Origin of the sequence: Nocardia sp. NPDC019219, from assembly GCF_040632645.1 — a bacterium.
Classification (GTDB): Bacteria; Actinomycetota; Actinomycetes; order Mycobacteriales; family Mycobacteriaceae; genus Nocardia; species Nocardia sputorum.
In genome coordinates this window covers 280755-511440 of sequence record NZ_JBEYCG010000001.1, presented here as the reverse complement: position 1 = coordinate 511440, position 230686 = coordinate 280755, and the positions used below count along the sequence as shown (strand labels likewise).

Sequence of the window (230686 nt, the reverse complement as noted above, 5' to 3'; positions counted from 1 at the left end):
CCAGCGAGATCTTCAGCGTCGACCACGGATCGATGCGACGGATCTGCACGGTGGCCCGCAGCGGCTCTCCGGAGGCCACCGCCGCTACCGCGACCGGGACCGCGGGCGACACCGGCCCGGACTGCGGGGCGGCGGCTTCGGTGGCCGGCAGCGGATGCCGGATCTCGGACAGGTCGGGCATGTCCTTGATCAGCTCCGGCCGCGCGATACTGCGGGTGGGCCCGTCGATGCCGACCGACTTCACCATGGCGGCTTCCTTACGCGCCGCCTTGGCCGCCAGGTCGGCGGTGGTACGGGCGTTGGACGTGCCGCCGCCGAGACCGCCGCCACCGCCCGAGGACGGGCGTCCGGTGACCGGCGCCTGCCCGGGGCGGTACAGGTTGGACTGCGGCTCCCGCTGCGGCAGCTGCGCCCACCCGTCCTGGTACGGCGACTGCGGACCGCCGTTGGCGGCGGCCCCGACCGGTTGCTTGTCCTCGCTCTCGGGCGCGGACTGCGGGGCCTGGTTGTTGATCCGCGTCGTCTTCTGATCGAAACGGTCCTGGCCGTCGCCGCCGGGCGCTTGATCCGGCGCGCCCTGCTGCGGAGCGAAATCGCCCTGCTGGTCGCGGATCTCGTGCGGCTGAGCATTCGGCTGGTTGCCGCCGGGCGGGTTGGCCTGCGGCCCACCCGGATGTCCGCCGGATTGCGGCCCGTTCGGATGTCCGCCGGACTGCGGCCCGTTCGGATGTCCGCCGGACTGCGGCCCGTTCGGCTGGCCCTGGTGACCACCCGGCTGCGCGCCACCAGGGTGACCGCCGCCAGGGTGACCGCCCGGCTGACCGCCGCTTTGCTGGCCGCCGCCGGGCTGACCGTTCTCGGCCGAGGCGACCGGCCGTGGGATCGGCCGCGGCGGGATCGGTGACGGTGCGATCCGCTCGGTCACGCCGTTCGTCTGGTGCCGCTCGTCATTCGGCTGATTCGGAGTGGTCAATGGGAATCCTTGGGTCCGTTCGTTGCCGCCGCTGTTGGATTACTGCTAGGAGCCGGTGTCGCCGCCACCGGAGACCTGATCGGGATCGGGCTCGTCGGCGTTGCGCGCGATCGCAAGCAAAGTATCGCCCTCCGCGAGGTTCATCAATCGCACACCCTTGGTCTGTCGGCCGGCCTTGCGAACCTGCTTCGCCGCCGTCCGGATGACGCCGCCACCGGAGGTGATCGCGTACAACTCGTCGTCGTCGTCGACGATGAGCGCCCCGACCAGGGTGCCACGTTTCGCGTCGAACTGGATGGTCAATACGCCTTTACCCCCGCGGCCCTGCGGGGTGTACTCCTCGATCGCGGTGCGCTTGGCGTAGCCGCCGGACGTGGCGACCAGCAGATATGTGCCGGCGCGAACCACATTGAGGGACAGCAGTTCATCGCTGTCGTTGAACCGCATGCCCTGCACGCCGGAGGTGGCGCGCCCCATCGGACGCAGCGCCTCGTCGGTGGCCGAGAAGCGAATCGACTGGCCGAGCGCGGAGACCAACAGCAGGTCGTCGTCGGCCGAGCAGAGCACGGCGCCGACCAATTCGTCCTCGTCGCGCAGATTCACCGCGACGATGCCGCCGCTGCGGTTGGAGTCGAAATCGGTCAGTTTCGACTTCTTCACCAGGCCGTTCTTGGTGGCGAGCACCAGGTACGGCGCGTCGTCGTAGGATTTGATCTGGATGATCTGGGCGATCTTCTCGTCCGGCTGGAAGGCCAGCAGGTTCGCCACGTGCTGGCCGCGCGCGGTGCGGTTGGCCTCGGGCAGCTCGTAGGCCTTGGCCCGGTAGACCCGGCCCTTGTTCGTGAAGAACAGAAGCCAGTCGTGCGTCGAGGTGATGAAGAAGTGCTTGACGATGTCGTCCTGCTTGAGACCCGCGCCCTGCACGCCCTTGCCGCCGCGCTTCTGGCTGCGGTAGAGGTCGGTCTTGGTGCGCTTGGCGTAGCCGGTCTCGGTGATCGTGACGACCACGTCCTCGCGGGCGATCAGATCCTCGTCGGCCACGTCGCCGTCGGCGGAGATGATCTGGGTGCGCCGGTCGTCGCCGTACTTGTCCACGATCTCGGCCAGCTCGTCGCGCACGATCGCGCGCTGACGCTCCGGCTTGTCGAGAATGTCCTTGTAGTCGGCGATCTCGGCTTCGATCTTGGCCAGATCGTCGATGATCTTCTGTCGCTCCAGCGCCGAGAGCCGGCGCAGCTGCATGTCCAGGATCGCGGTCGCCTGGATCTCGTCGATGTCGAGCAACTGCATCAGGCCGGTGCGCGCGGTGTCGGTGTTGGCCGAGCGGCGGATCAGCGCGATGACCTCGTCGAGCGCGTCGAGCGCCTTGACCAGGCCGCGCAGGATGTGGGCCCGCTCCTCGGCCTTGCGCAGCAGGTACCTGGTGCGCCGGATGATCACGTCCAACTGGTGGTTGACGTAGAACCGGATCATCTGGTCCAGCCGCAGCGTGCGCGGCACGCCGTCGACGATGGACAGCATGTTGGCGCCGAAGCTGGTCTGCAGCTGGGTGTGCTTGTACAGGTTGTTCAGCACGACCTTGGCCACGGCGTCCCGCTTGACCGTCACGACGATGCGCAGGCCGACGCGGTCGGAGGACTCGTCGTGGATGTCGGCGATGCCCGCGATCTTGCCGTCCTTGACCTGCTCGGCGATCGCGTTGATGAAGTTGTCGGTGTTGACCTGGTAGGGCAGCTCGGTGATGACGATCGTGGTGCGGCCGCGATTGTCCTCTTCGATCTCGACGACGCCGCGCATCTTGATGGACCCGCGGCCGGTGGTGTACGCGTCGTGGATGCCCTGGGTGCCGACGATCAGACCCGCGGTCGGGAAGTCCGGGCCCTTGATCCGCTCCATGCACGCGGCGAGGGTGGTCTCCTCGTCGGCGTCGTGGTTGTCCAGCGCCCAGTAGATCGCGTTCGCCAGCTCGGTCAGGTTGTGCGGCGGGATGTTGGTCGCCATCCCGACCGCGATGCCGTTGCTGCCGTTCATCAGCATGTTCGGCACGCGGCTCGGCAGGACCACCGGTTCCTGCGTCTTGCCGTCGTAGTTGGGGATGAAATCGACCGTCTCGTGGTCGATCTCGCGCAGCATCTCCATCGCCAGCGGCGTGAGGCGGCACTCGGTGTAGCGCATGGCCGCGGCGCCGTCGTTACCGCGGCTGCCGAAGTTGCCCTGGCCGTCTACCAGCGGGTAGCGCATCGCCCACGGCTGGGCCATGCGCACCAACGTGTCGTAGATCGCCGAGTCGCCGTGCGGGTGGTAGTTGCCCATCGTGTCCGACACCGGGCGCGCGGACTTCACATAGCCGCGATCGGGCCGGTACCCGTTGTCGTACATGGCGTAGAGGATGCGGCGATGCACCGGCTTGAGGCCGTCGCGCACTTCGGGCAGCGCGCGGCCGACGATCACGCTCATGGCGTAATCGATGTAGCTGTTCTGCATCTCCAGCTGGATGTCGACCGGTTCGACGCGGTCGCCCGCACCGTCCGGCGGCAGGGTGATGTCGGTCATGAAGAAGTCTCCTTAACGGGCTGACGTGCGCAGACTGCCGGGCGCCACCGCGAACCGGCGGCGCTGCGGGCGGATCACACGTCGAGGAAGCGGACGTCCTTGGCGTTGCGGGTGATGAAGCTGCGGCGGGCCTCCACGTCCTCGCCCATCAGCACGCTGAACAACTCGTCGGCCGCGGCCGCGTCGTCCAGCGTCACTTGACGAAGCACCCGGACGCTGGGATCCATCGTGGTCTCCCACAGTTCCTTGGGATTCATCTCGCCCAGACCCTTGTAGCGCTGGATGCCGTCGTCCTTGTTGATCTTCTTGCCCGCGGCCAGGCCACGCTCGAGCAGGCCGTCGCGTTCCCGATCGGAGTAGGCGAACTCCGGCTCGCTGCGCTGCCACTTCAGCTTGTACAGCGGCGGCTGCGCCAGGTAGACGTGCCCGTGCTCGACCAGCGGGCGCATGAACCGGAACAGCAAGGTCAGCAGCAGCGTGGAGATGTGCTGGCCGTCGACGTCGGCGTCGGCCATCAGCACGATCTTGTGGTAGCGCAGCTTGCTGATGTCGAACTCGTCGTGGATGCCGGTGCCGAACGCGGTGATGATCGACTGGACCTCGTTGTTCTTGAGGACCTTGTCGATGCGCGCTTTCTCGACGTTGATGATCTTGCCGCGCAGCGGAAGGATCGCCTGGTACATCGAGTCCCGCCCGGACTTGGCGGAGCCGCCGGCGGAGTCGCCCTCGACGATGTAGATCTCGGACTTGCTCGGATCCTTGGATCGGCAGTCGGCGAGCTTGCCCGGCAGGCCGCCCAGGTCGGTGGCGGACTTGCGCCGTACCAGCTCGCGGGCCTTGCGCGCGGCGACACGGGCCTGCGCCGAGGAGACCGCCTTGTTGACGATGGTCTTCGCGTCGGCCGGGTTGGCCTCGAACCAGTGGGTGAGGTGCTCGTTGCAGGTGCGCTGCACGAACGACTTCACCTCGGTGTTGCCGAGCTTGGTCTTGGTCTGGCCCTCGAACTGCGGCTCGCCGACCTTGACGCTCACGATGGCGGCCAAGCCCTCCCGGATGTCGTCACCGGTGAGGTTGCCGTCCTTCTCCTTGATGAGCTTCTTATCCTTCGCGTACTTGTTGACCACCGTGGTCAGCGCCGCGCGGAAGCCCTCTTCGTGGGTGCCGCCCTCATGGGTGTTGATGGTGTTGGCGAAGGTGTGCACCGACTCCGAGTAGCCGGAGTTCCACTGCATCGCGACCTCTAGTTCGTGGCCGGTGCCCTTGCCCGTGAACGCGACGACCGAGTTGTGGATCGGCTGCTTGGTCCGGTTGATGTGGCGGACGAAATCTTCCAGGCCACCGGGGTAGTGGTAGGTCCGCGACTTCACCTTGTGCTCGGCCTGCGCGGCGCCCTCTTCGGCGTGCTTGGGCGCCTCGGCAGTCTCGCTGACCACCTCGTCGGTGATCTCGGTGTCGCTGACGCGCTCGTCGTTGAGGACGATGGTGAGGCCCTTGTTCAGGAACGCCATCTCCTGCAACCGGCGCGCGACGGTCTCGAAGTTGAAGGTTGTGGTCTCGAAGATATCCGGATCCGGCCAGAACCGGATGGTGGTACCCGTCCGCTTCGTCGGGTCGCCCTGGATGAGCTTGCCGGGCTTCGCGTCCTTGTACTCCTGGGTCCAGTGATGGCCGCCGGTGTCGATCTCGGCCTCCAGCCGCGTCGACAGCGCGTTGACCACGGAGATGCCGACGCCGTGCAGACCACCGGACACCGCATAGGACTCGGAGTCGAACTTGCCGCCCGCGTGCAACTGGGTCATGACGACCTCGATGGTCGGGATGCCCTGCGCGTGCATCTCCACCGGGATGCCCCGACCGTCGTCGATTACTTCGACGCCGCCGTCGCCCAGCAGGGTGACCTCGACCTTCGTCGCGTATCCGGCCATCGCCTCATCGACGGAGTTGTCGACGACCTCCCAGATCAGGTGGTGCAGACCGCGCTCACCGGTGGAGCCGATGTACATGCCCGGACGCTTGCGAACCGCCTCGAGTCCCTCGAGAACCGTGATGGAGGAGGCACCGTAGTCCTGCTTCCCGGTCGCCTTGGTCGAACCCGATGCGTTGGAGTCTTTGGCAGCCACTGGTCGGTAGCTCTCCTTACTTGCTGATCCCGGCATAGAGCGATCGGACAGCACACGTGAGGCCCTGGTTCATGTCTGGCTCGAGAATCCGGGTCCGGGCGTGGACTGTGTGGAACGCGCCGAAGGTATCGCCGCTAGTTACGTAACCATCCTACTGGTACACCCAACTTACAACCCACCTCCGACACCCCTCACAGCGCCGTGGATGCGAGAAATCGAATACCGCCGACTCCGTTGCGCCTTGCGGCGGTTTTGATCCAGCAGAAGTGGGCTCAGAGATGCGTCGCCGGATCGCGCTCGCACGCTTCGGCAGCGGCATCGATCCGGGCGACGAAGGCGGCGGTATGACGCGCCAGCTCCGCCGGGTGTGAGATCGGCGACCAGTGCCGCGCCGGGATCTCCACCCGGGTCAAGCGCGGCACCCACCGATCTGCCTCGGCGTTCACCACAGGCCGCACGGCGCGGTCCCGCGTGGCGACGATCAGCTGAACGGGCACCTCGATCGGACGGGGCCGCGGATGACGCAGGTGGGTGCGAATGTTCGCGCGGTAGAGCTTCAGGTTGTTCAGCATATCGGTGCGCAGTGTCGGCGCCGTCTCCACCAATGCGGGGTCGAGTCCGTCGAAGAAGGCGAGGAATCGCGGCCACCGGCCGGAGAGAATCCGCAACACCGGATTCGGCAACTTGGGGATCTGGAAGGCGACGGTATAGGCCGAGGCGACGCCCTGGGCCAGCGCACCCCGCAGCCTCGCCGGGGTGAGCGGCCCACGCAGATAGGCGCCGAGGAAGTCCAAGTTCGGGCCGGACACCGACGTGAAGGACGCGATCACCGATGCGGCGTCCTCGGCCGCGACGGCCTCCCATCCGATTACCGACCCCCAGTCGTGCCCGAGGACGTGCACCCGTTCGCCGGGCGAGACCGCGGCGATGACCGCGCGGACGTCGGCCGCGAGCTCCTCGATCCGATAGGCCTCGACTGCGGCCGGCGCGGAACTGCTGCCCGCCCCCCGGTTGTCGAAGGCGATCACACGATGGCGGCCGCCGAGCAGGGCCGCCACCCGGCTCCACAGCAGATGGGTATCGGGCCACCCGTGGATGAGCAGCACCGGCACGCCCTCGGGGTTGCCGCATTCGTAGACCGCGAGTTCGACGCCGTCCCGGCGAACCGTCCGGGTCGCGGTCGCCGGAAACGGACCCACGGCCGTGGTGATCGTCATCGAGGTTCCTTCTGCCCAGACGGTTCCGATCCGACGTCGCAGGGCTTCCGGTGCGGACGTCGAACCGGGGCGTTCCACGTGAAACGCCGCTTCAGGGTAAACGTAACACCAAGTATCACATACTGCCCGGCGCGGTCATCCGTACGTGTCGCGCGGTCCGCGACCTTTGATATGCCGCTCGCCCTTGCGCCAGCTCGGTGCGGCAGGTCCGGAAATCTTCAGCGAGGTCACCACCCCCTGGCCGACCGCGGCATTGATCTTCGCGAGGATCTGGCCTTGCAGCATCCGCAACTGGGTAGCCCAGGCGGTCGACTCCGCGGAGATGCTCAGCACGCCGTCCTTCAAGGTGACCGGCGTGGCGTGCGCGGCGATGTCCTCGCCGACCACTCCCGCCCAACGGCCGAAGACCATGCCCTCGGCCACCTTGCCCGACCACCCGCGGCTCTTGGCGAGGGAGCCGGCCAACTTCGACAACAGCTGTGGATCGCGATCGTCCGGGCCCGCGCCCGACCATCCGGTGCGCCTGCGCCCTCCGGTCCGCAGCCTGCGCTGGGGCGAGGAACGCCCCTGACCGACGGACTTGCCGCTCGCACGTGCCGCGGCGCGCGCTTCCTCCAAGGCTCGCCGGGCCAGATCTATCCCTCGCAATTCGGGTTCCGCTCCTGCGGATTCGGGCTCGGTGGGCCGATCGCTCATCGCCCTTCTCCCTCCGCGTCCCGTGGTCTGTCCCCAGTTTCGATCAAGTTGTCCCCAGCCTCCGCCCACGGTTGCCAGCGCCAGGAATCGCGCATGCCGCACACCCAGGCGGCCGATAGAACACGCTGTTCCCCGCCCAAAACGCCGGATTGTCAGGCAGGGTGGCCGCTTGCTCGACTGTTGCTGTTGCGCGTTTCGCGGAAGCGGTCACCGATGTCCGAGCGAGTTTTCCACAGGTGTTAGGGAATCGGTTCCGGCTGTTGAGGACTCGATCGGCGTTCCCGACGACTGGTCACTGTAGTGGACCGGGGCGGCTGATGGCGAGGCCGGATCTCCGGTCCACTCCACCTGTGGATGGCTAGGGCGTCCGCGACTCCGTCGAACCGGCGACCGGGTCACGTTCACCCTCGGGCGCCGAGTGGGTGGCGTCGTCGTTCAGCCGTTCACCGCCGAACTGCCACTGTCGGACCGATCCTCGGCGGCGATCCGGGAAACGCGGCCGTCGGGGCCGCCCGCGGTTTCCACTCGCAGCGGCACGGCGGCGAGTTCGGCGGGCACGTCCTCCGGCACGGCCGCGGTGATCAGCACTTGCTCCGCGTCCGCGGCGACGGCCGCCAGCGCGGCGCGGCGGCGACGGTCGAGTTCGGCGAACACGTCGTCGAGCAGCAGCACCGGTTCGGCGCCGGTGGTGCGCAGCAGTTCGAACGCACCCAACCGCAAAGCCAATGCGAACGACCACGACTCGCCGTGGCTGGCGAAGCCCTTGGCGGGCGAATCTCCCAGCACGAGGTCCAGTTCGTCGCGGTGCGGACCGACCAGGCACACGCCGCGCTCGAGTTCCTTCGGCCGGGCGGCAGCGAGTTCGGTCAGCAAGATCGCCTCCAGTTCCGCCGCGTCCTCCGGGCGCGGCGGTCTGGCCGGATCCAGGAACTCCAGGGGCAGCGCGGAGCTGCGATAGACGATCGACGCGGGCCGCGATTCCGGGGCGATCGACGCGTAGGACCGCGCCAGATACGGCGCGAGATCGTGCACCAAACGCAGCCGCTGGGCGAGCAGGACGGACGCGTGCGCGGCGAGGTGTCCGTCCCACACGTCGAGGGTGCTCAGGTCGGCCTTCGACCTGGCTTGCCGCCCGGCGGTTTTCAGCAGCGCCGAGCGCTGGCGCAGCACCCGGTCATAGTCGCTGCGGACGGCGGCCAGTCTGGGGAGGCGAGTTGTGCACAACTCGTCCATGAAGCGGCGGCGCTCCCCGGGATCGCCGCGCACCAGCGCGAGATCCTCCGGGGCGAACAACACCGTCTGCAGGATCCCGAGGATCTCCCGGGGTCGTCGGACCGGTGAGCGGTTGATCTGGGCGCGATTCGCGCTGCCCTGATTCAGCTCGACATCGATGCGCAACTCGCGCCCGGTGTTGACCACGGTGGCGCCGATCCGGGCGCGCTCGGTACCGGTCCGGATCAACGGAGCGTCCGTGGCGACCCGATGCGACCCGAGCGTGGCCAAGTAGCCGATCGCTTCCAGCAGGTTTGTCTTGCCGTTGCCGTTCGATCCCAAGAAAACGGTGCGACCTGGGGATAATTCGACTTCCGCATGCTCCCACGAGCGGAAGTCGCGCAGCGACAGAGCACGGACGAACATCCGCTATCGTGCCCCTGCCTGGGCCGAAGCCGACATTCCCGCCGATCGGCAACTCATGGCCGCGGCGAACGGACCTCGTGCAGTGCGCCGCACTCCTGTGGAAGACCTGTGGATAAACCGGTGCTCTGGCTGCGGGAGCACCGGTTTCTCCGACGTCGCTGGGGAGTTTCCAGCAGCGGCACCGCTCGGCCGCGCTGGATCCCGCGGCGCGGATCCGTTCGACATCAGGTCATGCACAGGCGATCAGCCCGGGAGCCGGACCGGCATCAGCAGATAGATGTACGGGCTCGACAGTGCGGCGAACGTCCCGGAGTCCAGCACTTCGGGCTCCTCCGCGGACGCAGGCAGCAGCACGGCGGGCCTGCTCGGTGTGGTGAAGCCGAAAGTGACCCGGTCGGCGTGCAGGGCGGACAAGCCGTCGATGAGATATCCGGGGTTGAACGCGATGGTGAGCGATTCGCCGCGGAAATCGGCCTCCAGCCACTCCTCGGCGCGGCCCGCGTCGTCGCCGCCCGCGGACAGCAGCAGGCCGTCCGCGGAGAACTCCAGCCGCACCTGCGCGCCACGTTCGGCGACCAGCGCGACGCGCTTGATGGCGTCGGTCAGCGCGGCGACGGCGAGGGTGGCGATCGAGGTGTGCTCCTTGGGGAGCAATTGACGGAACTTGGGGAATTCCGCGTCGAGCAGGCGAGTGGTGGTCCGGCGACCAGCGTTCACGATGCCGAGCAGGCCGTCCGATCCGGCACCGGAGCCCAGGGACAGCTGCACGGGCGCGTCGGAGGGGCCGAGCGTCTTGGCGGCCTCCGACAGCGTCCTGGCCGGGATGAGCACCGAAGTCTCGATATCGGCGCGCGCGGGCTGCCATTCGATGTGCCGCACGGCAAGGCGGAACCGGTCGGTCGCCGCGAGCACGACCTGGGATCCCTCGATCTCCACCCGGATACCGGTGAGCATGGGCAGCGTGTCGTCGCGGCCCGCCGCGACGGCGACCTGGCCGACGGCCTCCGCGAAGACATCCACACTCAGTTCACCGGTCTGCTGCGGCACCTCGGGCAGCTGGGGATAGTCCTCGACCGGCATGGTCGGCAGGGAGAACTTCGCGCTGCCGCAGGTGATCAACACGCGCGTGCCGTCCACCGAGACGTCGACCGGCTTGTTGGACAGCGCCTTGGTGATATCGGCCAGCAGACGACCGGAGACGAGCACCTGGCCGGGCCCCGCGACCTCGGCCGCGACCCGCACCTGCGCGGAGACCTCGTAGTCGAAGCCGGAGACGGTCAGCCCGTCCTCGTCGGCGACCAGCAGCACGCCGCCGAGCACCGGTACCGGCGGCCGGGAGGGAAGACTGCGCGCCACCCAGGCGACGGACTCGGCGAAATCCTCGCGGGCGACCCGAAACTTCATGCTTGCAAGCTCCATCGCCCGATCTGTCCTCTCCCGGTTCCGTGATCTGTTGTCGGCTCGTCAGTGTCGGTGCTCGAAAGGGTCCTGCCGAATCGGCCGCCTTCGCAGTCTGGCACAGGCGACCGACATAGAACCGTACCCGCGGAGGGGACATGCACCTAGCCCGACCCTCCGGCACCGCAGACGACCGCCCCTCGGAAGGGAGCACGGATGGGGCCGGCGGTGCGGGATGAGCCGGGGCGTACCGCGGGCGCGGACTGCTTACGCCGATTCGAGAGGGGGACCGGGATCCCTCTGTCGTCCTTGCTGTGAACCGGGAGGGGCTGCGCAGGAGACGCTGCCGTGCCGACTTTCCACACACCCTGTTTTGAAGAGAGATCTCTAATGAGAAGAACTGAAGTAGTAGTAGGCGCTGTGGATTCTGTGGACTGCGGCCGAATCCGCTGTTCAGGGGGCGTGGTGCCGTGGGGATGGCCAGGGGGTGTCTCGAGGATGAACATCCGGCGGCTGTGGAGGTTCTCAGGTTGTCCCCGATTCATCCTCGAGCGCTCCTCGAGTTGTTCCACCGGATTCACCCGGTTGTTCACACATGTGCACGAAATCGTGGACAGCTCGAGGAATCCTCGAGGACTCCACACGGACTCCTCGAGGATTCCACAAGGCCTGATCCGGACACTGCCCTGGTCAACGGCTGTGCGCAAACCTGCCTGGGGAAACTGTGTAATTCGCCCTGTGAGGGAACTCGCGGAGGCTGCTACCCCGACCTGTGCACAGATCGGTGGACAAACCGGGGGATTCCTCGAGGACTCCACAAGGATTCCTCGAGGAATCCACAGCCCACAAAAAAGCACCGCCCCAGGTCAGGGGCGGTGCTCGGGTGTGGATGCCGCTCAGCGCGAGCGTTGCTTGATCCGGGCTGTGAGTTCCTGCACCTGGTCGTAGACGCGGCGTCGCTCGGTCATCTCTTTGCGTACCTTCTTCTCCGCGTACATCACCGTGGTGTGGTCGCGGCCGAACGCCTGCCCGATCTTCGGCAGGGACAGGTCGGTCAGCTCACGGCACAGATACATGGCGATCTGCCTGGCCTGAGCCAACGGTCGCGCTTTGCCGGGACCGGTGAGTTCTTCCAGCGTGGTGTTGAAGTACTCCGCCGTGACGGCCATGATCGTGGCCGCGTTGATCTCCAGCGCCGTGGTGTCCGGCATCAGATCTCGCAGCACCACCTCGGCCAGCGGAAGATCCAGCGGCTGGCCGTTCAGCGACGCGAAAGCGGTCACGCGGATCAGCGCGCCCTCCAGCTCCCGGATGTTGCGCTCCACCCGGCTGGCGATCAGCTCCAGCACATCGTGGGGCACGTCGAGCCGGTCCATCCGCGCCTTTTTGCGCAGGATGGCGATGCGCGTCTCCAGCTCCGGCGGCTGCACGTCGGTGATCAGACCCCATTCGAATCGGGTGCGCAGCCGCTCCTCCAGCGTGGCCAGTTGCTTGGGCGGGCGATCCGAGGAGACGACGATCTGTTTGTTCGCGTTGTGCAGGGTGTTGAAGGTGTGGAAGAACTCCTCCTGGATGCCTTCCTTGCCCTCGATGAACTGGATGTCGTCGACCAGCAAGATGTCGGTCTCGCGGTAGCGGCGCTTGAACGCGACCTTGCGGTCGTCGCGCAGGCTGTTGATGAAGTCGTTGGTGAACTCTTCGGTCGACACGTACTTGACCCGCATGCCCGGGAAGAGACGCTGTGCGTAATGACCCGCCGCGTGCAGCAGGTGGGTCTTGCCCAAGCCGGAAGCTCCCCAGACGAACAACGGGTTGTAGGCACGAGCCGGGGCTTCGGCGATGGCGACCGCCGCGGCGTGCGCGAAGCGGTTGGACGCGCCGATGACGAACGTTTCGAAGGTGTACTTCGCGTTCAGGCTGGCCGAGGACGTCGCCGGCGCGGGCGATTCCTGCGACTTGGCGAAGTAGGTGGGCCAGGAGTTGCGGACGTTCACCACGGGCTCGTCGTCGTGGTCGCCGCGCGGGTGCTCGCCGACCGGTTCCCGGACCGGATCGTGCGCCAGGCCGGTGTCGTCGTCGGCGGTCTCGCGCAGCGGAGCACGGAGCGGGCCGCGCACGCCGCCCGGCGACGGTTCCGGATTGAACAGGGACTCCTGCCCCGGCGGGATGGCCGGTTCCCTGCGGGGCGGAAGCCCGGGTTCGCGACGGGGTGCGACGTCCGCCCCGGGCACCATGGGCAGTTCGCCCGTCGCGGAATACTCGCCGCGCGGTGGATAGTCGGCGTGGGCGTACTCCGGTTGGCGGTACTCCTCCGGCGGGGCGAAGTCCTGCCCGTATTCCGCCCCCGGGTAGTCGGAGCCGTCGTTGTACGGAGACGCTGCCGGGAATTCGGCCGGCTGTGCATAACGCGGTCCGGGGTAGGCGTCGCGGCCGGGGAACTCCGAGCCGGGGTATGCCGCGGGAGCCCGGCCCTCTCGGGTCCGCTCTGGCCTGCTCGTCATACGCGCGTGCCGGGGGGTATTGCTCTGCCGGTCGACGGTCGGGGTGGTCGGGGCGGCGATGCGGACGCCGAGTCCTTCCACTTGGGGACCGAGCCTGCGGCCGAGGGACCGGAGGATGGGTTCGCGCAGGTCGCGTTCGATGGCCTCCTGTGCCAGCGACGAAGGTACGGAGAGCAGGGCGAACCCCTGTGCGACCGTCAGCGGCTTGACCAGCTTCAGCCAGGCCTGCTGTGCTCGGGTGACCGGAGGGATAGCGCCGTCCGGTGACCCGGTGGTGAGCTCGGTGACAACCTCGGGCCACACTGTGGCCAGCACGTTCTGCTCGTCGTCCATGCAGCTTCCTCCCCGGAGTAGGTCGATAGGAGCAGACGGCCGGGGCACGCGTGGAGTGTGCTGCTCGGGGGTGGGCCCGTGATCCGCTGCGTACGTCCGTAACCGGTTCGGACGCTGTCCGGGTCCCCCATCTGGACAGCGGCGTGGCACCGTCGGCCCTACGAATATGCCACTCCAGGGGTCTTTCCACACAATTATCCACAGATGTGGAGAACCCTGGGGAGCTGTGGAACGCGCGCACGCGCGGGAAGGGCGAGGCTGCGACCTGCGGTTCTGCAGCAATCGACTGGCTACGTACCCTAGCGGCCCGGGACGGGTGCTGGCTAGGGGTGTGGACGAACTCACGGTCATTGCCAGAACGACTGACTCGAGGAAGCCGATTCTGCCTGGTCGCCGCGCCCGGGGCGTACAGGGGGGCGAGTTTGACCCGTCCCTGGACGATCAGTACCCTCGTACAGTCACCCCTTGGTGCGGTGGCGGTCTTGTGCTGACCGCGTTTAGGTCGTGATCGACCGACTGTGCGCCAGGACCGACGCGCGCCGATGATGACCAGACCTGCGATTCATTCGCGCAATACACGTATCACCGACAAGCTTCGGGCACTACCTGGTGCCCGCCTACTCGAGGAGTGTTGACCGTGGCCAAGGGCAAGCGGACGTTCCAGCCGAACAACCGTCGTCGGGCGCGGGTTCACGGCTTCCGCCTCCGGATGCGCACCCGTGCGGGTCGCGCCATCGTCTCGGCGCGTCGCCGTAAGGGCCGCGCTTCCCTCACTGCCTGACCCTCGCTCTCGGACGCTCGGGTGTTGCCTGAGCCGTATCGGTTGCATCATCGTGCCGACTTCTCCCGGACGGTGCGCCGCGGCCAGCGAATCGGGAGGCGTGATCTGGTCGTGCATGCGCTCGCACACGGGTATGACGGAAGCGTGGGCGCGAATGGACGACACGATCAGATCCCCGACGATGCGCTGGTCCGGGTAGGCGGACCCCGCTTCGGGTTGATCGTCAGCAAGGCGGTGGGCAACGCGGTGATTCGACATCGCGTCGCCCGCCGCCTGCGTCATATGTGCGCCCAGGTGGTCGACGAATTGCCGCCCGGGACCGATGTCGTGATTCGTGCGCTCCCGGGCGCCGCCACGGCGTCGTCGGAGGATTTGCTGCGCCAGCTGCGCACCGCGCTGCGCAAGCTCGGCGTCGGCGCCGCAGCGGGCGTGTCGACGGGTGGCACGGCATGAGCCTCTGGGCGACGATCGCCAGACTGCCCGCGAATGTGCTGATCTTCTCGATCGAGCTGTATCGGACCTACGTCTCCCCCACCCGCATGCCGGTGTGCCGATTCACCCCGACCTGCAGCGAGTACGCGGTCACCGCGCTGCGCACCCGGGGCCTGTTCATCGGGCTCGTATTGACGGTCGTGCGCTTGGCCAAATGCGCGCCCTGGCACCCTGGTGGGTGGGACCCCGTCCCGGAGCGGAAGCGGACCGGACTTCGCACCGAGCCGACGGATGGGGCAGCGACCGAGGCGGCGACGCAGGAATCGAGCCTGCCCGCCGGACCGCGGTCGGAGCCGAACGCTTGTAAAGGATCGCCGCCCGCGGTGATCGGCGACACGAACGACGGGAGTGCATAGAGCCGTGCTCGACTTCATTTATTACCCGGTGTCCTGGATCCTCTGGTTCTGGCATCGGGTCTTCGGGTTCGCGTTCGGCGCGGACAACGGTCTCACCTGGGCGCTGGCCGTGGTGTTCCTGGTGTTCACGCTGCGCCTGGTGCTCTACAAGCCGTTCGTCAAGCAGGTGCGCACCACCAAGCAGATGCAGGAACTGCAGCCGCAGATCAAAGAGCTGCAGAAGAAGTACAAGAACGACCGCCAGAAGATGGCGCTCGAGATGCAGAAGCTGCAGAAGGAGAACGGCTTCAACCCGCTGATGGGTTGCCTGCCGATCCTCGCTCAGGTGCCGGTGTTCCTGGGGCTGTTCCATGTGCTGCGGTCGTTCAACCGGACCGGGCACGGCTTCGGCCAGCTCGGCATGACGCCCGAGCAGAACGCGAACACGGCGAACTACGTCTTCAACGCAGCTGACGTCCAGTCCTTCCTGAGTGCGCGCATCTTCGGGGCGCCGATCTCCGCGTTCATCACCACGCCGGTCAACGAGTTGCAGGCGTTCGCCGACTACGGCGGTGTGCCGAGCAAGTTGAGCATCGCGCTCGTCGCCATCCCCCTGATGGTCATCGCCGGTCTGGCGACCCACTTCAACGCGCGCGCGTCGGTCGCGCGGCAGACGCCGGAAGCCGCGGCCAATCCTCAGGCCGCGATGATGAACAAACTCGCGCTGTGGGTGTTCCCGCTCGGTGTGCTCGTCGGTGGCCCCTTCCTGCCGATCGCCATCCTGCTGTACTGGGTCTCCAACAACATCTGGACCTACGGGCAGCAGCACCTCGTGTTCGGTCGCATGGCGAAAGAAGAGGAAGCCAAGAAGCAGGCGAAGCTGGAGCAGCGCGCGCAGAACGCGCCCAAGCCCGGCGCCAAACCGGTCAACGTGAAGAAGAAGCCCGCCCCCACCGCGGCTGCTGACACCGCCACGGACGAGGACACTCCGGTCGCCTCGTCGAACGGTACCGCGAAGCCGTCTAAGCAGTCCGCGGGCCAACGCCGCCCGGCCGGCCAGAAACGGCCTGGCAACCGGGGCAGGGCGAATCAGAAGCGCAGGCGCTGATACCCGATCGGTGGGCCGAGCCGCCCACCTCTCTCTATCGCTGAGCAACCCCTTGATCGCGAATACCGCCCGGCGGCGATTGCCCGGCGCGCGCGATGAGCAGATGAAGGAAATCAAATGACTGTTGAGACCGACGGAGGGGACGCCACCGTGACGACGACGACGGCGAGCGCCGGAGCGGACACCGGCGATGTCGTGAGCGATGCCGAGGAAGCGCTGATCGAAGAAGGCGAGATCGCGGGTGACTACCTCGAGCAGTTGCTCGATGTGCTGGACTTCGACGGCGACATCGATCTCGATGTGGAAGGCGACCGCGCCGTGGTGAGCATCGACGGCGGCCGCGACCTGACCAAGCTCGTGGGACGCAACGGCGAGGTGCTCGACGCGTTGCAGGAACTGACTCGTCTCGCTGTGCAGCAGGCGACCGGAGTGCGCAGTCGGCTGATGCTGGATGTGGCGGGCTGGCGGGCGAAACGGCGGTCCGAGCTGAGCGAGCTCGGCGCGGCCGCGGCGCAGCGGGTGCTGGCCTCGGGTGAGCCGGAATCGCTGGCTCCCATGACCCCGTTCGAGCGCAAGATCGTGCACGACGCGGTGGCGGCCGTCGAGGGCGTCAGCAGCGAGAGCGAAGGCGTCGAGCCGAACCGGCACGTGGTGGTCGTTCCCGGCTGAGCCGTGGCATCCCCGAAGCGGGCGGCATGTTTCGCGGCCCGGACGGGTAGTGGTTGGATAGGGCCTCTGGTCTTCGGACCGGGGGCCTTGTTCGTGTTCGGAGCCCGATTGCTCGCTCGTAGATCGAACCGAGTTCGGAAGGATGTTTCACGTGGAACGAGATCTCGGTGGAACCACCGCCGTACCCGCGGAGCTGGAACCACCCGCGTCGGCGGCCACCGTCTTCGGCGACCGACTCGATCTCGCGCGTCGATATTGCACAGCGCTCGCGACCGCGGGCGTGGAACGCGGGTTGATCGGCCCACGCGAGGTGCCCCGCCTGTGGGATCGCCACCTGCTCAACTGCGCGGTGCTCGGTGAGTTGATCGCCGAGGGCGCTTCCGTGGTCGACATCGGCAGCGGCGCGGGCTTGCCCGGCATCCCGCTCGCGATCGCTCGACCGGACCTCCGGATCACCTTGGTCGAGCCCCTGCTGCGCCGAACCGTTTTCCTGAGCGAGTTCATCGAATCGGTCGGACTCGATGTGACCGTGGTACGTGGGCGCGCCGAACAGTCCGGCGTGATGAAGGAGGCCGGCGGCGCGGACGTTGTCACGTCCCGTGCGGTGGCCCCCCTCGGGAAACTCGCTCAGTGGTCTCTCCCCCTCCTTCGCGACCACGGACACATGCTCGCTCTCAAAGGCGCCAGCGCGGCAGAGGAACTCGAACGCGACGGCGAGGCGCTGGCGAAAGCCGGAGCCGGCAATGCCATCGTGTTGGAATGCGGCGTCGGTCTGGTGGACACGCCCACCGTGGTGATCAGCGCGGAGCGACTTCCTCGCGCCGAGCGCACCTCGCGGCGGCGCGCCGAACGAGCGGTCGAACGCGAAGGCAAGACGGTTCGCAAGACAGCAACGGACCGCGCGCGCAAGCGTGCCGCACGCAAGGCCGAGTAGCAGCTTCGATCGCGAAGGTTCCCGGTTCGAGCTGGGACCAGCGGTCATTTCGTCACCCTGACGGAATGGTTGATCTGACCTTGGTCACACGGTGCGTGTGGATGGTGCGGCGCACTCGAATGGGCGCGCATCACCATGACTCGAACCCGATCTGTGGAGTACTTCCGATCTGGGGCGCGGTACCGAGACTGTCCCCGCTCCGCGAGCGGACGCCTAGCCGCTGAGGCCTGAACTGTGCCGCATGTTTCACGTGAATCCAGTGGCAGCTAGGCATCGCCGAGACAGCCCCGAACGACCGATCATTCGACCCCGTATGACGATGCAAACCGAGCGCGTTCTCATGACGAAGGTGACCTGGTCCTCGACCAGCGCGGAGAAGATGCCGCGCAGCGCGGACAGCTCCAGCACGGCGACCTCCTGCGCGGCCAGCTCGCCGCGCACCTGGACCTCGACGCTGACCGGCAGCTCGTTGCCTGACGTGGTGGCAGCGAGATTCGGCGATGTTTCACGTGAATCATGCTGCGCGTTCGGCTCGACCTTGAACGCCCAGCGCCCGTAGAGAACTCACGCTCGGGCGTGAACCGAGCTGGTTGCGACACCGCCGCCAAGCAGAACTTCGCACCTCGTGAGCTTCTCGCTCACCGCATGGGGCAGGGCATGGCGCGCCGCTTCGTCCGCTCGTGCTTCTGGCGCGCAGTCAAACTGGTGCGCCGCCATGTCGACACGAAAAGGTCGGCGCGGGATAAGTCGATGGGCGGTGATGCGGCCGGTCTCGCGCCGGACGGCAGCACGTCCGACGTCCCGGCTTGACGATCACCACCCAACGGTCAAACCGTCGCTGTGAGTGGTTATCCGGCATCCGCAGAGGGCCGCGTCGCACCCGGCGCCGCCTACTCCCCACCGTCGGCCGCGCGGCACAAGCCAATGTTTCATGTGAAACAGCGCGCGCGGCGGGGTGAATTCGTGCGGATTCGCGTGTCGCTCTGCGCCTCGCCGCGATTCAGCTTTCTTAAACCGCTCAGTGCTGGCAAGCTAGTGGGCGTCGGGCGTGAGCGTAGGTGCCACGGAGGGATCTGGTTGTCACAACGGCGAGGAGCTCCGCTCGGTCGATCGGGCGCCGCGAACCCGGTTGTGCATCGTGTTCGATCCGACAAAGGCTGTTGCACACACGGCGCCGATCCGTCCCGTCGCGCGTACGTGTTCTGAAGTTCTCGGGTTAGGAGCTGTCTATGTCGAGCGGTCCGGCGAATGTTTCACGGGAAACAACGTCGCGCGTGCCGGGGATGCTGGACTCCAGCAATTTCGACGCGGATGCATTCGGAAGTACCCCGTTCGGGCACATCTCCCCTAGTGAGACCCCGATAGCTGCCGAAGCGCAACGTGCAAGTCAGGTCCTCCATCCAGGAAAGGTGACTGTGCCGAAACCGCACGAGCAACGGATCATCACGATCGCCAATCAGAAAGGCGGCGTCGGGAAGACGACCACCGCGGTGAATCTGGCGGCCGCCCTGGCGCATCAAGGGATGACGGTTCTCGTGATCGATCTCGACCCCCAGGGCAACGCCAGCACTGCCCTCGGCATCGAGCATCATTCGGGTGTCCCCTCCAGCTACGAGTTGCTCATCGGCGAGGTCTCGGTCAGAGAAGCTATCCAGACGAGTCCGCACAGTGAACGTCTCCTGTGCATCCCCGCGACCATCGACCTGGCGGGCGCCGAGATCGAACTCGTGTCGATGGTGGCCAGGGAGGGCCGGCTGAAAGCCGCAATCCAAGAGGCGAATATCGCCGGATACGACATCGATTACGTGATGATCGACTGCCCGCCGTCCCTGGGGCTGCTGACGGTCAACGCGCTCGTCGCGGCAAAGGAGGTGCTGATCCCGATCCAGTGCGAGTACTACGCGCTGGAGGGCGTCGGCCAGTTGCTGCGCAATATCGGTCTGGTGCAGGCGCACTTGAACCCCGAACTCCACGTCTCCACCGTGATCCTCACGATGTACGACGGACGCACCAAGTTGGCCGACCAGGTCGCCGAGGAGGTCCGCGGACACTTCGGCGATGTCGTGCTGCGGTCGGTGATTCCGCGCAGTGTGAAGGTGTCGGAGGCGCCGGGTTACGGCATGACGGTGCTCGATTATGATCCAGGCTCCCGGGGCGCGATGAGCTACCTGGATGCCGGACGCGAGATGGCGGCCCGCGCGGTGGCTCCGCGCGTCGCCGCGACGAAGTCGGCGGAGTGATTCGGCCAGTGGTGTCGATGCTCGGCACAGTCCGGTTTGGTGGCGGAACGAGGAAGGGGTCGGTAGACCGATGAGTCAGGCGAAGAAGGGTGGGCTCGGGCGCGGTCTCGCCGCGCTGATCCCGACGACACCGACGACAGCACCGGGCCTCAGCAGCGCCGCTGCGAGTGTCATCGGTCTGGATCCGGTGGGGCCGCAGCCGCCCGCAACCTACCTGCATCGGGTACCCGATCCCGCCGACAACGCCGAACTCGAGGCAGGCGGCGCTGTCTACCGTGAGATCCCGCCGGACCAGATCGAACCGAATCCGAAGCAGCCGCGCACAGTCTTCGAAGAGGACGCGCTGGCCGAGTTGGTGCATTCGATTCGTGAGTTCGGTCTGATGCAGCCGATCGTGGTGCGCCGGACCGAGCCGGGCGTGGATCGCTATCAGCTGGTCATGGGCGAGCGGCGCTGGCGGGCCTGCCAGGAGGCGGGGCTGGCCGCCATTCCCGCGATCGTGCGGGAGACCGCGGACGAGTCGATGCTGCGCGACGCCCTGCTGGAGAACATCCACCGGGTGCAGCTGAATCCACTCGAAGAGGCGGCGGCCTACCAGCAGCTGCTGGAGGAATTCGATGTCACCCACGAGGAATTGGCTGCCCGAATCGGCCGCTCTCGCCCGGTCGTGACGAATATGATCCGTCTACTGAAGTTGCCTATCCCGGTGCAGCGCCGGGTCGCGGCGGGCGTACTGTCCGCCGGACACGCGCGAGCACTGCTCGGTCTCGAAGCGGGTGCGGACGCTCAAGAGGTGCTCGCCGCCCGAATCGTCGCCGAGGGACTCTCGGTCCGGGCTACCGAGGAAGCCGTCATGCTGGCGAACCGAGAGCAGGACGCGGCCGCGCCCTCTCCCGTCGTCCGTCGCAAGCCGATCGAGATGCCCGGCCTACAAGCCGTGGCCGATCGGTTGTCCGGCTCCTTCGATACTCGGGTCCTGGTGAGTATGGGCAAGCGCAAAGGCAAGATCGTCGTCGAGTTCGGGTCGGTGGAAGACCTCGAGCGGATTGTCGCCCTGATGGAGCAGAACGCACCTACCGTGTGACAGAAGTGACGAAATTCAACTTGTGGTTTCCATAGGCGCGAGTTCCGGGCCGAAACGTCACTGTGACGGCAGGAATTCACGCGGCCGTGGAGCGCCCATCGCTCCCGGCGAAGCAACACAAGTTCTTCTGACCAACAGCACAGCGACATGGAATGAGGCGGGTTCCCCTTGATCGCTTATTCTTGCTGGCGAGCAAACGTTGATGCGACGTGAGCGTGGATGAATCGGACAGCTGGAGGCTGAGCAGAGCGGTGTCGACCAGCGTCACAGCACTAACCCTCGGCGGACTGGAGAAGCTTCCCGCGCATGCGCGGCGCTGTGTCTTCTGGGAGATGGACCCCGCGGTGGCCGAGGATTCGCGCAACTTCAGCGATCCGGTGTTCGAGAAGGAAGCCTGGTTGTCCACGGTCATGCTGGAGTGGGGTTCGTGCGGGCAGGTGGCGAACGTCGACGGTAACGTCGCCGGCTGCGCCTTCTACGCACCGCCCAGCGCGGTGCCCCGGGCCACCCTCTTCCCCACTTCCCCGGTGAGCCCGGACGCGGTCCTGCTGACCACGCTGCGGGCCGAATTTCCCTATCGGGATGCCGATGTCGCCCACCACCTCATCCAGGCTGTGGTGGCGGACCTGGTGCGCCGTGGCGTGCGAGCTTTGGAGGCATTCGGCATCCGGACCCACCCGGCGACGCAGGCACTGTCGGAGCGGTCCGGCTCGATGACATTGCTCGAGCGGATCGTCGCCCCGATCAAGAGCGCGAGCGCCACGGCCGAGTGCTCACCGGAGAGCTGCATGATCGATGCCGACTTCCTGGAAGATGTCGGCTTCGAGGTGGTGGCCCCGCATCACCGGTTCCCGCGGTTGCGGTTGGAACTCGACTCGGACCACGGCTGGAAGGAAGACGTCGAACGGGCGTTGGATCAGCTGCTCGCCGCGGCGTCGATGACGGTGCCGACTCGTATCGGAGCGCGCTGAGCCAGACAACGAAAAGCCCCCTGGCTGATTCGACAGATCAGGGGGCGCTTCGAAAGATGGAAGGCGAAGCTACATCCGGTCCGCGGCGGCCAGCTCCTCGGCCAGCAGCTCCGCGAAGGTGTACGTACCGGTCGGCTGGTCGTCCTGCCCCAGCAGATACAGCCGCTTCACCGAGATCAGAATGGCCTCGGCGATCACGTCGCGCATGCGCGGGTTGGTGAGCACCGAAGCGTCGTATTCGTTGGTCAGATAACCGATGTCCACCTGCACCGTCGGCATCTTGGTGAGGCGCAACAGGTCCCAGGTGCGCGCATGGGTACGGCAGTCCTGCAGCGACGTCCGGGCGACCACCTCGCGCTGGATGAAGCCGGCCAGCACCTGTCCGATCATGGACACCGAGCCGTGCGAGTTGCCGAAGTAGAACCCGGCCACGCCGTTGGCCAGCGGGCTCGGGTTGGTGGCACAGCGCAGCGAAATCATCAGATCCGCGTCGAAGGCGTTGGACGTGTCCGCGCGCTCAACGTCGGTGGGGTTGGCGCCCCACGGACGCGACAAGAAGGTCTCCATACCCGTGGCCGCCATCCGTCCCTCGAGCCGGCTCGCCAAGTCCCACAGGATTTCCGACTCGTAGACGTCGCCGTACTCGGTGGGTACGGCACATCCCTTGTCCGGCCCGCCGAGACCCGGATCGATGACGATTCGCTTGCCCGTCAGCTGCGGCCCCGCCCGGTGCACCACTTCTTCCTCGGCGATCCGGTGCGGATTGCCTCCGGTCACCCGGGCGCCGAGCAGGTCCAGCGAGCGCAGCGTGTCGGGTCCGCAGATGCCGTCGGCCGACAGCCCGATCTCCCGCTGGAAAGCGGTCAGCGCGTCATGGGTGTGCGGACCGAAGTAGCCGTCGACCCGGTGCACGTAGAAGCCGAGGTCCTGCAGCCTGCGCTGGAGCGTGGCCACGTCGTCGCCGTACAGCGGCGCGGACAGCTGATAGATCAGCGTGCGCGCGCCGAGCCGGTAGGACGCCTCCTTGAGTGCCCGGTAGGTCGCCGGACCGACCACCCCGTCGACGAGCAGACCGCGATGCTGCTGGAACGCGCGAACCGCGGAGTCGAGGTGGTGGTCGAAGGACACCTCCGTGTCCTTCCAATATTCGCGTGCGTCCGCCTGATCGGTACCGACGTGCGCGTGTAGGAACCCGAGGCTTGCCAGGGTGCTCCGAACCTCTGCTACGGCTGGACCGGAATCGCCGTGACGAAGTCGGTGCATGCGTGAGAGCCCTTTCCTTCCGTCAACCCGCGGGTACCCACTCATGCGATGGGATACACCTTCGCACGACCGGAACGTCGGTCGATTGTCTCAGACCCGGACCAGGTTTCGACAACCCCGGGTCCAGGGCATCCTACGGCGCGTCGTCGGATCGCGTCGTCAGATGACGTCTTCGAGTTCGCGCAGAAGAGCCGCCTTGCCCTTCGCCCCGACGATCTGCTTGACCGGCTTACCGCCGCGGAAAAGCATCATAGTGGGCAGCGAGAGGATCTGATAATCGCGGGCGGTGCTCGGGTTGGCGTCCACGTCCAGCTTCGCGATGGTCAGCTTGTCCGCGTGCGCACCGGCGATCTCCTCCAGGACGGGCGCGACCATCTTGCACGGCCCGCACCAGTCGGCCCAGAAATCGACGAGGACGGGCTTCTCACTCAGCAGCACGTCGTCGGCGAAGGTCGCGTCGGTGACGACAACCGTGTTGGCGGACTTGGACATGGGTGTTCTCCTAGCGATACAGCGAAACGAAAGGTGTGTAGCTGGTCCGGTGCGAACTCAGTTGGCGGGCACGGTCACCGACTCGCCCGCGTGGGCGAGAGTGTTCGAGGTGATGTCGCCCTGCTCGGCCAACCAGCGCTCGGCATCGATGGCCGCGCGGCAGCCCGTGCCCGCGGCGGTGATCGCCTGACGGTAAGTGTGGTCGACCAGATCGCCCGCGGCGAAGACGCCGGGGATGTCGGTCGCGGTCGTGGGGTCGTTCACCAGCACATATCCCTCGTCGTCCAGGGCGACCTGGCCTCTGACGAGCTCACTGCGCGGGTCGTGGCCGATCGCGACGAACAGGCCGGTGGCGGCCAGTTCGGAGGTCTCGCCGGTGCGGGTGTCCCGCAGGGTCAGGTGGGTGACGCTGTTCTCACCGTGCACCTCGACCACTTCGGCGTTGAGCACGAACTTGATCTTCTCGTTCGCCTTCGCACGCTCCAGCATGATGCGGGAAGCGCGGAATTCCTCGCGGCGGTGCACGATGGTCACGCTGGAGGCGAACTTGGTCAGGAAGGTCGCCTCTTCCATCGCGGAGTCGCCGCCGCCGACCACCACGATGTCCTGCCCCTTGAAGAAGAAGCCGTCACAGGTGGCGCAGGCGCTGACGCCGCGGCCGAGCAACCGCTGTTCGCCCGGGACGTTCAGGTAGCGCGCGGCCGAGCCCATGGCGAGGATGACGGCGTAGGCCTCGAAAGTTTCGCCGCCGACGACGACCTTCTTGACCGGGCCGGTCAGGTCGACGGCGTCCACGTCCTCGGTGCGGATGTCCGCGCCGAACCGTTTCGCCTGCTCGCGCATCTCCTCCATGAGATCCGGGCCCATGATGCCGCCGCGGAAGCCGGGAAAGTTCTCTACCTCGGTGGTGGTCATCAGCGCACCGCCGAACTGGGTCCCCTCGAACTGCAGCGGCTGGAGCTCGGCGCGGCCGGCGTAGACGGCGGCCGTGTAGCCGGCAGGTCCGGAGCCGATGATGATCAGATCGCGAACTGGCGCGCCGGTGTCGCTTACTTGCTCGCTACGCTCGCTCATGGGGCCCTTCCGGGAAGTTTCGATCGGACGTGTCGGTCAACAACAGGGTAATGGCTGTTGTTCCCGCGTCGGCCGGGTCACACCGCGCGGGTGGTCCAGATCGCACTGTCAGCCGATGTCCTGCAGTGCCTTGCGCTGGGGATCGCCCGTACCGCAACCGGTTCCGACCACCAGGGCGGTGATCTTGGGCGGCTGCGGGCCGTTGAGCAGGATGAGTACCGCGTTCCCGCCCTGGAATCGGATGTCTGTCGATCCGAGGACCGTGCGGTCGAGACCGTTCGCCCGGACACAGCGCTCGAGTGCCCCGGGGCCGGCCAGGGAGCCGGTGACGGTGTGACGGCCGAGCGCGCTGAGGGCCATGGTGGCGGTGAGATCGTCGCCCCATTCGTCGTTCCCCGTGGTCGGCTGCGCGGTGGGCGCGGGAGCGTCACCGCCGCGCAACGTCGAGACCCACACCCCCGCACCCGCCACGGTGACGATCGCCGCGGCCGCCGCGGCGAACCACCGCAATCGGCCACGGCGCCGCTCGTCCAGTGCCACCGGCGGGGATTCGGAAATCCTTGTTTCCCCGGCGGATTCGCCGGCCCACGCCCGCGGAAGCTCGTGAACGGTAGCGTCGGGCGCGTCCTCCGGCGGTTCCAGTTCGTCGACGAACAGAGCGAGCCGAGCCGCCACATCCTCCGGCATCGGGTGAATGATGCGCTCATCCCGGCCGAGAGCACGTAACTCGGCGGTGACGTCGTCCAAACCGCGCAGGAATCGCACGGCCTCTTGATCACGGGAGACCACGGGCCACAATTGCGCACGCTGCTCCGGCGTCACGTTGTCGGCGTGCAAGTCAGCCAGCAATTCGGACGTGAACGGGGGCTGCGGCACGGACCGGGTAGCCATCGCACCTCCGTTGTTCGCATCTGACATCGCGGGGATCCCCTCGCCGACGGGGCCTGCCTCTGAATCGTTCAGGGGTTCGTCACTATTAATGACGCATCCCAACTACCTCCGGTTCCCCGGATCACGCAGATAATCCAATCGCTCTTTCAACCGCTGCCGCGCGCGAGCGCACCGGCTCTTGATCGTTCCCTCGGGCACACCGAGCAATGCGGCCGCCTCGGCCACGCTATACCCCTCCACGTCGACCGCGACGAGCGCGGTCCGCTGATCCGGCGGCAAGGAGAACAGCGCGCGATCGATGTCCATGGACATCTCCACCTGGGCCATCTCGTCGCGATCGTCCTTGGGCTCGGGCAGCGACTCCGGCGCCAGCGACACCGCGCGTCTGGTCTTGTTGCGGCGGATCCGATCCAGGCAAGCGTTCACCACGATCGCATGCAGCCAGCTGCGCACCTCCGCCTCCGCACGGAACGAGGCAGCCGTGCGATGCGCCGACAAGAGCGCTTCCTGAAGCGAATCGGCCGCGTCCTCGCGCGTGTAGGACGTCCGCAACGCGGTCTGCCACAGGTGATCGTTGTGCCTGCGCAGCAACTCGGCGAACGCGTGACGCTGACCACGCACATGCGCCCGCAACAACTCCACATCGGTGGCTTCACCGAGTACGAGGGAACGCCCGTGACACATCACCTGCCGCGACGCCCCCCTGCCGAGCTCCTCGTTCACTTCGGACGACAATGCCAACCCCTTGGACGGCCCTCACGGCGGCAATGGGCTGATCGACCATTACCGAGACTTCGCAGCATCCAGGAACGAATACGCCAGAACCCGGGAAGCTCCCCTGCTGAGAGCGCCCGAAGATCATATCGTCCGTAACGTTTTGGCAGCAACCAAGTGTCGAGCCGGTACGGAGCAATGCGATGCTCGACGTGCGCTACGAATCCGCGCGAACGACAGCGCGGCGGGAAGGCCGGCTACGGCGCGACGTCGAAACGGATATCGGAAATTGCGGTCTGGAACTGTCCTCCGGAATTCCCCAGTCCGGTGATCCAGACCAGCACGTAGCGGGCGGCCTGGTCGGCACGCACCGGGATGTCGGTGACACCGTCGTCGAGCCGGGCGGAACCGATCAGCTGGGTCTGATCCAGCGTCGGCGAGCCGGTGGGCGAGGTGCGGATCTCCACCGACGTGCCCGCGCTGGGCGAGTTGATCGAGACGTTCGTGAGCTTGGCCGGGGCAGGCAGCGTGGCGAGCAGCCCGACGCCCTTCTTGAGCGCCGGGAACTGCTGGAAGTACTGATCGGTGCGCCACTGGGTGCCCGGATCGTTGTCCAGCACCGCCTGGACGTTGGCGACGCCGTCGGCGGTGCCCTCCGGCGAGAACACCGACACACCTGTCACCGGGACCGGCGCACCGGTCGAGGTCAGGTTCGGGCCAGCGGCGGCGGGTGTCGGCACCGGCTGGTTGTTCGTGGTCAGGCCGATATTGCGCTGCTCGTTGAGCGGAGCCTCGGAAGCGGTCGGCGCGAACACGCTGACCATCCACCAGATCACGATGCCGACCACCAGCGCGGCGAGAATGCCGAGGCCGACCATGATCCACATCATTCGCTGCGAGCGTTCGCGTTCGGCCGCGAGCAGTTCCGGATCGGCGAGCGAGTCGTCCATATTCGCGGGCGCCCGCTGGCCCAGGCGCAGCACCGGGATGAAATCGGTCTTCTGATCGACTACCGACGCCTGCTCCAGCACGTGCTGCACCGTCGCCGCCGTCCGCACGCCCTTGTTCGACTCCAGCGAGCGCACGGCGACCGCGGAGATCTCGAACGGCACCTCGGGACGGATCTGGCGCGGCTCCACCGGAGTTCCGTCCGGGCCGAAGTCCGCCAGCCGAAGTCCGCCGACCGTCGCGGCGGTGCCGGTGACGCCGCCCGAGCGGATCGGCCAGCGGGCGGTGATGAGCGCGTAGAGCATCGCACCGAGGCCACGCACGTCGGATTGCGCGTCCGAGTCCGACAGCGTGCCGGGGAAGGCGAGCACCGCATCGCCCGAGGCGCTGATGCGCACCCGGTCGGGATGATCGATGGACAGCGATCCACCGCCGCGGTGCGCCAGCTCGGCCGCCGAGGCGAGGGCGCGGATGGCGCGCGCCGCGCCGATCGGCGAGGGCACCGTCTCGGCCATCTCGCGCAGCGAACGGCCCGGCGTCCACTCCGCCACCACGATGCCGCCGGAGCTGCCGCGCACCACGTCCAAGACGCGGGCCAGGCCGGGCGAGTTGATCCGGCCGAGGCGCAGCGTCCGGGACAGGATCGCCTGGGGGCCGTCCTGCCCGGAGTTCTCCGTCGCCTTCTGGTCGGCGTCGACGAAGGTCAGCGCGACCTCGCGATCGAGTTTGATGTCCAGCGCCTGCCAGAACTTCAAGCCGCGGGCGCCGCCGTGGCTGGCCAGCAGGCGATAGCGGCCGCCTGCCACCGAAGCGCCCGGGATCAGCTTGGGGCCGCGCGGGATCCGCCGGGCGCCCAGGTTCTCCCCGCCCATCGGCGGCATCTCCGGCGAGCCGATGGGAATCATCCCGGTGTCGTACATCGGATCGCGCGGCGGCAGCTGATTCTCCTGCGATCTCGGCGCGTCCTGATCCGGTGCGGCCGTGCCCGGCTGCTTGCTCGCGTACGCGGGATCCGACTGCTCCCCCGCGGTCGGCGGTACATCGGTGGACAATCCGCCGGGCGTGGTCGCAGAAGAATCGGCGGCCGGGACGCCGCCCACCGCGTCGTCGCTCACCCTCGGTCCTCCTTCGCCCTGGTATGTCGAGGTTCCGGCGAATTCGCCACTTGTGCTTCTCTGCCGAACAGGGTACGGGAACTCCCCCATGCCGGTGCGGTCAACGGCATCGGGTCTGATTACCGGCAGCACCATGGTCTGGGCATCCATGTACGGATCGAACCGCGGGTATGCCAGGTAGGGATCGGGCCTGCGCAGTACCTGCGTGACGTACGGATCCTCGGCCGGGCTCTCCAGATCGAGATCCGGCGCGGGCGGCGTCCAGCCGAGGCGCCGCGAGATGGCCACGGTGATGGCGACGATCTCCGGGATACCGGCGAGTCGCATCAGGCCGAAGGCCACCGCGAACATGACGATCGCGGTGATCGCCACCCGGATCAGGGACCCGGGGCCGCCGAAGGACGCGGTCAGCCGATCCAGACCGAGTACCCGGTCCACGATCCACATCACCGCGCCGCCCGCGAGTGACGCAAGCACGACGCGAGTCACTGTGCGGCCGACATTGGCCATCCGGAGATCCCCGAGACTGCGGTGCAGCAGGAAACCGCCCACCACGGCGCCCACCGCGAAACCGAGGCCGTTCGCGACGCCGAGCGCGATCACCACGTGCTCGGCGTCGGTGATGACCGGAGCCAGCGCGGAGAAGACGATCTTGGCGGCGGTGATGCCGAGGATGATCCAAGTCGGAATCCACGCCTGCTCCCTGGCGTAGAACACCCGCAGGTGGATCAGCACCAACGAGTACGGGATCAGCGCGAACGCCGACCAGCTGACCGCGAGCCCGAGCCGCTCGGCGTCCGAACCGAAGTTGCCGTAGCCGTAGAGCGCCTGCCCGACCTGCGGACCGGCCAGCGTGAGGAAGGTGACCACGGGGACCAGCGCGATCATGGTCAACCGGGTAGCGGCGGAGAGGTCGTCGACCACAGCCGGCGTGTCGTCGGCGGCGGCGTTGCGGCTCAGCCGCGGCATGATCGCGGTGAGCACCGTGACCCCGAGCACGCCGTAGGGCAACTGCAGCAGCAGCCAGGCGTTGTTGTAGATGGCCGGGCCCGCCGCGTCCGCGTGCGAGGAGATCCGCGTGGCGAAGACGAAGCCCGCCTGGCTGATCAGGACGTACAGGATGATCGCCGCGCCCATGCCGCCGAACTGCTTGAGGCGATCGTCGACTCCCCACAGCGGGCGCAGGTCGATGCCCGACCTCCGGATCGCCGGAAGCAGGCTCACCGCCTGCACCACCACGCCCACCGTGACGCCGACGCCGAGCACCAACAGCTTCGGGTCGCTCATGCGGACCGGGTCCAGCGTGATCTCCCCGGGCATCAGCACGTACAAGCCGAGCACGGTGAGCACGACCAGGTTGTTCAGCACCGGCGCCCACGCGCCGGGCTTGAACATCTGCCGGGTGTTCAGGATCGCCGTGAGCAGCGCCGACATGCCATAGAAAAGGATCGCGGGCAACAGCAGGAAAGCCAGCGCCGTGGTGAGCGCCGTGTTGACCTGGCCGTCGTCGGAGAGGAAAACATGCGTGGTGAGCACCGGCGCCGCGGCGGTCGCCAGCAGCGCGGCCGTCGCCAGGACCACGAAAGCGGCGGTCACCAGGCGGCGGACGAACGCCGCTCCGCGATCCGGATCCTCCTGCTCCGCGCGCACCAGCGTGGGTACCACGATGGCGGTGAGCACCGCGCCGAGCACCAGTTCCGCGATCATGTTCGGAATCTGGCTGGCGACGGTGAACGCGCTGGCGATGGCCGGGCCGAGCACGGTCAGCAGCAGGAGTTGCTTGCCGAAACCGGTGATCCGGCTGATCAGCGTCGCGAATGCGATCGATCCCGAGTCGCTGAGCAACCGGGAGCTCGCGCTCTGCTTCGATTCATCCGTCTTCGGCGGCTCCGCGGTGTCGGTGGCGGCAGGCCACTCCCTCGTCCGCGGGCGATCCGGTTCCGCGGGCTCGTGCCGGACCGGGGCGGCGGGCCGTTGGCGGGGCGGCGGGAACTGCTGTGGCTGCGGCGGAGCGTAGCGCGGCGGCGGCACCCGCTCGGATTCCGGCGCGACGGCCGGCATCGGCCCGGACCGGGCCGGACGCGGCGCGGCCGGGATCGGGCCCGACTGCGGGGGACGCGGCACCGCAGGTATGGCGCCGGATCGGGGTGGACGCGGCGCGGCCGGAATCGCGCCGGACTGCGGACCGCGCGGTGCGATAGGCGGCGGCGCCTGCCGGGCGGAGCCTGGCGGCGGACCGGCAGGCACGGGGCCCGGACGAGCGGGCACAGGAGGAACCGGCCGCGGTTGTCCCGGACCGGCCGCAGGCGGCGGAGCGGGATACGGCCGCGGGTTCGGCACGGGCCCGGGGCGCGGTGGTGGTGGTACCGGCGGCATGGGCCGGGCGGGAGGAGGAGGCGGCGGAGCCATGCGCTGGTCCGGCCGCTGCGGCCCGGCCGGAGGACGACTGACCTGCGGCACCCGCGGCGGCCGGCCCTCGGGATAGGGGCCGCCGTTCACGCCGGGCTGCTCGGCTTCGGAGTGGGCAGGGCCGCGTTCCCAAGGAGCGACCGGCGCTCGACGAGCCGGTGGCCCGTCGAGTCGGTCGTTTGGTCGAGGGCGATGAGCCGATATGTCATCGTCGCTCATCATGCCTCCTGTACCAGCCGGGATGTCCGCACCCCCATCGGTGCGGTGAGCCGCGACTCGCCGCAACGGTCCGCCATGGTCGGCGAACATTCTGTCAATGGTCCCCCTCCGGATCGGACCGGCTCAGGAACACTGTGATTGTCCTCCACCGTGCCACACGACACCCCGGTACCCCACATCGACGCAGGTAGCAGCTGTTCTCGGGGCCCCGTCGAAGCGGGATCCGTCACCGCGTCTCCTGCAGCTGCTGCTGCTCGCGCTCTTGTTCCTGGGCGCGCAGCACGCGCAGGCGCGCACGCCGGTATCGGTTCACCCGCCGCCTGGTTCCCGGATCGAAGCCCTCGTCGGCCGGATCGGGCTGCCCGCGGAACCGGCGCCACAAACGGCGACCGGCAAGCAGGAGCAGCAGGAGTGCGGCGCATCCCGTAATTATCGCCAACGCCTTGCCGTAGGCATTCGAACGCACCGAGACCTGGGTGGGATTGCCGAGCGCGACGCCCTCCGGTGTGGTGAGGGAGATCGGGATGACCAGATTCCGGCTGTCGCTGACCTCCGTCGGGATCTGGAAGGACCGCGACCCGTTCGCCGGGAGCTGCTGCTCGCCGGGATCGGTGATCTGCGTCTCGGCCGGCGCCTCGATCCGGAATCTGACCCGGATCGCCACCGGCAGATCGTTGCGGGCGACCAGCAGCAGGGGGCTCTGCTCGGACGCGAGCGTGTACACACCGCCCGGCGGAAGCACGGTAACCGAGCGATAGAGCTTGTCCATCGTGCGCGTGTTCTGGTCCAGCCGCCGCTGGGCGAACGTATCCGGCGGCGCGGCGTCGCCTGCGCGCCGATCCGAGAGGCTGAGCACGCGCAGCAGGTCGTCGCGCAGCGGTGTCAGGAAATCGTGCGGCGTCGGTTCGGCCTCGGGCACGTCCACCAGGGCGCGCATCATCTCGGTGATCCGACGGCTCTGGTCGCGCACGGGCGGCAGGAACCGGTCCGGCACCGCGTCCTGCGCCGCCTGCGGCAGATAGTCCAGCTCGTAGGGCTGGGGGTCCGGCGGCAGCGCCACCAGATCATGAAACGGACGCGCGGTGGCGAGGTTGCCGCGCAACAGCTGGTCGACTTGGCGCAGCAGGGCGGTGGCCTCGTCCCGGTTCGCACCCCACTGCTGCGGAGGGGCGAGCAACAGCGACCGCGACCGGTTCGTCTCCGGGTGCAGCGCGCTCCAGGAGATGGCCCCGAGAGCGTCCTGCAACCGTGCCGCGCGCGAGTCGTTGGTGACGTCGTAGCGCACGCGGGACGGGGTGAACGGCGGGGTGGGCGGATTCGAGCCCACTGCGGCGAGCGCCGTCGCCGACCAGATGTCGAACGTCACCGCATGCAGGGCGGGGTCGGCGGCAGGGGTGGGCGCACTCGCGACGGGCGGCGCCGGATTCCCCGTGACCGGTGGTGCGGGTGCCGGTGCGGTCGGCTGACTCGCGGTGATCTCGGGCAGCCGCACCACTTCCGGGATCGCCGGGTCCGCGGTGGAGGCGACCTCGTTCGCGCCGGTCGTGGCCTGGCCGCTCGCACTACTGGACTGTGCCCAATCCGCGCTGCCCTGCGCAACGGCCGCCGTCGAGGCGAGCACGGCGGTGCCGAAACCGTGACTGCGCAACAGGACGCCCGCGCCGTGGTCGATACTGCCGGAATCCGGCAGGCTGACCCCGCGCACCGACCGGGTGGAGAGGATCGAGTCGATGATCTCGGCCGGTTCGTTGATCGCACGCGCCGACAGCGCCGGGTCGTTGACCGCGGCCAGCGCGGTGAGGTCGACCTGCGCGAACGGCAGCGCGACGGTGCACATCGAGCCGGCCAGCGCGCGCAACCGGTCCAGCCAGGTCTGCGCCTGCTCGGCGCCTGCGCCCGCCCTGGTCGCCCCGTCGGGATCGGACGGGCTGGCCAGCACCCGGTAACCCTTGGTCATCGCGCGCACGGTGAGCAGCAGGTCGGGGTCGACGGCCAGGCACACGGCCGAGGCCAGATCGGCGTTGCCGCGGCCCGCGCCCGGGTTCAACGTCCCCTCCAGCGCGGCCAGCAGTTGATCCAGACGGCCGCCCTTGCCGAGCGAAGCGGCCAATTCGTCGTCGGTGAGTTCCACCTTGCCGTCCACGCTGCCCGGATGACCACCGACCTGCCGCGGCCGGTCGGCCAGCGGCCACAGCAACGTCGTCGCCACCGGTGCGTCGGTGGGCGCGGGCACCGGCGGAGCCTCGTCGCCAGGGGCGGGCGGTACGCCGAGCACCGGGAGCAGGAACCTGGCGTCGTCGAGCCGGGCCTGCGTGCCGTAAGCCGGTTCGCCGTTCACGTTCAGCAGCAGCGGGTAGACGCCGGGTTCGGTGATGCGCAACGACGTGGCGCCGCTTTCCGAGCGCAACGGGATGCTCAGCGTGAACTGTTTGCGCTGGCCCGGATTGAGCCGCTGCGCGATGTCCTCGAACTCGCCGTTCACGTCGTAATTGACCTCGTCGAGGCGCAACGTGGCGCGCAATCCGGCCGGCGCGGTGATCGCCGCCGCCCGCTGGACGCGGATGCTGACGTCGTCCACCACACGATCGCCGATGTTGGTGACCGTCCCCGCCACCGTGAGCTGGGAGTCGCTGCTGGTGGTCACTGTGGTCGGCGTCACCGAATCGAGGGACAACTTCAAGAATTTGGGATTCGTCGAAGTGCCGGATCCAGCGGGTTGCGCAACGGCCGACGCGGAATCGAGCAGTGGCAGCGTCGTCACCGGGCCGAGGATGGTCAGGACCGCCACGAAGATCCGGAACAGTCCACGCGTCATCGCTTGCCGGTCTCCATCCGGTCGATCAGCTTGTTCGCCATCTCCGCCAGCCGCCGCTCATCTGCGTAGGCCAGCCGAGAATCCAGTTCACTCAACGGAACCCAGGCGACCTGGGTCACTTCCACGTCGGCGTCGGACAGTTCGCCACCGACCGAACGCAGCAGATAATGATGCACCGTTTTGTGTACCCGCCGACCATCGGTCACGAACCAGTAATCGATGCTGCCGAGTTCGGCGACCACGACACCGTTGATGCCGGTCTCCTCGGCGACCTCGCGGATCGCGGTCTGCTCGGCGGTCTCACCTTCTTCGATATGTCCTTTGGGCAGCGACCACAGTAACCGGCCGCGGCGATCGGTGCGCCCGATGAGCGCCGCGCTACGCGATTCCGCAGGGCCGTCCAAGCCGTCGACCACCAGCCCACCCGCCGAGGTCTCCCGCACCGTGCGCATCCGCGGCTTCGCGGCATTGGTGGCCGAACCGCGGCGCCGAGGCTGGCGGCGTCGACTGTTCGCACGATCGGCCGGAGACACCTGGCAATCCTACTGTGTTTGTTTTCCAGCGCCTGCGGCGCTGGGTGTTCGCGGCCCCCTCATGGCTCGCGTTCGAGCGACCGCCGCTGGCGACTGCGTCGCGGACGCGGCGGCCGCTCGGACGCGAGCCGGGCCGCGAACGGCGGATGCTCGGTCTCGCTTCTTGAGGTCGCGGTTGTGGCGGCTGCGTAGTCGGCAGGAGTGGGATGGTGCGCGCTGTGCGGACGTCGCTGGCTGGGCTCATGTCGGTGTCCTTATATATCCGGGCTACTGCGCGGGCTGGGCTGCGATAATCGTTGGCGTGGCTCGGTAAGCTGCTCATTCGTGGTTTCGCCGAAGTCTCAGGACGCTGCGCTGGATAGACGTACCCGACTGCTGGCCGCCGCGGCGGTGACGCTCGGGGGGCTGGCCGATGTGCTGACGCCGCTCGGCGAGATGTTCGCGGCGCGGGGGCACGAGCTGTACCTGGTCGGCGGGAGCGTGCGGGACGCGGTGCTCGGCCGGTTGGGGACCGATCTGGATTTCACCACCGACGCGCGGCCGGAGGCGGTGCAGGACATCCTGCGCGGGTGGGCCGACCATCTGTGGGACACCGGCGGTCTGGCGTTCGGCACGGTCAGCGCGGCCAAGGACGGGCAGCAGCTGGAGATCACCACCTTCCGCGCGGATAGCTACGACCGGGTGTCCCGCAACCCCCAGGTGACCTTCGGCGACTCGCTCGACGAAGACCTGGTGCGGCGCGACTTCACCGTGAACGCGATGGCCGTGAAGATCGGTGCGGACGGCGCGCTCGAGTTCATCGATCCGCTCGACGGCATGACCGCCCTGCTCGACGGCGTGCTGGACACGCCTGCCGCGCCGGAGGATTCGTTCAACGACGATCCGCTGCGCATGCTGCGCGCCGCGCGGTTCGTCTCCCAGCTGGGGTTCGAGCCGCATCCGCGGGTGCGGGCCGCGATCACCGCGATGGCCGACCAGATCGACCGCATCACCGCCGAGCGGGTGCGGGTGGAACTCGACAAGCTCATCGGGGGCGCGCACCCGATCGACGGCATCAACGTCATGTGCGAGACCGGGCTGGCGCAGCGGGTGCTGCCCGAGGTGCCCGCGATGAAACTGGAGATCGACGAGCACCACCAGCACAAGGACGTCTACTGGCATTCGCTCACCGTGCTCGAGCAGGCGATCGACCAGGAGGACGGCGACCCCGACCTGGTACTGCGCTGGGCCGCGCTGCTACACGACATCGGCAAGCCCGACACCAAGCGCAACGAGCCGGGCGGCGGCGTCAGCTTCCACCACCACGAGGTGGTCGGCGCGAAGATGGTGCGCAAACGGATGCGGGCGCTGAAGTACCCGAAGCAGTTCACCGAGGACGTCGCCCGGCTGGTGTTCCTGCACCTTCGCTTCCACGGTTACGGCAAAGGCCAGTGGACCGACTCCGCGGTCCGCCGTTACGTCACCGATGCCGCCGACCTGCTTCCCCGCCTGCACAAACTCGTCCGCGCCGACTGCACCACCCGCAACAAGCGCCGGGCCGCCGCGTTGCGCGCCACCTACGACGAGCTCGAGGCGCGGATCGAACGGTTGCGTGAGCAGGAAGACCTGGCCAAGGTCCGCCCGGATCTGGACGGCAACGCGATCATGGAACTGCTCGGTCTGTCTCCGGGACCCGACGTGGGGCGGGCGTGGCGCCACCTGAAGGAGCTGCGTCTCGACCACGGCCCGCTCAGCCGGGACGAGGCTGAGGCCGCGCTACTGGAATGGTGGAAGACGCAGAGCTGATCGGGTCAGAAGACGATCAGGGTGGTGCCGGCCAGGATCGCCGAGCGCATCTGGGCCAGGTCGAACGACCCGGCGATCTCCGGCAGTTCGACGCGGAAACGGATGAGGTCGCCCTCCCGCACGGCGCGCACGATCCGCGCGTCCTTGGGCAGGTGCTCGAGCGGTACGGCGGGAACGTCGATCATTCGTCGCGGAATGCGGACGCCGAACCAGGTCACCCGGCGGATCGCGATGTCCAGCCGGTTGTCCGTGACGGACGCCTCCACCAGGGCGGTGACCAGCCGGCGGCGGTGCCTGGCCCGGATCAGCCCGCTCGGGTGCACGTCGAGGTCCCAGTCCAGCGGCTGGGTGTTGAGCCACCCGACCAGCGCCGCCGTGGTGACGGTGCCGATGAGATCGAGCCGTGCGGTGCGCACCTTGGTCGGCACGCCCGGTATCAGGCGGACGCCGTGGGCGATCACCGTCACGGACTCGATCGGGTGATCGTCCCAGCGCAGCCGCGACAGCACCGTCTTGGTCTGGAAGTGCGCGCCGCGGCGGCGCACTTTCAGCACCTGCAAGGTGGCATGCAGGTCATGACCGAGCAGGGTCGCGCTGACCTCCTGCCCGCCGAACCGGCTCAGGATGCCCTCGCTGAGCATGGTCATCAGCACGTCCGGCAGCAGCGCCGTGACGGTGCCTGCGCCGAGGTCGGCGACCGGATCCATCCAAGCCGTGCTGAGCGCGACCCACTGCTCCAGCCAGGATTGATCGAACAGGCGCTTTCCGAGATCGACGGCGCGCAACGGCGACCAGGACTTCGGATCGAAATACGTGGCCATGATTGGATCGAGCGTACTTGGCGCGGGCGCCCGAGCCCGCGCGCTGTGACCCAGGTCGCGCGGAGCGGACGTCCTTGCCCAGGTGAAGGCTCGGGCAGGAGAATCGGAAGGCCGGCTGTCACACACCGCTGGGAGGACGCACATGGCGCTGGATCTGAACAGTGACCTCGGCGAGGGATTCGGGCCGTGGACGATGGGCGACGACGCCGCCATGCTCGACATCGTCACCAGTGCGAACATCGCCTGCGGCTTCCACGCGGGCGACCCGGCGATCATGCGCAGGACCTGCGCGCTCGCGGTGGCGAAGGGCGTGCGGATCGGCGCCCACGTCGGGTATCGCGATCTGGCCGGTTTCGGTAGGCGGGAGATCGCTGTGGCGCCCGGCGAACTGCGCGACGAGGTGCTGTATCAGATCGGCGGCCTGGACGCTTTCGCGAAAGCCGCCGGGGATCGGGTGCGCTACGTGAAACCACATGGCGCGCTGTACCACTCGGCCGCGCGCGATAGGAGCCTGGCCGACGCGGTATTGGCCGCGATCACCGAGTACGACCCGCGGCTGGCCCTGCTCGGCCCGGCCGGCACCGAGCTGGAGTCGGCGGCGCAGGCCACCGGAGTGCGCTTCGTCGGGGAAGGCTTCGCCGACCGTGCCTACACCCTGGACGGGTCGCTGGCTCCGCGCGGCACGCCAGGGGCGGTATTGGCGCCGGAGGAGGCGGTCGCCCAGGCGATTTCGATCGCCAAGTCCGGGGCCGCGCGGACGGCGGACGGCTCCGGTGAGGTCGCCGTGCGTGCGGCGAGCATCTGTGTGCATGGTGATTCACCGGCGGCGGTGCAGATGGCCCGGCACATCCGCACCGCGCTGGACGAAGTCGGCGTGCCGGTGGAGCCGTTCGGCTGAGGCAGGGACATGCGGACGAAAGACGCGGTGACGCACGCGCAGCGGCAAGCGGCCGAGGAGGCGATCCGCGCGGCGGGCGATCGGGCGCTGTTGATCACTCCGCAGCGACGGGACATGGTCGCGAAACTTGTGGCGGCGCTACGGGATCGTCCGGTACCCGGCGTGCAGGACCTGCTGCCCGCCGCGGAAACGGTACTCCTGACGCTCGATGCTCCCGGCGCGGCGGAAGCGGTCCGCCGGGCGCTGACGACGCTGCTGGTCGACCTGCACGCCGAACGGCCTGTTTCCCGTGGAACATTGCCGGACAGCGCCTTCCACGGCGAACCGGTGTCGATTCCGGTGCGCTACGACGGCGCCGACCTCGACGAGGTGGCTCGGATGCTGGAGGTCACGCCCGCGGAGGTGATCGCCGCGCACACCGGCACGGTGTGGCGGTGTGCTTTCGTCGGATTCGCGCCGGGCTTCGGCTACCTGGAATCGCCCGACGGCCGGTTGTCGGTGCCCCGGAGAGCCCAGGCCCGCACGTCGATTCCGGCGGGTGCGGTCGCGCTCGCCGGTGGATACAGCGCCGTGTACCCACGCAGCACACCCGGTGGATGGCAGCTGATCGGCAGCACCGACCTCGAGATGTGGGATGTCGAGCGCGACCCGCCCGCGCTGATCCGCGCGGGCGCCGCGGTGCGATTCATCGATGCGGGAGACGGCCGATGATCGTCGTGGAGAAGGTGGGACCACTCGCCACCATCCAGGATCTCGGACGGCCAGGATGGTTCGATTCCGGTGTCGGCGTCGCGGGAGCGGCCGACCGCGGGTCGCTGCGGCTGGCCAATCGCCTGGTCGGCAACCCGGAAGGGCATGCGGCCGTCGAAGTGCTGCTCGGAGGCTTCGCGCTGCACGCGGAGGAGCACGTCATGCTGGCGGTCACCGGCGCGCCGGCACCCGTGACCGTGGACGGCAGACCGGTGGGTCACGCCAGCGTGCTGGAACTCGAACCCGGGCAGGAACTCCGGCTCGGCTACGCCTCCGTCGGACTGCGCAGTTACGTCGCGGTGCGCGGCGGCATCTCCGTTCCGGAGACGCTCGGCTCCCGGAGCCGCGACACCATGTCGGGCCTGGGGCCGGAGCCTTTGGCGAAGGGCGATCGCCTCCCGGTCGGGCCTTCTCCGCACACGATCCCGGTCGTGGACGTCGCCCCGGTCGCGGAGCTGCCCGCCGATGTCGTCACCGTGCGAGCTGTGCCCGGTCCGCGCGACGACTGGTTCACCGACGCCGCGGTCCTGTTCGAGGGCGAGTGGGAGATCTCCGCCGACACCGACCGGGTGGGCGCCCGATTGGCCCGCCGCACCGGACCGCCATTGGTCCGCAAGGTCACTCGCGAACTGCCGACGGAAGGCATGGCGCTCGGCTCGATCCAGGTGCCGCCGAGCGGACAGCCGGTCGTGTTCCTCGCCGATCACCCGGTCACGGGCGGCTATCCGGTAGTCGCGGTGGTGGTCGACGCCGACGTCGACGCGATCGCGCAGATCCGGCCCGGTCAGCCGGTGCGGTTCGTGCGCGCGGGCTGACCCTGGGTCGTGCTCGGCATCAGCCGGGCGTGCATGAGGTACACGTTGTAGGTGTCCCATGCCGAGAGCATGAAGTACAGATCTTCGCCGGTCGACCACGGATGGATGAACCCGCCGTAGGACTTCGGGTAGTCGGCGGTGGACACCAGCGGGATCGCTTCCGTCCACGCGCCCTGCGGACTCGCCGCGGTACGCAGCACGATCGCGCCCCGCGCCGAATCAAGGTAGACCATCTGCCACTGTCCGGTCGACCGGTCGTAGCGCACCGAGAGCTCACTGGCCATGCCGAGCACCAACGGGGTGGCCTGGTTCTCGGCGGCGGGCGCCCAGGTGCCGCCCACCCAATATTGGTAGGCGGACTTGTTGAGGATCTGCGGCTGGGGCACGCGGGCCAGTGCGATCGTGCCGATGCGTCCGTTGGGTGTGCCGAACATGTAGACGTACCCGCCCTGCGGCACCATCGCCGCGACCTGGAACTTGCCCAGACCGAACAGGTTCTCCCACTTGGCGTGCTGGTCTTTGCGCCAGGTACGCCCGAGGTCGTCGGAGTAGGCGATGCCGCCGTAATTGGTCCACCACAGGCCCGGGATGCGGCTCCACCTGTTCACCGACATGTAGCTGAGGTACTGCCGGTCGCCGACGGCGAACCCGGAGGTCGGGATGGTGGTGGTCTCCCAGTTCTTGATCTTGCGGCTACCCAGGATCTCCGCGGCGTGGCAGCGACTGTCCTGGGCGAAGGTGTCCAGCGTCAGGCCGTCGGACAGGTCGTGGTCGGTGCTGAAACCGATGACGTTGCTGCGCCAGTCCTGGTCGTCGTTACCCGCGCCGCCGACGCCCCAGCCTTTGCCGAAAGTGTCGCCGAAGACGACGGCGACCTCACCGGGCGCCGTTTCCCACATCAACCCGAGATCGGTGCCGTCGACCTGCCAGCGCATGTCGGTCCGGTTCTCCGAGCCGTGCCCGGTCACCTGCCCGACCAGCCGAACCGACTCCACCGCGGGCGCGGCCACCGGAGCCGTGAGCGGTCCCGGTTCGGCCGGATGCACCACCGGCGGTGGGGCGGGTTGCGGCTCCTCGCTGGGACCGCCGGGCACGGGGACCGGAATCGGCTCGATCTCCGGTTTGAACTCGACGCGCGGAAGTTTGACGGGCGCACCGGAACCCGAGCCGCTGCCGGACCCGGACCCGGAAGCGCTGCCCGAACCGGAGCCCGAGGCCGAGCCGGAGGAACCGGTCCCCTCATCGGTGCCGGTCTCGGGCGTCGGGCTGGGAGCCGGATCGGTTCCGGGGTGCTCGGGATAGTCCCTGATATCCGGGCATGGGTTGTCGCACGGATTCTCCGGCAGCGGATCGGGAACGATCCGTGTGTTGTCCTGCGGCGGGTCGGGCACCGGAACGGGAGTGAGTTCCGGGATCGGGACGGGGATGTCGATCTGCGGGGGCAACGGAGGCGGTGGCGGCTGCGCCGGATCGGGTTCGCGGTTGAGCGGGTCGAATCCGACTTCGCCGCAGGTGTTCACCGGCGGCGGCGCCCACGGGAACGGCGCGGCTTGCGCGGTCGGCATCGGCACGGTGAGCGCGCCGATGAGCAGTGCGCCGAACAGAGCCGGTGCACGAGGGGAGGTGATCGCGGAGGTGCGCATCAGGTCGGCCCGGCCGCGGTCGTCAAGCGATCGGGTGCGCGGCGGCGGACCGAGTTTCCCACGCGCCCAGCAGTTCTCGTACCGCATCGGGGTTGTGCACCGGAAAACCCATGTCGTATCGACTCCTGTCGGTCGGCCGCTGACAGGTCAACTTACCGGAACAACCGCCGCGAACGGGGGACGGCGAATCGAAAAAAGCCTGCGTAATGGAACCGGGGCCGTGGCGCGTGCGTCCAAGGGAATATGGACGAGATCGAGTACGTGTTCGGTACCGGTGACGGCTGCGTGCACGTCTGGACCAGCGAGGCCGACCTGGAACTCGGCAGCACCGGCGCGGCCGACGCGGTGCGGCTGGACTTCGACGGGGACGGCATCGCCGACGACGCGCTGTGGGATCCGGCCGGTGCGGGCCGGGCCGAGGTCGCGGCGCTGGATCTCGACGACGACGGCGTGCCCGACCATTTCTTCACCGATCCCACCGGCCTCGGGACGTGGAACCACGAGATCACCGGTCTGCCCGCGGACGCGGCGAGTGAGCCGCTGGACTGGATCGTGCGCACAGACGCGGACGCACCGGATCGCCTGTTGGGCGACCAGCGACTATCGGAGTCGCAGCCGGGTCCCGAGGATGCCGGCGCCGGTGCGCTGCCCGAGCATCTCGCGCACTGGCTCAACCGCGCCCGCCGCGACCCAGGCGACGATTTGTTTCTCAGCTGACCGCGCGGCGGCGCTTGTTCACCGCGATGGCCGCGATGCCCGCCGCGTAGATGGCGGCCCCCGACAGCACCACCGCCGCGGATCTGCCGTCGTCCGGAATGATCACGGCCGCGGCCGCGATCGCCAGCACGAACGTGATGTTGAAAACGGTGTCCTGCAAGGCGAAGACCTGGCCCCGGCGAGCGTCATCGATGTCGATCTGCATGGTCGCGTCACCGGCCAGCTTGATCGTCTGCCCGGCCAGGCCCAGCAGAAAGGCGCCGGCCAAGAGCAGTTCGTGCGCACGCTGCACCGCGGCGCCCGCGTCGGCGAACGCGATCGGCGTGACCAGGGTCAGTTGCACCAGCATCGCGGTGATCAGCCCGGCGACCACGGTGCGTGCCCGCCCCAGCCGGAGAATGAGCAGCGGCGCGACTACGGCGGCCACCAGCATGCCCCCTGCGGTGGCGCCGATCGCGACGCCGAAACCGACCAGTCCGCCACTGAGCCCGGTGCCGTCCACCGGGGTCTGGCGCAGGACCAGCACCATGATCAGCGTATTCACGCCGAAGACGATCCGGTGCGTGCCGATGCCGAGCATCGCCGTCGTGACCGCCCGCGACTCCCACACCGCCGTGGCGCCGGTACGCAGACCGGTAGCGATCGCGTGCACTGTGTTCTCGCCCACCGCCGCGCCGGACGCCGGGCCGAGCACGCGCCGCCGGAACCCCGCCGCCAGCGCCGCGCCGAGCAACGACCCGGCGCCGCTGATCGCGACCGCGACCGCCGAGGCGAAGTCTCCCGCTCCGATCAGACCGATCACGCCCACCGCGATGGCCGCACCCGCACCCGCGCACCCGGAGGCGACCGTGGCCAGCACCGAGTTCATCGGCACCAGCCATGCCTGCGCCAGCACCCGCGGCAGGGCGGCCGAGACGCCTGCCAGGACGAATCTGCTGACACCCACCACCGCCAGAGCCAGCAACAGCAGCGGCGTCTCGCCGACTCCGGCCAGCAGCCCGACGCTGACCAGCGCGATCAGTGCGGCGCGCAGCACGTTGGCCACCAGCAGCACGGCGCGCCGGTCCCAGCGATCCAGCAGTGCGCCCGCGTACGGCCCGATCAGCGAATACGGCAGCAGCAGTACCGCGAAGCCCGCGGCGATGGCCAGCGGATCGGTCTGCCGCTCCGGGTTGAACAGGATCGCGCCCGACAACGCCGCCTGGAACATCCCGTCGCCGAACTGCCCGGCGAAACGCACCACGGCCAGCCGCGCCACGCCTGGGCTCTGCCGAAGTGTGGCGAGCAGTCCCTCCGGCCGCTGCTCCGCGGGAGTGAGGCCTTCGGCGTGACCAGTCGACACGTCCGCGAGACTACTGCGTACGCCGACGATGTCGCATGCTCGCGCGTCGGCCCAGCGCCGCGCGTCAGACCCGGTCGACCAGCGCGCTCACCGTCGCTCGCATATCCGGCGCCATCGGCAGTTCGTCGAGCGCACCGGCGTCGATCCAGGCGAACGCGTCGTGCTCGCCCGGGGCGAGGGTGACATCGCCCGATTCGGCCTCCGCGACGAAGGTGTATTTCCGCACTTTCGCCTTGGTCCGCGTGGCGTAATCGAATCCACCGAGGAAGTCGACGACGGCGCGCAGCCGCAGCCCTGTTTCCTCCAGCAATTCCCGCTCGACGCACTCGGCGAATGTCTCCCCCGATTCGACGCCCCCGCCGGGCAGTTCGTACATGCCGCCGTGATAGTCGTCGGCAACCCGTCGCACCACCAGAAGCCGGCCCTCGCGGAACACGGCGACGCCGATCACGAAATGCGCGATGCCGTCACGGCGCGCTTCGCTGCGGAGTTGCTGCTCCAGCCGGGCGAGGTCATCGGGGTCCAGCACGTCGTTACCTCCGGTTGGCGTTGTGGCGCTGGGCAATCGGGGCCGGGCCGCGATATCCGACGAGGTGGCCCGACGTTTCGACGTACCGGTTGGTTCTGCTCGCCTCCCGTTCACCTTCCGGTCGCTCGCGTAAAATGCCGAGTGCGGCACAATTTACTAGGAATGCGGAGTACCACGGCGGAAGTGCTCCTACCCTGAATGGCGATCGGTGCACGGTCCCGAGAGGAGGACCATGATGTCCACACTCACGACACCACACATCGATGTCCACCGTGGTGGCGACCGCATGAAGACGCGGGTCTCCTGGCTGGATTCGAAGCATTCGTTCTCCTTCGGGGAACATTACGATCCCGACAACACCCACCACGGCCTGCTGCTGGTCAACAACGAGGACATCGTCTCCCCCGGCCAGGGCTTCGACACCCATCCGCACCGCGACATGGAGATCGTCACCTGGGTCCTCGGCGGCAGTCTGGTCCATCAGGATTCGCTGGGCCACAGCGGTGTCATCTATCCCGGTCTGGCCCAGCGCATGAGCGCGGGCACCGGCATCCTGCATTCGGAGAAGAACGACTCGTGGCGCCTGGACGGCCACCTCGCCGAGCACGAGGATCCCGTGCATTTCGTGCAGATGTGGGTCGTGCCCGACGAACCGGGGCTGACCCCGGGCTACGAGCAGCTGGAGATCGACGACGAACTCGCGGGAGGAGGTCTGGTCACGGTCGCCTCGGGGCTGCCCCGCTACCGCGATCGGACCGCCATCGCCATCAACAGCAGCCATTCGGCGCTGCATGTGGCGCGCATGGCGAGCGCGGAGCCGGGCGCCGAGCAGGTGGTCGACCTGCCCGACGCGCCGTACCTGCACTTGTTCGTCGCGCGCGGTGAGGTGGACATGGAGGGAGTGGGCCCGCTCTACGAGGGCGACGCGGTGCGTTTGACCAGGTCGGGCGGCCAACGCGTGGTGGCGCGGCAACCTTCGGAAATCCTGGTGTGGGAGATGCACGCGCGGCTGGGCGCCCAGTAGCCGGTTCGCATTAACATCCGTCCGTTGGGCGGGCGATCAGTAGGCGACCGCCGCGCACCCTCGGACCGCCTCGTCCGGACCGAGCATCGCGAGGCACCGACGGAGAGGAAGTCCATGTCGCAATATCCGCCCCCGCCGCCCGGCCAGTACCCGCCGCCGGGTCAATACCCCCCGCCGCCCGGCGGCCAGTACCCGGGCCAGCCCACCTATTGGCAGGAATCGCCGAAGGGGCGGGGCCTGGCGATCACCGCGCTGGTGCTCGGCATCCTCGCGCTGCTGTTCTTCTGGACGATCATCGGCGGCTACGTCTGCGGTATCTTCGCCGTCATCCTCGGCATCGTCGCGGTGTTCAAGGCCCGCGCGGGCACCGCCGGGGGCATGGGCATGGCGATCACCGGTGTCGTCCTCGGCGTGCTGGGCATCGTGGGAGCCGTCCTGCTCACCATTGTGGGTTACAACTTCTTCGTCGACTCGGGCGGCAAGGACTTCGTGGACTGCGTGAACAAAGCGGGCAACGACCAGTCCAAGATCGAGCAGTGCGAGCGCGACTGGAACGAGAAGCTGCAGGACAAATACAGCATCACGCTCACTCCGGCGCCCGCTCCGACGCCCCGTTAGCGGCGGCGCACACCCGGGTCGCGGCGATCACCTCGGCGAATTCGCGGCGGAAGTCCCCCTCGGGCGCCACGACCCAGGTGCGGTAGCCGCCGTGCTCGTCGGTGGGTGACGGCAGCACGATGTGGCTGCCGGGCAGGGCGATCGAGGCGCAGACCCGGAACAGGTCGGCGAACAGTCCGGTGTCCAGGTACGAGTTGTCAGTGGGGCCGGTCAGGAAGGTCCAGCGATCCGCGCGCGGATGCGCGATGATCGGCCCCGGCCGAGGCTCGGAGCCTGCGGTCAGGCGCTCGCGTACGCGCCTGCCGACTTCCGCGGGCATCACGACCGCGCCGACCGCGCCGACCTCCAGCATGATGCGGCCCAGGATCGGGTCCACGAGACCGTATAGGCCGTTGCTCTCGCGATAGTGACGGCAGCGAGCGAACGCGTCCTGGATCGAGGGGAAGTCCGTGGACGCGAGATGCCTGGCCGATTCGATGCGCGATGTACTCATGACGAACAACCTCGCCTCGCTGTGGTGGACGCGTGCTCGGAAGAATCGATCGCTGTCTCGACCCTAGTCCTGGTCAAGTAGCTTGACAATAGTCACTCACAGCGTGCGGAAGGGTGGGCGTAGCATCCTGCACATGGCACCCGTGTCCCCCACCGTTGCCCGCTGGGAGCTGGTGCTTCGGCTGCGTGAACTGCGCGAACAGCGGGGGTTCGACTCCGCGGGCTTCGCCAGGCGAGTGGGCTTCACCCCGGCCAACTGGTCACACGTGGAGAAGGGCCGCCGGGTGCTCACCACCAAGACCATCGGCCCGGTGCTCGAACTGCTCGACGTGGAACCCGAGGAACGCGCGGAGCTGCTGGCCCTGCTGGAGGCCAGTAAGCAGCGCGGATGGTGGGCGAAGTCCTCGGCATTGATCGGCCCGGAACTGCAGCGCCTCTACGGCATGGAATACGGCGCGCAGAGCATCCGCAGCTACGACAGCCTCGTGATACCGGGCCTGCTACAGACCGAGGACTACGCCCGCGCGTTGATCAGCGCCGACGTGATGATCCGGCCGGTCCAGGTCGAGCAGCTGGTGGCGATCCGGATGCGGCGCCAGGAGCGGTTGCGCGGCGCGGACCCGGTGGAACTCACCGCGGTCTTCGGTGAGGGCACGCTGCTGCAGCAGACCGGCGGGCCGGACGTGCTGAGCGGGCAGTTGACCTATCTGGCCGAGTTGATCGAGGAACTGGACACCGTCGAGGTGCGCGTCATCCCGTTCGCGGCCACCGCGGGCGCGGTGCTGGGCGGCTCCAGTTTCCACCTCATCGACTTCGCCGGTGAACAGCTGCCCACTTTCGGCTGGGTGGAGAGCGCGGTCTTCGGCGGGGCCGTCGAGGACCCGGATCTGGTCCGCGATCTGCGCTTCGCGTACCTGCGCGCGGTCGAGCAATCGCTGTCGCGAGCGGAGTCATTGGCCCTGATCAGGCACTATTCCCGCGTGTAAAATCCTGCCCATGGCCATCACCGCACGGCCGGAACACACCGGCTGGTTCACATCGACCAGATCGAACAACGGCAACCAATGCGTCGAGGTCCGGTTCGCTGGTGACGCGGTGCTCATCCGTGACAGCAAATATCGCCGTGACCCGGCAAACCGCCTCGACGAAGAGCCCGTCATCACCGTCACCGTAGCCGAATGGACCGCCTTCCTCGACGCACTGCGCAGCGGGCGATCACATGGCGAACTGGGCGCACATCCCGCAGCCAACGGTCACATCGCACTGCGCCACGGCGGAACCACTCTCACCTACACCCCGGAGGAGTGGGACGCCTTCCTGCTCGGCGCGCACGACGGCGAATTCGATCGCATCGTCTCCCCTGCCTGATTTCCCTGTTCACCACCCCCGGGCCGACCGCGCCCGGGGGCCGATCCACCCGCTTGTCGGCATACTGGACTCCGTGACTTCCGAACTGACCCGTCCCTCCGGTATCGATCTGTCCTACCTCGACGAGGGCGTGCGGGTGCAGGACGACTTGTTCGCGCACGTCAACGGCAAATGGCTGGCAGAGCACCAGATCCCTGCCGACCGGGCCGTCGACGGCGCCTTCCGCGCGCTCTACGACCAGGCGGAGCTGGACGTGCAGGCAATCATCCAGAATGCCGCGGCCGCTGACGCCGAACCGGGCAGCGAGGCCCGCAAGATCGGTGACCTGTACTCCAGCTTCATGGACACCGACGCGGTGGCCGCCGCCGGGCTCGCCCCCATCGCGGCCGAACTCGCGGCGATCGCCGAGGTCGCCGACAAGAGGGCTTTCGCGGCGTTGCTCGGCCGGTTGCAGCGCACCGGCGTCGGGGGCGCCGTCGCCGTTTTCGTCGACACCGACGACAAGGACTCCAACCGCTATCTGGCGCACGTCACCCAGTCCGGCATCGGCCTGCCCGACGAGTCGTACTACCGGCAGGACGAGTTCGCCGAGATCCGCGCGAAGTACATCGCGCACATCGGCCGCATGTTCGCCCTCGCCGCCGCCGACCCGCAGGTTGCCGGGTTGCTGCCGGACGAACTCGACACCGTCGGCGAACGGGTCTTCGCGCTGGAGCGGAAACTGGCCGCCGGGCACTGGGACGTGGTGCGTCGCCGGGACGCCGAACTCAGATACAACCTCACCACCTTCGCCGCCCTGGCCGCGGACAACCCCGAATTCGACTGGGCCGCATGGACTTCCGCGCTGGCCGAGGGCGTCGAGGGGGCCGGGTCCGAGCTGTTCGCCGAGTCGGTGGTGCGCCAGCCGGACTATCTGCGCACGTTCGCGCGGCTCTGGGCCGATGAGCCGCTCGCGGACTGGCAGGCGTGGGCGGCTTGGCGGGTGCTCCGCTCGCGTGCGCCGTACCTGACCGAGGCGGTGGTCGAGGAGAACTTCGACTTCTACGGTCGCACGCTCACCGGCGCCGAGGAGAACCGCGAACGCTGGAAGCGCGGCGTCACGCTGGTGCAGGACCTGCTCGGCGAGGCGGTGGGCAAACTGTATGTAGCCGAGCACTTCCCGCCGGAGGCCAAGGCCCGCATGGTCGAGCTGGTGGCCAACCTGCAGGAGGCCTACCGCCGCAATATCGCCGAGCTGGAGTGGATGGGCCAGGACACCAGGGTCGCCGCGCTGGCGAAGCTGGAGAAGTTCACGCCGAAGATCGGCTACCCGGACAAGTGGCGGGACTACTCGGGCGTGACGATCGACCCGGCCGATCTGGTCGGCAACTATCGCAGGGGTTACGCGGCCGAACACGATCGAGATCTGCGCAAGCTCGGCGGTCCGGTCGACCGCGACGAGTGGTTCATGACCCCGCAGACGGTGAACGCCTACTACAACCCGGGCATGAACGAGATCGTCTTCCCGGCCGCCATCTTGCGGCCGCCGTTCTTCGACATGAACGCCGACGACGCGGCCAACTACGGCGGGATCGGCGCGGTGATCGGCCACGAGATCGGGCACGGCTTCGACGACCAGGGCGCGAAGTACGACGGCGACGGCAACATGGTGGACTGGTGGACCGACGAGGACCGCGCCGAATTCGGCAAGCGCACCAAGGCGCTGATCGACCAGTACGACGTGCTCTCCCCGAAGGACCTGCCGGACGAGCACACGGTGAACGGCCAGTTCACCATCGGCGAGAACATCGGTGACCTGGGCGGTCTGTCCATCGCGCTGGCGGCGTACCAGATTTCGCTCGGCGGCGCGGACGCGCCGGTGATCGACGGGCTCACCGGCCTGCAACGGGTGTTCTACGGCTGGGCGCAGGTGTGGCGCACCAAGGCCCGCGCGGAGGAGGCCATCCGCCGGCTCGCCACCGATCCGCACTCGCCGCCGGAGTTCCGCTGCAACGCGGTCGTGCGCAATATCGACAGTTTCCACGAGGCGTTCGGCGTCCAGCCCGGCGATGCGCTGTACCTGGAACCCGCTGAGCGCGTGAAGATCTGGTAGCTGCGCGAACTTCTCGCGCACGTACCGAGTAGAGCAAAAGCCGAACACTACGATCAGCTACTTCGAGTAGTTGATCGTAATGTTCGGCTTCGCGTCGAGCCGGGGGTTACCGGCTGTTAGTTCCAGTCTCCGAGGCCGTCACTCGCGCTGAGCGTCCCGCCCTGGGTGTTCTGCACGATCACCGGGTCGCCACGGCGGGCGTTCTCGAAGAACCACTTGGCGTCCTCGGTGCTGACGTTCAGGCAGCCGTGGCTGGCGTTGGAGACGCCCTGCTGGGCGACCGACCACGGAGCCGCGTGCACGAAGATGCCGCTGTTGGAGATGCGGGTGGCGTACTCGACCTCGAGCTTGTAGCCCTCGGGGTCGGTGATCGGGACGCCGTAGGTCGACGAGTCCATGGTCATCTTGCGCAGCTGCTCGCCGACGATGTAGGTGCCGTTCGGCGTCTCGTGCTTGGGCTTGCCCATCGAGGTGGGCATCTCCTTCACCACCTCGCCGTTGCGGGTGATGGTGATGGTGTGGGTGGTGTCGTCGGCGGTGGTCACGAAGGCGTCGCCGATGCGGAACGAGCTGGTGGTGCCGCCCGCCTGCACCTGCACGTCGGTGTTGTCCGGCCAGAACTCGTCCGGCCGCCAGCGCACCTGCTTGTCGCCACGCCAGTAGAAGTGGCCAGGCGCGGCCTTCGAGGAAGTGATCTTGATAGCCTTCTCGGCGGTGGCGTGGTCGGTCACCGGCTCCTTGAAGGTGATGATGATCGGCTGCGCGACGCCGACGACCTCGCCGTCGGCGATGTTGATCGAGGGCGGGGCGAAGTTCGCCTGCGGCTCGGGCTCGGTGGCCGCGGCGGCCGAGCCGGTGCCGATCCCTGGAATCGGTTCGGCATGTGCGGGCGCGACGAGCAGAACACCGGCTGCCGCGATCGCGGCCGACAGCAGGACGCCCTCGCGCATCCGGCGGGTCAGCCGCGCTCCCTTGCGGCGAGCAGGCAACGACCCGGTGTGCAAAGCGGCATGCATAGGTTTCTCGTCCATTCCATCTCTCGCGCGCACGCGTACGCGCGCGTAGCGAGATTTTTCATTTCAGCGCGGAGCCAGAAGAGCGCCCCGCGGGTATCGACGGCCCGACCCGTCGTCCATTCCTACCGTCCCGGCGCGGCCGGAAGCTACCGGCGTTTCAGAGTGATTCGCATACCGCATGACGAGTGATATGGGTCACAAACGCTACCGTTGGGTATAGATGCGGGCAAACCTCCCGGTCACGACGGATCGGACGACCTCCGGCCGACACGAGGGGGCGTGCGAAAGATGGTTCGCCCCAAACTAGTTAGTGACCAAGCTCACTGATCACGTCGAACGAAATCGGGCGACGCGGACCGGTCGCGATGTTGTGCGGCACCGAGCGCGGGATGCGCCCGCGCGGGTATCGCGGGGCCGGTCGCAGGCGCACCCGCCCGAGGATCGTGGCCAGCGCGATCCGCAGTTCGTAGTCCGCGAGTGCCGCGCCGACGCAGCGCCGGTGGCCGCCGCCGAATGGGGCGAACTCGAACGGCCGGTAGCGGCGCTCGGCGAAGCGGCCCGGATCGAAGCGCCGCGGGTCGGACCACACCTCCGGATCGGAGTGCAGCAACGGCACCGCGATCCCCATGGTGTCGCCCGGGGCGAGCGCCACGCCGCGCAGCGTGAAGGGCTCGGTGAGGCGGCGCAGCACGATCGGCACCGGCGGATGCAGTCGCAGCGTCTCCTGGCAGACCGCGTCCAGATACGGCAGTGCGGCCAGCTCGGCGGGGCTCGCGTCCCGGCCCGCGTCGTGCAGTTCCCGCCGCAGGCGGATCAGCGCCTCCGGCGCGCGGTGCAGCCGGAACAGCGCCCAGACCAGTGTGGTTGCGGTGGTCTCGTGCCCGGCGACCAGCAAGGTGCGGATCTGCTCGCACAGCTCGTCGTCGGCGTCGCCCTGGTACGCGCACAGCAACACGTCGAGCACGTCGGCGGGTTCCGCGGCGACGTGCTCGCGCCTGCGCGCGATGTCGGCTCGGATCAACCGATCCAGCCGGTCGCGCGCGGCGCGGAACCGATCCCACGGGCCGTGCCCGCGCATTCCGTGGCGCAGCGCGGGCACCAGGAGCAACGGCCCGGAGAACGCGGTGAGGAAGTCCGTCACCGCGGCGGTGTACTCCGCTTGCCGCCCCGGGTCGCGCACGCCGAACACCGCCGTCGCGATCACCCGCAGCGTGAGCGCCCGCGCCGCCGCCCGCGCATCGACGCGCGCGCCCGCCACCCATGCCGGGCCGCTTTCCCCGGCCAGCTCCCGCAGCGTGGCCTCCCGGATGAGCGCGCCGTACTCCCGTATCCGGGCGCTGTGGAAGGCGGGAGCGAGCAGCGCGCGATCGCGGCGATGGCGCTCCCCCGAGGCCAGGATCAGCGACGCGGCGCCGACCATCGGCTCGATCGGGTTCGGACGCGGCGGTTCGGAGAACTCCACCGGCGACCGGAACACCTCGCGGGCACCGACGGCCGTCCCCGTGAACAGCACGGCGCCGAAACCGGGAAAGCGCACGTAGAACGGGTCGCCTTCGCGCGCCCTGCGCCAACGGAAGTACCGGTCGAAATCGACGCCGGCGGCCACGGCATGTAGCGCCGTCGAGCGCGGCACCCGAGGTCCGGCGCCCGTCTCGGCTTCCGGCATCCGCACAGTCATACCGAGAAACACGTAGTCGCCCCCGGAGCGGTTCGACGCTAGCTCGGGGCCTGCTTGTGCTTGCGCACCGTGGCCTGCGCGGTCGCGGCCAGCCGTGCCAGCCTGGCGTCGCCGAGCGCGGTCACCATGCTGCCGAGCCCGTTGGTCACGAACGCGATCGACATGCCGAGATCCGGGTCGGCGTACGCGCCGGAGCCGCCGACGCCGTAATGGCCGAAGGCGTTGCGCGGCTGCTGCTTGGACATCAGGACCGGGCGGTGATAGCCGAGCGTGAAGTGGATCGGCAGACCGAGCACGTAGTCGCGGCTGTGGGTGGGCTGGACCTGGGCGATGGTCGCGATCGTCGCGGGCTGCAGGAGCCGCACGACCGGCTCGGATCCGGGCGCGTCGACACCGTGCACGCCCCGTCCCGAGCGGCCGTGCACAACTCCGCCGTTGGCCAGCGCGCCGTACATCCGCGCCAGAGCGCGCGCCGAGAACACGCCGTTCCAGCCCGGCATCACCGAGTCGTGTACCCGGGGGTCGCGAACCAGCTCGTCGAAACTCTCCGGCATGCCCGCCTCGGCGAGCCCGCGCACCGGCCGCACCCAGGACAGCACCGAGGAGGCGGTGTTCCAGCGGATGCCGGGCGGACCGAGGGGCCGGAAGATCTTGGCGATCCGATGTCGTTGGGATTCCGGAACGCGGAACCAGTACTCGTCCAGACCGAGCGGCTCGGCGATCTCCGCGCGTAGCACCTCGGTGAACGGCCTGCCGGTGACCCGCTGCACGAGTTCGGCGACGAGCCACCCGAAGGTGATCGCGTGATAGCCGGAGGTGCGGATGCGCCGGGGGTCCGGCGGGCTGTCGGCCAGCGCCTTGACCACGGCGTCATAGTCCAGGATGCCTTCACGGCCGGGAACCAGGCCGCGCACCCGGTGTAAACCGGCGCGGTGGCACAGCACGTCCCGGACCGTGATGTCGTCCTTGCCGTGCGCGGCGAACTCCGGCCAGTACTCGGCCATCGGCGTGTCGTAGGCGATCAGACCCCGTTCGGCCAAGCGGTGGACGACAGTCGAGGCCACGCCCTTGCCGGTGGAGAAGGTCAGCGCGACGGTGTCACCGTTCCAGCGCCGCTCCTTGTCCGCCCAGCCGGCCCAGATGTCGACCACGGGCTTGCCGTCGAGGTAGACCGCGAGCGCGCCGCCACCGCGCGCCGGTTGCGCGAACAGGCCGAAGAATTGATCGGCCAACCGGATGAAACGCGGGTCGACCAGCATCTCGTGCGGTGCCGCCAGTTTCTCGCGCGCCGAATCGGCGGGCTCGAAGTCGTCCGCCGCCATTGCCGAAACCATGGGGTCACCTCCTGACCGCCGTTATCCGGGCTGGTCAACCAGGGTAACCCGTTCAGTCGGTCTGCCAGAGCCCAAAAGGGGTGGCCAAGCACGCGTCGCCGCTGTCGGCGTTCCACGCGAAGGCCGCCACGCCCAGGCAGACCACCGCCTGTTCGCCGGTCTCCACCCCCGCCCGCGACCCTTCCAGCGCGATGGAGATGGCGAACGTCCGCGTTCCCGGCTCGTCGACGGTCGAGGTCAGGGCGACGGCGTCCGGGCCGAAGCCGACGGCCACCGGAACCCCGCCCGCGCCCTCGCTCGCGCCGACGCCTCCGGCCGCGCCGATGCCGATGGCCGTCGCGCCCGAGGTCGCGTTGGCGTAGCCGACTCCATCTATCCCGCTGGCCCTGGCCAGGCCGTTGCCGTCGGTCGCCGCGCGGCAGGCCGTCTCGCCATCGATGACCGTGACGTCGGAACCGTGTTCCGATCGGCAGTGCACGTCGGTGGCCGAAGCAGCCCCCGGAACGACGAGAGAGCCTCCGATCGCCGCGGTCGAACACACGATTGCGCTGATCAGCTTCATCGGGGGGCTCCTCTCGCACCTGGGCACCCACCATACCCAGACCCGTTGGCAGCGGTTGTTTTCCGTCTCCGGCTCGACGCGCGCTCGCTCGATGGTGTATTCATGGCGTGGTATTTCAAGCGCAGCCATGGCAACTTCGGATTACGGGGGCGTGAGTTCGCCGGCGTTACAGCTCGGGAGGACTGTACGTGTCTCGTCAACTGGCCTGGGGGCGTCTCGCCTTCGCCGGATTCGCCGTCGCGGCCGGATTGTCACTGGTCGGCTGCAGCTCCACGGTCAGCGGTACCGCCCAGCCCGCCGTGGACGGGACGATCGACGCGGTGTCGGTGACCAGCACGCCGAAGCCCTCCTCGGGCAAGCCCACGCCGAGCACCAGCAAGCCGACGACGAGCAAGCCCAGCGGCAGCACCGACTTCGACGCGAACGTCAACGATTGCGTGAAGCTGGGCGGCACCACCACCAACGCCACCATCGAGAAGGCGTCGTGCGGCAGCCGCGAGTCGAATTACAAGGTGATCGCGAAGGCGGCGAAGAGCTCGCAGTGCAGCAGCGACGCCGACAACTACTACGCCGAGACCATCAACGGCATCGAACAGGGCGCGCTGTGCCTGGACATCGACTGGGTGGTCGGTGGCTGTATGGACGTCGGCGGTGACGACCCCAAGCGCATCGATTGCACCGGTTCGTCGCCCTCGAAGGGCGTGAAGGTGGTCAAGATCCAGCAGGGCGCCGATGACGTCAGCGTCTGCGGCAGCGGCACCGGATACGTCTACGACAAGCGCCGCTTCGTGGTCTGCGTACAGGAACTCTGACCCGGACTTCCCAGCGCCTGCGGGCCGCTAGGTTGGGTTGGTGAGCACCACCGAGCTACCGCGGCTGCGATCCGGCACCGGACGCTGGATCCTGCTGGCCACCATCCTCGGTTCGTCGGTTGCCTCGCTCGACGCGACGGTCGTGAACATCGCGCTGCCGCGGATCGGGGAATCGCTGGACACGGACGTGGCCGGACTACAGTGGACGCTGAACGGCTACACGCTGACCCTCGCCTCGTTCATCCTGCTCGGCGGCTCGCTCGGCGACAAACTCGGTAGGCGCCGGGTCTTCGTCTGGGGGACCGTGGCCTTCGCGCTCGCCTCGGTGCTGTGTGGCGTCGCGACCTCCATCGAAATGCTGGTCGCCGCCCGGATCCTGCAGGGCGTGGCGGGTGCGATGCTCACGCCGGGCAGCCTGGCCCTGATCTCCTCGTCCATCGATCGGCGCGATCAAGGCGCGGCGATCGGCCTGTGGTCCGGTTTCGGTGGTGTGGCGGGCGCGCTCGGGCCGTTCCTGGGCGGTTGGCTGATCGAGATCGCGGGCTGGCGGTCCATCTTCTTCCTCAACGTCCCGCTGACCCTCGTCGTCGTGCTGGTCGCGTTACGGCATGTGCCGGAGAGCCGTGACCCCGACGCGGCCGCCCAACTCGACGTGCCCGGCGCACTGGTGGTGGCGCTGTCGCTCGGTGCGCTGACCCTCGGACTGATCGACAGCATGCCTTCGCTCGTCGTGGCCGGTGTCGTGCTGCTCGGGGCGTTCGTCGTGATCGAGTTGCGCAGCGACCACCCGCTGGTGCCGCCCGCGCTGTTCGCCTCGCGGGTGTTCACCGCCGCGAATCTCGTGACGCTCGCGGTCTATGCCGCCCTCGGTGGCGTCTTCTTCCTGCTCGTGCTCGAACTGCAATTGGTGGCGGGGTACTCGCCGCTGATGTCCGGCGTCGCCACCGTGCCGGTCACCCTCATCATGCTCGTGCTCTCGGCGCCCGCCGGACGCTGGGCGCAGAAGCACGGGCCGCGCATCCCGATGACCGCCGGACCGCTGCTGGCGGCGGCGGGTCTGGTGCTGTTGCTGCGCATCGGACCCGACACCGCGTACCTCACCGACGTCCTGCCGGGTGTCGTCGTCTTCGGCTTGGGGCTCGCGGCGCTGGTCGCGCCGCTCACCGGTGCGGTGCTGGGCGCGGTGCCCGCGAGCGAGGCGGGCATCGCCTCCGGAGTGAACAACGCCGTCGCGCGCACCGCGCAATTGCTCGCGGTGGCGACGCTGCCCGGGCTCGTGGGCATCTCGGGTGCGCTGGGCGACCCGGTGGCGTTCGACGACGGTTTCGCCACCGCGATGTGGTTGTGCGCCGGATTGCTGGTGACCGGCGCGGTACTCGCCGCCGTGCTGTTGCGCCCGGTGCGGCGGGCGCCCAAGTTGGACAGCGTCGACTGCATGCCGCAGTGCGGCGTCGCGGGACCGGCGGTCGCGCCGGCCCGGAGCGAAGCATGAGCGGCCCGAACGGATCGCTCCCCTCGGGCCGCTCGTAGCGGATGTCGTCCGATCAGATCGGCAGGTAACCCGCGCCGACGCCGCCGCGCGCGTTGATGTCGGCCACGATCGCGCTCATGTTGGTACCGACCTCAGGACCGAAGCAGGCGATGGCCAGGTAGGCGTTCACCATGCCGACCAGCGTCGTCCCGACGACCACCGGCGCACCGGAGTCGCCTTCCACCACGCACATCTGGCTCCAGGTCTCGACGTTCGTCCTGAAGATGTCACCCCAGGCGATACCGCAGGTGTTGCCGGTGGTGCGCCCTTCCTTGCAGACGATCTGCGGGAAGTTGGCCGGTCCGCCGAGACCGGTGATGGTGACGTTGCCGACCCGGTTCACCGGGGTGATCTTGCCCGGGTCGAACTGGATGACGGCGTAGTCGAGGTCGTGGTTGGAGTAGACGAAACGGCCGATCACGCCGGCGCCCCGATCGGCTTCGGCGTAGACCTGTGCGCCCGGGTCGCCGCAGTGGCCTGCGGTCAGGCCGACCAGACGTCCCGCGTTGTCGTGACCGACAGTCGTGACGGTGCACTCGAATTGGTTGTCGATGATGATGCCGGATCCACCGCCCAAGACCGGCGGGCCCGGGTCGGCATTAGCGGCCCCTGCGCCCGTGCCGAGCAGCGCCGCGCCCAGGGCGACGGCGAAGGCGGCGTTGGCCACCTTGGCGAGTTTGCTGAACATGTCCCTCCAGACGTCGGAAGCCCGCACGATATCAATCTGTCGCACCCATCGTGTCAGTAATCGACCTCGGGCGCGTCACCACTACGGGGTTGTCCCCACTGTTCCGCGCTTCAACCCCATTTCATACAACTGAGATGGAATGTATCTTACGGGCTCAATAGCATTCCGCTATCGCAATTGTGAAAATGTCGTGCCCCTTAGTGTCACGGTGATAGTAAGGAGTCGCGATGTTGGTCTCCGGAAACAAATCCGATTTTCGATGATAAATATCCGAAGTAATTCGCCGTTCCGTCGCCGCGGAGCGCGGATTCGCCCAGTTGGGCTGTAACTTGTGCCAGAGGTAAGGGCACGGCGTTTGGGCTCGTTCCCAATGTTCCGCGGCTTAAGCATTGCTTTCCGGCAACGGTGAGCGACATCTATGACTGCGATCACAAGTGGATGGTGTGTTCTGCACTACTCCGTAGTAAGGTGCGTCAAGCAAACGAGTCGCCGGGGCAGCCAACCGGCGTCGAGGAGGATTAGCCAGTGCAGTCGACCGAGAGTCCACCATCAGGGTCACGGGTCAGTGGTGCGGTCGATTGGACGAGGTCTTACTGGCAGGATCACCCCAAGCGTTCGCTGGAGACCTTCGGCAGGCAGATCACGATGGGCTTCGCGGCCGTCGCCGAACTGTTCGTCTCGATTTTCCGCAGGCGCTTCCCGTTCGGCGAGTTCGTCCGGCAGTGCGCGTTCATGGCCAGCGTCTCCGCCGCGCCGACGCTGCTGGTCGCCATCCCGATCGGCGTCATCGTGTCCATCCAGGTCGGGTCGGTCGCCGGCCAGGTCGGCGCCACCTCGTTCATCGGCGCGGCCAACGGCCTGGGCATCATCCAGCAGGGCGCCCCGCTGGTCACCTCGCTGATGATCGCGGGCGCCGTCGGCTCCGCGGTCTGCGCCGACCTCGGCTCGCGCACGATCCGCGAGGAGATCGACGCCATGAAGGTCATGGGCGTCGACCCGATGCGCAGGCTGGTCGCCCCGCGGCTCGGCGCCGCCATGCTGGTGAGCGTGCTGCTGTGCGGCTTCGTCGTCTTCGTGGGCTTCTTGACCGGCTACATCTTCAATATCTTCGCGCAGAACGGTACGCCGGGTTCCTACGTCGGCACCTTCTCGTCGTTCGCCGTGACCACCGATCTTCTTGTCGCGCTGGCGAAATCGCTGATATTCGGTCTGCTGGCGGCAATCATCGCCTGCGATACCGGATTGAACACCCGGGGTGGCCCGGGCGGCGTCGCGAACTCGGTGAATTCAGCGGTGGTGAGCTCCGCCATCATGCTGTTCGGGGTGAACCTCATCATCACCCAGGTTTACAACGCACTATTCCCGTCACAGGTGGTCTGAGCCGGTGTCCTCAACCTATGTACCGCCGCTGCTGCGGCCTCTCCAGACGCTCCGGAAATCCGCTCAGGCGCCGGTCGATCTGCTCGCCAGGCTCGGCCACCAGGTGTTCTTCCTGTTGCGCTCGATCGGCTCGATTCCGCTGGCGCTCAAGCACTACCCCAAGGAAGTGTGGCGCCTGCTCTCGGACGTCACCTGGGGCAACGGCAATCTCGTCGTCGGCGGTGGCACCATCGGCGTCGTCGTCATCCTGAGCGCCTTCGGCGGCATGACCGTCGGCATCCAGGGTTACAACTCGCTCAACCTGCTCGGCCTGAGCCCGATCACCGGTGCAATCTCGGCGTTCGCGACCACTCGCGAACTCGGCCCGCTGCTCGCTACGCTGGCCTTCGCCGCGCAGGCGGGCTGCCGCTTCACCGCGCAGCTCGGCGCCATGCGCATCTCCGAGGAGATCGACGCGCTGGAGTCCATCGCGATCCGGCCGCTGCCCTACCTGATCAGCACGAGGATGTTCGCGGCGATGATCGCCATCATCCCGCTCTACTGCCTCGGTCTGACGATGGCCTACATCTCCTGCTCGCTGACCGTGCAGCTGATCGGCGGCACCGCCACCGGCACCTACCAGCACTACTTCTATCAGTTCCTGATTCCGACCGACGTCATCTACTCGCTGATCAAGGCGATCCTGTTCGTCGCGATCACCACGTTCATCCAGTGCTACTACGGCTTCTTCGCCTCCGGTGGCCCCGAGGGCGTCGGCGTGGCCGCGGGCCGCGCGATCAAGATGTGCATCATCGCGGTCGTTTTCGCGAACCTGTTCATGACATTGGCGATCTGGGGTGTCAACCCCGGCATCCGGATCTCGGGGTAGACACCAGATGATCATCGATCCCAGTGGGCGCGGGCCCACGATGCGACAGCTGCTGATCGCGGGCGTGTGCGGCCTGGTCGTGTTCGCGCTGGTGCTCAGCTTCCTGATGCTGCGCTACAAGGGCTACTTCCAGGAGAAGGTCAACGTCACCGCCAACTTGACCACCACCGGTGACGGTCTGCCCGAGCAGGCCGACGTCAAGTTCCGCGGGGTGCTCGTCGGCGCGGTGAAGACGGTCGACGTCGCGGCCAAGGGCGAGCTGCAGAAGGTTCGCATCGAGATGAAGCCGGAGTTCGCCGGCGACATCCCGGCCAACGTGACCGCACGCGTGGTGCCGAGCAACCTGTTCGCCGTCACCTCCGTCGAGCTGGTCTTCAACGGCCCCGCCGACCAGTACCTGCACGAGGGTTCGGTCATCGAGGAAGACCGCAGCAAGGGCACCATCGCGCTGCAGGACACGCTCACCACGGTCCGCAACATCCTCGACAAGATCGATCCGGTGCAGTTCGGCCGGGTGCTGGGCACCTTGTCGCAGGCGCTGGACGGCAGCGGCCGCATGCCCGGCTCCACCGTCGAGCGGCTGGACCGCTGGCTGCTGGCCGTCGACGAGTCGATTCCCGATCTCGGGGTGCTGCTGGGCGACTTCTCCGCGTCGTTCAACGCGCTCAACCAGTCCGCGCCCGAGCTGGTCGACGTGCTCGGCAGCTCGGTGCAGACCGCGCGCACCATCGCCGACCGCCGCAGCCAGCTGGTCTCGCTGATCACCGGTACCTCGGGCACCATCGACACGGTCAACGACCTGTTCGCCCGCAACCCGAACGTGGGCATCGAGGTCACCGCGGGAACCAACGACATGTTCGGCGCTCTCGCCGCGGACCCGGACGCGATCACCAGGAGCCTGCTGAACCTCAGCGAGACCATGCGCCGGATGGACACCACGTTCAAGTGGGGTCCGCAGAAGCAGCAGGTCTGGGACGCGGGCATCACGCTCACCCCGTACCGGCCCTACACCGTGGCCGACTGCCCGCGCTACGGCGACATGGTCGGGCCGAGCTGCTACACCGCTCCCGCCGTCGCCGATGTCGGCGAGCTGCCGGAACAGCTGAAGCCGCGCGCCCTCGCCTCGGCCGCCGGGCTTCCGCCGGTGGTGCCGATGCCGGGCCTGCCGCTGATCCCCGGCGTCACCACCCCCGATCCGAACCGCGCCACCGCGGCCGCTCCCACCGGCGGTGCACCCGCTCCGTTCGCGGGCACCCCGCTCGAGGGCCTGTTCCCGATGCTGCCGCCGGGTCTGCTCCCGCCGGCCGCGCCCACGGCGCCCGTGGCTCCGGCCGCCGCGCCCGAGGGCGCTCCGTCGGCGGCGCCGATCTCCTACCGGGGTGAGTCCGCGATCACCCCGCTGCTCGGCCGCAAGCCGACCACAGCCGAATATCTGCTGCTGAGCTCGATTTTGAAGGGCGGAACCATGCAGGTGTCCGACAACGGTGCCCGCCGATGAGCATTCGCAAACCGCTGATCGGATTCAGCATCTTCGCGATCGTGTCGATCCTGGTCACGGTGGTGGTGTGGAACACACTGGCGCGCATCGTCAGCGGTGACACCTACACCTACTCCGCGACGTTCTCCGATGTGCTCGGCCTGCACGAGGGCGACGACGTCCGCATGGCGGGCGTGCGAGTGGGCAAGGTCGAGAAGATCGAGCTGGGCCGCGACGCGAACCTGAAGAAGTCGGTCGCCAAGGTGACCTTCGTCGTGCAGCGCGACCAGACGATCTACAACGACACCAAAGCGCTGGTCCGCTACCAGAACCTGATCGGTCAGCGGTACGTGGCGCTGGCTCCCGGCAAGTCGTCGAGCCCGGCGCCGCTGAAGAACAACGGTTCCATCCCGATCGACCGGACCGAGCCGTCGTTCGACGTGTCCGGTCTGCTCAACGGATTCCAGCCGCTGTTCCAGGTGTTGCAGCCCGAACAGGTCAACCGGCTCTCGGAGACCTTCATCCAGGCCTTGCAGGGTGACGGCGTCTCGTTGAGCGCGTTCATCGTGCAGGCCGCCCAGCTGGCCACCGACTTCCAGCGCAGGGACGCGATCCTGTCCGATGTGATCACCAACCTGTCGGGCGTGATGTCGGGGTTGGCGAAACGAGGTGATGAATTGGAGACCCTGGTGACCCAGACCCGGGCCTTGATCGGCGGGCTGTACGAACAAGGGCAGTCGCTGCTCGGTTCGACCGAACAGATCGCGAGCGCGACCACGTCGCTGGTCGGCATGATGGACCGGATCCAGCCGAGCCTGCGCAACGCGCAGAACTCCACCAGCGCCGCGCTGACGCTGCTGCTGGACAACGGCGCCAAGCTCGACCAAGCGGCGATCGACCTGCCGAACGTCCTGTCCGCGGCCGGCAGGCACACCTCGGAAGGCGGTTACGCCAACGCCTACCTGTGCGGGCTGGACGTCTCGCTCTACGGCGTCCTGTTCCCGCGCGGTCTGTTCTCCCAGATCGGCGGCACCTCGCACTCGGCGGTGTGCCGCCCATGATGACGAAACTCAGGTCCAGGTTCGAGAGCAACCGGTACTTCTGGTTGGGCATCATCGGCGGCGTACTCATCGTGGTGCTGCTGCTGGTGTCCAGCGTCTACAAGCTCATCGGCGTCGGCGAGCAGTCGATCAAGGCCGAGTTCGTGCAGGCCGCGGGCATCAGGGTCGGCGACAAGGTGAACGTCGCCGGGGTGTCCTCCGGGCGGGTGGTCGACGCCGAGCTCGAGGGCAGCCACGTGCTGCTCACGCTGAGCGTCAGCAACGACGTGAAGCTCGGCCCGGACGCGCGCGCCTCGATCAAGATGGCCACGCTGCTCGGCGCCAGGTACGTCGACCTCGAGCCGGGTGACGGCTCTGGCCTGAAGGGCAAGCGGATCCCGGTGTCCAACACCACGGTTCCGTACAACCTGGCCGACGTGGTGCAGGTCGGCACCCCGAAGTTCGAAGCGCTCGACACCAAGAAGCTGGCCGAGTCGCTGAACTTGATCAACGAGCAGATGAACGGCTCGCCCCAGCTCACCGCCCAGGCGCTGGACAGCGTCGGCGCGCTGGCCAAGGTGATCGACAGCCGCAAGGCCGAGGTCGACACGCTGCTGAAGGACTTGGACCGGGTCACCCGGATCCTCGGCGACAACCGCAACAGCATCCTGCTGGTGATCACCCAGGGTGAGGCCATCGCCAACCGGGTGATGGAGCGCCAGGCGCTGCTGCGCCAGCTGCTGGACAACGTCGCGACGCTGACCAAGCAGCTGGAGGCGATCGGCGCGGAGAACAACGATCAGCTCGGCCCGACCATCCAGCAGCTGAACACCATGGCCGAAGGCCTGCAGAAGAACAAGGACAACCTGGATCGGATGCTGTCGATCATGCCGCCGACCCTGCGCTACCTGGCGAACTCCTGGGGCGGCAGCGGTCCGTACGGCGATGTCGGCCTGCCGTGGCTGTTCCCGGACAACTGGTTGTGCTTCGCCCAAGTCATCGAGGGGTGCCAGGGATGAGATTCCGCACGGGCTTTCCGCTGAGGACCGTCGCGAAGGCGCTGATGATCAGCGCCGCCGCACTGACGGTCGGCAGTTGCTCGCTGCTGCCGAGTTCGGTGAACGACGCGCTGGGCAACACCCTGCGAATCACCGCCGACTTCGACAACATCGCGGGTATCTACGAGGGCAACCCGATCACGGTGCTCGGGCTCGATGTCGGCAAGGTCGACAAGATCGTGCCCAAGGGCACCCTGGTCGAGGTGCACATGTCCATCGACAAGGACGTGAAGATCCCGAAGGACGCGATCGCCGCGATCGTCTCGCCGTCCATCGTGACCGACCGGCATGTCGAGCTCACCCCGGTCTACACCGGCGGCGCGACCTTGTCCGACGGCGATCATCTGCCCAAGGCGCGGACCAAGACGCCGGTCGAACTGGACACGATGATCAAGACCATCGATCAGTTCGCCGCCGCGCTGAAGCCGGAGCCGGGCCAGGAGGGCATCGGCCCGCTGTCGGGCCGGGTGCTCTACCCGATGCTCAACGGCAACGGCGAGAAGATCCGCGACACGCTCAACGCGCTGTCCAGCGCGCTGAAGGTCGGTGTGGACAACAAGGACGCGATCTCCAGCATCATCATCAAGCTGAACGACCTCACCACCATGCTGGCCGAGAACGACCAGTCGGTGCGTGATTTCAGCAACCGGGTGACCCAGATGACCGGCCTGCTCGCCGACCAGGCCCCGGGTCTGCAGGCCACGCTGGATCAGCTGCTGGCCTTCCTGCGGAACACGAGCACCACGCTGACGCAGTACCAGGATCAGTTGCAGGGCACGATGAGCGGCCTGACCAACGTGACCCAGCAGCTGCGCGACAACGCCTACGGCCTCACCGAGGTCGCGGACCTGGCGCCGATGGTCATGCAGAACGTCGACAACATCATCAACCGCGAGCACGGGTACGTCCGGCTGCACGCGGTGATCGGCACCGCGCTGTCGGGTGAGATCGTCAGCCTGTTCTGCGAGCGCATCCAGATGAAGGCCGACGGCTGCCGCACCGGAAACATGCAGGACTTCGGACCCGACTACGGGCTCACCGCCGCACTGCTCGGACTGACGAAATGACGTACCGAATGACGATCAAGGCACGCAGGACGCTGGTCGCCTTCGCCGCGGTGGCCGGCGTGGCGGTTACCTCCGGCTGCGGGCTCACCGTGGAGAAGCTGCCGCTGCCGAAACCGGGCCAGGGCGGGGAGACCTACACGATCCACGCGGTCTTCGAGAACGCGCTGAATCTGCCCGATCAGGCGAAGGTGAAGATCGGCGGCTCGGATGTCGGCGTGGTCACCGACATCAAGACCAAGAACTTCCAGGCCATCGTGGACCTGACCATCCGCAAGGACATCGAGTTGCCGAAGGGCAGCACGGCGGAATTGCGCCAGGCCACTCCGCTGGGTGACGTCTTCGTCGCGGTGTCCAAGCCGAAGACCGACCCCGGCGCGCAGATGTTGCACGACGGCGACACGCTCACCATCGACAGCACCTCCGCGGGCGCGACCGTCGAGCAGCTACTCATCTCGGTCTCCATGCTGTTCAACGGCGGCGGCATCGCCAGCCTCTCCAAGCTGGGCGCCGAACTGGACTCCATCGTCGGCGGCCGCGGCGAGCAACTGGCCCACCTGATCACCGAGATGACCGGCGTAGTCGGCAGTCTGAACGCCAACTCCGCTCGCGTCGACAGTGTGCTCGGTGAATTCAGCACGCTGGCCAACACCATCGAGGGGCGGCGGTCGGAGCTCGGCGAGGTGGCCGACACGCTGCCGCAGATGATCGGCGCCATCGCCGAGAACAACCGGGCCCTCGGCGAACTGCTCAGCAAGTTGTCCATTTCCAGCGCCGCGCTGGGCGATTACGCGAACACCTCGACCGAGAGCCTGAACGGGCTGCTGGAGAACACCCGCCAGCTGATGGACGCGATCGCCAAGACCGGTGACGGTTTCGGCGTCCTGCTGGATCGGCTGCGGGTGATCCGGCCGAAGGTCGACGCGACCTTCCGCGGCAGCAGCTTCGCGGTGTACGCGACCGCGACCAACCTGGACATCAGCGCGCTCACCGATCCGCAACACGGCAAGCTCCAGGATCTCAACGACCTGCAGGACTTCGCGGGCAGCCTGATCCAGGTGCTGCAACTGGTCCAGAGTCGAGTGGGGGGCGGACAGCGATGACCTCCGCGCGCAAACTCTTCGGAAGCAAGATCTTCCTCTCGAACGTGGGTCTGGTGCTCGTGCTGCTGATCGGCGCGGCGTACCTGATGATCAACGTGATGCGGGTGAACCCGCTGCGGTCCGACTACACCGTCACGGTGAATCTGGACCGTTCCGGCGGTCTGCAGCCCGGCAACGACGTGACGCTGCGCGGCTGGCGCATCGGCAAGGTGACCTCGATCGAGCTGACCGATCGCGGGCAGGCCATCGCCGCCACCGCGCAGATCGAGTCGAAGTACAAGATCCCGGTGGACACCCAGATCGCGGTGCAGGCGCTGTCCGGCGCGGGTGAGCAGTACATCGACTTCCGGCCGAACGCCGAGCAGGGGCCGTATCTGGCCAACGGCGCGGTGATCAAGTTCGATCCGGACAAGATCCACACGCCCACGCCGGTGTGGTCGGTCCTGGACAACTCCAGCGCCCTGATCGCGCAGATCAATCCGGATCATTTCCAGGTCATCCTGAACGAGCTGGACATCGCGCTCAGCGGTGGCCCGGATCAGTTGCGCGGCCTGGTCAACGGCATCAGCTTGGCGACGGCGGGACTGGATTCGCTGCTGCCGCAGACCACGAATCTGATCACCAATCTGCGGACCATCGCCAGTACGACTTCCAACGCGCAGCCGGATCTGGCCACGCTGACCCGCAACTCCGGAGTGCTGTTCGAGCAGTTCAACAACGCGAACGCGGAACTGCAGCGCGTGCTCGAGCAGGCCCCCGGGCAGCTCACCAGTCTCGGCGCGGTGGTGGACCGCACGGCCGATCCGATCACCAGCCTGGCGACCAACTTCCAGGCGATCACGAAGGCGGCGCAGCTGCGGCTGCCCGCGCTGCGCGCCCTGTTCCCCTCGCTCGCGCTCGGCGGCGAGGCGCTCGGCGTCCCGGCGCACGACGGCGAGTTCCACGCGATGATCGACATCTGGCCGCGGCCGTTCTGCACCTACAACACTCCGAAGATGCGCAACGAGGTCGTGCAGGACGGCACGATCCCGAAGTGGAACTACTGTGAGAACCCGCCGCCGGGTCAGCAGATCCGCGGCGCCGCCAACGCGCCGCGGCCCGACGTGCCCAACAACGGCGCGCACATGCCGCCGGGCGTGGATCCGAACGAACGGACCCTGCCTCCGGTGCGGTGAGTCGTACCCGGCCCGGCGGTCATCCCGTCGGGCGGGCATACTCGCCGGTGGAACGCGTAAGGTTCGCTGCCGCGGGCCGCTGAAGCCAATCGGTGCGCACCGATGCGTGCCGGGAAAGTGCAGGTTTTATCGATGTCTACCGACGACGCCGAGACCGACAAGGACGCCGAGACCACGGCCGCCGCCTCCGACAAGGACACCGACGCGGTGACCGCGCAGTCGGGGGACGCCGCCGGCGCGGCGAAGCCCGAGCTGTCCAAGGCGGAGAAGGCAGACAAGGCCGAGACCGGCGCGAAGCCGGCCGAGAAGAAGGTCGCGCCCAAGGCGGCGGGCCCCGCACCGTCCGGGAAATCCACCTCGCTTCCGCTGGTGGCCGCGTTCGCGGCCGGTGTGCTCGCGGTCGCGGCGATCACCGCGGTGGTGGTGTTCTTCTTGCAAGGGTCCGATCGCGGCGACAAGCTCGACGCGATTCGCGACTCGACCGACGCCGCGTGCGCATTCGGCAAGGACGTCTCGGTCTACGACTACTCGAAGAACCTCGACGACTACTTCACCACGGTGAAGGCCGGCTCGACGGGCGAGTTCCTCAAGGAGTTCGATGACGCGACCAAGGCGCTGAAAGACGCCATGGTGCAGGCGCAGGTCAAGTCCTGGGTCGATGACGTGCAGTGCGGATACCAGGCCGGTGACAAGACCTCGGCCAAGGTGTTGGTGACCCTCACGCAGTATCGGACCAACTTCACCCAGACCAACCCCGAGCGACAGTTCGTGGTGGTGATCGCCCAGCTGCAGAAGTCCGGCGACAAGTGGCTGGTCGAGAAGCTCGATTCGCCGATGCTGAAGGGCGCGGGCACCGGCCTGCCTGGCGCTCCCGCGCCGGGCGGCACTCCGGCTCCGCAGCAGGCACCGTCTGGTCAGCCCGCACCGCAGCCGGGCAACTAGCCGAGCGCCTCCGGCGGTGGGCCGAGCCACCACCGCCGGAGGTCATTCGGGCGGCCCTGCGGCGATTCGCCCGGCGAATCAGAACAGCGTCAAAGTCTGTGGCGCCGACGGCGCGGCCGCCTTCCCCGCGGCCTTGCTCTTCGGCGCTTCCGGCGCCGTCGGCGTTTCCTCCACAGTCACCGCGAGCATCTCCACGGTGTTCGCCTCGGCGACAGCCGCGGTGACCGCGGCCTGCCGAGCCGCTTCTCCAGCCAGTGCGTCGGCCTGCTCGTTGAAGTAGTTGCCGACATGTCCGCGGACCCAACGGAAACGGACCGGGCCCGGCCTGCTCTGGATGGCGCGATCGATCTGCCGGACGAGTTCGACGTTCTTCACCGCGCCGCCGGTGGACGTGCGCCAGCCGTTGAGCCGCCACCCCGACACCCATTCCGAGGCGCATTTGATCGCGTAGAGCGAATCGCTCTCGATGAGCAGTGGTTCGGACCCGGGGTGGGCGACGATCGCCTCCAGCACCGCGCGCAACTCCGCGACCTGGTTGGTTCCGGATGCGGCTCCCCCACTGGCCGAGGAGCCCTGATGATTGACCCAAGCCCAGCCGATGGCGCCGCCGGGATTGCGGAGGCAGGATCCGTCGGTGCTCACGATGATCATGGCTGGCACCCTACGCAATCCGACCGACAAGATCGGTACCGTGGAATTCCTCTATCTCCCTCCGTAACCGCGACTCCGTCCGCCGCAGCGCCGATTTGACCGCGGCGTCCACCAGACCCGCGCTCACGCGCCCGACCGGTCCGCGGGGTGGACGGTATTCCGCCTCGGAGGTCAGCACCGAGCGTCCGTAACCGAGCGGATCGAAGCGCAGCCGCAGCGTGCCGGAGACGCGCCCGCGCAGCGTGTACCCGATCACCGCGTTGTGGCGGTATTCGGTGATCTCGCAGGTCGATGTCGGTTGCCAGAGCGCGAGGCGGGTGGTGGTGGCGAAGACCGCGCCGAGTCCGCGGTCCTGTTCGCCGGTCGGGACGAAGTCCGCGATGCCGAACATCCAGTCCGGTACGAACAGATGGTTGTCCGTGTAATGGAAAGCGACCTCGACGGGCGCTCCGACGTCACTCGCGTACTTGATGTGGCCCATAGGCCCTCCCTGTTCCACGACTGGCGTTAAAAGTACTACAGCTCTCCTCTTTATTCGAGGGCTCTGGACGATTTGGTCGACCCAATTCGCAAGAGTGCGACCGACTGGTTGCTTGGGAAGGAAAGGCGTTCAGAGCTGGTCGACGATGTGCTCCGCGATCGGCATGGCCGAGGTCGCCGCGGGTGACGGCGCGTTGAGCAGATGAACCGAGCGTTCCGTGCGCTCGATCATGAAGTCGTGCACCAACGTTCCGTCCCGCAAGACCGCCTGCGCGCGAATGCCCGCCTCCCGGGGCAGCAGATCGGCGAGCGTCAGCTCCGGACAGTAGCGGCGGCACTGCGCCAGGTATCCGCGCTTGAACAGCGAGTTGCGCAGCTCGCGCAGGCCGGTGCGCACGTTCGCCTTGGCGACACGGTGAAATCCGGGGAATCCGAGCACTTCTCGCGCGTCGGTCAGGTCGACGCTGCCTTTGCGATACCCCTCCCTGGCCAATCCGAGCACCGCGTTCGGCCCCACGGTCAGCGAACCGTCGATCATGGGACTCAAATGCACTCCGAGAAAAGGCAATTCCGGATCGGGGATCGGATAGATCAGCGTGCGCACCAGCCCGTTGCGCTCCTGCGGCAGTTGGTAGTACTCGCCGCGGAAGGGAACGATGCGAAAGTCGGTGCGCAGTCCGGCCGCCCGGGCCAGCCGGTCGGCTTGCAGCCCCGCGCAGACCACCATGCGGCGCGCCGTCCACGAGCCGGTCGGCCCCGCGGCGGTCACCGCGTCCGTGCTCTCGGTGAGCGCGGTCACCTCGGCGCCCAGCACGAATTCACCACCCGCGCCGCGGACTTCCTCGGCGAGCGCTTCGGCCACCCGGGTGAAGTCGATGATGCCGGTGTCCGGGACGAAAAGGGCGCCGACGCCGGTGACGCGCGGTTCGCGCCGCGTGAGTTCCGCCGTGTCGATCAGTTCGACGGCCACGCCGTTGGTGATCGAACGTTCGTGCAGCGCGAGCATTCGCTTGTACTCGGCGTCGTCGGTGGCGACCAGCAATTTTCCGCAGACCCGGTACGGAATGTCGTGTGCCGCGGCGAAATCCTTGGTCCAGCGGGCGCCACGGCGGCACAGCGTGGCCTTCAGGCTGTCCGGCGGATAGTAGATGCCGGAGTGGATGACTCCGCTGTTGTGCCCGGTCTGATGGGCGGCCAGACGCTGGGCTTTCTCCAGTAGCACGAGGCTCGCCCCGGGATTGCGCGCCAGGATCCGGTGCGCGGTGGCCACACCGACGATGCCGCCGCCGATGACGCAGAAGTCGTAGGCGCTCATGCCGAGCAGAGTAGGCGGTCGGTCACACCGTGGCGGAACTCGTCTTGTCCGGCGATGTCGCGGGTGGGTGTTCGGTGGTCGCCTGCCCGGTGGACGCGGGCCTGGCGTGGCGATCGAGGTGCAGGTCACGCTCGCCCGATCCCGGGTCCGAAAGCGCGAGCCGCACTTCACCGTTCCGGGTATTCAAGTCGGTGCGCATCGTGGTCACGGCGGACGTGCCCGGCTTCTCTCGCGCGGGATCCGCGCGGAGGAAACCGGTCAGCATCGTCAAGGCGTTCGTGTCCACGGTGACCGAGACGGTATCGGCCTCGGTACGCGTGACTCGCGCGCCGACATAGGCCTCGCCGACGCGGACGCTGCCGGCGAGTGGTGCGGGCGGGGGCGGCGCGGCGGGCGAATCGACGAGCGGTTCGGCGATCTCCGGCTCGGTAGCGGGGGCGGTGGAAATGTCAACGGGCAGAACGACACTGCTGCTTGTCAGTGCCGGATAGGCGACGTATGCGCGGCCATGGTCCGGTGCATGCGGGGCGGTCGGGACGACCGGCGCGGCGATCCGAGTATCCGGGCGCTGGATGTCGGCGATCTGCTGGACGATATAGGCGCCCGCTGCGGCGGTCAGGCTCACACTGGCCGCACCGGCGAGCACGATGGCGGCATGCCGCGCGACCTGGACAGGTCGGTGTGCTGTCACGATGCGTTCCTTTCCCTGCGACGCTGCTCCCACAGGCGATCGGCACCGCGGAAAGCTGTACGCCCGTCCAGATTACCTGTGGGGCGGCGCGGGATACGGCATCGATGCGAGCAGGATCACAGCCGTCTGTCCATCCCGGCAGGTCAGCGCGAGGAGAGATGCACGCTACGGCCTACATGGCGGCAATGTTTCCGTGGTCACACGGACGGGTAAATATTCGGGTAGCTGGCGAGCGCCATTCTCGACTGCCATCTCGAGACACCCGGCCAACGGCGTCCGGCCGTCGACATGAACACGGCGCACCCAAGTGTGGCGCTCGCCCGCTCCCGAATCGTCACCGATCGGGTCGGGTGTGGGGCGGGTCAGGTGAACTGGCCCGCTGTCCTTCCTTCACCTGTCGGGCCCGCGAAAGCCTGTGCGATAGTGAGCCATTCCGCGGCGTCGTCGCCGTCCGCGTGGATCGCCAGGTCGTCCGGATGGCGGCGCTGGGTCACCAGCAGGCAGAAATCGAGTGCCGATCCGGTCACCCGCTGCTCGGCGTCTTCGGGGCCCCACGCCCAGATCGTGCGATCCGGTGCGGTCAGTTCCACCCGGAATTCCGCCGCGGGCGGGGTCTTTCCGTGCACGGTGTAGGCGAAATTCCTGGTGCGCACGCCGATATGGGCCACGGTGCGCAGCCGCGCCGTGGCAGTGCGGTGCACGCCCAGGGCATCGGCCACGTCCTGCCCGTGTGCCCAGGTCTCCATGATGCGGGCGGTGATCATCGACGCTGCGCTCATCGGCGGACCGAACCACGGCAACTTCACGCCCGGAGGCGTCGCGCGCAGCGCGGCGACGAGTCCCGCGCGGCCACGCCGCCAGCGATCGAGCAGCTCGGCCGGCGGTTCGGTGGCGGCTTTCTCGGCGGCCTCGTCGACGAACGTGAGCGCCCGCGGCCCGGCTTCCGCCAGCAACTGCTGGAATCGGGCGGCGTCCGCGGTGGCGATCGTCGCGATTTCGTCGGTCCAAGCCAGATGGCCGATCTGATGGGCGATGGACCAGCCGGGCGCGGGGGTGGCGCGCGCCCACTCCGCGGGTGCCAACGGGGCGACGAGTCGTTCCAGGTCCGCGCATTCGTCGGCGAAGTCGCCGAGCAACGCCTCTAGGTCAGCCATCAGTTCCCCTGCCGGTCCGGGCACACCGCTTCGTGTGCCGCCGTGGTCCAGCATCGCAGCGAGGTCAAAAAAAGGCAAGCATGCTTGTTTTATCTTGCGCTACGGGCCTGCTACCAGCCGAAGACCATCAGGTGGGCGGCTCCCACGACTAGGCCGAGGACCGCGCCGTGCAGATACAGCAGCCAGGCGTCCTGTTCGACGGACGCGTAGAACATCTCCATGAACTCCCCCGGCGTGAGCCGCCGCAACTTGCGCGCCGCGAAGTCGTCGATGGTCTTGGCCTGCGCCAGGGTGAACTCCTCGTCCTCGACCAGGGTCGGGGCCAGCCCGACCGCGGCCCCCGCCGCGCCCACCGTGAGGTTGTCGAATTGGCGGCGCCCCAGCGCCGCTCGCACCAGTGAGGTCGTCGGCCCGAGCTGGCGATGGATCTCGTCGGCGATCAAGCGCTCCAGCAACTGCCTGGTCTTGTCCCCGTTCGGGCCCTCCAGCAGCTCCTTGGACAAGTTCGGCAGCGTGAGCACCTGGTAGGCCAGGATGTGCGCCAGATCGGTGGCCGCCTGTGGCTGCCGTTTCGCCAGCAGCGCCTGCTTCCACAGGTACTTGTACCTCGGTTGCGGATCGCCCGGCTCGAACACCATCTTCACCGCGATGACGTTCACGATCACGCCGATCGCGGCCGAGGCGAGCAGGACGTTCACCCAGCCCGGAATCCAGCCCAGCACCGGAATGTGCTGGTGCACGTGCAGATACAGGGCCAGTAGCACGCCGAAGGGCGCGCCGAGCAGGCCGATGCGCACCATGAAGCGCAGCTCGGGCGCCGCGATGGTGGTGGTCAGGTCCTTGAGGATGGCCGGGTTGTCCTGCAGGTAGCGGATCACGAAGCCCTTGATGCCGATCAGCTGGTCGACGTTGTCGCCGAGCGAGGCGAACGCGCGACGTGACAGAGCGGGCAGTTCGCGATCCACCCGCTGGTAGATCAGCTGCTTGGCGGCGCGCGGCACCGTGCGCCACAGGTCGGGGTTCTCCCGGTACATCAACTCGTCCACCAGGGGGCGCACTTGCTCGCGCGCGAGGACCGCGATGTAGTCGGCGATGCCGTCGAGATCGAGTTCGTGAATGAAGTCCTTGGGACTGCCGATCCGCATCAGGGCCTTGTCCACGCAGATGCTGGCCATCTTCTCCGCACGCGCCGGGATGAAGCCCTGGAAGCCGAGGCGGCGACCGTCGCCGGAGAAGGTCGGCAGCACTTGGACGCGGCGCGGGAAATAGGGATAGAGCACGTGCAGGCCGGGAATCCGGACGCCACGAAAGATGATCGGCCAGAACAACATCAGCACGCCGGTCCAGTTGGTCAGCCAGCCCGCCAGCGCGCTGAAGATCGGGAATGTGATCAGGTCGACCACGAACTTCGGCTGCCCGGTCAAACCTTCCCAGTCGATGAACACGCCAGCGGCGAGCGACGACATCGATGGGACTCCTCAAGCCGATCCGGCGGTACCGCCGGTATGAGATATCAATGTCCTCACGTTCTCATTGCCTTGGACGGGGTGTCAACGCTCGGCGGGTCTTCGCCGTGAGCGAACGGACCGGTCGGGGCGGAACAAAGCCGGACGCCCCGGGGTTGAGTAGGCATCGCTCAACTTTTGGAAGGGTCGAAGACGTGACTACACCACAGAACCTGCCGGTGCTGTTCCTGACCGATCCGATCGTGCTGCCGGGCATGGTCGTGCCCATCGAACTGGACGAATCCGCGCAGGCCGCGATCGATGCCGCGCGCGCCGCCAAGACCGACGCCGTGCTGCTCGCGCCGCGGCTGACCGAGGGCTACGCCACCTACGGTGTGGTCGCCACCATCGAACAGGTCGGCCGGATGCGCGGCGGAGCCCCCGCGGCCGTCCTCAAGGCCGAACGGCGCGCCAAGATCGGGCACGGGGTCACCGGGCCGGGCGCCGCGCTGTGGGTCGAGGCCGAACCGGTCGAGAGTCCCACTCCCGACGGCCGCACCAAGGAACTGGCCGCCGAATACAAGAAGCTGGTCGTCTCGGTGCTGCAACGCCGCGAAGCCTGGCAGATCATCGACGCGGTCAACCAGCTGACCGATCCCTCGGCCATCGCCGACACCGCGGGCTACGCCCCGTACCTGACTTCGGACCAGAAGCGGGAACTGCTCGAGACCCCCGAGGTGGCCGAGCGGCTGACCACGCTGATCGAGTGGACCAAAGCGCACATCGCCGAGGCCGAGATCAGCGAGAAGATCAGCGAAGACGTGCGCGAGGGCATGGAGAAGAGCCAGCGCGAATTCCTGCTCCGCCAGCAGCTCAACGCCATCCGCAAGGAGCTCGGCGAGGACGAGCCGGACGGCGCCGACGACTACCGCACCCGCGTCGAACAGGCGGACCTGCCCGACACGGTTCGCGAGGCCGCGTTGCGCGAAGTCGGCAGGCTGGAACGAGCCAGCGATCAAAGCCCGGAATCGGGATGGATCCGGACCTGGCTGGACACCGTGCTCGAGCTGCCGTGGACGGTGAAGACCACCGACAGCGCCGACGTCTCGGCCGCCCGCGCGGTGCTGGACGCCGACCACCACGGCTTGGAAGAGGTCAAGGACCGCATGGTCGAGTACCTGGCCGTCCGCGCTCGCCGGGCCGCTCGCGGCCTGGAGGTCGTCGGCGGACGCGGGTCCGGCGCGGTACTGGTGCTGGTCGGTCCGCCCGGCGTCGGCAAGACCTCGCTGGGTGAGTCCGTGGCGCGCGCGCTGGGCCGCAAGTTCGTCCGCGTCGCCCTGGGCGGCGTGCGCGACGAGGCCGAGATCCGCGGGCACCGCCGTACCTACGTCGGCGCGCTGCCCGGCCGTATCGTCCGGGCCATGAAGGAAGCCGGTTCGATGAACCCGGTCGTCCTGCTGGACGAGATCGACAAGGTCGGCTCGGACTTCCGCGGCGACCCGGCGGCCGCCCTGCTCGAGGTGCTGGACCCGGCGCAGAATCACACGTTCCGCGACCACTACCTGGATCTGGACCTAGATCTGTCCGACGTGCTGTTCATCGCGACGGCGAACGTCATGGAGACCATCCCCGGCCCGCTGCTGGACCGGATGGAGCTGATCACCGTCGACGGCTACACCGAGGACGACAAGGTGGCCATCGCGCGCGACTTCCTGGTGCCGCGGCAGTTGGAGCGCAACGCGCTGACCGCCGACGAGGTGACGATCAGCGAGGAAGCGCTGCGCGAGATCGCCGCGAACTACACCAGGGAGGCCGGCGTCCGGCAGATGGAGCGGCTGATCGCCAAGGCGCTCCGCAAGGCGGCCACCCGGCTGTCCGAGCGCGAAAGCGGGTCCGCGGCATCGGGTTACGACCCCGAGCTGGGCTACGAGGTCGACACCGGCACCCTGACGATCGGTCTGGACGATTTGAAGGACTACCTGGGTCGCCCGCGCTTCACCCCCGATTCGGTGGAACGTACGGCTGTCCCGGGTGTGGCCACCGGCCTCGCGGTGACCGGCGCGGGCGGCGACGTCCTCTACATCGAGGCGAACGCAGCCGAGGGCGAACGGTCGCTGACCCTGACCGGTCAGCTCGGCGACGTCATGAAGGAGTCCGCGCAGATCGCGCTGACCTACGTGCGCTCACACCTGGAGGAGATCGGCATCGAACCGTCGGTGCTGGACCGCAACATCCACATCCACTTCCCGGCCGGCGCGGTGCCGAAGGACGGGCCGTCCGCGGGTGTCACGATGGTCACCGCCTTGGTGTCGCTCGCGCTGGGACGCCAGGTGCGGTCGGATGTCGGCATGACCGGTGAGGTCACGCTGAACGGCCGGGTGCTGCCGATCGGCGGGGTGAAGCAGAAGCTGCTCGCCGCCCAGCGGGCCGGACTGAAGACGGTGTTCATCCCGGCGCGCAACGAGCCGGATCTGGACGACGTCCCGGCGGAGGTGCTGGCCGCGCTGGATGTCCGCCCCGTCGCCGACGTGGCCGACATCCTCGCCTACGCCATCGAGCCGGTCGCCGAACCCGCGTTGGGCCCGGCCTTCGCGGCGACCGCCTGACCTGGGCTGCCACGGCCGGGCACGGAGTTCCCGTGCCCGGCCGTCGCATGCCCGCGGGCGGACGCGCGCTGCCCGGCCGTGGTCTGCCGAGCAGGCGGTTCGCGCTCGCAACCCTGTGCATTCGGCATCGCGGCAGCGGACCATCGTGCGGCTCATCCCGCCGAACAGCCGCAGCACGTCGCGGCGAGTTTCGGCGGTCGCCGTCCTGCGCAGCCGCCGCGACAGGTGCAAGCCCGGCCGACGCCGTCGATCAGACCGGTACCCCGCTGCGGATCGTGCGGCGCTTCCCGTACGTCGTAGCACCGTTGGCCGGGTGGCGTCATGCGCCGGTATTCGCACCGGTCAGGTCCGCTTCCGCGAGCCGGGTGGTGCCCTGGGCCACCGCGCAGAGGACAGGTGCGCGGTCCGGGCTCTCCGCGTAGATCTCGCAGTGCGCGACCGCCTGGCGGCGCGTCGACCCGGTGACGGCTGCCTCGACGCGCAAGCGATCGCCCGCGGCGGGGCGGAGGTAGGTGATCGTCACACCGCCGGTGAGCACGTTCGCGCCGAGAACTGTTCCGGCGGCGAAGGTGAGGGCGTTGTCGGCGGCGTAGGCGAGCACACCGCCGTGCACGTAGCCGAACTGCTGGGTCAGTTCCGGGCGCAACGGGATGACCAGGGTGGCCGCGCCGTCGCCGAACGCGGTGATCTCGGTGCCCACCAGGGCGGCGAACGGCTGCGCGGCCAGGATTCTCTTGGCGCTGTCGAGGTCGAGGGTCATCGTGGTCGTCATCGGGAGACCTCCCCCACGGCCCGGGTGCGATCGGCGGAGAGGGCTAGCCAGGCGGCATCGGCCAGTTCGCCCGCGACTTCGGCCGGGCCGATGCGCATTTCCCCGCCCAGCCACTGCCGCGTGTATTCCTGCGCCGGACCCAACCACAGCGCGTAGACCAGATCGATCGGAAGATCGCGCACCGCCCCGTATCCCGCGTGTGTGCGCCACCACCGCGTCACGTCCGACAGGAAGCGGCGGTTGCTCTCGCTCTCGCGCACCCCCGGCGGCCGTGCGGACGTGAGCACCGTTGCGCGGTACTGGTTTTCGCTCACCCACCGCAGATGCTCACGCACGCCGGCGGTGACGCCTTCGCGCGCGTCGGTGCTGTCGCCGACCACCGCCCAGAAGTGCGCTTGGTAGTCCGCCAGCGCGTTGGCCCATACCTGCCGGTACAGGTCGGCCTTGTCCGGGAAGTGGTGGTAGAGCGCGCCGACGCTGGCGCCCGCCGCATCCCGGATCTGGGCCAGCGTCGCGTCGAGGGCCCCGTGCTCGGCGAACTGACGCTCGGCCGCCAACAGCAACCGATCTCGAATCTTCATATCCAGAATTTAGTTCTGTCCTGCGCGCGCCGCAACGCCGGGTGTCGCAGGTCTGCGGTAAGAACGAGAGGTGGCCAGATGGCTGTTGCACGTCGATCTCGACCAGTTCCAGGCGGCGGTGGAATTCCGCCGGCATCCGGAACTGCGGGGACTGCCGGTCATCGTGGGCGGCCACGGCGATCCCACCGAACCGCGCAAGGTGGTGACCTGCGCGTCCTATCCGGCGCGCGCGTTCGGCGTGCGGGCCGGGATGCCGCTGCGCAGCGCGCAGCGCAAGTGCCCCGAGGGCGTCTTCCTGCCCCTGGACATGGCCGCCTACGAGGATGCCTCCGACGAGGTCATGGCGTTGCTGCGGACGTTTCCCGGCCGGGTCGAGGTGTGGGGCTGGGACGAGGCGTTCCTCGCCGCCGACACCGACGACCCGGAGGCCCTCGCACAGCAGGTGCGCGACGCCATCGCCGGATTGGACCTGACCTGCTCGATCGGCATCGGCGACAACAAGCTCACCGCCAAACTCGCGACCGGGTTCGCCAAGTCGGCGGGCAAGTCGTCGGCCGAGCCCGTCGCAGGCCCGGGCGCCGCCGCGGGCGTCTTCCGGCTCACCGCCGCGAACTGGACCGAAGTGATGGCCCATCGACCGACGAACGCGCTGTGGGGTATCGGCAATCGGATCGCCGCACGGCTGGCCGAGCTCGGCATCCGAACCGTCGGCGACCTGATGGCGGCCGACCGGCAGCGTCTCGCGGCGGAGTTCGGGCCGAACACCGGGCCGTACTTCTGGGTGCTCGGCCACGGCAAAGGCGATACGGATGTCACCACGGAACCGCGAATCCCCGTAGGCCGCAGTAAGTCGGAGACATTCCCGCACGATCTGACCGATCCCGGTGAGATCCGCGCTCAGGTCGCGCGGCTGGCCACCGAGGTCGCGGAGGAGATGGCCGCGGCGGGCCGGATCGCCACCCGCGTCGCTGTCACCGTGCGGACCAACACCTTCTACACACGCAGCAAACAGGAGAAACTGCCCGAACCGACCATCGACGTGGCGCGGATCGCCGAGACGGCACTGCGCATCATCGATCGGTTCGACCTCGACCGCCCGGTCCGCCTGCTCGGCGTCCGGCTGGAACTCCTGCCGCAGTAGCTCCCGGAGCCGTCCGGACACTCGTATGCTCGTCCGCATGGAGTTCTGGGCGATGGTGGCACACGAATCGGATAGCGGGATCGTCCTGACCCGGCAGCAGGTCGGCGAGGATTTCCTCGGGCCGGGCGACGTGACGATCAAAGTGCACTACTCGAGCGCGAACTACAAGGACGGTCTGGCGATCACCGAGGGCGGCGGGGTGGTGCGCAACTACCCGATCGTGCCCGGAATCGATCTGGTGGGCGAGGTGGTCGAGTCCGCCGACGACGATTTCGCCTCCGGCGACCCGGTGATCGCGCACGGTTACGACATCGGCGTCTCGCACAACGGCGGCTTCGCCGAGTACGCGAGGGTCCCCGCCGAATGGGTGGTCAAGCTGGAGGACCTGAGCCTGCGCGACGCGGCCGCGGTCGGCACCGCGGGTTTCACCGCGGCGCTGAGCGTGCAGGCGCTGCTCGATCGCGGCCTCACCCCGGACGCGGGCCCGGTGCTGGTCACCGGCGCGACCGGCGGGGTCGGCAGCGTGAGCATCGACATCCTCTCCGGACTCGGTTTCGAAGTCATCGCATCCACCGGCAAGACCGACGCGGGCGGGCTGCTCAGCGAGATCGGCGCCAACGAGGTGATCGGCCGATTGCCGGAGCCGGATGCCAAACCGCGGCCGTTGACCAAGGCCAGGTGGGCCGCGGCCGTGGACAGCGTCGGCGGCGCCTCGCTCGCCTACATACTGAGCGCCATCGGCTACGGCGGCGTGGTCGCGGCGAGCGGGCTGACCGGCGGGTCCGAACTGCCCACCACGGTGATGCCGTTCATCCTGCGCGGTGTCGCGCTGGAGGGCATCGATTCGGTCAACCTCCCGATCGAGCGTCGCCGGGAAGTGTGGTCCCAGCTCGGCAAAGAGCTGCGGCCACAGCATCTTTCGGCCCTGGAGAACTACGCTCCGATCACCGATGTGGAGCGGGTGTTGCGCGCCATCCGCGACGGCAGCCACCGGGGCCGCACCGTGATCGGCGTCATGGGCGAATTCTGATCGCGACCGATCGGCGAAGCCCGGCTCGACTCGTTCGAGCCGGGCTTCGCCGGTTGAACGGCCTCGATCGGATCACGCCGCGCGCGGGAACACGCTGCCACCGCCGAGAGCCTCGATCCGATACGGTTCTTCCGCATCAATCCCATGCTCGCTCCGGTCGAGAGGCGAACCTCGTTGTCCGCGAATCTGTTCTGGCGTTCGATGTCGATAGTGGCGGCGTCCGCACTGCTCGCCGCGCCCACGTACGGCCGGGCCGATCCGGCGGTCGACGCGCAGCCCAACGGCGTGGACCGGTTCTATCACCAGACGCTCGAGTGGAAGCCGTGCGGTGCCGAGAATCTGGACAAGGCCGGGGGCGAGTGCGCGAACGTCCTGGTGCCACTCGACTACGGGCGGCCCGGCGATCGCACCATCACCGTGGCGATATCCCGGGTGAAGGCGACCGATCCGGCGCGGCGGCGGGGCGTCCTGCTGTCGAATCCGGGCGGTCCCGGCGGCCCGGGCCTGGACAGCGTGGATCTGCTCGGTGACGTGCTGTCGCCGGACGTGCTGGCGAGTTACGACCTGATCGGCATGGACCCGCGCGGGGTCGGCGAGTCCAGCAGCAGCCCGCGGTGTGGGTGGCCGGTCGGCGAGATGATCCGGTCGGCGGGCCTGGATCCGCTGGGGTTCGTGCACGACACCGTTCAGTCCGCGGGCATGGCCGCCACCTGCGTCGTTCGCGATCCGGAGCTGGTGCGGCAGTTCACCACCCGCAACACCGCGCGGGACATGGACATCGTCCGAGCCGCCCTGGGTGAGCAGAAGGTCAATTTCTACGGCCTGTCCTACGGCACGTACCTCGGGGCGGTGTTCACGCAGATGTTCCCGGAGCGCAGTGATCGAGTCGTGCTCGACAGCGCGATCGATCCGGACCGGTACTGGACGGGCTTGGTCCAGGATTGGGGACCAGCCGACGAGATCGCCTTGGACGATTGGGCGGTGTGGGCCGCCGCCCGGGACGACGAATTCCGGCTCGGTGCGACGCCGCAGCAGGTGCGAGCGAAGGTCGAGGAGTTGGTCCGCGTCGTCAACCGCAAGCCGATCGTCATCGACGGTTTCGCGATCGACGACCACTGGCTGCCGTTCATCCTGCACGCCTTGCTGTGGAACTTCCGGCTCAACGAACCGCTGGCCGCGACGGTGCGCGAGCTCGCCGACGACGCGGGCGGTCCGCCCACGACCTCCCGCACGCCGCGACTGCGCGCGATCGTGGCGGCGCTGCGGGACAACGAGAACTCCGTCTTGGCGCAGATCGCTTGCGGTGATGTCGGCGCGCCCGTCGATCCCACCTGGTACTGGCGCAACATCGAGGAGAGCCGGGCCACGCAACCGGTGTTCGGGGCGCTGGCGGGCAATATCCAGCCCTGCGCCTTCTGGCCTCGTCCGGTCGAACCGCCGACAGTGGTGCGGAACGCGGTGCCCGTGCTCATCGTGCAGGCGTCGGGCGATCCACGCACTCCCTACACCCATGCCGTCCGGCTGCACGAGTACCTGTCGGCGTCGCGGATGGTCACCTTGGAAGGCGTCCGTATCCACATGACATTCCGGCCCGAGCTGAGCAGTTGCGTGAACAACGCGATCAACGCCTACTTCGGCGCGGGAACCCTGCCGGACACGGACACCACCTGTACCACGGACCAGACAGCGAGCTAGCCGGACGACGGATCAAGCCGCCGCCGTGACGGGCTCCTCGGCGAACTGGGTGCGGTAGAGCTCCGCGTAGCGGCCGTCGGCGTTCAGCAGCTGGGCGTGCGTGCCGCGCTCCACGATCCGGCCCTCCTCCAGCACCAGGATCTGGTCGGCGGAGCGAATCGTGGACAACCGGTGTGCGATCACCAGCGCGGTCCGGCCCTCCAGCGCCTCGGACAGCGCTTCCTGCACGGCGGCTTCGGAGGTCGAGTCCAGCGACGCGGTCGCCTCGTCCAGGATCACCACGCGCGGCTGCTTGAGCAGCAGGCGCGCAATGGTCAGGCGCTGGCGCTCACCGCCGGAGAGCCGATAGCCGCGCTCGCCGACCACGGTCTCCAGTCCGTCCGGCAACGACGCGACCAGCTCGCGCAGCCGGGCGCGCTCCAGCGCGTCCCAGAGTTCGTCCTCGTCGGCCTCCGGCCTTGCGAGCAGCAGGTTGGCACGGATGGTGTCGTGGAACAGGTGCCCGTCCTGCGTGACGAGCCCCACCGATTCGCGGATCGACCGGGTGGTCAGCTCGCGCACGTCCACGCCGTTCAACCGCACCGCGCCGCTGTCGACGTCGTAGAGCCGCGAGACCAGCTGCGCGATGGTGGACTTGCCCGCGCCGGACGAGCCGACCAGCGCGATCAGCTGCCCGGGCTCGGCGCGCAGCGACACTTTGTGCAGCACCTCCACCCCGCCGCGGGTGTCCAGATTCGCCACGTCCTCCAGCGAGGCCAGCGACACCTTGTCGGCCGAGGGGTAGCCGAAACTCACCGCGTCCAGCTCCACCGCGACCGGGCCCGCCGGAACCGGCCGCGCCCCCGGCGCGTCTTCGATCAGCGGCTTCAGATCCAGCACTTCGAAGACACGCTCGAAACTCACCAGCGCGGCCATGATCTCCATCCGGGCGCTGGCCAGCGCTGTCAGCGGCGTGTAGAGCCTGGTCAACAGCAGCGACAGCGACACCACCGCGCCCGCGTCCAACTGCCCGCGCAGCGCATACCAGCCGCCGAGCCCGTACACCAGGGCGATCGCCAGCGCCGACACCAGCGTGAGCGAGGTGACGAAGACGGTCTGCAGCATCGCGGTGCGCACGCCGATGTCCCGCACCCGGCGCGCCCGCAAGGCGAACTCGTCGGACTCCTGCTCCGGACGGCCGAAGAGCTTGACGAGCGTCGCGCCCGGCGCGGAGAACCGCTCGGTCATCTGGGTGCTCATCGCCGCGTTCAGACGGGCCGCTTCCCGCTGCATGTCCGCAAGGCGGTTGCCCATCCGGCGCGCCGGAAGCACGAACACCGGCAGCAATACCAGCGCGAGCACCGTGATCTGCCACGAGATGCTGAGCATCACCCCGAGCGTCAACGCGAGCGTCACCAGGTTGGCCACCACGCCGGACAGGGTGTCGCTGAACGCGCGCTGCGCGCCGATGACGTCGTTGTTCAAGCGGCTGACCAGTGCGCCGGTCCTGGTCCGGGTGAAGAAGGCGACGGGCATCTTCTGCACGTGGTCGAACACGGCGGTGCGCAGATCGAGGATGAGCCCTTCACCGATCCGCGCCGACATCCATCGGATCGCCAGCCCGAGCCCCGCGTCGAACACCGCGAGCATCCCGATCACCAACGCCAGCACGACCACCACCCGGGGCGCCGCGCCGCCGACGATGTCGTCGACCACCCGGCCCGCCAGCACCGGCGTCGCCACGGCGAGCCCGGCGGACACGACGCTGAACAGCAGGAACGCGCTGATCCTGCGGCGGTGCGGCGTCGCGAACCGGATGATGCGCTTGGCGGTGGCGAAGCGGAACGGCCGCTGTTCCTGCGGTGCGTTCGCCCGCCGGTACATCTGGCTCCACGCCACGGATTCGATGCTCACGTTGCTCTTCCTCTCGCTCCCCACCCCATCCAAGACCTGGCCACCGACACTAAGACCTCAACAATGGTTTAGTTCAAGTCGATTCCGGCGCGGAACCCTTTCCTCCCACAGCGAAACCGGCCACAACCCGAACCCCGGACCACGACGTGCATGGCGCTTTACGCATAGGCGCTGGAAAAACGAACACAGCTCGCTGGAAAATAACACCGTGACCGAGAACCGGATGGCGGCACTGCACGGCAGGATCGCGGGTGAGGTCGACACCTCCGAGCGGCGGCGGGCGGAGTACTCCTCGGACGCGTCGAACTATCGGGTTCTCCCGGCCGCGGTCGTCTTCCCCAGGACCGACGAGGACGTCGCCGTCACCTTGGAATTCGCCCGCGGCGAGGGCCTTCCGGTGACCGCGCGCGGCGCGGGAACGTCGGTGGCGGGCAACGCGATCGGCCCCGGCCTGGTGCTCGATTTCAGCAGGCATATGAACCGGATCGTGGTGATCGATCCGGCCGCCCGCGTGGCCACCGTGCAGCCGGGCGTGGTGCTGTCGGAATTGCAGCGGGCGGCGCGTCCGCACGGCCTGCGCTTCGGACCGGACCCTTCGACGCAGAATCGCTGCACCCTCGGCGGCATGATCGGCAACAACGCCTGCGGACCGCGCGCCGTCGCCTGGGGCCGCACCTCCGACACCGTGCGGGCGTTGCGCATCCTGGACGGCACCGGCACCGAACGCGCGCTGGCCGCCGACCTGTCGGCGGTGCCTGGCCTCGCGGAATTCAGCAGGACGAATCTCGCGGTTCTGCGCACCGATCTGGGGCGCTTCGACCGGCAGGCGTCGGGATACGGCTTGGAGCATCTGCTCCCAGAGCGGGGCGCGTCGGCGGCGAAGGCGTTCGTCGGCAGCGAGGGCACCTGCGGCTTGCTGCTGGACGCGACCGTCGACCTGGTCGCGCTTCCGGCGGCCACCGTGCTCACCGTGCTCGGCTACCCGGATATGGCCACGGCGGCCGACGACGTCTCCGCCGTGCTGGCCTGCGCGCCGATCGCGGTCGAAGGCATCGACGCGCGGCTGGTCGACGTGGTCCGGGCGCACCGGGGCACGGTGCCCGACCTGCCGCGCGGCGGCGGTTGGCTGTTCGTGGAGACCGCGGGCGAGACCCGAGCCGACGCGCTGGCCGTAGCACAGGAGCTGTGCCGGACCACGGGCGCGATGGACACCCGGATCGTCACCGATCCGGGGACGGCGGCGGCGCTCTGGCGGATCCGGGCCGACGGCGCGGGGCTGGCGGGTCGCACGCCCGACGGTCGGCCGGCGTGGCCGGGGTGGGAGGACGCGGCCGTCCCACCCGCGCGGCTCGGCGCCTACCTGCGCGATTTCGCCGCACTCACCCGCGACCACGGCGTCGACGGGCTGTTGTACGGGCACATCGGCGACGGCTGCATCCACGTCCGCCTCGATCTCCCGATCGCCGACGCGCCGCGCCGTTTCCGCGCTTTCCTCTTCGACGCGGCGGAATTGGTCGTGCGCTACGGCGGTTCGCTCTCCGGCGAGCACGGCGACGGCCGGGCCCGCTCGGAGCTGCTCTCGGTGATGTACTCCCCTGCGGTGCTCGACGTCTTCGCCGGATACAAGGCGCTGTTCGATCCCGGCGACGTCCTGAATCCCGGTGTGCTCGTCGCACCCCGTGCGATCGACGCCGACCTGCGGCTGGCCGGATTGATGGACGCCCGGCCGTCGCTCGGTCACCCGCTCCCCGAAGACGGCGGCGATATGGCCGTCGCGGTTCATCGTTGCGTCGGCGTCGGCAAGTGCCGCGCCGACGGCGGTTTCATGTGCCCGTCCTACCAGGCCACCCGGGACGAGAAGGACAGCACGCGCGGGCGGGCGAGGGTGTTGCAGGAGGTGGTGCGCGGCGCGCTGCCCTGGTCGTCGGAGGCTGTGGCGGAGTCGCTGGACCTGTGCCTGTCGTGCCGGGCGTGCCGGTCGGACTGTCCGGCGGGCGTGGACATGGCCACCTACAAGTCGGAGACGCTGTATCGCCGCTACCGCCATCGGCTGCGCCCGATCGATCACTACTCGCTGGGCCGGCTGCCCCGGTGGCTGTCGGCCGCGAGCCGGCTGCCGAGGGTCGTCAACGCACTCGCCGGCCGGCCCGCGCTGCGTCGAATCGGTCTGCGCGCGGCGGGCATCGACCCGCGCCGTGACGTGCCGCGCCTGGCCGTGCGCGGCTTCCGCCGGATCTGGCGCGATCTGGACGACGGCGCCGCACTGGCCGAGTCGTCCTATGCGCCGGAGGAGCGCAGCGGTGGTCGCGGGGAGGTCATGCTGTGGATCGATACGTTCACCGACGCGTTCGATCCGGAGATCGCACTGGCGGCGGCTCGGTTGCTGACCACGTTGGGCTACCGGGTCCGGATCCCCGAGCGACGCGTCTGCTGCGGATTGACCTGGATCAGCACCGGGCAGCTCGACGGCGCCCGCGCGCGGCTGCGGGCCACCCTGGCCGCGCTGGAGGAGCACGTGAGCGCGGGCGGCGTGATCGTCGGGCTGGAACCGTCCTGCACCGCAGTCCTGCGCGCGGACCTGACCGAACTGTTGCCGGAGGATCCACGCTCCGCGCCCACCGCCGCCGCGGTACGCACCTTGGCCGAGTTCCTGGCCGAGCAGCCGACCTGGCGGCCGCCACGGCGAACCGGGCAGTCGGTGGTGGTCCAACCGCACTGTCACCAGCACGCGATCCTCGGTTTCGACGTCGAACGCCGGTTATTAGCCAGTATGGGCGTGCAGGTGACGGAAATCACCGGATGCTGCGGTCTGGCGGGAAATTTCGGAATGCAGCGAGGCCATTACGACATTTCGGTAGCGGTGGCCGAGAACGGCATGCTCCCCGCGCTGCGCGCCGCGGGCGAGGACGCGATCTTCCTCGCCGACGGCTTCTCCTGTCGCACCCAGGCCGCTGCCCTGGCCGGGCGACAGGCGCGGCATCTCGCGCAATTTCTCTTGGAGCGGTGAGCCTTTCGGGGCCCGCCTGCGATCCGGGCGAGGTCAGCTGCCGAACGGCAGGGTGCCCGGCGGGATCTGGTAGCCCGAACTGCCCGCGAAAATCCCGCCCCAGGCGTTGAGCAACCAGTTGAGCAGATTGGTGATCATCAGACAACCTCCGTCATCGCTACAGCCAGCTATTTGCCGAACGAAATCAATATCGCCGTGAATCTTGTTTCGTTACAACCGATTGCGAAACTATAATCATGCGTGATCGAGATGAGAAGAGTTATGGGTGTGATGATAATCCGTCGCGCCCGGGCGGAGGGTGATGCGGCGCCGCGCGCCGCACCGGGCAGAATGAGGCCGGTGCGCAGCGTGACGGTCGAACCGGGAGCGAGCCGGACCCTCATGACGGATCGGCCGATCGATCTGGCGTGCACCCTGGCCCCGCTCGGCCGCGGCACAGGTGATCCGTGCCACCGGGTGACCGCCGACGGCGCGCACTGGCATGCCTCCCGCCTCCCGACCGGGCCGGTCACCTACCGGTTGGCGCAGTCCGGCCCGTGTGCGGTGCAGGCCCGCGCTTGGGGGCCGGGCGCGGAGGAATTCCTCGCGGGTCTCGAGCGCATGCTCTGCCTGGACGAGAACGTCTCGGCGTTCCTCCCTGATCACCCGAAGCTCATCGATGCGCACCGCCGGTTCCCCGGCCTGCGCATGTTGCGCACGGATCTGGTGTTCGAAGCCCTCGTACCGGCCGTGCTGGAGCAGAAGGTGCACACCGTCTCCGCGCGGGCATCGTGGCGGAAGCTGGTGCGGCAGTACGGCGAACCGGCGCCGGGCCCGGCACCGGAAGGAATGCGGCTGCCGCCGGACGCCGACACCTGGCGGCGGATTCCCTCCTGGGTCTACCACCGGGCCAACGTCGGACCGCAGCGCGCGCAGACCATCGTGCGCGCGGCGCGGATCGCCGAGTCGCTGGAGCGCGCCGCGCGGGTGGATCCGGCCGAGGCGGCACGCATGCTGTGCAGCGTTCCCGGTATCGGGGTGTGGACAGCCGCGGAAATCGGGCAGCGAGCTTTCGGTGACGCGGACGCGCTGTCGGTCGGTGATTATCACCTCGCCGCTACGGTCGGCTGGACCCTGCTCGGCCGTCCGATCGACGACGACGAGATGGTCGAATATCTGGAACCGCTGCGTCCACACCGCTATCGAGCGATCCGCCTGCTGGAAATCAGCGGCCACTTCCACAAACCGAAGTTCGGCCCGCGCACCGCTCGCACCGACCACAGTTGGCATTGAGTCACAGCAGTTAACAGACGTCCCATAGTCGACTACTTTTCCGCAATTTTGGCCAGTCTTTATCCGCCGTTCCCGGTCTGGGGAAAGCGAAACTATAGGTAGTCGCGCCACACTCGGCCATCGCCGCATTCATATCGGTACGCGAGGCCACCGCGGTCGGAGAGCAGGCGCTTCGGTTTGGCGCGCACCTCATTGTCGATCGAACCACACAACTGCAGGGGGTTGTTCAGTGGAGCAGAGGCCACTTGGGGATACACCACGGTCCAGATGTCAGTTCTACCGGCGCGAATGTGATCTGCCCGCCATGGTCGACCCACCCGAACTGGGCCGCATCGTGATGCGAGCAGGCTCGGTGTGGGCATTGACCATGCCGAGCGGTCTGGGGCAGGCGGTCAAGGCGCACCTACAGAGCAAGAGCGTCCGGCTCGGGCCGATCCTGGCGCACCCGCGCTCGAACCGATGGACTTTCTTGATCGCGCCGGACCTGCCGGAAAACGATACGCGCTTGTTCGCGGAGTTGTTCCGGCTCAACGTGTCGGTCTCCCGCACCGGGTCGACGATCGCGTTGCCGTCCCCGACCGCCTCGGTCGGCGCGATCCGATCCTGGATAGTGCCGCCGCGAAACCGATTCCGCCCCTCCGGGCGGGTAGTGGTCGCGGCCATCCGGGCGTGGGCCGAGCCTGCGCCGCGCCGCCGCTGAGCACGGCGATACCCGTGACAACTGTCAGCCGGGATCATCGAGGTACCGGGCCGATTTCGGCCGGTTGTTCGCCCGACAGCGCCGGTCGGCGGCGGTACTATCGGGCGCGCGTGAATGCGTCCGGCGACAGCGCTGGGTTCTCGGTCCGTACACGTCTGCCACGGCAGACAGCGAAGGAGTCCAATTCGTGAGCATTCAAGGCAACGCGAACATCGACCTGACCGGCGCCACGTGGCGAAGGGCGGGGGAAGGAGCGGGCAACGACAGCGTCGAGGTGGCGCTGCTCGCCGACGGACACGTGGGAATGCGCAACGGGAAGGACCCGGACGGGCCGGTGCTGATCTTCACGCCCGCGGAGTGGGCCGCCTTCACCGCGGGCGTGCAGGACGGCGAGTTCGACCGGCCACGATAAGGCACGGTGGCCGCCGAAAATCACGGAATGACACATATTCGGCAACGAAAAGACGTTTGCCGAGGCCGGAGGCGGGTAGCCCATATCCGTGGACCGTGGGCTCAAGAGTTCCCATCCCCGGTACCGGAAATTACGGCCGGACGATTGGGTGGAATGGCTGATCGTCGCGCTGTTGTTCGCGGTGTCGGCGGTCGGAGTCTTCGTCCTCACCAGCTCACTGCTGTCGGCGCTGCTCGTGGGCCTGCTGGTGTGGATCGTGGCCCTCGGTGTCGTGGCCATGTTGTAAGGGTGCGCCGACCGGCCGGGGATCACCCCGGCCGGTGGTCCGGCGCTATCGGCGAAACAGCTTGTTACCCAGCCAAACCAGGGGGTCGTACTTGCGGTCGGCCACCCGCTCCTTCATCGGGATCAACGCGTTGTCGGTGATCTTGATGTGTTCCGGGCAGACCTCGGTGCAGCATTTGGTGATATTGCACAGACCGAGTCCCTGCTCGTCCTGGGCGAGTTCGGCGCGGTCGCCCACATCCAGCGGATGCATCTCCAATTCCGCGATGCGCATCAAATAGCGCGGCCCCGCGAACGCTTTCTTGTTCTCCTCGTGGTCACGCACCACGTGACAGGTGTTCTGGCACAGGAAGCATTCGATGCACTTGCGGAATTCCTGCGAACGCTCCACATCGACCTGCTTCATCCGGTACTCGCCCGGTTTCAGATCGGCGGGCGGCGTGAACGACGGGATCTCGCGCGCCTTCTCGTAATTGAACGACACGTCCGTCACGAGGTCTTTGATCACGGGGAAGGTGCGCATCGGCGTCACCGTGATCACTTCGTCCTCGGTGAAGGTCGACATCCGCGTCATGCACAGCAGCCGTGGCCGCCCGTTCACTTCGGCGGAACAGGAACCGCATTTCCCCGCCTTGCAGTTCCAGCGCACCGCCAGGTCGGGCGCCTGGGTGGCCTGTAGCCGGTGGATGATGTCGAGCACCACCTCACCCTCGTTCACCAGCACGGTGAAATCCTGCAGTTCTCCGCCGTCGAGATCGCCGCGCCAGACGCGGAATTTGGCGTCGTAACCCATCGTTACGCCTCTCGCTCCGTCGAATGCCCGGCCGCGGCCGGGTGCCCGGCGAGTTCATCCGGGGTGTAGTACTTCTCGAGCTCGCCGAGATCGAAAAGGGCGAGCAGATCCGATCGCATCGGTGTCTGATCCTTGCGCGTCACGGTGACGCCGGGGATCGGGTCGCCGGCCGTGTCCGGATCGACCGCGCAGACCAGCAGTTTGTTGCGCCAGTCCGGATCCATCGACGGGTAGTCGTCCCGGGTGTGCCCGCCGCGGCTCTCGGTACGCAACAGCGCCGCGTGCGCCACGCATTCGCTGACCAGCAGCATGTTCTGCAAGTCGAGCGCGAGATGCCAGCCGGGATTGAACTGGCGGTGGCCCTCCACGGTCACCTGCCGGAACCGGGCGCGCAACTGGGCGAGCTTGTCGATCGCCTCGCGCACCTCGTGTTCCTTGCGGATGATGCCGACCAGGTCGTTCATCGTCTGCTGCAGATCGGTGTGCAGGGTGTAGGGGTTCTCGCCGTTGCCGTCGGCGGGCGGATCGAACGGCGCCACGGCGGCCTTCGCGGCCTTCGTGACATCGTCGTCCGCGACCGACGGCCGCTCGCCGAGTTGTTCCACGTAAGCGGCGGCTCCGAGTCCGGCCCGGCGTCCGAATACCAGCAGGTCGGACAGTGAATTCCCGCCCAGTCGATTCGACCCGTGCATGCCGCCGGAGCACTCGCCCGCGGCGAACAGGCCGGGCACCGTGGCCGCACCGGTGTCCGGATCGACCTCGACGCCGCCCATCACGTAATGGCAGGTCGGCCCGACCTCCATCGGCTCCTTGGTGATGTCCACGTCCGCGAGTTCCTTGAACTGATGGTGCATCGAAGGAAGCCGGCGCACGATCTCCTCGGCGGGCATCCGGGAAGCGATGTCGAGGTAGACGCCCCCGTGCTCGGTGCCGCGTCCCGCCTTGACCTCTTCGTTGATGGCGCGGGCGACCTCGTCACGGGGCAGCAGGTCCGGCGTGCGGCGCGCGGAGTCGTTGTCGCGCAGCCATTGGTCGGCCTCCTCCTCGGTCTCGGCGTACTGACCCTTGAAGACCGGCGGAATGTAGTCGAACATGAACCGCTTGCCCTCGGTGTTCTTCAGCACCCCGCCGTCGCCGCGCACGCCCTCGGTGACCAGGATGCCCTTCACGCTCGGCGGCCAGACCATGCCGGTCGGATGGAACTGCAGGAATTCCATGTTGATCAGCGTCGCGCCCGCGCGCAGCGCCAGCGCGTGCCCGTCGCCGGTGTACTCCCAGGAGTTCGAGGTCACCTTGTACGACTTGCCGATGCCACCGGTGGCCAGCACCACCGCGGGGGTCTCGAACAGGATGAAGCGCCCGGATTCGCGCCAGTAGCCGAAGGCGCCGGAGATGCGGTCACCGTCCTTGAGCAATTCGGTGATCGTGCACTCGGCGAACACCTTGATGCGTTTCTCGTAGTCGCCGGTCGCGGCGAAATCCTCCTGTTGCAGCGAGACGATCTTCTGCTGCATGGTGCGGATGATCTCCAGGCCGGTCCGGTCGCCGACGTGGGCGAGCCGCGGGTAGGTGTGGCCGCCGAAATTGCGCTGGCTGATGCGGCCGTCCGGGGTGCGGTCGAACAGCGCCCCGTAGGTCTCCAGTTCCCACACCCGATCGGGCGCCTCCTGGGCATGCAGTTCGGCCATGCGCCAGTTGTTGAGGAACTTGCCGCCGCGCATCGTGTCCCGGAAATGGACCTGCCAATTGTCCTTCTCGTTGGCGTTGCCCATCGACGCCGCGCAGCCGCCCTCGGCCATCACCGTATGGGCCTTGCCGAACAGCGACTTGCACACCACCGCGACGGACAGCCCGTGCTCCCTGGCTTCGATGACCGCTCGCAATCCGGCGCCGCCCGCTCCGATCACGACGACGTCGTACTTGTGCCGTTCCACTTCTGCCATGCAGATAAACTCCTCGATGAGGCGGTCAGTCGATGAACCGCAAATCCGAAATCGTTTGGCTGGCAACCAACATGACGTAGAAGTCGGTCAGCACGAGGGTGCCGAGCGTGGTCCAGGCCAGCGCCATGTGCCGGGTGTTCAGCTTGGACACCTGAGTCCAGAACCAGTAGCGCACCGGATGCGCGGAGAAGTGCTTGAGCCGTCCGCCCGCGATATGCCTGCACGAGTGGCACGACAGCGTGTAGGCCCACAGCAGGATCACGTTGACCAGCAGCACGATATTGCCGAGGCCGAAACCGAAGCCTCCGGATTTGCCGTGGAACGCGACGATGGCGTCATAGGTGTTGATCACCGAAACCACCAGGGCCACATAGAAGAAGTAGCGGTGCGCGTTCTGGATGATCAGCGGCAGCTTGGTCTCGCCGGTGTACTTGCCGTGCGGCTCCGCCACAGCGCAGGCGGGCGGCGAGAACCACACCGACCGGTAGTAGGCCTTGCGGTAGTAGTAGCAGGTCAGCCGGAATCCGAGCAGGAAAGGCAGCACCACGAAGCCGAGTGGCAGGATCGCGGGCAGCTCCCCGAACGGCGTCCCGAAATGACTGGAACCCGCCACGCAGGAGGTGCTCAGGCAGGGTGAGTAGAACGGGGTCAGGTAGTGGTAGTCGGGAACCCAATATGCCGTGCGCACATACGATCTGATCGTCGCGTAGATGACGAACGCGGCGAGTCCGAGCACCGTGACGAGTGGGGGGATCCACCATCGGTCGGTGCGCAATGTGCGTTCCGAGATCCGGGCCCTTGTTCTGCTGAATACGCCGGTGCCCGCTTCCGGGGCGGCGGTCGGTGCGGCACTCACAGGTGGATGCCTCGCTGATCTTGTGTGCGGGTGGTCATCGTTACCTCCGCAATCGAATGTGATGCTGAGCACCATACGACACGTCCGCTATTGATCGAGCGGGGTCTCGACAAACCCGCGCCGCCGTCAACCGTATGATTTGCGCCACATTCGGGGCGCCGCTTGATTGCTTACGCCGCGTAGCGGGCTAACCGGACTTTTCGAACTCGACTCGCGCCGAACGTGTTTCGAGCGGGGCGGTCACCGCTGTCCGGCGGGGGCGATACGAGCCGAGGAAACGGCCCGTCCGGAGTTCTGGTATGCGGATCGAGTCGCGAAGCTCGGCTCCGCTGCGATGCTTTGTCACCTGCGGGCGGCATGTGATTCCGGCGCCGAGCGCGGGGGCCGGTGGCTCCTCCGCATCGGATCCGCATCGACGATGACTTTCGAGGGCCGGTGGCAGCGCCGATGCCGCGCGCCACGGCAGGCATGCGTCCTCGGTGGTAGAGCCACGGCCGACCGGCGCACCCGCATGGACCCGCGACCTCGAAGCTTCTCGGTCGAACTCCGCGATCGTCGCCCGTCCGCGGCTCCTGTCGATGCCGCACAGGTGGTGGCCGCGCACGGGCCCCGCGGCCCGGGGGCAGGACGCTCCGCAGCGATCACGGCGGATGCCGAGGTGCCGGTCGAGCCGGCATGGTCCGGGCGCGAGCGGACCGCGATGGGCGGCTCGCACCGCCCATCCCGGGACTACTTCGTTCGCGGACGAGAGTGGAAGCCGAGCCCCTCGTCCTGCGCGCCCATCCAGGCGGCCTCGTCCGACTTGCTGTCCGGCACGTAGATGACGTCCTGGGCACCGCGCCGCACCGCGGGCGGGGGTGACTGCTCGAGTTCGTCGGCGTCGATGACGAGCCGCTCGAGGTCGTTCTCCAGCCTGCGGACCGTGCTGGCGTCGCCGTACTGGTTGCGCAGTACGCCGATGGATTGCCGGAGTTGGCCGACCGCGTAGCGTAGTTCCGCAAATTCGCTGCGAGTCATCGATACCTCCTGAATTCCCTGGCGGACATGCGAACTCGGTGTCGTGGCGCGCGGTTGCCCTTCTGCCTTGGACCGCGCGACACCGAGTTGTGTGACCCACCGCACAACGTGATCTACAACACAGTACCGAAAGAATCCGCTCCTGGCTCGCACCAGGGGGAAATCCGATGATTGCCGCTCAGTTGCCGACGGTCAGCCCGCGGCGGCGTACCCGGTGCAGGCGCGCGCCGCGGCGACGGCGCGTTCGGTGAGTGCGGCGATGGACAGCGCGACCTCTTCGGCGCGTTCGAGCATCACACTGTGTCCGGCGCCTTCCAGGCGGACGAGTTCGGCGCCGGCCAGCTGGGAAGCCAGGGCCACCGAATGCGCGAACGGGAAGATGATGTCCGCCGAGCCCGCCAGCACCAGCACGGGGATGGCGCCGAGGCGGCAGAGGGTCGCCGTCTCGTCGAAAGCGATCAGCGAGTGCAGGAAGCCGGTCATGGTCACCAGCGGCGTGTCGTTGAGCATCGCGGTGGCCAGCGCGGCCACCCGCGGGTTCACCTTCCTGGTGCCGAACTCGGCGTCGCGCAGCACCGGCGCGAACAAGCGGCGGGTCAGATGCCGGGAAGCCTGCATGACGCGCGGCGCCCGCGCGACGGCGGCTTGCAGCGAGCTCACCGTCCGTCGGTGGAGCAGGCGCGCCAGTCCTACCTCGGTGATTCCGGCGGCCGCGGCCGCGAGCAACCCGACACCGGCGATCCGGGTACCGATCGCCTCCGGGTACAGCCGGGCGTAGGCGAGCACCGCCATCGCGCCCATCGAGTGGCCGACCAGGATCACCGGCCCGGTCGGCGCGACCGTCCGCAGCACGGCGTCCAGGTCGTGGCCGAGCTGCTCGATGGTGTAGGTCGACGGATGCGCTGCCCCGGATTCGCCGTGACCGCGATGGTCGTAGAACACCATCCTGGTGTCGTCGCCCCATCGCCGCAGCAGGTGCTCGCGCAGGTAGAACCACGATTCGGTGCGCAAGCAGTGCCCGTGTACGAAGACGACGGTCGCGGCAGCGTCATCGGCGCCGAAGACGCGGACCGCGAGGGGAACGCCGTCCCCGGCCGACACCGTGACGCGGTGACCGTCGTGATCGGCGGCGCGGCGGGCGATGGTGGTGGACATGGCACTCTCCTGTGGGCGAGGCGCATGATCGGCGCTTCCTGCCCAGTTGTCGGACTGGATTTCCGCGCCGTTACCGGCCCACACCTGCCGTTATGGACACGTTGCCCAACCGAGGCTGCCGGTCGATCCAGCGGCCATCGCCATGCGCACAGGAAAATCTACGGAACGATAGTCCTCGGACTAGATGATTCCTATCCTCGGTGCGCCGAGGGGAATCTGCGTCTTTCTAGGAGAAATCCGATACCGGTGAATATTGCGAGAGCGAGGGTCCGTCGCACGCGCCTCGCCCGCGACGGAACCCGCTGCTTCGCTCAGGCCTCCGCGCGCGGACGTGTGGACGGCAGGAAGGGGCGCAGGAGGTTCTCCTCGGTCGACGCACCCATCTGCCACTCCGCGATCCACGGCCCGGTCCCCTCGCTCGGATCGAGGACGCCGCTCTCCAGCCACTCGTACCGGCCGTCCAGCACACCCCGGGTGAGGGTGCGGTCGTCGTCGTCGGTGTTCTCCCACAGCGCGTCGAACAACCGGCGTACGCGCAGCCGCGACTGCCTGCAGAAGACGTCCGCCAGTTCCTCGGCCGCCTTGCCTTCCGGCGCGTCCGCGGCGCGCAATGCCTGGGCCCGCACGCAGGCCGCCGACATGGCGAACAGCTCGGCGCCGATGTCAACGATCCGGCCGAGGAAGTTCTGCCGGTACTCCAGGCCCGCCTGCCAGCGGCCCATCGCGTACATCAGCGATCTCGCCTGCTTGCGCGCGCTGCGCTCGACGAATCGCAGGTGCCGGGCGAGCACGCCGAATTCGGTGTATGCCGCGGGCACCGTCCCCGCGCCGACCGCCAGCTGCGGGAACCACTTGGCGTAGAAGCCCGTCGCCCCGACCGCCGCCTTTGCCTTGTCTTTGAACTCGGCCTTACGGTCGACCAGCGCGCCCGCGGCCGCCATGTGCGCGTCGGCCATCTCCCTGGCGATCAACAGCCGCATGATCTCGCTGGAGCCCTCGAAGATGCGGTTGATCCGCAGATCGCGCACCAACTGCTCGGCGGGGACGGCCCGTTCGCCCCGCGCGGCGAGCGAAGCCGCCGTCTCGTAGCCGCGGCCGCCCCGGATCTGCACGAGTTCGTCGGCGATCTGACAGCTCATCTCACTGGCCCACAGCTTCGCCAGCGCCGCCTCGATCCGGATGTCGTTGCGGCCTTCGTCGGACATGGTGGCCGACAGGTCGAGCGCCGCTTCCAGGGCGAACGTCGTCGCGGCGATGAACGAGATCTTCTGGCCCACGGCCGCGTGCTCGCCGACCGGCCTGCCCCACTGCACGCGCTGGGTGCTCCACTCCCGCGCGATCTTCAACGACCACTTGGCGGCCGCGGTGCACATCGCCGGGATGGCGAGCCGGCCCGCGTTCAGAGTGGTGAGCGCGATCTTGAGGCCGTCGCCCTCCCGGCCGATCAGGTTGCGCTTGGGCACCCGGACGTCGTGCATGCGGGTCAAGCCGTTCTCGATGCCGCGCAAGCCCATGAAGGAGTTGCGCCGCTCCACGGTGATGCCCGGGGAATCGGCTTCGACCACGAACGCCGAGATGCCGCCGCGATGCCCCTCGCTCTTGGGCACCCGCGCCATCACCACCAGCAGTTCGGCGACCACGCCGTTGGTGGTCCACAGCTTCACGCCGTTGAGCAGGTAGGCCTCGCCGTCGTCGGTCGGCGTCGCGGTGCTGGCCATCCTGGCCGGGTCGGAACCGACGTCGGGCTCGGTGAGCAGGAACGCGCTGACCGCCCCGGCCGCGCAGCGCGGCAGGAATTCGGCCTTCTGCTCGTCGGTGCCTGCCAGCTTGAGCGGCTCGGGCACACCGATGGACTGATGCGCCGACAGCAGGACACCGAGGCTCGGGTGCGTCGAGCCGACCAGCATCAGCGCGCGGTTGTAACCGACCTGGGAAAGCCCCTGGCCGCCATAGGATTGCGGGATCTTCAGGCCGAAGCAGCCGAGTTCGGCCAGGCCCTTGACGTACTCGTCCGGGATCCGGCCCTCCGCTTCGATCACCGATCCGTCGATGGACTCGCACAGCTTCCGCAGCCGGGCCAGGAACGCGTCGGTGCGCTCGGCGTCCTCGGCGCCGGGCTGCGGATACGGATGGATGAGATCGAGCCGGAACCGTCCCAGGAACATCTCCTTGGCGAAGGACGGCTTGGCCCAGCTTGTTTCGCGGGACTCCTCGACCAGTGCGCGGGCCTGCTCTTCGGTGGCGTCGACTTTCGCGGCTGTCGCCATGATGTCCTCCCTCGGACGTGATCAGGATCACATTCGAGTGTAGGAGGGTTTGTTACCCATCGGTAGGGTTGCTGGTCGAGATAAATCTACGAATATCTAGCGATCTTGAAAGAGGGGCGAATAGTCGGCAATCCGCCGCTGGGCGCGGCTGCCGGGCGCTCACACCGAGCGCAGGTAGCGGCCGAAGTGCGGGACCGTGAAGCCGATCGTGCCGCGCTCGGCGGAATAGATGAGACCTTTTTTGATCAGACCGTCGCGGGCGGGCGAGAGCGATGCCGGTTTGCGGCCGAGTTCGTTGGCCACCGCCGCGGTCGCCACCGGGCCGTCGTCGCCCGACAGGTCCGCCATGGCGCGCATGTATTCCCGTTCGGCGGGGGTAGCTCGCTCGTAACGGGAACCGAAGAACCCGACCGCGAGCTCCTCCTCCGCGGCGGGCGAGGCCACCTCGACGTCCTCGGCCGTGATCGGGCTCTCCGGCGCCTGATCCCAGGCGGCCTTGCCGTACGCCTGCACGAAGTACGGGTAACCATCGGCCTTGCGGTACAGCGCGTCCAGCGCCTCGTCGGTGAATTTCACGTCTTCGCGCTGGGCGGGCGCGATCAGCGCTTGGTCGGCGGATTCGCGGTCCAGCCGGTCTATCCGGTGATAGCTGAATAGTCGCTCCGAGTAGCTTTTCGACGCGGACAGCACCGCGGGCAAGTGTGGGAGGCCCGCGCCGACCACGATCAGCGGCGCGGCGTCCTGACTCAGTTCGTGGCACGCGCCGCAGATCGCGGAGATGTCGGCGGGCCCGAGATCCTGCATCTCGTCGATGAAGATCGCGATGCCGACGCCGATATCGCCGGCCAGCGCCGCCGCCTCGACGAGCAGCTCCACCAGATCGATCTCGATATCGCCGGAATCGGCCCGGCCGCTCACCGCCGGTACGTCGATGCCGGGTTGCCAGCGTTCCCGCATGCCCTTGTCCGCGGTGGCCCGCAAGGCGAAAGACTTGAGGATGCCGAGGAAGTCGTCCACCCGCTCCGGATTGCGGTGCGCCGTGGCGATCGCCCGTGCCGCCATGTGCAGCGCCGAGGACAGCGGGCGGCGCAGTTCCTGGTCCGGCCGCGCTTCGATCTTGCCGGTGCCCCAGCCGCGCGAGATCGCGGCGGAGCGAAGCTGGTTGAGCAGCACTGTTTTCCCGACGCCGCGCAAGCCGGTGAGCACGACACTGCGCTCCGGGCGGCCACGCGCGACGCGTTCGAGCACGATGTCGAAAGCCGTGAGTTGCTTGTCGCGCCCGGCCAATTCGGGTGGGCGCTGTCCGGCTCCGGGAGCATACGGATTCCGCACGGGGTCCATGCCCGGACACCGTAGCGCGTTTCGTCCGGATAATCTGGGCACATCTACGGCGTGTCCTAGAAAGCCTTAGCGGCCGGTATTGCACTATTGCTCTCGCCGCCGGTTCCCTAGGCCGGTGGCGGTTCGCCAGAATGGTCGCGCGCCACGGCGCGTGAGAACGGAGGGGCATGTCCGACGAACCGACACCAGCGGGCCTCGCCGAAGTGGTCGGGTCCTGGAACGTTCCGGCGGGCGCCACGGTGGCTCAGCGCATCCGGTCCAACATCCTCGTCGCGATCGAACGCGGCTACGACGATCCTCAACTGGTCGCCGATCTCGCGGTCGGGCCGCTGGTCATGGCGCTCGGCAAACTCGAGGTCGAACTGGCCGAGGCGCGCCGCAGGATCGATGAACTGGAGCGCGCGGTGCACCGCGGGCAGTACTGACCGCGTTGCCCTCTCCGTGACCTCGGCCGAGCGGTGAGATCTCCTCGTGACCCGAGCTGTTACGCCCGTTTCCCGCCGAGGGCGCAGCGATACCCGCGGTGATGGAAAAGATGCTGCTCTGTGCGCTGGACAACATCGCGTCGGCACCGTAATCTCTTCGTGACTTAGTGGAACAAGTCGCTTCGTAAGTGAAACGGCGCCACTAGTTACCGCCTAAACGGCTGTCGGGGCCAACCGGTCTCGGCTGTCGTGCCGGGGACCCACAGGTTCGTCTGGGGTGAATCCTCGCGGCCATGCCGGTCGTGGGGTAGGGCCGCTCTCCCGGCCCGAACCCGTCAGCTAACCCGGTCGGCGGGAGAGCAGCAAGATCGGAGACGTAGCTCGGTGGGTAAACACAGCTTGCAACGGGATTCTCGGGTTCCGAATTCCGTCAAGGGTGCGATTGTCATGGGTGCGGTGGCCGCGACCGGCGCCATGCCCGCGATTCCGGCCATGGCCGCGACCATCAACGTTCCCGGTGTCGGCAATTTCGACGTTCCGCAAGAATGGGAACAGCCGGTCCAGCAGCTCAATCAGCAGATCCAGCAGGCGCTCGCGGCCGTTCCCGCCGCCCCTGCCCAGGCGCCGCAAGAGGTCGCTCCCCAAGCTCCCAACTTCGCGCCCATGCTGCCGGGCCTGTTCGGTCAGCAGCAGAACAACTCCCCGGGCGACATCGCCCTCGACGCCGCCAGGACCAAGGTCGGCGCCCAGTACTCGTGGGGCGCCGCGGGTCCCCGCTCCTTCGACTGCTCCGGCCTCGTCCAGTGGGCGTTCCGCCAGGCGGGCGTCGAACTGCCCCGCACCAGCTTCGAGCAGTCGCACGTCGGCGCTCCGGTCGCCTACCACGACCTGAAGCCGGGTGACATCGTCATCACCAACGGCGGCGGTCACGTCGGCATCTACGCGGGCGACAACAAGCTCCTCAACGCGGTGCAGACGGGTACGCCGGTGTCCTACACGCCGCTGCGCCCCGACATGGTGGTCACCGCACGCCGTATCGTCTAACGAGTGGCCCGCGCCGAATCCGGCATCCAAAGCACCGCTACCCAGGCCCGCGTCGACTCGTGGACCTGGGCGGTGCGCCTGTTCAAGACCAGATCCGCTGCTGCGGAAGCCTGTCGTGGCGGACACGTCCGGGTGAACGGCGCGACGGCCAAGCCCGCGCAGCCCGTGCGTCCCGGTGACGAGGTCCGCATCCGGGCGGGGGGCATCGAACGCATCGTCATCGTGGAGCGGATCGTCACCAAGCGCGTCGGCGCTCCGATCGCCGCGCAATGCTTGATCGATCGCAGTCCGCCCCCTCCCCCGCGTGAGATAGTGGCGAGCATGCCTCGTCGCGATCGCGGTGCGGGGCGGCCGACCAAGCGTGAGCGTCGCGAGACCGATCGGCTCATGGGCCGACCCGAGCACTGATCGAGAAGGTCAGATCATGGCCACCGGGCTCAGGGTCCCCGCGAGGTACCGTGCCCGGCACTCGCCGCGGCGCAATTTCCCGCTGCTGGTCTTGGGAATCCGTCCCGCCTCCACGAGCAGCACCGCTCCCGGCATCACCTCGTGCGCGGACGCGACCGCGGTGCGGATGCGCCGAGCCAGGGCGAAGAGTTCGATGGGCTCGCGTCCGCGGGCCGTGACCAGTTCCGCGACCACGACCAAATCCTCCCGGAGCCCGTCGTCGTGCCCGAACGCCGTCACATGGCCCGATCTGACCTCCGGAGCACATGCCTGCACCGTCGCCTCGATGTCGGCGGGATAGTGATTGCGTCCGTCGACCACGATGACGTCCTTGCGGCGGCCCGCGATATAGAGCTGCCCTTCGTGCTGGAACCCGAGATCCCCGGTGCGCAGCCAGCGGGCGCCGCTTCCCGGCACCGCGGCGCCGAAGATCTCCGCGGTGGCGTCCGGCCTGCCGAAATAGCCGTCGCAGATATTGTCTCCGGCCACCCAGATCTCGCCGACGCGTCCCGCGGGCAGCACTGTCCCCGCCATCGGATCGATGATGCGCAGCTCCTGCCCGACGGGTGCGCCGCACCCGACCAGCGGCACACCGTCCCCGGCCTCCACGGTCTCGGGTAGGGCGACCGCGCGCCCCTCGGCCAGCGCCGCCCGGTCGAATCGGTGCCACACCGGGGCCGCGTGCTGATCGCAGACGGTGACCGTGAGGGTGGCCTCGGCCAAGCCGAAGCCGGGGGTGTGCGCGTGATGGCGGAAACCGTACGGGCCGAAGGTCTCGGTGAACGCCTCGAGCACGTCGGCGCGCACCGGCTCGGAGCCGTTGAGCACGATGTCGAGTCCGGACAGATCCAGCCCGGCTCGCTCGGCTGGGGTGGTGCCGGTCACCGCGAGTTTCAGTCCGAAATTTGGGCATCCCGTGGTGCCGGCGCGGTAGTCGGCGATCGCACGCAGCCACCGGGCGGGGCGCTTCACGAACTCCGCCGGCGCCAGCGTGATGCCGTGCACGCCCAGGAACAGCGGCAGCGCGAGGCCGAGGATCAAACCCATGTCGTGGAAGAACGGCAGCCAGGTGAGAATCGGCCGGTCGGCCGCGCCCGACACGGCGTGCCCGAGCTGCGTCAACGCCGTGGCGAGGTTCTCGTGGGTGACCCGGACGCCCGCGGGAGACTTGGTCGAACCGGAGGTGTACTGCAAGTAGGCCAGCTCGTCGGATACCGGATCTATGACCGGTGCGGCAGCGTCCGACGCGCCCGCTTGCGTGCCGAAGCGCGTCTTCAGGGATCCCGCGTACTGCGCCGTTCCCGTCGTCGCGGCCCCCGGATACGCGCTGATCATTTCAGCTGAATCCTGTTCAGGGACGAAGGAAGCCGACGCCACGGTGAGTACCCGGCCCAGTGCGGGCCCGAGGACCGGCGCGGTGATCTCGTCGTGCGCCGAGATCAGGCCGAGCGTGGGCCGGGCGTCGGCCAGCACGGCTTGCAGACGGTCGCGGTTGCGGGTGCCCGCGGCGGGGAACAGCGGCACCGCGACTCGATTGCTGTACAGGCAGGCGAGAAATGCCACCGCGTAATCGATTCCGTGGGCGCACAGGATGCCGACCCGGTCACCGGGCGCGCTCTCCTGCCGCAACCGTGCCGCCAGCGCGCCCGCGGCGGCGTGCAAACCGGCGTAGGTGAGCGTGACGGGCTCGCGTTCCCGGACACGGAAGCGCAGCTCGGTGCAGGCGGGCTCGTCCGGCCGCGTGGCGGCCCACGCGGCCACCGAAGTCGCGAGGCCATTGCCCGCCGGGTGCTCGGCGCGGGTCACGACTCGTCTCCGAGGTTCGCCGCGACCCGATCCAGCAGGGCCGCGCCGAGGGCGGTGATGGTGGGGTGCTTGAACAACTCCGCGGTGGCGATACGGACGCGCAGCCGCGCTTCCAGGTTCCGTCGCATCTCGATCGCGAGCAGCGAGCTGAGCCCGAGGGTGTTGAAGTCGGCCGCCGGGTCGATGCGTTCGGCGGGCAGATCCAGCGTGCTCGCCAGGACACGGCGGATGGTCGTGGACAACGGTTCGGCGGGCTCGGGTGTCGCTGCCGTCCGGGTGGGGTCGGGACGCGAATCGAGCGTCGGCGCGAGCAGATTCGCCAACCGCACCGCGACCGGGGAGCCGTCGGTCGTCGGCGTATGTTCCAGCGCCAGCAGATAGGGGCCGTCATACCGCAGGGCCTGGGACAGCACGGCGCTTCCGTGCCGCACGTCGAACGCGCCGACGCCCGCTCGCCGCAGATGACCCGCTCCGCCCGCCGCCGCGGCGAGACCGGCATCCCACAGGCCCCAGCCGACGCTCAGGACTCGTCTGCCCGGATCACGCAGTGCGAGGGCGTCCATGGCCGCGTTGGCGGCGGCGTAGGCGGCCTGCCCCGGCGCTCCGAGCGCACCGGTGGCCGAGGAGAACAGCAAGACGAAGTCGGTGGTGTCGGTGGCGGTGAGTTCGATGAGATGGCCCGCCGCGGTGGACTTGGGCAGGAACATCCTGGCCAGCTGGCCCGCGGTGACCGCGTCGAACAGGGCGTCCTCCAGTACTCCCGCCGCGTGCACGACGCCGCGGATCACCGAGTCGGAGGCTCGGATATCGCTGAGCGCGTTGGCCAGGTCGACCCGGTCGGCGGCGTCGCAGCGCACCACGACGATGCGGTCCTCCAAGCCGTCGAGCAGTGCGGGTACCGGGCGCGGCGCCCGGGTCAGCACCACCACGTCGCGCGCGCCCGCCTCGAGCAACCAGCGCACGGCGACCGAGCCGAGCGCGCCCAACCCGCCGGTGACGACGTAGGTTCCGCTCGGGTCGATGCCTGCCACCGGCAGCGCGCGCGCTCGCGCGGGCGTGAAGCGCCGCACGGCGACCTCGCCCGCCGACAAGCGCAGCTCGCCGGGAATCGCGCTGTCGGCAGTCGTCGCCAGGCGGGCGAGCAGCGGCAGGTTCCTGAGATCCGGGTCGGTCCAGATCAGCCGCACCGGCCGGTCCGTCTCGAGCTGGAGGGAGCGCACCAGCCCGGCGATGGCCGCGGGGACGACCGGGGGCACCGCGCCGGGCTCGTCGGCTCGGGAGACCGGCAGCACGACCGTCATGGAGGCGGTGGCGTCGTGGTCCGAGATCACTTGCAGCAATTCGAGAACGCGACCAGTCGTCGCGGCGGCGCTGTCGTCGCGCGCGCCGGAGTCCGCGGGCCACACGGCCACTACGCCGTGGCCGCCGCCGCGCCCGGTCAGGACCGCGGTGACGAGCGGGCTCGCGTCGTCCGGTTCACGCGCGATCCGTTCGGTCGGCAACTCGGCGTCCAGCGCGCGGGCGAGCCGGACCGCGAGATCCGACGCGCCCACCACCACCGCGCGCCGCACGAGGGTTCCGGCCGGGCCGCCGATTCCGAGCGAGCCGGGGTCGTGCGGTTCCCAGACCTCGTGGCGGAAGGGCGCGGTCTGCGGGGCACGGGCCACGCGAAGCCCGCCGGGGCTCTCCTCGTCCGCCGCGTCGGCGTAACGGACGTGCACGCCGGAGAAGGCGAGACAGGGCACGCCGTGCTGGTCGGTCGCGACGACGTCGCCGACCAGCCCGGTGTCGCTGCGCTCCCGGATCAGGGCGTGTACCTCGAGCACGTGGCGATTCGGCTCGTGCGACAACCAGGCCGCATCGATGCCGATCGGCAGCGGAATCGACGTCGTGGGCAGTTCATCGAACACCGCCGCGGCGAGCACTTGGAGACAGCCGTCCAGCGTTGCGGTGCGATGCAATTCGGCGGCGTCGAACAATCCCAGCGCACGTCCGGTGCCCGCGGCGATGCCGCGCAGCGTGCGGAACCGGGGCCCGTACTCCAGCCGCCTGCGGCGCAATTCCTGGTAGAACGCGCCGGTGGTGACCACTCGCATCTGATGCCGGGCGGCCCGATTTGCGTCGACCACCCGCATCCATGCGACGATATCCGCGGGTGTGGGGTCACCGGCGGGCCGGGCCGAAGCCAGCGTCCCGGTGCCCGTGACCTCCGCCCGTACGCTTTCCTCCGGCCCCGGTCCGCGATAGACGACCGCGGGCAGAACGCTCGAATCGGTCCGCTCGTGCACGGCGAAGTCGGCCACGGCGGCCGTCCCCGCGGTGTCCCGGGCGAGGTGCAGCAGCCTCCGCAGCCAGAAGACGGCGGGGACGATGTTGTCGCCCTGGACCACGTGATCGGCGAGATCCTCGGCCTCGAAGGCGGTTTCGGGGACATGCGCGCTCGCGGGCCCGGCCACCAGCAGCGGGAACTTCCGCTTGCGCCACCGCCGCGGCGCGGGCGTGGTGAAGGGGCCGACCGCCGACCAGTCGATCGGACGCCCCTCCAGGTACAGGCGGGCCACGCCGGCGAGGTAGGCGCTCGCCTCGTCCTCGCGCACGGCAACGGAATGCGCGCCGTCGCGAAAGTCGGGGTACTCCCGCACCGCCGGGAGCAGCACCGGATGCGGGCCGATCTCGAGCACGGTCGAGAATCCGTCTTCGGCCGCGCGCTCCAGCGCGGCCGCCAGTTCCACCGTGCCTGTGGCGTTCTCGGCCCAGTAGTCGCGGTCCATGACCGCGGTGGTGAGTTTCACGCCCCGCCGCGCCGTCGAATACACCGGCAGGCGCGGGACGAGCGGTGCGATCTCGGTCAACGCCCCGACGAACGGCGCGAGCACGGTAGCGACCTGCGGGCTGTGCGCGGCGAAGTCGACCGCGAGCCTGCGCGCGAACATGCTGCGGCGCGTGGCCCGCCGCACCAGCGCGTCGACATAGCGCGGCGTCCCGGAAACGACCACCGATCGCGGGCCGTTGATCGCGGCGATGGCCACCTCCGCCCGCATCGGTTCCACGAGTCTGGCGGCTTCGTCCGGGTCCGCCTCCAGCACCGCCATCGCGCCGTGCCCGTCCAGATGCGCCAGGGTCGCGCTGCGCAGCACCACCACGCGCGCGGCATCCGCGAGGGACAGCGCGCCGCTCCCCGCCGCCGCGGCGATCTCGCCCGAGCTGTGCCCGGCCACGGCGTCGGGACGAATCCCCCACGTCTCCAGCAACTTCGCCAGCGCGATCTGGAACGCGAACAAGGCGGGCTGCACCAGATCGGTGGGTTGCGTCTCGCCGGCCGAGGTGAAGCCGTGGCGTGGCGTCCACACCCGCGGCCCGCCCGCAGTCACGATCGCGTCGGTCGCCTCGGCGAGCGCGGCGGCGAAGGCCGGATACCGCGCCGCCAACGCGCGGCCCATCTTCGGATGCTGACCACCTTGTCCGGAGAACAGGAACAACAGCCCGCCGCGGCGTCGGTTCGTCACCGGACCGAGCGCCGCATCGGTATCGCCGCGGCCGAACGCGCGCAGCCGGTGCACCGCGTCCGCGTGATCGTGCGCGACGATCGCGGCCCGGGTCGGCTCGGAGATCGAGCGCGCCGCGGCAGACACGAACTCGGGCAACGGTGGCCGCGCCTTGTCCAATTCGTCGGCCAACCGGAGTGCGCGTTCGCGCAGTTCCTCGTCGTCGCGTGCGGTGAACGGCAGCAGCATCGGGAAATGGTCACCATGATCCGGCCGGGTCGGCGGGGTGCCGCGCAGCACGATGTGCGCGATCGTGCCGCCGAATCCGAACGAGCTGACCCCCGCCACGCGCTCCGGCGCGGCCACCCGGCTCCAATCCACCGGCTCGGTCGGCACACGCAGCCCCCGTTCGGCCAAGTGCAGCAGAGGGTGCTCGGTGTCCAGGTGGATGGTCGGGGCGATCACCCCGTGGTGGATGGACAGCGCGGTCTTCACCATCCCGACGACGCCGGCGGCGGCTTCCAGATGTCCGATGTTCGACTTCACCGAACCGATCCAGATCGGGTCGCTCGCGCCGTCGCCGAGCGCGGCCGCGAGCGCGCCGACTTCCACCGCGTCCCCCAGCGGCGTTCCGGTGCCGTGGCATTCGATGTACCCGGCGCTGCTCGGCGCGCGCCCGGCCCGCGACCACGCGGCGCGCAGCGTCTCCTGCTGCGCGCGGCCGTTCGGGGCGTACAGGCCGTTCGAGCGCCCGTCCGACCCGACCGCGGTGCCGACGATCTCCGCGTACACCCGGTTGCCCTCGCGCACCGCGTCCGCGCTGCGTTGCAGCACCACGACGGCGCAGCCGTCGCCCCGGGCGTAACCGTCGGCGGTGGCGTCGAACGGCGCCGACCGTCCGCCCGGTGACAGGAAACCGCCCCCGGCAAGGTAGTTCGAGGTGTGCTCCAAAAGCACCAGATTGACGCCGCCCACGATGGCGAACGGCACCGTGCCGTCGGCCAGCAGCCGGACCGCGAGGTCCACCGCGGCGAGCGAGGACGAGCAGGCGCTGTCGAGCACCAGGCTCGGCCCGTGCAGATCGAGCACGTACGACAACCGGTTGGCGATGATGCTGAGCGCGGAGCCGGTCACCGCGTAGGGGGCGTCGTGGCCGGCGCGGCCGAGCACCGCGATGCCGTGGTCGTACCCCGACGCGCCGAAGACGACGGCGGCGCCGGAACTCCTGGCGCGATAGCCGATCCCGGCGTCGTCCAGCGCCTCGACCGCGACTTCCAGCGCGAGCCGCTGCTGCGGGTCCATGACCGCCGCCTCGCGGTCGGAGATGGCGAACCAGTCGTTGTCGAAGGACTCGACGTCGTCGAGGTACCCGCCGCGCCGGGAACCCAGCCGCCCGGCGGGCGGGGGGGACGTGGCGTCGCAGCCCTCGACCAGCAGCCGCCAGAACTCGGCGGCGCTCGCCGCCCCGGGCAGTCGGCAGCCGATGCCGATGATGGCGACGGGAGGATGCGAGCCGGCGGAATCCGTGGGCGCGCCGCTCATCGCATCGCGAGGTACTCGACAAGCTGTTCGATGTCCGGATGGTCGTAGATCGCGGTCAGCGGAACCTCGACTCCCATGGCGTCTTCGAGATGGGCGGTCAGCCTCGCGAGCTGTGTGGAACCGAGGCCGAGATCGGTGAAGGGCGAGCTGGTCGACACCGCGGCGGCGTCGACGCCCAATAGGTCGGCGACAGCAAGGACGGCGGCGCAGGTGAGCACGGCGCGCCGGCTACGACCCAGCGAACCATCGTTCTCCGGTGCACCGCGGTGCCCGTCCGGAAGACTGGGCCGCATCGCGTTCTCCCTCCCCGTCTCCCCGGCTGCTGTCACTCACTCGAGAACGGTACCCCCGCGATTATGCCGGAGAAATCGCCCGGAGCAAGGTCGCATATCCGCTGCCAGCCCGGCTCTTTCGCGAACGGCGGTGATCGCATACCGTGGCACCGTGACCGAACCGGACAGCGGTGCCGCCACCCGTGCCGAGCGCACGCCCACTCTGCCCGTCCTGCTGCGCTGCTGCGCCGCCTTGGCGGCCACGCCGGGCCGCTTGTTGCGGCCGCGCCGCCCCGACAAGGAGCTCCTGGCGAATCTCGAGGTGCTGCCGCCGCCGGCCGCGAGCGCGACCGTCCGGCTGACCGTGCTGACCCAGGCCACCATGTCCGCGCCGACCACCATCGTGGCCGAGGGTGTGCGCAGCCTGCGGGAGATGCGGCTGTCGATGGCGGCGTTCCTGGTCGAGCATCCGAAGGCGCGCTTCCTGATCGATCCCGCCCTGTGCGCGGGCGTGCACGATCGCGTGCTGCCCGAACTGCCGTTCCCCGTTCCGCTGCTCGTCGCGCCGGACAAGCCGGTGCTCGGCCTGTCCGACGCGCTCGCCGCGCACGATGTCGCGGGCGAGGACATCGATTTCGTGGTGCCGACCCACCTGCACTGGGACCATGTGTCCGGCCTGCTGGAGTTGCCCGCCTCGGTCGAGATCCGCCTGCCCGCCGCGGAATACGACTGGGCGCTCGGCGGTCCGCACGCTCCGGCCGGCGTGGCGCGTGGCCCGCTGCGAGGGCGCGACTTCGACCGCTTCGAACTGGACGGACCGCCGGTGCTGACCTTCCCGCGCAGCAAGGACCTGTTCGGCGACGGGTCGGTGCTGCTGGTCGATCTCGCGGGCCACACGCCGGGCAGCATCGGCGTGCTGCTCGCGGTGGACGACGGCAGCCGTGTGCTGTTCGCGGGCGATGCCGTCTGGAGCAAGTTGCAGGTCGACCTCCTGCGGGAGAAAGCGCCGATGCCGGGCAAGTTGTTCGACGCCGACCGCGACGCCGCCTTTGCCACGATCCACCGTCTGCACGCGCTGCCCGACGGCATCGAACTCATCGCGAGCCACGACTACGCCGCCGTCACCGCCCGCGCGGCCAAGTGATTCCGGTCAGCCGACCACCACGGTGTCGGCGAGCCGGGCCGTGATCAGCTCCTCGGCCTCGGTGACCATCCGGCCGATCAGCTCGGCGCAGGTCGGGATGTCGTGGATCAGACCCTGGCACAGGCCGACCGACCAGATGCCCGCGTCCAGGTCGCCTTCCTCGAACACGCGGCGGCCGCGCGCTCCCGCGACCAGATCCCGCACGTCGTCGAAGGTGCCGCCGGCCTTCTCGATCTCGACGACCTTGCGGCTGATCTCGTTGTCGGCCACCCGCGCGGTATTGCGCATGGTGCGGAAGATGAGCTGGGTGTCGCGCTCGGAGTTCGCGACGATCTTCTCCTTGACCTTCTGATCGATCGCGGACTCCTGGGTGCACAGGAACCGGGTGCCCATGTTGACGCCGTCCGCCCCGAGGGCGAGCGCGGCGACCAGGCCCCGCGCGTCGGCGATGCCGCCGGAGGCGATCATCGGGATGCTCAGTTCGCGGGCGGCGGCCGGGATGAGCACGAGGCCGGGCACGTCGTCCTCACCGGGATGGCCCGCGCACTCGAAGCCGTCGATGCTGACCCCGTCCACGCCGATCCGCTCGGCTTTCAGCGCGTGCCGCACGCTGGTGCACTTGTGCAGCACCTTGATGCCGGCGTCCTTGTAGTAGGGCAGGAACGGCTCCGGGTTGCTGCCCGCCGTCTCGACGATCTTGACGCCGCTGTCGATGATCGCCTGCACGTATTCCGCGTAGGGCGGCGGATTGATCGAGGGCAGGATGGTGACGTTCACGCCGAACGGCTTGTCGGTCAGCTCCCTGGTGCGCGCGATCTCGCGGCGCAGGTCGTCCGGGGTCGGCTGGGTCAGGGCCGTGATGAAGCCGAGCCCGCCCGCGTTGGCGACGGCCGCGACGAGCTCGGCCCGCCCGACCCACATCATGCCGCCCTGCACGATCGGATGTTCCACCCCGAACCTCTCGGTGAACCTGGTCCGCAGCATTGCGCTTCTCCTATGTCTCGCGCGGGCGTGCCGGTTCGCCCGTTGGGGTCGATGGTGACACGATAATCACCCCGCCTTCAACTCATAAGTGAGCCGAGGTTCGCATATTCGATGATCTTCGTCGGTATGGTTTCCGCACCGTGAGCGGACTGAAGAGACCAAATGGCCTGCTAGAAGGCGTATCGCCGGGCGGGGTGCGTAGTCAGGCTGATTAACCTGGATTCATTCCGCAATCCCTTGCCGGGCGTTTAAGTTAGTTGCTATTCTGCACCCGATTCAGCCCGTCGCCGCCGTCGGACCACCCGGCGGGCCGATGGCGGTCCGAGAGGAGTTCGTGGCAATGACCACCGGGGCAGCAGCGCTCGACGAGCCGATCAGGTCGCGGCGCAACCACTGGAACAACCAGATCGCCGTGCACGCGCAGATGCGCCCGGACGCGGTCGCCGTGCGATTCCGCGGCGTGGACACCACCTGGCGGCAGCTGCACGAGCGGTCGCTGAAGTTCGCCGACGGATTGGCGCGCCGAGGCGTCGGATTCGGCGACCGGGTGCTGATCCTGGCGCTGAACTACCCGGAATACCTGGAAGCCGTGTTCGGCATCAACGCGCTGGGCGCGATCGCGGTCCCGGTCAACTTCCGCCTCACCCCGCCGGAGGTCGCCTACATCGTCAGCGACAGCGGAGCCAAAGCGGTCGTCACCGACACCGTCTTGCAGCCGCTGGCCGCCGCCGTACAGGCACAGGCGCCCGCGCTGGAGACCCTCGTGGTGATCGGCGGCGCGTCCGCCGACGGCGCGATCGGCTTCGACGACCTGCTCGCCGAACCGGGTGAGCCGCATACCCCCTTGGACATCCCCGAGGACACCCCCAGCCTCATCATGTACACCTCCGGCACCACCGGAAGCCCGAAGGGCGCGGTGCTGACCTACGCCAACATGAACGCCCAGGCGCTGACCTGCATCCGGGCGCTGGCGCTGGAACCGGATTCGATCGGGCTGTGCACCTCGCCGCTGTTCCACATCGCCGGCCTCGGCAGTCTCGCACCGGCTTTCCTGCTCGGCTCGAAGACGGTGCTGCATCCGCTCGGCGCCTTCGACGCCGGTGAGTTCTTGGACGCGCTGGAGCGCGAGCAGGCCACCTCCGCCTTCTGTGTGCCCGCGCAGTGGCAGCTGGTCTGCGATCATCCGACGGTGAAAGACCGCAAACTCGCGCTGGAAGTGCTCAGCTGGGGCGCGGCGCCCGCCTCGGACACCGTGCTGCGCGCGATGGCCGAATGCTTCCCGAACGCGTTCAACGTCGCGGTATTCGGTCAGACGGAGATGTCGCCGATCACCTGCGTGCTGGAGGGCAAGGACGCCATCCGCAAGCTCGGCTCGGTCGGCAAGGTGATCCCCACGATTCAGGCCCGCATCGTCGACGACGAGATGAACGACGTCGCGCCCGGCGAGGTGGGCGAGATCGTATACCGTGGCCCGACGCTCATGCAGGGCTACTGGAACAAGCCCGAGGCCACCGCCGAGGCGTTCGCGGGCGGCTGGTTCCACTCCGGTGACCTGGTCCGACAGGACGAAGAGGGTTTCGTCTACGTGGTCGACCGCAAGAAGGACATGATCATCTCCGGCGGTGAGAACATCTACTGCGCCGAGGTGGAGAACGTGCTGTTCGCGCACCCGAAGATTCGCGAGGCGGCTGTGGTCGGCCGGGCGCACGAGAAGTGGGGCGAGGTGCCGGTCGCGGTGGTCGCGCTGCACAACCCGGACGACGAGCTGACCCTCGCCGAGCTGGAGCCGTTCCTCAACGAGAACCTGGCGCGCTACAAGCACCCCAAGGACCTGGTGCTGCTCCCCGAGCTGCCCCGCAACGCGAGCGGCAAGGTGGTGAAAGTCCAGTTGCGCAAGGACTACTCGTCCTGATCGGCCGACGCGTTCGTTTCACGTGAATCGGACACTGGGCGCGGGCGCGGATGCGTAAGGTCGTCACATGGCGATCCGACGCATCCGCGCCGCCGTGCTGGCGCTGCACTGGCAGGTGAATGTCATTCGGCCGGAAGGGTTTTTCGGACCCATGCTGGCCGCGCCCGTGGCGGCATCCGGTGTGGTGTCGCGGGCGACGGACTTCCACGCGGCGGCGTCGGCGGCAGGGGTGCCGGTGATCTTCACCAGGTTCACCATTCCGGTCGGCGAGGGTGAGCTGGTGCGCAACACCGGATTCATGCGCTCGGTCGGCGCGGCGCAAACCGAGTTCCGGCCGGATTCGCCCGGCGCCGCGATCATTCCGGAGATGGCGGCGCAGCCGACGGAAGTGTTCGACAATCAGAAACTGTCCGGCTTGGCGGGCAGCAAATTGCCGGAGTGGTTGGCGGATCAGGGTATCGAGACGCTCCTGCTCACCGGCGTCGCGACCAATCTCACCGTCGAGCAGACCGCCCGGCACGGCACCGATCTCGGCTTCACCGTGCACGTGGTGGCCGACTGCGTGGCCGCCGCGGGCCCGGAGGCGCACGAAGCCGCGTTGGCCAACCTCGAACTCGTCACCGCGGGCAGCGTCCGCGCCGCGGACGCGCTGGAGCTCCTCGGCCGCTGAGCGACGCGCGGGCTGACAACCGGCCTGCCGCCGCGCCCAACTCCTTGGCAGAACAGACGAGCTCCACTCGAGCGGGTCGGCCGGTGGCGAAGCAAGAAGCGTCTGCGCGAAAGCGATGGAAACCCGCAGACAGGACACCGGAGAGCGCGGCTCAGTCTCGCGCCCGATCGGCCAAGCCGGGGCCGACCAGGCGCACCAACCGGTGGTACGCCTCCTCGGCCGAGAGCGGTGGATGCGGTTCGGCGATGGCGCCGAGCAGGCCGACCACACCCCAGGACAGGAACGTCACGGTGGTCGCGAACTCGTCCTCCGGCATCGCCAGCCGCTCGCCCAGCCGCTCGGCGAGGATCTGCGCGACCATTACCCGCGTGGTGCGCAGCAGCACGGTGCCGCTCTTGCGGCCGAGCAGCGCACGGTAGATCTCCGGATGAGTTGCGGCCAGGCCGAATAGCGTGCGCACGGGGGCGAGCAGCTCGGGAGCGTCGGCGTCCGGCTCGGCCGCGGCCATGGCGGCGCGTAGGTAGTCGGTGCTGCTGCGCAGCAGGAGATCGTCCTTGTCGCGGTAGTGCGCGTAGAACGTCGACCGCCCGACGTCCGCGCGATCCAGGATGTCGCGGACGGTGATCCGGTCGTACGAGCGCTCGATCATCAGCTCGATCAGCGCCCGGTGCAGCATGGCTCTGGTGCGGCGCACCCGGCGATCCGCGGTGTCTTGTTCTTCCGGCACGGTGCCTCCCGGACAGATGTTTCCTATGCGTCCGGTTCCGGACGGATCCCGGGGCATTGCCCCTGGTCGGCAGCGCGACGGCGGCAGATCCTGAACTCATGTCCCGAAACGAACCACAGTCTGCCATCACTTCGCACGACGACGTCGGAGTCCTGCTCACCCAGCCGCGCCGTTACCGCGCGTTCAAAGCCGCTTTCCTGCTCGGCGGAGGAGACCGTCTGAACGCCCGCCTCGCCGGACTGGCTCGTCCGGCGCCCGACGCCGATGTCGTCGACGTCGGTTGCGGCCCGGGCGACCTCGCTCGGGTGCTGGCGCGCCGAGCCGGCCGGGTCATCGGTGTCGACCCGGCGCCGCAGATGGTCGACTACGCGACCGCGCGTTGCCGCGACCTGGCGAATTGCCGATTCGAACGCGGTACCGCGCAGTCGCTTCCGCTGCCCGACGTATCGGCCGATCTGGTGACCTGCACCTTCGCCATGCACCACATCCCCGCGGCGCACCGTGCCGATGCCGTCGCGCAGATGTTTCGGGTACTGCGGCCCGGCGGCCGGTTGCTGCTCGCCGACACCTATCCGACCGACCCGCTCCGCTCCACCGCCGTGCGCGTGATGGCCCGGTTCGCGGCCCACCGCACCCACGACACCGGCCACGGCGACGACCACGGTGATCCCATGGCGGGCATCGACATTCGCCGGTATCGAGACATGCTGGAGGCCACCGGTTTCGAGGACGTCGAGTTCGTCGTCGTGCGTCCCGCGACCGGCGTCCTGTCGGCCACCAAGCCGCGAGCCGTGCCGGACCGAACCTAGATCAGGTCCTTCTTCGCCAGCCAGCGCATGGTCGCCCAACCGCAGAACACCGGAAGCCAGCAGGTGAGCACGCGGTAGAGCAGCACCGAGGGCACCGCGATGTTCGCGGGCAGCCCGAAGGCGGCCAGGCCGCCGATCAGCGCGGCCTCGACCGCGCCGACGCCACCCGGGGTCGGCGCGGCCGAGGCCAGGGTGCCGCCGATCATGGTGACGATGGTGACGGTGATGAAGGTGGTGCCGCCACCGAACGCCTCGACGCTGGCCCAGAGCGCGCCGGCGAGGCCGAGGGTGATCGCCGCGCAGCCGAGGACGATCACCGCCGAACGCTTGGGGTCGCGGGCGAGGTCGGCGAGCTCGCCGAGGACCTCCTGCAGTTGCGGGCGGACCGCGTTGTTCAGCCAGCGGCGCAGTTTCGGCACGAACATGAACGTGCCGACGATGCCGACGCCGACACCGGCGAGCAGGTACAGCACCGTGGCGTCCGGGACGAAGTGGGACAGATCGGTCGAGGTGCCGGCCAAGATGCTGAACGCGAGCAGCAGGCTGAGATGGGTGATCACCTGCACCGCCTGTTGCAGCGCCACCGCCGCCGTGGCGCGCACCGCGCCGACGCCGCCCTTCTGCAGGAATCGCACGCTGAGCGCGAGTCCACCGACCCGTGCGGGCGTGGTCGTCGCGGCGAAAGTGTTGGCGACCTGCATGATCACCAGGTTGCGGAAGCTCACCGCACCGGACGCGCAGGCCCACAGCGCCGCCGCCGCGCCGACGTAGGTCAGCGCCGAGACCAGCAGCCCGGCCAGCGCCCACCACCAGTTGGCCGTGCGCAGCTGGGTGAAAAAGGTCGGCACGGCGCTGATGAACGGGTAGGCGACGTACACCAGGCCGATCAGCAGCACCAGCTGGATGATCTGGTTGCGGGAGAACCGGGTGATCTGCTCGGCCTCGATCCGGTCCTGGCCGGTCTGTCTGCGTACCTCCTCGCGGGCGTCGGAGAGCGCGGCCTTCCATTCCGGAACCGCTTTGCGGATCCCGGTCGGTATGGCGGACTTGGTCAACCTGCTCGCGGCAGCGAGCACCCGAGCCTCCCCCAGCGTTTCGATCGCCGCCCGCACCGTGGGCTCCTTGCCGAACGTCGCGGTGGTCGTCACCAGCAATTGGGCGATGTCGGATTGCAGTTGCGCGTCCGACGCTCCGTACTCGGCGTTGCCGAAGCCGCCGAACAACGTGACGCCGTCGGCGACGCGGATGTCGACCGGCCGTAGGTCGCCGTGCGAGATCTGTTTCCGCTGCAAGGTGTCGAGCGCCCGCCACACGCCGGGCAGCACTTCGGCGGATTGTTCGGTGAGGGCCGTCCCGCAGGGCTGGGTGCGCGCGTACAACATCCAGCCGCGCGACAGCGCGGCGACCGCGACCGGCGTGCAGCTGCCGAGTCCGAGATCGGCGACGGCGATCGCCATGAGCGCCCGGTGCTCGACCGCGCGATGCATGGAACCGTGGATGGCCGCCGTCTCACTGGAGCGGAACGTCAGCCACCGCCACAGCTGCCGCAGGGCGCCGAAACTGCGCTGATTCTTGCCGAACATCTCGACGACGAGCTCGCGTTCCGGCCCCTCGACGGCCGCGGCGAGCACCAGCGGCCCGCGGCCCGCCGGATGCACCACGGTGAATCCGGTGACCGTGTGCCCGCGTCGGGCGAGCAGCCGGACGGCCGCGTCGAGCGGGACCTCGAGCGCGGGCGTGCCGACCACGAGCACGATCACCGCCCCGACCAGCCAGCCGACCGCCAGCCCGAACATCGCCCGGGCGGGCACCACGGTGCTGACCGCGAGGTGGATCGGCGCGAACGCGAGCAGCAGGAACCACAGCCAGCGCCGCGGCCGGACGGGCAGCCACGGGCTGGCGACGGTGAGCATCGCGGCGATCATCGCGATCCAGCGCGGGTCGTCGAGGAACTGGGACAGGAAGGTGTCCAACCGGTCCGGCACTTGCATATGCCATTTCGGCGCGGACAGTCCGGTGCCGGTGATGGACAACAGCAGCGCGGCGACGGCCCCGGCCGCGGCGTAACCGGCGAGCAGCTTCCATTGCCTGCCGATGATCAGCTCGATCAGGATCGCGAAGGGCAGCGCGAGGATCGCCATGCCGTAGACCAGGTACACCAGGTTCGACTGGTCCGGATTGAGGAAGCCGACGATCTCGGAGACCGACTGTTCCAGCGCCAGCCATTCCGGGCGGGTGATCAGGGAGGCCGCGATGACGACCGCCACCCAGAGGGCCGCGAGGACGACCCGGACGATGTCGCTCGTGCGGCGGATCAGCGGCTGTAGCATGCTGCCCGTGACCGGGATCTCTCGCCCGTCCACTCGCATGCGCGCCCGCCTCTCCGGGTACTCAGGCCGTACTGGTTGGGAGGCGCGAGACCCGCCTTCAGGTCTTGCGTTGAGCGCCACTCCTCTTTTGGGCGTACCCGTTGAGTTACCCATGTGCGTACGAGATCGGTTGTTTCGTTCGCTGCACGATACCGTTCGGCACGCTCGGGGATTCGGCGGTGGTGCCGGGCATCGGCTGTCTGTTGTGTCCTATATCACCATTCTCGGCGTTGATCCTCACATTAGTGTCAAGTTCCAGCATGAGGGCATGGACAACGAACTCTTCGAGTACAGCCCGATCGTCGACCGCCCGCCGCTGCGCTGGCCCGGTGACGCCCGGGTCGCGTTCTACGTCGGGCTCAATATCGAGCACTATCAGGTGGACCGGCCGTCCACGAGCATCTTTCCCGGCACGTCCGGGCTCGCGCCCGACCCGTTGAACTACGGCTGGCGCGACTACGGACCGCGGGTGGGCATCTGGCGGGTGATCGATGTGCTCGACCGGCACGGTATCCGCGCCAGCGCACTGCTCAATTCGGATGTCGTCGAACACTATCCGCAGATCGTGACGGCGGGTGTGCGACGGAATTGGGCGTGGCTCGCGCACGGGAAGAACAACTCGATCTTCCAGGCGGACCTTCCGGCGGATGCGGAGCGCGCGTACCTCGCCGACGTGGTCGCGACGATCGAACGAGCCACCGGCCGCAAGCCGCGCGGCTGGATGGGGCCCGCTCTGACCGAGTCGTTCCGAACCCCCTCGCTGCTGGCCGAGCTCGGCCTCGGCTACGTACTCGACTGGACCAACGACGACCAGCCCTATCCGCTGTCGGTTCCCGGCCTGCTCAGTGTCCCCTACTCGGTGGAGCTCAACGACAACACGCTTTTCCTGGGCAAAGCCACCAGCGGACCGGACTTCGTGCGGATCGTCCGCGATCAGCTCGACCAGCTCTACGCCGAATCGGCCGGCAGCGGGCGCGTCATGGCGCTGGCCCTGCACCCGTTCGTGATCGGGCAGGCGTTCCGGATCAAGTACCTCGATCAGGCGCTCGAGTACGTGGCCACCCATCCGGGAGTGTGGCTGACCACCAGCGACGAGATCGCCGAGCACTACTCCGGTGCGTCAGGGCTTGCCGAATCCGGGCGAGCCGAAGACGATCGGGTCGGATAACCGATGCTCGGGAGGCGGCGATGGCAGCGCAGGACCAGGGACAGGACAAGGACCTCACCGGAAAGACGGTGGTGGTGACCGGCGCGAGCTCGGGCATCGGCGCCGCCGCGGCGCAGCGGCTCGCCGCGCGCGGCGCCACCGTCGCGGTGGTCGGCCGGTCACCCGAGCGGACCGCCGAGGTGGCGGCGAAGGCAGGCGCGGAGCCGTTCGTCGCCGACTTCGCCCGCTTCGACGACGTGCGCAAGCTGGCCGACCAACTGCTCGACCGGTATCCCACGATCGACGTGCTGGCCAACAACGCGGGCGGCGCGTGGCGCGAGCGGACCGTCACCGCCGACGGCAACGAGCTCACCTTCCAGGTCAATCACCTGTCGCCGTTCCTGCTGACGAACTTGCTGCTGGAGCGCTTGACCCACGCCCGGGCCCGGGTGGTGAACACCGCGAGCACGACCTACCGGATGGCGAAACTGGACCTGGACACGGCCAACGCGGCGACGGGTTCGTTCAACCAGCTCGGCGCGTACGGCGCGTCGAAGCTGGCGAACATCCTGTTCACCCGGGAACTGGCGCGCCGCACCGAGGGCACCGGGATCACCACTGCGGCCTTCCATCCCGGCGCGGTCGCCACCCACGTCTACGACAACGCTCCGTTCGGTCTCGGCCGGGTCATCCGGTCGCCGCTGGGTCGCCTGTTCTTCATCCAACCGGACAAAGGCGCCGAGCCGCTGATCCACCTGGCTACCACCGCCGACGGCGCGGCGATCAACGGGCAGTACTTCCACCGGCTGAAGCTGGAGCGACCGCGCAACAAGCAGGCGGTCGACGCCGAACTCGCGCGTCGGCTCTGGACGCTCTCCGAGCGCGCCACCGGGCTCGCGACCGGATAGTCCGGTGGTTCAGGGTTGGGCGTCGGCGAGCCGGAGGGAGTTGCCGTCCGTCCGGTTCGGTTCGACGCCGACCCCGTACACTCCGCCGGACACCTCGCTCGCGTCCAACTCGACGATCGCCCGCGCGACGTGCTCGGTGGGGACCAGCACGGGAAACGTGGTGGGCGCGATGGCGTTCACGCGCACACCGAACTCGGTGAATTCGGCCGCGAGATTGCGGGTCAGCTGATCGAGCGCGGCCTTCGACGCGGAGTACAGAGTCTGTCCCGGATAGACCTCCGAGCCGGAGATGCTCGAGACATTGACGACGTTGCGGTTGCGCGCGCGATTCTCGGAGCCGGCGTGCAGCCAGGACCGCTGTGCCAGCCGTGCCGAAAGACGCAGCGGTACCGCCACGTTCAGCGTGAAATGGGCATCGAAGTCGTCCAGCGCCGCGTCGCCGTCGACGATGCCGCGCGGGTGCAGCCGGACGTGCGCCGCGTTGTTCACCAGCAGGTCGACCCGGCCGAACCGGGCCAGCGCGAGGTCCACCACGCGTTCCACCTCGCCCGGCTGGGTGAGATCGGATCGGACCACGAACACCCGGGAGTCGTTCTCCGGCACCGCCGCGTCCGGCGCCAGCGGATCGACGTAGCACTCCAGCTGCGAGGGCACGGCCGGCGTGCGCGTGCGGCATACGGCGACGATGTCGTAGTCGCGATAGTAGGCCTGGCAGAAGGCGTCGCCGAGCGTGCCGCCGGCGCCGGTGAGCAGGCAGACGCGGCGGTCACCACTGGACAATCCGGTCTCCTCCCCAGCGTCGTTCGGCGTCCGCTTTGGTGCGATGCACCCACATCACCACGCTGTTGCGGTCTTTGGCGTTGTTGCCCGCGAATGTGTGCCAGCTGCGCGGTGTGACCTCGAACAGCAGGAGCGAATTGTCCAGCGGCGGGACGAGAGCCACCGACGGCAGCGCGGTTCCGTCGGCGACGTGGTCGTACAGCGCGGTCTCGCCGCCGTCGCCGGGCTCCCATCCCGGATTGCCCAGATAGAACAGCACCGCGACGGCGCGGACGGTCTCACGCGCGACGACGCCCGGCGCGCGCGCTCCGGTCTTGGTGTGGACGGTGCCGTCGGGCAGCCGCACTTCCCCTGGACCGGGCGGAGGCCCGAGGAACCAGGCCGGGTTGAGGTCGTTGTGCGGCCAGCCGAACGGGCTGCCCGGCCCGTGATGGTGCACCGACCCCTCGACGTCGCCGGTCGCTTCGACGCCGCCGAGCCGGGCGACCAAGTCGTGCCACTCGCGCGTGGCGAACACCGCGAGCGGACCGTCGCGCAGGTCGGCGAATCGGATTCCATCGGCGCTGTAGCCGTCGGCGACGGTGACGAACCGGTCGGGGCGTTCTCGGCGAACGCGTTCCAGTTGGTCGGCCAGGCGCTGGTAGAACTCGGGGACGAAGACGTCGCGGGCGTACACGTGCGGAAACGGCCTGCTGCGCCGGACCCAGCGCCGATGGGCGAACAACTGCGCGAACCACCGCGGAACCGGCGGTGTCGTGAGTTCCGGCTCGGTTGTCACCATTAGTCCCTCCCGGTCGAACCTCCGTGATCATATTGCCCGCACCCGGCGCAGGCGGGCCGGTCTCCGCGCTGCGAGGATCATCCGGTGAGCCGTGATCTGCGTGTGTGTTTCGTCGGAGACTCGTTCGTCGCCGGTGTCGGCGACCCGGGTTGCCTGGGCTGGGCGGGCAGGCTCGCGTCCGCGGCGCACGCGGAGGGCGTCCCGCTGACCGCCTACAACCTCGGGGTGCGCAGACAGACCTCGACGGACGTCGTCCGGCGCTTCGGGGCCGAATGCGCACCCCGCCTGCCGGAGGGCGTGGACGCCAGGGTCGTTCTGTCGTTCGGCGTGAACGACACCCTGCACGAGAACGGCGGTCCGAGAGTGACCCCGGACGAGTCGGTCGCGAATCTGAGCGCACTGCTGGCCCAGGCCGCGGCGCGGGGTTGGCCGGTGCTGATGGTCGCCCCGCCGCCGATCGCGGACGAGGAGCACAATGCCCGCACCGCGGCACTGGACGAGCGGTTCGCGCGGGTCTGCGCCGCGTCCGGGGTGCCGTACGTGCGCGTGCATCAGCCGTTGCGCGACAACGCCGTGTGGGGCGCCGAGGTTCGGGCGGGCGACGGGGCCCATCCCGGCGCCGCGGGTTACGCGGAGATCGCCGCGCTCATCGCTCCGCGGTGGCGGGCGTGGTTGGCGGGGTGAAATGTCGTTTTCCGAACACAGGGTACCGAGGATTCCGCGTACTGTCTCAGACGGAAATGGCAGAATAATCGGCAATAGCTGTTCGCGGCTAGGCGGGTCACCTAATCCGCTTGTGCTGCAACGTACTGGTGCTCATCCGATCGGCAGGCCCCGCTTGCGCGTCCCGCCGCGCCGTCTCCGAACGGTGTCCAGGTCTGCCGTCGCCGAAACCGCTTCCGGCGCAACATCGGGACTGAACGCCTCGCTCAATTCCGGTACCCAATGAATGATCTCGTCGCGGTAAGGCCCTTCGGTCTCCAGCTGCCCGAGCACGCCCACCAGCGTGAGGAACGAGCGGGCGAACGGCGTGAAGTAGGCGGGCATGGTCATCTGGCGCACCACGTTGGTCAGCCGAGGATTCGTGGTGCGCAATACTTGTCGACGTAACCAGCGTGTGGTCAAGCGATAGGTCGCGTGCCGCAACGGCTCACCACACGGGGTGATCGCCGCGTAGAGCGCCTCGCTGTCGATGGCCCGTCCGTTCGCGACGAAGCCGTGTCTGCGCGTGGCCGCGGCCAGATCACCCGGCCCGCCCCGGAAGATCGCCTTGCAGCAGTCGAGCGTCAGATCGCCGAAACCCGCGGGCGGCCACGCGCAGCACGCGCCGAAATCCATGACGCCGAGCCGTCCGTCGGGTAGCAGCCGGAAGTTGCCGGGATGCGGATCGGCGTACAGCAGTCCGTGCCGGCCCCAGCCGCGAGTCACGAAGCGGACCATGAGCATGCCTACGCGGTCGCGCTCGGCCTGCGTGCCGGAGGCGACGATGCGCGGGACCGGCGTGCCGTCGATCCATTCGCTGATCAACACGTCGCCCTGCTGCGCAACGACATTCGGCACGTGGAAGTCCGGATCGTCGGCATAGGCCGCGGCGAACGCCCTCTGGTAATTCGCCTCCGCCGCATAGTCGAGTTCACCGGTGACCGACGCGCAGATCGCTTCGGTCAGCGCATTCACGTCCGCGCCGGGCAGGAATACCGTTGCGAGATAGGAGATCCGGCGCAAGTGGTCCAGATCGCGAGCCACCGCCTGCCTACCGCCGGGGTACATCACCTTGACCGCGACCGTCCTGCCGTCGTGCCAGACCGCGCGGTGCACCTGCCCGAGCGAGGCCGCCGCGGCGCGCCGGTCGTCGAATTCGCGGAAGCTCGAACGCCATTGCGCGCCGACGCTTTCGGCCATGGCGGCATGCACCGCGTGCGGCAGCATCGCGGGCGCGGCGTCCTGGAGCCTGGCGAGCGCGATCCGGTACGGCTCGGCCACGTCCCGCGGCAGCGCCAGCTCGTAGATGGCCAGAAGCTGCCCTAATTTCGCGGCGCAACCTTTGAGCTCGCCGAGCACCTCGAAGATGTGCTGCGCGGTGCGCAGCTGGATGTCGCGATTGACTTCTTCGGCCGATCTGCCGAGTGCCCGCTTACCGAGCCCCGCGGCCTGCCGCCCGGCGAACGCCACCGGCAGCGCGGCCAGCTTCGCACCACGAACAGCGCCGTGAACAGGCGGTTTGCCATGGGACCTGGAAGCGAAAAGCCGGGATCGTTTGCCCGCGGTCCCCTCCTCGGGGCGCTCTCCGATGGGCCGGATGGTCATGACTCACCTCACAGTCGCGCGCACAAGTGTGACACATGTGCAGTACCGATCAGTAGGGCTTAGACTGTCTGGGACGTGTACGAAACCAGTCGAAAGGTGACTTCGATGGGATCCCAGACGGTGGTCGCCGACGTTGCCGACGAGCTGGCGCGCCGGGTTGCCGCGGGGGAATATCAGCCGGGGGATCTCATGCCGTCGGTGCGTCAGGTCGCCGAGGAATTCGATATGAACCGCGCGACCGCGCAGCTGACCCTGGGTCGGCTGGAGTCGTACGGCTTCGTCGAAGCCCGGCGCGGCAAGGGATTCACGATCCGCGACGTCCGGGAGGCCGGCGGGGTGGACGTGTACCGTCAGCTGTTCCGCTTCTCGATTCCCATGCCCGACATCGCGATAGAGATGTTCCGCGATATCGTCGACGTCGAGCGCAATCTCGTACTCGAGACGCTGCTCGCCTACACCGGTTGCGCACAGCGGATCGATTCCGCGGAAATGAAATCTACGATCGATGAGCTCGAATCGATAGCCCGTGAGCATGATCCGGACTTGTCTCGGCTCTTGGCGCTCGAGGTGGCGCTGGTGCGCAGGCTGCTGACCGCGCTCGGGCTCCCCATGCAGCGCGCGATCTTGAACTCGATCGGCGAGATGGTGCTCGAGGTGCCGGAGGCGGTCGAGGCGTACTTCGCCGGTGCGCCGGATCTCCATGTCCTGGTGTGGCGGGCGCTGGCCGCGGTGTGGGATTCCGGCTCCGGGCCGAGTGAGGCTCAGCTGGCGCTGTTCGAGGATCTGTTCGGCATGTACCACGAGAAGGTCATCGCGCGCTTCGAGGAATTGGTGGCGGGCGTCGAGGAGAGCGCCGACGAGAACCGAGCGGCCACCGCCTAGCCGTTTCGTACACCGCACAGTCCGTCTCAGACGTTTTTCGGGCACCTCGCGAACCGAGTCCGCTCATCGCGGGGAAAGCGGCCGTGCCGCGAAGTTCCCTAGGCCACTCTGTCCCAGACGATCTGGATGCGAATGGGACGAATCGGTTCCGACTCGGCAAGGGTGTTCGGACCACCGGGAACGACGCCGACCGGCGAGATCGACTCCGCGACAGAACATCAGCGCCGTGGCCGATTCCTTCGGTGCGGCGGAATCGGTCCGGCGGGTCGCACCGGTGTAAGGGAAGCCGCGGCTACGCCGGTGCGATCGGCCCGGACTCGACCGGATGGATGCCGCGCGGCCCTACCGCCCGGCATCGCCCTCCCCGTGTCGTTGCCCGGACTCAGACTCCGCCGTTGAGCTTGTTGAGGCGCTCGCACGCCTCTACGTACTCTTGGATCAGCCGGTTGACCACGTCGGCGGAACGCTCGACGCGGTTCATCATGCCGACGATCTGGCCGACCGGGTTGAAGTTGACGTCCTTGGCGGCCTCCGGATAGCGGTGGCCACGCTTCACGCCGTCCAGCGCGACCATCATCTGCAGCGGCATCGGCAGCGGATCGGGGGTGTCGGCCCGCTCCCACGCCTCGGTCCATTCGTTGCGCAGCATGCGGGCGGGCTTGCCGGTCCAGGCGCGCGACCGCACGGTGTCGTGGCTGGTGGCGTCGATGTAGGTCTGCATCTGGGCGGGCGGCACATTGGCCTCCTCGACGGTCAGCCACACCGAGCCGGTCCACGCGCCCGCGGCGCCCATCGCCATCGCCGCGGCCACCTGGCGGCCGTTGCCGATGCCGCCGGCGGCCAGCACCGGCAGGTCGCCCACGGCGTCGATGACCTGCGGCCACAGCACCATCGAGGACACCTCGCCGCAGTGGCCGCCGCCCTCGGTGCCCTGGCAGACCACGAAGTCCAGACCCGCCCGCTTGTGGTTGAGCGCGTGCTTGACCGAACCGCACAGCGCGCCGATCAGCCTGCCGGAGTCCTGCACCTGCTTGATCACGTCCTCGGGCGGGGTGCCGAGGGCATTGGCCACCAGCTTGGCCTTCGGATGCCGCAGAATCACCTCCACCTGCGGCCCTGCGGTGGTGGCGGTCCAGCCGAGCAGCTGGTTGTGGTGCTCGTCCTCCGGCAGCTTGGGCACGCCGTGGTCGGCGAGGATCTTCTCGGCGAAGTCGCGGTGCCCCTGCGGGACCAGCTCGGCCAGCTTGGCTTCCAGTTCCTCGGGGCTCAGGCCGTCGATGCCCTTGCCTTCGTACTTGGAGGGAATCACCAGGTCGACGCCGTATACGCCCTGCACGTGCTCGTCCAGCCAGGCCAGCTCGACCTCGAGTTGCTCGGCGGTGAAGCCCACGGCGCCGAGCACGCCGAGTCCACCCGCGTTGCTGACCGCGGCCGCCACGTCGCGGCAGTGGGTGAAGGCGAAGATGGGGAATTCGATCCCGAGCCGTTCGCAGATTTCGGTACGCATGGCGTGCTGGTCTCCCTAACTGCTCCGCCGCGAACGGCGCGTCGCAGATGTACTAGAACGAGTTGCATAAGAGGCGCCCGGCTCGGCCTGGTCGCCGCGCGTCGAGTCCGCCGCGAGCCGCTGATATCGCCATGAAGCGGCCGCGGCTTCCTCGACTGGCCGGTGCACCATGCCTCGACAGTAACACGTTCTAGTTTTCTGGGGAATGCGCTTCCGCGTCAGGCGGTGGCCCGCTCCAGTTCGGCGAGCGACTCCTCCAGGTGGTCGAGCAGGTGGGGCAGTTGCGGCACACTGCGGCGGCAGCCGACCACGCCGAAATCGAGATTGCCTGCGTTGGAGGTGAGCGTGATGTTCACCGCCTGGCCGTCGAACGGGATCGACAACGGGTAACTCGCGTCCAGACGCGCTCCGTTCCAATACATGGGCTCACGCGGTCCGGGGACATTCGAGATGACGATGTTGAAGGTCGGGTTGGTGTACGGGATCAGCGCGGGCACCAGATTGAGGGCCAGCGGGCTGAGCATCAGCGCCGACAGCGCCATCGTCTGGTTGCACGACAGCGTGCGGTAGACGTCCTTGCCGTCGCGCATCGACGCCGCGACCACCCGCAGCCGCTCCACCGGATCGGCGAGGTCGGTGCCGAGATTGCACAGCACCGCGCCGACCTTCACCCCGTCGGTCCCGTCGTCGTCCTCGGCGCGCAGCGACATCGGCACCATCGCGACCAACGGCTTGTCCGGCAGGGCCGAGCGTTCGAGGAGATACCGCCGCAGCGCGCCCGCCGACATGGCGAGCACCACGTCGTTGAGCGTCGAACCGGTGGCCTTCTTGACTTGCTGCAACCGCTCCAGCGGCCAGGACCGGACCACCGCGCGGCGCGCGCCGCCGATCGGGACGTTGAACATGGTGCGCGGGGCCGCGAACGGCAAGGTCAGCTGCTGCCGCGTCAAGGCGGTGCGGGCCGCGCGCAGCATCGATGCGCCGGACGTCGCCGCCGAGACCAGGCTGCGCGCGGTACCACCCGCACCGGACGCCGTCCTGCGCCTGCCCCGAGGCAGGTGCCACGGCACCCGCGCGGCGCCGGAAGACGGATCGCTGGTCAGTGTGCGCCGCAGCAGGCGTTGAGCGGAAACGCCGTCGATCAACGCGTGGTGCATCTTCGAATACAGCGCGAACCTGCCGTCCGCGAGACCCTCGATCAGATGGAACTCCCACAGCGGCCGATGCCGGTCCAGCAGGCTGCTGTGCAGCCCGGAGGCCAGCTCGACGAGCTGGTCCATGCGTCCAGGACCGGGTACGGCCAGCCGCCGCACGTGATAGTCCAGGTCCACGTTCTCGGCCCGCGTCCACGCCATCTGCGGGGTGCCGAATATCGTCGCGGGATGTTTGCGGAAGGTCGGATCGATGTCGGTGTTCCGGAGGAGTTCGTCGTGCACCTGCGCGGCGAAGTCGTCTCCCGCGCCCTCCGGTGGCTCGAACAGTTGCAGCGAACCGACATGCATCGGCTGTTCCCGGGATTCGGCGAGCAAGAAGACGGCATCGACCGGCGCAATGAATTCCATGATGAGTCGCCCCCTGACGACATGGTGGAACGTTCGAGTTTCGGATCGACCACGTTGTCGGCGGGCCCGCGCAGCCATGAAGCCGCCGCGACACGACAAACCTACCCGGACGGGGTGGACCGCGTTCGGTGAATCACCGAACCTTCGAAGCCAGCAGGTAGGCCTGCCCGAACCGCTCGTCGGGGCCCGGTTCGCGCACCATACGGGCGATCATCGCGAACCCGGCGCCGCCGAGCAGACGCGCAAGGCGTTTCGGTGCCCACCGGTAGGCCCGGGTCACCTTGTGGTCGAAGGCTTCCACCGCATCGGGCAGGTCGGCCGTCTGGAAAGCCAGCAACACGTGCCCTTTGCTCGCGAGTACCCGGTGAAACTCGTTCAACACGTGCGGCACGCGCTCCGGTGGCGTATGGATCAGCGAATACCACGCCACAATGCCCCCGAGCGTCGAATCGCCGATCGGTAGCTCCTCCACCGAACCCTGCGCGAAGAACAGCTGTGGATGCTCCGCGCGGGCCAGCTCCACCATTCGCGGCGAGAGATCGATGCCGAATACCCGCGCCCCCAACGACGCCAGATGGCCGGTGATCCGTCCCGGGCCGCAGCCGAGATCGGCGATCGGCCCGGAACCGTTGCCCGCCACCGATTCCACGAACGCGCCGAGTACCGCCCGGTCGAGCACCGCACCGGCGAGGTGATTGCGGAAGAGCTCGGTATAGAGCTCGGCGATATCGTCGTAGGCGGCGCGGGTGGCCGCGACATCGGGGCGTTCGTCTGCGAAGTCTTCCGTCGAATCGAGCATCCCGAGCAGCGTATTACCTACTCACTCCCCCGGTTCGAAGGCCTGGGCGACGGCGAGACTGTCCTCGTAGACGTGGTGCCGGGTGATCAGGCCGTTCCGCACCGTCAGATGCAGAGCGAAGCGCGCGCGATAGGCGCGACCGGTGCGGCGCGCGGTCTGCCGGATTTCGCCGAGCACCACGGCGTCCGCGCCGTCGACAAGCACCCGTTCGACACGCGTGGCCACCTCCTCCGGCACATGGTGTTCGGCGATCGAGCGATAATGATCGGCGGCATCGGCGCGGGTGCGACGGTGCCGGATCCAGGGCGTCGCCGCGCGTCCGTGCTCCGCCTCCGGCCAATCGAGCCGCCAATCGGTGTCCTCGGCGTACAACTCGGCGACGGCTTCCGGGTCCCCGGAACCGATCCGCCGCAACAACTCTTCGACCACCGTTCGAGTGGCGGGCGCGGTGACTGACACGAGAGGTCCTTTCGAAGCGGCACCGCGCGATCGCAACGGCGCGTACCCGATTCTCGGGTGTCCCCGCACCCGTGGCGATTACCTCTCGGGTAATTGAGCGGCGGCCTCCGGCGCGGCGGGCGTCGCCGACTCCGTACGCGCCGCCTTGTCGCGACCGCTCGCGGTGCCGAGCACCGAACCCAGGACGACCAGTGGAAACCCGATCACCATGCCCGCCGTCAGCGGCTCGTCGAGCGCCGTGACGCCGAGCAGGATCGCCACCGCGGGATTGATGTAGGTGATCACCGTCGCACGGGCGGGACCGACCTCGGCGATCAGCGCGAAGAAGAACAGGAACGCCGCGGCCGTGCAGACCACCGCGAGGCCGAGTACCGACCAGGCCGCGTCGGCGGTAACCCGCGCCGGCCACCGGTAACCGGCGAACGGCGCGTAGATCGCCGCCGCGAGCAGCAGCGATCCGGTCACCACGCCGAGCGGAGGCAGATCGGCCAGCGCGCGATTGATCACGATCGGGCCCACGGCGTAGCCGATCGTGGTCAGGCCGATCGCCGCGATCGCCGCGGGGTTCCCCAGGTCGACGTCCAAACCGACCAGGGCGGCGACGCCGGCGAACCCGATCAACAGGCCGACCAGCCGCCGTGCGTCGAACCGATCGTGACCGAGCGCGGTCACGATCACCACGGCGATCAGCGGCACCGCCGCGATCAGCAGGCCGACGGTCGAGCTGTGCAGCGTGGTCTCGGCGTACCCGATCAGGAACCACGGTCCGGTGATCTCCACCAAGGTGTAGAGCAGCAGTGGCCGCCACCGCCGGAACACCGGCGTCAGCGCACGGGAGAACAGCGCCACCGGCAACAGCAGCAAGCCGCCGATCAGTGTGCGGCCGAACGCGACCACGATCGGGTCCAGATCCTCCACCGCGACGCGGATCATCGCGTATGGCACGCCCCAGATCACGCCCATCGCCAAGAACAGCGACCACCCGCGGCGGGTCATCGCGCGCCCGCCGTTCGGCGCCCTGGGACGGCGATCGGCGCGGCGCCGAATGACCTCTGCTCGGTGGGGAACATGCTCCGCTCGCTTTCGACGACCGGGAGCTTAGCCAAGTGATCCGATCATCCGACAGATCCAGTTCCCGGCTCCGGCAAGGCCGATTGCCGCCGATTCCATGTCCTTTTCGTCCGATTGGGGCGAATGATGCCCCTGCGCAACGGTGTCGGGCTAGTCTCGCCGGGAGCGAAGGGAAGGCATTATCGTGGTCGACGTGATCCGCCGGCTCGCCCCGAGCGAGGAGATGTTCGCCGCGGGCGAGGTCTTCATCGGCTATACGGCGCGGGTATCCGGCCGGTTGAACGTGCGGGCGCTGACCGCTGCCTTCGAGGCCGTCGCGCGAGCGCATCCGATCCTGCGTGCCCGCATCGAGCCGACCGAAGCGGGCGGGCATGTCTTCGCCGTGACGGATGCCGTGCCGGAGATCTTCGTCGCCGATGCCGACCCCGAATTCCCCCTCATCGGTGCGAAATTCGATCAGCGAGCGGGCGTCTGCGCCCTGTGCGTGGTGCGCGACGGCGACACCGCGAGCGTCACGCTCATGATCCATCACAGCATCGCGGACGCCTTCCACGCGTTCGTCGTCGTCACCGAGTTCTGGGCGGGGTATCGAGACGCGATCGGCGGCGGTACGCCGCAGCCGCCGGTGCGCGCGTTCCCCGATCCGGTCGAGCAGCTGCTCGCGGCGCGCGGCATCGAGAAGATGGCGTTGCCCGGCTCCGTGCCCGCCGACGCCACTCCCGCCGCGGCGACGCCCGGCGTTCCGGAGCGCGACGACGAATACCCGATGCTGTGCACCACCCGGTGCAGGTTCACCCGGGAGGAGACCACCGCGCTGGTGGCGCTCGGGCATCGGGAGAACGTCACCGTGCACGGTCTGGTGTCGGCGGCGCTGTTGCGCACCGAAGCGGAGATTCGCGAACTACCGCTCACCGGACTGCTCTACCTGTACTCCGTGGACCTGCGCACGAGGGTGACCCCGGAGATCGGCGCGACCGAGGGGACGAACGTCCTCGGATTCGCCAATTACCTCTCCCCCGACTCCGACGTGACGCTGGTGGAGTCGGCCCGCGGCATCAGCGAGGCGTTGCATGCCGGCCTCGCCGCGGGCATCGTGCAACGCACGCCCCTGAGCATCCCCGACATGGCGGCCGCACCCAGGCCCGCGCTGCCCGGCGTGGTCATCGCGACCAACTGGGGCACCATCCCGCCGCTACCCGAACACGACGACCTGCGCATCGACGACTTCCACTCCACGATGCTCGCGAAGCCGGACCTGACCGGCCGTCGACCGCAACAACCAGGTGGCGGCACCTGCGTCATCAGTACCTTCGACGGTCGGCTGAGCGTCGAGATACACCATCCGGAAGAGTTCACCGAACTCCAGCGCCACCGCGTCGAAGTGCTGGCGCGCAATCTTCGCGCCGTCCTCGCCTGACGGCGCGACCCGCTCGCGCGAGTGGACCGCCCGCTCCGCGTAACCGCTCGCCGGTGCGGTGACCGGCGAGTTCCGGCGGCCGCGCTGTTATGGTTGGCCCCTTCCGACGCCGCCGGGCCACGGCGTATCGCCTGCCCACAGTCGTTCGCCCGGTGACCGGGCGTCGTCAGGATAGTTCCGGAATCACGCCGACGAACGGAAGGAACAGCATCCTGTGGCAACCACAAACGGCGGGTCCGCACGGGTCGCGGTGATAACGGGCGGTTCTCGCGGCATCGGCCGCGCGTGCGCCGAACGTCTTGCCGCTGACGGGTTCGCGGTTGTCCTGAATTTCGCGTCGAATGCCGCCGAGGCCGACGACACCGCCGAAGCCATTCGTGGCGCCGGGGGCGTAGCGGTGACGGCCCAGGGGGACGTCGCCGACGAGTCCGCGATGGCGGAGGTATTCGACCGGGCGGAAAGCGAATTCGGCGGAGTCGACGTCGTGGTGCACGCCGCGGGCCGGATGCAGCTCGCGCCGCTGGTCGATCTGGATCTGGCGGTGCTCGACAGCACCTACCGGACCAATATCCGCGGCACATTCGTCGTAGATCAACAAGCGGCGCGGCGGCTGCGATCCGGTGGCGCGATCATCAACTTCTCCACGTCGGTGGTCGGCACCGCGTTCCCGACCTACGGGGCCTACGCCGCCAGCAAAGGAGCCGTCGAGGCGCTGACCATGATCCTGGCCCGCGAACTGCGGGGCCGGGACGTGACGGTCAACGCGGTGGCGCCCGGGCCGACCGCCACGGATCTGTTCCTCGACGGAAAAGACGATGCCACCATCCAGCGACTCGCCGACGCCGTGCCGCTGCAGCGACTCGGCACACCAGCCGACATCGCCGCCGTGGTGGCATTCCTAGCCGCCCCGCAGGGACATTGGGTCAACGGTCAGGTCATTCGCGCCAACGGCGGACTCGTGTGACCGAAACACCGTCGGCTCGCGATCGCAACTCTCGAGCGCGATCGCGAGCCGACGGGTCGGTCAATTCGATGCTTTCGCGGTCGTGCTGGTAGCCGGGGCCGCGGATTGCGTTGTGGTCGTGGTCGGTTCAGTGGTGGTGGGCTTCGTCGTCTCGACCGGCGCCGCGACCGGTGACGGGGCCGGAGTGGTGGCCGCCGGTGCCGTGGTCGTGGTCGTGGTCGGCGCGACCGTGGTGGTCGGACTGCTCGTGCTGCCGGTCGTCGTGGGAGCGGCGCCGGTGGGCGTCGCCGACGTGGTCGAAGTCTTGGCGGGTTCGGTGGTCGGCGTCGCCGAGGTGGTCTCCACCGCCTTGTACACGGCGGCCAGATCGGCTTCTTGCGGCTTGGACGTCGGGTCGACCTGCTTACCGGCCTGCGCCTGCTTCGCCAGATGGGTGAGCCAGGCCGCCGCGTACTCGGCCGAGGTCAGCGGCTTGCCCGCGGCGGGGTCGGCATCGTCCCAGTAGTCGAAGTGGTGACCGGTGTGGTTCGGGCCGAGCGTGAGGTTGTACGGGTCGCTCAAGATCACGGGAATCGTGTTCTGATTCGTCACGATGAGGCCGACGATCTCGTTGAGCACCTTCTGCGGCAGGTATGCCAGCGGCGACATCTCGTTGGTCGAAATCGAATCCGCCTTCGCCGGGGCCTTCTTCTCTCCCGGCTTGTACGCCGGATCGGAGACCCGCAGCAGCACTTCCAGGAAGGTCTCGTCGCTCTGCATCCAGTTCGGCTGCGACTGGATGTCGGCGAACGCCGCCAGCGCGATCCGGCCCAGCACCACCGCCACGTCCTGCCCGGTCGCCGGCGTCAGCCCGTCGCGTTCCAGGGCGTCGACGTTCAGCTGCCTGCCGACGTTGACCACCAACTGCAGCAGCGAGATGTTCTGCGGCGCCGAACAGGTCAGATCGCCGTCCGAGCAGAACGACGCGATCTTGCCGTTCAACGCACCGAAGTCACCGCTGGTGCCCTGCACCGCACCTTGGCCGGGGACCGGGTTGGTGCCGTTCTGATATTGCTGGTCGAAGCCGTCCGGGTTGCCGAACGGGTCCTTCGACCCCGGGAACGGCCCGTCTCCCGCCGAGCGGCCCGAGTCCGCCAGGATGACGACACCGACGACATCGTCCGGATCGACGACTTCATAGGCCCCGTCCTGGCCGGGCTCCTGATGGCCGATCTTCATCGCGACGCGGCGCACGACGTCGGCGCCCTCGCTGTACCCGACGATCGAGAACTTGGTGTCGGGGCAGGCCCGCGCGATCTCCCGCATCACCCGCTCGGTGTTCGCGACACCGGCGTTGACGGCGTCCTCGTAGGTGGCCATGTTCGCCGGATAGGCGATGTAGACCGCGGCGTACGCGTCCGGATCGACATCATCGGCCGGCGCGTTGACGACCGGATCGACCCACTCACTGCTGTGGTCACCGGACAGCGCGGCGGGCAGCGGGTTGCCATTGGCGTCCACCAGCATCTTGGTGGTGCCCTCGACCGGGGTGTCGTTACGACCGGCCACCGAGATGGTGACCATGTCGCGGCATTCCGTGACGGACGTCGTGAGCTGCGTATCCCTGGTTTGCGGCGACGACGTCAGTGCCAGCGAGGCGGCGACGACCGCCGCCACCCCCAATGCCGCCGGGGCGGCAACGGCCGAAGCGATCCGATGCCGCGCGAAGAACTCGCGAAGAGCCATGTCCTGTTTCCCATTCCATACACCGACAAAGTGGACGGACAAGCCCCCCGACGGGCCATACGTCACCGAGAACGTCGTGGTAGGGAACCCGAGCGTTACTCGGGTGGGTGCTCAGGAGAAGTACGTCACCCGCGCGCCATGTCCACGAAGCGGGACAGATGCAGCTGATGGGCCACGGTGATCGTCGCGGTCGGGCCGTTACGGTGCTTGCCCAGAATCAGGTCCGCCTCGCCGCCGCGCGGGTCGTCGCGCTCGAAAGCGTCGGGACGATGCAGCAGGATGACCATGTCCGCGTCTTGTTCCAGGGATCCCGACTCGCGGAGATCGGACACCATTGGGCGCTTGTCGGTTCGCTGTTCGGGACCACGGTTGAGCTGGCTGATCGCCACCACCGGCACTTCGAGTTCCTTGGCCAGCAGTTTCAGGTTGCGGGAGAAGTCCGAGACCTCCTGCTGCCGGGATTCGACCTTCTTGCCGGAGGTCATCAGCTGCAGATAGTCCACCACAACGAGTTTCAGGTCGTGGCGTTGCTTGAGCCGCCGCGCCTTGGCGCGAATCTCCATCATGGTCAGGTTCGGTGAATCGTCCACGAACAGCGGCGCCTCGCTGATCTCACTCATCCGCCGCGCCAGCTTGGTCCAGTCGTCGTCGCTCATCCGCCCGGACCGCATGTCCCCGAGCTTGATCTTCGCTTCCGCCGACAACAACCGCATGACGATCTCGGTCCGGCTCATCTCCAGGGAGAAGATAACGCTCGCCAAGCCGTGCTTGATCGAGCAACTACGCATGAAATCCATTCCCAGGGTCGATTTTCCAACTCCAGGCCTGGCCGCGACGATGATCATCTGGCCCGGGTGCAGGCCGTTGGTGATCTCGTCGAGTTCGGTGAAACCGGTGGGGACGCCGAGCGAGATGCCGCCGCGGCTGGCGATGGAGTCGATCTCGTCCATCGTCGGCTGGAGCAATTCCTCCAAGGGGAGGAAGTCTTCGCTGGTGCGGCGTTCGGTGACCTCGTAGACCTCGGCTTGGGCGCGGTCTACCACCTCGGCGACGTCCTGCCCGTCGGCGCCCGCGTAGCCGTACTGGACGATGCGGGTGCCCGCCTCGACCAAGCGGCGCAGAATGGCCTTCTCGGCGACGATTTCGGCGTAAAAGCCGGCGTTGGCCGCGGTCGGCACGGTCTGGGTGAGCGTGACCAGATAGGGCGCGCCACCGATGCGCTTGAGTTCGCCGCGGCGGTCGAGCCCCGCGGCGACGGTCACCGGGTCGGCGGGTTCGCCGCGCCCGTAGAGATCGAGGATGGTGTCGTAGACGGCCTGATGCGCGGGACGGTAGAAATCGCCGGGACGAAGGACCTCGACGACGTCGGCGATGGCGTCCTTGCTCAACAGCATGCCGCCGAGCACCGACTGCTCGGCCGCCATGTCGTGCGGCGGCTGGCGGCCGAAGTCTTCGCCGGGAGGTTCGGGCGGGAAGTCCGTGTGCCCGCGGTCATCGGTGGTTGTCACCAGACTCGACCGTCCTCTCTACCCCACGACCGGGTTCCACCCTGTCGACTCGTTTTACTCCCGGGCACCGACACGTTTGGGAAAGCCGTTGACCAGGGCTCCAGCTACCGCCGCGGCACCCGCCCGCGCACGCGATGGGAAGCGATCCGCGCGCAGCGATGCGACGAACCTAGGCGACCCGATGGGTGTGGACCAAACCGCGCTGTGCACACAGCTGTGGATAACTTGGGGAAAGTTCACCAAACCGTGTGCAGCCCCTGTGTACAACTTGGGGAAAACGCAGGTCTGCCAGGTCAAATACGCAGATAGATATGCGCTTCCGCGTTTTTCCAGGTGTGGATTAATGAAGTACCGGCGTGTCGGCCGAGTTGAACAGCCGGGCGTGTTGGGTTAACAGAACGTGAGCCGCATATGACTTGAATCACATTGCGGACGGTCGGTTTGACCGGTAATCCACAGGCTGGACGAATAAGGCGCAGCCGCGAGGTCATGCGACGCCCCGATTGTCCCGAATAACGCTCTCGAGTATCCGGCAAACACTCAGCTATGAATGGGCCTCGAATGACAAGGCACAGCTGAGGACCACTCCCATCGCTGAGACGGGAGTGGTCCTCGACGCTCTGCCTCGATCAGGCGGCAGTGACCGTGAGGTCGAACTTCGCCGCCACGTCCGGGTGCAGGTGCACCACGATGACGTGCTTGCCGGTCGTCTTGATGTGCGCCTTCGGCAGCTCGATGCTGCGCTTGTCGACGACGGGGCCACCCGCCGCCTTGACGGCCGCCGCGACGTCCGACTGGGTCACCGAGCCGAAGAGCTTGCCGGTGCCCGCGGTCTTGACCGCCAGCGAGACCGACTCCAGACCCTCGAGGGCCTGCTTCAGCTCGTTGGCGTGGTCCAGGTCGCGGACCCGGCGGGCTTCCTGCGCCCGGCGGATGCCCTCGACCTGCTTCTGCGCGCCACGGCTGGCCAGGATCGCCAGACCGCGCGGCAGCAGGTAGTTGCGGCCGTAGCCGTCCTTCACCTCCACGGTGTCGCCGGGGGCACCGAGGTTGTCCACATCAGCAGTCAGAATCAACTTCATTTGCGTGCCTCCCTTTCTCAGCGAGCCGTCGACACGTAAGGCAGCAGAGCCACCTCACGCGAGTTCTTGACCGCAACCGCGACGTCGCGCTGATGCTGGACGCAGTTGCCGGTGACGCGGCGGGCGCGGATCTTGCCGCGGTCGCTGACGTACTTGCGCAGCAACGCCGTGTCCTTGTAGTCGATCGTGACGGTTCCGGTCTTGCTCTCCTTGCAGAACGAGCAAGCCTTCTTCTTGAGCACCTTTTCGCGCGCGGGCGCTTTAGGCATGGTCTTGTACTCCGTAATCACTGATGGCCCGACGCGAGCGGGCCGCTGTGGCCGTTCTCAGAACGGCGGTTCGTCATCCATGCGGCCGCCGCCCCCGAAGGAGCCGGCCGCGGGCGCACTGCCCCAAGGGTCGTCCTCGGCACCGCCGGAACGCCCACCGCCACCACCGGAGGAGGCGTAGTTGCCACCGCCGCCGGACCCGAAGCCGCCGCCACCGCTGCCACGGCTGGTCTTGTTGACCTTCGCGGTGGCGTAGCGCAGTGAGGGACCGACCTCGTCGACCTCGAGCTCGACGACCGTGCGCTTCTCACCCTCGCGGGTTTCGTAGGAGCGCTGCTTGAGCCGTCCGCTCACGATGACACGGGAACCTCTGGTCAGGCTTTCGGCGACGTTCTCCGCGGCCTCCCGCCAGATATTGCAGCGCAGGAACAGCGCTTCGCCGTCTTTCCATTCGTTCGAATTACGGTCGAACACACGGGGAGTCGACGCGACGGTGAAATTCGCCACCGCCTGTCCCGCCGGTGTGAATCGAAGCTCCGGGTCGGCCGTCAGATTTCCGATGACGGTGATGACCGTGTCGCCTGCCATGTGGTTCCTCCTGCTCGGTGTGCAGTCCGCGTCTCGCTGTTGCGCTAGAGCCTAGGCACAGGCTCCGACGCAAACGAGGGTTGCCGGACTACTTGTCGTGGCGCAGAACCTTGGTGCGCAGCACCGTCTCGTTGAGACCCAGCTGGCGGTCGAGCTCGCTCACGGTGGCGGGCTCGGCGGTCAGATCGACCACGGCGTAGATGCCCTCGGCGTGCTTGGCGATCTCGTAGGCGAGCCGGCGGCGGCCCCAGATGTCGACCTTGTCGATCTTGCCGCCCTCGGTGCGAACGACACTGAGCAGGTTGTCCAGCGACGGACCAACGGTGCGCTCGTCCAGGCTCGGATCGAGGATGACCATCACTTCGTAATGACGCACGGACCAATCACCTCCTGTGGACTAGGAAACGGCCACGGACGGTCCGTGGCAGGAGGGTCGTTGCGTCAGCAACCCGAACAGGCTACATGAGCGGCGGCTGAGCAGTGAAATTGCCCCGGCGCGCGGTCCGGGCGGGCAGGCGACCGCGCCGCGCGTTCGCGTCCGTAGGAAGGGGGAACGGCGGCACCGCCCGGACCGTCCGCTTAGGGTGGATCCATGCCGACCGGACTCGCCGCCAGCGACTTGCCCGCGGGTCGCGTGCGACGCCGTGCGGCGCTGGCCATGGTGGTGGTACTGCTCTGCGGTCTCGTCCTCGCCCTGGCGTACGCGAACAAGGCGCGCTGTGCGGGGGCGCCGTTCGACCGGGACGGGCGCAGTACGGTTTTCGATGTCATCAAGGACTCCGACGTCTGCTATTCGGATATCCAGTTCCTCTGGCTCGGCAGAGACATCAACGAACACGTCTTCCCCTACGTGACCGGCGGCATCACCGACGACGGCGCGTTGGTGGGCGGCGCGGTGGAGTATCCGGTACTCAGCGGTGTGCTGATGTGGCTCGGCGCGACCGGCGCGCACAACGACGCCGATTTCCTGCGGTACTCGGCGCTGCTGCTGGCGCCGTTCGCACTGCTGACCGCGTGGATGCTGGCTCGCCTGGCCGGTTGGGCCGCCCTGTTGTGGGCGGCTGGACCGCCGCTCGTGCTGTATGCCTTTCACAATTGGGAGCTCCCGGTGGTGTGCACCGCGGTGGCGGCCGTCTACGTGATGGCGGCGCCGACCCGCTACTCCGTGCGGACCAGGGGAATCGTGGCCGCTGTGCTGCTCGGGCTCGGATTCTGTCTCAAGCTGTACCCGGGGATCTTCGTGCTGCCCCTGCTGGCGTACGTGCTGACCGGGGGCGAGCGCGCGGGAGAAGGGCCGCGGCGCAGGCTGGACGTCCGGGGCGCTCTGCTCACCGCGGCCGCGGCAGTCGGCACCGTCGTCGCGGTGAACCTGCCGTTCGCGCTGGCGGGGTACGAGGGCTGGCGCGCGTCGATCACCTTCCAGCAATTGCGGCAGGCCGACATCACCACGAATTCGATCTGGTATTGGGGACTGCGGCCGATGTTCGGTCCGGACGCGCGCAGCGAGGCGGCGTTTCAGCAAGTGGTCTCGGTCGCTTCGCCGCTGCTCGTGCTCGCGGCGTTCGCGCTGGCCATGTGGCTCGGTGGGAAGCGCTACCGGACGACCGGCGTGTTCCCGTGGGTCGGGGTGAGCGGCGCGATGCTGTGTGGATTCCTGTTGTTCCACAAGGTGCATTCACCGCAGTACACGTTGTGGCTCGTGCCGTTCCTGGTATTGCTCGAGGTGCCGTGGTGGTTGATCGGCAGCTATCTCGTCGCCGACGCGGCGATCGGCATCGGGGTGTTCCGGTACTTCTACTCGATGGGCTCGGGCACCGCGGTCGAGCAGATGGAGAACGTCGTCGAGTTCGGTGTGTGGGGGCGCGCCGGCCTGCTCGTCGTGTTGTTCTTCGTGTTCCTGTGGGCGCTGCCGCGCGGGAGCCGGTCGGCGGCGTCCCCGGTGCCGCGCTCGGACCCCCGCAATCTGGTCCCGGTCGTCTAAGGCCCGCCGTGCCTGGCGCGGAAGGCGGCGCTCTTGGCCCGATTGCCGCACAGCGTCATGTCGCACCAGCGGCGGGAGCCGCCGCGGGAAGTGTCCACGTAGAGCCGGGTGCAGGCGGGTCGGCCGCACTCTTTGACGAGTGCCCCGCTGCCCGAGAGCTCGATCGCTGAACGCGCGATGGCGGCCAGCGCCGCGTCCGCGTCGCCGGAGCGGACGACCGTGCCGTCGGCGCGCAGGCTGATCGAGGGCGGTGCGGCGTCGGCGAACGCGTTGACAGTCCGGCGGTCGGCGTCGTCGAAGGTGCGTCCCTCGGCGGCGGCGTGCGCCATGCGGTAGGCCGCCTCACGCAGGCGGACCGCTCGGGCGAGAGTGTCGGCGTCGCTGTGCGGGGGGTGGTCGAGCAGTCCTGCGGCGACGATCCAGTCGGCGAGCGCGGCGGGGGTGGTGAGGATGTCCTCGAACGTGGTCGATCGCGCCTTGACGGTGCCGGCGAAATCCAGGGCGAGGTCGCCGCTCACGAAGGTGAACACTCTCGCATGATAACCGCCTTGACAGGTTAGTTCGGCGAATGCGACCGTGATAACCACCCTAGGTGGTTAGTTGCAGGAGGGTCCGTGCAGAGTCGATTCGAGATGGCGGCCGCGCAGCCGGTGTTCGTCGTGTTGTGGAGCAGCGCGTTCATCGCCGGTGTGATCGGGGTGGGCGCCGCGCCACCGCTGATGGTGTTGTTCGTGCGCTTCGCCGTCGCAGGGGTCCTGCTCATGGCGTATGCGGTCTTCGCGCGCGCCGCGTGGCCGCGTGGCCGCACGTTGCGGCACGTGCTCGTCGCCGGGTTGCTGATGCAGATGGTTCAGTTCGGGGCCTTCTACACGGCGATGGCCGAGCATGTCTCGGCGGCGGTGATCGCGCTGGTACAGGGCCTGAATCCGGTGGTCATCGCGCTGTGCGCCGGACTGATCGGCGAAGTGGTCACGCTGCGGCAGTGGTTCGGCTTCGGCATCGGCGGAGTCGGGGTCGCCCTGGCGGTGTTCGACCAGTCCCACTTCTCCGCGACCGGACTGCTGTTGTGCGTGGTGGGACTGCTCGGCCTGAGCATCGGCACCGTGTATCAGAAGCGGTTCGCGCCCGCCGTCGATCCGAAGGCCTCCACGGCGCTGCACGTGGCGGTGAGCGCGCCGATCGCGGGGGCGCTGGCTTGGGTGTCGGGTCAGGCGCAGGTGTGGGACGCGGGCCGGTTCGCCGGGTCGCTCGTCTGGATGGTGCTGGTGAACTCCATGGCCGCGTTCCTGCTGCTCAACGCCATGCTGCGGCGGTGGGATGCGACGAGGGTGGGCAAACTGTTCTTCGCGACGCCCGCCGTGACCGCGATCCTGGCCTGGCTGCTGATCGATCAGCCGTTGCGGCTGCTGACGGTCGCCGGGCTCGGTATCGGCCTGGTCGGTCTGGTGTTCGCCGCGCGCACGCCGACCGGATCGGCGGCCGGGGCGCGCAGGCCGGTGCCTGCGGCGCGGTGACCTACTTGCGCCCGCTCTGCCACTGCATGCCCCACTGATAGGCCTGGTCGAGTTCGCGCTGGGCGCCGTTGACGTAGTGCACTTCGCGATGCACGGTGATCCCGGCCCCCTGGTTCTGCAGCAGAGCGATGGCGCACGAGCGGGCGCCGTCCACCGGAGAGTCGAGCCGCATTTCGACCTGCGGACCGGCTGTGGGATACAGCGTCACCACACCGTCGGCGGCGGCCCAGTTGGGCACGCCCTCGTAGATGAAGGCGAAGATCAAGATGCGCCGGAACAATTCGGGCCTGGCCAGGTCGATGTGCAGGTTCTCGCCGGTAGCGGCCGAACCGCTGCGATCGTCGCCGTCGAGCCGGATGTAGGGCTCGGCCTCCAGCGTGCCGAAATTGTTCCCGATCGCCTGGACCACGCCTTTGGCACCGTTGGACAGTTCGTAGAGGCAGCCGAGGTCCAGATCCACGGGCTTGGACCGGCGGAAGAAGCCTTTGGATCCGCTCGACCAGTTCAGGTTGACCCGCATGGTGCCCTGCTGCTCACCGGGCTTGGTCAGGTTGATGCTCGGTGTCGCCTTCGACAGGGTCACCTTGGACAGGTTGACGCCGCCGGGGTTGTCGTCGATCGCCATGGCGCGATCCCCCCTCTCGAAACGAGAGCGGCAGCGGCCATCCGTCGGATGGGGCCGCTGCCGCAACAGGTCTTCGGCTGCTTGCCGGAGATCAGCCTACCGGCGTCGGTTCTCGTTCGCTGTCCAGTTCCTCCTCGTCCGCTCGGCCGTTGCGGACGATGCTCGTGATGAACGCCGCGCCGATGAACGCGACGCCGACCATGCCGGTGATGAGCTCGTTGATGTGCACGCCGATCGAGACCAGCAGGATGGCCGCGAGCGCGCCGATCGCCCAGTGCGCGCCGTGCTCCAGGTAGACGTACTCCGACAGGGTGCCCTTGCGGACCAGGTACACCGTGATCGACCGGACGAACATGGCGCCGATCAGGCCGAGGCCGAGCGCGATGATGATCGGGTCGGAGGTGATGGCGAACGCGCCGATCACGCCGTCGAAGGAGAACGACGCGTCGAGCACCTCCAGATAGAGGAACAGGAAGAAGCCCGCCTTACCGGTGGCCTTGGCCAGCTCGGATGGGCCGCCTTCGGTGTGCTCCTCGGTGTGGAACATGGAGCCGAGGCCGTCCACCGCGATGTAGGTGATCATGCCGAGCAGGCCGGCCACCAGGACGGTCGAGCGGTGCGCTTCGTCAGCGATGTACTCGGCCGTGAGGATCAGGCCGGTGCCCGCGACCACCACGGAGAGCATGTCCAGCTTGCCCGCCTTGGCCAGCGGCCGCTCCAGCCAGCTCAGCCAGGTGATGTCGCGTTCCTCGAAGATGAAGTTGAGGAACAGCAGCGCCAGGAACATGCCGCCGAACGCCGCGATCTGCGGGTGCGCGTCGGTGAGCAGCTTCTCGTAGCTCGGGCTGCCGTCCGGGAAGGTCAGGGCGTCGCCGGGGGGCGGGTTGAGGGCCAGGTCGAAGGCCCGGACCGGATCCAGCCCGGCCGTGATCCACACGATGGCCAGCGGGAAGACCAACCGCATACCGAAGACGGCGATCAGCACGCCGATGGTGAGGAAGATCCGCTGCCAGAACGCGCTCATCCGCTCCAGGACGGTGGCGTTGATCACGGCGTTGTCGAACGAAAGCGACACCTCGAGGATGCCGAGGATCGCGGCGAGCGCGAGGGCGGTCGGTCCGCCGTACACCAAGGCGACGACGAGCGATACCACCGTGACGACCAGGGACATGCCGAATATGCGCAGGACCACGCTGGGACCTTTCGTGAGTTATAACGAGGCGGCGACGGTTGCTACCAGCGTGGCTGCTGGATCGCCGGTTGTCCAACGCGCTCCCAGGGCGCCGGCATGCCTGGGGTCGCACGACGAGGGGGCCCGTCACCGGGCCCCCTGCGAACAGCGAAGTGTTCCTTAGACGTTCACGCCGTAGTCGCGGGCGATGCCCGCCAGACCGGAGGCGTAACCCTGGCCGATCGCGCGGAACTTCCACTCCGCGCCGTTGCGGTACAGCTCGCCGAAGACCATGGCGGTCTCGGTCGAGGCGTCCTCGGTGAGGTCGTAGCGGGCGAGCTCCTCGCCGTTGCTGCGGTCCACCACGCGGATGTAGGCGTTGCGGACCTGGCCGAAGGACTGCGACCGGGAGTCGGCGTCGTAGATCGAGACCGGGAAGAAGATGCTCTCGATCGTGGGCGGGGTGTTCGCCAGGTCGACGTTGATGACCTCGTCGTCGCCCTCGCCCTCACCGGTCCGGTTGTCGCCCGCGTGCTCGATCGCGCCATCGGGCGACCGCAGGTTGTTGAAGAAGACGAAGTGCTGGTCGGACAGGACCTTCTTGTCCGCGCCGGTCGCGATGGCGCTCGCGTCGAGGTCGAAGTCGGTACCGGTGGTGGTCCGCACATCCCACCCGAGGCCGACCGCAACAGCAGTGAGGTTAGGCGCCGCCTTGGTCAGCGAGACATTGCCGCCCTTGGACAAACTGACACCCATGCGGGATTCCCTTTCAATAGTCCGTCATTGGTTCCCAGCATGTCCGAATCGCCGGGTACGCCATACGACAGTAGTAGGTTTCCGCGAACTTGCGTAGGAACCGGCGCAACCCCCGGCGAACAGGAACATCTCCTACCATCGGGGCGTGGCAGGGCGCAGGCGCGGTTGGTTCCGTTCGTCGGGACACGACGAGTGGATCGAACACGCCCGCGCCACCCTGGCGACGGCGTTCCTCGACATGGACCGGCGGCAGAGCGCGGCCGACGCGGCAGTGCACGCCGCCGAGCAGATCTTCCCGGAGCGGCGGATCGGCGCGCGCTGGGAAGCGGTGCGCCACAGATGTTATGGGGCGGCGGAGGTCTACCTGACGCTGAGCGCGGAGCTGGAGGCCGCGCAGCAGGGCGGCCCGCCGGTCGCGCGGGGCCGGGAGCGCGTCGACGCCGCGATACGGCAGCTGACCGACGCGGCGCGCGCGGTCGACGAGTTCTACCGCGGCGACCAGGGCAAGTTCGAAGAGGCGGTGGCCGTGCTCGGCGCGGTGCCGCAGCTGGTGCAGCAGGTGAAGGCCGCCGCGGCCGGTGTGCGCGGCCGGGCCGCCGAATCGGAGTTCGAGCACTATCCGTCGGTGCGCGAGCGCGCCGCCGCGGTCGATGAGGCGCTGGTCACACTGGAGGCGGCGGGTGCGGGCGCACCCGCGAGCACGGTGCGGGAGGCCGCGAACCGACTACAGACGGCCACCGGTGAGCTGGCGGATGCCTTGGCGCAAGCCCCATCTCGGGCCGGGGCGGCGAACACCGCGATATCGTCCGTGACAACCCGCCTTGCCGCCGTCCGGACCAGGGCGGAAGGGGTTCCGCAGGCGTTCTCGGCGCTGCTGCGCGAGTTCAATGCTGCGAGTTCGGCCGATCTGGCTAACAATGAGCGGGAAAGCCAGCGAGCCATCGAGGCCGCGGACGCGGCCCTCGGCAGGGCGCGTGCGGCGGCGGCAGAGAACAATCCGGAGTTAGCACTTGATCTGACCACATCCGCGCGCGGGTACCTCGCCGAGGCCGAGCAGCGAGTCGACGCCGTCACCAAGCGGCTGACCCTGCTGCGTGCGATTCGGTCCGACCCGCAAGAACAGGCCAAGGCCGTACGATTCCGGTTGCGGGACGCGCAAATGCTCGCGGTGAGCCGTGGGCTGGTCGCCGAATGGGGTTCGGTGCTCGACGCGCAAGCGGCGCGGATCGACCGAATCAGCGAAACACTGTCGGGGCGTCACCCCGACTACTGGGCCTATGTGGCGGAACTGGATGCCGTCACCGAATTCATAGCCGGGGTAGTGGATCGAATGAGAAGACAAGCAGGACCACGACGAGAATGAGGATGGGGCAACGATGACCGCAGGCATCGCCGTCCAGCAGGAGGTTTGCCTGCGGAAGCGAATGCCGCTGCGCCACTTCCGGCAGTTGCACGGGCCGGAGGCGAGGCGACTGTTCCACCGGCAGCCCGAACCGTTCGGCGACGACCACACCGATCGTGAGCTGCTCGCGGTCGGGCTCGGCGCAACGCTGTACGCACCGGCGACCAGGCCCGATCTCGCGCTGACGATCGGCAGGCGCGCCGAGCACGGGGTGTGTTCGATGGTGATCGACCTCGAAGACGCGGTCGCCGATCACGAGGTCGAGTACGCCAAGCGGCAGACCGTCGCCGCGCTCGATCTGCTCGCGGGCAGCCATGACGCCAACCCGCTGTTGTTCGTGCGGGTGCGCGACGCGGACACGATCACCGAGCTCATCGAGCAACTCGGACCGGGTGCCAGGGTGCTGACCGGTTTCGTGTTCCCGAAGTTCGACAGCGTCACCGGGCCGAAGTACCTCAACGCGCTGAACGTGGCGGCCCAGCGGGTGGACCGGCCACTGTACGGAATGCCGGTGCTGGAGTCGCCGGGGCTGGTGCACCGGGAGACCCGCGATTACGAGCTCACCCAGATCGCGGCGCTGCTGGCCGCGCACCGGGACCGGGTGCTCGCGGTGCGGGTCGGCGCGACGGACATGTGTTCGACGTTCGGCATCCGGCGCGATCGCGACCTGACCATCTACGACGTACGCGTGGTCGCCGACGTGATCGCCGACATCGTGAACTACCTGGGGCGCGCGGACGGCACCGGTTTCGTCATCACGGGACCGGTGTGGGAGTACTTCGCCGACCACGAACGGATGTTCCGGCCGTTGCTGCGGACCGCGCCGTTCGAGGAGTCCGACGCGGTGCCGTTCCGGCAGTACCTGGTGAGCCGGGATCTGGACGGCTTGCTGCGGGAGATCACGCTGGACCGGGCCAACGGCATCCAGGGCAAGACGGTGATCCACCCGTCGCACGTGGCCGCCGTGCACGCGCTGTCGGTGGTGACGCACGAGGAGTACTCGGACGCGCTGGACATCCTGCGCGAGGACGTCGGCGGCGTGGCGGCCTCCGGCTACCGGAACAAGATGAACGAGATGCGGCCGCATCGCAGCTGGGCGCGGCAGACGCTGTTGCGTGCACGGGTGTTCGGCGTGGCGAACAAGGGAGTGTCCTTCGTGGATCTGCTGACGGCGTTGGTCACCGTATGAGCCGGACCTCGACCGAATTCGGTCACAACGAAATATTCTGGGCGACAAGAAATCTCGGCATCGGGCTGCATCACGATCCGGAAGGCGGCGCGGAGCGGCTGCGTTCCGCGCGGCTGCCGATCACCGCGCTGGTGCAACCGGGCGTTCGCCACAACAATCGGCGCCGGGCGCATCTGCTGGTCTCCACCGTGCTCGGCAAGCACCTGCCCACCGATCCGCGCGTGGTGCTCGGCGCGGGCGATCAGCTGGGCGACCTGGTTCGAGCGGTGCTCGGTGCGCGCGAAGCCGTAGTGCTCGGATTCGCGGAGACCGCGACGGGGCTCGGCCATTGCGTGGCCGCGCGGATCGGCGCGAGCTGCTACCTGCATTCGACCCGGCGCGCGGTGCCGCACGCGACGACGCTCGCCGGTTTCGAGGAGGGGCACTCACACGCCACTTCCCACCTGCTGCAACCGGCGCCGGCCGGCATCTTCGTCAACGATCTGCCGCTGGTGCTGGTGGACGACGAGATCTCCACCGGTGACACCGCGATCGACGCGGTGCGGGCACTGCACGCCTTCGCGCCCCGCACGCACTATGTGCTCGCGTCGCTGGTGGATCTGCGCACCGATGCCCAGCGGGCCGAATTCGACTCCGTGGCTGCCGAACTCGGGGCGCGCATCGACACCGTGTGCCTCGCCACCGGCCGCGCGTCACTGCCCGACGGACTGGTGGACGCGGTCGGCGCACTCCCCGAGCCTCGGCTGAACCCGACCGCCGGGCACACCGGTTCGTTCGGGCGCGTCGAACTCCCGTGGCCGACCGCTGTGCCGGAGGGCGGCAGGCACGGCATCCTGGCCTCCGACACCGGCGCGTTCGAGGCCGCGCTGCTGGACGCGGGAGGTGCGCTGACCGCCCGGCTCGATGCCGACTTCCCCGGCCGGGCCGTCATCGTGCTCGGGCACGAGGAGCTCATGTACCTGCCCCTGCGGCTGGCGGCGCTGCTCGCCGAGTCGGGGACGCCCACGCGTTTCCAGACCACCACGCGGTCGCCCGCGTACGTGCTGGACGAGCCGGGGTATCCGTTGCGGCGGGGGTTCCGGTTCGTCGCGCCCGAGCCGGGCGACGCCGAGCCGCGCTATCTGTACAACGCGCAGTGGCCCGCGACCTCGCTCGACCTGTTCGAGGCCGACCTCGCGGGGCTGGGCGCGCTGCTCGCTGGTTCGCCGCACGGCGATGCCGTCGCGATCTCGGACGACGGTGTCGACAGCGGCGCCGAGGGCGACGGCCCGGCCGCCGACCCGGTGCTCGTCGTCGTGGTCGACTCCCCCGCCGACACCGCGGAGCTGACGGCCGAGCACGGGTTGATCGATGTGCTGACCGCTTCCGGGGCCGACGTCCTGCTGGCGGTGCTGCCGGAGGCGGACCCGCGGCGGCTGCACGCCGAACGCACGGAGTCGGACGGGAGCCGGGTATGACGAGTACCGAGGTGGGTGCGCTACCCACCCCCCTGCACGGACCGCAGTTCGGCTCCTACGCGGCCGAGGAAGTCTCCTGGCTGCTGAAGGATCTGTCGGACGTCGACCTGGAAGCCGACATCGTCGAGCGGGAACGGCGGATACAGGCCGGGAAGGCGCACTACGCGGAGTCGCTGCCGATCGAGTATCAGCCCGACGCGGCGTACCGATCGCTGTTCGACGAGGTGCTCGCGGCCAGCGCCGAGCGGCTCGCGCTGGCCGTGGCGACCGTGTCGGAACTGGTCGTCGCCGAACGCGGCGACGACATCGTGCTGGTGTCGCTGGCCCGTGCGGGCACACCGGTCGGCATTCTGATGCGCCGCTGGCTGCGGGCGCGGCGTCCGAGCCTCGAGGTGCCGCACTACGCGGTGTCGATCGTGCGGGATCGCGGCATCGACGCGGTGGCGCTGGACTATCTGGCCGAGCATCACGATCCGTCCTCGGTCGTGTTCGTCGACGGGTGGACCGGCAAAGGGGCGATCACCCGCGAGCTCACCGAGGCGCTGGACGCCTATCACGCCGCCGGTGGCCCCCGGTTCGACGACGAATTGGCGGTGCTGGCCGATCCCGGGCACTGCGTGCGCACCTACGGCACGCGCGACGACTTCTTGATCGCCTCCGCGTGCCTCAATTCGACGGTGTCCGGATTGGTCTCGCGCACCGTCCTGAACGACACGCTGATCGGCCCCGGCGATTTCCACGGCGCCAAGTTCTACCGCGAACTGGCCGGTGACGACGTGTCCGGGCGTCTGCTGGACACCGTGAGCGGCGCCTTCGACGCGATCCGCGACCGGGTGCCCGCGGAGGTGGCCGGAGTTCGCGCGAGCGACCGGACGCCCACCTGGACCGGCTGGGCGTCCGTGCAGCAGGTGCGCGAGCAGTACGGCATCGCCAGCGTGAACTTCGTGAAACCCGGCGTCGGCGAGACCACCCGGGTGCTGCTGCGGCGGGTGCCGTGGCGGGTGCTGGTGCGCGAGGCGGACGCACCGGAGCACGCGCACATCCGCCTGCTCGCCGCGGCCCGGGGCGTCCCGGTCGACGTCGTCCCCGACCTGGCATATTCGTGCATGGGATTGATCAAGGACGTGCAGCAGTGAACCTATCTCCGAGAGCCCACCGAAGACGTGCGCTGATCGCGACCGATTTGGACCGGACGATGATCTACTCGCGTAACGCCTTCAGCACCACCGCCGACGTGCCGACGGTCTGCGTGGAGCATCTGGAAGGGGCGCCGCTGTCGTTCATGACCACCACCGCGGCGCTGCGGATGCAGACCCTGACCGAACCCGCCGCCATCGTTCCCACCACCACCCGCACGATCAAGCAGTTCGACCGCATCCGGCTGCCCGGAGCGCCGTGGCGCTACGCGATCACCAGCAACGGCGGGAACATCCTGGTCGACGGCGTGCCCGACCTGAGCTGGCGCATCGCCATCGACGCCAAGGTTCGCGCGGGGGGCGCCACGCTGTCCGAAGTGAGCAAGGAACTGCACACCCGCATCGATGACTCCTGGGTCACGAAGTTCCGCGTGGCCGACCATTTGTTCTGCTACCTCGTGGTGAAGCCGAAGGAGGTGCCCGAGGGGTTCTTGGCGGAGTGGGACGACTGGTGTCGTTCACGCGGTTGGTCCGCGTCTCAGCAGGGTCGCAAGATCTACACCATGCCGCAGGTCGTCTGCAAGAGCCGCGCGGTCGCCGAGGTGCGCAAGCGCCTCTGGGAAAGTGGAGAACTCGCCGACGAGGCCCGGACACTCGCCGCGGGCGACGGCGCCCTCGACGCCGAAATGCTGCGCGCCGCCGACTCCGCCATCCGCCCCCGCCACGGCGAACTCGAACACCTCAACTGGACCCACCCCAACCTCACCATCACCCGCGCCACCGGCATCCTCGCGGGCGAGGAGATCATCAACTGGTTCATCAAGGGAGCTCCGGCTTCCGCCGCGTAGTAAGTACGGCATCCGTGTACTGCTCGGTGGTGAGATCGCCGTCGGCGATTCCGAGTTGACGAAGTGTGGACCGAACGAGCTCCAGCGCTTCCGACAGTTCCGCTTCGGGCACGATGGTTTCCAGCTCGATGAACGTGCCGTCCAACTCGGGGACCGTCACCAGTGTGGCCAGCAGGTCGCGTCCTTCGGACTCGAATCGATAGTTGATGCAACGCTTTTCAAGGACGACCAGCTCTTTCAGGCCGATACCGCGTAGCACGGAGTCGAGCACCGTAGGGTCGGCCACCTCGGTTTCGTATTCCGGCTTCGATCCACTGCTCGTGTCGACCGCGGGTTCCTTGTAGGTCAGCAGGGATCGCCGCCCATTGCCCGTAGTGATCGTCCGCAACCGCAGCTCACGGCCCTCCGAAGACAATCGCTCGTCCGGCAGGTCGTAGTAAGTGTCCTCATACTTCGCGCGCTGACCCATGCTCCGCGCCGCCAGCGTAGCCTGCACTGACTCGACGTCACGGACTCGAGCCTTGATTTCGGCCTCGATCATGTGACCGATCCTCTCTTCGCAGCCTCACACCGATTCGGCGGCACTCTCGAAGTTCGACTTGAAGTCCGGGCATTCGACCAGGGGGTCGTGGTTGCAGGTGGCGGCGTGGCGGAGGCTGTCGCGCATGCGGATGAGGCGGGCTATGTCGTCGTCGAGTTGTCGTGCTTTTTCCGCCATGCGGGTGCGGAGTTCGGCGTCGGAGGGGGAGGCGCGTAGGAAGCGGGCGATTTCGGCGAGGGTGAAACCGGCGCCTCGGGCGCAGGAGATGAGGGCGAGGCGGTTCAGGATGTCGGGGTGGTAGGTGCGGCGTAGGCCGTTGCGGCCGGTCGCTGCGATGAGACCGCGCTTCTCGTAGAAGCGCAGGGCGGAGGGGGCGAGGCCGGTTTGCGCGCCGACCTCGGCGATATCGAGCAGGTCGGTCATCTCGTCTCCTTGACTTGAACCGCGCTTCAAGTCACAGACTAGCTCGCATGACAATCCACCACCTCAATTGCGGCTCCGTCCGGCAGATCGAAGCCACCTACGACGGCCCCGCCCCCGCTCATGCCGTGAACCACTGCCTGCTGGTCGAGACGGCGTCCGACGGACTGGTCCTGATCGAGACGGGCATCGGACTCGATGACGTGCGCGACCCGGCGGGCACCCTCGGGGCGGACTGGGTCACGATGGCCCAGCCCGTGCTCGCCGAAGACGAGACCGCGATCCGCCAGGTCGAGCGGCTCGGCTACGACCCCGCCGACGTCCGGCACATCATCCTCACCCACCTCGACGTGGACCACTGCGGCGGACTGCCCGACTTCCCGCACGCGCGGGTCCACGTGCTCGCCGCCGAGCTGGCAGCGGCACTGGCCGAAGCCCCGAGTTACCGCTACCGCCCCGCGCACTGGGCGCACGACCCGCACTGGGTGACCTATCCGTCGGGCCCGACCGGCAACTGGTTCGGCTTCGACGCGCTCCAGCCGAAGGACCTGCCCGACGACTTCCAGCTGATCCCGCTGGGCGGGCACACGGCGGGCCACACCGGTGTCGCCGTCCGCGATGGGGACACTTGGCTGCTGCACTGCGGCGACGCGTACTACTACCATCGCGAACTCGACCCGGCCCCGCAGCCGCACCCGGTGCTGGACATCGTGCAGACCAGCTCCGAGGTCCACCACGACCTGCGGCTGGGCACTCAGGCGCGGCTGCGCGAACTACACCGCGATCACGGTCACGAGGTCACGCTGATCAGCGCGCACGACCCGTGGGAGTTCCAGCGCGCGAGCTGACTCACCGACGCTGCCAGCACTGCGCCCGATCACCGAGGTTCCACCAGGAGACGTAGTCCGGGTCCTGGTCGAGCAGCGTCCATCCGGCCTCCAGCCTGTCGAAGAACGTGCTGTCGGCCGTGCGCCCGCCGCGCGGTTCACCGACGTAGATCAGCAAGGAGCCGCCCGCCTCCTGGTAGGCGGCGAGGGTGCCGGAGGCCATCGGGTTCTCCCAGCCGGGCGGCCAGCAGAGGAACAGCGCGTGGTCGGCGTGGGCGGCGGCCAGAGCGGCGATCGACGCGGGTGGCGTCGCGGTGGGATGCCACGTCGTGGGTTGGCCCGCGATGACGGGAAATGCCGGGTTCGGCGCGCGATCCGGCGGGTGCGAGTCGAAAGCTGTGGTGGGCACGCCGATTCGAGTCAACTGATGCGCCCAGTAGCCGCGACCGGAGCCGACTTCCAGCAGCTGTCTGCCCTGCGCGACGTCCGCGACCCAGCGCAGCGTCGCGGGCGAGGGGATCGCGTAGGCATAGGCGCCTTGCAATAGAATCTGCGCATACGCCAGACGCGCACTGCCTTTCGGGTTTCCACCGTTCACTTCAGAACGGTTGGCGCGCTCGCGCGGCCCGGGCGAGACCGCGGCGGCGACAATGTCCCAATAGGGGTTCGTGCTCGCGCCGCCGGTCAAGTAGTGCAGGAGGTGTAGGTCGAACGTGGCGTCGGCGATGTCGTCACCGGTACCGGGCAACCGTCCGGCGGCGGACCAGTAGACGGCCACCCGCGGATACGCGGTCGCGAAGGTGGATTCGTCTCGGACCAGGTTCGTCAGCGCCGTGCGACGCTGTGGCGAGAGCGCCAAGTCAGCCATGACCCGATTCTGCGCCGACCGTTGACTCGCCCCGGCGAACATCGAGTCGAGTTCACCGTTCCGACGCGAATCCTTTGCTCTCCGTATGTGATACGCCGGTTCGACCAGTCTATTCTGACGCGGTTGTCCGCTCGCCGGGCGAGCACGCGCACGAGCGTGCCGCCCCTGTGCTCGAGGCAGGGGCGGCCCGGGGCATCTCAGATGATCTGCGCGGTGGGCAGGATGGTGATCTCGGTGAGGTTGACATGCTTGGGGACGGCGGCGACGAAGGCGACGGTCTCGGCGACGTCTTCGGACTGCAGGACGTCGATCTGGTCGATGAGGTCGGCCATCAGCTTGCTGGCGTCGGGATCGCTGACGTGGTCGGGCAGCTCGGTGTCGACCATGCCGGGTTCGATCGTGGCCACGCGAACGTTCTTGCGGCCGAGTTCGGTACGCAGCAGGCGGGTGAGTTGGCTGATGTAGGCCTTGGTGCCGGAGTAGACCTGAAACTTCTCGAGGACGCGGGTGGCCGCGATCGAGGAGGTGGTGATCAGGTCGGCGGGCTTGCCGTCGGCGGCGGCGTCGACCAGGGAGGTGACGAAGGCCTGGATGGTGTTCATCACGCCCTTGATGTTCAGGTCGATCTGGGTGTCCCAGTCCTCCACTTTCAGGTCCACGATCTCGGAGATCAGCTGGACGCCCGCGTTGGCGAAGACCAGGTCGACGTCGCCGAGTTCGGCGCGGATCCGGTCGGCGGCCGCCTGCATCGCAGCGCGGTCGGTGACGTCGGCGGTGACGGCGAGAGCGGTGCCCCCGGCGGCGGTGATGCGGTCGGCGGCAGCGCCGATGCGGTCGCCGCGGCGCGCGAGCAGGGCGACCTTCGCCCCGAGTCGGGCGAGTCGTTCGGCGGTGGCTTCCCCGATGCCGCTGGAGGCGCCGGTGACGACGGCGACGCGGCCTGCGAGGGGTGTTCCGCTGATGACCTGGCTCATGATTTCTCTCCTCAGGAATGTGTTTTTCCGGTTCTCGGAAGTACGCAATCCATCCTCGGTTCGCAGAGCATCAGCTAACAGGACGCAACCCACCTGGGTGCCGCGCACCCAGGCAAACACGGGCCGTATGGCTATCGCTCGACCCGAGTTACAGTCCCGAAACAGGCGAAAAATGGACCGGCGTCCACCTCTGCAGGGGGCTTGCAGCGAAGTCGGGTGAACGTGCCCCGGTCGCAAGAAGCTGGAGTTAATAAACAGTTATCGACGGGTTCGGTTCGTCAACCCTGCTCGCGGAAGGAGACGTCGGAATCCTCGCGTTCGCGGTACTTCGTCGCGGACAGCGATCCCAGGAGTTTCAAGGCTTGCTCACTCGGTGACCCCGGTTCGGCTTGATAGATCACCAGCTGCTGTCCTGGCTTGTCCCGCACATCGAACGCTTGGAAAACCAAGCTGAGCGTGCCTACGTCAGGATGCGCGAGTTCTTTCGCCTCCACCGTCTTGCCCCGCACATGGCCTTGTGCCCAGTACCGGCGAAACGCCGGGCTCGCCGCCGAGACTTCCGCCACCAACCGGGTCAGACGAGCGTCGTCGGGTTCGTGCCCCACCGCCAAACGCAAGGACGCGACTGTGGACTGCGCCGCACGATGCCACTCGGTGAAGAATTCCGGGCCTGCGGGATCGGTGAACACCATGCGCACGAGGTTGTCCGTGTCGGCGAAGGGCGAGAACAGCGCCTCGGCGAGACGGTTCGTGGCCAGGATGTCCAGTGTCCGATTCAGCACGAACGCCGGAGTCGAGGCATAGGTGTCCATCAGTTGCAGAAGCATCGGGCTCACCGGCTCCCGGCCGCCGGACCCGCGGGACGCCGGAACCAACCGGGCCAGCCGGTACACATGCATTTCCTGGTCGGCATCGAGCCGCAGCGCACGGGAGAGCGCGTCGAGCACCTGGGCGGACGGGTTACGTTCGCGACCCTGCTCCAAACGCGTGTAATAGTCGGAACTGAGCCCGGCGAGGAAGGCGACTTCCTCCCGTCGAAGGCCCGCGACCTTACGCACGCCGTATGTCCGGACCCCGACTTCCTCGGGCGACACCTGCGCGCGACGCGACCGGAGGAAATCTCCGAGCTCATTGGACGACATGTATCGAGCGTAGTTCCGAAGGCGTGCTCGTAGGTGGGTGCGCTGCACCCACCGAAGCCGCGACATCGTCGTCGTCCACGCTGCGTGTCGCCGGGTGCGGCACCGAGGCGGGTGTCCGACTGGTGGGAGTCCGCCACCAACGCGCTCAGTACTGCTGCTGCCCGGCCAATTGCTGCGCGATGAGCCCTTGCAGTCTTTGCAGGCCGCCGACGGTGATGCCGCTCTGGATCTGCCCCTCGATGGTCCGTACCAGCATCGAGTCGCTGAGCACCTTCTCGCTGGATTGGATCAGCACGGTCCCCGCACCGGTGAACTCGAACTGCCGCTCCTCACCGGAGTTCACGCCGAAGCGCGCGGCACCGGCGGCCAGGAAGTTCGAGATCCAGCCCTCGTCGTAGTGGTGGCTGGGGGAGGGGCAATCGGCCCATCCGACCAGCGATTCCGGATCGACGCGCAGCGGCGGCTCGGCGAACATGACCGGCCCGTTGGACGAGGCGAGGAACTTGCCGGTGCCGATGAGGGTGAGGAACCCGGGCACGATCGACTGGTTCAGCGACAGGCCCGGCTCGAAGGCCAGCAGGTTCGCCGCCCGGATGGTCAGGTTGCCGTTGTCCTCGAGATCGTAGGAATTGATGTCGTAGCCGCGGTCGCCGATGATCAGCTTGCCGTGCCCCTCCGCGACGACGTAGTCGCCGGTGAACAGCGGTGCGGAGAACTGCTGCGACACCATGTGCAGCAGCCCGCCCTGCAATCCGTGCGTGAGCATCTGGAACCGCATGTCGCCGTAGTAGGCGATCATCGCGCCCTTGCGCATGAACCACGGCTTGTTCAGGTCGATGCAGTACGCGTAGCTGTTTCCCGGGATGTTGTCGCTCTCACCGAGATTCATGGGGTTGAGGATCTGGGACATACCCTGCTCACAACTTCTCTTCGGAGGCCTGCACGTAGACGACGCCCTGCCCGACGCAATGCAGCTGCATCGCCTCCCCGGAGCCACGGCCGACGGCGTCGCGCCAGCTCAACGCCGACTTGAGCTCGGTCTGCACGTTGCCGTAGGCGGCGACGAAGGCTTGCGGGTCGACCACGATCGGATTCGGCCCGCCCACTTGCAGTTCCAGGAATCCGCCGTGGCCGAGCAGCACCGCGGCGCCGTGCCCGGACAGCTGGGTGGTGAACATGCCTTGGCCGGTCAACGCGCCCGAGGCCGCGCCGCGCAGCGCGCCCATCAGACCGCCGCCCCCGCCCCCGCCGCCCGAACTCATGACGGAGACCACCGAACTCTGCAACCCGGCGGTGTTGGCCAGCAGCCGCGATGCCTCGACGCGCAGCGTCGCACCCGGCTGCAGGTGCACCACGTGGACCTCCAGGCCGGCGAATCCGTAATGGACCACGCCGTTGCCCTGCGCGAGCATCGTGCGCTCGTGCTCACCCGCCATCGCGCGGCCCGCGAGACCCATCAGCCCGCCCATACCGCCCATGCCCTGGGCACCCGGGATCTGATGCGGCGCGAAAGACACAGCGCCCGTATAGAACAGCATCGCGCCGTTGCGAGCGACCACCCCGCCCGCCACGCCGACATCGACCTTGACGACCTTGCCGTTGACCTTCTCGAACACAGCTCGCCTACCGTTCCGCCGGTTGGATCGACACCACGCCCTGGCCGTCCCAGCGCAGCGAAAACGCCTCGCCCGCGTCCTGGCCGACGAAACTGCGCCACGACACGTCGGTGACGAAGGACTGGTTGAGGTTCCCGCGCGCCGCGACGAACGCGTCCGGATCCACCACCAGCGGATACTGCGGGGAAACCTCCAGGTGGATGAGCGGGCCGCCGGCCGAGAGCAGCGCGACCTGACCTTGGCCGGAGACGGTCGTGGTGAACAGGCCCTGCCCGGTGGACGCACCGCGCAACCCGGCGAAGCGTACGTCGGTGCGCAGGTTTCCGGCGAAGGCGAGCAACTGTTGCGACTCCACCTGCAGCGTCTCGTTGTTCAGGTTCACCACGGTGACGTGCTGGCCGTTGACCGCGAAGAACACCCGGCCGTGCCCGGCGCATTCCATCAGCGACAGTTTCTCACCCGTGGCCCGGCGCTTCAGCCCGGCGAGCACGCCGTCGCCCCCGCCGAAACCGGCCGCTTTGAACTGAACGTTTCCTTCGTAGGCGATCATCGAACCGGAGATCGCGCGGAGGCTGGTCCCGGCCAGGTGAGCTTCGATCACCTTCTTCGATTGCTCGAACAATTGCGCCATGCGATGTTTGCCTGCCGTCTGGATCGGGAACACGGTGTGACCGCCGTATTCCATCTGCGTGCCGTCACCCTAACCGATGCGTTCTCGGGTGTCGGGCCAGCGCGGCCGTTCAGTACGAGCGGCGCGCAACGCGTTTCTCGTAGAGTGTCAGGCGAACGCACCGACAAGCGAAGGGTCGAACTTGTCCGCAACACTCGCCAAGGGCCAGAACGGTCCGCTGGCCACCAACGACGTGGTGATTTCCGTCCAGCTCTCGGCTCCGGCGGATCTGTCGGCACTACTGGTCACCGAGCGGGGCAAGGTCCGTTCCGACGCCGACTTCGTCTTCTTCAACCAGCCCAGCGGTCCCGGCGTCAACCTGCAGCCCGCCCCCGCGGGACAGCCCGCGTCGCTGGCGGTGTCGTTGCACGCGGTGCCCGCCGACATCGATCAGATTCGCGCGGTGATCACGCTGGACGACGCGAACAGCAACTTCGGCCAGTTCCCCGCCCCCACCGCGATCGTGTCGGACGCGGCCGGTAACCAGTTGTACGAGTACCGGATCGAAGGACTGAACACCGAGTCGATCGTGATCGCGCTCGAGCTCTACCGCCGCCAGGGCGCGTGGAAGGTGCGCGCGGTCGGACAGGGGTACGCCGGCGGTTTCGCCGCGCTGGTCACCGATCACGGTGTGACGGTCGACGACGCTCCTGCCCAGGCGGCCCAGGCGCCACAGGCCCCGCCGCCGCCTCCGCAGCAGCCGGTCCAGCAGCCGCCGAACTACCCGCCGCCGACCACCCCGGCGTACCCGACCCAGCAGCAGTCGCCGCAGTACGCGCCGCCCGGTCCCGGTTACCCGCCCCCTGGTCCCGGCTACCCGCCGCCCGGCCCCGGCCAGCCGCCGCAGGGCGGTCCTGGTTACCCGCCTCCCGGCCCGGGTTACCCGCCGCCGCCCGGTCCCGGTTACCAGCAGCCCGGCCAGCCGCCGCAGCAGCAGCCGCAACAACCCGCGGAAGTCAGCCTGAGTAAGGACCGACCGGTCAGCCTGGTCAAGGGCCAGCGGGTCACGTTGCGTAAGGAAGGCGCCGCGCTGACCTTCGTCAAGATGGGTCTCGGCTGGGATCCGGTGCGCAGCCGCGGTATGTTCGGCAACCGCACGGTCGACATCGACCTCGACGCGTCGGTCATCATGTTCGCCGACATGAACCCGGTCGACGTCGCCTACTACGGCCAGCTGACCTCCAAGGACGGCTCGATCCGCCACCAGGGCGACAACCTCACCGGCGAGGGCGAGGGCGACGACGAGATGATCCTGGTCGACCTGACCCGCGTCCCGGCGCACATCACGACGCTGGTGTTCATCGTCACCTCCTACAAGGGCCACACTTTCGAGCAGGTGCAGAACGCGTTCTGCCGCTTGGTCGACGGGACGAACAACGGCGAACTGGCCAGGTACACCCTCGCCGGGGGCATGCCGTTCACCGCGATGGCGATGTCGAAGCTGTACCGGGTGGGCAACGACTGGAAACTGCAGGCGCTCGGTGAGGGCTTCCAGGCCAAGCATCCGGGTGAGGCGGTGCCGCAGCTCGGCCGGTTCCTCGTCAACGGTTGACCGGCGGCGGACAGCGGGGCGGATACGGTGATACAACTGCAGGCCGGTCAGAACATCCCATTGACCGGTGAGGTCGTTCGTTTCAGCGCGAAAGCCGAGGCTGCCCTCGATGTTTCCGCGCTGGTGGTCGCCGAGAACCTGAAGGTTTTCTCCAGCGACGATTTCGTCTTCTACAACCAGCCCGCCGCGCCGGGGGTGGCCCTGGCCGCCGACGGGGTCACGATCACGCTCACCGAGGTACGCGCCGACGCGAAGGCCGTGCTGCTGGTGGTGAGCGCCGACCCGTCCGCCCCCGCGCGGGCGGACGGCCTCGGGCCGGTCACCGCCACGTTGTCCGAGAACGGCGGCGTGACCGCGGAGTTCGCGATCACGCCGTCGTCCGGTGAGACGGCGCTGATCTGTCTGGAGGTGTACCGGCGCGGCCCGGCCTGGAAGCTGCGCGCGGTGGGCCAAGGCTACGCGGGCGGGCTGGCCGTGCTGCTCACGGCGCACGGCGTCGAGGTCGACGGTTCCTCCACGGAGTCGGGGCAGCCCGGCACGCACACCATGGCCGGCCCACTGGCCGGTGACGCGCAGATCGCCGCCGCCGGTGCGCCGCTGGAGGTCGGTCACGGCTTGGAGCGGCTGTGGATGGTGTTCGAGGACGCCGCGCGGTCGGCCGCCGCGCTGGTCTCGGCGCGGGAGTACGCGGCCAAGCGGCTGGACAACGAACTGTCGCTCGCCGTCTCCGATCCCGCGACCAGGAACACTCCAGAAGCCGAGCAGGCGCGTCGCGTCGCGCAGCAACGGCACGACGAACTCGTCGGCACCGCCGAGCACAACCACGAGCGCGACGCCGAACAGCTGAGGGGCGAACTCGCCGAGGCCGACCGGGTGCTGCCGCCCGCCTTGGCGTCTTGGGACTCGCCGGCTTGGGACAAGCCGCCCGCGCCGAGCGACGGCATCCGGCTCGGCGAGCTGTACGCCCTCGACCGGGGAACGTTGCGCATCCCGTATTGCGTTCCGGTGCCGCTGAACCGGCCGCTGTGGATCGATGCCGAATCGACCCGCGCGGTCGCGCCCGTTGTGGGCGCCCTGCTGGCCCGGCTGCTCGCCACGGCGCCGCAACGGCGGACATTGGTGGACATCATCGATCTCACCGACGCGTTCAGCGGCTTCACCGGCCTGCTCGCTCCCGTGCTGAACGGTCCTCCGATCACCGACCACGCCGAGATCTCGGCGCGGCTGCAGGCGTTGGTCGACGCGGCCGAACTCGCCGAATTGGCCTACACGAGTGGCGCCTTCACGCCACCCGCCGAGCATCGGGTGCTGTTGGCGGCGGATTTCCCGCACGGCTACCAGAGTTCGGACGCCCAGCGGATCGGCGCGTTGATCACGCGGGGCGAGCTGATCGGACTGTCCATCGTGATCGTCGGCGCGAACGAATCCGATTCGGCCGACACCACCGTGGCGATGCTGTCGCAGTCGTGCCGCCACCTGCCGACCGTCGACGGCACGCCACTGTTCGATCCGTGGACCGGTAGCGCCTGGCAGCTGGATCTGGACATGCTGCCGCAGGAACCGGAACGGCAGGCGCGTTTCTTGCGCACCAGGTGAGCGTCTGAGCCGGCGGCCGGATCAGCCGCGGGCGACCGCCGGTCGCGGTCGCAGCGGCTCCGGCAGCCAGGCCAGCAGCGGGTCCGGCATGCGGTCGACGATCCCGCCGACCGGGTCGTCGACGAAGTCGCGCCGCACCAGGTCCTCCTCCGGGCGATAGATCTGCCGCACGATCACGGCGCACAGTCCGAGCACCGCCAGGTCGCGCAGTGCGACGGTGCCGGTGAACCACTGTTCGGGCAGGCCCTTGCGGTCCAGACCGAGGTAGTAGAACATGCGCGGGACCCAGACCAGGGCGTCGATGGTCATCCAGGCCAGCAGGATGCGCCGGTGCGGAAGTGCCAGGACGGCGAGCGGCACCAGCCACAGCGAGTACTGCGGACTCCACACCTTGTTCGTCAGCAGGAACGCCGCGACCACGAGGAAGCACAGTTGTGCCAGCCGCGGCCGCCGCGGTGCGGTGAGGCCGATGTAGGCGATCGCCGCGCATGCCGCGACGAACGCCAGCAGCGAGACGGCGTTCAGGATGGCGGGCTGCTCCCCGTGGGTCAGCACGCCGTCGAAACCGGGCCAGCCGGTGAACGACGAGATCACGTTGTAGATGGAGTCCGGGTCGGCGTGCCGGGTGGTGTTCAGCCGGAAGAATTCTCGCCAGCCGTTCGGGAACAGCGCGGCGATCGGCAGGTTGACCGCCAGCCAGGTGGCCAGCGTGGCGCACACCGTGACGGACGCGGCGCCGAGCGGACGGGCGCTGAGGAACTGGATGCGGTAGGGCGTCTCACGCACCCACGCCAGGAAGGTGTGCCAGCCGTCGATGTCGCGGATCCGTAGGCCGAGGTGGGTGCGCGGCGTGCGCTGCATCGTCTCGGTACGCAGGCACAGCACGACGATGGGGCCGAGCAGCAGCAGCGGATACAGTTTCGCGGCTCCGCCCAGACCGAGCAGCACGCCCGCGACCACCGGTTTGCGCCGTGCCCAGGCCAGCAGGCCGGTCGCGGCGAAGGCCGTCGCGAGCGCGTCGAAATTGGTGAACGCGTGCACGATCACAAGCGGTGAACAGGCGATCAGCGCCGCGTCCCAGATCCGGCGGCCGGACAGCAGGGCCGACGCCCAGACGGTGATCAGCCAGGCGATCGCCAGACCGAACGCGACGACATTGAAGTAGATCACCACCTGCAGCGCACCGGGCAGTGGCGCGACGTCCCAGCTCTTCGCGATCCGCATCGCGAGGTACTGGTACAGGCCCGAGAGCACCGGATACTCCATGTATCGCGTCTCCCGGCCACCGTCGGGAGTCTGCTCGGTCCACTGCTTCTTGTACGGGAAGGCGCCTTCGTTCAGTCTTTCCGCGCCATAGAGCGGGACGGTGTCCGAGTAGCACATCGCCACGTACTGCCGGCCGTTGTTCCAGTCGAGCGTCGGGCCGTCCGCGCCGTTGGTCTGCTGGATGCAACCTGCTTTGCCGAACCAGCCCAGTGCCAGGAACACCACCGTGAACGCCAGCAGCACCCGCATGGGCGTCCAGAACCGCACGCGCCCGATCAGCGCGTGATCACCGACCGGCCCGCCGATCACCGTGGACAGTTGCGCGGCGAGGGAATCATTGCGACTCGGCCGGTCTCGGGCGTCCGCGGATCGGAGATCGGATGCGAGCGGAGCCGGGGCCGCGTAGTACGCCCCACCGGGCTTCACCTGGTCCGACAGCGGTGCCCTCCCATTCCTCCGTGGCTCCACCAGCTGCTGATCGGTCACGGATCCCGAGGCTACCCGGAGTGCGGCCGACGGTCGGGATCGAGTCGTCCACACCCTCCACGCGTGCCTTCCGTGCACAGCCGCGGAGCTTCGAATACGACACAGGCCGGGACCGACCTGATGCGGTCGGCCCCGGCCTGCGTGACAGTGAACTACCGGCCCCGTGTCGGCGCGGTTCCGGTCGTGCCTTCGTTGTTCGAGTTGCCGCTGTTGCCCGGTCTCGGTGAGCCGGTGGCCGTCGGCGACGAGCCGTCGGACGGCGCCACCGGCTGGCCGGGCAGCGGGCCCGAGTCCGATTCCCGCTGCTGCTGCGGGCGCTGCTGCTGCGGCGCGGGCTGGACGCCTGGAACCGGGATGGTGATGCCGGGCAGGATCTCCACCTGCGTCGGTGCGACCACAACCGGAGGCAGCAGCGGGGTATCGACCGTGGACGGCGGTGTGTAGGGAGCTGACCACTCCGGCACACCGGCTTGACCCTTGATGGGGGCGGGCTTCGGGAAGTTCTCGTTGGTGGTGCCCTTCAGCGCACCGTCCATCGTGGCCTTCCAGATATCCGACGGCAGGCCCGATCCGTAGATCATGCCGCCACTGGCATTCCGCAAGGGGTCTCCCTGCTCCGTTCCCACCCACACCGCGGTCGACAGCGAGGGTGTGTAGCCGACCATCCAGGCGTCTTTGTTCTCCCCTGTATCGCCGAGCTGCGCCGTACCGGTCTTCGATGCTGATTCGCGTCCGTTGGCCAGCCCGTGGTTGCGGGAGTAGGCGGCGATCGGCTTCATCGCGGCGGTGACGTTGTCGGCCACCGCCGCCGAGACGCGCTGCTCACCGGCCACTTCACCCCGATCGAGCAGCACCTGCCCATCGGCGGTCACGACCTTCGTCACGAAGTGCGGCGCGTGATAGACGCCGGAGGCGGCCAGCGTGGCGTAGGCGGACGCCATGTCCAGCGGCCGGGCTTGGTACTGACCGAGCACGATGCCGTTGTTGGGCCCGGAGCCGTCCGGCTCGGTGAGTGTCTTGCCCACGCCCGGGATGGTCTCCGGAATGCCGAGCTTGTGCCCCATGTCGGCGATCTTGCGTGGACCGTTCTGCATGTCCAGCTGCATCCGGTAGAAGCTGGTGTTCAGCGATCGCTTCAGCGCCTCGGCGATGGTGCACATGCCGCACTGCTCGCCCTCGACGTTGGTGATCTTGATGCCGTTCACCGTGATGGGTGAGCTGTCGTACATCTGCGAGAGCGGGATGCCTTGCTCCAAGTTCGCCGCCAAGCCGATGACCTTGAAGGACGAACCGGTCTGCAGACCCGCGTTGGCGAAGTCGTAGCCCTGGCCGTCGTTGCCGCCGTAGTAAGCGCGCACCGCGCCGGTACGCGGATCGACGGAGACCACGGCGGTGCGCAAGTTCTCCGGCTCGCCGTCCATGTTCTTGTTGACGGCGTCCACGGCCGCCTGCTGGGCCTTCGGGTCGATCGTGGTGGTGATCTGCAGGCCGGAGGTGTTCAGTTGCTGCTCGCTGATGCCCGCCGCGGCGAGTTCCTTGAGCACCTGCGTCTTGATCAAGCCCTCGGGGCCGGAGTCCTGTTCCTTGTCGCGCGTCGACGCGAGCGGGACCACCTGCGGGTACTGCAGGCCCTGCCGCTCGGCCGTGTTCAGGCTGCCGAGGGAGACCATGCCGTCGAGCACGTAGTTCCAGCGGGTCTTCGCGCCCTCCGGGTTCTTCTCCGGGTCGAGGCTGGACGGCAACTGGATGGTGGCGGCCAGCACGGCACCCTCGGCGACGGTCAGCTCCTGCACCGGCTTGCCGAAATACGCCTTGGACGCCGCGTCGATGCCGTACGCGCCGCGACCGAAGTAGATGGTGTTCAGGTACGCGGCGAGGATCTCGTCCTTGCTCCACTGCCGCGCCATCTTGGCCGAGATGACCAGCTCGTGCATCTTGCGGGTCAGCGAGCGTTCGTCACCGACCAGCGCGTTCTTCACGTACTGCTGGGTGATCGTCGAGCCGCCGCCCGCGCTCTCCTTGCCGAGGACGTTGTCCCTGGCCGCGCGCGCGAAGCCGGAGATCGAGAAGCCGGGGTTGGTGTAGAAGTCCCGGTCCTCGGCCGCCATCACCGCGTTGCGCACGTGCGGCGGGATCTGGTCGATGGTGACGTCGGTCCGGTTGCCTTCCGGCGGGACGACTTTACTGATCACCGACGTGCCGTCGGAGGCGAGAATGGTCGCCACCTGGTTGGTCTTCAGGTCGCCCGGTTGCGGCACCGACACCGTGGTGTACGCGGCCAGGAAGATGCCGCTGGGCACCAGGATGGCCAGCGCGATCATGACGTAGAGCGTGCGGCGCACGATCCGCCACGGGAACTTCTTCTTCTGCGCGGGCTGGCGCCGACCCGGCCCGTCGGAGCCGTTGCCGCCGCCACGGCGCGGCGGCGGGCCGGACGGCGGTCCGCCCGCGGCCTGCCTGCGCTCACCCGTGGTCGGGCCGCTGCCGGGAACGCGACGTCCATCACGGTCCACCGCGGGACGCCCACCGGTGGCCGGACGCGGGCCGGTGCTGGGACCGCGCCGGTCGCGCTCGGCCACCGCCTCGGTCAGCGAGCCGGGTCGCTGGATCCGCTGGGTCTGCTGGGGGCCGGAAGCGCCGCCGGTGGGCACGCCGCGGTTCGGCTGCGGCGGACGGCCCGGCTGGGGCGGACGGCCGCCCTGCGGCGGTCGCCCGTTCGGCGGGGGGCCGGGGCGGCGCGGCGGCTGCGGCCCGCGCGGCTCGCCGGGGACGGGACGCCCACCCGACGGCTGACCCGGACGGGCGCCGGGCGGCGGCCCGGGACGGGGATTCTGGTACGGGTTGGGACTTGGACGTGAACTCTGCGGAGGACGACCGCCATGTGGCTCATCGCCGTAGGGCTCGTAGGGCGAATTCACTGACAAGATCTCCATAACTCGTAGCGGTCCAGGTGGCTATCAGCGGTAGTCGTCACCGCGGCGGACGCGTGCCTGCTCCCCGAGTCAGCCGACGGGGATGACCCAGGCACTTCATTCGGCGGCAGTGCGCCGGTTCGCGCGTGTCCCGGTGCGGCGGCGCGGCGGCGCCGGCGCGGAACCGAGCACATAGGACTGCACCAGATGATTCCAGCTGCACGTCCGGCATACCTCGACGACATGAACCGAGAATTCTTCGCGCGTCTCGGCGAGTCGCGCAAGCTCCTCGGGTGTGCGAGCCGATCCGGCGACCGGCCCGAGGCCGTCGCCGAAGACCCAGGATACGAGGGTCAGTTGTTCCTTCCGGCAGATGGGGCAGGTGACTTCGCTACCCCGGCCGTGGAACTTCGCCGCACGCAAGAGATAAGGATTCGCATCACACACCTCGGCGACATCGACCCGGCCCGCATAGACGTCAGCCAGCAGCGACCGGCGCCGGAGGGCGTAGTCGACAACTTGCCGCTGAATTCGCACGAGAACCAGAGTAGCGGTGTTGGAATCACCCCGCCCCGGGCTGTGCGGATTGACCGGTCCCGACCGGCCGCGATCCAGCGCGTCGCGGCGTGGCCCGGGCTACCATCCGTCTGTGTCCACCGCAGCATCCGGGCGCACGCGAGCGCGTGACCTCGACCGCGCCGCCGCGTCCAGCTTGCTGGACGCCGCCTACGCCGAGGGACAGCTCGGCGCCGACGAGTACCACGACCGGATCGCGCAGGCCGCGGCGGCGAAAACGCTCGGCGACCTGTCCGCGCTCACCGCCGATCTGCAAAGCCAGGCCACGGTGCGCGGGTTCACTCCGCAGCGCTCGGCGAGTACGCGAAAACGCCTGCGCCGCTCGGCATCCGGAGCAAGTTATCCCGATCACACCCGGGCGCGCGATGCCGATCGCGCCACTACTCGCGAGCTGCTCGACGCCGCCCGGGTCGACGGCCAGCTGTCCGAAGAGGAGCACGACACCCTCGCCGAACTCGCCGCGGAGGCGCGCACCCTGGGCGATCTGCGGGATCTGGTCTCGGACTTGCAGCGGCCCGGCGATATCGCCCCGGCGCCGCGGCCGCCGCGCTCACGCCGCCGGTGGTACACAGCCGCGGTGACCGTGGCCGCGGTCCTGGCCGCCTGCGCCGGATTCCTCGCGGTCACCCGGGAAGCGGAGGAACCGCACCCGAAGGCGCAGGCCATGCCCGTGCTGGACCAAGCGACGGTGCAACCGTTGGTCATCCCCACGCCGAGCCCGCACACCACCGAGGGAATCGCCACGTTCCTGCGTAATTACCAGCGGAAATTCGGCGACCTCCAAGTCGATGAGCTGTATATGCACGAGGACTACGCCTCGCTGGTCCGGGCGGTGCCGGGGCAGGCGAACCGGAAGGTCGCCTACGACTACCGCGGTGGCTTCACGCAGTCCCGGCAGATCGAGACCCGCAAGGCCGACACACCGTCGGTGGATCTCGGCGCGTTGAACGCGGAGGCGATCGGCCGGGCGCTCGCCGACGCGGCCACGATCGTCCGGGTGCCGGGCGGCGCCGTGACGCATTTCTCGGTGAGCGTGGCCGATGCCAGGACCAACGCCGAACCCCTCGTCACCGTCTACGTGAGCAACTCGGTCAGGGAGAGCGGATACTTCACGATGACTCCGGCGGGCGAGATCCGCCGTGTCTCGCCGTTCAAAGGGTAGGACGATGGCGACAACCCGATACAGCGGAATCCGCGCCCGCGATACCGACCGCGCCGACGTGTGCGGTCTGCTCGACGCCGCGCTGGCCGACGGACAGTTGACCGCGGGCGAGCATTCCGCGCGTACCGCCAAGGCGATGGGAGCCAAATCCTTCGGCGAGCTGGACGCGTTGATCGATGATCTGCAGGTTCCGGACGACCTCGCGAACGCCCCTGTGGTCCGCGTGGACCGGCGGCGCCCGCGGCGCTGGCTGGCGCCGGTCTCGACGATCGCGGCCGCCCTGGTCGCGGGCGCGATGGTGGGCGCGATCAGCCGCTGCGGCGTCGATCTGCCCGGTTCGTCGGAGAAGGTTCCCGACATGACCACCGGTGCGGGCCTGTCCTACTTCCTCGCGGAGTATCGGGCCGAGTTCGGGGACCTGATCGCCGACGATGTCACCCTGTACCCGAAGTACGCCCTGGTTGACCGGCAGAAGCCCGGCAACGCGGCCCAGACCGGCGACTACCGCTACGACGGCGACTTCGGCACCTCGCGGGCCTCCGAGCGCAAAGCGGGGACGCGCACCTTCGACCTCGCCGCCATCGACGTGCCCGCCATCGCCCGCCTGCTGGCCGGTGCGCCGCAGACGGTGAAGTGCCCGGACGGCGTGATCAGTCACGTCAGCCTGCAGTTCGACTCGCCCGGCGCGGTCGACCCCGGTCCCGTGGTCGATATCCATGTGAATTGCCCTGGCGGCGCTTCCGGATACGCGAAGGTCACTTTCGCGGGCGAGCCGCTCGCGGTCTTCCCGCCCTCCCGCTGAGTCGGTAGGTCGTCCACGGCGGGGAGACGTCTGTGCACAGATGTATCGCTCCGATATAGTGGGAAGTCGCATCCATCGGTTAGGTCTGAACACAGTCAGGGGGTGAAGCCCGGTGCTCGAGCTGGCAATCCTCGGGCTGCTCCTGGAAGCGCCCATGCACGGGTACGAGCTGCGCAAGCGGCTGACCGGCCTGCTCGGGGCGTTTCGTGCCTTCTCCTACGGATCGCTCTACCCGACGCTGCGCCGCATGCAGGCGGACGGGTTGATCGCCGAGGAGATCCCCGCGGGCGCGACGACACGCCGTGCGCGACGGGTCTACCAACTGACCCCGGCCGGGCGGGAGCGGTTCAGCGAGCTGCTCGCCGACACCGGACCGCAGAACTACACCGACGACGGCTTCGGCGTTCATCTGGCTTTCTTCAGCCGCACTCCCGCGGAAGCGCGGATGCGGATCCTGGAGGGCAGGCGGCGCCAGGTCGAGGAGCGCCGAGAGGGGCTCCGGGAGGCGATCAAGAAGGCCAGCGGGTCGCTGGATCGCTACACCCGGCAGCTCCATCAACTCGGACTCGAATCAAGCGAGCGCGAAGTGCGCTGGCTCAACGAGTTGATTGCGGCGGAGCAATCGACGAAGGCGGCACCACAGAAAGAGGGAAATATCGGCCATGAGTGACAACGAGAAGGCTGACAACGCCACAGCGGTTCGCGTCGCCATCGTAGGTGTGGGTAACTGCGCCTCTTCGCTGGTCCAGGGCGTGCAGTACTACCGGGACGCGGACGAGTCCTCGACCGTTCCCGGTCTGATGCACGTGCGGTTCGGGCCCTACCACGTCCGCGACGTCAAGTTCGTCGCCGCGTTCGACGTGGACGCCAAGAAGGTCGGCTTCGACCTGGCCGAGGCGATCTTCGCCAGCGAGAACAACACGATCAAGATCTCCGACGTGCCGCCGAGCGACGTCGTCGTGCAGCGTGGCCCGACCCTCGACGGCATCGGCAAGTACTACGCGGAGACCATCGAGCTGTCCGAGGCCGAGCCGGTCGACGTGGTGCAGGTGCTGAAGGACAACAAGGTCGACGTGCTGGTGTCCTACCTGCCGGTGGGCTCGGAGGAAGCCGACAAGTTCTACGCGCAGTGCGCGATCGACGCGGGTGTCGCGTTCGTCAACGCCCTGCCGGTGTTCATCGCCTCCGACCCGGTCTGGGCGGAGAAGTTCACCAAGGCCGGTGTCCCGATCGTCGGCGACGACATCAAGAGTCAGGTCGGCGCGACCATCACCCACCGCGTGATGGCCAAGCTGTTCGAGGATCGCGGTGTGCAGCTCGACCGCACCATGCAGCTCAACGTCGGCGGCAACATGGACTTCAAGAACATGCTCGAGCGCGAGCGCCTGGAGTCGAAGAAGATCTCCAAGACCCAGGCCGTCACCAGCAACCTCAAGAAGGAGCTCGGCGCCAACGACGTGCACATCGGCCCGTCCGACCACGTGGGCTGGCTCGACGACCGCAAGTGGGCTTACGTCCGCCTGGAGGGTCGCGCCTTCGGTGACGTGCCGCTGAACCTGGAGTACAAGCTCGAGGTGTGGGACTCGCCGAACTCCGCGGGCATCATCATCGACGCGGTGCGCGCGGCGAAGATCGCCAAGGACCGCGGCATCGGCGGACCGGTCATCCCGGCTTCGGCCTACCTGATGAAGTCCCCGCCGCAGCAGCTCGCCGACGACATCGCGCGCGCCCAGCTGGAAGCCTTCATCATCGGCGCGGAGTAGGCACCGCACCGGCACGAGGTCGGCCGACGGCGAAACGCCCTCGGCCGACCTGCTCGGCCACTACAGGCCCCGATAGACGTCTTTGCGCCAGCCGATCTTCACCACGAGGATCACCAGTACGCCGTTGTCCACCCGGTACGCGACCCGGTACCTGCCGACGCGCAGACGGAACAGGTCCTGGTGGCCGGACAACTTCTTCACATCCAAACCCGGAGCGTAAGGGTCGTCGCCCAGCGCCGTGAGGGCCGTCAGAATCCGCATCGCATCCGGCCGCTCAATGGCCCGGAGTTCTCGACGCGCCGAGTCCAGGAACCGGAAGCGGTACTTCACTTCGCGTCGTCTTCGAAGAGGTCGGCGAGCACCTCCGCCATGGTGAAGGTCGGCTCGTCGGTTGCCAGCCTCGCCTCTGCTTCGCGGGCCAGGATCTCGTCCTCGGCCGCGTCGAATGCCTCCACCATGGACAGCGGCACCAGGGCGGCGGCGGGCGCGCCGTCTCGCAGGATGATCACCTGCTCACCGGCTTCCGCTTCGCGAATGTGAGCGGCCAAGTTGGCACGCAGCTCCCGGATGCTGATCTCCGACATACCGAAAGTGTACACGCGTACGTGTACACAATCGGCTGTCCAGTCAGTCCAGCGAGACGTAGACCTCCACCGACGCCGGGCCGGTGTAGCGCTCGACCTCGGCGGTGTGCGAGCGGGTGATGGTGCCCGCGTTCTCCGCCTTCGCCACCTGCGCCCACGCGGTGCGCAGCAGGTCGTAGGGCTTGTCGGCGACGACGAACTTGGCGTAGCGGCCCTGCGGGATGATGGTGAGCACGTCACCGGGGTCCAATTCGTCCATCCCGCCGATCTCGTAGCCGAGCACGGCGACGGCGTGATCGTTCTGGCCGATGTAGGCGGCCACCCGCGGCACGTTCTTCTCCCGCGCCAGGTACCGATCCCACGTGAAGTTCACCAGGTCGAGGTCACGCGCGGTCACCTCGCGGCCGGCCAGCGGCACGGTCAGGCCGGCGACCATGCTCTGCGGCAGAGTGACGATCTCGAAGTCCACTGTCTGTTCCTACCCGTTGCCCTGATCGTCTGCCAATGCCACGAAGACTTCCACCGTCCGTGCGTCCGGATAGTGTTCCCAGTCGCCGGTATAGGCCCGCACGAGCCGCCCAGCGGCCTCCGCGTCCCAGACCGCTCGCCAGATGCTCACGATGGTGTCGCCGAGGTTGTCCCCGCTGGCGATGAACCGGGCGAAGCGCCCGGCGGGCACCCGGGCCAGCACGTCGCCGGGCTGCAGGTCGGCCAAGCTGTGGCAGCGGTAGCCGACGATGTGGGTCAGGTACGAATTGATCTCCGGCGCGTGGTCGACATATGCCGTGGTCGGCGGCCCGGGTAGCTTGCGGGCCAGGTTGCGCTTCCACGCCTCTTCGACTTTCGCGCGGCGCGGTCCCTCGACCGCGAGCGCGGGGCTGCGAAGCACTGTTCCCGCCACCAGCGTCTCGGGTTGGTCAACGACATTGAAATCCACCGGCGTAGCCCCTATGTCTCGTCTGTCCTCAATCGGCGTCGCTCCCGGTGCCCTCCATGGTGCGCAGGCTACCGCCTCCGGGCCCGTCGCTCGCGCCGCGCTGTCGTCGCTCGAGCGCATATCCTTCCGCATCGTTTCCGCGGTTTCGGCGTCGGCCCGTTCCGACGCACTCGCTGTTCGCTCTCACTCTGGCAAACGATGCTGCCATGTCATGCGTTCCTCCGGGCGACGGAAGGTCACAGCATCATCGCTATCCAGGAACCGGAATGCTCAGCCCCGGGAAAATCTCCACCTCCCTGGGCGGTTGGGGGCTGGACGGGATGATGACGGCGGGTTCACGCTGCGGAGACTGCTGCGGTGGATTCAGGATGTCGTAGGGCCCGCCCGATGGCGGCTTGCTCGGACTGGGCCGGCCCGGGGCCTGCGTGCCGGGGAACTGTTCGATCGGGGTGCCCTCCAGCGCGTCGTCCATGACCTGTTTCCAGATGTCGGCGGGCAGGCCGGAGCCGTAGATGTCGGCTCCGCGCGCGGTGCGGATCGGCTGTGACTGCTCGGTGCCGATCCATACCGCCGTGGACAGCGACGGGGTGAAACCGATCATCCACGCGTCCTTGTTCAGGTCGCTGGTGCCGAGCTGCGTGGTACCGGTCTTCGCGGCCGAGGGACGGTTGTTCTTCAGCGCGTGCCCGTTGGAGTAGGCCGCGATGGGAAGCATTGCCTCGGCGGTGTTTTCCGCGATCGTCCGGGAGATACGTTGCTCGCCCGCGGGCGGTTGCTCGCCGACCTTGTCGCCGCCCCGATCCAGGAGCACCCGCCCGTCACCGGTCACCACTCGCTGCACGAAATAGGGCTGGTGGTAGACGCCCGACGCGCCGATCGTGGCGTAGGCGGAGGCCATATCGATGGGGCGAACCGAGTACTGCCCCAGCACGATCCCGTTCAGCGGTCGCCCGCCCTCCTCGGTCAGGGTCTTGCCCGGCACGCCCGGCAGTTCCTTCGGGATGCCCGCCGCGTGCGCCGCCTCCGCGATGGCCTGCGGACCGTCGGACATCGTCATGGTCAACCGGTAGAAGCTGGTGTTCAGCGAGCGTTTCAGCGCCTCGGCCATGGTGCACTTGCCGCACGACTCGCCGTCGACGTTGGTGATCCGGGTGCCCCGGTCGGTCACCGGGGAGCTGTCCAGCACGCGGGACAGCGGGATGCTCTGCTGCTGCGCGGCGATCGCCGCGAAGACTTTGAACGCCGAACCGGTCTGCAACGGCGCCTGCGCGAAGTCGAAACCGAGGCCGTCATAGCCGCCGAAGTACGCGCGCACCGCTCCGGAACGCGGATCGATCGATACCACCGCGGCGCGCAATTCGGGTGGCTGCGCACCGAGCCGGTCGCGCACCGCGTCCAGGACCGCCTGCTGGGCCCTGGTGTCGATGGTGGTGGTGATCTGCAACGCGCCCTTGTTCAAGTCGCGTTCGCTGATGCCGGAGTCGCGCAACTCGCGCACCACCTGGTTGCGGATCAGGCCCTCCGGACCGCGGGCCACGTCCTCGTCCGGAATCCGGGTCAGCGGGATGATCGGCGGAAAGGTGGCGGCGTCGCGGTCGCCGGGCGCCAGCACGCCCATCTCGACCATGCCGTCGAGCACGTAGCGCCAGCGCGCCTTCAGATCCGCGAGGTGGGTTTCCGGGTCAAGGATGGAGGGCGTCCGGATCAGCGCCGCGAGCACCGCGCCCTCCGCGAGGGTCAGCTGGTTCACCTGCTTGTCGAAGTAGACCTTGGCCGCCGCGGCGATGCCGTAGGAGCCGCGCCCGTAGTAGATGGTGTTCAGGTACGCGGCGAGGATGTCGTCCTTGCTCCACTGTCGCGCCATCTTCGCCGCGATGATCAGCTCCCGCAGCTTGCGGGTTACCGTGCGCTCGGAGCCGAGAAACGCGTTCTTGACGTATTGCTGGGTGATCGTGGAGCCGCCGCCCGCGTTGTCCTTCCCGAGCAGATTGTCCCGCACGGCGCGCAGGAAGCCGGAGGTCGAATATCCGGGATTGGTGTAGAAATTGCGGTCCTCCGCCGACAGCACCGCGTCGCGCACCGGCCGCGGCACCTCGGACAATGGAACCGGCGTCCGTTTCCCATCCGGCGGAACGATTTTCGCGAGTACCGTGCTGCCGTCGGCGGCGAGGACGGTGGCGATCTGATTCGTCTGCACCGCGTTCGGATCCGGTATCTCGGCGCTCCAGTACGCCAGGACGGACAGCAGCGCGGGCACCACGCCGAAAAGGATGAACAAGGCGAGCAGTAGGCGGCGGAAGCGTTCGGCCCTGCTCCGTGGTGGACGATCCGGCTCCGCCGGGCGCGGAGCGGGCAGCCGCGATTTCCGGCGGGCCGCCGCGCGTTCGCGTCGTGCCCGCGCGTTCCGCTCCGTCGCACCCGGCCGCTCCGTCCAGCCCGCGATCGAGGCATACGGCGCGGTCGGAGGTCCCCCCTTGGCGCCGCGTCTACGTTCTCGCGGTCTGCGGAACGAGCTCACGATCATCTCCTCCCGGGAGCGTCGGACGAACTCACCTGCACGAACGAACGGAAAAGAGCGTCGAACGCAGAGTTTACCCCGCTCGTTCCCCACCGGCTTTCCACTTTCCGGACGATCGACACGCCGTACCCGAGCGCGTTCTCGGTTCGTCGAGTCCCAGAAGGCCGCGGAAGATGACGCCACCGCGACCCTTAGGCCGAGTGGTTGGCACCTGACGCAACCAGATAGCCCCAACTACTGGTTTCGAGCGAAGCGAGACCGAGCATGTGCCGTTCGCGGCCCGGCTCGTGTTCGGGCGGCCGCCGCGTAGGCGACGAAGGAGCAAGCGGCGGTCGCCCGAACACGAGCCATCAAGGGGCCGCGAACACGCAGCGCCGCAGGCGCTGCCAAAAGATTCAGCTCTTGACGCCGCCCGCGGTCAGGCCGGAGATGATGCGGCGCTGGAAGAGCAGGACCATGATGACCAGCGGGATGGTGACGATCGTGCCCGCCGCCATGATCGCGGCATACGGCTGCACCAGCGGGTTGTTGCCGGAGAAGCGGGCGATCGCGACGGTGACCGGCTCGGTCTTGTCGCTGGAAAGCAAACGGGCGAGCAGGTATTCGTTGACCGCCGCGATGAACGCCAGGATCGCGGTGGTGAACACGGCGGGAGCGGCCAAGGGCAGCATCACCAGGCGGAAGGCTTGCAGTTTGGTGGCGCCGTCGATCCGCGCGGCTTCTTCGAGTTCCCAGGGCAGTTCGGTGAAGAAGGACGCGAGGATGTAGACCGTCATCGGCAGTACGAAGGAGATGTTCGGGATGATCATCGCCTGGTACCGGCCGATCCAGCCGAGGCTGGTGAAGAGCTGGAACAGCGGGGTCACCAGGACGACGACCGGGAACATCGAGGCGCTGAGGATCAGGCCGGACACCACGTACTTGCCGCGGAAGGTGAGCCGGGCCAGCGCGTACGCGGCCATCACGCCGATCGCCAGCGCGATCACCGTCGTGATGGAACCGATGACGATGCTGTTGACCAGCGCCTTGCCGAAGTCGTTGCCGCGGCTGGTGTCGAACGCGTTGCGGAAGTTCTCCAGCGTGACGTGCGTCGGCCACGGGGTGTTGTCGAAGGTGTAGTCGGGGTCGCGGAACGCGGTGACCGCCATCCAGTAGAACGGCGCGAGACCCCAGACGAGCACGATCAGCGCACCCAGGTACACCCGCGCGGAGCCGAGGCGCTTGGTCCACGGGATCGGCTGGGCGGCGGACTCGTCGGTCACCGGCTTCTGCACCGTCTGCACGGACATCAGTGCGCCTCCCGCTGTTCTTCCTGGGTGCGAACCGCGTTGGCGCCCAGCACCTTCACCAGCACGAACGCCACGGCGAAGATCAAAAGGAAGGTGATCGTGGACAGCGCGGCCGCACTGTTGGGGCCTTGCCGGACCTGATCGACCACCAGAATCGACACCGTCCGAGTGGACGGATTGCCCAGCGTCATGATCGCGGGCAGGTCGAACATCCGCAGCGCGTCCATCGTCCGGAACAGCACCGCGACCAGCAGGGCCGGTTTCAGCAGCGGCAGCGTGATCTGGGTGAACCGCTGCCAGGCCGACGCGCCGTCGACGCGCGCCGCCTCGTACACGTCGGCCGGGATCACTTGCAGGCCGGCCAGCAGCAGCAGCGCCATGAACGGCGTGGTCTTCCAGACGTCGGCCGCGATCACCGCGAACCGGGACGGCCACGCGTCGGAGGTCCACAGGATGTGCGTGCCGAGGACGCGGTTGACCACGCCGTCGTACTGGAACATGAACTCCCACAACCGCGCGGTGACGGCGGTCGGGATGGCCCAGGGGATCAGCACGGCCGCGCGCAGCAGCGCCCTGCCGCGGAAGGTCTTGCCCATCACCATGGCCATGCCGAGGCCGAGCGTCGCTTCCAGCGCGACGGTCACCACCGTGAAGAACAGGGTGGTTCCGATGGCCAGCCAGAACTGCGAGCCGAGGTTGCCGGTCGGGCAGGCCACCGTCTCGCCGGTCGCGACCTGGCACTGTTGCAGCAGCCAGTGTGTGTAGTTGGCGAATCCGGCGTTGCCGCCCTCGACGAACATGCCGGTCGCCGGGTCGAGCCCCGGGTCCTTCTGGAAGGACATCCACAGCGCCCGGATCACGGGGTACCCGATGACGACCGCGAGCGCGATCAGCACGGGCGTGACGAACAACCAGGCTTTCCCGGCGCGTCGCAGTTCCAGCGCCAGGTTGGCGGCCAAGCCGCGTCTGGCCGGAACGAACTCGTCGTCTTTCGGCACGCTAGTCGCCGTTCCCGAAGGATCCGACACCGTTTCTCTCCTGCGGGTTCGTCGGGTCCGTTGCGCTCAACCGCTCACGATCCGGCGGTTTCGATGCCCTTTTGCATGCCGGTGATCGCGTCGTCGACGGACTTGGTTCCGTTCAACGCAGCATAAGCGTTGTCCTGGATGGCCTTGGACACCGCCGGATAGAACGGCGTCACCGGGCGCGGCACCGCGCTGGCGATGGAGTCCTTGAGCGCGGGCAGGTACGGCATCTTCGCGATCAGCGCCGGGTCGTCGTACATCGACGCGCGCACCGAGGGCAGCGCGCCCGCGGCGACGATGTGCTGCGCGTCCTCGCTGATCAGGAAGCGAAGGAAGTCCAGCGCGGTGGCCTTGTTCTTGGAGTACGCGCTAATTGCCGCGTTGTAGCCGCCGAGCGTGGAGGCGCCGACGCCGTTCTCGCCGGGCAGCGGGGCGACCGCGAACTTGTCCTTCACGGCGGAGGCCTCGCCGCCGACGTCACCGAAGGTGGACGGCCACGAGCGCAGGAACATCAGCTTGCCCTGTGCGAAGGCGTTGCTGGACTCCGGCTCCTTGAAGGTGATGGCCTCTTTGGGGATGTCGCCGTTGTTGTAGGCGTCGACCAGGACCTTCAGCCCGGCGCGGGACTGCGGGCTGTTCACCGTGGGGGTCTTGCCGTCGGCGCCGACGAAGCTACCGCCGTAGGCGTTGATCACCTCGGCCGCGTTGACCGTCAGGCCCTCGTAGGGGGCGAACTGGCCCGCGTAGCAACCGATGTTCTGCTGGCGCGCGATGGGGCATTGGGCCAGCAGTTCGTTCCAGGTCTTGGGCGGGTTCGGCACCAGGTCCTTGCGGTAGAACAGCAGGCCGCCGTTGGTGTTGCGGGGTGCGGCGTAGAGGGTGTTGTTGTAGGTGGCGCTGGCGACCGGCGGGGAGAGCAGCGCGCTGGTGTCGATGGCGAAGGAGTCCTTCAGCGGCTGGATCCAGCCCTTGGCGGCGAACTCGGCGGTCCACGGCACGTCGAGGGCGACCACGTCGTAGTTCGACTGCTTGGAGCGCATGTGCTCGACCAGGTCGTCGTACTGCTGCGAGGCGTCGTTCGACTGTTCCTTGAAGGTCACCGGCTCGTCCGGGTGCGCGGCGTTCCAGCGCTCGATCAGCTGCTTGACCGCGCCGGTCTCGGTGGTGTCCTTGCCCTCGACGTAGGTGATCGGGCCGCGACCGGTGAGGTTCTGGCTGGTCGGGCTGCCGCCGCTGTCGCTGGAGCAGGCGCTGGTGAACGTCGCGGTCAGCAGCCCGACCGAAGCGACCGCCACCGCGGCCCGTGGCACGAGCGACGAACGTAGGGACGTCACCTTCTTAACAGCCATCGCAAACACTCCAGGATCATTCGTGAGCGGCAGCACACCCTGCCGGTGCACAAGGCAAGATACATGGTGTCGATCCAGCGTGCGGGACGGTGGCGCGAAGTCGAGCCCGCGCGGCGGCGGGGCGGTGCGCTCGAGTCGGCGCGGTGCCGCGGTCGGGCCTTGTTCGGCTGAGCCCACTAGGCTGGGCGCGATGTCTTCGCCGAACGCGGTTCCCGATCGGATGCTCACACGCATCGGTGGGCTGCTGCGCAAGGCCGAATCGACCGACAACGAGCATGAGGCCGAGGCGTTTCTCGCCGCTGCTCAGCGGCTGGCGACGAAGTCGTCCATCGATCTCGCGGTGGCGCGGGCGCATATCGCGGGGCGTGAGCGCAGGCCGACGCCGGTGCAGCGGATCATTCCGATCGGCGAGCCGGGCAAACGCGGGTTGCGTACCTACGTTCAGCTGTTCGTCGCGATCGCGGCGGCGAACGACGTGCGCTGCGATGTCGCCCGGACTTCGACGCAGGTCTACGCCTACGGGTTCGACTCCGATATCGATACTTGCGAAGCGCTGTACGCCAGCCTGCTCGTGCAGATGGTGCGCGCGTCCGACCAGTACATCAAATCGGGCGCGTATCGATCGGCCACGGTCGAGAAGATCGTGGTGGAGAAGCGGTGGGGTCGCCAGGTCCGGCGGCGGGTGCAGGCGCCCGTCGCGGGTGTGACGGCGCGCCTGAATTTCCAGATGGCGTTCGCCGCGCGGATCGGGCGGCGGCTGGCCGAGGTGAAGGCGGAGGTCGAAGCCGAGGTGTTGCCGCGGGACGCCGATGCGGCCGGGACCGCGCTGGCTCTGCGGAACAAGGAAATCGAGCTCACCGACTTCTACGCGAAGACCTCGGAGGCGCGCGGCACCTGGCGTGGGCCGCAGGCGTCGGCGGGGCATTCTGCCGCGGCACGGGCGGCGGGGGACCGCGCGGGCAGGGCCGCCCGGATCGGAACCTCCCCCGAACTCCCCGCTGCCCGTGCGAGGTTGACCTCCTCTGAGGGCAGCAGTTGACCAGCGTGAACAGCACGGGCGGTGGGCGAGGCGGCCATAACCGCGTGCCCTCGGCGCGAGCGGGCGATCGGCTGCTGCTCGCCGCCGCGCGACCGGTCGTGCGGCGATGACCGTGCGCGACAGCCAGCGCGCCAAGGTCTACGACGCCGAGCAGTTGGTACGCGGGGTGTTCGATCGTGCGGACGAGCACGGTGCGCGCACCGTCGAACTGTACGGTTCGCAGCTCACGCTGCCGATCGAGCGCCGCTTCGCCTCGGTGGAATCCGTACAGAGTTATACGGACAAGGTGCTGGCGCTCAATTGGGTACGGGCGCGCTGGGAGCGGGCCGCCGTGGCGGTGCGCGTCCGCTCGCGCGCCGGGGCGACCGCCGCGCACTACGAGGCGGCCGGGAACGTCCTGGCGGTTCCGCTGCACACCGGCGGCACCGCCTGGGCGCTGCGCGAACTGGTGATCCTGCACGAACTGGCGCATCACTTGGAGTCCGCGCCCGGGTCGGTGGCCGCGCACGGCCCGGAATTCTGCGACCGGTACGTCGAACTCGTCGACGGCGTCGTCGGCCCGGAAGCGGCGTTGCTGCTGCGCACTACGATGCTCGGTTGTGGCGTGCGGATCGGCTGAGCCCGCCGCCGCCTATCCAAAGCCATCCCCACCGTTCCACCCAACGGCTTCGGACGCGACAAGGTGCCGATGCGCGTGAAGGTCGGTGGCCTCGATTCGACCGCCACCGTGCCCGGCCGACTCCACGGCTGGGCACGCTGCACCGACGGCAGCTGGGTCGGCTTGGTCGAGCTACTTACCGCACGGTCACGCCGATCGCCACGGCAGGAGCCGACGAACCGCCTTTCGTCCCGAGGTGATGTGCGGGGGTTGCGACATCAGGGAATCCTTGCCCCGAATACACCACCCGAACGCCACCCACCGGTCGTCGTCATCGACGATCACATACTCTTCGGCGCCCCCGAGAATGATCGCCTCGACCGCCGCGGCCGCCTGGGACGGCTTGTCCTCGAATTGGATTTCGTAGTCGGCGACGGCGCGGACGCACCAGCCCGTTTCGATGCGCACCGCGGCGTCGCCCATATCCACCAGTTCGATGTGTGGATTGGCCCCGCGTGCTTCGGCTTCCGTGGACGAGGATCCGCTGGAGAGCACCAGGGTGCCGGGATTCGAAAATATCTGGATGGCGTAACGCTCGGCGATGGCAAACACCTCCGAGCAGAACATCTCCCATTCCGTCCCACTCACCCCGGCCTCCCAGCCCACTCGAACCTTGCCCGCCTCGGCACTACTTACCGCACGGATTCACCACCGTGTCCGAGTACTTCCACGCCGAGGATTGAGAGGGTACTCCCCCGTACACGCCGCCCCCGCGAGCAGCCGTCCGGTACTCTCCGTCCGCGCAGGTGGTGGCACCTTGGGCAACGATTTTGGTCCCCGCGGTGGGTTTGGTGGCCTCGTTGTGACCGCCAGCGACCCGCTTCCAGCTCCCACCCTCCTTGCGCTGGAGTTCGACATCGATGTACAGCGAGTCGATGTCCGCCGTGCACTTGATACTGCCCTTTCCGACGATGTCGGTCGGCGTGCCCTTGGAATTGTGCGGATTCATGGCCTTCACGGCGTCCACGTGGCAGTTCGCGTTGCCCGGCCCGGGCGCCGCGTCGGCGGCGGGCAATGCCACACAAGTAGTCATCAAGACCGTCAGCACCCCACCCGCGATCGTCCCGATGTTCTTCGCGTACTTCGTCATCGCTTACCCCCAGTTGAATCTTTGGTTCTTCATCTGGTTGGACGTCGAAGCACCCCGATCGGTTCCATCGTTCAGCGAATTCTTTTCTCCGCCCTCCGCCCTCCGCCATCGCCCGAACCCGACCCAGCACATCGGGATACCACCGCAGATGCGCACCCCGTTGAGATCGATTGCCGCCCCAATCATCCAGGCCGCTTTGTACTTTGAGAGAGCAGCGCACTGACGCGAGCCAAGCGATCCTGCCACCATGCGGTGCGCTCGGCGTCGGGGTGGCGATGGCTCTCCAGCAGTTCCGGTTCCGGCTCGGGTGGGGTGCGCAGGACGGGGAGGTAGCCGTCGACCGCACGCAGGGATCCCCGCGTCACGTCACCGATGAGCAGGCTCAAAGTGCCGAGGCCACAGGCGAAATCGAGTTCCGGGAGCGCGCCGGCCAGCGCCAGTTGCGCGGCGAGCCCGACACTGGTCTCCAGAGCGGAGGAGACCACACAGGGGAGTCCCGCCGCCTCCGCCACTTGCAGGGCGCGGCGAACGCCGCCGAGCGGCGTGCATTTGAGCACGGCGATATCCGCGGCGCCGGCGACCGCGACCCGCAGCGGGTCATCGGCGCGGCGGATGGATTCGTCGGCGGCGATGCGCACGTCGACACGGCGGCGCACCGCGGCGAGTTCCTCGATGGTCCGGCACGGCTGTTCGACGTATTCCAGGCCACCTGCGGCCTTATCGATCCGCTGGATATCGCGCACGGCCGTGTCGACATCCCAGACGGCGTTCGCGTCGACCCGGATCGCGCCGTTCGGGCCGAGGGCGTCGCGTACCGCCTCCACCCTGGCCAGATCCTCCGCGAGCGAGTCGGGATGGTCGGCGACCTTCACCTTGGCGGTGCGGCAGCCGGACCTGGCCACGATCGCGTGCGCCTGCTCCGGGTCGACGGCGGGCACCGTGCAATTGAGCGGGATGCGATCCCGGACCGGCTCGGGCCAGCCCGTTGTCACCTGCTCCAGGGCGGTGGCCAGCCAGGCGGCGGCTTCGCGGTCGTCGTATTCGGGGAACGGACAGAACTCGCCCCACCCGAGGGGCCCCCGGATCAGCATCCCTTCCCGCACCGAGATGCCACGGAAGCGGGTGCGCATCGGGATGGCGTAGACGACGTTCTGCGCTGCGGAGTCGCTCATCGCCGACCAGCTTAGGCGGCTACGGGGCCCATCGCGGGATTGCGCAGGCGGACTCGAGTAGTTTCCCGGAGTCGGCGAGACGCGCTGGAGGGGATCGTTGGCGGCATGGTCCACACCCCGCAGCCTTGGCCGCCGCACGTCGCGCCCGCATCGCCGCCCGCCGGGCACCGGCCGGTGCGGACCTGGGACGTCGTGCTCGCCATCGTGCTGTACTGCGTAGCGGCCGTCCTCGGCTCCGCCGCCGCTTACTTCACGCTTTTCTTCGCCTTCGCCAGCGATCCATGCGGGACGGACAACTGCCGTACCGACTATCTGGGCTGGGCGTTCGCGGTGTCCTGGGGTGGAACCGCGCTCGCTGTCGTCGGGGCTACGGGGATGCTCATCCTGGCCGCGATCAAGCGCTGGTACATGTGGTACTGGCCGGTGCTGGCGATCGTGCTGATCGTGCTCTCGTTCGCCGGAGGCGTCGCATTGGCTTCCCAGGTCTACACCGGCTCTTGAGATGCCGTGCGGCCGACGGCCGGTCATGCTGATCGCATGGCGCGCAACATCCGGCAGCGAACGACCGACGCCCTGCGTGTCGCGCTGGGTACGGTGATCGTGCTCGGATTCGGCTGGCTGATGGCCTCTTTCGTGCCGCTCTACGATGTGCTCGCACGAGACGGCCGCGACGGCCGCGGCGTCGGATACCTGCCGTGGGCGCAGGTCGTCGCCTGGGCGGGCATCGCGGCGTCGGTGCTCGCCGCGATCATCTCGGTGATCGAGAAAGTGCGCGACCGACGACCGATCGCCTGGACCCCGCTCATCGCGGTCCCCTTGATCCTCGAATCCTGGCTGATCGGTTTCTTGATCGCGGTCGTGCTGGTGTCGTATTGAATTTGCCGCGCCTTCGCGCGGCGTGTTCGCGGCCCCTTTGTGGCTCGCGTTCGGGCGACCGCCGCTTGCTCCTTCGTCGCGTACGCGGCGGCCGCTCGAACGCGAGCCGGGCCGCGAACGGCGGATGCTCGGTCTCGCTTCGCTCGAAAGTCGTGGTCGAGGTGCGCTGGTGGCGTCGGTGGTGAAGCTTGCTGATCAGGGCGCGCGGTGTGGTGGTTGTGTCGGTTCGATCGACCGCCGCTGTGTTGCTTCGTCGCGTACGCGGCGGCCGCGCAAACGCGAGCCGGGCTGTGTGATCTTCCAGCGCCTGCGGTAAGGGTGTTCGCGGGCCGTTCGGAGTTCGCGAAAGCGGTTGCTCGAAGACGTAGTCGCGGTACGCCGGAGGCGTTGCGATGAAGCTCGCGGCCATTGCGGCGCGGTTCGGAGCCGCTGACCACTCGAATCAACCGATCTACGCGCCCGCCACGCAGAGGCGAACCTGGGCTGTGTTTGTTCGCAGCGCCATCGGAGCTGGCCTGGTCGAAGACGCTGTCGAGCCGCTTATTTCGGCGGCGCCCGAAGCCACCGGGCTGCGTGCTTTGTATCGAACTGTACGGACACGCAGCGCCGGTGGCGATATGGGTCAGCTCAGTCGTTCCACGATGGTGGCGTTGGCGAGGCCGCCTGCCTCGCACATGGTTTGCAGGCCGTAGCGGGCGCCGCGGTCCTGCATGGCGTGCACGAGCGTGGTCATCAGGCGGGCGCCGGAGGCGCCGAGGGGGTGCCCGATGGCGATCGCGCCGCCGTTGACGTTGACCTTCGCCAGGTCCGCGCCGGTGTCGTGGGCCCAGGCCAGCACCACCGGCGAGAACGCCTCGTTGATCTCGACGAGGTCGATGTCGGACAGCCGCAGACCCGCGCGCTGCAGGACTTTCCTGGTCGCCGGGATCACCGCGGTGAGCATCAGCAGCGGATCGTCGCCGGCCACCGCGAAGCTGTGCAACCGGGCGAGCGGCTTCAGGCCGAGCTCCTTCGCGCGCTCGCTGGTCATGATGAGCACCGCCGCGCTGCCGTCGCTGACCTGGCTCGCGGTCGCCGCCGTGATCTCCCAGCCGATTTGCGGGAAGCGGGCGGCCATGGCCGGGTCGTAGTACGCGGGACGCAGTGCCGCCAGCGTCTCCAGCGTGCTGCCGACCCGGATGCCCTCGTCGGTGGCGAGCCCGTTGATCGGGGCCAGCTCCCTGGCGAACAGGCCGTTCTTGGTGGCGAGCGCGGCCTTTTCGTGGCTGGCGAGCGCGAACTCGTCCAGCTGGGTGCGGGTCAGTCCCCACTTGGCCGCGATCAGCTCCGCGCTGATGCCCTGCGACACCAGGCCCTCCGGGTAGCGCTCGGCGAAGCCGACGCCGGAGATGTCGTCCGAACCGACCAGGTTGGAGCCCATGGGGATCCGGCCCATCGACTCCACGCCCGCGGCGACCACGATGTCGTAGGCGCCCGCGATCACGCCTTGCGCGGCGAAGTGGATGGCCTGCTGGCTGCTGCCGCACTGCCGGTCGACGGTGGTCGCCGGGACGGATTCGGGATATCCGGCGGCCAGTGCGGCCCGCCTGGTCATGTTCGCGCCCTGCTCGCCGAATTGGGTGACCACGCCGCCGATCACGTCGTCGATGAGTGCGGGATCGATGCCGCTGCGGTCCACCACCTCGCGCAGGCTGTGGGCCAGCAGGTCCACCGCGTTGACGTTGTGCAGTGCGCCGTTCGGTTTGCCTTTGCCGATCGGGGTGCGTACCGCTTCGACAATCACCGCGTCTCTCATGGTGCTTCCTTCCGGACCGAGAGCCCGGCCACCATGCCTGGCTCTATCAACACATAGTCAGACTACCTCTGGCAATAGTTAAGGCAAGTCAGCATCGGTATGATGTCGGTCATGGCAGCAGTGATGGAAGGACCGTTGGCCGATCTCAGCGCCTGGAAACCCGACGAATGCTCGATCGCGAAGGCGATGGACATCATCGGCACGCGCTCGGCGGTGCTCATCCTGCGCGAGGCGTACTACGGCACACGGCGGTTCGACGGGTTCGCCAGCCGCGTCGGCATCACCGACGCGGCGGCCGCGGCCCAGTTGCGCAAGCTCACCGAGGCGGGCTTGCTGACGAAACGGCCTTACCAGGAGGAAGGCAAGCGCACCAGGCACGAGTACGTGCTCACCCGGATGGGCCGCGATCTGCTGCCCGCCGTGCTGGCGCTGATGCAGTGGGGCGACACCTACCTGCAACCGGGGGCGGCTCCGCTGCTTCTGGTCGAGGAAGCGACCGGCGCACCGGTGCGGGTGCAGGTGCGCAGCGAATCCGGTCGCGAGATCGAGCTGGAGGAACTGGGCGTGCGACTCAACGAGGACTACGCGCGGCAGCGGCGCGCACGCCGTCGATCGGACGCGACGGACTGATGCCCGCGCCGGACAGGCGCGCCGCCGACCGGCGACGGCGCGACTGGCCGAGCAATGTGAGCGGCTTATCCGTGGGTACGAGCCGAGAACCGAAGTCGTGCGGCCCGCGCGTCCACGGAGGGCCGAGGAGCGCGCCCCTCGGCGGCGCTCAGTTGAGCCTGCGTCCTTCGGTGTCGAAGAAGTAGACGTGCTCGGAGTCGGTGGCCAGCCGCAGGCGGGTGCCCTTCGCGGGCGGGTTACGCCAATCCGCCCGCGAGACGATGGTTTCGCCCGCGCCGTCGGTCCCGCCTTCGGCGATGGTGCGGCCGTAGATGTAGGCGTCGGAACCGAGTTCCTCCACCACGTCGACCTCCATCTCGATGCCGGAGCCGTCGCCCAGCTCGAAGTGTTCCGGACGGATGCCGACCGTCACGGTGTTGCCCGCCTCGTCGGCGACGGTGCGCGGCAGCGCGATCGCGTGCCCGCCCAGTTCTACCCGGCCGTCGGTGACCGGCAGCGTGAACAGGTTCATCGCAGGCGAACCCATGAACCCCGCGACGAACACGTTGGCCGGGTCGCGGTAGAGGTCGCGCGGCGTGGCGCACTGCTGCAGCAGGCCGTCCTTCAGCACGGCGACCCGATCGCCCATGGTCATCGCCTCGACCTGGTCGTGCGTGACGTACACCGTGGTGGTGCCGAGCCTGCGCTGCAATTGCGCGATCTGGGTACGGGTCTGCACACGCAGCTTGGCGTCCAGGTTGGACAGCGGCTCGTCCATCAGGAACACCTGCGGCTGGCGCACGATCGCGCGGCCCATCGCGACGCGCTGGCGCTGACCGCCGGACAGCGCCTTCGGCTTGCGATCCAGGAAGGGCTCCAGGTCGAGCAGCTTGGCCGCCTCCAGCACCCGCTGCTCCTTCTCCGCCTTGGCGACCTTGGCCAGCTTCAGCGCGAAGCCCATGTTCTCCGCGACGGTCATGTGCGGGTAGAGCGCGTAGTTCTGGAACACCATGGCGATATCGCGTTCCTTCGGCTCGGCGTGCGTCACGTCGTTGTCGCCGATCAGGATGCGACCGCCGTTGACGTCCTCGAGACCGGCGAGCATGCGCAGCGAGGTCGACTTCCCGCAGCCCGAGGGGCCGACCAGCACGAGGAACTCGCCGTCCTCGATCTCCAGGTTCAGCCGATCCACCGCGGGTTTGACGGAGCCCGGGTAGAGCCGCGTCGCGTTGTCGAAGGTCACAGTGGCCATGACGAATTCACATCCCATCCCGGCAGGAACGTGCCGGACGATCCGAGTAAGGGTGCGGCGATCCTATCGGGCCGCCCGGCGACGGGCCACGTCAGCGTGCGCGTGCCTCGAAGAACGCGCGCGGGACGTCGACGAGCATGGTGTCGATCTGATCCTTGGTGACGCCGCGATCGAGCACGTAGGGGAACACGTCCTCGAACAAGTGGGTGTAATGCCACTGCGGCAGAGCCGCCATGGCGGCGGGCTCGATCCAGTCGATGTAGCAGCTCGCGTCCTGGGAGAGCACCATCCGATCGGTGTAGCCGCGGCGCACCATCTCGATCAGGGTGTCGGCGCGGGCTTCGAAGGTGGTGTCGAGGTTGATGCCGAAGCGGTCCATGCCGAGCACGAAGCCCGCGTCGGCGAGTTCGGCGAGGTGATCGCAGTCGGTGGTGTCGCCGCTGTGCCCGAGCACGATGCGGCCGGGATCGACGCCTTCCTCGTCGCACATCACGCGCTTCACATCGAGCCCGGCACGCGACTCCGGATGGGTGTGCACCGTGATCGGGACGCCGGTCTCGAGATGGGCTTTGGCGACCGCCCGCATCACCCGTTCCACGCCCGTCGTGAGCCCTTGCCGGTCGATCGCGCACTTGAGCATGCCCGCCTTCACCCCGGTGCCCGCGATGCCGTCGCGGATGTCGGCGACGAACATGTCGACCATCGGGTCGGGGACCTGCGCGCCGACGATCTCGTTCAGCGCGGGCCCGCGGTAGTGGAAGAAGAACGGGACATCGCCGTAGGTATAGATACCGGTGGCCACCACCAGGTTCACCGGCACCTGCTCGGCGATCCGCTGGATCCGGGGGATGTAGCGGCCCAGCCCGACCACTGTCGGGTCGACGATCGTGCGCACACCCGCGTCGTAGGCGACGCGCAGCCGGCGCACGGCGTCGGCGACGCGTTCTTCTTCGGAACCCCATTCGGCCGGATAGTTCTGCTGGACGTCCCCGGTGAGCACGAAAACGTGCTCGTGCATCAGTGTCACTCCGAGATCAGCGGTATCGATCGGCCCGCGCATGGTTTCCAGCATGGACACAGCGACTTCTCCTCATCTGAGCTGCGCATTCGCGGAAATGCTACGAACCGATATGTGAGGTGGGCCATAGTCGCGGGCACCGAAACTTCGTACAACTTTCGTGCGGAGCGCACGAAACTACCTCGCCCGGTCGCGGCTCAGACCGGTCGCAGCACCGCTGGTCCGAGCCAGCGCGCGGCTTGCAAGGCGAGATGCAGATGCAGCGTGCGGTCGTGATCGTCGAAGACGTCGCCGACCAGTTCGAGCGCCTGTCGCACCCGGTACTGGACGGTGTTGCGGTGCACCGCCAGCTCCTCGGCGGCGGCGGCGTAGCTGCGGTTGCTGGCCAAGAAGACGCGCAGGGTTTCGCGCAGCCAGAGATTGCGCTGGTTGTCGGTGGCGAGCTCACCCAAGCAGTCGGCCACGTAGTGGCGCAGTTCCTCGATGTCGCCGCCCAGGAGCGCGACGGCCGCCACCTGGTCGTGCGACACCGCGCGCGGCGCGCCGGAACCGGCGAGCAGCACGAGTTCGCGTACGCGGTCGGCTTGGCGCAGGCTCCGGCGGAATCCGGCCACGCCTGCGTCGCACCCGCCGAGCGCCACCCGCACCGGCAACGACATGGCCGACAGCGTGCGTTCGATGGCCCCGGCGTCGATCGTCGCGTCCTCGGCGACGGCGAACCACAGCCGGACTTCGCGTTCGTCGGTCGGTACCACCAGCGCCCGGCGCGGGTTGCCGAACAGTGGAACCAGCGCGGCGCGAACGGCATCGAGCACGTCCACCGCGGCCCGCGCCGAGAGCTGCGGCTCGGTCCAGGCGTTCACCGCGATGTGGCGGCCGGACAGCGGATAGCGCAGTACTTGCTCGGCTTGCCCGATGTCGTCGGCCGAGCCGTCGAGCACGCGCGCCACCCATTCCTGCCGCAGGGCGCCGCGGCTGCCCACCCACCGGTCGCGTTCCTGTTCGTAAGCGACGCCGACGTGCTCGCACACCCGATCGATGTACACCGCGCTGCGGTGCACGATCCGGATGATGGCCGCCGAACTGTCGGGACCGCCCAGTTCCACGGCGTAGCGCATCGCGATGTCGAGGAACCCGGCGTGCCCCACCCGATAGGCGCGAATCAGCGCGGACAGCGGGACGTCGCGCTGCGCGAGCGTGCGCGCGTACACCAGGGCCCGATCGGGGGCGTGCACGTCGTCCTCGGCGGCGTCGTTCTGCACGAAGTCGAGGGCGGACATCAGGTTGTCGGTGGTGCCCGCTTCGAACAGCCCCCGCAGCCGGGCGTCCGAGTCGAGCGTCACGACTTGCGCGCGCATCACCGCCGACAACTCGGCGATCAAATCGTCGCGATCGCGCAGCATCGTCGACACGACCGTGCGAACCACCTCGTTCTCGCCGCCGGTCACGCCGACACCTCCATCCACCGGCTTGGTCCCGCGTCCCCAACGTAGCCCGTGCCGGAGGCGCGGTGCGGCTGCCTGCGGGAACCCCCACCGCCCCGGTAGCCTCGGGGCGGGGCGGGCCGAGCGACGAGGAGAGTGCACATGAGTCGTCCAGTGCGTATCGGAGTTCAGCTACAGCCGCAGCACGCGCCGGAATACCGGCTCATCCGCGACGCGGTGCTGCGCTGCGAGGACGCGGGTGTCGACATCGTCTTCAACTGGGACCACTTCTACCCGCTCACCGGCGATCCCGACGGCGCGCACTTCGAGTGCTGGACGATGCTGGGCGCGTTCGCCGAGCAGACCGAGCGGGTGGAGATCGGCGCGCTGGTGACCGGCGGTGGCTATCGCAATCCGGATCTGCTGGCCGACATGGCGCGCACCGTCGACCACATCAGTGGCGGCCGGCTGATTCTCGGCCTCGGCGCGGGCTGGTTCGAGAAGGACTACGACGAGTACGGCTACGAATTCGGCACCGCGGGCAGCAGACTGGAGCTGCTGAAGGAGACCCTGGCCCGGATCAGCTCCCGGTTGCCGAAGCTCAACCCGCGACCGACCCGCGACCTGCCGATTCTCATCGGCGGCGGGGGCGAGAAGAAGACATTGCGACTGGTCGCGCAGTACGCCGACATGTGGCACACCTTCGCCGACCTGGACGTGCTCGCGCACAAGAACAAGGTGCTCGCCGAACACTGCGCCGCCGTCGGCGCAGACCAGGCGCGCATCGAGCGCTCGGTGCAGTGGCCGGGCCTGGAGAAGGCGCCCGCCTTCGTCGAGGCGGGCGTGACGACCTTCACCATCGGGGCCAGCGGCCCCGACTACGACCTCAGCGAGGTCGCGAAGGCCGTGCGATGGCGTGACGAGGTCAATCCGGAACCGGTCAGCGGGCTGGCCTGAGCCCGATTGCCTGCCGGCTGATCCGCTGCGCTCCGGAATTCGGATCATGATGATCGGAATTTTCGACCGCCGGGCGCACATGGTTTCCGAGGTCACCGACTCGGGGTAGCTGTGGAATAGCAGATTTCCACGGCTAGGGTTGTCCGTCATGGCTGTTCTGCCCGCTGTGCGGTCTCGTGCGTTGATCGCCGTGATATTGCTTGCCGTCGGTCTCAGCGCGACGGCGTGCGGTTCCGGCTCCGACGACGCGGTCACCGAGCGCAACCTCTGCGCACCGCCCGGCCTGGCCGCGGCCTCCGCCGCGCCCACCAACCTGGCCTCCTCGGCCGCCGCGGGCAGCGACCGCTACACCACCGCGGCCACCGTGCCGCTGACCTCGATCGACGTCTCGAAGCTCGGTTTGATCACCCCGGGCAAGCTCAGCGTGGGCACGCTGTCGGACGCGCCACCGAGCATCTGCGTCGACCGGCAGGGCACGTTCACCGGCTTCGACAACGAACTGCTGAAGGCGATCGGCGCCAAGCTCGGCCTCCAGGTGGAATTCTCCGGCACCGAGTTCGCCGGGCTGCTCGCCCAGGTGTCCGGCGGCCGTTTCGACGTGGGTTCGTCCAACATCACCACCACGGACGCGCGCCGCCAACTGGTCGGCTTCACCAACGGCTACGACTTCGGTTACTTCTCCCTGGTGGTGCCGACCGGCAGCGCGGTCAAGGGATTCGCCGACCTGAACCGGAACACCCGGATCGCGGTGGTGCAGGGCACCGTGCAGGACGAATTCGTGGTGAACCAGCTGCGGCTGGACCCGGTGAAGTTCCCGGACTACAACACCGCTTACGCCAATTTGAAATCCGGCCAGGTGGACGCCTGGGTCGCCCCCTCCGCCCAAGCCGAAGGCGCGATCAAGCCGGGTGACGGAACGTCGGTGTCGCAGAACACCTTCAGCCTGGACAACTTCGTGGGCTACGCGGTCGCCAAGAACAATCAGCCGCTGATCGACGCGCTCAACAGCGGCCTGGACGCGGTGATCGCCGACGGCACCTACGCCAAGCTGTACACCGACTGGGTGCCCCGCCAGCTGCCGCCGGGCTGGAAGCCGGGCTCGAAGGCCGCCCCCGCGCCGCAGCTACCGGACTTCGCCGCGCTCGCCGCGGGCAAGCAGAAGGACGAAACCGCGCAGAACGCGCCGAAGTCCACGGTGCGGCAGTTGAAGGACACGTTCTTCGACTGGTCGCTGTACCGCAAGGCATTTCCCGACCTGTTCAAGACCGGCCTGCCCAATACGCTGATCCTGGCGGTGGTCTCGGGTGCGCTCGGCACCGTCCTCGGCATGCTCCTCGCGGTCGCCGGAATATCACGCACCCGCTGGTCGCGCTGGCCCGCGCGGGTGTACACCGACATCTTCCGTGGTCTGCCCGCCGTGGTGATCATCCTGCTGATCGGTCTCGGCGTCGGCCCGGTGGTGCGCAACCTCACCGGCAACAACCCCTACTGGCTCGGCGCGGTGGCGCTGGCGCTGCTCGCCTCGGCCTACATCGGCGAGATCTTCCGCTCCGGCATCCAGTCGGTCGAGACGGGGCAGCTGGAAGCGGCGCGCGCCATCGGTTTCGGATACCGCCAGGCGATGACGCTGGTGGTGATCCCGCAGGGCGTGCGCCGAGTGCTCCCGGCTTTGATGAACCAGTTCATCGCCCTCATCAAGGATTCCTCGCTGATCTACTTCCTCGGCCTGCTCGCCACCCAGCGCGAGCTGTTCGCCGTCGGCCGCGATCTCAACGCGCAGACCGGGAATCTATCGCCGCTGGTGGCGGCCGGGCTGGTCTACCTGATCCTGACCATCCCGCTGACCCACTTGGTGAACTACATCGACCGCCGGATGCGCACCGGCCGACCCGACCGGCCGATCGACCAGGTGGAGGCGGCCACGATCACGGAAGGGCGCGGATAGATGAGTGCCTCCCTCACCGGTACCGGACTGCATCTGACGCTGGGGCACAACCACGTGCTGCGCGGGATCGACATCCACGTCGACGCGGGCAAGACCGCCACCGTCATCGGGCCGTCCGGGTCGGGTAAATCGACCCTGCTGCGGGTGCTGAACCGGCTCTACGAGCCCGATCAGGGCGACGTGCTGCTGGACGGCAAGTCCGTGCTCACCGAGAACCCGGACCGGTTGCGTCAGCGCATCGGCATGGTGTTCCAGCAATTCAACCTGTTCCCGCACAAGACGGTCGCGGAGAACGTCGCGCTGGGTCCGCGCAAGCTGCGCGGCCTGTCCAAGGACGAGGCGCGGGCGCTGGCCGTCGAGCAATTGGAGATCGTCGGCCTGGCCGACAAAGCGGACGCGCGTCCGGCGAACCTGTCCGGCGGGCAACAGCAGCGCGTCGCCATCGCGCGGGCGCTGGCCATGCGGCCGGAGATCATGTTCTTCGACGAGGCCACCTCGGCGCTGGACCCCGAGCTGGTGAAGGGCGTGCTCGCGCTGATGACCGACCTCGCCTCCGGCGGCATGTCGATGGTCGTGGTGACCCACGAGATGGGTTTCGCCCGCACGGTGTCCGACAGCGTGGTGTTCATGGACCGCGGGCAGGTCGTGGAGACCGGCACGCCCGACGCCCTGTTCGACGACGCGCAGACGCCGCGATTGCAGAGGTTCCTCGCCCAGGTGCTCTGAGCCCTCCAGCACACTCGAGGCAATCTTGATTGATGCGCATCTGCTAATGTATCTGTCATCACGATTCCAGCTATCCGCGCCAGGAAAGAGGGAAATTCGATGACCACAGCACATGCGCAGCACACCGGCCACGACCATGTCCACGGCCCGGACTGCGGGCACACTGCGTTCCAGCACGGCGATCACATCGACTACGCCCACGATGGTCATCTGCATCGCGAACATCAAGGTCACTACGACGAATGCGAGCGGTCCGAGCGCACCGAATGCCGCGACCATCCGCATCAGCACGGCCCCAACTGCGGCCACGAGGCCGTCCCGCACGGCGACCACGTCGACTACGTGCACGACGGCCACCGCCACGCCCCGCACGACGGCCACTTCGACGAGCACTGAGTCGCGTCGGTACCGGGTCCTAGAGTCGGGCGGGTGATCGACGAACTCGAGATTCGCACCGCGGCGGGAACCTTCGACGTGCTGGCCGCCGGTGCTCCCGGCGACCGGGAAGTGCTGTTGCTGCACGGGTTTCCGCAGGGAGCGCGCGAGTGGGAGTTCCAGCTCGGTGTGCTCGGCGGCGGCGGGTGCCACGTCGTCGCGCCGGACCAGCGCGGGTATTCCCCGGGCGCGCGGCCCGAGCGTCCGGCCGATTACCGGATCGAGGAGCTGGCCGGCGATGTGATCGCCGTGGCCGACGCGCTGGGGTGGGACCGCTTCGACTTGATCGGCCACGACTGCGGCGCGCTGGTCGGTTGGGCGGTGGCGGCGGAACTGCCGCAGCGGATCCGCACCTTCGCCGCGGTGTCGCATCCGCATCCCGCCGCACTCCAGCAGGCGATGGCCGAGGACGAGGACCAAGCGCAGCGCTCGCACCACCTGACCGAGCTGCGCCGGCCCCGGACCGCGGAGCGGACCCTGCTGGCCGACGATTGCGCCGCGCTGCGCCGGATCTTCGAGTGGAAGATCCCGGAGGAACGCGTCGAGGAGTATGTGCGCAGGCTGGCGCGGCCGGGCGCGCTCACCGCGGCGCTGAACTGGTATCGCGCCATGGATCTAGCGGGTCCGATCGGTCCGGCGTGCGTGCCCACCTTGTACGTGTGGGGCACCGAGGACGCGACCGTCGGGCCCACAGCGGCGCTGGCCACCGGGAAATACGTGTCCGGCCCGTACCGGTTCGAGATGCTCGAGGACGTCTCGCACTGGGTTCCCGAGGAGGCGCCCGAGGCGCTGACCCGGCTGCTGATCCAGCACCTGCTCGCCCATCGGGACTGAATGCGCTGCTGCGCCGCCGATCCCGGCGTTTCCCGGACAGGGCTGCGACCAGAGGGAAGGCTGAGACTCGCGCACCGAGGCCGAGGGAGGTGAACCGTGGACGTCCAGGAAGTCAATCGGCGAACCATCGCGCAGTTCCGCGCGGGCGGCGCGATCGACGGCATGCAACGCGACCGTCTGATCCTGCTGACCACGACCGGCCGCAGAACCGGCGTCCCGTACACCACCCCGCTGATGTACCACCGCGACGGCGACCGGCTGTTGATCGTGGCGTCCAACATCGGGGCGCCGAAACATCCCGACTGGTACCTGAACCTGCGCGCGGACCCGCGCGTCACCGTCGAGGTGGGCGGCGAGGGCTATCCGGCGCGGGCCACCCCGCTTACCGGCGAGGACCGTGCCCGCACCTGGACGATGCTGAAGAACACCTATCCGTTCTTCGCCGAACACGAGATGCAGACTTCCCGGATCATCCCGGTGGTCGCGCTGACTCGGGCCTGAGGACCCGGGGGCGTCGCCCTGCCGGTGGGCTAGCGGCTCGCGTGCGTGTCGGAGCGAGCGCGGGCAGTGGCCGCGTCGGCTCGCCGGTCCGCGACCAGGTCGAGCAGAACCGTCAAGTTGTCCGGGTCGGCGGGGTCGACGACCCCTTCCGGTAGGGCCAGTTCGGTGAGCCGTTGTCCCCGGTGCAAGGCGGCGGGGCGCAACGGCGGCGCGTCGTCAGGTTGTCCGAGGATGGTGGCGATGTTTCCGTCGTTGTCGTAGACGGCGTAGTAGCGCATTGTGATGGGCTCCTCAGAGGCCGGTCGAGGCGGTCATCCGACTGGTGTAACTACGTCTCCTGATCGGGAATCGTGATGGCTGAGGCGTTCGAGCTTATCCACACGTTCGACGCTGAGTGTCGGTTTGCGCATCAGTAGCGTTACCCGTTTTCGATTCGTTCTCACGGCATCGCCGCACGTAGACAGGTATATGGAGACCGGAGGGCATGGTTTGCCCGAATCAGGCGCACACGGTGGCGAAGGCCGCCCAGAGCACCGGGGAGTGCTCGATCCGGCCGGTGTCGCGCCATGCGGCCAGACGGTCGCGCTGCCATGCGGCCAGCGCGGTCACCGGATCCGGTTGTTCGTGCGCCGCGTCGATGGCGCAGACGGCTTCCTGCAGCGGGAGGGCGTGCGCGGGCGCGCCCGCGACGCGCTGGAAGGCGAAATCCGTGGGCAGCGCCCACCGGCCCGCGGTGACCAGTTCCGCGCCGCCGGTGATCATCGCGGCGGTCAGGCCGAGCGCTTCGCTGAACCGGAGGTCGCCGCCGCTCTCGCAGGCGATCAGCGCGACCCGGCTCGGCATCGGCCACAGCCGCGCACCGGCGACGGGATCCGCGTCCAGGGTGTGCGTGCCGAGCAGCAGGTCTTTGGCCGAGAGCGGCCGGTGCGTGCGGGCCGGTTCGGCGAAGCCGACGGCATCGGCGGTGCAGGCGAGGTGCAACTGGGCGTCCTCGCTGCGACCGGATTCCGGCGCGGCGGCGGAGACGTGCCCGACGTAGATCAACCGGCTCGCGCCCGCGCGCAGGGCGGCGCCGAGCCACTGGCGATCGACATCGGTGCGCCGGAAAGCCGACACCGGATCCCGTGCCTCGGGCCGCAAGCGGCCGTTCGCGGCGTACTCCGCCATGCGTCGCGCGAGCGGGGCTTCGGCGGTCATCCGGCCCAGCACCGAACCCAGCGCCGAATCGGCGCGGAAACCGGGAACGCGCGGATCCAGCACCGCGACGACCGGCCCCCCGGCGGTGTCCGTCCAGGTGCGCGCGATCCGGCCCGGCGCTTGCACCACACTCGCCGCGGCGAGCAGGCTGACGTCGGCGATGTCGATCAACCGGACGTCGCGGTCCGGCGCGATGATCTCCCACGGCACCTGGGCGACCCGCGGTGACGGTTGCAGCCGGATATGCGGGCGCACGCCGCGCTGCCACAGCTCATAGAGCTGCGCGGCCAGGCCGTAGGGCAGCAGCGCCCGGGAAAGCTCCTGTGCCACGGAGTATTCGCGCTCGTAGTCGGCGAACGCGCCGGTGGTGAGGGCCCGCTCGAGACCGCCGGGCTCGGCGGGGTGCGGTAGCGCGCCGGCCAGCAGGGCGACCGCACGCATCGCCGCGTCTTCCGGAAGCACTCCCGCGCCCCGGGGTGCGCTGTCGTCGACCCACCGCCACGACACGTAGACGTCTCCCGCGTCCGCCATGCGGACGAGCACCGTCGGTCGCGTCATACCGTCAGCACCCGATCGTCGCGGATCACCCGGCCGTAGCGCTGCTCGGCGGCGGCGATGAACGGCGCGAGCGCGATCCGTCCTTCCGCGGCCAGGGCCAGGCGCGGCGGCGGGGCGACCGGCAGGCCCGCGCCCGCCGCGACCTCGGCCAGGGCGGCGCCCAGTTGCAGGGCGACGCTACCGGGGTGATCGGTGAAGTCCTCCGGTGGATCCGGCAATTCCAGTGGAAGCCGGGTGGGAGCAACCCGCTCCGTTCGATCCAAGGCCAAAGCTGTTCCAGCGCATTGGGTTTCGATCAAGTCGGCGACGAGGACACCATTGCCGGAAAGGTAGGCGAAGCGGAACGCCAACCGCATCGCCGGATCGGCGATCTGCCGGTTCCACTGCTCGCGCTGCGTGCCGTTCGGCAACGTGTGACGGACGGCGTCGATGGCCAGCGCGGCGGGAACGGCGATGCCGACAGCACGCCCGAGCAACTCCGCGGACGGCGACGCGGTCGCGCTGATCGCGCCTTCCAGCAGCGTCGCGTGCCAGAAATCGAGCTGGGCGCAGTGCAGGCCGAGGCCGCGTTCGGCATAGATCGCGAACGCCGCCGCGAGCAGTTGCTCGCACTCGTCGACCCGCCCGGCCTTGAACGCCAGGGTCGCCGCGCGAATGCGCAGGTCTGCGGCATCGAGCACCGCGCCGGACGCGACGAAATACGCCAAGCTCCGCTCGTAGCAGTCGCGCGCACTCGCCGGATCACCGCGGCCCTCGGCGAGAAACCCCATGATCTTGCGACCGATCCCGGCCCGGTGCTCCAACCCGGCTCGCTCGAAATATGCCTGACTGGAGCGCAGCGGCGCCTCCGCCTCGTCGTAGCGCTCGAGGCGGACGAGCATGGTGGCGAGATTCTGTTCGGTCTCGGCGACCGCGTTGCGATCGCCCGCGGACTCGAACGCGGCGAGGGCTTGCCGCGCGAAATCGACGGCCAGGTCGCGGCGGCCGGTCTCGAAGTACGTGGCCGCCAGGTTCATCAGTGGATGGCCGGCCAGTTGCGGTGCGAAACGGCGTGCCGCCGCGAGTGACTCGGTGGCCAGTTCGGCGGCGTAGGCCCAGCTCTGGCGGTGCAACGCGACGGCGGTGAGGGAGAGCAGGCAGGCCACCCGCAGTACGCCGAGATCGGTGTCGGTGTTGTCGGCTAGTAAGGCTCGTGCCTGTTCCAGCGCCGCCTGCGCCGCGTCCAGCTCGCCGAGATGCTGGAGCGCTTGCGACATGTTGACGAGGGCGTTCGGCCGCAATCGCGGGGCGTCCGCGGGCATTTCGGCCAGTGCCGAGCGGTAGAGGGCGAGCGAGGCGGCGTGGTCGCCGAGTTCGTCGGCCATGCTCGCGGCGTTGATGATCGCGCCGAGCCGGATGTCGCCGGTGGTGCGTTCGGCGGCATCCTCGAACAGGCGCTTGGCCTCGGCCGGGTCCCCACGGGTGTAGGCGGCGGCGCCCGCCGCGAGCACTTCCCGGCCGTCGTCGGGCGTCTCGTCGGCCATGTCAGAAGTCCGAATCCGACGCGGCGGCGGCTATCTCCGCCAGCAGCGGCGCGTCCATCGGGTTCTCGGGTGCGTCGTCCGTGCGGCGCAGTCGCGCTGTGACCAGGTCACGGATTCGTGCGCGCCGGTTCGCGGCGTCCGGCTCCGGTTCGTCCACGCCGACACCCGGCACGTAGACGTGCACGCTCACGCCCGCTTCCGCACCGGCCGGGGCCGCGGTCTCGGCCCGCCAGAGTTCGCCGTCTCGGATCAGCGGCACATCGGCGGTGTCCGCCGGGGTGCGGATTCCGGCGCGGGGATGCAGGTGCGCCGGGATGTCGGCGGGCGCGAGCGGGGCGGCGACCGCGCTCACCCGCACGAGCGTGGTCTCCGCGGTGCGCACCACTTCCCAGGACACAGCGCTTTCCGAGGCGTCGAGCAGGCCGGGCGGGCAGCGCTGCCAATCCCAGCCCGCGGTGCCCCGCGCCAAGACGAGAGCGCCGGGCGCGGCGAGGGTGGCCGGCCCGGCCGCCAGCGCGTAATCCTCCGCGCGGCCGAGTGTTTCGGTGGCCGCGGGTTCTTCCGGAGCCGCGTCGGCGCCGTCGACGATCAGGTCGCATTCTTCGCTGAGCGCGGCGATCTCGTCCTCGAGCAGGCCCTCGTCCAGCGGGGCGATGTCGTCCAACGTCGACGCGGGCCACCAGCGCGCCGCCCAGCGGGCGTAACCCAGCCGCCAAGCGCGGGCGGCGAGATCCGGCAGCGCCGGCTCGGCCTCGTATTCCCCTTCGCCCGCTGGTTCGTCGAGGGCGAGGGAGACCTCCGCGCCGTACACCGCCCAGACCCACTCCTGCGCGAGGGCCAGGTCGTCGATCACCGCCGCCGGGGTCACCTGCCCGCTGAGCAGGCCCCACGTCAAATGGCCGCCCGCCACCTCGAGCACGAGCACGTCCACTCCGGCCGCGTCGTCCACGACGGTCGGCGCGTCGTCCGGCGCGATGATCCACAGGTCGTCTCGACGGCGGATGCGTACGGTCGTCATCAGCTCGCCTTCGATTCCGCCGCGTCCGGCTCACCGGCGCTCACCCGCACGCTCAGTGCCCGCTTGACCCGCGTGCGATGGTCCAGGATCACCGACCGCGCCACTCCGTCGAGCAGATCCCACAACTCGTCCGGATCGTAGATCGCGAACTCCCGGACATCCCTGCCGTGCAGGCGCACCCACAATCGGCGCAGGTACGGCCGCCACGGCGTGATCAGCTCGGCGGCGATGGCGGCCAACGGACCCGTGGGCGGCTCGGCGGACACCACCAGCCGCCGCGCCTGCAGCACATAGGCTTCCCGCTGCCAGCGGCTGTTGACCACCTGATGCGCCGTGGAACGCGTGGTCCCCGTTTCGGCCAGACGCAGACGCGGTCGTCCCGTCGACGGTCCGCGGCGGTGCTCGATGGGAGCCAAGCCGGTCGCGAGCGCGGTTCCCGCCGTCGCGGTCACCCGCAGCGACTCGTCCAGCAGCGCCCACGGCGCGCAACTGCGGGCGATCTCGGCGTCGACCAGCTCGGGGATCGGCGGCAGCTCCGCGCGATCGGTGGACGCCTGCAACACGGTGAACACCCGCTCGTACACGGTGCGATCGAAGGGGAGCCCGAGGGACGATTTCGAGGCCGAGGAGCCGATCGCGGGGCGTTGCGGCGCCGGATGCGCGGTCAACCCCAGTTCCTGAGCGGAATGATCGGATGCGTCTTGCCACAACCGGATCCCCGTGTGGGTACCGGCATGGGTCGCGACCAGCCCGTCCAGGATTCGCTGTCCGTCGGCGTCGGCGCCGAGCCGTGCCGCCGCACAGGCTTCCAGCAGCTCGTCCACTTCGGCGTCGTGGTCGCCGCCCGGCGGGCCGGTGATCGGACGCCGCCGCCAGGCCAGCTCGAGCAGCCCGGCCAGCTCCCGTTCCCGGTTGTGGTCGGTGAGGTACTCCTTCAGCGCCTGCGTGGTGCGACCCGCGGTGTACTCGTGGATTTCGCGCAGCGCGTCCTCCGCGACCGCGCGAGCCCGCTCCGGGTCCGGCATGCCCGAAGTGGTCGCCAGCTCGAAACAACGCTGGAAGTACAGATCCTGCGGATGCCCCTCGGTGATCCGCAGCGTGCGCCGCACCTGTTTGAGCACCGTGAACCAGGCCGCCGTCGCGCGCAGCACATCCGCCGCGGCCTGGATCCGCGCCTCCAGCAACACCGCGCCGTCCGCCGTCAGGATCGGCCCGGCGCACAGCGGATGCTGCACGGGGCGGATCACCAGCGGGTCGAGCAGGAGTTTCACGGTCCGGCGCAGCGGACCCCCGTGCGGGCCGCTGAGCGGTTCGACACCGCCGAGCTTGCGCCACACCTCATCGAGCACCATGGCGCGCGGTCGTCGCATGCGTGCAGTGTATTGGCCGCGACGCGGTCCCGGTGTGTTCGCGGCGAGCTCACGACGGATTCTTCGGCGTCGTTCGCGCACGAATCAGGGCGCGCTACATGCGCGGAGTACCCATGTGTTGAGAGGGGCTCCGCGGTATCGCTGCAAGGACATAAGTACCGCTGCCGTTTTCGGATCCAGCGGCCGTAACATCCGGCCGCTGAAGGTCGAAGACACCGTGGAACAGGAGGCATTTTCATGAAGAATGTTATTACTGCCGCCGTACGCATCGCGGCCGCTGGAGTTTCGGGTCTGGCTTTCGTCGCTATTGCCGGTTACGGGACCGCCCAAGCGGCGCCGCAGGATTGCGTCGTCGAGCGCGATCTTTTCGGTGCGTCGGCGACTTGCCGACCCGACGGAGGAAGCGACTACGTCTTGCATGTCGACTGCTTCGGCCTCTACGCCAGCGGGCCGTTCCCGCAGTACGGCGTCGGCTCCTACCAAGCGCTGAGCTACCCCTTCACGCCGACCGGCCAGCGCATCACCACGGGATGCACGGGAACGGGTCCCGGTGTGGTCGCGGTGGCGACCAACGCTTATGTCGAGATTTATCGCGGCTAGGGCCGGTGTCGAAGTGCGGGCTCGGTGACTTCGAACTGCGTGTGGCATACCCACACTTTTGACTTCGACGCCTAAGGTCTGACTCGGTCCGCCCATCCGGGGCAGCTGAGTGGAGGGATTCGAAGATGAAGCTCGAGAAAATCACCGCTGCCGTTTTCCTGGCCATCTCGGCCGTGGGTATAGCCGCGGCCACCGCCCATGCGGAACCGGTCGTTGCGGAGCAGCCGACCGCGGTGATTGCGGAGGACGCGACTTCCGGTTCGGATCATGGCATCAACTACCAGTACAACGCTGTGGACGACCGCACCCCGACACCGACTCCCACAGCGGAAGATACCGCGCAACCGCAGGACATCAGCTCCTACGACCGGCTCAAGGAGCAGATCAACAAAAATCTCCCCGGCGTCGTCGGCGGCGCCATCGTGGGCGGCCTCCTCGGGGCGTGCATGCCCCTGATCTGGGGCGTCAGCATCCCCGTGGGTGTGCTGATCGGTGGAACCGTCGGCGGGTACGCCGCGGGCGGCCCGGAGTTCCTCGACGCCGTACAGGCGTTCATCGCCAACCAGGGCAGGTGAGATAGCGGCCGACTGGACCAGCTATGGGCGGCAGTGTCAGGTAGCGCCGATGACGAGGGCGTTGCGGTCGGCTTCGACAACGCCGGTGGTGATGGTGGTGCGGGGTTCGTCGATTCAGCATCGGGTGTAGCACCGGGCCGCCGCACCGCAACGGCGAGTGGTAGATTCGTCATTGGTCCGGCGCGCCCGCTTCTGACGTGGGCTACGAACCCGTCGCCGACCGAATCAGGATTCCTGGTCGCGAAGCATGCGACCACCCCGGCGCCGGTCTTGCCGGCGAACCGTCTCCGAATCACCACCAGCAGATCGGTCTGTCTGGCGCGTGCCGGACCGGCCGAGGGAGGACCAGTCTCCGATGATCACTTCGATCCGCACCACCGGCACCGAACGAGAACTGCTCGAGACCATGCTCGACCAGGCACGCGCCGATCTCATCGATACGGCGCGCGGCCTGTCGGAAACCGACGCCAGGAGCCGGCTCGTACCTTCGCTGACAACGCCGATAGCCCTGATCAAACACGCCGCGTTCGCCGAGCGGATGTGGTTCCAGCGCACGCTCGGACGACTCACCGACGACGACTGTGACGGCCCGCTGTGGGCACACGGAGGGTTCGAGGTGGGCGATGACGAGACGGTGACCGAGGTGATCGCGGAGTTCGAACGCGCAAGCGCCCGAGCCAGGTCTATCGCAGCGCGGATCCCCCTGGACGAGACCCGCGAGCATCCACACAAGGGAGTCGTCGTCAGCCTTCGCTGGATCTATATGTTCATGACCGCCGAGTTCGCCCGGCACGCCGGCCACGGAGACATCCTGCGCGAACAGATCGAGGCCCGATGATCGACCTGGCTCCCGTGGATGGCCCGCCGGTTCAAAGCCGAAATATCCGGCCGACCGCGTCGGTCACATCAGCTTCGGTCATCGCGGTGTCCATCTCGATAGCGGGCAAATGCAGGCGGGTGGTCTCGTTGCGAATGCGGTCGGTGAACAACCGGTCGCGGTCGAGCAGATTCTGCGCGGCACGCTGCGGGTGACTTGTCCTGCCGGGGATGTCCCAGCCGCGCCGGTCGAATGCGGCCCGGCGGAACTCGGGTGTCGGCAGCAGCCACACGCCGTGCTCAACGGTCGTGAGCAGGGGCGCGACCAATCGTGGCAGCAGGCGGAACCCCTCGGCGATGACACCGGTTTCGGCAGACATACCCAGCAGGTCCTCGACTATGAACCCGAAACCCTCACCGTCGAACCAGTGGAACGTCTCCAGCATCGTCTCAGGTGATCGGTTCACCCAGCGTTCGTCCATATCCATCGCTAGAAAGCGGCTGAGCAATGGCGCGTCATCGGAGGTGCTGCGGGCCGCGTGGTCGCGCATCGCCTCATCGGTCGAATACACCCGCAGCCCGTGCCGCGTCGCGAGATCGCGTGCGATCGTCGTCTTGCCTGCGCCGCTGCCCCCACCGATCCACCGGACGTGGCGTAGCCGCTCACGCAATACGGTCGCGGGGACAGATCGGATGTCCATCAGACCGAGTATTACAGCAACCGAATCGGCTCCTATCGGCATCCGCACAACTATCCGTCCAGGTGCCCGCCGATCCCCGGAAGCCGCCCCGTGTTGCCGAGTTCCCGGCGTTCGCAGGTACACGATCCGGCTGCACCGATGAGTTTCGGGGGTATCCGCCGTCGATGTCTGTAAGGACATGATCATGGACCTTCCCGAGGGGTGGGTGCCAGATGATCTCGCAAAGCGGAGAGGAATTCAGGCATGACGAGACCGTTTCGGTTCGGGGTCGTTGCCCCGCTCAGGACTGACGTGCCGACGTGGCGAGACCGCGTGCGCCGCATCGCCGACAGCGGCTACTCGACGTTGCTGGTGCCCGACTTCCCGCAGACGCAACCGGCGCCAGGCCCGATGCTGGCCACCGTCGCGGCCCTGACCGACCTGCGCGTGGGCACGTGGGTGTACGCCTCTCCGCTCCGCCCGGCCTGGCTGACGGCGTGGGAAGCGCACTCGCTGTCGCTGCTGACCGACGGTCGCTTCGAGATGGGCATCGGCACGGGCAGGCCGGGAATCGAGGACGAGCTCCGCGACAAGGGACAGCCCGCCGTACCGCCGCCGAACGAGCGGCTGGCACAGATCCGTGAGACCGTCAGGAGGCTGCGAGATCTCGACGGCCCCGACCGTCACACGCCCGTAGCGATGGCCGTATACGGTCCGAAGGCCCGGGCGTTGGCGGCCGAGGTCGCGGACACCGTCACCTTCGTGCTGGGGGATCAGCCTCGGGGCGAAGTCGAGCGTCTGGCACGCGAGTTCCGCGCCATCGGGGATGCCGAACTGGCGCTCGCCGTTCCGGTTATCGGTGACACCGTCGCGCCGCACATGGCGCCCCCCGACACCGACCCCGCCGCGTGGCGTGCGGCGGACGCACTGACCGTACTTCCGGACGATCCGGCGGCCGCCGCCGAGGAGATCCAGCGCCGACGGGAGGAGATCGGCTTCTCCTATTTCGTCTTCGGCGCCGACTTCGCCGAGAGATTCGCTCCGGTCGTCGCCGAACTCAGCGGACGTTAGCGGGGCGGCTGAGGCCGTCGAGCCGACGACGAAGTGTGGCGTGGCGGCAGCGCCGATACCAGCGGCGGCCTGCCCCGCCTCCACCAGTGGAGGCTGGACCTGACCCATGGCACGGTCGTCGAGGAGCAGATCGACGACGTGGCCGTGGAATACCCCCGAGTCGCCGACACCGCGATCGGGCGCGCGCACCGCTTCGGATACGTGACCAGCTTCTCCCTCGATGCCCGACCGCCGCATTCCCGCATCTATCGCTACGACTTCACCCGCGGCGTCACCCGCCATACCCACCAGCTGCCCGACAACCACACCTGTGGCGAGGCCGTCTTCGTCCCCCGCCACGCCACCACCGGTGAAAACGACGGATACCTGCTCACCTTCGCCCACGACCGCGCCCGTGGAACCAGCTACCTGCTGATCCTCGACGCAACCGACCTCGCCGCCGCACCGGTCGCCGAAATCCATCTGCCCGTGCGAGTCCCCAACGGCTTCCACGGGACCTGGATACCCACATCCAAGACAGTGGTGTAGCACGGGAGTCTCGAAAAAAATCTTCACGAACGGCGATGAGTTTTCGGACGGTGCTCCGTCCTATCTGTTGAACGCGCTACCAACCCGGCGCGACCGACCAGAGGACCGGAAATGACCAGTGCCAACCCCACCGCCAACTTCACCGCCGACGTCACCGACCGTCCCGGCAAGGCCCGCAACCGCGTCCTGTGGACCCTGCAGATCCTGCTCGGCCTGTTCTTCATCATCGCCTCCGGCGGGCCGAAGCTCGTGATACCGAACACCTTGACGGACAATGCCCCCGAGAATCTGACCATCCCCCTCGGACTGCTCATCTTCATCGGAGTCGTGGAGGTCGCGGGCGGTATCGGCCTTATGGTGCCACGGCTCAGTGCCCTGGCCGCCGTGGGTCTGTCCGTTCTTACCGTGCTGGCCGCCGGGACGCAGGCTTTGATCGCCGACAAGCCCGCGATGGCGATCTTCCCGTTGGTACTCGCCGCGATCTTCGCCTGGATCGCCTACGAGCGCCGCGCCACCGTCACCGATCTGCGTAACGCGCTCTCGCGATGACGAACCCATAAGCACGACCGGCGATCGGGGCCCAACCACCGATCGCCGATCGTGCGTTTCGCATCGATCGCCCGTCGGGTTGGCGGCGATCGATCCAGCGGCCACCTGGTTCGCGGCGGCCCGGCCTGGGCGCCGCACCAGGTGGCAGTGCATGGCATCGCCGCCGACGAGCACGCCGAGCGCAGCCGTGGGTTCGATCGAGATCGGTTGTATCTGGGATGCGCGCGGTTCAGAGGACTCCGATATAGGCCATCACCACCAAGACGAAGGCCGTGGTGCCGGTGAACCCGATGCCGCCGTCGCGGATCGTGTCGGTGACGTGGCCCCCTCCGAAATGGGTGAGCAGGGCGTTGACCATGCCGGTGATGATGCCGAGCAGTAGTGCGATGGTGATCAGCAGTGTCTTACGCAGGGTGGGATGCATGGCTGTGGTTCTCCTGGGGCTGGTTTCGAACTGGGTCGAGTTCCAGCACAGCCCGCACGGTGGTGTTCCAGCGAACCCCGTGAATCGTTAGAGTGCATGAATGCGCATGTCAGGGGTGGGTTTTCGGCTGATTACCTGTTCGCGAGTCGTGCCGAGCCGTCGCGACTCGCGCTTCTTCGGGCAGCGATGATGGCCGAGCAGGGTGCGCGGGAGGAATTCTTCACCGCCCTGGACGCGGCCCGGGCGGCGGCGCGATCACCATCGGCAAAGCGGCCGCTGTCAGTGCAGGCGATCGCCCGGGGAGCCGGGGTACCGGAATCGACGTTGCGTAGCTGGTTTCCCACCAACCCTGCCGTGCAACGCACGGTGCCACGCGACGACGACCAGCTGATCACGGTGGTGGAGTACTTCCTGCGCCGCGCCGGTCGCCTGGCCGATCGCGCGCATCTGGACCGTCGCACCCGGGAAGACTGGCTGGCTCGCCGCGACGCCGCCGCGGCCGTACCCGCCGATCCCCCGACGGCCGCTGTGGGGAGCACCCGGATGCCGGGATGGGCAGGGCTGGTAGAGCAACTCGACGAAGGGGATCTCCCCCGTGTGGAGGCATTGACCCCGTACCGGCTGGGTGCGACGCCGAACCGGTTCGGCGAACCCGAAGATGCCCATGACGGTCTCGCTGCACTCGATGAGTACGTTGCTCGTACCGCTCGCGACGTGGATACACGGGTCGCCACCGCCTTGGTCGAGCAACGGATCGTCGTCATCACCGGACCGTCGAAGGCCGGTAAGACCAGAACCCTGTTCGAAGCCGCACGTCGCATGCTGCCGCACGCTCGGGTGCTGGTTCCCCACCCCAATACGCTGCACCGCGTCCCCGAGCATCCACGGTTCACCACCAGTACGGAGGTGATCGTGGTCTGGCTGGAAAACCTGCAGGATTTCCTGACCGCCGAGCACCCCCTCACCCCCGCCCTGCTCGCCCATCTGAACGACCGCCCCGCCCGCACCGTGGTCGCCGCGACCCTTCGCAGCGAAGCCCTCGCCCGCCTCCGCGATGACAACGGCGGTGAACTGACTCGCGACATCAGGGCTGTCCTCGACCAGGCTTGCCGCATAGAACTGGCATCGACCAGCGAAGACCCCGCCGAGCAAGCCCAAGCGGCGGTTGCTTACCCGTCTCTCCCCCTCGACCGGCACGGGCTTGCCGAGGTCCTGGCTGGTGCTCCGGAACTTCTGCGTCGCTACGACGCCGCCCGCATCCTCGAACCTGTCCTCCGCACAGTCATCGAAGTCGCCGTCGACTGGAGTCGCATCGGACAACCTGATCCCGTCCCGGAAACCGTCCTCACCGAGCTGGCCCTGGCCCGTATCGATGGACAACGTGCCGACCTCGACATCACCGACGCTGACGTGAAAGCCGCGATTCAGACCGCCTGCACCCCCACCGAGCAGGTAGGAAGAGTCGCAGCATTGCAATCCGGCCGCAACCCGGATCGCTCCCGCACCTTCACAGCATTCGATTACCTCATCGCCGCCGACGACGGACAAAACCATCCACACCGCCCCATCCCGACAGATTTCTGGCACACCACCACCCAGCAGGCGCAACCCCACACCCTGAGAAGGGTCGGCTACCAGGCCTACCTGCGTGGAGAACTCGACATCGCCGAAACAATGTGGCGCCGAACCACTATCAACGACCCGCTCTCCATGACCAACCTCGGCCACCTAGTGGAGAGGCGGGGTGAACTCGCCGAAGCTGAAACGTGGTACCGCCGCGCTCTCGACGCCGACCCCGACTACACATACGCCATGGTCATGCTTGGCCACCTACTGAGCAAACGCGGTGATTTCGCTGAGTCTGAAACCTATTACCGCCGCGCCCTCGAAACCGACACCGGCACCGGCACCGATGTTCATCACGCATTTGTCATGGTCAGACTCGGTGGCCTGTTCAAGGGGCGGGGTGATCTTGCCGAGGCCGAAACGTGGTATCGCCGCGCAATCGACGCCGACCCCGACTACGCATACGCCATGAGCATGCTGGGCAACGCGCTCAAGGAGCGGGGTGATCTTGCCGAGGCCGAAACGTGGTATCGGCGCGCGATCGACGCTGATCCCGACTACGCGTACGCCATGTGCAGCTTCGGTGACCTGTTCAAGGAGCGGGGTGATCTTGCCGAGGCCGAAACGTGGTATCGGCGCGCGATCGACGCTGATCCCGACTACGCATACGCCATGGTCGAACTCGGTGACCTGTTCAAGGAGCGGGGTGATCTTGCCGAGGCCGAAACGTGGTATCGCCGCGCGATCGACGCTGACCCCGACTACATATTCGCTATGGAGAGCCTCGGTGACCTATTCGGGACACGGGGTGATTTCGCCGAGGCGGAAACCTGGTACCGCCGTGCGATCAACGCCGAACCCGACCATGCGTACGCCATGGTTAAACTCGGTGGCCTTTTCCAGGCGCGGGGTGATTTCGCCGAGGCCGAAGCCTGGTATCGCCGCGCCCTCAACACTGACACTGGCACCACGACCACCGAATACCATGCATACGCCATGGTCGAACTCGGTGACCTCTTCCAGGCAAGGGGCGATCTCGACGAAGCCGAAACCTGGTACCACCACGCGATCCACACCAGCGCCGACCATGCGTACATCGTGGACAAACTCGACCACTTGGTTGAGAAACGCGGGAAGCGCGACGACGCCGAAAGTTGAAGGTCAGGCAGCCGGAGAGTAAAAAATCGTTCAGTTCTCCGACGCACTGCTCAGACTACGGATTCAGGTGAGGAGTTGAGGCGCGTGGTCGCGCTTCGTGCACGGTCCGTCGTACAGTCGCTCGTTCGGCAACCGGCGTAAGCCGGTTGTGTCGCCTGGGATCACCTCGACGGAGTCGACGAACCTTCGCCGGTGCTGTTCTTGGAGGAACCACAAGGCGGAGGTGAGGCAGGCGGCGAAGTCCAATCGGTGGCCGTCGATCACCACCGCTAGGCGCACGTCAGGCTGCTCCGGGTGCGGTGACGGTTGCTCTCGGGTGTGGTCGAGGGCCGGTTGGTGCTCGCGCGCCACGGTAGCGCGCCGACATCACGAGAGATGCCGCAGCTACCGCGATCGCCTCCGCCCGATCAACGATCTGGAAGATGGAGACCGGTCAACCGGTCCGCTTCAACCCGGTCCTGATCGAGCGACTGTGTCAGCTCTACAACGCCACTGAGAAGGAAACTCAGGTCTTCCTGGAGCTGGTCAAGGAAACGAAGGGTGCGAAAGGCTGGTGGCAGGCATTCGCCGAGGACACGATCCCGAAGGACTTCAACCTGTTCGTCGGTCTAGAGGATGCCGCCAACCGGATCACGTCGTACCAGACGACGTTCTTGCCGGGCCTGCTGCACACTGAAGAGTACAAGCGTGCGCTGATCTGGACGGAGTTCCCGAACAAGCCTGCCGAGGATGCCGAACGCATGTTGCAGGTCGGACTCAAACGCCAATCACGGCTCACCGACGAACGCAATCCCCTTACCTTTCATGTGTTTGTCGATGAGTCTGTGCTTCGACGCACGACAGGAAACACTGAAATCATGACTGCCCAACTCCGCCACTTGTTGGAGGTCGGGGAGTTGCCGAACGTATCGATCCGCGTCGTGCCGGCGACAGTTGGTGCGTACCGCGCTCTTCTGGTCGGCATATTCGTGCTGATGGAGTTTCCGCGCCACCCGACCGCAGATTTGACGGTGCCACCGGTGGTCTATGTGCAAGGTTTCCTGGGCGACTTGTACCTTGAGAACGCAGACGAGATCCGGCAGTACCGTCAAGCCTGCGCAGAACTGGACCGTCTGGCGCTGGATGAGGCAGGCAGTCGAACCCTCATCTTCAAGATCGCGAAGGAGTATGACAGTGAGCGTTGACCTATCCAGTGCGAAGTGGTTCAAGAGTAGCCGCAGCAGCGGGGCGAAGGATTGTGTCGAGGTCGCGCACCTCGAAGGCGGCATGGTCGGCGTCCGCGACTCGAAGAACCCGACCGGCCCGGCGCTGGTGTTCACCCCCGGCGACTGGGACGCGTTCACCGCTGGCGTGAACGACGGCGAGTCCAAGCGCTCGTAGCAGTAGGGATCACCGCGGCCCGGCCCGCTGTCCTCGAAAGGACAGGGGCCGGGCCGTTTTCTGCATCTGTATAGGTGCCGGTCCAGACTGACCGGCCCCTCTGCGTTCGAACCCGGGCCAGCGAACAGGCAGGTGCGGAGGCAAGATCAGGGAAGGAGACCTACCTCGTATGCCCAGCCAACGAAACTCTCGACCGTCGGGAGTCGCATGTGGGTAGCGAGCAGGTTTTCGTAGATCCGCTCGGCTGCCTCGGAGTCGATGTCGTCGAGGGTCTTGCAAGCTTCGGCGATGATCCACATCGACGTGACAAATCGCACGCCGCGCTGACGCGCTTGGGACCGGGCGTCGCGATCGTCGATCACGGCCACCATCTGCCGGTGGACGGCACACGCGAGCACAGCGCACTCACCGAGGTTCTTGCGTGGCCCGTCTCCCTTCATCGACGGCATGTCGACCTTGATTTGGAGTTGGGTATCCGCTTCCTCGAACGTCAGAACCCCGAGTTCGACCCAAGGAAGTTCCGTGATCGACGGGATGTCGTATCCGCGGTCGCGGCCCTCCTCCACCTCGCCGTTCACGGTGTCGGGGATCAGGATCAGTCCCTGCGGGGCGAGTCGGCGAAGGATGTCTTGGTGGCCGGCGCGGCAGAAGTGAGTGAAGGTCGAGGTATCCATCACCCAGCGGGGCCCCTCCGGTGTGGTCACAGGCTCGCGTAGTCGGCGGCCGTCTCCGCCCGCTGCGGCGGGAGATCGTCGTCGATGAGCCCACCACGCAACAGTTCCACTGCTCTCGCCGCAGTCATCCGCCGGTCGACGTATGCGTCGATGATCGCGGCGGTCATCCCGGGTGATACCGACGGCGCGCGCAGTTCGTCGGTATCACGGACGATCGCCAGCTTTGCGAACTCCCCGGGCACCGGGTTGCGTCGTTCCATGGAGCGGTACTCGTCATCGCTGATCAGATTCAGATTCCGCAGATGCAGGATCACTGACGACCATGACATCCGATACGTGCCGGCGACACGGATCGTTCGGTCACGCACCGAGTCCGTGAGATGGTCCTGCCACAGCATCGTGACACCCGCCCGGGGAGCGAGAAGGTACGCGGCAAACGAGTTGATCATCCGCTCGGCGTCGGCAGCGGCAGCATCGTAGGCGTCGCCGAACAGCCAGTGTCCGAGTTCGTGCGCCAGTGACATCCGGCGGCGCCCCGGCTTTGCGTCACCGTCGATCACCGCGGCTGCACACCCCCGTTCCACCTCCACGAGAGCGCCATCCGCCCCGCCACCGCCGAGCGGCAGCGAGCACGAGTACAGGCCGAATGTCTCGGCGGCGCGGGCGAGTTCGTACAACGGCTCAGAACCTACACCGAGGCGTTCCCGCACCTTGCCTGCGATGCTTTCGCAGTCGGCATGCGACTGCGGGGTCTGCCAGGTCGGGCGGTCGGCAATGGCCTTGATCACGCCCGTGGTCACCAGTGCAGCGACGTCACCGGAGAACACCTCCAGTGCGCGATCCAGCCGGGCGGTGGACTCGTGTGTCGGCCCTGCTTCGGAGCGGCGGCTGACCACGGCGGGCAGCGGGTCGCGCACGAACCACGACAGCGGGGTGTCGAGCGCCGCGGCCAAGTCCACAAGTTCGACCGCGGACACCTTGCGCTCGCCCTTCTCAATCCTCCCGAGCGCAGTGCGCTCGATGCCGACGCGGTTCGCGAGATGGTCCTGTGTGAGGTCAAGGCTCTTCCTCGCGGCTGCGATCCGCTCACCGAGCACCTTCCCGTCCATATGTGGGATTTTCCCACATGCAGCTGTGGACTGCCAGAACCGGATCCTGCTCATAAGGGCTCGACGCCGTGGCCGGGTCGGTTGTCGACGAGGTCGTTGCCGTCGCCGGTGCGGGGCTGAGTTCGACCGGCAGGTGTCGCTGCGTTCGAGGGCCTCGGCCGGTCCCCATCGCTTTCGTCGCACGTCGTCTACCTGCACAAACGCGGAAAACCTGGGATCGGTAGGGCGCGGATCGTTCGTACCTTTTTCTCATCGGCCCCACACGAGGGGCCGGGGAAACAGAACCAGGGGCCTCGGCTCCGCAAACGACAAGGACAGACCATGAACGCCACTTCGCTCCGCATCGCCGCCGCCGCTTTCGCCGCCACCGCCGCGGTCGCCGTGCTCACCGGCTGCGGTGACAGCAAGGGCAGCTCGCCCGCCGCGCCCGCGCCGTCCTCGGCGCAGCCGGCCGCTCCGGCGGGGAAGTCGGTCGCTTCGGTCGACGGCAAGGCCTTCGACGCGAAGTTCGACACCACGTGCGCCAAGCAGGGCGGCACCCTGGCGCTCGCGCTGACCGACACCGCGAACTCCGCCTACGGCAACCTCACGGTGAGCGCGACCATCACCGGCGACGACACCGTGCAGGCGGTCGGGATCGCGGGTAGCAAGGGCGGCGACAACGGCCTGCCGTACGCGGTGGGCTTCGGCAACGGCATGCCGGGCGGCTCCGCCAAGGTCGTCAAGGACGGCAACACCTTCAAGGTCACCGGCGAGGGCGTGGGCGCCCCCGACCTGACCAACCCGCTGGCCGCCCCGAAGACCTCGAAGTTCGACATCACCTTCGCCTGCTCGTCCATCGTCGGCGCCTGATCGCCGCATGCTCTCCCGGTCCGCCCCGTCATCCCGCTCGAACCACAGGGATGACGGGGCGCGGCGAACCCTGAAACCACACACCGAAAAGGAAATGTCATGAAAAAGATCCGTCTGCTCGCCCTCGCCCTCGGTGCCGCCGCGATCGGCTACTACGTCTACCACGCCGTCACCTACGTCCCCACCAGCGACTGGGAGCCCTCTGGAATGGGCTGGCTCGGCTTCGAGATGGCGTTGCCGATCATCGCGTTCACCCTGGTCCCCATGGTCTTCGCCTTCACCGGCGAAGGGATCATGAGCGCCTTGACCGGCCGCAACAGCGCGGAGTTCCGTGACGGGCTCACCGGCCTGGGCACCGTCCGGTCGGTGCGGCAGACCGGCGTCACCGTCAACGATCAGCCGCAGGTCCACATCGAGTTCAGCGTCGAAGGCGCGGACGGCAAGATGTTCCACTCCTCCGCGAAGATGATCGTGCCGTTCACCGAACTGGCCCTGCTGCGGGCCGGGGTGGTGCTTCCGGTGCGCTACCTGCCCGGCCGCACCGACCGAGTCGAGGTCGACCTGTCCGGCGACGCGTCCGCCGCGCAGCACGCGATGAACGAGTCGCTGATCCGCAAGGGCATGACCACCCGGCGCAAGCTCGACATCGCCGAGCGCGGCATCGCCACCCAGGCGGTGGTGCAGTCGCTGTCGGTCACCGGCACGATCCGCGATGGGCACTCCGAGGTCGAACTCGGGCTGGTGGTCACCCGGCCGGACGGCTCCACCTTCGCCACTCGGGTGACGAAGTTCCTCGCCCCGGCCGGAGTCGCCCAGGTGCAGGTGGGTCGCATCCTGCGGGCGCACTACCTGCCCGAGGACGAGAGCGAGGTCGTCATCGCCCTTCCGGTGAACGCCTGATGGGTGGGCCGGACGAGATCCGGGCCGGTCCCACCGAGAACGAGGAAGCCGCCTTCCGACACGAATGCCGCGTCGATTCGAGATCATCGAACCGGCGCGGCTTTCGTCTGTTCCCAGGTCTGGCGGTCCGGCAATTTGAGGGTTACCTAGTTGGGCGGTTGTTCACTTTGCCGTCCCTTCCGGATTGTCCGGATGGATTACCGTGCGGCCATCGGCCCAACCCAGGAGTCACCGTGAGTCTGCAGCCACTCGCCCTTTTCGTGAAGCACGACGGACAGTCGTCGCGCGCCGCCGTGACATGTGAGTACAAGTGCGCGAACGCGTGCTTCCACGAGACGCCGAACACCTCCTCGGGCGCCTATTTCGGTGACATCGTCAGCTCGCTGAACCGGCGCGGGCTGATCAAGGGCGGCGCGGCCGCCGTGCTCGCGGTGGGCGCGGGCAGCGTGCTCGCCGCCTGCGGTGACGACGAGCCGAAGGCGGCGGTGTCGGCCTCGCCCGCGGGGCCGCCCGGAACCGGCACCGATTTCACCGCCGTCGCGCCGAACAAGGAAGACGCCGTGGTGATCCCGGACGGCTACGAGCAGTCCGTCGTGATCCGCTGGGGCGACCCGCTGTTCCCGGACGCGCCCGCCTTCGACTTCGACAAGCAGACCGCCGCCGCGCAGGCCAAGCAATTCGGCTACAACAACGACTTCGCCGCCCTGCTGCCGATCGAGGGCCAGGCCAACGGCTACCTGCTGGTGGTCAATCACGAGTACACCACCAGCCCGCACATGTTCCGTGGCTACAACAAGGACACGCCGACCGACGAGCAGATCGCGGTCACCATGGCCGCCCACGGGTTGACCGTGGTGGAGGTCAAGGGTGAATCCGGCTCCGGCAAGCTCGTTCCCGCCTTCGGCAAGTACAACCGCAGGATCACCGCGACCACCGAGTTCAAGCTGACCGGTCCCGCCGCGGGCAGCGAGTTCGTGAAGACCTCGGCCGATCCGACCGGCACCAAGGTGCTCGGCACATTCGCCAACTGTTCCGGCGGACTGACGCCGTGGGGCACCGTGCTGTCCGGCGAGGAGAACTTCAACGGCTATTTCGCCAACGGCGACAAGGTGACCGAGTCCGCCGCCGCGGCCCGGCTCAAGCGCTACGGCTTCGCCGCGGGCAAGACCGCCAACCAATGGGAGCGCGCCGACAAGCGTTTCGACCTGGCGCAGGAACCCAACGAGGCCAACCGATTCGGGTACGTCATCGAGGTGGACCCGTGGGATCCGAACTCGACGCCGATCAAGCACACCGCGATGGGCCGGGTGAAGCACGAGGGCGCAACCATCTACGTCACGAAGAACGGCGACGTCGTCTCGTACACCGGTGACGACGAGAAATTCGACTACATGTACAAGTTCGTGTCCTCGCGCAAGATCCAGTCGGGCACGGGCGCGGCCAGCATGCGGCACAACCTGACCATCCTGGACGCGGGCACCCTCTACGTCGCCAAGCTCACCGGCGATCACGCGGACAAGATCGACGGCACCGGCGCGAAACCCTCGGACAAGGGTTTCACCGGCACCGGCCAGTGGATTCCGCTGCTGGAGACCGGCGCGGACGGCAAGGGCAAGTCGCTGGTCGACGGCATGAGCGCGGAAGAAGTGGCGGTGTTCACCCGCCTGGCCGCCGACAAAGTGGGCGCTACCAAGATGGACCGCCCGGAGGACTTCGAGGCCAACCCCTACACCGGCAAGGTGTACGTGGCGCTGACCAACAACGACAACCGCGGCGCGGAAGGCAAGCAGGGCCCGGACGAGGCGAACCCGCGCAAGCTGAACAAGAACGGCCAGATCCTGGAGATCGACGACAACCACACCGGCACCACATTCACCTGGTCGCTGCTGCTGGTCTGCGGTGATCCCGCGGCGGCCGACACCTATTTCGCCGGATACGACAAGTCCAAGGTCAGCCCGATCTCCTGCCCGGACAATCTGGCCTTCGACCCGTACGGCAACCTGTGGATCTCCACCGACGGCAACGCGTTGAAGTCGAACGACGGCTTGTTCTCGGTGGTGCTCGACGGTCCGAATCGCGGCCAGACCAAGCAGTTCCTCACCGTCCCGCGCGGTGCGGAGACCTGCGGCCCGGTGGTGAGCGAGGCGCGGGTCATGGTGTGCGTGCAGCATCCCGGCGAGGCCGACGACGCCACTCCGGACAACCCGTTGTCGCACTGGCCCGACGGCGGAACGGCTCAGCCGCGCCCGTCGGTCGTGGCGGTCTGGAAGAAGGCAGGCGGCCGCATCGGGGTCTGACGACCACAGCCGCGGCGCCCCACCGGCCCCCTGCAACCACGGCCGACCACCCTCCGCGGCTTTTCCCACGGGTGGAGCCGCTACTCGACTGGGCGAGTAGCGGCTCCACTCTCATCCGCTGCCGGTGACGCCGCTCATGTTCGCGAACCGGGCGAAATCGCCTTGGGCGCCGCTGTAGACGTTGAGGTCGACGCGGCCCGCTATGCCGGGGATGGTGCCGCTGTCGGTGGTCTGCCAGAACGTCCACGTGGACCAGCCGCCGGGGACTTCCGGTTGGGCGTTGCCGCGATAGTCGGCGATCCAGAGCGGGTAATCGGCGAACTCGGTGGTGTCGGCCATCGCGGTGCGCCAGAAGTTGGGATAGGTGTAGACGATCGGGACTCGGCCGGTGAGCGCTTCCACGGTGTTCAAATAGCGGCGAGTCCAGTCGATCAGGGCCGCCGGGCCGAGACCGCCGGTGTGTTCCAGGTCCAGCACCGGCGGCAGGTCGAGCGGTCCGTTCTGTCCCAGCGCCACCGCCGCGTACATGGCGGCCTGCGGTTCGGGCGGCAGGTTGGGCCGGGCGTAATGGTAGGTGCCGCGAGCCAGGCCGGCCGCGCGCATCAGCAGGCTGTCGGGCACGAAGTACGGATTGATGTAGTTGAGCCCCTCGGTGGCCTTGACCATGGCGAAGTTGTGGCCGGAACGCTTGACCGCGAACCAGTCGATCAGGCTTCCGTCGGTGTGCTGCCAGGAGGAGACGTCCGGACCGGTCGGCGCGGCGGTCGCGGGTAGCGCGGTGGCGAGGATGCCGGACAGTGCGATCAGGGGCAGCGCCGCGGCGCGGCGAGTGGTCGACCTCCAGGTGTCCATGCCGCACGACGATAGCCATTCGCTCTGGCTGTTACCAGTGTGACGGATGGGATGTCTGACGTGTCCTCAGCCGAGCCAATCCAACACCGAGGCCGCCGTCCACGACTGCTGCATGCTGCCGAGCGGTTCGCCGGTGAACGGCTCGTAGTACTCGGCGAAACTGCCGTCGCTGGCCTGCCGCAAGCCCTCGGCGCGCAGCATGAACGAGCGCTCGGCCCAGCCGCGCCGGGCGAAGACCCAGGAGAACAGCCAGCTCATCACCGGCCACACCGGGCCGCGCCAGTACTCGCGGGAACGGAAATCCTTGGACACCGGCGAAGTGGAGGGCGGCAGCGCGTAGCGCAGATCCGGATGCCCGCAGAAGCGCGGGCCCTCGAACAGGCGCAGCAGAGCGCGCTCGGTGTCGCGGGGAAGACCGCCGCACAGCAGCGGCGCGAACATCGAGAGCGTCTCGGTGTTGATCCACCGCTGCAACCGCACGTCGAAGTCGCGGGCCGCGCCGGTGCGGGCATCGGCCGTCGCGACGACGCCGGCGCGAAACCGGTCGGCCCAGGCGTAGAGATCGCGCACGTCCGCGTGCGGCTGCTTGTACTCCTCCCCGATATTGGCCAGCACCTCGCAGGCCAGCGCGAAGATCCCGGTGACGAACACGTCCTCGACGGCGAAGCTCATGGTGGAGGCGAGCTGGTAGTCGTCGTAGCCCGCGCGGCGCATCTGCTCCACCAGCCACAGATAGCGGTCGTACTCGCGGTCGGTGGGGCGCTGGGTCGGATCCGAGACCACCAGCACGTCCTCCCGCCGGTAGGGCGGCAGGTCGCCGGGCACTACGTGCTCGTAGGCACGATCCCAGCGCGGCGAGTTGTCCATCCCGGACTCCCAGCCGTGATACAGCGTGATGCGGCCGGTCTCCTTGGGATCGCGGGCATGCGCCAGCCAGCGGTGCCAGCGCACCAGATCCGGCCAGCGCCGGTTGAGGAACTCCTCGGCCACGGCCCTGGTACTGCGTCCGTGCCTGCGCGAATGATCCAAGATCCGCTGCACCGCGATCGCGTGCACGGGCGGTTGGGTGATCCCCGAGGTGTCCGGGCCGTCCGGCGCGTTGACCGCCAGCTTGCGGCACTCCCAGCGGGCCGGGCCGGGAAAGTAGCCGTCCACGCCGTTGGCGAAGACGATGTGCGGGATCATGCCGTTCTTCCACTGCGCCGAGAGCAAGGTGTCCAACTCGACCACCGCCCGCTCCACGCTCAGCGGCGCGAGCCCGACCGCGACGAACGCCGCGTCCCAGCTCCACATGTGCGGGTACAGTCGGGGCGCCGCGCTGGTCATCGTGCCCAGATCGTTGCCGCGCAGCAGGTAGGCAGCGCGGGCCGCGAGCTGGGTGGGGGTGAAGCCCGGATGTGCCATCCCCCTATTCTGCGATGTCACCCGCAGATATGCCCGCTCAGCGGTGTCCGTTTCGTCCCCATCCGATCGGCCCGTGGCCGGTTCTTGTTCGGCGGTTCTCACTTTCGCACGCCCCGTCCGTGATTCGCTGCTCGAGATTCTCACCTCGATTCAGCCTGCATCGCTAGTCGTTCGTCCAGTGCTACCGCTTTTTACGCCTTCTTTCCCCAGCCGGTTACGGTGGGGCCCATGACTTCCGCCGCGAGCCCGAAACCGACCGCGTTGATCACCGGCGCCAGCCGCGGCCTCGGCGCCGCGATCGCCCGCGCGCTCGCGCCCACGCACGACCTGCTGCTCGGCGCGCGATCGGCGGAGTCGCTGCGCGGCATCCTGGCGGAGTTGCCCACCGCGCAGGGCTGGCCGGTGGAGTTGACCGACTACGCCGCGCTCGCCGAAGCGGCCGCGCCGATCGGGAGCCTGAACGTGCTGGTGCACAACGCGGGCATCGCCGATCTCGGCACGATCGCGGAATCCACCGTCGATCAGTGGCGAAACACATTGGAAGCCAATCTCGTCGCGGTCGCCGAACTCACCCGCCTGCTGCTGCCCGCGCTGCGGGCGGGCCGAGGCCACGTGGTGCTGATCAACTCCGGCGCGGGGCTGCGCGCCAACGCGGGCTGGGCCTCCTACGCGGCGAGCAAGTTCGGGCTGCGCGCTTTCGGTGACGCGTTGCGGCAGGAGGAGCCGGAATTGCGGGTGACCTCGATCCACCCGGGGCGCATCGACACCGATATGCAGCGTGAGATCATCGCGGGCGAGGGACGCGAATACCGGGCCGAGGACTTCCTCACGCCCGAGACGGTGGCCTACGCGGTGCGTTCCGCCATCGATACTCCGCGCGACGCGCACCCCACCGAGGTCGTGCTCCGGCCGTACTGATCCCGGACGCACCCGGCGGCGCTCGCGCGGCGGAAGCGTTCGCTCGGCTGTCGGGGCGCAACCTTCCCTGGTCACGCTCGACGACGTGCTGCTCCCGCCGCGCTGACCAGCCGTCAGGCGACGATGTTCACCAGGCGGCCCGGCACCACGATCAGCTTGCGCGGCGCCGCTCCGTTGAGCAGCGCGGCGATCTTCTCGTCGGCCAGGGCGGCCGCCTCGATCGCCGCGTTGTCCGCGTCGGCCGCCACCTGAACCCGGCTGCGTACCTTCCCGTTGACCTGGATCGGGTACTCCACCGACTCCTCGACCAGCAGCGCCGGATCGGCGACCGGGAAGGGGCCGTGCGCCAGTGAAGCGGTGTGGCCCAAGCGTTCCCACAATTCCTCGGCGATGTGCGGGGCCAGCGGGGCCAGCATCAGCACCAGCGGCTCCACCACCGAGCGCGGCGCGCCGTCCGGGTAGCTCTTGGTCAGGTGGTTGGTCAACTCGATCAGCTTGGCGCCGGCCGTGTTGTCGCGCAGCGCGGCGAAATCCTCGTCCACACCCGCGATCGTCTTGTGCAGCAGGCGCAGCGTCTCGCCGGTCGGCTCGGCGTCGGTCACCCGCAGCGCGCCGGACTCCTCGTCGACCACCAGACGCCAAGCGCGCTGCAGGAAGCGGTGCGCGCCGACGACGTCCTTGGTCGCCCACGGCCGGGAGGTGTCCAGCGGACCCATGGACATCTCGTAGAAGCGGAAGGTGTCCGCGCCGTACAGGTCGCACATCTCGTCCGGCGAGATGGCGTTCTTCAGCGACTTGCCGATCTTGCCGTACTCCTGGCGCACCGGGATCTCCGCGCCGGTGGCGTCGGTCCAGAAGAACTTGCCGTCGCGCTCGACCACCTCGGCGGCGGGCACGTACGCGCCGCGCTCGTCGGTGTAGGCGTGCGCCTGGATGTAGCCCTGGTTGAACAGCCGCCGGTACGGCTCGCTCGCGGACACGTCACCCAGGTCGTAGAGCACCTTCTGCCAGAACCGGGCGTACAGCAGGTGCAGCACCGCGTGCTCGACGCCGCCGACGTACAGGTCGACGCCGCCCGGATCGTCCGGTCCGCCGACGTCGGTGCGCGGGCCCAGCCAATACGCCTCGTTCTCCTTCGCGCAGAACGTTTCCGCGTTCGTCGGGTCGGCGTAGCGGATCTCGTACCAGGAACTGCCCGCCCACTGCGGCATGACGTTGGTGTCGCGGCGGTAGCGCTTCGGCCCGTCGCCCAGGTCCAGTTCGACTTCCACCCAGTCGGCCGCCTTGGCCAGCGGCGGGGACGGCTCGGAATCCGCGTCGTCCGGATCGAAGGTCACCGGAGCGAAGTCGTCCAGCTCCGGCAGCGAGACCGGCAGCATCGACTCCGGCAGCGCGTGCGGAGCGCCCTGCTCGTCGTACACGATCGGGAAGGGCTCACCCCAGTAGCGCTGACGGGCGAACAACCAGTCGCGCAGTTTGTACTGGATGGTGCCCTTACCGTGGCCGTCGGCCTCCAGCCGGGCGATCATCGCCGCTTTGGCCTCCTCGACGGACATGCCGTCGAGATAGCCGGAGTTCACCAGCACGCCCTCGCCCGCGTGCGCGCCCTTCGCCAGGTCGCCGCCGCTGATCACCTCGACGATCGGCAGCCCGAGGACGGACGCGAACTCCCAGTCGCGGTGGTCGTGCCCGGGAACGGCCATGATCGCGCCGGTGCCGTAGCTGCTCAGCACGTAGTCGGCGATGAAGATCGGCACGGCCTTGCCGTCGGCCGGGTTGATCGCGTAGTTGCCCAGGAAGACGCCGGTCTTCTCCTTGTTCTCCTGGCGCTCCAGATCGGACTTGGCCGCGATCGACTTGCGGTAGGCCGCGACGGCGTCGGCCGGGGTGGCGGCGCCGCCGTTGGTCCAGCGCGGGTCGGTGTTCGCCGGCCACGCGGGCGCGGTGAGCTTGTCGACCAGCTCGTGTTCCGGCGCGAGCACGACGTAGGTGGCGCCGAACAGGGTGTCGGGCCGGGTGGTGAAGACCTCGATCTGCTCGCCGTCGGCGTCGAACTTCACCTGCGCGCCGCGGGATCGTCCGATCCAGTTGCGCTGCATGGACTTCACGTTCTCCGGCCAGTCCAGCCGGTCCAGGTCGTCGACCAGCCGATCCGAATAGGCGGTGATGCGCATCATCCACTGCCGCAGCCGCTTCCGGAACACCGGGAAGTTGCCGCGCTCGCTGCGGCCGTCGGCGGTGACTTCCTCGTTGGCCAGCACGGTGCCCAGGCCGGGGCACCAATTGACCACCGAATCGGTCTGATACACCAGCCGGTGCGAGTCCAACAGCGCGCCGCGCTCGGCCGCCGACATCGTGTCCCAGGACCGGCCGTCCGCGACGGCCCGCGCGCCGGAGGCGAACTCGGCCGCCAGCTCGGCGATCGGGCGGGCCCGGTTCAGTTCGGTGTCGAACCACGCGTTGTAGATCCGCAGGAAGATCCACTGCGTCCAGCGGTAGTACTCGGGATCGGTGGTCGCGAACGAGCGGCGCCGGTCGTGGCCCAGGCCGAGGCGGTCCAGCTGGCGCTGCATCGTGGCGATGTTCGACTCGGTGGTGTCGCGCGGGTGCGCGCCGGTCTGCACCGCGTACTGCTCGGCGGGCAGGCCGAAGGCGTCGTAGCCCAGGGCGTGCAGCACGTTGCGGCCGTGCATCCGGTGGTAGCGCGCGAAGACGTCGGTGGCGATATAGCCGAGCGGATGCCCGACGTGCAGGCCCGCGCCGGACGGGTACGGGAACATGTCCTGGATGAACAGCTTGTCGGCCGGGGTGGGGCCGGCCAGCGGCCCCACGGGGTTCGGCGCGTGGAAGGTTCCGCGTTCGTCCCACGTCCGCTGCCACCGGCGCTCGATGCGGCCGGCAAGCTCCGCGTTGTACCGGTGCTCTGGTACATCGCTTTCGGTTGCACGTGTGTCTTGCACGGTCCTGCCTTCTTGTGGTCGCCGATCCCCGACAAACTTCGTCTATCAGGGTAGAACGTCCCCTCCGATGGACCGGAAATCGGGCTGGCCTGGACTTTGCGGACGTGTCCGCCGTCGCACCGCCCGTCGGCGGCGCGGCGGCACCGATGCGCTAGCCTGCATGGGTGTTCGTCGTCGCTCTCGTCCTGTTCGTGCCGGCCGTCGTGGCCGTCGCAACCGGCGCACTCGGACTGACCGGCCGGTTGCCCCGCAATCGTTTCTTCGGCGTCCACACCGAGGCCGCGCTGTCCACGGACGAGACCTTCCGCGTCGCCAACCGGGTCGCCGCGCCCACCTCGATCGCGGCCGGAGCGCTGCTGTTCGCCGGTGGACTGGTCGGGCTGGCCGCGGGCGGCGTGGTCTCGCTGCTGGTCGCGGGCGTCACCGCCGTGGTCGCGTTGTTCACCCTCGGCGCGGGCGCGAACGCCGCGGCGCAGGCGGCCGCCGCCATCGCGCCGCCCCCGGAGACCGGTGGCTGCGGCAACTCCTGCGGCGCCTGCTCACTCCGCGACGCCTGCCAACCGGCAGGCTGAGGTCGGCCGCACGCGCCGGGCCGCGGTCGGCCAGCCCATAGCCGCGCGCATTCGCAGCGTGCCGAGCACGACGAGGCTCACTCCATGTCTTCCGCACACGGCGGCGGTGCGACACTGCGCGACAGCGGGCTGCCGACCGGAGTGATGTAGAGCACGCACAGCAGTACCGGCGCGGTCCCGGCGTTGCGGGCCACGTGCGGGTAGCGCGGCCCGCGCGGTTCCCGGAAGACCCGCCACCGCCGATAGGCGACCGGCGCGCAGTCCGCGCCGGGGTGATCCAGGGTTCCCCGCGCTACCAGCACGAACAGTGTCCCGTCGTGGTAATGCCACCCGCTGGTGCCGCCGGGCTCGATGAGCGTCTGGCGCAGGATGAACGCCCATCGCCCCACGGCGAGCCGGAACAGCACACGACTCGCGGTCCCGTGCGCGGGCGCCGCGTTGACCTCGAATTCGCCCCACATCCCTCGATCGAATCACCTCGGACAGGCCGCTCCAAACCTCCCGACGTGCACAGACGGCGGATCTCCTGCACAGGACATCCGGTCCGCGAGTCGTTGTCGAGGCACGGCCCCGAATTCAGCGGGCGTGCGTCGAAAGCGCTTGGAGAACCGCGTGGTCTGCGGAGGGATCGCCGACGGCGATCCGCGCGCTGCCGTCCGGATAGGACTTCGCGGCGATCCCCGCGCGGCGCAGCGCGGTGACGGTGCCCGGCCCGGGGATGTACAGGAAGTTGGCGCGACTTTCCGGTATCGCGAATCCGCGAGCCATCAGTGCGGCCCGGAGCGCGTCCCGCTCCTCGGTGATGCGGAAGGTGCGCGCGGCGAGCTCGGGTTCGGCGGCGTAGGAGGCGGCGACCGCGGCCACCGCTGCCGCGCTCATCCCGAAGGGGAGTTGCAGCTTGCTCACGTGCGCGATCAGCTCGGGCCTGCCGAAGGCGTAACCGATCCGCAGCCCGGCCAATCCGTACGCCTTCGAGAAAGTCCGCAGGACGAGCAGGTTGGGGTGTTTCGCGATCAATGCCAGCGGGTCGATGTACTCCGCCGCCCCGAGGAACTCGACGTACGCCTCATCGAGAAGCACCGGGACACGGGCAGGCACGTCGGAGAGGAACGCCTTCAACTCGTCCGCCGGAAGCACCGTTCCGGTGGGATTGTGCGGACGGCACACCACGACCAGTGCGGTGCGCCGGTCGACGGCATGCCGCATCGCCCGCAGGTCCTGATCGCCCGCCGCGTTCAGCGGCACCGGCACCGCCTCGAGCCCGGCCATCTCGGCCATGATCGGATACCCGTCGAACGTCGGCGCGCTGTAGACGATCTCTTTTCCCGGCGTGGTGAGCGTCTGCAGGATCTGCAGGGCCACGCCGGTCGCCCCCGAGCCGACCACCACCTGATCCGCCCGAACACCCACATGCCCGGCGATCAGCGACGGCAGCCGACGCGGCAGGAACTCCGGGTATCGGTTGGCCTGAGCCAGCGTCATGTGCACCGCCCGCAGCACCGAAGGCAGCGGTGGGAACGGATTCTCGCTCAGGGTGAGGTCGAAGCGGGGCGGCACCCGGGATACCTGGTGCCGGCGAGAGGGCCGGGTGCCGTCGACGACGCGCACGCTCATCGCGCGGCTCCCCAGCGAACGGCGGCCGCGCCCGCGAAGTCGCCCGCGTGCGCGAACCCGGCCAGCAGCACCAGCGATCCGTTGGGCAGCCGTCCCGCCCGGTTCTCCACGTCCAGTGTCACCGGGATGCCCGCGGCGAACAGGTTGCCGCAGGAGTCGAAGGTGTCGGGATGCCGCTGCGCGGGCAGCTCCAGCGCGTCGTGCCAGTTACGCAGGAACAGCCGGTTGGGCTGATTGGTGACGAACGTGTCGACGTCGCGTCCCCGCACGCCGAGCCGATCGCACACCGCCAGCGCCACTTCCGGAACCAGCCGGTTGCCCCGGGCGAACACCTTGGTCACCTTGGACTCGGTGAAGCTGACGCACCCTTGGCCCTCGCCCGGCTCCCAATACTTGCGCTCGCCGTTGGTGGAGAACTCCATGTCTCCGGCGAACTCGGGATAGGTGCGGCATTCGACGTCGAGAATCGGCGCGCTGTCGTCCTTGCGCAGCAGCCCCACTCCGCAGCCGTCGCCGGGCACCGGGGCCTGGGCCAGCTTGCGGATCTCGGTTTGGGTGAACACCGGTCCCGCGCAGTTCTGCGTCGCCGCGATCAGCGCGGTGCGGGCCGGGGTGGTCTGCAAGATCATGCGGGCCATCGCCATCATGTGCACGAACGCGGCGCATCCGCCGTTGTGCACGTCGTAGACGTAGGACGGACGGATGCCGAGCCGGCGCGCCACCTCGGGGCCACAGCCGAGCACCGGGTTGTCCGGCAGCTGGGTGTGCGTGATCAGCACGTCGACCTCGGCGATCGCGTCGGCGCCGTTGCGCTCGATCAGCGGTGCGACGGCACGTTCGACCATGTCCACGGCGGTCTCGTCGCGCCCCACGTGGTGGCGGCCCTTCGGCGCGCGGAACATGACGTTCTTCGCCATCCGGTCCGAGCGCGCGAATTGCGTGAAGTACTCGGTGCCGACCGGCTCGCCGGGCAGATACGAGGCCACGTCGACGAGACTGACCTGCGGCAAATTCTGGGTGCTCAATGCCATCTCATTTCATCCAGTCGGGCTTGATGGGCAGGTCGTGCGCGGCCCGGTACTCGCAGATGGCCTTGAGGTTGTCCATCTCCAGCTGATGACCCGCCGAGAACATCTCCCAGAAGTCGCCGACCCACACCGGCCGCTCGGGCGGCGCGGTCTCGGGGTAGGGATTCGCGTCGTAGAAGGGGTGCTTGCAGTTCATCCACAGCACCACCGACCCCGGCTTGTCGAACACCACTCGCGCGTCGATCACCCGCAGCAGGTAGATCATCCACAGGTGCCGTGACTGGTCCCAGGCGCAGTGATAGTCGACGGTCATGGCGTCGGGGTTCGCGACGGTGCGGGTGTAGATCTCGGTCTCGTCGCCCAGCCGGTCATAGGCCAGCCACAGTCCGGGTTCGTCGGTCTCGACGAACCCGCGCATGCTGTAGGTCCACTCCTCCAGCGACCTGGTGTCGGCGAGGTATTCGTACACCTCTCGGGGAGGCGCGGCGATATAGCCCTGCACCGGACAGTAATCGCCGTAGATCTGGTCATGCGGATACACCGACCGCAGCATGTCCATGATGATCGGCGTGGTCGCGTCCTTGTCGGAGTTCTCGATGCGGAGCACGCCCGGCACGGCCTGCTCCGGGATGTCACTGAGGGCAGGGAGGGAACTTGTCGTCACGGGGTACTCCTTCGGGTTGTGCGGGGCGTTCAGTTGTGGCTGCGGGTTCGCTCCACGGTGGTCAGGAACGGCAGGAACGGCGGGATCTCGTCGGGATCGCACTCGATCGAAAGGAACGACGGTCCCTCGGTTTCCAGGCAGTGCCGCAGCGCGGCGGCGAGATCGCCGACGGTGTGCACCGAGAACGCGGGCAGGCCGGGGAACATCGCGGCGATGCCCGCGCCCAGGTAGGCCGGGCGGAACCGATTGAAGCTGTAGCGATCCCGGTAGTACAGCTGCTCCCTGGTCACGCACATGGCGTGCGCGTTGTTGTTCAGCACGACGAAGGTGACCGGAAGGGCGTGCTCGATCGCGGTGTGCAACTCCATGCCGTGCATGTAGAACGACCCGTCACCGGCGATGACCACCGTCCGGCGGACGCCGTCCGCTCGCGCGAAGGCGGACCCGATGCCCGCGCCGAACGCGTACCCCATCCCGCCCATGCCGAGGGCGACCACGAACCGCCCGTCCCGCGGGACCCGGAGATGGTGCACGACGGCCGCGCCGGTGTTGCCCGCGTCCGCGAACACATCGGTGCCGTCCGGCAATACCGCGTCGATCGTCTCGACCGCTTCCCGATAACGCAGGCCGGGACCGGCGGAGGCGGGTACGCGCAGCGAGGTCAGCGGTTGCGCCGCGCGCACGCGTTCGGATCCGGTGCTGCCGTCGTCCAGTTCGTCGGCGAGTTGCGCGAGCGTGGACGAAAGATCGGTGCTGGTGGCGTGAATGGCGGGCAGGAAAGGCGGCGCCACACCGATGCTCGCGACCGTGCGTTCGGCGAGCGCGGTCTCCGAGCCCGCGCGGGCGGGAACCGGCATCCGGGTGCCGACCAGCAGGCACAAGGCCGAGGACCGGATGGCCGCCGCCAGTTCCGGGTGACCCATGCTGCCCGTGACACCGCAGAAGGCCGGATCGGTGTTGTCGTAGGTGTCTTTCGCGTCCGGCGCGACACCCACCGCGGCGTCCAGGGCGGTGGCCAGGCGGGCCAGTTCGGCGCGCGCGTCGTCGCGCGCGACCTGATCGCCGGCGATGACGACGATCTTGCCGGTGTGCCGGGCCGAGTCGAGCGCGGCGCGGACGCGGGCGATCCCGGCTTCGTCCGACCGATGCGTCCGCGGTGCGGGGCGCCACGGCGCCAGGTCGCCCGCGTCCGCCTGCTGCACGTCTTTGGGCAGCAGCAGCACCGCCGGGCCGCCGCGCCGGGCGGCCCGCACCGCCCGGTCCAGCCGATCCGGCAGATCGGCGGCGGCCTCCACGCGGGCGCAATAGGTGCTGACCGCGCCGAACAAGCGAACAGCGTCGATCGCGCCCGCGCGTCCGCTGGTGTCCTGGAAGGCGCCGTTGCCTTCCAGGACGGTCGGAGGCTGGCCGACCAGTGCGAGCACCGGCACCCGCGAGGCGAACGATTCGGCCAGTCCGGCAACGAGATTCATCGCGCCGCCGCCCGAGGTCGCCGCGACCACGCCGAGTCCGCCCGTGCTGCGGGCGTACCCGTCGGCCATGGTGGCCGCCGAGAACTCGTGTTTGGCGACCACTCCGGTGACGTGCTCCGGCGCGTCGAAGATCGCGTCGTACAGGTCCTCGATATTGGCGCCGTCCACCCCGAAGATGTGGCGCACGCCCAACGCCGAGACCGCTCGCACCAGATGGTCCACCACCCGAGTCCGCATCCGTGCTCCTTTCCGCTGACGAAACATCGACTGCGTACAGGAGTGATACGGACCCGGCCGCCGGACGGTTCAACGGCGGGCCGAAAGATATGGCGCCCCGCTTGCGTGTACGTATACATCTACGTATAGTCGGAGTATGCCCAACAAGACGATCTACGTTGCCGACGACGACCTCCCGCTCTTCCAGCGCGCGCAGGAACTGGTCGGCGGCAACCTCTCGGGGGCGGTGGTCACGGCGCTGCGCCGGTTCATCGAACTCGAGGAGGGCCGCCTGGAGGGTTACGACGAAATCGTGCTCAAAGTCGGTCGCGACGGCGTGCGTCAGGTCCGCTTCTCCGGCACCCTGCTAGGGGAGTGGCACGAGGTCAACGATACGCGGATCGAGCACGTCCAGGTGTATCGCAGCCGCAAGGGCAAATTCGTGATGCACGCCCAGTATTCGAACTGGGACGAATACCCGGCCGACGTGGGTGCGAAGTGGCTCAAGGACTGGCGGGACCCGAAGAGCTGGCGCCGCTTGCTCGGCGTCGGCCAGCAGGACTGGGGTGACTTCGTCTTCGTCGTCGTCGATTCCCTCGACGAACTGAAAGGGCAGTTGCCCGACAAGCTCTACCGGCGGGTGGTCGACGTGGCCGAGGGGCCGAAGATCGAAGACCTGGACATCTAACCGCCGCAACCGAATCGATCAGCACCGCATCCCCGAGGGGGCGGTGTGAACTACACATGCCCGAATTCGCATAGTCGCATGTATCTCAGAAGGGAAAGACCATGGTGAACGGCCATCGCACGCCCGCCGTCTCGGCGCGGGGCCTGCGTAAATCGTTCGGCGAGCAGGTGGTGCTCGACGGGATAGACATCACCGTCCCCGAGGGCACGGTCTTCTCGCTGCTCGGACCGAACGGTGCGGGCAAGACCACCACCGTGCAGATCCTGACCACGTTGATCACCCCCGACGCGGGCGACATCCGCATCGGCGGCCACGATCTGGCCGCCGAGCGCAAGCAGGTGCGCGCGCGGATCGGGGTGACCGGCCAGTTCTCGGCCGTCGACGAGCTGCTCACCGGCCGGGAGAACCTGCTGCTGATGGGCGATCTGCACCATCTGCCGCGGCGGGACGCCCGCAGGCTGGCGGAGAGCCTGCTGGAGCGCTTCGACCTGGTCGACGCGGCGGACAAGACGGTGGCCACCTACTCCGGCGGCATGACCAGGCGCCTGGACCTGGCCATGACGCTGGTCGGCGACCCGCGCATCATCTTCCTGGACGAGCCGACCACGGGGCTCGACCCGCGCAGCAGGCGAGCGATCTGGGACATCATCCGCGGGTTGGTGGACGATTACCGCGTCACGGTCTTCCTCACCACCCAGTACCTGGAGGAGGCCGACCAGCTCGCCGACCGCATCGCGGTGCTCGACCACGGCAGGATCGTCGCCGAAGGCACCGCGGCGGAACTGAAGCGCCTGGTGCCGGGCGGGCACATCCGCCTCGAGTTCGCCGATCGCCCGGCCCTGGCGGCGGCGGCCGACGCGCTCGGCGTCGCCGCCCCGGCGTCGGACGACGACGAGAACCTCACCCTCGCGGTGCCCAGCGACGGCGGCGTGAAATCGCTGCGCTCCGTGCTGGATCGGCTCGACTACGAGCAGATCGAGGTCGAGGGCCTCGCCGTGCACACCCCCAACCTCGACGACGTCTTCCTCACCTTGACCGGCCACCCCACCACCGAGAAGGAAACCGTGCGATGAGCATGTCCTACGCCCTCGCCGATTCGGCGACCATGCTGCGGCGCAATCTGCTGCACGCGAAGCGTTATCCGAGCCTGAGCTTCGGCGTCATCGTGATGCCCACCGTGCTGCTGCTGGTGTTCAACTTCGTCTTCGGCGGAGCGCTGGAGAAGTCCTCCGGCGGGAACTACATCGACTATCTCGCACCGGGCATGCTGCTGATGATTCCGGCGTACATGACCGTCTCGGTCGCGGTGTCGGTCGCCACCGACACGACCAAAGGCATCGTGAACCGGTTCCGCACGATGGACATCGCGCAGTCGGCCATGCTGACCGGTCACGTGGTCGGCGCGTTGATCCAAGCGCTGGCCGGCATCGCCGCGATGGCGGGCGTCGCACTGCTGATCGGCTTCCGCCCGAACGCCGACCCGGTCGAGTGGCTCGCCGTGTTCGGCCTGCTCGCTTTGGTGATGTTCGCGCTCACCTGGCTGTCGGTGGCGCTGGGCCTGCTCGCGCCGAACCCGGAGAGCGCGAGCAACACGCCCTTCCCGCTGGTGATGCTGCCGTTCCTCGGCAGCGGCTTGGTCGGCACCGACACCATGCCCGCCGGATTGCGTCAGTTCGCCGAGTACCAGCCCTTCACCCCGTTCACCGAGACCATCCGCGGTCTCCTGATGGGCACCGAGATCGGCGACAACGCGATCATCTCGATCGTCTGGTGCGTCGGTCTCACCGTGGTCGGTTACCTGTGGTCGTCCTCGATCTTCCGGCGTCGGACGCGCTGAGCGAGTCATGCGCAGGCGATCCCCCGCGAGCAGTGCCCGCGGGGGATCGTCCGATCGGTCACACCGTGCCGGTGAGCAGCACCTTCCCGGAGTTGGTCGCGCGGATCTCGACCGCGCGGACCTGCTCGGGCGCGCCGTCGATGGTCCGGTCGATGGTCAGCTCGGTCCCGGGGCCCGCGGGCCAGGCGTCGAGTTTCTCCTGTTGACCAGTGGTGCGGGTGACGTACAACGCGAGCTCGGTGCTGTAGCGCAGCTGTTCGCCGGGCGGGTAGCTGCAGGTCATCACCACTCGCGTCCGGTCGCCCGCAGGGACGAGCTTGAAGCTCGCCGAGACCGGCGTCGGCTCCACCGGAGTCATCTGGCGTTCGACGAACGCCTGCTCGCTGGTGCCCGGCTCGGTCGACTCGTTCGAACCCGACACCGAGACGGCGATCGGGACCGCGATCGCCGCCGCCGCCGCGGCCGAGGCCACCGCGATGCCGACCGACGTCCACCCGCTGCGCCTGCGGCGGCGTTCGGCCGCGTCGGCGAGTCGCGCGGGTGGCGGAAGGGAGGGCATCGGCGGTGGTGGAGGCAACTCCGGCGCAGGCTCGCCGGGGTGGGCGGGCGGCTCGATCATCGCGTTCGCGATGTCGGTGTCCACGAGAGCGAGCATTCCCGGCAGCCCGGCCAGTTCGGCCACGGCCGCGCGGCAGTCGGGGCAATCGGCGAGATGGCTCTCGTACTGCAGGCGCTCTTCGCGGGTGAGGGAGCCGAGCACGTACGGGGCGTCCCACGTGCTGTAGTCGTCGGTGATCTCCGTCACTGGTTCGTCACCCCCATCTCCTGTAGTGCCAGGCGCAATGCGCGCATACCGTAGTGCATCCGGGACTTCACCGTGCCCGGCGGAACGTCGAGTTCCTCGGCGATCTGGTGCGTGGACAGTCCGCGATAGTAGGCCCGCACGATCACCTCGCGGTGATCGGCGCTGAGCCTGCCGAGCGCGTCGGCGACCAGCCAGCTGTCCAGCGCGCGGTCGGACTGGTCCGGGGCCGGTTGTTCGGGCGGACTGTCGGTGCGGACCTCGCGCCTGCTGCGGGCGCTGCGATGCTCATCCACGGCGAGATTGCGCGCCACGGTGAACAGCCACGCTCGCGCCGACGCGGTGGACTGGTCCAAGACGTTGGGCCGTTGCCAGGCCCGCAGCAAAGTCTCCTGCACGATGTCCTCCGCCCGTCCGGAATCCCGTACCAAGCCGAGCGTGTACCGCCACAGCGCGGTGGCGTGTTCGCGATAGAGAGCCCGCAGCAATTCGGACCGATCGTCGGGTCGACCTGTCTGGCCGCCTAGGTTGCGCACAACTGGGTACCTCTCCGCTCGAGTTGCGGGGCCGGTCGGTGGGCGCAGTCGACAAGTCACCCATGCTCTTGCCGGTTCAGTTGTCGTGTCTCATATCGTGTCTCCTTCGGTCCCTTCGAGGAGTACACGTGCTCAGTTGCGTTCGAGTTCAATCGGGTGTGTCGCCAGCAGGGACAGCGGCAGCGGCTGGCGGCGTAGCACATGCGCCCACAGGTCCGCGCGGCCGCTGCTGATCGGGTCGGACGGCAGTGCGGAGACCACCATCCAGTCGTTGTTCTCCAGTTCGCCTTCCAGCTGGCCGAAGGTCCAGCCCGCGTAGCCCGCGAAGATCCGGATGCCCTCGACGAGCGGGGCCACCCGCTCGGGATCGGCATCCAGGTCCACCAGGACGACGCGTCCGTCGATGCGGCGCAGGCCGGGGACGCCCTCGATCCGCGCGCCCACCCGGACGGTGCCCAGGCACAGCGCGGCGTCCCGTTTCACCGGGCCGCCGATGAACAGCGTGCGTGGCGCCGCGACCGCGTCCGTCCAGCGCGGCAGCACCTCGTGCACCGCGGTATCGCTCGGGCGGTTGAGCACGACGCCGAGACTGCCCGCCTCGTTGTGCTCGATGATGTAGACCACGGTGCGCCGGAAGGTCGGTTCCACCAGTTCGGTGGCCGACACCAGCAGCGTCCCGGCACGAACCACCTGGTCACCGTGCCGGAATTCACGTCGCCTGCGGCCACTGTGCCCGCCGCGAGTCTTGCGATCGTCCGGGTCTTCTGCGCGTGCCACTCCGACATCATCGCAGCTGTTCGCTCAGATTGCGCCTTCTGTGGCCGACTTCTGCGTTCCGGATTTGCCGAGCGGGCGGCGGACGCCCCGTCGCCCCGTCGCCGCGACATCGTAGAGTCCAGGTCATGGAACCGCCCGAGGTGCGCCTCGAGAACAGCGACACCGTGTACGACTTCTATCGCGATCATCGCCAGAATCGCCTACAGGCTTGGGGGGCTTACGCCATTCTCGGCCGCCGCTACCATCCCCGCGTCACCTACGCGGAGGGCGCGCGCGCAGCGCTCCGCACAGCGATCAGGCAGAACCGGCCGCTGCTCATCGCGATCAACCATCTCTCCGAGAGCGATCCCTACACCGTGGCCGCGGCCGCCTGGCGCAGCGGGCTACGGCGGGTGATCGGCCGGGTGCGCGTGCTGGCCAAGGACGAGTTGTTCGCCGATCCCGATCAGCGGCGCAAGATCGACATGATGGGCGGGATCCCGGTGTTCCGCGGCAAGGACCACGGCATCCGCGCGGTGAACGCCGCGGGCCAGCGCATGATGGACGTCTGCGCGGAGCGGATGGCCAGGGGCGACGGCATCGCGGTCTTCCCCGAGGGCACGTGCAACGACGTGGATCCGGCCCGCGTGCAAGCGGTGGGCAGCGGCATCGGGCACATCGCGTTCCGGGCGATGAAGCTCGGCGCCGAGCCCGTGCTGGTGTCCATGGCGCTGAGCTACGGGCCGCGCCACGATCCCTCGGTGCCGCCGACGAAGGAGGAGGCCAAAGGGGCCAGCTTCCACTTCGGCGTCCCGGTGCTCGAGCTGCCGCCGCGGCCCGGTGACATCGCCCGGCTGGTGCGCGCGGATCTGCAGAAGGCGCTCGACGCCGCCGTCGCCGCGTACTGACGGCCTTACTGCGGCAGATTCAGCCGGTCGCGCGCCCAGTGCGGCACCATCCCGAGGTATTCGGGACGGGTCTCGATGAAGTGGTGGACGGTCCGGCACATGGGCAGCGCGCCGAGCTTGTCGTCGCGCGTGCTGTTCAAGGCCGTCTCGACCAACAACCGCGCGTAGCCCTGGCCCTCGTAGCGCGGGTAGATCTCGGTGTGCACGAACGCGCGCTCGGACGCCGTGTCCTGGTATTCGGCGTAGCCGGCGATCGCACCGTCGACGTAGATCTCGAAACGGTCCAGTGCGGTGTTGTTGTTGACCTCGGTCGACATGGCTCGACGCTACTCTGTGCCCCGGTTTCCCGGTAAATCACGCTCCGGACCGGGCGGAATCCCGCCACCGACTTGTCTGACCCGGCGGCCCTGCGCAGAATGCTCTTGGTCGGGTCCGTCGTCGTGCGCGAGCGGGCAGGCTCGGGGAGGTACGAACATGACGAGAACACCGCGGGTTTCGCGGGTCGCGGCCGCCGTCGTCGCCGCGGGCCTGCTCGGCGGATCGATCGCCACGGGCGGCGCGGAAGCCGCGCCCGCGGTGGCGTTCGGCCGGTGTCCCGCGGGGTCCGTGACCGCCGATCGGGGCGTGCACTGCGCCGTGGTCTCCGTCCCGATGAATTACGCCGACCCGGACGGCGCCCGGATCGAGTTGACCGTCAGCCGGATCCCGGCCACGGGCGAGCGGCAGGGTGTCCTGTTCGCCAATCCCGGCGGCCCCGGTGCGGACGCGCTGGATTTCTGGGCGCGTCGGGTGGAGGTGCTTCCCGCGGCGCTCGCCGAGCACTACGACCGGATCGCCGTCCAGCCGCGCGGATTGCGCTGGGCGACGCCGCTGGAATGCGGGACGAGTTCGAAGGACGGCCCGGGGCAACAGGTCTCGCTGGGCGGCGGCAATCGCGACGAGATCAAGAAGGCTTGCGATGCGGCGCAGCCCGGGTACCTGGACACGATCACCACCGAGAACACCGCGCGCGACATGGACGCCGTACGCGCCGCGCTCGGGTTGGAGCGGATCGGCTACCTCGGCACCTCCTACGGCACCTACCTCGGCGCGGTCTACGCGGCGCTGTTCGGCGAGCGGGTGGACCGGATGATCCTGGACTCCAACGTCAACCCGGACTGGGTGTGGACCGAGGAATTCGCCCAGCAGCAGGTCGCGGGCAAACAACGCCTCGACGACCTGTTCACCTGGATCGCCGAACACGACGACGATTACCACCTCGGCGACACCGCTCTGCAGGTCTATCGCACCTGGGTGCGGTTGGCGGCCGCCCAGGGCGGCGGCTGGTACGCCAATCTGACCCCGCCGCCCGCCAGCATCGCCGACCTGCCCGGCGCGCTGCCCGAACCGCTGGCCGAGATCGCCAGGGACGGCTACACCGGGAGCGTCGAGCAGCTCGGCAAACTGCAGAATCTGTTGCGCACGTTGGTGAGCGGCGGTGTCTCCGCGCAGGTGCCGTTGCTCGGCGCGACCACCGTGGCCACCTATACCCGCAGCTTCTGGCCGACCTTCGCGCGCGCGATGGCCGACGCCGCGGCCGACCCGGCGAATGTGCAGCGCCTGCGGGCCATCGAGGGCGCGACTTCGACCGACCCCACCGGGCGGTTCGTGTTCAGTGCGATCACCTGCAACGAGAACGCCGTGCCGGGCAGGCCCGAACTGCTCGGCGCCGCGGCGGGCACCATCGCCTCCGGCGGCAACGCCATGGACGCGCGCGCCGACCTGGTGCGCTCGGGAATGGCCTGCGGTTCCTGGAAACCCGTGACCAAGCCGGTGCCGATCACCGGCGCGGGGCTGCGCACCCCGCCGCTGGTGCTGCAGAGCAAGCACGACGCGCTGACCAAGTACGAAGGCGGCCCGGCGATGGCCGCGGCGCTGGGCGGCAGGCTGGTCGTCGTGGACGGCGGCGACCACGGCACCTTCGGTCGCGGCAACCCCGCGGTGGACGAGGCGGTGCTCACTTACCTGCGCACCGGGAACGTGAACATCACCCGCGCCGACCAGGCGCCACTGCCCGTCGGCTGAGCGTTCCCACACGCGAGTGCAGTTCATGTCGGTCGCCATCGCGGGCGTGGCGGGTGTCGTGACTTGCGCCGACCGGGCCCCGCTGCCTGTCAGCTGAGCGTCCCTACGCGCGAGGGCAGTTCATGTCGGCCGCTATTGCGGGCGTGGCGGGTGTCGTGACTTGCGCCGACCGGGCCCCGCTGCCTGTCAGCTGAGCGTCCCTACGCGCGAGGGCAGTTCATGTCGGCCGCTAT

Annotated in this window: 209 protein-coding genes, 1 pseudogene and 1 riboswitch (1 of these 211 running past the window's edge); of the genes and pseudogenes, 96 read left to right on the top strand and 114 right to left on the bottom strand. The window is 68.4% G+C overall.

Features of this window, described 5'->3' with window-relative positions; translation table 11 throughout:
• From ABZ552_RS02350 to dnaA, 8 genes are all read right to left on the bottom strand, one after another.
• A protein-coding gene (locus tag ABZ552_RS02350; RefSeq protein ID WP_281876518.1) for a DUF3566 domain-containing protein crosses the window boundary here: on the bottom strand, window positions 1-973 show its 5' portion. The gene continues 293 nt to the left of window position 1, outside the view; 973 of the gene's 1266 nt are visible here — the first part of the coding sequence; it begins with the start codon at window positions 971-973; its stop codon lies beyond the left edge, outside the window.
• 45 nt (window positions 974-1018) lie between these two features.
• Window positions 1019-3526, bottom strand: a complete 2508-nt coding sequence (gyrA, locus tag ABZ552_RS02345) for a DNA gyrase subunit A (protein WP_281876517.1) — start codon at window positions 3524-3526, stop codon at window positions 1019-1021.
• Between the two features lie 74 nt (window positions 3527-3600).
• Complete coding sequence (gyrB, locus tag ABZ552_RS02340; protein WP_281876516.1) at window positions 3601-5646, bottom strand: DNA topoisomerase (ATP-hydrolyzing) subunit B; 2046 nt, start codon at window positions 5644-5646, stop codon at window positions 3601-3603.
• 272 nt (window positions 5647-5918) lie between these two features.
• Window positions 5919-6863 carry an alpha/beta fold hydrolase gene (locus tag ABZ552_RS02335; RefSeq protein WP_281876515.1) on the bottom strand — a complete coding sequence of 315 codons (945 nt, stop codon included), beginning with the start codon at window positions 6861-6863 and terminating at the stop codon, window positions 5919-5921.
• A gap of 135 nt (window positions 6864-6998) precedes the next feature.
• On the bottom strand, window positions 6999-7559 hold the full coding sequence (locus ABZ552_RS02330; RefSeq protein WP_281876514.1) for a DUF721 family protein: 561 nt from the start codon (window positions 7557-7559) through the stop codon (window positions 6999-7001).
• Between the two features lie 435 nt (window positions 7560-7994).
• Window positions 7995-9197, bottom strand: coding sequence for a DNA replication/repair protein RecF (recF, locus tag ABZ552_RS02325; protein WP_357435260.1), 1203 nt, complete (start codon window positions 9195-9197; stop codon window positions 7995-7997).
• A 243-nt stretch (window positions 9198-9440) separates the two neighbouring features.
• Complete coding sequence (dnaN, locus tag ABZ552_RS02320) at window positions 9441-10616, bottom strand: DNA polymerase III subunit beta (RefSeq protein ID WP_281876512.1); 1176 nt, start codon at window positions 10614-10616, stop codon at window positions 9441-9443.
• A gap of 875 nt (window positions 10617-11491) precedes the next feature.
• Window positions 11492-13429 carry a chromosomal replication initiator protein DnaA gene (gene dnaA, locus ABZ552_RS02315; RefSeq protein ID WP_281876511.1) on the bottom strand — a complete coding sequence of 646 codons (1938 nt, stop codon included), beginning with the start codon at window positions 13427-13429 and terminating at the stop codon, window positions 11492-11494.
• 637 nt (window positions 13430-14066) lie between these two features.
• On the opposite strand from dnaA, the gene rpmH reads away from it, so the two are divergent.
• The 6 genes from rpmH (at window position 14067) to rsmG (ending at window position 17748) form a co-directional block, all read left to right on the top strand.
• The gene (rpmH, locus tag ABZ552_RS02310; RefSeq protein WP_006550910.1) at window positions 14067-14210 is read left to right on the top strand and encodes a 50S ribosomal protein L34; all 144 of its coding nucleotides are present in this window, start codon (window positions 14067-14069) and stop codon (window positions 14208-14210) included.
• A 21-nt stretch (window positions 14211-14231) separates the two neighbouring features.
• On the top strand, window positions 14232-14663 hold the full coding sequence (gene rnpA, locus ABZ552_RS02305) for a ribonuclease P protein component (protein ID WP_281876509.1): 432 nt from the start codon (window positions 14232-14234) through the stop codon (window positions 14661-14663).
• Complete coding sequence (gene yidD / locus ABZ552_RS02300; RefSeq protein ID WP_281876507.1) at window positions 14660-15058, top strand: membrane protein insertion efficiency factor YidD; 399 nt, start codon at window positions 14660-14662, stop codon at window positions 15056-15058. The genes rnpA and yidD overlap by 4 nt, the downstream gene beginning before the upstream one ends.
• A 4-nt stretch (window positions 15059-15062) precedes the next feature.
• Window positions 15063-16145 (top strand): membrane protein insertase YidC, encoded by a 1083-nt coding sequence (gene yidC / locus ABZ552_RS02295; protein WP_281876505.1) that lies wholly within the window; start codon window positions 15063-15065, stop codon window positions 16143-16145.
• 117 nt (window positions 16146-16262) lie between these two features.
• Window positions 16263-16814, top strand: a complete 552-nt coding sequence (locus ABZ552_RS02290) for a protein jag (RefSeq protein ID WP_281876503.1) — start codon at window positions 16263-16265, stop codon at window positions 16812-16814.
• A gap of 142 nt (window positions 16815-16956) precedes the next feature.
• Entirely contained in the window at window positions 16957-17748 is a 792-nt protein-coding gene (gene rsmG, locus ABZ552_RS02285) for a 16S rRNA (guanine(527)-N(7))-methyltransferase RsmG (RefSeq protein ID WP_281876500.1), read from the top strand.
• 342 nt (window positions 17749-18090) lie between these two features.
• On the opposite strand, the pseudogene ABZ552_RS02280 reads toward rsmG, so the two are convergent.
• Window positions 18091-18225 (bottom strand): annotated as a pseudogene (locus ABZ552_RS02280) (hypothetical protein); the annotation flags it as partial.
• A gap of 752 nt (window positions 18226-18977) precedes the next feature.
• Here ABZ552_RS02280 and ABZ552_RS02275 point away from each other — a divergent pair.
• The 3 genes from ABZ552_RS02275 (at window position 18978) to ABZ552_RS02265 (ending at window position 22043) form a co-directional block, all read left to right on the top strand.
• On the top strand, window positions 18978-19988 hold the full coding sequence (locus ABZ552_RS02275) for an AAA family ATPase (protein ID WP_281876499.1): 1011 nt from the start codon (window positions 18978-18980) through the stop codon (window positions 19986-19988).
• Window positions 19989-20058: 70 nt separating this feature from the next.
• Complete coding sequence (locus ABZ552_RS02270) at window positions 20059-21072, top strand: ParB/RepB/Spo0J family partition protein (RefSeq protein WP_281876498.1); 1014 nt, start codon at window positions 20059-20061, stop codon at window positions 21070-21072.
• 251 nt (window positions 21073-21323) lie between these two features.
• Complete coding sequence (locus tag ABZ552_RS02265) at window positions 21324-22043, top strand: GNAT family N-acetyltransferase (protein WP_281919427.1); 720 nt, start codon at window positions 21324-21326, stop codon at window positions 22041-22043.
• A gap of 69 nt (window positions 22044-22112) precedes the next feature.
• Here ABZ552_RS02265 and ABZ552_RS02260 read toward each other — a convergent pair whose 3' ends face one another.
• The 8 genes from ABZ552_RS02260 to ABZ552_RS02225 all read right to left on the bottom strand — a co-directional run bounded on the left by ABZ552_RS02260 (window position 22113) and on the right by ABZ552_RS02225 (window position 34516).
• Entirely contained in the window at window positions 22113-23306 is a 1194-nt protein-coding gene (locus ABZ552_RS02260) for an N-acetylmuramoyl-L-alanine amidase (protein WP_281919324.1), read from the bottom strand.
• Window positions 23307-23465: 159 nt separating this feature from the next.
• Window positions 23466-23798, bottom strand: coding sequence for a thioredoxin (gene trxA, locus ABZ552_RS02255; protein ID WP_159840992.1), 333 nt, complete (start codon window positions 23796-23798; stop codon window positions 23466-23468).
• Between the two features lie 57 nt (window positions 23799-23855).
• A complete protein-coding gene (gene trxB / locus ABZ552_RS02250; protein WP_281876495.1) occupies window positions 23856-24872 on the bottom strand; it encodes a thioredoxin-disulfide reductase in 1017 nt (338 codons plus the stop codon).
• 108 nt (window positions 24873-24980) lie between these two features.
• Window positions 24981-25763, bottom strand: a complete 783-nt coding sequence (locus ABZ552_RS02245; protein WP_281876493.1) for a hypothetical protein — start codon at window positions 25761-25763, stop codon at window positions 24981-24983.
• Between the two features lie 102 nt (window positions 25764-25865).
• Window positions 25866-26447 (bottom strand): RNA polymerase sigma factor SigM, encoded by a 582-nt coding sequence (sigM, locus tag ABZ552_RS02240; protein WP_281881222.1) that lies wholly within the window; start codon window positions 26445-26447, stop codon window positions 25866-25868.
• Window positions 26448-26734: 287 nt separating this feature from the next.
• Window positions 26735-30601, bottom strand: a complete 3867-nt coding sequence (locus ABZ552_RS02235) for a lipid II flippase MurJ (RefSeq protein ID WP_281876492.1) — start codon at window positions 30599-30601, stop codon at window positions 26735-26737.
• A 793-nt stretch (window positions 30602-31394) separates the two neighbouring features.
• Window positions 31395-33983 carry a DUF6049 family protein gene (locus ABZ552_RS02230; RefSeq protein ID WP_281876491.1) on the bottom strand — a complete coding sequence of 863 codons (2589 nt, stop codon included), beginning with the start codon at window positions 33981-33983 and terminating at the stop codon, window positions 31395-31397.
• On the bottom strand, window positions 33980-34516 hold the full coding sequence (locus ABZ552_RS02225; RefSeq protein WP_281876490.1) for an NUDIX hydrolase: 537 nt from the start codon (window positions 34514-34516) through the stop codon (window positions 33980-33982). Before ABZ552_RS02225 ends, ABZ552_RS02230 begins: the two co-directional genes overlap by 4 nt.
• Before the next feature lie 324 nt (window positions 34517-34840).
• On the opposite strand from ABZ552_RS02225, the gene ABZ552_RS02220 reads away from it, so the two are divergent.
• Window positions 34841-36301, top strand: a complete 1461-nt coding sequence (locus ABZ552_RS02220) for a CCA tRNA nucleotidyltransferase (RefSeq protein WP_281876488.1) — start codon at window positions 34841-34843, stop codon at window positions 36299-36301.
• Between the two features lie 5 nt (window positions 36302-36306).
• Here the strand turns inward: ABZ552_RS02220 and ABZ552_RS02215 are convergent, their stop codons facing one another.
• Entirely contained in the window at window positions 36307-37122 is an 816-nt protein-coding gene (locus ABZ552_RS02215) for a hypothetical protein (protein ID WP_357435253.1), read from the bottom strand.
• A gap of 142 nt (window positions 37123-37264) precedes the next feature.
• Between ABZ552_RS02215 and ABZ552_RS02210 the strand changes: the two genes are divergently transcribed.
• Genes ABZ552_RS02210 through ABZ552_RS02200 form a run of 3 tightly spaced genes read left to right on the top strand, consistent with a single transcriptional unit; the run spans window position 37265 to window position 39585 of the window.
• A complete protein-coding gene (locus ABZ552_RS02210; RefSeq protein WP_357435252.1) occupies window positions 37265-38020 on the top strand; it encodes a 5-oxoprolinase subunit PxpA in 756 nt (251 codons plus the stop codon).
• Window positions 38021-38029: 9 nt separating this feature from the next.
• Entirely contained in the window at window positions 38030-38731 is a 702-nt protein-coding gene (locus ABZ552_RS02205) for an allophanate hydrolase subunit 1 (protein WP_357435250.1), read from the top strand.
• A complete protein-coding gene (locus ABZ552_RS02200; RefSeq protein ID WP_357435248.1) occupies window positions 38728-39585 on the top strand; it encodes a biotin-dependent carboxyltransferase family protein in 858 nt (285 codons plus the stop codon). Before ABZ552_RS02205 ends, ABZ552_RS02200 begins: the two co-directional genes overlap by 4 nt.
• On the opposite strand, the gene ABZ552_RS02195 is transcribed toward ABZ552_RS02200, so the two are convergent.
• Entirely contained in the window at window positions 39555-41150 is a 1596-nt protein-coding gene (locus ABZ552_RS02195) for a DUF4185 domain-containing protein (RefSeq protein WP_357435539.1), read from the bottom strand. The two genes, ABZ552_RS02200 and ABZ552_RS02195, sit on opposite strands and share 31 nt — an antisense overlap.
• 321 nt (window positions 41151-41471) lie before the next feature.
• On the opposite strand from ABZ552_RS02195, the gene ABZ552_RS02190 reads away from it, so the two are divergent.
• Window positions 41472-41945 carry a hypothetical protein gene (locus ABZ552_RS02190; RefSeq protein ID WP_281876483.1) on the top strand — a complete coding sequence of 158 codons (474 nt, stop codon included), beginning with the start codon at window positions 41472-41474 and terminating at the stop codon, window positions 41943-41945.
• Here the strand turns inward: ABZ552_RS02190 and ABZ552_RS02185 are convergent.
• On the bottom strand, window positions 41938-43233 hold the full coding sequence (locus ABZ552_RS02185) for a hypothetical protein (RefSeq protein ID WP_357435538.1): 1296 nt from the start codon (window positions 43231-43233) through the stop codon (window positions 41938-41940). The two genes, ABZ552_RS02190 and ABZ552_RS02185, sit on opposite strands and share 8 nt — an antisense overlap.
• 118 nt (window positions 43234-43351) lie before the next feature.
• Window positions 43352-43816, bottom strand: a complete 465-nt coding sequence (locus tag ABZ552_RS02180; RefSeq protein WP_281876482.1) for an NUDIX domain-containing protein — start codon at window positions 43814-43816, stop codon at window positions 43352-43354.
• Window positions 43817-44051: 235 nt separating this feature from the next.
• Here ABZ552_RS02180 and ABZ552_RS02175 point away from each other — a divergent pair, with 235 nt between their 5' ends.
• Both ABZ552_RS02175 and ABZ552_RS02170 read left to right on the top strand, forming a co-directional pair.
• On the top strand, window positions 44052-44840 hold the full coding sequence (locus ABZ552_RS02175; protein ID WP_281876481.1) for a pirin-like bicupin family protein: 789 nt from the start codon (window positions 44052-44054) through the stop codon (window positions 44838-44840).
• A gap of 114 nt (window positions 44841-44954) precedes the next feature.
• Window positions 44955-45458: a DUF4190 domain-containing protein gene (locus ABZ552_RS02170; protein ID WP_281876480.1), complete on the top strand. Its 504-nt coding sequence runs from the start codon at window positions 44955-44957 to the stop codon at window positions 45456-45458.
• Here ABZ552_RS02170 and ABZ552_RS02165 read toward each other — a convergent pair.
• Window positions 45427-45951 (bottom strand): hypothetical protein, encoded by a 525-nt coding sequence (locus ABZ552_RS02165; protein ID WP_357435245.1) that lies wholly within the window; start codon window positions 45949-45951, stop codon window positions 45427-45429. The two genes, ABZ552_RS02170 and ABZ552_RS02165, sit on opposite strands and share 32 nt — an antisense overlap.
• 133 nt (window positions 45952-46084) lie before the next feature.
• On the opposite strand from ABZ552_RS02165, the gene ABZ552_RS02160 reads away from it, so the two are divergent.
• From ABZ552_RS02160 to ABZ552_RS02150, 3 genes are all read left to right on the top strand, one after another.
• Window positions 46085-46936, top strand: a complete 852-nt coding sequence (locus ABZ552_RS02160) for a helix-turn-helix transcriptional regulator (RefSeq protein ID WP_281876477.1) — start codon at window positions 46085-46087, stop codon at window positions 46934-46936.
• 10 nt (window positions 46937-46946) lie between these two features.
• Window positions 46947-47318 (top strand): DUF397 domain-containing protein, encoded by a 372-nt coding sequence (locus tag ABZ552_RS02155; RefSeq protein WP_281876476.1) that lies wholly within the window; start codon window positions 46947-46949, stop codon window positions 47316-47318.
• A 73-nt stretch (window positions 47319-47391) separates the two neighbouring features.
• Window positions 47392-49410 (top strand): M13-type metalloendopeptidase, encoded by a 2019-nt coding sequence (locus tag ABZ552_RS02150; protein ID WP_357435243.1) that lies wholly within the window; start codon window positions 47392-47394, stop codon window positions 49408-49410.
• 116 nt (window positions 49411-49526) lie between these two features.
• Here ABZ552_RS02150 and ABZ552_RS02145 read toward each other — a convergent pair whose 3' ends face one another.
• The 4 genes from ABZ552_RS02145 to ABZ552_RS02130 form a co-directional block, all read right to left on the bottom strand.
• On the bottom strand, window positions 49527-50360 hold the full coding sequence (locus ABZ552_RS02145) for a L,D-transpeptidase (RefSeq protein WP_281881218.1): 834 nt from the start codon (window positions 50358-50360) through the stop codon (window positions 49527-49529).
• Window positions 50361-50733: 373 nt separating this feature from the next.
• Complete coding sequence (locus ABZ552_RS02140) at window positions 50734-52104, bottom strand: cytochrome P450 (RefSeq protein ID WP_357435241.1); 1371 nt, start codon at window positions 52102-52104, stop codon at window positions 50734-50736.
• 38 nt (window positions 52105-52142) lie between these two features.
• Window positions 52143-53363, bottom strand: coding sequence for a serine hydrolase domain-containing protein (locus ABZ552_RS02135; RefSeq protein WP_357435536.1), 1221 nt, complete (start codon window positions 53361-53363; stop codon window positions 52143-52145).
• Between the two features lie 127 nt (window positions 53364-53490).
• On the bottom strand, window positions 53491-54000 hold the full coding sequence (locus ABZ552_RS02130; protein WP_281876473.1) for a DUF6764 family protein: 510 nt from the start codon (window positions 53998-54000) through the stop codon (window positions 53491-53493).
• A gap of 188 nt (window positions 54001-54188) precedes the next feature.
• Between ABZ552_RS02130 and ABZ552_RS02125 the strand changes: the two genes are divergently transcribed.
• Window positions 54189-54812, top strand: coding sequence for a hypothetical protein (locus ABZ552_RS02125; protein ID WP_281876472.1), 624 nt, complete (start codon window positions 54189-54191; stop codon window positions 54810-54812).
• Window positions 54813-54852: 40 nt separating this feature from the next.
• Window positions 54853-56304: an MFS transporter gene (locus ABZ552_RS02120; protein WP_281919332.1), complete on the top strand. Its 1452-nt coding sequence runs from the start codon at window positions 54853-54855 to the stop codon at window positions 56302-56304.
• A gap of 52 nt (window positions 56305-56356) precedes the next feature.
• Here ABZ552_RS02120 and ABZ552_RS02115 read toward each other — a convergent pair whose 3' ends face one another.
• Complete coding sequence (locus ABZ552_RS02115) at window positions 56357-57031, bottom strand: S1 family peptidase (RefSeq protein WP_281876470.1); 675 nt, start codon at window positions 57029-57031, stop codon at window positions 56357-56359.
• A 525-nt stretch (window positions 57032-57556) separates the two neighbouring features.
• Between ABZ552_RS02115 and ABZ552_RS02110 the strand changes: the two genes are divergently transcribed.
• From ABZ552_RS02110 to ABZ552_RS02070, 9 genes are all read left to right on the top strand, one after another.
• The gene (locus ABZ552_RS02110) at window positions 57557-58411 is read left to right on the top strand and encodes an ABC transporter permease (protein ID WP_281876469.1); all 855 of its coding nucleotides are present in this window, start codon (window positions 57557-57559) and stop codon (window positions 58409-58411) included.
• 4 nt (window positions 58412-58415) lie between these two features.
• Window positions 58416-59279, top strand: coding sequence for an ABC transporter permease (locus ABZ552_RS02105; RefSeq protein WP_281876468.1), 864 nt, complete (start codon window positions 58416-58418; stop codon window positions 59277-59279).
• 7 nt (window positions 59280-59286) lie between these two features.
• Window positions 59287-60777, top strand: coding sequence for an MCE family protein (locus ABZ552_RS02100; RefSeq protein ID WP_281876467.1), 1491 nt, complete (start codon window positions 59287-59289; stop codon window positions 60775-60777).
• A complete protein-coding gene (locus ABZ552_RS02095; protein WP_281876466.1) occupies window positions 60774-61817 on the top strand; it encodes an MCE family protein in 1044 nt (347 codons plus the stop codon). The genes ABZ552_RS02100 and ABZ552_RS02095 overlap by 4 nt, the downstream gene beginning before the upstream one ends.
• Entirely contained in the window at window positions 61817-62815 is a 999-nt protein-coding gene (locus tag ABZ552_RS02090) for an MCE family protein (RefSeq protein ID WP_281876465.1), read from the top strand. The genes ABZ552_RS02095 and ABZ552_RS02090 overlap by 1 nt, the downstream gene beginning before the upstream one ends.
• Complete coding sequence (locus ABZ552_RS02085) at window positions 62812-63921, top strand: MlaD family protein (RefSeq protein WP_281876464.1); 1110 nt, start codon at window positions 62812-62814, stop codon at window positions 63919-63921. Before ABZ552_RS02090 ends, ABZ552_RS02085 begins: the two co-directional genes overlap by 4 nt.
• A gap of 8 nt (window positions 63922-63929) precedes the next feature.
• Complete coding sequence (locus ABZ552_RS02080; protein WP_357435237.1) at window positions 63930-65021, top strand: MCE family protein; 1092 nt, start codon at window positions 63930-63932, stop codon at window positions 65019-65021.
• Entirely contained in the window at window positions 65018-66196 is a 1179-nt protein-coding gene (locus ABZ552_RS02075) for an MlaD family protein (RefSeq protein ID WP_281919336.1), read from the top strand. The genes ABZ552_RS02080 and ABZ552_RS02075 overlap by 4 nt, the downstream gene beginning before the upstream one ends.
• 132 nt (window positions 66197-66328) lie before the next feature.
• Entirely contained in the window at window positions 66329-67138 is an 810-nt protein-coding gene (locus ABZ552_RS02070) for a hypothetical protein (protein ID WP_281876461.1), read from the top strand.
• Window positions 67139-67216: 78 nt separating this feature from the next.
• On the opposite strand, the gene ABZ552_RS02065 is transcribed toward ABZ552_RS02070, so the two are convergent.
• From ABZ552_RS02065 to ABZ552_RS02040, 6 genes are all read right to left on the bottom strand, one after another.
• Window positions 67217-67789, bottom strand: a complete 573-nt coding sequence (locus ABZ552_RS02065) for a ribonuclease H (RefSeq protein ID WP_281876460.1) — start codon at window positions 67787-67789, stop codon at window positions 67217-67219.
• A gap of 10 nt (window positions 67790-67799) precedes the next feature.
• The gene (locus ABZ552_RS02060; RefSeq protein ID WP_281876459.1) at window positions 67800-68270 is read right to left on the bottom strand and encodes an SRPBCC family protein; all 471 of its coding nucleotides are present in this window, start codon (window positions 68268-68270) and stop codon (window positions 67800-67802) included.
• Between the two features lie 129 nt (window positions 68271-68399).
• Complete coding sequence (gene lhgO, locus ABZ552_RS02055) at window positions 68400-69584, bottom strand: L-2-hydroxyglutarate oxidase (protein ID WP_281876458.1); 1185 nt, start codon at window positions 69582-69584, stop codon at window positions 68400-68402.
• Between the two features lie 22 nt (window positions 69585-69606).
• Window positions 69607-70275 carry a hypothetical protein gene (locus tag ABZ552_RS02050; RefSeq protein ID WP_281876456.1) on the bottom strand — a complete coding sequence of 223 codons (669 nt, stop codon included), beginning with the start codon at window positions 70273-70275 and terminating at the stop codon, window positions 69607-69609.
• Window positions 70276-70637: 362 nt separating this feature from the next.
• Complete coding sequence (locus tag ABZ552_RS02045; RefSeq protein WP_357435234.1) at window positions 70638-71429, bottom strand: TIGR03084 family metal-binding protein; 792 nt, start codon at window positions 71427-71429, stop codon at window positions 70638-70640.
• A gap of 110 nt (window positions 71430-71539) precedes the next feature.
• Complete coding sequence (locus tag ABZ552_RS02040) at window positions 71540-72895, bottom strand: hypothetical protein (protein ID WP_281919340.1); 1356 nt, start codon at window positions 72893-72895, stop codon at window positions 71540-71542.
• A gap of 254 nt (window positions 72896-73149) precedes the next feature.
• Between ABZ552_RS02040 and lon the strand changes: the two genes are divergently transcribed.
• A complete protein-coding gene (gene lon / locus ABZ552_RS02035) occupies window positions 73150-75480 on the top strand; it encodes an endopeptidase La (RefSeq protein WP_281881216.1) in 2331 nt (776 codons plus the stop codon).
• A gap of 319 nt (window positions 75481-75799) precedes the next feature.
• Here the strand turns inward: lon and ABZ552_RS02030 are convergent, their stop codons facing one another.
• Both ABZ552_RS02030 and ABZ552_RS02025 read right to left on the bottom strand, forming a co-directional pair.
• Entirely contained in the window at window positions 75800-76252 is a 453-nt protein-coding gene (locus tag ABZ552_RS02030) for a PaaI family thioesterase (RefSeq protein ID WP_281876452.1), read from the bottom strand.
• Entirely contained in the window at window positions 76249-76833 is a 585-nt protein-coding gene (locus ABZ552_RS02025; protein ID WP_281876451.1) for a TetR/AcrR family transcriptional regulator, read from the bottom strand. Before ABZ552_RS02025 ends, ABZ552_RS02030 begins: the two co-directional genes overlap by 4 nt.
• 70 nt (window positions 76834-76903) lie before the next feature.
• On the opposite strand from ABZ552_RS02025, the gene ABZ552_RS02020 reads away from it, so the two are divergent.
• The 3 genes from ABZ552_RS02020 (at window position 76904) to ABZ552_RS02010 (ending at window position 80699) form a co-directional block, all read left to right on the top strand.
• Window positions 76904-77974, top strand: a complete 1071-nt coding sequence (locus ABZ552_RS02020) for a DNA polymerase IV (RefSeq protein ID WP_281876450.1) — start codon at window positions 76904-76906, stop codon at window positions 77972-77974.
• 37 nt (window positions 77975-78011) lie between these two features.
• Window positions 78012-79004 carry an oxidoreductase gene (locus tag ABZ552_RS02015; protein WP_357435231.1) on the top strand — a complete coding sequence of 331 codons (993 nt, stop codon included), beginning with the start codon at window positions 78012-78014 and terminating at the stop codon, window positions 79002-79004.
• Between the two features lie 174 nt (window positions 79005-79178).
• A complete protein-coding gene (locus tag ABZ552_RS02010; RefSeq protein ID WP_281876448.1) occupies window positions 79179-80699 on the top strand; it encodes an alpha/beta fold hydrolase in 1521 nt (506 codons plus the stop codon).
• A gap of 12 nt (window positions 80700-80711) precedes the next feature.
• Here ABZ552_RS02010 and ABZ552_RS02005 read toward each other — a convergent pair whose 3' ends face one another.
• Window positions 80712-82592, bottom strand: a complete 1881-nt coding sequence (locus tag ABZ552_RS02005) for an ABC transporter ATP-binding protein (RefSeq protein ID WP_357435229.1) — start codon at window positions 82590-82592, stop codon at window positions 80712-80714.
• 208 nt (window positions 82593-82800) lie between these two features.
• Between ABZ552_RS02005 and ABZ552_RS02000 the strand changes: the two genes are divergently transcribed.
• The 5 genes from ABZ552_RS02000 to ABZ552_RS01980 all read left to right on the top strand — a co-directional run bounded on the left by ABZ552_RS02000 (window position 82801) and on the right by ABZ552_RS01980 (window position 88269).
• Window positions 82801-85599, top strand: coding sequence for an FAD-binding and (Fe-S)-binding domain-containing protein (locus ABZ552_RS02000; RefSeq protein WP_281919341.1), 2799 nt, complete (start codon window positions 82801-82803; stop codon window positions 85597-85599).
• Window positions 85600-85980: 381 nt separating this feature from the next.
• Window positions 85981-86871: a DNA-3-methyladenine glycosylase 2 family protein gene (locus ABZ552_RS01995; RefSeq protein ID WP_281881214.1), complete on the top strand. Its 891-nt coding sequence runs from the start codon at window positions 85981-85983 to the stop codon at window positions 86869-86871.
• A gap of 304 nt (window positions 86872-87175) precedes the next feature.
• Complete coding sequence (locus ABZ552_RS01990; protein WP_281876443.1) at window positions 87176-87571, top strand: DNA-directed RNA polymerase subunit beta; 396 nt, start codon at window positions 87176-87178, stop codon at window positions 87569-87571.
• A 187-nt stretch (window positions 87572-87758) separates the two neighbouring features.
• Window positions 87759-87983, top strand: coding sequence for a DUF397 domain-containing protein (locus tag ABZ552_RS01985; RefSeq protein ID WP_063016907.1), 225 nt, complete (start codon window positions 87759-87761; stop codon window positions 87981-87983).
• Between the two features lie 88 nt (window positions 87984-88071).
• Window positions 88072-88269: a hypothetical protein gene (locus ABZ552_RS01980; RefSeq protein WP_195090817.1), complete on the top strand. Its 198-nt coding sequence runs from the start codon at window positions 88072-88074 to the stop codon at window positions 88267-88269.
• Between the two features lie 45 nt (window positions 88270-88314).
• Here ABZ552_RS01980 and ABZ552_RS01975 read toward each other — a convergent pair whose 3' ends face one another.
• The 7 genes from ABZ552_RS01975 to ABZ552_RS01945 all read right to left on the bottom strand — a co-directional run bounded on the left by ABZ552_RS01975 (window position 88315) and on the right by ABZ552_RS01945 (window position 97640).
• The gene (locus ABZ552_RS01975; protein ID WP_281876442.1) at window positions 88315-89061 is read right to left on the bottom strand and encodes a succinate dehydrogenase/fumarate reductase iron-sulfur subunit; all 747 of its coding nucleotides are present in this window, start codon (window positions 89059-89061) and stop codon (window positions 88315-88317) included.
• Between the two features lie 2 nt (window positions 89062-89063).
• Window positions 89064-91004 carry a fumarate reductase/succinate dehydrogenase flavoprotein subunit gene (locus ABZ552_RS01970; protein ID WP_281876441.1) on the bottom strand — a complete coding sequence of 647 codons (1941 nt, stop codon included), beginning with the start codon at window positions 91002-91004 and terminating at the stop codon, window positions 89064-89066.
• Window positions 91005-91029: 25 nt separating this feature from the next.
• On the bottom strand, window positions 91030-91860 hold the full coding sequence (locus ABZ552_RS01965; RefSeq protein WP_159841074.1) for a hypothetical protein: 831 nt from the start codon (window positions 91858-91860) through the stop codon (window positions 91030-91032).
• Window positions 91861-92589: 729 nt separating this feature from the next.
• Complete coding sequence (locus tag ABZ552_RS01960) at window positions 92590-92877, bottom strand: hypothetical protein (RefSeq protein WP_281876439.1); 288 nt, start codon at window positions 92875-92877, stop codon at window positions 92590-92592.
• 192 nt (window positions 92878-93069) lie between these two features.
• Window positions 93070-94032 carry an alpha/beta hydrolase gene (locus ABZ552_RS01955; protein ID WP_281919343.1) on the bottom strand — a complete coding sequence of 321 codons (963 nt, stop codon included), beginning with the start codon at window positions 94030-94032 and terminating at the stop codon, window positions 93070-93072.
• A gap of 311 nt (window positions 94033-94343) precedes the next feature.
• Window positions 94344-96299, bottom strand: a complete 1956-nt coding sequence (locus ABZ552_RS01950; protein ID WP_281876437.1) for an acyl-CoA dehydrogenase family protein — start codon at window positions 96297-96299, stop codon at window positions 94344-94346.
• A gap of 159 nt (window positions 96300-96458) precedes the next feature.
• The gene (locus ABZ552_RS01945) at window positions 96459-97640 is read right to left on the bottom strand and encodes an ATP-binding protein (RefSeq protein WP_281876435.1); all 1182 of its coding nucleotides are present in this window, start codon (window positions 97638-97640) and stop codon (window positions 96459-96461) included.
• A 167-nt stretch (window positions 97641-97807) separates the two neighbouring features.
• On the opposite strand from ABZ552_RS01945, the gene ABZ552_RS01940 reads away from it, so the two are divergent.
• The 3 genes from ABZ552_RS01940 (at window position 97808) to ABZ552_RS01930 (ending at window position 99517) form a co-directional block, all read left to right on the top strand.
• Window positions 97808-98065, top strand: a complete 258-nt coding sequence (locus ABZ552_RS01940; RefSeq protein ID WP_281876434.1) for a hypothetical protein — start codon at window positions 97808-97810, stop codon at window positions 98063-98065.
• Between the two features lie 200 nt (window positions 98066-98265).
• Window positions 98266-98434, top strand: a riboswitch (cyclic di-AMP (ydaO/yuaA leader).
• 78 nt (window positions 98435-98512) lie between these two features.
• The gene (locus ABZ552_RS01935) at window positions 98513-99109 is read left to right on the top strand and encodes an NlpC/P60 family protein (protein WP_281876432.1); all 597 of its coding nucleotides are present in this window, start codon (window positions 98513-98515) and stop codon (window positions 99107-99109) included.
• A 3-nt stretch (window positions 99110-99112) separates the two neighbouring features.
• Window positions 99113-99517: an RNA-binding S4 domain-containing protein gene (locus ABZ552_RS01930; protein WP_281876430.1), complete on the top strand. Its 405-nt coding sequence runs from the start codon at window positions 99113-99115 to the stop codon at window positions 99515-99517.
• 9 nt (window positions 99518-99526) lie between these two features.
• Here ABZ552_RS01930 and ABZ552_RS01925 read toward each other — a convergent pair whose 3' ends face one another.
• Genes ABZ552_RS01925 through ABZ552_RS01915 form a run of 3 tightly spaced genes read right to left on the bottom strand, consistent with a single transcriptional unit; the run spans window position 99527 to window position 106682 of the window.
• Window positions 99527-101362 (bottom strand): fatty acyl-AMP ligase, encoded by a 1836-nt coding sequence (locus ABZ552_RS01925; protein ID WP_357435223.1) that lies wholly within the window; start codon window positions 101360-101362, stop codon window positions 99527-99529.
• Window positions 101359-106389, bottom strand: a complete 5031-nt coding sequence (locus ABZ552_RS01920) for an SDR family NAD(P)-dependent oxidoreductase (protein WP_357435221.1) — start codon at window positions 106387-106389, stop codon at window positions 101359-101361. Before ABZ552_RS01920 ends, ABZ552_RS01925 begins: the two co-directional genes overlap by 4 nt.
• A complete protein-coding gene (locus ABZ552_RS01915) occupies window positions 106386-106682 on the bottom strand; it encodes an acyl carrier protein (protein WP_281876427.1) in 297 nt (98 codons plus the stop codon). Before ABZ552_RS01915 ends, ABZ552_RS01920 begins: the two co-directional genes overlap by 4 nt.
• A 151-nt stretch (window positions 106683-106833) precedes the next feature.
• Here ABZ552_RS01915 and ABZ552_RS01910 point away from each other — a divergent pair, with 151 nt between their 5' ends.
• Window positions 106834-107805 carry an MBL fold metallo-hydrolase gene (locus ABZ552_RS01910; protein WP_281876425.1) on the top strand — a complete coding sequence of 324 codons (972 nt, stop codon included), beginning with the start codon at window positions 106834-106836 and terminating at the stop codon, window positions 107803-107805.
• A gap of 6 nt (window positions 107806-107811) precedes the next feature.
• Here ABZ552_RS01910 and ABZ552_RS01905 read toward each other — a convergent pair whose 3' ends face one another.
• Window positions 107812-108789 carry a nitronate monooxygenase family protein gene (locus tag ABZ552_RS01905; protein WP_281919348.1) on the bottom strand — a complete coding sequence of 326 codons (978 nt, stop codon included), beginning with the start codon at window positions 108787-108789 and terminating at the stop codon, window positions 107812-107814.
• A 340-nt stretch (window positions 108790-109129) separates the two neighbouring features.
• Here ABZ552_RS01905 and fadD5 point away from each other — a divergent pair, with 340 nt between their 5' ends.
• Together fadD5 and ABZ552_RS01895 are read left to right on the top strand one after the other, a co-directional pair.
• Window positions 109130-110701 carry a fatty-acid--CoA ligase FadD5 gene (fadD5, locus tag ABZ552_RS01900; protein WP_281876421.1) on the top strand — a complete coding sequence of 524 codons (1572 nt, stop codon included), beginning with the start codon at window positions 109130-109132 and terminating at the stop codon, window positions 110699-110701.
• Window positions 110702-110768: 67 nt separating this feature from the next.
• Window positions 110769-111371: a cysteine hydrolase gene (locus tag ABZ552_RS01895; RefSeq protein ID WP_281876420.1), complete on the top strand. Its 603-nt coding sequence runs from the start codon at window positions 110769-110771 to the stop codon at window positions 111369-111371.
• Between the two features lie 151 nt (window positions 111372-111522).
• Here the strand turns inward: ABZ552_RS01895 and ABZ552_RS01890 are convergent, their stop codons facing one another.
• Window positions 111523-112098, bottom strand: coding sequence for a helix-turn-helix domain-containing protein (locus ABZ552_RS01890; protein ID WP_281876419.1), 576 nt, complete (start codon window positions 112096-112098; stop codon window positions 111523-111525).
• Between the two features lie 98 nt (window positions 112099-112196).
• Here ABZ552_RS01890 and ABZ552_RS01885 point away from each other — a divergent pair, with 98 nt between their 5' ends.
• On the top strand, window positions 112197-112907 hold the full coding sequence (locus tag ABZ552_RS01885; protein WP_281876418.1) for a class I SAM-dependent methyltransferase: 711 nt from the start codon (window positions 112197-112199) through the stop codon (window positions 112905-112907).
• Here the strand turns inward: ABZ552_RS01885 and ABZ552_RS01880 are convergent.
• A complete protein-coding gene (locus ABZ552_RS01880) occupies window positions 112904-115276 on the bottom strand; it encodes a lysylphosphatidylglycerol synthase transmembrane domain-containing protein (RefSeq protein ID WP_281876416.1) in 2373 nt (790 codons plus the stop codon). The genes ABZ552_RS01885 and ABZ552_RS01880 overlap by 4 nt on opposite strands.
• A 268-nt stretch (window positions 115277-115544) precedes the next feature.
• On the opposite strand from ABZ552_RS01880, the gene ABZ552_RS01875 reads away from it, so the two are divergent.
• Window positions 115545-116444: a polysaccharide deacetylase family protein gene (locus tag ABZ552_RS01875; protein WP_281876414.1), complete on the top strand. Its 900-nt coding sequence runs from the start codon at window positions 115545-115547 to the stop codon at window positions 116442-116444.
• A 20-nt stretch (window positions 116445-116464) separates the two neighbouring features.
• On the top strand, window positions 116465-117331 hold the full coding sequence (locus tag ABZ552_RS01870) for an SDR family NAD(P)-dependent oxidoreductase (RefSeq protein ID WP_281919353.1): 867 nt from the start codon (window positions 116465-116467) through the stop codon (window positions 117329-117331).
• 9 nt (window positions 117332-117340) lie between these two features.
• Here ABZ552_RS01870 and ABZ552_RS01865 read toward each other — a convergent pair whose 3' ends face one another.
• Both ABZ552_RS01865 and ABZ552_RS01860 read right to left on the bottom strand, forming a co-directional pair.
• Window positions 117341-118111 (bottom strand): SDR family oxidoreductase, encoded by a 771-nt coding sequence (locus ABZ552_RS01865; protein ID WP_357435217.1) that lies wholly within the window; start codon window positions 118109-118111, stop codon window positions 117341-117343.
• Window positions 118098-118892, bottom strand: a complete 795-nt coding sequence (locus ABZ552_RS01860) for a 2OG-Fe(II) oxygenase (protein WP_357435215.1) — start codon at window positions 118890-118892, stop codon at window positions 118098-118100. The genes ABZ552_RS01865 and ABZ552_RS01860 overlap by 14 nt, the downstream gene beginning before the upstream one ends.
• Before the next feature lie 84 nt (window positions 118893-118976).
• Here ABZ552_RS01860 and ABZ552_RS01855 point away from each other — a divergent pair, with 84 nt between their 5' ends.
• Window positions 118977-119576, top strand: a complete 600-nt coding sequence (locus ABZ552_RS01855; protein WP_281919356.1) for a GDSL-type esterase/lipase family protein — start codon at window positions 118977-118979, stop codon at window positions 119574-119576.
• Between the two features lie 132 nt (window positions 119577-119708).
• On the opposite strand, the gene ABZ552_RS01850 is transcribed toward ABZ552_RS01855, so the two are convergent.
• Complete coding sequence (locus ABZ552_RS01850) at window positions 119709-121199, bottom strand: AarF/ABC1/UbiB kinase family protein (RefSeq protein WP_357435213.1); 1491 nt, start codon at window positions 121197-121199, stop codon at window positions 119709-119711.
• Between the two features lie 105 nt (window positions 121200-121304).
• Between ABZ552_RS01850 and ABZ552_RS01845 the strand changes: the two genes are divergently transcribed.
• Complete coding sequence (locus tag ABZ552_RS01845; RefSeq protein WP_281876406.1) at window positions 121305-122081, top strand: GntR family transcriptional regulator; 777 nt, start codon at window positions 121305-121307, stop codon at window positions 122079-122081.
• A 382-nt stretch (window positions 122082-122463) separates the two neighbouring features.
• Here ABZ552_RS01845 and ABZ552_RS01840 read toward each other — a convergent pair whose 3' ends face one another.
• The 5 genes from ABZ552_RS01840 to ABZ552_RS01820 form a co-directional block, all read right to left on the bottom strand.
• Window positions 122464-123588, bottom strand: coding sequence for a nitronate monooxygenase family protein (locus ABZ552_RS01840; RefSeq protein ID WP_357435211.1), 1125 nt, complete (start codon window positions 123586-123588; stop codon window positions 122464-122466).
• Between the two features lie 218 nt (window positions 123589-123806).
• Entirely contained in the window at window positions 123807-125150 is a 1344-nt protein-coding gene (locus ABZ552_RS01835) for a wax ester/triacylglycerol synthase family O-acyltransferase (protein ID WP_281876403.1), read from the bottom strand.
• Window positions 125151-125283: 133 nt separating this feature from the next.
• Window positions 125284-125949 carry a class I SAM-dependent methyltransferase gene (locus ABZ552_RS01830; RefSeq protein WP_281876401.1) on the bottom strand — a complete coding sequence of 222 codons (666 nt, stop codon included), beginning with the start codon at window positions 125947-125949 and terminating at the stop codon, window positions 125284-125286.
• A gap of 21 nt (window positions 125950-125970) precedes the next feature.
• Window positions 125971-126408 (bottom strand): nuclear transport factor 2 family protein, encoded by a 438-nt coding sequence (locus ABZ552_RS01825; RefSeq protein WP_281876400.1) that lies wholly within the window; start codon window positions 126406-126408, stop codon window positions 125971-125973.
• A gap of 78 nt (window positions 126409-126486) precedes the next feature.
• Entirely contained in the window at window positions 126487-127404 is a 918-nt protein-coding gene (locus ABZ552_RS01820) for a DMT family transporter (RefSeq protein WP_281876398.1), read from the bottom strand.
• Between the two features lie 268 nt (window positions 127405-127672).
• On the opposite strand from ABZ552_RS01820, the gene ABZ552_RS01815 reads away from it, so the two are divergent.
• Entirely contained in the window at window positions 127673-128896 is a 1224-nt protein-coding gene (locus ABZ552_RS01815) for a hypothetical protein (RefSeq protein WP_281876397.1), read from the top strand.
• A 214-nt stretch (window positions 128897-129110) separates the two neighbouring features.
• Window positions 129111-129860 (top strand): SDR family oxidoreductase, encoded by a 750-nt coding sequence (locus ABZ552_RS01810; RefSeq protein WP_281876396.1) that lies wholly within the window; start codon window positions 129111-129113, stop codon window positions 129858-129860.
• 60 nt (window positions 129861-129920) lie between these two features.
• On the opposite strand, the gene ABZ552_RS01805 is transcribed toward ABZ552_RS01810, so the two are convergent.
• The 6 genes from ABZ552_RS01805 to rpsF all read right to left on the bottom strand — a co-directional run bounded on the left by ABZ552_RS01805 (window position 129921) and on the right by rpsF (window position 135408).
• Complete coding sequence (locus tag ABZ552_RS01805) at window positions 129921-131585, bottom strand: cutinase family protein (protein WP_281876395.1); 1665 nt, start codon at window positions 131583-131585, stop codon at window positions 129921-129923.
• 125 nt (window positions 131586-131710) lie between these two features.
• Window positions 131711-133093 (bottom strand): replicative DNA helicase, encoded by a 1383-nt coding sequence (gene dnaB / locus ABZ552_RS01800; RefSeq protein WP_281876394.1) that lies wholly within the window; start codon window positions 133091-133093, stop codon window positions 131711-131713.
• Window positions 133094-133722: 629 nt separating this feature from the next.
• A complete protein-coding gene (gene rplI, locus ABZ552_RS01795) occupies window positions 133723-134175 on the bottom strand; it encodes a 50S ribosomal protein L9 (RefSeq protein ID WP_281919363.1) in 453 nt (150 codons plus the stop codon).
• A gap of 17 nt (window positions 134176-134192) precedes the next feature.
• The gene (gene rpsR / locus ABZ552_RS01790; RefSeq protein ID WP_043700357.1) at window positions 134193-134444 is read right to left on the bottom strand and encodes a 30S ribosomal protein S18; all 252 of its coding nucleotides are present in this window, start codon (window positions 134442-134444) and stop codon (window positions 134193-134195) included.
• Between the two features lie 57 nt (window positions 134445-134501).
• Window positions 134502-135032, bottom strand: coding sequence for a single-stranded DNA-binding protein (locus ABZ552_RS01785; protein ID WP_281876392.1), 531 nt, complete (start codon window positions 135030-135032; stop codon window positions 134502-134504).
• 88 nt (window positions 135033-135120) lie between these two features.
• Window positions 135121-135408: a 30S ribosomal protein S6 gene (gene rpsF, locus ABZ552_RS01780; RefSeq protein ID WP_040871220.1), complete on the bottom strand. Its 288-nt coding sequence runs from the start codon at window positions 135406-135408 to the stop codon at window positions 135121-135123.
• A 216-nt stretch (window positions 135409-135624) separates the two neighbouring features.
• On the opposite strand from rpsF, the gene ABZ552_RS01775 reads away from it, so the two are divergent.
• Window positions 135625-137013 (top strand): hypothetical protein, encoded by a 1389-nt coding sequence (locus tag ABZ552_RS01775; RefSeq protein ID WP_281876391.1) that lies wholly within the window; start codon window positions 135625-135627, stop codon window positions 137011-137013.
• Here ABZ552_RS01775 and ABZ552_RS01770 read toward each other — a convergent pair.
• Entirely contained in the window at window positions 137010-137543 is a 534-nt protein-coding gene (locus ABZ552_RS01770; RefSeq protein WP_281876390.1) for a CGNR zinc finger domain-containing protein, read from the bottom strand. The two genes, ABZ552_RS01775 and ABZ552_RS01770, sit on opposite strands and share 4 nt — an antisense overlap.
• Window positions 137544-137627: 84 nt before the next feature.
• Here ABZ552_RS01770 and ABZ552_RS01765 point away from each other — a divergent pair, with 84 nt between their 5' ends.
• The gene (locus tag ABZ552_RS01765; RefSeq protein ID WP_357435206.1) at window positions 137628-138527 is read left to right on the top strand and encodes a DMT family transporter; all 900 of its coding nucleotides are present in this window, start codon (window positions 137628-137630) and stop codon (window positions 138525-138527) included.
• 1 nt (window position 138528) lies between these two features.
• Here ABZ552_RS01765 and ABZ552_RS01760 read toward each other — a convergent pair whose 3' ends face one another.
• The 3 genes from ABZ552_RS01760 to ABZ552_RS01750 all read right to left on the bottom strand — a co-directional run bounded on the left by ABZ552_RS01760 (window position 138529) and on the right by ABZ552_RS01750 (window position 141079).
• A complete protein-coding gene (locus ABZ552_RS01760) occupies window positions 138529-139152 on the bottom strand; it encodes a Tellurium resistance (protein WP_281876386.1) in 624 nt (207 codons plus the stop codon).
• A 91-nt stretch (window positions 139153-139243) separates the two neighbouring features.
• Window positions 139244-140344: a DUF475 domain-containing protein gene (locus ABZ552_RS01755; protein WP_281876385.1), complete on the bottom strand. Its 1101-nt coding sequence runs from the start codon at window positions 140342-140344 to the stop codon at window positions 139244-139246.
• Window positions 140345-140503: 159 nt separating this feature from the next.
• The gene (locus ABZ552_RS01750; RefSeq protein ID WP_195090739.1) at window positions 140504-141079 is read right to left on the bottom strand and encodes a TerD family protein; all 576 of its coding nucleotides are present in this window, start codon (window positions 141077-141079) and stop codon (window positions 140504-140506) included.
• A gap of 145 nt (window positions 141080-141224) precedes the next feature.
• Here ABZ552_RS01750 and ABZ552_RS01745 point away from each other — a divergent pair, with 145 nt between their 5' ends.
• From ABZ552_RS01745 to ABZ552_RS01725, 5 genes are read left to right on the top strand one after another with little or no spacing between them, the layout of a single operon-like run.
• Window positions 141225-142442 (top strand): hypothetical protein, encoded by a 1218-nt coding sequence (locus ABZ552_RS01745; protein ID WP_357435203.1) that lies wholly within the window; start codon window positions 141225-141227, stop codon window positions 142440-142442.
• A gap of 13 nt (window positions 142443-142455) precedes the next feature.
• Complete coding sequence (locus tag ABZ552_RS01740; protein ID WP_281876382.1) at window positions 142456-143670, top strand: HpcH/HpaI aldolase/citrate lyase family protein; 1215 nt, start codon at window positions 142456-142458, stop codon at window positions 143668-143670.
• Entirely contained in the window at window positions 143667-145127 is a 1461-nt protein-coding gene (locus ABZ552_RS01735) for a phosphoribosyltransferase domain-containing protein (RefSeq protein ID WP_281876380.1), read from the top strand. The genes ABZ552_RS01740 and ABZ552_RS01735 overlap by 4 nt, the downstream gene beginning before the upstream one ends.
• Window positions 145124-146263 (top strand): cysteine protease StiP family protein, encoded by a 1140-nt coding sequence (locus ABZ552_RS01730; RefSeq protein WP_281876379.1) that lies wholly within the window; start codon window positions 145124-145126, stop codon window positions 146261-146263. The genes ABZ552_RS01735 and ABZ552_RS01730 overlap by 4 nt, the downstream gene beginning before the upstream one ends.
• Before the next feature lie 59 nt (window positions 146264-146322).
• Window positions 146323-147111 (top strand): HAD family hydrolase, encoded by a 789-nt coding sequence (locus tag ABZ552_RS01725; protein ID WP_281876378.1) that lies wholly within the window; start codon window positions 146323-146325, stop codon window positions 147109-147111.
• Here the strand turns inward: ABZ552_RS01725 and cyaB are convergent.
• Both cyaB and ABZ552_RS01715 read right to left on the bottom strand, forming a co-directional pair.
• The gene (cyaB, locus tag ABZ552_RS01720) at window positions 147083-147652 is read right to left on the bottom strand and encodes a class IV adenylate cyclase (RefSeq protein WP_281876377.1); all 570 of its coding nucleotides are present in this window, start codon (window positions 147650-147652) and stop codon (window positions 147083-147085) included. The genes ABZ552_RS01725 and cyaB overlap by 29 nt on opposite strands.
• 24 nt (window positions 147653-147676) lie before the next feature.
• Window positions 147677-148075: a MerR family transcriptional regulator gene (locus ABZ552_RS01715; RefSeq protein ID WP_281876375.1), complete on the bottom strand. Its 399-nt coding sequence runs from the start codon at window positions 148073-148075 to the stop codon at window positions 147677-147679.
• A gap of 47 nt (window positions 148076-148122) precedes the next feature.
• On the opposite strand from ABZ552_RS01715, the gene ABZ552_RS01710 reads away from it, so the two are divergent.
• Complete coding sequence (locus ABZ552_RS01710; protein ID WP_281876374.1) at window positions 148123-148920, top strand: MBL fold metallo-hydrolase; 798 nt, start codon at window positions 148123-148125, stop codon at window positions 148918-148920.
• Between the two features lies 1 nt (window position 148921).
• Here the strand turns inward: ABZ552_RS01710 and ABZ552_RS01705 are convergent, their stop codons facing one another.
• The 6 genes from ABZ552_RS01705 to ABZ552_RS01680 form a co-directional block, all read right to left on the bottom strand.
• A complete protein-coding gene (locus ABZ552_RS01705; protein ID WP_281876372.1) occupies window positions 148922-149767 on the bottom strand; it encodes a hypothetical protein in 846 nt (281 codons plus the stop codon).
• A 197-nt stretch (window positions 149768-149964) separates the two neighbouring features.
• Window positions 149965-150741 (bottom strand): SDR family oxidoreductase, encoded by a 777-nt coding sequence (locus tag ABZ552_RS01700; RefSeq protein ID WP_281919374.1) that lies wholly within the window; start codon window positions 150739-150741, stop codon window positions 149965-149967.
• A 278-nt stretch (window positions 150742-151019) separates the two neighbouring features.
• Entirely contained in the window at window positions 151020-151883 is an 864-nt protein-coding gene (locus ABZ552_RS01695) for a helix-turn-helix transcriptional regulator (RefSeq protein ID WP_281919375.1), read from the bottom strand.
• A 145-nt stretch (window positions 151884-152028) separates the two neighbouring features.
• Complete coding sequence (locus ABZ552_RS01690; protein WP_063016753.1) at window positions 152029-152793, bottom strand: AIM24 family protein; 765 nt, start codon at window positions 152791-152793, stop codon at window positions 152029-152031.
• Between the two features lie 7 nt (window positions 152794-152800).
• Window positions 152801-153499, bottom strand: coding sequence for an AIM24 family protein (locus ABZ552_RS01685; protein WP_281876369.1), 699 nt, complete (start codon window positions 153497-153499; stop codon window positions 152801-152803).
• A gap of 7 nt (window positions 153500-153506) precedes the next feature.
• Window positions 153507-154130: an AIM24 family protein gene (locus ABZ552_RS01680; protein ID WP_281881213.1), complete on the bottom strand. Its 624-nt coding sequence runs from the start codon at window positions 154128-154130 to the stop codon at window positions 153507-153509.
• A 181-nt stretch (window positions 154131-154311) separates the two neighbouring features.
• Between ABZ552_RS01680 and ABZ552_RS01675 the strand changes: the two genes are divergently transcribed.
• Complete coding sequence (locus ABZ552_RS01675) at window positions 154312-155721, top strand: TerD family protein (RefSeq protein ID WP_357435198.1); 1410 nt, start codon at window positions 154312-154314, stop codon at window positions 155719-155721.
• Between the two features lie 27 nt (window positions 155722-155748).
• Entirely contained in the window at window positions 155749-157317 is a 1569-nt protein-coding gene (locus ABZ552_RS01670; protein WP_281876366.1) for a TerD family protein, read from the top strand.
• A 21-nt stretch (window positions 157318-157338) separates the two neighbouring features.
• On the opposite strand, the gene ABZ552_RS01665 is transcribed toward ABZ552_RS01670, so the two are convergent.
• From ABZ552_RS01665 to ABZ552_RS01655, 3 genes are all read right to left on the bottom strand, one after another.
• The gene (locus ABZ552_RS01665) at window positions 157339-159009 is read right to left on the bottom strand and encodes a glycosyltransferase 87 family protein (protein ID WP_281919431.1); all 1671 of its coding nucleotides are present in this window, start codon (window positions 159007-159009) and stop codon (window positions 157339-157341) included.
• Window positions 159010-159221: 212 nt separating this feature from the next.
• Window positions 159222-161390: a transglycosylase domain-containing protein gene (locus ABZ552_RS01660; RefSeq protein ID WP_281881211.1), complete on the bottom strand. Its 2169-nt coding sequence runs from the start codon at window positions 161388-161390 to the stop codon at window positions 159222-159224.
• Between the two features lie 708 nt (window positions 161391-162098).
• The gene (locus ABZ552_RS01655; protein WP_063016743.1) at window positions 162099-162518 is read right to left on the bottom strand and encodes a DUF5318 domain-containing protein; all 420 of its coding nucleotides are present in this window, start codon (window positions 162516-162518) and stop codon (window positions 162099-162101) included.
• A 112-nt stretch (window positions 162519-162630) separates the two neighbouring features.
• On the opposite strand from ABZ552_RS01655, the gene ABZ552_RS01650 reads away from it, so the two are divergent.
• The 4 genes from ABZ552_RS01650 to ABZ552_RS01635 all read left to right on the top strand — a co-directional run bounded on the left by ABZ552_RS01650 (window position 162631) and on the right by ABZ552_RS01635 (window position 166284).
• A complete protein-coding gene (locus ABZ552_RS01650; protein ID WP_357435196.1) occupies window positions 162631-163719 on the top strand; it encodes a DUF1707 domain-containing protein in 1089 nt (362 codons plus the stop codon).
• A gap of 4 nt (window positions 163720-163723) precedes the next feature.
• Window positions 163724-164521, top strand: a complete 798-nt coding sequence (locus tag ABZ552_RS01645) for a DUF1707 domain-containing protein (protein ID WP_357435194.1) — start codon at window positions 163724-163726, stop codon at window positions 164519-164521.
• Window positions 164522-164633: 112 nt separating this feature from the next.
• Window positions 164634-165191, top strand: coding sequence for a PadR family transcriptional regulator (locus tag ABZ552_RS01640; RefSeq protein ID WP_039803160.1), 558 nt, complete (start codon window positions 164634-164636; stop codon window positions 165189-165191).
• A complete protein-coding gene (locus ABZ552_RS01635; protein WP_159841241.1) occupies window positions 165184-166284 on the top strand; it encodes an inositol-3-phosphate synthase in 1101 nt (366 codons plus the stop codon). The genes ABZ552_RS01640 and ABZ552_RS01635 overlap by 8 nt, the downstream gene beginning before the upstream one ends.
• 60 nt (window positions 166285-166344) lie before the next feature.
• Here the strand turns inward: ABZ552_RS01635 and ABZ552_RS01630 are convergent, their stop codons facing one another.
• The 8 genes from ABZ552_RS01630 to ABZ552_RS01595 form a co-directional block, all read right to left on the bottom strand.
• On the bottom strand, window positions 166345-166614 hold the full coding sequence (locus ABZ552_RS01630; protein ID WP_357435192.1) for a type II toxin-antitoxin system RelE/ParE family toxin: 270 nt from the start codon (window positions 166612-166614) through the stop codon (window positions 166345-166347).
• Window positions 166611-166868, bottom strand: a complete 258-nt coding sequence (locus tag ABZ552_RS01625) for a type II toxin-antitoxin system prevent-host-death family antitoxin (protein WP_195081017.1) — start codon at window positions 166866-166868, stop codon at window positions 166611-166613. Before ABZ552_RS01625 ends, ABZ552_RS01630 begins: the two co-directional genes overlap by 4 nt.
• Window positions 166869-166911: 43 nt before the next feature.
• On the bottom strand, window positions 166912-167337 hold the full coding sequence (locus tag ABZ552_RS01620) for a GyrI-like domain-containing protein (RefSeq protein ID WP_039803156.1): 426 nt from the start codon (window positions 167335-167337) through the stop codon (window positions 166912-166914).
• Between the two features lie 9 nt (window positions 167338-167346).
• On the bottom strand, window positions 167347-167805 hold the full coding sequence (locus tag ABZ552_RS01615) for a GyrI-like domain-containing protein (RefSeq protein WP_159841243.1): 459 nt from the start codon (window positions 167803-167805) through the stop codon (window positions 167347-167349).
• A gap of 250 nt (window positions 167806-168055) precedes the next feature.
• On the bottom strand, window positions 168056-170329 hold the full coding sequence (locus ABZ552_RS01610) for a transglycosylase domain-containing protein (RefSeq protein ID WP_281876361.1): 2274 nt from the start codon (window positions 170327-170329) through the stop codon (window positions 168056-168058).
• A gap of 389 nt (window positions 170330-170718) precedes the next feature.
• A complete protein-coding gene (locus ABZ552_RS01605; protein ID WP_281876360.1) occupies window positions 170719-171612 on the bottom strand; it encodes a carbohydrate ABC transporter permease in 894 nt (297 codons plus the stop codon).
• On the bottom strand, window positions 171612-172571 hold the full coding sequence (locus ABZ552_RS01600) for a sugar ABC transporter permease (protein WP_281881210.1): 960 nt from the start codon (window positions 172569-172571) through the stop codon (window positions 171612-171614). Before ABZ552_RS01600 ends, ABZ552_RS01605 begins: the two co-directional genes overlap by 1 nt.
• Window positions 172572-172684: 113 nt before the next feature.
• Window positions 172685-173986 carry an ABC transporter substrate-binding protein gene (locus ABZ552_RS01595; RefSeq protein ID WP_159841247.1) on the bottom strand — a complete coding sequence of 434 codons (1302 nt, stop codon included), beginning with the start codon at window positions 173984-173986 and terminating at the stop codon, window positions 172685-172687.
• A 190-nt stretch (window positions 173987-174176) separates the two neighbouring features.
• On the opposite strand from ABZ552_RS01595, the gene ABZ552_RS01590 reads away from it, so the two are divergent.
• Both ABZ552_RS01590 and ABZ552_RS01585 read left to right on the top strand, forming a co-directional pair.
• Entirely contained in the window at window positions 174177-175025 is an 849-nt protein-coding gene (locus ABZ552_RS01590; RefSeq protein WP_281876359.1) for a DUF2786 domain-containing protein, read from the top strand.
• 106 nt (window positions 175026-175131) lie between these two features.
• Window positions 175132-175644 (top strand): TIGR04338 family metallohydrolase, encoded by a 513-nt coding sequence (locus tag ABZ552_RS01585; protein ID WP_281876358.1) that lies wholly within the window; start codon window positions 175132-175134, stop codon window positions 175642-175644.
• Between the two features lie 186 nt (window positions 175645-175830).
• Here the strand turns inward: ABZ552_RS01585 and ABZ552_RS01580 are convergent, their stop codons facing one another.
• The 3 genes from ABZ552_RS01580 to ABZ552_RS01570 all read right to left on the bottom strand — a co-directional run bounded on the left by ABZ552_RS01580 (window position 175831) and on the right by ABZ552_RS01570 (window position 177945).
• A complete protein-coding gene (locus ABZ552_RS01580; RefSeq protein ID WP_281876357.1) occupies window positions 175831-176289 on the bottom strand; it encodes a hypothetical protein in 459 nt (152 codons plus the stop codon).
• 22 nt (window positions 176290-176311) lie between these two features.
• Entirely contained in the window at window positions 176312-176773 is a 462-nt protein-coding gene (locus ABZ552_RS01575) for a hypothetical protein (protein ID WP_281876356.1), read from the bottom strand.
• Window positions 176774-176955: 182 nt separating this feature from the next.
• The gene (locus tag ABZ552_RS01570) at window positions 176956-177945 is read right to left on the bottom strand and encodes an o-succinylbenzoate synthase (RefSeq protein ID WP_357435188.1); all 990 of its coding nucleotides are present in this window, start codon (window positions 177943-177945) and stop codon (window positions 176956-176958) included.
• Window positions 177946-178050: 105 nt separating this feature from the next.
• On the opposite strand from ABZ552_RS01570, the gene ABZ552_RS01565 reads away from it, so the two are divergent.
• Together ABZ552_RS01565 and ABZ552_RS01560 are read left to right on the top strand one after the other, a co-directional pair.
• Complete coding sequence (locus ABZ552_RS01565) at window positions 178051-178446, top strand: hypothetical protein (protein ID WP_281876354.1); 396 nt, start codon at window positions 178051-178053, stop codon at window positions 178444-178446.
• A 36-nt stretch (window positions 178447-178482) separates the two neighbouring features.
• Window positions 178483-178821, top strand: coding sequence for a hypothetical protein (locus tag ABZ552_RS01560; protein WP_281876353.1), 339 nt, complete (start codon window positions 178483-178485; stop codon window positions 178819-178821).
• 622 nt (window positions 178822-179443) lie between these two features.
• Here ABZ552_RS01560 and ABZ552_RS01555 read toward each other — a convergent pair.
• Window positions 179444-180616: an acetyl-CoA C-acyltransferase gene (locus tag ABZ552_RS01555; RefSeq protein ID WP_281916286.1), complete on the bottom strand. Its 1173-nt coding sequence runs from the start codon at window positions 180614-180616 to the stop codon at window positions 179444-179446.
• Between the two features lie 111 nt (window positions 180617-180727).
• Between ABZ552_RS01555 and ABZ552_RS01550 the strand changes: the two genes are divergently transcribed.
• Window positions 180728-181246, top strand: coding sequence for a helix-turn-helix domain-containing protein (locus tag ABZ552_RS01550; RefSeq protein WP_357435186.1), 519 nt, complete (start codon window positions 180728-180730; stop codon window positions 181244-181246).
• 148 nt (window positions 181247-181394) lie between these two features.
• Here ABZ552_RS01550 and ugpC read toward each other — a convergent pair whose 3' ends face one another.
• The 3 genes from ugpC to ABZ552_RS01535 form a co-directional block, all read right to left on the bottom strand.
• Complete coding sequence (gene ugpC / locus ABZ552_RS01545; RefSeq protein ID WP_281876350.1) at window positions 181395-182477, bottom strand: sn-glycerol-3-phosphate ABC transporter ATP-binding protein UgpC; 1083 nt, start codon at window positions 182475-182477, stop codon at window positions 181395-181397.
• A gap of 91 nt (window positions 182478-182568) precedes the next feature.
• Window positions 182569-183555 carry a phosphotriesterase-related protein gene (locus tag ABZ552_RS01540; RefSeq protein WP_357435184.1) on the bottom strand — a complete coding sequence of 329 codons (987 nt, stop codon included), beginning with the start codon at window positions 183553-183555 and terminating at the stop codon, window positions 182569-182571.
• A 137-nt stretch (window positions 183556-183692) separates the two neighbouring features.
• Window positions 183693-184943: a helix-turn-helix domain-containing protein gene (locus ABZ552_RS01535; protein ID WP_357435182.1), complete on the bottom strand. Its 1251-nt coding sequence runs from the start codon at window positions 184941-184943 to the stop codon at window positions 183693-183695.
• A gap of 138 nt (window positions 184944-185081) precedes the next feature.
• On the opposite strand from ABZ552_RS01535, the gene ABZ552_RS01530 reads away from it, so the two are divergent.
• The 6 genes from ABZ552_RS01530 to ABZ552_RS01505 all read left to right on the top strand — a co-directional run bounded on the left by ABZ552_RS01530 (window position 185082) and on the right by ABZ552_RS01505 (window position 190317).
• Complete coding sequence (locus ABZ552_RS01530) at window positions 185082-185876, top strand: LLM class F420-dependent oxidoreductase (protein ID WP_281916291.1); 795 nt, start codon at window positions 185082-185084, stop codon at window positions 185874-185876.
• Between the two features lie 148 nt (window positions 185877-186024).
• Window positions 186025-187821 (top strand): ABC transporter substrate-binding protein/permease, encoded by a 1797-nt coding sequence (locus tag ABZ552_RS01525; RefSeq protein ID WP_281916292.1) that lies wholly within the window; start codon window positions 186025-186027, stop codon window positions 187819-187821.
• Window positions 187822-188547, top strand: coding sequence for an amino acid ABC transporter ATP-binding protein (locus ABZ552_RS01520; RefSeq protein WP_159846500.1), 726 nt, complete (start codon window positions 187822-187824; stop codon window positions 188545-188547). It abuts the gene before it with no gap.
• Between the two features lie 99 nt (window positions 188548-188646).
• Window positions 188647-188943, top strand: coding sequence for a hypothetical protein (locus tag ABZ552_RS01515; protein WP_357435179.1), 297 nt, complete (start codon window positions 188647-188649; stop codon window positions 188941-188943).
• Window positions 188944-188976: 33 nt separating this feature from the next.
• Complete coding sequence (locus ABZ552_RS01510) at window positions 188977-189816, top strand: alpha/beta hydrolase (RefSeq protein WP_281876342.1); 840 nt, start codon at window positions 188977-188979, stop codon at window positions 189814-189816.
• Between the two features lie 96 nt (window positions 189817-189912).
• Window positions 189913-190317 carry a nitroreductase family deazaflavin-dependent oxidoreductase gene (locus ABZ552_RS01505; protein WP_281876341.1) on the top strand — a complete coding sequence of 135 codons (405 nt, stop codon included), beginning with the start codon at window positions 189913-189915 and terminating at the stop codon, window positions 190315-190317.
• A 29-nt stretch (window positions 190318-190346) separates the two neighbouring features.
• On the opposite strand, the gene ABZ552_RS01500 is transcribed toward ABZ552_RS01505, so the two are convergent.
• The 5 genes from ABZ552_RS01500 to ABZ552_RS01480 form a co-directional block, all read right to left on the bottom strand.
• Entirely contained in the window at window positions 190347-190595 is a 249-nt protein-coding gene (locus tag ABZ552_RS01500; RefSeq protein ID WP_281876340.1) for a hypothetical protein, read from the bottom strand.
• 220 nt (window positions 190596-190815) lie between these two features.
• Window positions 190816-192072, bottom strand: a complete 1257-nt coding sequence (locus tag ABZ552_RS01495; RefSeq protein WP_357435176.1) for a CHAT domain-containing protein — start codon at window positions 192070-192072, stop codon at window positions 190816-190818.
• The gene (locus ABZ552_RS01490) at window positions 192069-193595 is read right to left on the bottom strand and encodes a tetratricopeptide repeat protein (RefSeq protein ID WP_357435174.1); all 1527 of its coding nucleotides are present in this window, start codon (window positions 193593-193595) and stop codon (window positions 192069-192071) included. The genes ABZ552_RS01495 and ABZ552_RS01490 overlap by 4 nt, the downstream gene beginning before the upstream one ends.
• A 1-nt stretch (window position 193596) precedes the next feature.
• Window positions 193597-194613: a hypothetical protein gene (locus tag ABZ552_RS01485; RefSeq protein WP_357435172.1), complete on the bottom strand. Its 1017-nt coding sequence runs from the start codon at window positions 194611-194613 to the stop codon at window positions 193597-193599.
• Window positions 194613-195965, bottom strand: coding sequence for a hypothetical protein (locus tag ABZ552_RS01480; RefSeq protein ID WP_357435532.1), 1353 nt, complete (start codon window positions 195963-195965; stop codon window positions 194613-194615). The genes ABZ552_RS01485 and ABZ552_RS01480 overlap by 1 nt, the downstream gene beginning before the upstream one ends.
• A 255-nt stretch (window positions 195966-196220) precedes the next feature.
• On the opposite strand from ABZ552_RS01480, the gene ABZ552_RS01475 reads away from it, so the two are divergent.
• From ABZ552_RS01475 to ABZ552_RS01465, 3 genes are all read left to right on the top strand, one after another.
• On the top strand, window positions 196221-196583 hold the full coding sequence (locus tag ABZ552_RS01475) for a hypothetical protein (protein ID WP_357435171.1): 363 nt from the start codon (window positions 196221-196223) through the stop codon (window positions 196581-196583).
• 125 nt (window positions 196584-196708) lie between these two features.
• The gene (locus ABZ552_RS01470) at window positions 196709-197158 is read left to right on the top strand and encodes a hypothetical protein (protein WP_357435169.1); all 450 of its coding nucleotides are present in this window, start codon (window positions 196709-196711) and stop codon (window positions 197156-197158) included.
• Between the two features lie 355 nt (window positions 197159-197513).
• Window positions 197514-197996, top strand: coding sequence for a DinB family protein (locus ABZ552_RS01465; RefSeq protein WP_357435167.1), 483 nt, complete (start codon window positions 197514-197516; stop codon window positions 197994-197996).
• A gap of 31 nt (window positions 197997-198027) precedes the next feature.
• Here ABZ552_RS01465 and ABZ552_RS01460 read toward each other — a convergent pair whose 3' ends face one another.
• The gene (locus ABZ552_RS01460) at window positions 198028-198675 is read right to left on the bottom strand and encodes a hypothetical protein (protein WP_357435165.1); all 648 of its coding nucleotides are present in this window, start codon (window positions 198673-198675) and stop codon (window positions 198028-198030) included.
• Window positions 198676-198918: 243 nt separating this feature from the next.
• On the opposite strand from ABZ552_RS01460, the gene ABZ552_RS01455 reads away from it, so the two are divergent.
• The 3 genes from ABZ552_RS01455 (at window position 198919) to ABZ552_RS01445 (ending at window position 200802) form a co-directional block, all read left to right on the top strand.
• Complete coding sequence (locus ABZ552_RS01455; protein WP_281876329.1) at window positions 198919-199725, top strand: LLM class flavin-dependent oxidoreductase; 807 nt, start codon at window positions 198919-198921, stop codon at window positions 199723-199725.
• A 33-nt stretch (window positions 199726-199758) separates the two neighbouring features.
• Window positions 199759-200253, top strand: coding sequence for a carotenoid oxygenase family protein (locus ABZ552_RS01450; RefSeq protein ID WP_281876328.1), 495 nt, complete (start codon window positions 199759-199761; stop codon window positions 200251-200253).
• A 111-nt stretch (window positions 200254-200364) separates the two neighbouring features.
• Entirely contained in the window at window positions 200365-200802 is a 438-nt protein-coding gene (locus tag ABZ552_RS01445; protein WP_357435163.1) for a DoxX family protein, read from the top strand.
• Window positions 200803-201031: 229 nt separating this feature from the next.
• On the opposite strand, the gene ABZ552_RS01440 is transcribed toward ABZ552_RS01445, so the two are convergent.
• Complete coding sequence (locus tag ABZ552_RS01440) at window positions 201032-201226, bottom strand: hypothetical protein (RefSeq protein ID WP_281876326.1); 195 nt, start codon at window positions 201224-201226, stop codon at window positions 201032-201034.
• A 96-nt stretch (window positions 201227-201322) separates the two neighbouring features.
• On the opposite strand from ABZ552_RS01440, the gene ABZ552_RS01435 reads away from it, so the two are divergent.
• The 3 genes from ABZ552_RS01435 (at window position 201323) to ABZ552_RS01425 (ending at window position 205330) form a co-directional block, all read left to right on the top strand.
• A complete protein-coding gene (locus ABZ552_RS01435) occupies window positions 201323-203950 on the top strand; it encodes a tetratricopeptide repeat protein (RefSeq protein WP_357435161.1) in 2628 nt (875 codons plus the stop codon).
• Window positions 203951-204315: 365 nt separating this feature from the next.
• The gene (locus ABZ552_RS01430; protein ID WP_357435530.1) at window positions 204316-205134 is read left to right on the top strand and encodes a DUF5753 domain-containing protein; all 819 of its coding nucleotides are present in this window, start codon (window positions 204316-204318) and stop codon (window positions 205132-205134) included.
• Window positions 205124-205330: a DUF397 domain-containing protein gene (locus ABZ552_RS01425; RefSeq protein WP_281876323.1), complete on the top strand. Its 207-nt coding sequence runs from the start codon at window positions 205124-205126 to the stop codon at window positions 205328-205330. The genes ABZ552_RS01430 and ABZ552_RS01425 overlap by 11 nt, the downstream gene beginning before the upstream one ends.
• Window positions 205331-205476: 146 nt before the next feature.
• On the opposite strand, the gene ABZ552_RS01420 is transcribed toward ABZ552_RS01425, so the two are convergent.
• Window positions 205477-206004, bottom strand: a complete 528-nt coding sequence (locus ABZ552_RS01420) for a hypothetical protein (RefSeq protein WP_281876321.1) — start codon at window positions 206002-206004, stop codon at window positions 205477-205479.
• Between the two features lie 26 nt (window positions 206005-206030).
• Window positions 206031-207101, bottom strand: a complete 1071-nt coding sequence (locus tag ABZ552_RS01415) for an XRE family transcriptional regulator (RefSeq protein WP_281876320.1) — start codon at window positions 207099-207101, stop codon at window positions 206031-206033.
• Window positions 207102-207434: 333 nt separating this feature from the next.
• On the opposite strand from ABZ552_RS01415, the gene ABZ552_RS01410 reads away from it, so the two are divergent.
• The 3 genes from ABZ552_RS01410 (at window position 207435) to ABZ552_RS01400 (ending at window position 211162) form a co-directional block, all read left to right on the top strand.
• Window positions 207435-207965, top strand: a complete 531-nt coding sequence (locus ABZ552_RS01410; RefSeq protein ID WP_281876319.1) for a lipoprotein LpqH — start codon at window positions 207435-207437, stop codon at window positions 207963-207965.
• 99 nt (window positions 207966-208064) lie between these two features.
• On the top strand, window positions 208065-208865 hold the full coding sequence (locus ABZ552_RS01405) for a hypothetical protein (RefSeq protein ID WP_357435158.1): 801 nt from the start codon (window positions 208065-208067) through the stop codon (window positions 208863-208865).
• A 233-nt stretch (window positions 208866-209098) separates the two neighbouring features.
• A complete protein-coding gene (locus ABZ552_RS01400; protein ID WP_357435157.1) occupies window positions 209099-211162 on the top strand; it encodes a PhoX family phosphatase in 2064 nt (687 codons plus the stop codon).
• 111 nt (window positions 211163-211273) lie between these two features.
• On the opposite strand, the gene ABZ552_RS01395 is transcribed toward ABZ552_RS01400, so the two are convergent.
• The gene (locus ABZ552_RS01395; RefSeq protein ID WP_281876315.1) at window positions 211274-212014 is read right to left on the bottom strand and encodes a glycoside hydrolase family 25 protein; all 741 of its coding nucleotides are present in this window, start codon (window positions 212012-212014) and stop codon (window positions 211274-211276) included.
• A 66-nt stretch (window positions 212015-212080) separates the two neighbouring features.
• A complete protein-coding gene (locus tag ABZ552_RS01390) occupies window positions 212081-213418 on the bottom strand; it encodes a glycogen debranching protein (RefSeq protein WP_281876313.1) in 1338 nt (445 codons plus the stop codon).
• A 228-nt stretch (window positions 213419-213646) separates the two neighbouring features.
• Here ABZ552_RS01390 and ABZ552_RS01385 point away from each other — a divergent pair, with 228 nt between their 5' ends.
• On the top strand, window positions 213647-214336 hold the full coding sequence (locus ABZ552_RS01385; protein ID WP_281876312.1) for an SDR family oxidoreductase: 690 nt from the start codon (window positions 213647-213649) through the stop codon (window positions 214334-214336).
• A 113-nt stretch (window positions 214337-214449) separates the two neighbouring features.
• Here the strand turns inward: ABZ552_RS01385 and leuS are convergent, their stop codons facing one another.
• Window positions 214450-217296, bottom strand: a complete 2847-nt coding sequence (leuS, locus tag ABZ552_RS01380; protein ID WP_281916311.1) for a leucine--tRNA ligase — start codon at window positions 217294-217296, stop codon at window positions 214450-214452.
• Between the two features lie 164 nt (window positions 217297-217460).
• On the opposite strand from leuS, the gene ABZ552_RS01375 reads away from it, so the two are divergent.
• On the top strand, window positions 217461-217868 hold the full coding sequence (locus ABZ552_RS01375; RefSeq protein ID WP_281876309.1) for an SdpI family protein: 408 nt from the start codon (window positions 217461-217463) through the stop codon (window positions 217866-217868).
• A gap of 77 nt (window positions 217869-217945) precedes the next feature.
• On the opposite strand, the gene ABZ552_RS01370 is transcribed toward ABZ552_RS01375, so the two are convergent.
• From ABZ552_RS01370 to ABZ552_RS01350, 5 genes are all read right to left on the bottom strand, one after another.
• Window positions 217946-218329 carry a hypothetical protein gene (locus ABZ552_RS01370; protein WP_281876307.1) on the bottom strand — a complete coding sequence of 128 codons (384 nt, stop codon included), beginning with the start codon at window positions 218327-218329 and terminating at the stop codon, window positions 217946-217948.
• Window positions 218330-218444: 115 nt separating this feature from the next.
• Complete coding sequence (locus ABZ552_RS01365) at window positions 218445-219482, bottom strand: aminotransferase class I/II-fold pyridoxal phosphate-dependent enzyme (RefSeq protein WP_281876306.1); 1038 nt, start codon at window positions 219480-219482, stop codon at window positions 218445-218447.
• Window positions 219479-220513: a 3-oxoacyl-[acyl-carrier-protein] synthase III C-terminal domain-containing protein gene (locus ABZ552_RS01360; RefSeq protein ID WP_281876305.1), complete on the bottom strand. Its 1035-nt coding sequence runs from the start codon at window positions 220511-220513 to the stop codon at window positions 219479-219481. The genes ABZ552_RS01365 and ABZ552_RS01360 overlap by 4 nt, the downstream gene beginning before the upstream one ends.
• Window position 220514: 1 nt before the next feature.
• The gene (locus ABZ552_RS01355; RefSeq protein WP_281916314.1) at window positions 220515-221174 is read right to left on the bottom strand and encodes an SRPBCC family protein; all 660 of its coding nucleotides are present in this window, start codon (window positions 221172-221174) and stop codon (window positions 220515-220517) included.
• 29 nt (window positions 221175-221203) lie between these two features.
• Complete coding sequence (locus tag ABZ552_RS01350; RefSeq protein WP_281876303.1) at window positions 221204-222883, bottom strand: thiamine pyrophosphate-binding protein; 1680 nt, start codon at window positions 222881-222883, stop codon at window positions 221204-221206.
• Window positions 222884-223019: 136 nt separating this feature from the next.
• Between ABZ552_RS01350 and ABZ552_RS01345 the strand changes: the two genes are divergently transcribed.
• The 3 genes from ABZ552_RS01345 to ABZ552_RS01335 all read left to right on the top strand — a co-directional run bounded on the left by ABZ552_RS01345 (window position 223020) and on the right by ABZ552_RS01335 (window position 225387).
• Entirely contained in the window at window positions 223020-223550 is a 531-nt protein-coding gene (locus ABZ552_RS01345) for an EXLDI protein (protein ID WP_281876302.1), read from the top strand.
• A gap of 101 nt (window positions 223551-223651) precedes the next feature.
• Window positions 223652-224623, top strand: coding sequence for an ATP-binding cassette domain-containing protein (locus ABZ552_RS01340; protein WP_281876301.1), 972 nt, complete (start codon window positions 223652-223654; stop codon window positions 224621-224623).
• Window positions 224620-225387, top strand: coding sequence for an ABC transporter permease (locus ABZ552_RS01335; protein WP_357435152.1), 768 nt, complete (start codon window positions 224620-224622; stop codon window positions 225385-225387). The genes ABZ552_RS01340 and ABZ552_RS01335 overlap by 4 nt, the downstream gene beginning before the upstream one ends.
• A gap of 58 nt (window positions 225388-225445) precedes the next feature.
• Here the strand turns inward: ABZ552_RS01335 and ABZ552_RS01330 are convergent, their stop codons facing one another.
• The 3 genes from ABZ552_RS01330 to ABZ552_RS01320 form a co-directional block, all read right to left on the bottom strand.
• Entirely contained in the window at window positions 225446-226192 is a 747-nt protein-coding gene (locus ABZ552_RS01330) for a zf-HC2 domain-containing protein (protein ID WP_357435150.1), read from the bottom strand.
• Entirely contained in the window at window positions 226189-226725 is a 537-nt protein-coding gene (locus ABZ552_RS01325) for a sigma-70 family RNA polymerase sigma factor (protein ID WP_357435148.1), read from the bottom strand. Before ABZ552_RS01325 ends, ABZ552_RS01330 begins: the two co-directional genes overlap by 4 nt.
• A gap of 132 nt (window positions 226726-226857) precedes the next feature.
• Window positions 226858-227502, bottom strand: a complete 645-nt coding sequence (locus ABZ552_RS01320; protein ID WP_281876294.1) for a YqgE/AlgH family protein — start codon at window positions 227500-227502, stop codon at window positions 226858-226860.
• A gap of 125 nt (window positions 227503-227627) precedes the next feature.
• On the opposite strand from ABZ552_RS01320, the gene ABZ552_RS01315 reads away from it, so the two are divergent.
• Entirely contained in the window at window positions 227628-228389 is a 762-nt protein-coding gene (locus ABZ552_RS01315) for a 1-acyl-sn-glycerol-3-phosphate acyltransferase (RefSeq protein ID WP_281876293.1), read from the top strand.
• Between the two features lie 5 nt (window positions 228390-228394).
• Here ABZ552_RS01315 and ABZ552_RS01310 read toward each other — a convergent pair whose 3' ends face one another.
• Complete coding sequence (locus ABZ552_RS01310; protein WP_159846383.1) at window positions 228395-228706, bottom strand: GNAT family N-acetyltransferase; 312 nt, start codon at window positions 228704-228706, stop codon at window positions 228395-228397.
• A 157-nt stretch (window positions 228707-228863) separates the two neighbouring features.
• Between ABZ552_RS01310 and ABZ552_RS01305 the strand changes: the two genes are divergently transcribed.
• On the top strand, window positions 228864-230453 hold the full coding sequence (locus tag ABZ552_RS01305; RefSeq protein WP_357435146.1) for an alpha/beta hydrolase: 1590 nt from the start codon (window positions 228864-228866) through the stop codon (window positions 230451-230453).
• Window positions 230454-230686: the final 233 nt, after the last annotated feature.

Excerpts from the sequence above, each read along its gene's own strand:
- gyrA (WP_281876517.1), bottom strand. The coding sequence starts at position 3,526 with ATGACCGACATCACCCTGCCGCCGGACGGTGCGGGCGACCGCGTCGAA.
- ABZ552_RS02335 (WP_281876515.1), bottom strand. The coding sequence starts at position 6,863 with ATGACGATCACCACGGCCGTGGGTCCGTTTCCGGCGACCGCGACCCGG.
- ABZ552_RS02330 (WP_281876514.1), bottom strand. The coding sequence starts at position 7,559 with ATGAGCGATCGGCCCACCGAGCCCGAATCCGCAGGAGCGGAACCCGAA.
- recF (WP_357435260.1), bottom strand. The coding sequence starts at position 9,197 with ATGTTCGTCCGTGCTCTGTCGCTGCGCGACTTCCGCTCGTGGGAGCAT.
- dnaN (WP_281876512.1), bottom strand. The coding sequence starts at position 10,616 with ATGGAGCTTGCAAGCATGAAGTTTCGGGTCGCCCGCGAGGATTTCGCC.
- dnaA (WP_281876511.1), bottom strand. The coding sequence starts at position 13,429 with ATGGACGACGAGCAGAACGTGCTGGCCACAGTGTGGCCCGAGGTTGTC.
- yidD (WP_281876507.1), top strand. The coding sequence starts at position 14,660 with ATGAGCCTCTGGGCGACGATCGCCAGACTGCCCGCGAATGTGCTGATC.
- ABZ552_RS02290 (WP_281876503.1), top strand. The coding sequence starts at position 16,263 with ATGACTGTTGAGACCGACGGAGGGGACGCCACCGTGACGACGACGACG.
- rsmG (WP_281876500.1), top strand. The coding sequence starts at position 16,957 with ATGTTTCACGTGGAACGAGATCTCGGTGGAACCACCGCCGTACCCGCG.
- ABZ552_RS02275 (WP_281876499.1), top strand. The coding sequence starts at position 18,978 with ATGTCGAGCGGTCCGGCGAATGTTTCACGGGAAACAACGTCGCGCGTG.
- ABZ552_RS02270 (WP_281876498.1), top strand. The coding sequence starts at position 20,059 with ATGAGTCAGGCGAAGAAGGGTGGGCTCGGGCGCGGTCTCGCCGCGCTG.
- ABZ552_RS02260 (WP_281919324.1), bottom strand. The coding sequence starts at position 23,306 with ATGCACCGACTTCGTCACGGCGATTCCGGTCCAGCCGTAGCAGAGGTT.
- trxA (WP_159840992.1), bottom strand. The coding sequence starts at position 23,798 with ATGTCCAAGTCCGCCAACACGGTTGTCGTCACCGACGCGACCTTCGCC.
- trxB (WP_281876495.1), bottom strand. The coding sequence starts at position 24,872 with ATGAGCGAGCGTAGCGAGCAAGTAAGCGACACCGGCGCGCCAGTTCGC.
- ABZ552_RS02245 (WP_281876493.1), bottom strand. The coding sequence starts at position 25,763 with ATGGCTACCCGGTCCGTGCCGCAGCCCCCGTTCACGTCCGAATTGCTG.
- sigM (WP_281881222.1), bottom strand. The coding sequence starts at position 26,447 with ATGTGTCACGGGCGTTCCCTCGTACTCGGTGAAGCCACCGATGTGGAG.
- ABZ552_RS02235 (WP_281876492.1), bottom strand. The coding sequence starts at position 30,601 with ATGCCGGCCGTCGCGCCGGAATCCGAGCGGGTGCCGCCGCCGCGCTAC.
- ABZ552_RS02230 (WP_281876491.1), bottom strand. The coding sequence starts at position 33,983 with ATGACGCGTGGACTGTTCCGGATCTTCGTGGCGGTCCTGACCATCCTC.
- ABZ552_RS02215 (WP_357435253.1), bottom strand. The coding sequence starts at position 37,122 with ATGGCCACGTATTTCGATCCGAAGTCCTGGTCGCCGTTGCGCGCCGTC.
- ABZ552_RS02210 (WP_357435252.1), top strand. The coding sequence starts at position 37,265 with ATGGCGCTGGATCTGAACAGTGACCTCGGCGAGGGATTCGGGCCGTGG.
- ABZ552_RS02205 (WP_357435250.1), top strand. The coding sequence starts at position 38,030 with ATGCGGACGAAAGACGCGGTGACGCACGCGCAGCGGCAAGCGGCCGAG.
- ABZ552_RS02200 (WP_357435248.1), top strand. The coding sequence starts at position 38,728 with ATGATCGTCGTGGAGAAGGTGGGACCACTCGCCACCATCCAGGATCTC.
- ABZ552_RS02195 (WP_357435539.1), bottom strand. The coding sequence starts at position 41,150 with ATGCCGACCGCGCAAGCCGCGCCGTTCCCGTGGGCGCCGCCGCCGGTG.
- ABZ552_RS02190 (WP_281876483.1), top strand. The coding sequence starts at position 41,472 with ATGGACGAGATCGAGTACGTGTTCGGTACCGGTGACGGCTGCGTGCAC.
- ABZ552_RS02175 (WP_281876481.1), top strand. The coding sequence starts at position 44,052 with ATGTCCACACTCACGACACCACACATCGATGTCCACCGTGGTGGCGAC.
- ABZ552_RS02170 (WP_281876480.1), top strand. The coding sequence starts at position 44,955 with ATGTCGCAATATCCGCCCCCGCCGCCCGGCCAGTACCCGCCGCCGGGT.
- ABZ552_RS02165 (WP_357435245.1), bottom strand. The coding sequence starts at position 45,951 with ATGAGTACATCGCGCATCGAATCGGCCAGGCATCTCGCGTCCACGGAC.
- ABZ552_RS02160 (WP_281876477.1), top strand. The coding sequence starts at position 46,085 with ATGGCACCCGTGTCCCCCACCGTTGCCCGCTGGGAGCTGGTGCTTCGG.
- ABZ552_RS02155 (WP_281876476.1), top strand. The coding sequence starts at position 46,947 with ATGGCCATCACCGCACGGCCGGAACACACCGGCTGGTTCACATCGACC.
- ABZ552_RS02145 (WP_281881218.1), bottom strand. The coding sequence starts at position 50,360 with ATGCGCGAGGGCGTCCTGCTGTCGGCCGCGATCGCGGCAGCCGGTGTT.
- ABZ552_RS02140 (WP_357435241.1), bottom strand. The coding sequence starts at position 52,104 with ATGACTGTGCGGATGCCGGAAGCCGAGACGGGCGCCGGACCTCGGGTG.
- ABZ552_RS02135 (WP_357435536.1), bottom strand. The coding sequence starts at position 53,363 with ATGCTGGTCGACCCGCGTTTCATCCGGTTGGCCGATCAATTCTTCGGC.
- ABZ552_RS02130 (WP_281876473.1), bottom strand. The coding sequence starts at position 54,000 with ATGAAGCTGATCAGCGCAATCGTGTGTTCGACCGCGGCGATCGGAGGC.
- ABZ552_RS02115 (WP_281876470.1), bottom strand. The coding sequence starts at position 57,031 with ATGTTCAGCAAACTCGCCAAGGTGGCCAACGCCGCCTTCGCCGTCGCC.
- ABZ552_RS02100 (WP_281876467.1), top strand. The coding sequence starts at position 59,287 with ATGATCATCGATCCCAGTGGGCGCGGGCCCACGATGCGACAGCTGCTG.
- ABZ552_RS02095 (WP_281876466.1), top strand. The coding sequence starts at position 60,774 with ATGAGCATTCGCAAACCGCTGATCGGATTCAGCATCTTCGCGATCGTG.
- ABZ552_RS02090 (WP_281876465.1), top strand. The coding sequence starts at position 61,817 with ATGACGAAACTCAGGTCCAGGTTCGAGAGCAACCGGTACTTCTGGTTG.
- ABZ552_RS02085 (WP_281876464.1), top strand. The coding sequence starts at position 62,812 with ATGAGATTCCGCACGGGCTTTCCGCTGAGGACCGTCGCGAAGGCGCTG.
- ABZ552_RS02080 (WP_357435237.1), top strand. The coding sequence starts at position 63,930 with ATGACGATCAAGGCACGCAGGACGCTGGTCGCCTTCGCCGCGGTGGCC.
- ABZ552_RS02075 (WP_281919336.1), top strand. The coding sequence starts at position 65,018 with ATGACCTCCGCGCGCAAACTCTTCGGAAGCAAGATCTTCCTCTCGAAC.
- ABZ552_RS02070 (WP_281876461.1), top strand. The coding sequence starts at position 66,329 with ATGTCTACCGACGACGCCGAGACCGACAAGGACGCCGAGACCACGGCC.
- ABZ552_RS02065 (WP_281876460.1), bottom strand. The coding sequence starts at position 67,789 with ATGATCATCGTGAGCACCGACGGATCCTGCCTCCGCAATCCCGGCGGC.
- ABZ552_RS02060 (WP_281876459.1), bottom strand. The coding sequence starts at position 68,270 with ATGGGCCACATCAAGTACGCGAGTGACGTCGGAGCGCCCGTCGAGGTC.
- lhgO (WP_281876458.1), bottom strand. The coding sequence starts at position 69,584 with ATGAGCGCCTACGACTTCTGCGTCATCGGCGGCGGCATCGTCGGTGTG.
- ABZ552_RS02045 (WP_357435234.1), bottom strand. The coding sequence starts at position 71,429 with ATGGCTGACCTAGAGGCGTTGCTCGGCGACTTCGCCGACGAATGCGCG.
- ABZ552_RS02040 (WP_281919340.1), bottom strand. The coding sequence starts at position 72,895 with ATGTCGTCGCTCGCCGCTGGCGTGTTCATCGACTGGGAAGGTTTGACC.
- lon (WP_281881216.1), top strand. The coding sequence starts at position 73,150 with ATGGTCGTGCCCATCGAACTGGACGAATCCGCGCAGGCCGCGATCGAT.
- ABZ552_RS02030 (WP_281876452.1), bottom strand. The coding sequence starts at position 76,252 with ATGACGACCACGATGACCCTCGACCTCGACAGCGCCAAGAGAATCCTG.
- ABZ552_RS02025 (WP_281876451.1), bottom strand. The coding sequence starts at position 76,833 with ATGAAGATTCGAGATCGGTTGCTGTTGGCGGCCGAGCGTCAGTTCGCC.
- ABZ552_RS02015 (WP_357435231.1), top strand. The coding sequence starts at position 78,012 with ATGGAGTTCTGGGCGATGGTGGCACACGAATCGGATAGCGGGATCGTC.
- ABZ552_RS01995 (WP_281881214.1), top strand. The coding sequence starts at position 85,981 with ATGACGGATCGGCCGATCGATCTGGCGTGCACCCTGGCCCCGCTCGGC.
- ABZ552_RS01990 (WP_281876443.1), top strand. The coding sequence starts at position 87,176 with ATGGTCGACCCACCCGAACTGGGCCGCATCGTGATGCGAGCAGGCTCG.
- ABZ552_RS01975 (WP_281876442.1), bottom strand. The coding sequence starts at position 89,061 with ATGGGTTACGACGCCAAATTCCGCGTCTGGCGCGGCGATCTCGACGGC.
- ABZ552_RS01970 (WP_281876441.1), bottom strand. The coding sequence starts at position 91,004 with ATGGCAGAAGTGGAACGGCACAAGTACGACGTCGTCGTGATCGGAGCG.
- ABZ552_RS01960 (WP_281876439.1), bottom strand. The coding sequence starts at position 92,877 with ATGACTCGCAGCGAATTTGCGGAACTACGCTACGCGGTCGGCCAACTC.
- ABZ552_RS01955 (WP_281919343.1), bottom strand. The coding sequence starts at position 94,032 with ATGTCCACCACCATCGCCCGCCGCGCCGCCGATCACGACGGTCACCGC.
- ABZ552_RS01950 (WP_281876437.1), bottom strand. The coding sequence starts at position 96,299 with ATGGCGACAGCCGCGAAAGTCGACGCCACCGAAGAGCAGGCCCGCGCA.
- ABZ552_RS01945 (WP_281876435.1), bottom strand. The coding sequence starts at position 97,640 with ATGGACCCCGTGCGGAATCCGTATGCTCCCGGAGCCGGACAGCGCCCA.
- ABZ552_RS01940 (WP_281876434.1), top strand. The coding sequence starts at position 97,808 with ATGTCCGACGAACCGACACCAGCGGGCCTCGCCGAAGTGGTCGGGTCC.
- ABZ552_RS01935 (WP_281876432.1), top strand. The coding sequence starts at position 98,513 with ATGGGTGCGGTGGCCGCGACCGGCGCCATGCCCGCGATTCCGGCCATG.
- ABZ552_RS01920 (WP_357435221.1), bottom strand. The coding sequence starts at position 106,389 with ATGAGCGGCGCGCCCACGGATTCCGCCGGCTCGCATCCTCCCGTCGCC.
- ABZ552_RS01915 (WP_281876427.1), bottom strand. The coding sequence starts at position 106,682 with ATGCGGCCCAGTCTTCCGGACGGGCACCGCGGTGCACCGGAGAACGAT.
- ABZ552_RS01905 (WP_281919348.1), bottom strand. The coding sequence starts at position 108,789 with ATGCTGCGGACCAGGTTCACCGAGAGGTTCGGGGTGGAACATCCGATC.
- fadD5 (WP_281876421.1), top strand. The coding sequence starts at position 109,130 with ATGACCACCGGGGCAGCAGCGCTCGACGAGCCGATCAGGTCGCGGCGC.
- ABZ552_RS01895 (WP_281876420.1), top strand. The coding sequence starts at position 110,769 with ATGGCGATCCGACGCATCCGCGCCGCCGTGCTGGCGCTGCACTGGCAG.
- ABZ552_RS01885 (WP_281876418.1), top strand. The coding sequence starts at position 112,197 with ATGTCCCGAAACGAACCACAGTCTGCCATCACTTCGCACGACGACGTC.
- ABZ552_RS01880 (WP_281876416.1), bottom strand. The coding sequence starts at position 115,276 with ATGCGAGTGGACGGGCGAGAGATCCCGGTCACGGGCAGCATGCTACAG.
- ABZ552_RS01875 (WP_281876414.1), top strand. The coding sequence starts at position 115,545 with ATGGACAACGAACTCTTCGAGTACAGCCCGATCGTCGACCGCCCGCCG.
- ABZ552_RS01870 (WP_281919353.1), top strand. The coding sequence starts at position 116,465 with ATGGCAGCGCAGGACCAGGGACAGGACAAGGACCTCACCGGAAAGACG.
- ABZ552_RS01860 (WP_357435215.1), bottom strand. The coding sequence starts at position 118,892 with ATGGTGACAACCGAGCCGGAACTCACGACACCGCCGGTTCCGCGGTGG.
- ABZ552_RS01850 (WP_357435213.1), bottom strand. The coding sequence starts at position 121,199 with ATGACCATCCGGCCCATCGGAGAGCGCCCCGAGGAGGGGACCGCGGGC.
- ABZ552_RS01845 (WP_281876406.1), top strand. The coding sequence starts at position 121,305 with ATGGGATCCCAGACGGTGGTCGCCGACGTTGCCGACGAGCTGGCGCGC.
- ABZ552_RS01840 (WP_357435211.1), bottom strand. The coding sequence starts at position 123,588 with ATGCGTACCGAAATCTGCGAACGGCTCGGGATCGAATTCCCCATCTTC.
- ABZ552_RS01835 (WP_281876403.1), bottom strand. The coding sequence starts at position 125,150 with ATGGAATTCATTGCGCCGGTCGATGCCGTCTTCTTGCTCGCCGAATCC.
- ABZ552_RS01830 (WP_281876401.1), bottom strand. The coding sequence starts at position 125,949 with ATGCTCGATTCGACGGAAGACTTCGCAGACGAACGCCCCGATGTCGCG.
- ABZ552_RS01820 (WP_281876398.1), bottom strand. The coding sequence starts at position 127,404 with ATGACCCGCCGCGGGTGGTCGCTGTTCTTGGCGATGGGCGTGATCTGG.
- ABZ552_RS01805 (WP_281876395.1), bottom strand. The coding sequence starts at position 131,585 with ATGGCTCTTCGCGAGTTCTTCGCGCGGCATCGGATCGCTTCGGCCGTT.
- rplI (WP_281919363.1), bottom strand. The coding sequence starts at position 134,175 with ATGAAGTTGATTCTGACTGCTGATGTGGACAACCTCGGTGCCCCCGGC.
- rpsR (WP_043700357.1), bottom strand. The coding sequence starts at position 134,444 with ATGCCTAAAGCGCCCGCGCGCGAAAAGGTGCTCAAGAAGAAGGCTTGC.
- ABZ552_RS01785 (WP_281876392.1), bottom strand. The coding sequence starts at position 135,032 with ATGGCAGGCGACACGGTCATCACCGTCATCGGAAATCTGACGGCCGAC.
- ABZ552_RS01775 (WP_281876391.1), top strand. The coding sequence starts at position 135,625 with ATGCCGACCGGACTCGCCGCCAGCGACTTGCCCGCGGGTCGCGTGCGA.
- ABZ552_RS01760 (WP_281876386.1), bottom strand. The coding sequence starts at position 139,152 with ATGGCGATCGACGACAACCCCGGCGGCGTCAACCTGTCCAAGGTGACC.
- ABZ552_RS01750 (WP_195090739.1), bottom strand. The coding sequence starts at position 141,079 with ATGGGTGTCAGTTTGTCCAAGGGCGGCAATGTCTCGCTGACCAAGGCG.
- ABZ552_RS01740 (WP_281876382.1), top strand. The coding sequence starts at position 142,456 with ATGACCGCAGGCATCGCCGTCCAGCAGGAGGTTTGCCTGCGGAAGCGA.
- ABZ552_RS01735 (WP_281876380.1), top strand. The coding sequence starts at position 143,667 with ATGAGCCGGACCTCGACCGAATTCGGTCACAACGAAATATTCTGGGCG.
- ABZ552_RS01730 (WP_281876379.1), top strand. The coding sequence starts at position 145,124 with ATGACGAGTACCGAGGTGGGTGCGCTACCCACCCCCCTGCACGGACCG.
- ABZ552_RS01725 (WP_281876378.1), top strand. The coding sequence starts at position 146,323 with ATGATCTACTCGCGTAACGCCTTCAGCACCACCGCCGACGTGCCGACG.
- cyaB (WP_281876377.1), bottom strand. The coding sequence starts at position 147,652 with ATGATCGAGGCCGAAATCAAGGCTCGAGTCCGTGACGTCGAGTCAGTG.
- ABZ552_RS01715 (WP_281876375.1), bottom strand. The coding sequence starts at position 148,075 with ATGACCGACCTGCTCGATATCGCCGAGGTCGGCGCGCAAACCGGCCTC.
- ABZ552_RS01710 (WP_281876374.1), top strand. The coding sequence starts at position 148,123 with ATGACAATCCACCACCTCAATTGCGGCTCCGTCCGGCAGATCGAAGCC.
- ABZ552_RS01705 (WP_281876372.1), bottom strand. The coding sequence starts at position 149,767 with ATGGCTGACTTGGCGCTCTCGCCACAGCGTCGCACGGCGCTGACGAAC.
- ABZ552_RS01700 (WP_281919374.1), bottom strand. The coding sequence starts at position 150,741 with ATGAGCCAGGTCATCAGCGGAACACCCCTCGCAGGCCGCGTCGCCGTC.
- ABZ552_RS01695 (WP_281919375.1), bottom strand. The coding sequence starts at position 151,883 with ATGTCGTCCAATGAGCTCGGAGATTTCCTCCGGTCGCGTCGCGCGCAG.
- ABZ552_RS01690 (WP_063016753.1), bottom strand. The coding sequence starts at position 152,793 with ATGTCCCAGATCCTCAACCCCATGAATCTCGGTGAGAGCGACAACATC.
- ABZ552_RS01680 (WP_281881213.1), bottom strand. The coding sequence starts at position 154,130 with ATGGCGCAATTGTTCGAGCAATCGAAGAAGGTGATCGAAGCTCACCTG.
- ABZ552_RS01660 (WP_281881211.1), bottom strand. The coding sequence starts at position 161,390 with ATGATCGCGCTGGCCATCCTGGTGCCCAGCGGCATCTTCCTGGCCGCG.
- ABZ552_RS01645 (WP_357435194.1), top strand. The coding sequence starts at position 163,724 with ATGGCGACAACCCGATACAGCGGAATCCGCGCCCGCGATACCGACCGC.
- ABZ552_RS01635 (WP_159841241.1), top strand. The coding sequence starts at position 165,184 with ATGAGTGACAACGAGAAGGCTGACAACGCCACAGCGGTTCGCGTCGCC.
- ABZ552_RS01625 (WP_195081017.1), bottom strand. The coding sequence starts at position 166,868 with ATGTCGGAGATCAGCATCCGGGAGCTGCGTGCCAACTTGGCCGCTCAC.
- ABZ552_RS01610 (WP_281876361.1), bottom strand. The coding sequence starts at position 170,329 with ATGATCGTGAGCTCGTTCCGCAGACCGCGAGAACGTAGACGCGGCGCC.
- ABZ552_RS01605 (WP_281876360.1), bottom strand. The coding sequence starts at position 171,612 with ATGTCCGTGCAGACGGTGCAGAAGCCGGTGACCGACGAGTCCGCCGCC.
- ABZ552_RS01595 (WP_159841247.1), bottom strand. The coding sequence starts at position 173,986 with ATGGCTGTTAAGAAGGTGACGTCCCTACGTTCGTCGCTCGTGCCACGG.
- ABZ552_RS01590 (WP_281876359.1), top strand. The coding sequence starts at position 174,177 with ATGTCTTCGCCGAACGCGGTTCCCGATCGGATGCTCACACGCATCGGT.
- ABZ552_RS01585 (WP_281876358.1), top strand. The coding sequence starts at position 175,132 with ATGACCGTGCGCGACAGCCAGCGCGCCAAGGTCTACGACGCCGAGCAG.
- ABZ552_RS01575 (WP_281876356.1), bottom strand. The coding sequence starts at position 176,773 with ATGACGAAGTACGCGAAGAACATCGGGACGATCGCGGGTGGGGTGCTG.
- ABZ552_RS01570 (WP_357435188.1), bottom strand. The coding sequence starts at position 177,945 with ATGAGCGACTCCGCAGCGCAGAACGTCGTCTACGCCATCCCGATGCGC.
- ABZ552_RS01565 (WP_281876354.1), top strand. The coding sequence starts at position 178,051 with ATGGTCCACACCCCGCAGCCTTGGCCGCCGCACGTCGCGCCCGCATCG.
- ABZ552_RS01560 (WP_281876353.1), top strand. The coding sequence starts at position 178,483 with ATGGCGCGCAACATCCGGCAGCGAACGACCGACGCCCTGCGTGTCGCG.
- ABZ552_RS01555 (WP_281916286.1), bottom strand. The coding sequence starts at position 180,616 with ATGAGAGACGCGGTGATTGTCGAAGCGGTACGCACCCCGATCGGCAAA.
- ABZ552_RS01550 (WP_357435186.1), top strand. The coding sequence starts at position 180,728 with ATGGCAGCAGTGATGGAAGGACCGTTGGCCGATCTCAGCGCCTGGAAA.
- ugpC (WP_281876350.1), bottom strand. The coding sequence starts at position 182,477 with ATGGCCACTGTGACCTTCGACAACGCGACGCGGCTCTACCCGGGCTCC.
- ABZ552_RS01530 (WP_281916291.1), top strand. The coding sequence starts at position 185,082 with ATGAGTCGTCCAGTGCGTATCGGAGTTCAGCTACAGCCGCAGCACGCG.
- ABZ552_RS01525 (WP_281916292.1), top strand. The coding sequence starts at position 186,025 with ATGGCTGTTCTGCCCGCTGTGCGGTCTCGTGCGTTGATCGCCGTGATA.
- ABZ552_RS01520 (WP_159846500.1), top strand. The coding sequence starts at position 187,822 with ATGAGTGCCTCCCTCACCGGTACCGGACTGCATCTGACGCTGGGGCAC.
- ABZ552_RS01515 (WP_357435179.1), top strand. The coding sequence starts at position 188,647 with ATGACCACAGCACATGCGCAGCACACCGGCCACGACCATGTCCACGGC.
- ABZ552_RS01500 (WP_281876340.1), bottom strand. The coding sequence starts at position 190,595 with ATGCGCTACTACGCCGTCTACGACAACGACGGAAACATCGCCACCATC.
- ABZ552_RS01495 (WP_357435176.1), bottom strand. The coding sequence starts at position 192,072 with ATGACGCGACCGACGGTGCTCGTCCGCATGGCGGACGCGGGAGACGTC.
- ABZ552_RS01490 (WP_357435174.1), bottom strand. The coding sequence starts at position 193,595 with ATGGCCGACGAGACGCCCGACGACGGCCGGGAAGTGCTCGCGGCGGGC.
- ABZ552_RS01485 (WP_357435172.1), bottom strand. The coding sequence starts at position 194,613 with ATGACGACCGTACGCATCCGCCGTCGAGACGACCTGTGGATCATCGCG.
- ABZ552_RS01480 (WP_357435532.1), bottom strand. The coding sequence starts at position 195,965 with ATGGTGCTCGATGAGGTGTGGCGCAAGCTCGGCGGTGTCGAACCGCTC.
- ABZ552_RS01475 (WP_357435171.1), top strand. The coding sequence starts at position 196,221 with ATGAAGAATGTTATTACTGCCGCCGTACGCATCGCGGCCGCTGGAGTT.
- ABZ552_RS01470 (WP_357435169.1), top strand. The coding sequence starts at position 196,709 with ATGAAGCTCGAGAAAATCACCGCTGCCGTTTTCCTGGCCATCTCGGCC.
- ABZ552_RS01465 (WP_357435167.1), top strand. The coding sequence starts at position 197,514 with ATGATCACTTCGATCCGCACCACCGGCACCGAACGAGAACTGCTCGAG.
- ABZ552_RS01460 (WP_357435165.1), bottom strand. The coding sequence starts at position 198,675 with ATGGACATCCGATCTGTCCCCGCGACCGTATTGCGTGAGCGGCTACGC.
- ABZ552_RS01455 (WP_281876329.1), top strand. The coding sequence starts at position 198,919 with ATGACGAGACCGTTTCGGTTCGGGGTCGTTGCCCCGCTCAGGACTGAC.
- ABZ552_RS01445 (WP_357435163.1), top strand. The coding sequence starts at position 200,365 with ATGACCAGTGCCAACCCCACCGCCAACTTCACCGCCGACGTCACCGAC.
- ABZ552_RS01440 (WP_281876326.1), bottom strand. The coding sequence starts at position 201,226 with ATGCATCCCACCCTGCGTAAGACACTGCTGATCACCATCGCACTACTG.
- ABZ552_RS01435 (WP_357435161.1), top strand. The coding sequence starts at position 201,323 with ATGAATGCGCATGTCAGGGGTGGGTTTTCGGCTGATTACCTGTTCGCG.
- ABZ552_RS01420 (WP_281876321.1), bottom strand. The coding sequence starts at position 206,004 with ATGGATACCTCGACCTTCACTCACTTCTGCCGCGCCGGCCACCAAGAC.
- ABZ552_RS01410 (WP_281876319.1), top strand. The coding sequence starts at position 207,435 with ATGAACGCCACTTCGCTCCGCATCGCCGCCGCCGCTTTCGCCGCCACC.
- ABZ552_RS01405 (WP_357435158.1), top strand. The coding sequence starts at position 208,065 with ATGAAAAAGATCCGTCTGCTCGCCCTCGCCCTCGGTGCCGCCGCGATC.
- ABZ552_RS01395 (WP_281876315.1), bottom strand. The coding sequence starts at position 212,014 with ATGGACACCTGGAGGTCGACCACTCGCCGCGCCGCGGCGCTGCCCCTG.
- ABZ552_RS01390 (WP_281876313.1), bottom strand. The coding sequence starts at position 213,418 with ATGGCACATCCGGGCTTCACCCCCACCCAGCTCGCGGCCCGCGCTGCC.
- ABZ552_RS01385 (WP_281876312.1), top strand. The coding sequence starts at position 213,647 with ATGACTTCCGCCGCGAGCCCGAAACCGACCGCGTTGATCACCGGCGCC.
- ABZ552_RS01370 (WP_281876307.1), bottom strand. The coding sequence starts at position 218,329 with ATGTGGGGCGAATTCGAGGTCAACGCGGCGCCCGCGCACGGGACCGCG.
- ABZ552_RS01365 (WP_281876306.1), bottom strand. The coding sequence starts at position 219,482 with ATGAGCGTGCGCGTCGTCGACGGCACCCGGCCCTCTCGCCGGCACCAG.
- ABZ552_RS01360 (WP_281876305.1), bottom strand. The coding sequence starts at position 220,513 with ATGGCATTGAGCACCCAGAATTTGCCGCAGGTCAGTCTCGTCGACGTG.
- ABZ552_RS01350 (WP_281876303.1), bottom strand. The coding sequence starts at position 222,883 with ATGCGGACTCGGGTGGTGGACCATCTGGTGCGAGCGGTCTCGGCGTTG.
- ABZ552_RS01345 (WP_281876302.1), top strand. The coding sequence starts at position 223,020 with ATGCCCAACAAGACGATCTACGTTGCCGACGACGACCTCCCGCTCTTC.
- ABZ552_RS01340 (WP_281876301.1), top strand. The coding sequence starts at position 223,652 with ATGGTGAACGGCCATCGCACGCCCGCCGTCTCGGCGCGGGGCCTGCGT.
- ABZ552_RS01335 (WP_357435152.1), top strand. The coding sequence starts at position 224,620 with ATGAGCATGTCCTACGCCCTCGCCGATTCGGCGACCATGCTGCGGCGC.
- ABZ552_RS01315 (WP_281876293.1), top strand. The coding sequence starts at position 227,628 with ATGGAACCGCCCGAGGTGCGCCTCGAGAACAGCGACACCGTGTACGAC.
- ABZ552_RS01310 (WP_159846383.1), bottom strand. The coding sequence starts at position 228,706 with ATGTCGACCGAGGTCAACAACAACACCGCACTGGACCGTTTCGAGATC.
- ABZ552_RS01305 (WP_357435146.1), top strand. The coding sequence starts at position 228,864 with ATGACGAGAACACCGCGGGTTTCGCGGGTCGCGGCCGCCGTCGTCGCC.